Origin of the sequence: Pseudomonas sp. SG20056 (genome assembly GCF_031764535.1) — a bacterium.
In the GTDB taxonomy this organism is placed as follows: Bacteria; Pseudomonadota; Gammaproteobacteria; order Pseudomonadales; family Pseudomonadaceae; genus Aquipseudomonas.
In genome coordinates, this window is the sequence record NZ_CP134499.1 from 2,787,784 (window position 1) to 3,018,469 (window position 230,686).

Here is a 230,686-nt window from a genome sequence, read left to right on the forward strand (position 1 = left end):
GTGTGCTCATCGGCAAAGCTGCCGGTACCGAAGAACACATCAATACGGTTGCGCGCGTAGTAACCAGTGCGCGAACTCACCTGCTTGGCGATCACCCGCTCGGCGCTTTTCAGCACGTCAGGGAAGGAGAACCAGCGCGGCTCGCCGATCTGGCGGAACATCGGGTTGGTGTTGAACTGCATGATCTGCCGCACCGAATGGCGCAGTGCCTTGGACGGAATGGTGCCCAGGTGGGTACAGTTGCCGCCAACTTCACGACGACTGTCGACCACGGCGACCTTGCGCCCGGCCTTGGCCGCGTTCATTGCCGCGCCTTCACCCGCGGGGCCGGAACCCAGCACCACTACGTCGTAGTTGTAGACCGCCATGTTTACTCCTTCAGGACACACCGGAGCACTTGTACCGCGCTCTCGGCAGGGCCAGCACTGCGTACGCAGCCTGGCAATCAATTCGTAGCTGCAAGTCTAGCCTTTCAATCGACCGTAGGACGATTAGCGTTTGGTCGCGTCATAGGCCAGGGCTGTGGTTTTGCCTTGCGAGTCGCTGTTGACCTCTTCGCACTTCTCGCGGCTACCACCACAGATCGAGCATTCCTTCTCAATACCCAGATTGGCGATACCGCCACACGAGCCGGCGATGGGCTTGCGGCCCATGATCACACCCACGGCCATCATGCCGACTACCAGCACCATGACCAGAAACACCACTAAAAACGTCATTGCTCGTCTCCTGCAGCGAATAGCTGCTCGAAAGCCTGAGTTGTCTGTGTGACGAAAGCGTCACCTTCACGGGTCACGAAAAACGCCGCAATCCCCATGCGCTCAGCAAATGCCAAGCCACGCTCAGTGCCCATTACCATTAGCACTGTAGACAAGCCATCGGCGCGCAAGGTCGATTTGTCCACCACAGTTACCGCTGCCAGCTTGTGGGTGATCGGTGCACCGGTCAACGGATCGAGGGTATGCGAGTAGCGCTGCCCTTCTTCCTCGAAGTAATTACGGTAATCACCCGAGGTAGAAATGCCGTAGCCATCTACCGCCAGCACCTGCTGAGCGACACGCTGGCCGTCCTGCGGCGCCTCCAGACCGATGCGCCAGGGCTGACCATCAGGCTTCTTGCCTGCTGCCTTGAGCTCACCAGTGGCCTCAACCATATAGCTGGTCACACCCAGTTCGTTGAAGCGCTGCACGATCTTGTCCACCGCATAACCGGCGGCAATGCTGTTGAAATCAACCTGAACATCAACTTCTTTGCACAACTGCTGCCCGTCACGACGCAGATGCTGCATGCCCACCCGTGCACGCGCGGCAACCAATTGCTCAGAGGTCGGCACCTTTTCGGCGCGTGCTTGGGGGCCAAAGCCCCAGAGATTGAGCAGCGGCTCCAGGGTCAGGTCGAATGCACCCTGACTTTGCTCATGCAGCAGGCGCCCGGCTTCAACCAACTCCAGCACCCCGTCCGGCATGGTCTGACAAGTACCCGCAGGGGCCTGATTGAATTGCTCGATGGCGGAATCATCGCGATAGGTCGACATCTGTCGGTCAACCTCAGCCAGGATTGCATCGGTCTCGCGCTTGAGTAACTCAAGGCTCGGCGAATCCTTGCTGCGCACATATTTGACCGTGTAGGTGCTGCCCATTGTCGGGCCGCCAAACTCTTCTACACGCTCTGAAAACCAACAGCCCGTTAGGGCTGTCAGCAAGCTGACAGCGATAACGGGCCGCAGTAGCACATGGCTCATGCTTAACCGCCGAAGTCGTCGAGCAGGATGTTCTCCTCCTCCACACCCAGGTCGATCAGCATCTTGATCACGGCTGCGTTCATCATGGGCGGGCCGCACATGTAGAACTCGCACTCCTCCGGAGCCGGATGGTCCTTGAGGTAGTTCTCGTACAGCACGTTGTGGATAAAGCCCTTGAGACCGGTCCAATTGTCTTCCGGTAGCGGATCAGACAGCGCCAGATGCCACTTGAAGTTGGGATTCTCGGCCTGCAGCTGATCGTATTCTTCAACGTAGAAGGCTTCACGCATGGAGCGCGCGCCGTACCAGAAGCTGATCTTGCGGGTCGATTTCAAGCGCTTGAGCTGGTCGAAGATGTGCGAACGCATCGGCGCCATACCGGCACCACCACCGATGAAGACCATCTCGGCGTCGGTGTCTTTGGCGAAGAACTCACCAAACGGGCCGTACACATCGATCTTGTCGCCCGGCTTGAGGCTGAATACGTAGGAACTCATCTTGCCCGGTGGCAGATCGTCTTTACCCGGTGGCGGCGACGCAATACGGATATTGAACTTCACCAGCCCCACTTCTTCCGGGTAGTTGGCCATGGAGTAGGCACGGATCACGGTCTCTTCGACCTTGGACACGTACTTCCACTGGTTAAACTTGTCCCAGTCTCCGCGGTACTCTTCCTGAATGTCGAAGTCCTTGTAGTGCACTTCGTGCGGCGGACACTCCAGCTGCACATAGCCACCGGCGCGGAAGTCGACGCTCTCGCCTTCCGGCAGTTTCAGCGTCAGTTCCTTGATGAAGGTGGCCACGTTGGGGTTGGACTCAACGGTGCATTGCCACTTCTTCACGCCGAAGACTTCTTCCGGCACTTCGATCTTCATGTCCTGTTTGACTGGCGTCTGGCAGGACAGACGCCAGCCAGCCTTGGCTTCGCGACGAGTGAAGGCAGCCTCTTCGGTCGGCAGCATTTCGCCGCCGCCATGCTCGACCACACACTTGCACTGGGCGCAGGTACCGCCACCACCGCATGCCGAAGACAGGAAGATATTGTTGGCCGCCAGGGTCTGCAGCAACTTGCCGCCCGCTGGAACCACAATGGTTTTTTCGCCGTTGATCTCGATGCTCACGTCACCGCTGGAAACCAGCTTGGCGCGCGCCGCGAGAATAACCAGCACCAGCGCCAGCACGATGCCGGTGAACATGCCGATGGCGATAAAGATCTCTAAATTGATCATCTATGCATCCCTTCCTTACAACTGCACGCCGGAGAAGGACATAAAGCCCAGAGACATCAGACCGATGGTAATAAAGGTGATACCCAGGCCCTGCAGGCCGTCTGGTACATCGCTGTATTTGAGCTTTTCGCGAATACCTGCCAGTGCAGCAATCGCCAGCGCCCAGGACAGACCAGAGCCAAAGCCATACACGGTACTTTCCGCCAGGTTGTAGTCACGCTCAACCATGAACAGGGTGCCGCCCATGATGGCGCAGTTCACCGTGATCAGCGGCAGGAAAACCCCCAGGGCGTTGTAGAGGCTGGGTACATACTTATCCAGCAGCATCTCGAGGATCTGCACGATGGCCGCGATCACCCCGATATAGCTGAGCAGACCGAGGAAGCTCAGGTCCACTTCCGGCAAACCGGCCCAGGCCAGCGCGCCATCTTTCAGCAGGTAGGTGTAGATCAGGTTGTTCGCCGGCACGGTGATGACCTGCACCACGATAACCGCGATACCCAGACCAATCGCGGTCTCGACTTTCTTCGAGATGGCGATAAAGGTGCACATGCCGAGGAAGAAGGCCAATGCCATGTTCTCAACGAACACCGCCTTGGCCAGCAAGCTGAGGTAATGCTCCATTAGTAAGCCTCCTTATTCGAGACCTGCGGAGCCATCTTGAAGCTTGGCTTTTCCAGCTGATCTTTTTTCCAGCTACGCAATGCCCAGATAAACAAACCGATCAGGAAGAACGCCGAAGGCGGCAACAGCAGCATGCCGTTAGGCTGGTACCAACCACCGTCGTTGATCACCGGAATTATCTCGTAGCCCATCAGTTTGCCCGCGCCGAACAGCTCGCGAATGATGCCCAGCACGATCAGAAAGGCGCTGTAGCCCAGGCCGTTACCGATGCCGTCGAAGAACGACAGCATTGGCGGATTCTGCATGGCAAAGGCTTCAGCACGGCCCATCACGATGCAGTTGGTGATGATCAGACCGACGAATACCGACAGCTGCTTGGACAGACTAAAGGCAAAGGCCTTGAGCACCTGATCGACCACGATCACCAGGGACGCAATGATCACCATCTGCACGATCATGCGGATGGAGCTGGGGATCTGGCTGCGAATCATCGAGATAAACAGGTTGGAAAACCCGGTTACCAGGGTCAGAGCAATCGACATCACCAGTGCGGTTTTCAGGTTCGAGGTCACCGCCAGAGCGGAACAGATGCCCAGAATCTGCAAACCAATCGGGTTGTTGTTGAAAATCGGGTTGAGCAGAACTTCTTTAATAGTCGGCTGCGACATGATCAAGCCTCCCCTTTTTGCAGATTGGCGAGGAACTGGGCGAAGCCGTTCTCTCCCAGCCAGAAGTGCAGCAAGTTATTCACCCCATTGCTGGTCAGGGTTGCACCCGCCAGGCCATCGACCTGGTGAGTCGCCTGCGCGCTCTGCGCGTCGACGTTACCCTTGATGATCTGAATCGCCAGCTCGCCCTTGTCATCAAACAAGGTCTTGCCCAGCCACAGATTCTTCCACTTCGGGTTATCCACTTCGCCGCCCAGACCCGGGGTCTCGGCATGCTGGTAGAAGCCGAAACCGGCAACGGTATTGAGGTCACCCTGGAGCGCCATAAAGCCATGCAGGGTCGACCACAGACCATAACCACGTACAGGCAGAATCACGGTTTCCAGCTTGCCATCCTGCTCCACCAGGTAAACCGTGGTGAAACGCTCGCGACGTTTGATCGAAGCAATATCGTCCGAGCCAGATAGCGCGGCTGACAACTTCAGATCCTTGGCCGCTTTCAACGGATCGAACGTGGCCGGGTTCTGCGCATCGCTGAAAGTACCGGTATCGAGGTCGACAATCCGTGCACTGATGCGCTCAGCGAACAACGCCTTGACCTGCGCGCTGCTCATACTGGCATCGCCAAGCCCAGCAATCGCCAGAATGCTGCGCTGCTTGTCGAGCTGACGGTTTTCCACTTGCGTCGGTTTCAGCGCAATGGCGGCACCGGCAACAAACACCGAACACACCAGGCAGACCAACAGGGCCACCACCAACGTGCGGACGGTGGATTCTTTTTGACTAGACATTGCGTGCCAGCCTCCGCTTGATATTGGCTTGAACGACAAAGTGGTCGATCAGCGGTGCAAACAGGTTGGCGAACAGAATCGCCAGCATCATGCCTTCCGGGAAGGCTGGGTTGACCACACGGATCATCACCACCATCACGCCGATCAGGGCACCGAAAATCCACTTGCCGGTATTGGTCATGGACGCCGACACCGGGTCGGTGGCCATAAAGAACATACCGAACGCAAAACCACCCACCACCAGGTGCCAGTGCCAAGGCATGGCAAACATCGGGTTGGTGCTAGAGCCGAGCATATTGAGCAGCAGGCTGAAGCCGATCATGCCCAACATCACGCCGGTAACGATGCGCCAGGAGGCGATCTTGGTAATCAGCAGAATGCCGCCACCAATAAGGATCGCCAGAGTGCTGGTTTCGCCCATGGAACCGTGAATGGTGCCGACGAAAGCATCCATCCAGGTGATGCCATTACTCACCACGTTCTCAATGCCACCAGCAGCCGCAAGGCTCAGCGAGGTTGCGCCGGCGAAGCCGTCAACCGCAGTCCAGACTGCATCACCGGACATTTGCGCCGGGTAGGCGAAGAACAGGAAGGCACGACCAGTCAGCGCAGGGTTGAGGAAGTTCTTGCCAGTACCGCCAAACACTTCCTTGCCAATCACCACGCCGAAACTGATACCCAGCGCGACCTGCCAAAGAGGAATACTCGGCGGCAGAATCAGGGCGAACAGCACGGACGTAACGAAGAAGCCTTCGTTAACTTCATGCTTGCGAACCGAAGCGAACAGCACTTCCCAGAAACCGCCGACGATAAACGCCGTGGCATACACCGGCAGGAAGTAGGCCGCGCCCTGGATAAAGTTATCCCACAGGCTGTTGGGGTCGAACCCGGCCAGCGAACCAATCAACGCGAAGCGCCAGCCTTCCTGAGCAGCCAGCAGCTCAGGACTGTTAGCGAAGATCAGGTTGGCCTGATAACCGGTGTTCCACATCCCGAAAAACATCATCGGGAAGGTACACAGCCACACAGTGATCATCATGCGCTTGAGGTCGATACCGTCACGCACGTGAGCAGTGGTCTTGGTGACGCTGCCAGGGCGATAGAAGAAAGTATCGACAGCCTCATAGAGGGCGTACCAGTTCTCGAACTTGCCGCCTTTTTCGAAGTTGTGCTCGACTTTATCGAGGAATGCACGAATACCCATGACTTAACCCTCCTTCTCAATACGGGCGAGGTTATCGCGCAGGATAGGGCCGTACTCATACTTGCCGGCACAGACATAGGTGCACAGCGCCAGGTCTTCTTCATCGAGTTCCAGGCAGCCCAGTTTCTGAGCCATCTCGGTGTCACCGACGATCAGGTAGCGCAGCAGTTGTGTCGGCAGGATATCCAGCGGCATCACCGCTTCGTAGTTGCCCACCGGCACCATGGCGCGCGGGCTGCCATTGGTCGTTGTCGAGAAGGCGAACTTCTTTGCGGCGTTGAGCTTGGAAACAAAGATATTCATCACCGAGTGCTTGTTGACCCCAGCACGCAGGTAATGCATCAGCTCGCGCTCATGCCCTTCAACCAGGCAGGACACCTGCAGGTGATAACGCCCGAGGAAGGCGAAAGCGCCCTGCGCGGTACGGCCACCCAGCACCGAGCCGGAAATAACCCGGTTGAAACCAGGCTGCAGCTGGCCGGCAGTCAGTTCGCTGAGGCTCGCACCCAGACGGGTGCGCACCAAGCGCGGCTGCTCGACCACAGGGCCGGCCAGCGCGACAACGCGCTCGGTCCACAGCAGCCCAGTGGTGAACAGTTTGCCGACGGCAATCACGTCCTGATAATTGATCGACCAGACGCTCTTGCTGACGCTGACCGGATCGAGGAAATGAATGTGCGTACCCGGCAAGCCAGCAGGATGCGGACCGGCGAAGGACTCGGTGTGCACCTTGCTCAGCTGCTCGCCAGGTAAGCTGGCGCCCTCAGCCTTGCACAGAAACACCTTGGCCAGATTGCTCAGCACCTGCAGACCGTTAGCAAAGTCGGCGGCGTACTCGGCAATCACCACAGCCGGATCGGCTGCCAGCGGGTGAGTATCAATGGCCGTGACGAAAATCGAGCTAGGCTGTGCATCAGCAGCCGGCACTTTGCTGAACGGACGGACGCGAAATGCGGTCCACAGACCAGATTGCAACAGTACTTCACGCACTTTGGCGTCGCCAACAGTTGCCAGCTGCTCTACCGCTACCTGATCAAAGGTGATTTGCTCATCACCCTCGACATCGATAACCACGGATTGCAGCACACGTTTTTCGCCACGGTGGATGGCGCTGATCACGCCTGCGGCTGGAGCAGTGTATTGCACGCCTGGCGATTTCTTGTCCGAGAACAGCACCTGGCCAAGCTTGACCCGGTCACCGACCTGAACCTCCATCGAAGGCTTCATACCGTGATAATCGAAGCCTATGACGGCGACGCTACGCACCGGCCTTGCAGCCTCGATGCGCTGCGCCGGCACGCCTGTTATGGGCAAATCAAGCCCATGTTTTATTTTGATCATAGGTTTGCCTAACCACTGATTTATAAGCTTTTTTAGAATACGGACGACACCAACGCAGAAAAATGCGGCACAACGCCAAAAACAAGTCAGGCGCTGGGCAGAATGTCGGTCGCGGGAAAAAATCTGGCCGATTATAAGTCGCACCTTCGGCCACTGGCCACCCAAGCGCTTGCTTTTATCCGGTTTAACGTAACAGAAGGCAACAGATGCCGGCTTGACGGCAACGCCGCCGCGCGCGACATAAGACTAATAGACCAACTGGAGCCCTGCCATGCGCCTGCTACTCGCGCTTACCACCCTACTGCTGCTGAGCAGCGAGTCATTCGCCAACAACCGCGAACGCCTGCAAGAAGCCAACTTCGCCGCCACTCACCAGCTCGAACAGAGCAGCCTGGAACGCAAAAACCAGAGTGTGCTGACCTACCTGTGGGCCGATGTCTACGCCGCTGCCTTCTATGCACCAACCGAGGCAAGCGCTAGCCAGGCTGTCACCAAGCCGCTCACGCAGCGCCTGGAGCTCTACTACTTCCGTAACATCGACAGCCAAGACGTGATCAAGGCGGCCTGGGTCACGCTCGAACGCCAGCACGACGCCACCACACTGCAGCGCCTGCGGCCCGAGGTAGACGCCCTGCATGCCACGTTCAGGGATATTCGTCCAGGCGACCGTTACGCCCTGAACTTCAACGCAGGCAGCGGCCTGACCCTGGAAGTGAACGGTAAAGTTGCCTACACCAGCCAGGACCCGGCACTGGCCAAGGCTTACCTGGGCATCTGGCTGTCGCCCAACGGGTTGTCGGATGAGTTGCGTACCAGCCTGCTGGCCGACTAAAACAGGGTATTGAAAACCACCTGTTAATCCAGGCAATAAAAAACGGGAGCCGCAGCTCCCGTTTTTTTATTGCGTTACCTGCGCTTAGCGCGGGAAGGCTGGCGGGTTGACCCCGGCCATGTCTTCCATCACGCGAACCACCTGGCAGCTGTAACCGAATTCGTTGTCGTACCACACGTACAGCACAACACGGTTGTCATTGCAGATGGTGGCTTCAGCATCAACTACACCGGCGTGGCGCGAGCCAACGAAGTCAGTGGAGACCACTTCCTGCGACTGGACGAAGTCGATCTGCTTCTGCAGGTCCGAGTGCATGGCCATCTGGCGCAGGTACTCGTTGACTTCTTCGCGGGTGGTGGCTTTCTCAAGGTTGAGGTTGAGAATGGCCATCGATACGTTCGGCGTTGGCACGCGAATAGCGTTGCCGGTCAGCTTGCCCTTCAGCACAGGCAGCGCCTTGGCAGCAGCAGTGGCAGCACCGGTTTCGGTGATTACCATGTTCAGTGGCGCGCTGCGGCCACGGCGATCGCCCTTGTGGAAGTTATCGATCAGGTTCTGGTCGTTGGTGTACGAGTGAACGGTTTCGACGTGACCATTAACGATGCCGTACTGGTCATTGATCGCTTTGAGCACCGGCACGATGGCGTTGGTGGTGCAGGAAGCGGCCGAGATGATCTTATCTTCAGGGGTGATTTCACCGTGGTTGATGCCGTGCACGATGTTCTTCAACGCACCTTTACCCGGCGCGGTCAGCACGACACGGTCTACACCCGGGCAGGCCAGGTGCTGCCCCAGGCCGTCGGCATCACGCCACACACCGGTGTTGTCCACCAGCAGCGCGTTCTTGATGCCGTACTGGGTGTAATCCACTTCGGTTGGCGATTTGGCGTAAATCACCTGAATCAGGTTGCCGTTGGCCGTCAGGGTGCTGTTTTCTTCGTCGATGGTGATGGTGCCATCGAACTTGCCGTGTACCGAGTCGCGGCGCAGCAGGCTGGCGCGCTTGACCAGGTCATTGGTCGCACCTTTGCGCACAACAATGGCGCGCAGACGCAGGCCATCGCCACCACCGGTTTTCTCGATCAGGATGCGTGCCAGCAGGCGGCCGATACGACCGAAGCCATACAGCACAACGTCGGTGCCTTCGCGGGCTTCGCTGTTCTGCTTACCAACCACTTCAACCAGTTCATCCTTGACGAACTGCTCGATGCTGCGGCCCTGGCCTTCGGTCTTGAACTTGCTGACCATTTTGCCCAGGTCTATCGAGGCGGCGCCCAGCTTGAGCTCGCTCATGGCCTTGAGCACCAGGAAGGTATCGTGCACCGACAATTCGCTGTCGCCGGTCAGGCGGTGACGTGCGAAGCGGTGGGCCTTGAGAATGTCGATAACCGAGCGGTTGATCAAACCACGGCCGTAGATCGAGGTGACCACGTTGTTGTTACGGTAGAGTTGGCCAATCATCGGAATCATCGCTTCCGCAAGGGCTTCTCGATCGATCCACTCACCGAGACACTGGTCGGGCTTCTGAGTCACGGGCAGTACCTTCCACATGTAGGGGCTGAAAAAAGGGGCTACATTATGACGGCGCAAGCAAGCATGAGCAATGCACGACTGTCGTAACTGACACCGCATATAAACGCCCGCTACAATCGCCGACCTTGTGCCATGACCGTGAGCCGCCCGTGTCTGAACCGACCGCGTCCGTACTGCGTCTACCGTCCCTACCGGCCACTGCCGGCAAACAACACTGGGGCAACCTGCCCGGTGCCGCGCTGAGCCTGGCGATTGCCGAAGCCGCCAGCAATGCCAAACGTTTCACCCTGCTGCTGACTGCCGACAGCCAGAGCGCCGAACGCCTGCAAGAGGAGCTGAGCTTTTTCGCTCCGGATTTGCCAGTGCTGCATTTCCCCGACTGGGAAACCCTGCCCTACGACCTGTTTTCGCCGCACCAGGACATCATTTCCCAGCGCATCGCCGCGCTTTATCGCCTGCCCGAGCTGAAACACGGCGTATTGGTAGTCCCGATCACCACCGCCCTACACCGTCTGGCGCCCAAGCGCTTTCTGCTCGGCAGCAGCCTGGTCATGCAGGTCGGCCAGCAACTCGACGTCAACCAGATGCGCGGCAATCTGGAAGCCGCCGGCTATCGCTGTGTGGATACGGTATACGAGCATGGCGAATTCGCCGTACGCGGCGCGCTGATCGACCTATTCCCGATGGGCAGCAGCCAGCCATACCGCATCGACCTATTCGATGACGAAATCGAAACCCTGCGCACCTTCGATCCGGAAAACCAGCGGTCCATCGACAAGGTCGAGTCAATCAAGCTGTTGCCGGCGCGCGAATTTCCGCTGGAAAAGAAAGCCGTTACTGATTTCCGCGGGCGCTTTCGCGAGCGCTTCGATGTGGATTTCCGCCGCTGCCCGATCTATCAGGATCTCAGCACTGGCATCACCCCGGCCGGTATCGAGTACTACCTGCCGCTGTTCTTCGAAGAAACCGCCACTCTCTTCGACTACCTACCCGCCGACACCCAGGTGTTTTCCCTGCCGGGCATCGAAAAAGCCGCCGAGCAGTTCTGGGTGGATGCGCGCAGCCGCTATGAAGATCGCCGCGTTGACCCAGAACGCCCGCTGCTACCGCCAGCCGATATCTTCCTGCCGGTGGAAGACTGTTTCGCCAGGCTGAAAAACTGGCCGCGCGTAGTGGTCAGCCAGGACGATATAGAAGAAGGCGTCGGCCGCCTGCGCTTCAACGCCAAACCGTTGCCCGACCTGGCGATCCAGGCCAAGGCCGGCGAGCCGCTGGCCGCGCTACGGCGCTTTATCGAGGAATACCCTGGTCGCGTGCTGTTCTGCGCCGAGTCCGCCGGACGCCGCGAGGTGCTGCTGGAGCTTCTGGCACGCCTCAAACTCAAGCCTAATGAATTTGAAAGCTGGCCGAGCTTCACCGCCAGTAAAGAGCGTTTAGGCATCTGCATCGCGCCGCTGGATGACGGCCTGCTGCTTGAAGACCTGGCCTTGGTCGCGGAAAGCCCACTGTTTGGCCAGCGCGTTATGCAGCGCCGGCGCCGCGAGAAATCCCGCGATGGCGGCGACAACGTCATCAAGAACCTTACCGAACTGCGCGAAGGCGCGCCGGTGGTGCATATCGACCACGGCGTCGGCCGTTACCTGGGTCTGGTGACTATGGAGTTCGACGGCCAGGCCGCCGAATTCCTCGCCCTGATGTACGCCGAGGAAGCCAAGCTCTACGTACCAGTGGCCAGCCTGCACTTGATCGCCCGCTACACCGGCAGCGATGACGCCCTCGCCCCACTGCACCGCTTGGGCTCGGAAATCTGGCAAAAGGCCAAACGCAAAGCCGCCGAGCAGGTGCGCGATGTCGCCGCCGAGCTGCTCGACATCTATGCCCGCCGCGCCGCCCGCGAAGGCTACGCCTTTGCCGACCCCAAAGCCGATTACGCCACCTTCAGTGCTGGTTTCCCCTTCGAAGAAACCCCGGATCAGCAAGCCGCCATCGAGGCTGTGCATGACGACATGCTTGCGCCCAAACCAATGGACCGCCTGGTCTGCGGCGATGTCGGCTTCGGCAAGACCGAGGTGGCCATGCGCGCCGCATTTATTGCCGTGCATGGCGGCAAGCAAGTGGCGGTACTGGTACCGACCACCCTGCTCGCCCAGCAGCACTACAACAGCTTCCGCGACCGCTTCGCCGACTGGCCGGTAAAAGTCGAAGTTATGAGCCGCTTCAAAAGTGCCAAGGAAGTCAGCGAGGCCGTGCAGCAATTGGCCGAAGGCAAGGTGGATATCGTGATCGGTACCCACAAGCTGCTGCAGGAAGATGTCAAATTCAGCAACCTGGGCCTGGTGATCATCGACGAAGAGCACCGTTTCGGCGTGCGCCAGAAGGAGCAGCTCAAAGCCCTGCGCAGCGAAGTCGACATCCTCACGCTTACCGCCACACCAATTCCGCGCACCCTGAATATGGCCGTGGCTGGCATGCGTGATCTGTCGATCATCGCCACGCCGCCGGCACGCCGCCTGTCAGTGCGTACCTTCGTCATGGAGCAGAACAACCCGACTATCAAGGAAGCACTGCTGCGTGAGCTGCTGCGCGGCGGCCAGGTGTACTACCTGCACAACGACGTGAAAACTATCGAGAAATGCGCCGCCGACCTCGCCGAGCTGGTACCGGAAGCACGAATCGGCATCGGCCACGGACAGATGCGCGAGCGCGAGCTGGAACAGGTAATGGGCGATTTCTATCACAAGCGTTTCAACGTGCTGATCGCCTCGACCATCATCGAAACCGGTATCGACGTACCGAGCGCAAACACCATCATTATCGAGCGCGCCGATAAGTTCGGCCTGGCCCAGCTGCACCAGTTGCGCGGCCGCGTCGGCCGTAGTCACCACCAGGCCTACGCCTACCTGCTGACCCCGCCACGCAAGCAGATGACCGATGACGCGCAGAAACGTCTGGAAGCCATCTCCGGCGCACAAGATCTGGGAGCGGGCTTTCTGCTGGCCACCCATGACCTGGAAATCCGCGGTGCCGGCGAGCTGCTCGGCGACGGTCAGAGCGGGCAGATTCAGGCGGTGGGTTTCACCCTCTATATGGAAATGCTCGAACGCGCGGTGAAATCCATCCGCAAGGGCGAACAACCTAACCTCGACCAGCCACTTGGCGGCGGCCCGGAGATCAACCTGCGTGTGCCGGCGTTGATCCCCGAGGATTACCTGCCCGACGTGCATGCGCGGCTGATCCTCTACAAACGCATCGCCAACGCCGCCGATGAGGATGGCCTGAAAGAGCTGCAAGTGGAGATGATCGACCGCTTCGGCCTGCTACCGGATGCAAGCAAGAACCTGATACGCATCACCCTGCTGAAATTGCAGGCGGAAAAGCTCGGGATCAAGAAGGTCGATGCCGGCCCACAAGGCGGGCGCATCGAATTCGCCGCCGATACCTGCGTCGATCCGCTGACCCTGATCAAGCTGATCCAGAGCGCGCCGAATCGCTACAAGTTCGAAGGCGCGACAATGTTTAAGATCCAGGTGCCTATGGAGCGCCCGGAAGAACGATTCAACACCTTAGAGGCGCTGTTCGAGCGCCTGACTCCCTCTACCTAAAGGACTGACCCATGCGCGCACTCCGCACCCTGGCCCTGCTGCCGCTTATTCTGCTGGGCCTGCTCAGCAGCACTGCCGCTCTGGCTGAAAGCCTGTATCAGGTTGAAGTCATCGTATTCCGCCAGGCCGCCACACCGATTTCCGCCGGCCAGCTGCCGCCCGATAACTGGGCGCAGAACGCGCTGCCAGTGGATGGCAGCAACAGCCGCAGCACCGCACTGAATGCCGAAGCCGGCAAACTCAGCCCGTCCAGCGGCTATCAGGTTCTACTGCACAAAGCCTGGTCCCAGAGCCTGGGCGAGTCGATCAGCCGCGTCGCCATCAGCACCGGCGATGAGCAGTTCGGCCACTACCCCGTCGAAGGCACCATCAGCCTTAAAGCCGGCCGCGTGATCGAGCTGGACAGCGACATCTGGGTCAATCAGCTCGACGCCAGTGGCATCCTCAACGACAGCGAGCGCATCAAGCAGAGCAGCCGCCTGAAAAGCGGCGAGCTTACCTTTGTCGATAATGGCAGCCTGGGCATGCTGATTCGCGTCAGCCCGCTATAAGAACACCGCCACAAAAAAGGGCCGCATTACGCGGCCCTTTTTATTGCAGCACAGCCCAGTCAGCTGGTCAGTACCCGCGCCAATACGGCCTTGACCGCACCCATGCCCTCTTCCAGGGCGCGTTCGATTTCCGCCATGGTGATCAGCGCCCGCGACTTGCCCGCAGCCGGGTTCACCACCAGCGCCAGGCAGGCGTAGGGCAAAGCCAACTCACGGGCCAGCACGGCTTCTGGCATACCGGTCATACCGACGATGTCGCAGCCATCACGCTCCATCCGCGCGATCTCCGCGACGGTTTCCAACCGCGGCCCCTGGGTGCAGCCGTACAGCCCATGATTACTAAACGCACAGTGCTCGGCAGTGAGGGCATTGGCCAGTTTGGTGCGCAGGCCAGCGTCATAGGGATGGCTGAAATCGACATGGGTGACATGCTCCAACTCACCCTCGAAATAGGTATGCTCCCGCCCGTAGGTGTAATCGATGATCTGGTGCGGCAGGCAGAAGTGCCCGGTGCCCATGGCCGAGTGAATACCGCCCACAGCGTTCACGGCGATGACAGCCTTGGCCCCCGCCTCACGTAGCGCCCAGAGGTTGGCGCGGTAGTTGACCTGATGCGGCGGGATGCGATGCGGATGACCGTGACGGGCGAGGAACAGCACCTCACGACCGGCATAGTCGCCCTTGAGCACTGCCGCAGAGGGCGCGCCATAGGGCGTATCAATATGCAGCGCAGCTTTGATGGTCAGACCGTCCAGCTTGGTCAGCCCCGTACCGCCGATAATCGCGTAAACCGTCATCCCTTAGTCCTCAGTCGATTAATTGCGCATCGCGCAGGCTGCCAAGTGCTGCCTGCCAACGCGGGTTCTGCCGATACTCGATACCCGGGAAGGCCTGTCGGCGCATCCGTGCCAGACCTTGCGGCGGCTCCACCTTGAGTCGCTGCAAAGCGCTCAGGGCCAGCTCTGCTGCAGCCCGGTCATTACACACCAGTCCCATATCACAACCCGCTGCTAGCGCAGCCTCGATACGGCAGGCCGCATCACCAACTACATGAGCGCCAGCCATGGACAGATCGTCACTGAAAATCACCCCATCAAAGGCCAGCTCGCCGCGCAGAATGTCCTGCAACCAGCGCCGGGAAAAACCAGCAGGCTGACTGTCCACCTGAGGGTAGATCACATGAGCGGGCATCACTGCAGCCAACTGCCCACGCAGCTGAGCAAACGGCTGCAAATCGACTGCACGAATCTGTTCCAGACTGCGCTCATCTAACGGGATGGCTACATGGGAATCCGCCTCGGCCCAGCCGTGCCCGGGGAAATGCTTGCCAGTGGCGGCCATGCCCGCAGCGTTCATCCCACGGATAAACGCACCAGCCAGCAAGGTCGCACGCTGCGCATCACCTTCAAAAGAACGGCTGCCAACCACGGCGCTGCGCTGATGATCCAAGTCCAGTACTGGCGCAAAACTCAGATCTAGACCTGCAGCCAGCACTTCGGTGGCCATGATCCAGCCGCACTGCTCAGCCAACTGCTCGGCATTGGCGTTATCAGCCAGCGCACGCATCGCCGGCAAGCGCACAAAGCCCTGACGCAGACGCTGCACGCGCCCGCCTTCCTGATCCACCGCCAGCAGCAAATCAGGCCGCACCGCACGAATAGCCGCAGACAGCTCGCGCACCTGGCGCGGATCTTCAATATTGCGCGCGAACAGAATCAGCCCAGCCACCTGCGGCTGACGGAGAATCTGGCGATCCTCAGCGGTCAACCAGGTGCCGGCGATATCCAGCATCAATGAACCTTGCATCGGTGAACTCACAACTCGTCCTTAAATAAGAGGCGCAACTGCCCACTCAGGGCAAGCGGCTTCGTCAATCTGTACCGCACATTGAATCGGGACACGCGCAAAGAGTTCCAGCAGATCGCTGTTGCGCAGACGCACACAGCCATGCGACAGCGCCACGCCCATAGGCTCGCTGTCCGGCGTACCGTGTATGTAGATATAGCGGCGAAAGGTATCGACAGCGCCTAGACGATTGCGCCCGGGCTCACAACCACTCAACCAGAGAATGCGCGTAAGAATCCAGTCGCGGCCAGGGAACTGTGCATGCAACTCAGGCGACCAGATCTCACCGGTCCAGCGCCGCCCGCGCAGAACTGCAGCGCTCGGCAAGCCCTCACCAATCTTTGCCCGCACCTTGTGCAAGCCCCGCGGCGTACAGCCGGAACCATTGCGCTCCCCGGCGCCATTCAGTGCAGTGGAAACACGCAGGCGCAACTGCAGTTGCCCATTGGCAAAGCCATACAGACACTGATCAGCGAGAGAGATATGCAGATAATCGAGAGCGACCATGGGCGGCTAGCTTAGCGGATAGCATCCACCAAGCCCACCCGCCAAGGTCAAACTTTGCTGGGAGCAGCAGGCGTCTTGGTGCGCGGCTTGAGCTGCGCACTGGCCAGGGCTTCATCGGTGAGACCGGTTTCCGAACGCATGCCGGCCGCCAGGAATGGCACCATCAGGCGCATCACCTGCTCAATCGAGGTGTTAACCCCAAAATCGGTTTCCGACATCGCCCGCAGAGCCTTGATCCCGGACATGCTGAACGCCGCAGCGCCGAGCATAAAGTGCACGCGCCAGAACAGTTCCAGAGGAGGAATGCGCGGAGCAGCTTCATGCACCAGCTGCATGTAACGGCGAAACACCTTGCCGTACACCTCTTCGAGGTACTTACGCAGGTGACCCTGGCTCTGGCTGAAGGCCAGGCCCAGCAAACGCATAAAGATTGAAAGGTCGTTACCGCTGCGCGGCTTTACTGCCAGCGCCTGCTCCACCAGTAACTCAAGCAGCTCTTCGAGGCTGACCTTGGTTTCCGGCTTGGCCTGACGGCGATCCAGCTCACGCTCCAGGCTTACGCAGAAAGGCCCGAGAAAGCGTGAGAACACCGCCTGAATCAGGGCCTTCTTCGAGCCAAAGTGATAATTCACCGCAGCCAGGTTCACGCCAGCCTTGCTGGTGATCAAACGCAGAGAAGTTTCTGCGAAACCTTTCTCCGCAAAAAGCTGCTCTGCCGCATCGAGAATGCGTTCAACGGTTTCCGACTGGGCCATGACTCTTTTCATCTGAACAAACACTTGTTTGAAACATACGTTTCAGCCGCCCGCCTTGTCAAGCCGGGCAAACCATCTTGTGGCCAGGTGGTCACAGACATCCGCTAAAGACACGGGCTAACCCTAGCTAGACGCCCTCTGAGAGACCCGAGTAACAGCGCGCCGCAACAGATCAGATAAAGGTCAATTGAGTAGAGATCAGAACACAAGGATTGCCAATCGCAGATCACTGTATATAATCCCAGTCACTGTACAAAAAGACAGAGCCGACCATGCTAAAACTGACGCCGCGCCAAGCTGAAATTCTCGCTTTCATCAAGCAATGCCTTGAAGACAACGGCTACCCGCCTACCCGAGCGGAAATCGCCTTGAAACTGGGTTTCAAATCACCTAATGCAGCGGAAGAGCACCTCAAGGCCCTGGCTCGCAAGGGTGCCATCGAAATGACCCCTGGCGCTTCACGTGGCATCCGCATTCCTGGCTTCGAGCCCAATGCTGATGAAGAAGAAGGCCTACCAGTGATTGGCCGCGTCGCTGCCGGCGCACCAATCCTGGCGCAGCAACATGTAGAAGAGTCCTGCAAGATCAATCCGGACTTCTTCCACCCCAAGGCTGATTACTTGCTACGTGTACGCGGCATGAGCATGAAAGACATCGGCATCTTCGATGGTGACCTGCTGGCCGTACACACCACCCGTGAAGCCCGTAACGGCCAAGTGGTAGTGGCGCGCCTGGACGATGAAGTGACGGTCAAACGCTTCAAGCGCGAAGGCAGCAAGGTCTGGCTAATTGCAGAAAACCCAGAGTTCGCCCCGATTGAAGTAAACCTGGAAGAACAGGACCTGATTATTGAAGGTTTGAGCGTCGGCGTTATCCGCCGCTAGTGGAGGATTTATGCAGTTCCCGCAATCACTGAACCGTACACAACTGCCTTTGTTCGATGCGTTTCTGGCATCGACGGTGACACCATTACTGGCCGATAGCACTGAGCTGCCCTGGCAGGATGATGAGACAGAGGCTTTCAGTGAACTGTCGCTGCGTGGCGCAGCCGGGCACTGCCTGAATCTTCTCGCGCCGATTCTGCGTGAGCTTAGTGATAATCACGATGAGCGCTGGCTGACCCTGATTGCGCCGCCGTCGAGCCTGACCCAAACCTGGTTACGCGAAGCGGGCCTGAACCGCGAACGCATTCTGCTGCTCCACCCGCGCGGCGCACAAAGCGCGCTGGCATTGGCACAACAGGCCTTGACGCTGGGCCGCAGTCACACCGTTGTTAGCTGGCTGCACCCTCTAGAACACCAGGCACGGCAACAGCTTGAGCAAGCGGCCCGCCAGGGCAAGGCGCAAAGCCTGAATATCAGTCTGGGGTAATTGGCCGAAGGTCACGCACAAGGAATGTGCATGTTAGCCAGTAGAAACCTGATGCAAGAAACAGCCATCGCGAGCAGAACGCTCTAGCTCAGAGCCGGAAAGGATTCTGCAATCAATGCAGAACCCGTGGCCCTTCTTCCTGCTGGAAATTATTTTCGGCCAGCCGCCCCGCCATCTGCACACCCACATTGAGCATGGCCTTAGCAACTTCGACGTGCTGCCCCTGCAGGAAGGCTTTGGCATCGGCAGAAAAATCCAGCACCACCAGTGACTCTTCATCCTCTGCACGACGCAGGGCAATACGCCCGTCGGGCAACTCAACAATTTCCAGGAATGATGTAGGCATTGGCTTAGCTCTCCACGAAAGGCCGACAGTGTAACAGCCGACCCGGGCTCGCCCTAGTCCGCCGGTCCAATCAGCCTTCTACCATTCGCTTAGGGTTTGCCGAAAACGTTGTGCCAGAGCCTTCAACTGCTGACGCCAGGCCTCAAGCGCCTCCTGCGCCAAGGGCGCAGCTTCTTCATCCAGGCTGACCGCCGTGATCAATGGCGTAGCGGGATCAACCTTGCTTTTCTTGCCCCCTTGCGGCGGCAGAAACAGCTCGGCATAGGCCTTGAGCAGTTGAGCAACCCAGCTATCAGCGGACTGTGCCAGCTCGACCAGCTCACCCAATTCCTGACTTGGCGCTGCTTGCAACACCTCCTCAGTGAGGAAGCGTTCAGCCTGCGGCGCGGCGCTGTCCGGCAAGCGGTAGTAACCGGCAATCTCATGGCACAAGCCCAACAGAGCACCGTAGAGATGAAACAAAGCGGCTTCACGCTCGGCTTGGATCAAAGCTAGGGCATTCATGCTCTGACCCTGCTCAGCCTTGCGCCAGGACTCCAGCGCCAGGCCGGCGTAGAAGATTTTCTGATTGGTGCGGGTATAGAGTTCATTGGCCATTGCGGCACCCTCCACAGCGGATTGGATAAGCATACGCGTGCCGGCCAGTGGCCGACACGCGCTCCGCTAGATCAGCTCTTGTCTTCGACTTTCCACTTGCCGCCGTCATAGAACGCACGCCAGCCCGTCGGTTTGCCGTCGACTTCAGTCTGCACGTATTGCTCTTTGGTCTTGCGACTGAAGCGGATAACCGCCGCACGACCTTGCGGGTCTTTCTTCGGCGCATCGCAAAGGAAGTGGTACTTGGGATCGATCTCATCGCGGTGCGGGATCAACTCGAGCACCAAGGGCGCGCGGGTCTCACGATTTTTCGGGAACTGGCTGGCAGCCAGAAACAGACCCGAAGCACCATCACGCAGGATGTAGGTATCGTTGACCTTCTCGCACTTGAGCTCCGGCATCTTCACCGGGTCCATTTTAGGTGGCGCCGCTTCACCACTTTTCAGCAGTTTGCGGGTGTTCTTGCACTCACTATTGGTGCAGCCGAAGAACTTGCCGAAACGGCCAGTCTTGAGCTGCATCTGGCTGCCGCACTTGTCGCAGTCCAGGCTCGGGCCTTCATAGCCCTTGATGCGGTACTGGCCCTGCTCCACTTCATAACCGCTGCAATCCGGGTTATTGCCGCAGATATGCAACTTGCGGGTTTCATCGAGCAGGTAAGCGTCCATTGCGGTCGAGCAGATCGGGCAGCGATGTTTGCCGAGCAGCACGCGCGACTCCGACTCACCCTCGTCATCGGCGGCAATTTCGTCACCCGGCACCAGGTTGACGGTGGCCTTGCAGCGCTCTTTCGGCGGCAGTGCATAGCCTGAACAACCGAGGAATACCCCGGTTGATGCGGTACGAATGGTCATCGGTCGACCGCAATCGCGGCAGGCGATATCGGTCAGCGTCGGCTGGTTAGCGCGCATGCCGCCCTCGCCCGCCTCGGCCACTTCAAGCTTCTTCTTGAAGTCACCGTAGAACTCGTCGAGTACGTGCTTCCACTCGCGCTCGCCTTGGGCCACATCGTCCAGGTGCTCTTCCATGCCGGCGGTAAAGCCGTAGTCCATCAGGTTGGAGAAGCTTTCAGCCAGACGCTCGGTAACGATGTCGCCCATCTTTTCGGAGTAGAAACGGCGGTTGTGCAGCGCCACGTAACCGCGGTCCTGGATGGTGCCGATAATCGCCGCATAGGTCGAAGGACGACCGATACCGCGCTTCTCCATTTCCTTAACCAGGCTGGCTTCAGAGTAACGCGCTGGCGGCTTGGTGAAGTGTTGGCTAGGGTCGAGCTTGACCAGCTTGAGCACTTCGCCCTGAGTCATTTCCGGCAATACATCGTCATCGCCCGGCTTGCTCAGCTGCGGCAATACGCGGGTATAGCCGTCGAATTTGAGAATACGGCCCTTGGCACGCAGCTCGAACTGCGCTGCCGTCGCAGTAACTGTGGTCGACAGGTATTCAGCAGGCGGCATCTGGCAGGCTACGAACTGGCGCCAGATCAGCTCATACAGACGCTCGGCGTCGCGCTCCATGCCCGACAACTGAGTCGGCTTGAGGTTGACGTCGGAAGGTCGAATCGCTTCGTGCGCTTCCTGGGCGCCTTCCTTGCTGCTGTAGGCAATTGGGTTGGCCGGCAGGTACTTCTTGCCGAACTCGCCTTCGATAAAGCCGCGCACCATGCTCACGGCGTCAGCCGAGAGGTTGGTCGAGTCGGTACGCATATAAGTGATGTAACCGGCCTCATACAGACGCTGGGCCATCATCATGGTCTTCTTTACCCCAAAGCCCAGGCGGTTACTCGCGGCCTGCTGCAGGGTGGAGGTAATAAACGGCGCCGAAGGCTTGCTGCTGGTCGGTTTGTCTTCGCGCTTGCTGATGCTGTAGCTGGAGGCCTTCAGCGTAGCCAGAGCCGCCATGGCCTGGGCCTCGTTCAGCGGCTTGAACGCAGCGCCGTTCTCACGGGCCACCTCAAAGCGCACGTTAGCGCCTTTGGCGGTGCCCAGGTCGGCGTGCACTTCCCAGTATTCTTCCGGAACAAACGCGCGGATCTCTTTCTCACGCTCGACCACCAGCTTCACAGCTACCGACTGCACACGACCAGCAGACAGACCACGAGCGATCTTGGCCCACAGCAGCGGCGAAACCATGTAACCCACTACACGGTCGAGGAAGCGCCGCGCCTGCTGGGCGTTGACTCGATTGATATCCAGTTCGCCTGGCTTGGAGAACGCTTCCTGAATGGCCTTCTTGGTGATTTCGTTGAACACCACGCGCTTGTAGCGGCTGTCGTCACCACCAATGGATTCGCGCAGGTGCCAGGCAATAGCTTCCCCCTCGCGGTCCAAGTCGGTTGCGAGATAGATGGTGTCGGCATCCTTGGCCAAACGGCGCAACTCTTCGACAACCTTCTCCTTGCCAGGGAGGATCTCGTACTTGGCTTTCCAGCCGTGTTCGGGATCAACCCCCATGCGCGCAAACAGCTGACGCTTGGCTTTTTCCTTGGGCGACAGCGCCGGTACTTCACCTGCAGCGGCTTTACCACGCTTGACTGGCTCTTTGGCGGTGCTTGCCGAACCACTGGTGGGTAGGTCACGGATGTGGCCGATGCTCGACTTCACCACGTACTCGTTACCCAAGTACTTGTTGATGGTCTTGGCCTTGGCCGGGGATTCCACGATGACCAGCGATTTGCCCATGGATTGGAAAATTCCTGAAATTCGGTAAATAAATGCGGGAGGCGCTGTACTGCCTACTAGCGCGGCACCGCTATATATAGTGGTGGTCCGGCCGAGGTCAAGCGCAGCAATGGCCCGATGTCAGCTCAAGGCCGAGTAAACAGTGCGGTTTCAGCCTGAATCAAAGCAAAGCGTGGAACCGTCTCGCCGTCCACCTCAACGCTTTCACAGAACATCTCCAGCGGCCTCACCCACAAGCCAAACTCACCGTATAGCGCCTGATAGACCACCATTGCCTGCTCCGTTTCGGAATGTTGGGCTACGCCAAACACGCGGTACTCAGGGCCTTTGTAATGACGGTAGAGGCCGGGCTGTAGTTGCATCGATGAATTCCTTGAAGATTTTCTACTGATAAACAAAAACCGGGGCACTGGGCCCCGGTTTTTCCATCTCTTACGCCGGTGAAGCTTAGAGGCGCTCGAAGACGGTGGTGATGCCTTGGCCGAGACCTACGCACATGGTCGACACACCGAAGGTGCCGCCATTCTGCTTCATCACGTTCAGCAGGGTACCGGAGATACGCGCACCGGAACAACCGAACGGGTGACCCAGGGCGATCGCGCCGCCATGCAGGTTGACCTTCTCTTCCATCTTATCGAGCACTTTCAGATCTTTCAGCACAGGCAGGGCCTGGGCAGCGAAGGCCTCGTTGAGCTCGAAGAAATCGATGTCATTGATGGTCAGGCCAGCACGCTTGAGTGCTTTCTGAGTCGACGGTACTGGACCGTAACCCATGATCGCTGGATCAACACCGGCCACGGCCATGGCGCGAACCACTGCCATTGGCTGAATGCCGAGGTCTTGGGCGCGCTGGGCGCTCATGACGATCATGCAGGAAGCGCCGTCAGTGATCTGCGAGGACGTGCCTGCAGTCACGGTGCCGCCTTTCGGGTTGAACGCAGGCTTCAGTGCAGCCAGGCTTGCCAAGGTGGTTTCCGGACGAATGGTTTCGTCGTAGTCGAACACCTTCAGGAAGCCGTTCTCGTCGTAGCCTTGCATCGGGATGATTTCATCCTTGAACTTGCCTTCGACGGTAGCTTTGTGGGCCAGACGGTGCGAACGCTCACCGAAGGCGTCCTGCTGCTCACGGCTGATGCCATGCATCTTGCCGAGCATTTCAGCAGTCAGACCCATCATGCCCGAGGCCTTAGCCGCGTACAGCGACAGGTGCGGGTTTGGATCGACGCCGTGCATCATGCCAACGTGGCCCATGTGCTCCACACCGCCGATGACGAACACGTCACCGTTACCGGTCTGGATAGCCTGCACAGCAGTGTGCAGGGCGCTCATGGACGAACCGCACAGGCGGCTCACAGTCTGGCCAGCACTGGTGTGCGGGATCTGGGTCATCAGCGACGCCATTCGCGCGATGTTCCAGCCCTGCTCCAGGGTCTGGTTAACGCAGCCCCAGATCACGTCTTCCACTTCAGCTGGATCCAGCTTGGTGTTACGTGCCAGCACGCCACTGATCAGGTTGGCCGACATGGTCTCGGCACGGGTGTTGCGATGCATGCCGCCCTTGGAACGACCCATCGGGGTACGACCGAAGTCGACGATGACTGCATCTCTAGGATTCAGGCTCATAAATTCACTCTCGCTCTAGTCGTTGCGCGATTAACCGAAAAACTTCTGGCCCTTAGCGGCCATTTCGCGAAGCTTGGCAGTCGGGGTGTACAGCGCGCCCAGCTCGGCATATTTGTCGGCCAGGGCAACGAACTCGGCTACACCGATGGTATCGATGTAACGCAGTGCACCACCGCGGAACGGAGGGAAGCCGATGCCGTAGATCAGGCCCATATCGGCCTCAGCTGCGGTATCAACGATGCCGTCTTCCAGGCAACGCACGGTTTCCATGCACAGAGGAATCATCATGAAGTTGATGATGTCTTCATCAGTCACTTCACGCTGCTCGGTCACGATGGACTTCAGCAGGTCGTAGGCAACCGGATCGGAAACCTTCTTCGGCTTGCCGCGCTTGTCAGTCTCGTAGGCGTAGAAGCCCTTGCCGTTCTTCTGACCCAGACGATCCGCTTCGTACATCACGTCAACCGCAGTACGGCCTTCAACCGCCATGCGATCCGGGAAGCCTTCAGCCATTACGTCACGGCCGTGGTGACCGGTGTCGATACCGACCACATCTGACAGGTACGCCGGGCCCATCGGCCAGCCGAACTTCTCCATGACCTTGTCGATACGCACGAAGTCCACACCGAAACCGAGCAGCTTGGAGAAGCCGCCGAAGTACGGGAACAGCACGCGGTTAACCAGGAAGCCTGGGCAGTCGTTGACCACAACCGGGGTCTTGCCCATTTTCTTGGCGTAGGCAACGGTGGTCGCCACGGCTACGTCGCTGGACTTCTCGCCACGAATCACTTCAACCAGCGGCATCATGTGCACAGGGTTGAAGAAGTGCATACCGACGAAATTTTCCGGACGCTTGAGGGCCTTGGCCAGCAAGTTGATGGAAATGGTCGAGGTATTCGACGCGAGGATGGCGTCTTCTTTAACCACGCCTTCCACTTCAGCCAGCACGATCTGCTTGACCTTCGGGTTCTCGACCACGGCTTCGACAACGATGTCGACAGCGCCGAAGTCGCCGTAGGACATGGTCGGACGAATGGCAGTAAGGGCTTCAGCCATCTTCGCTGGGGTCATACGACCTTTGGCAACGCGACCGCCGAGCAGCTTGGACGCCTCGGCCAGACCCATCTGGATACCCTCTTCACGGATATCCTTCATCAGGATCGGGGTGCCCTTGGAAGCGGACTGGTAGGCGATACCGCCACCCATGATACCGGCACCGAGTACGGCAGCCAGTTTCACGTCCTTGGCGATTTCGTCGTGCTGCTTGGCTTTCTTCTTCAGATCCTGATCGTTGAGGAACAGGCCGATCAGGCTGGCAGCAACCGGGGTTTTAGCCAGCTTGACGAAGCCAGCAGCTTCCACTTCCAGCGCTTTATCGCGACCGAAGTTGGCGGCTTTCTGAATGGTTTTGATCGCTTCAACCGGCGCCGGATAGTTCGGGCCAGCCTGACCTGCAACGAAACCTTTGGCGGTTTCAAAGCACATCATCTGCTCGATTGCGTTGAGCTTGAGCTTTTCCAGCTTCGGCTGACGCTTGGCCTTGTAGTCCAGCTCGCCAGAGATGGCGCGCTTGATCAGGTCCAGGGCAGCGGCTTGCAGCTTGTCAGCGGCAACCACGGCATCCACTGCACCCATTTTCAGGGCGTCAGCCGCTTTGTTTTCTTTACCACCAGCAATCCACTCAACGGCGTTATCGGTACCGATAACCCGTGGCAGACGCACAGTACCGCCGAAGCCTGGGTAGATACCCAGCTTGACTTCTGGCAGGCCAACCTTGGCGCTTTCAGCCATGACGCGGTAATCCGCGGCCAGGCACATCTCAAAACCACCGCCCAGGGCGATGCCATTGATCGCGACAACAGTCGGAACATTGAGGTCTTCAAAATCACTGAAGATCTTGTTGGCTTCGAGGTTGCCAGCCACCAGTTCTTCGTCTGGCAACTTGAAGTTGTCGACGAACTCGGTGATGTCGGCGCCGACGATAAATACGTCTTTGCCACTGGTGACAATCACGCCCTTGATCGAACCATCGGCCTTGATCGCATCAACGGATTGACGCAGTTCATTGAGGGTAAGACGGTTGAATTTGTTGACGGATTCACCCTTGAGGTCGAATTTCAATTCGACGATGCCACTCTCAAGAGCCTTAACCGTGATGGCTTTACCTTCGTAAATCATCAACTGATCTCCACGGTATGGAAGCTGAACAGTACACATCGGAGCCAACCAGCAAGCTACTCCACGGCATAGCCGTCTCAGAGTAGCCCCAATCAGCCTGGCACACCCACCGACGCGATAATCGGGCTGTAAAGGCGGTGCCTTTGAAGGCAAACGCTCAATTCATACGCCCGTTTGATTTGGGTGTGCACACCTTCAAGGAAAAGCCCCTACTTGTCAATTAGCCTGTTGTGACTGCAAAGGCGTACAAAAAATTACGTTCAGGCTTACGCAGGCGTGCAGATCACTCTGCAGCGAACAGGCAGCCATCCGCAGCGATTTACGTTTACTTCGCCAACTCTGCAAACAGAAGTGTGATCCAGCGCATACCTAGCAAAATGATTTGGCTGCAGGTACAGTCGTCTCAATACGGCCGTTTTAGACCGCCCGTAGCCAAAACAAAAACAATTAGAGCCCAATCAAGGGCGCACGGAGTTTCCCCATGTCGAGCCGCATGCTTGCCATTGTTTTGAGCACCCTGCTCGCAATTACCCTCCCCCTATTCAGCGCCACAACCCAGGCCGCAGACGCCGCAACCAGCCTGCTGAAACTGCACCAGCTACGCCTGGCCGCACAAAAGTCTCTGGGCGACTTCTATATGTTCAACGGCATGGAAGGCGATCAACGCTATGCGCGGATGATCAACGACTCAGTAAGCGAGGTGAACAGTCATCTGACCGCGCTAACAGACATGCCCGGCGAAGGAGCGAAAGCCCTACGCTCGCAGCTTGATCAGCAATGGAAGGGTTACGAAATCGACCTCAACAACCTGATCAACGCTTTGAAGAGCCAGGGCTACACCGACCTGCAGCCGGTAGCCGACCTGGCAGCACGCAACCAGCAACTGATGACCCTGAGCCAGGAGCTGTATACCAAGATCCAGCAGGAAGGCAGCTACAGTGTGCCCGCTCTGACCCAACGCAGTCGCGAACAGAGCATGTTGATGCAAGGCATTGCCGTGGATTACGCCTCGCGCAGTGCCTCGGTAGGCGCCACCTTTATGGGCGGCGGCGATGCACGGCCAATCGAGGAGCTGGTCAGTGAGTTCGCCAGCAAGATGGCAACACTGGAGAAAGACCCTAAGAACAGCCCGCAGCTCAAGCAGTCCTGGGAAGGGGTCGCCACCAAATGGCGCTATATTGAAAAGTCGCTGATCAACTACAACGAGAACAGCGTGCCATTTCTGGTTAACAAGTACTCCAATACCATCATCCAGGGCATTGAACAGATTTCCAGTCAGTACGCGGCCGCCAACCTCTGATTGCGACCGCCGCCATCCGCATTCGTTTTACCGGCCTGCCTGGCCGTACTCCGGCCCAGTGTTCGCACTGGGCCTTCTTTTATTCAGGCTTTGGCCTGGAGAAACGCGACGATTGCCTCCAACGCTTCGCTAGCACCCCGCTCACCCCAGCACACCGAAAGCATCTGATCGGTCGCCTCGACCTTGAATGCATCCGCCGGCAAGGCTTGCAACTGCGCCAACAAGGCCTGATCGGCGCAAGGTTCACGCCATTTATTCACCCACTGCCCCGGCTCCATCTGCCAATAGCACCAGCTATCAATCTGGCCACGGCGGCGTGCACGGTGGTATTGCGGGCAGGAGTGCGGCGGCTGACGCTGCAGCCAATGCGGCCATTCCTGGCGCGACAACTGCATTGCCACGCCCATACGCCGCGCCTGCAGACGCACATCCATCTGCCCACGCTGATGGCGCGAGGGCACCAGCCAGGCCAGCGGGCTGAGCAAAAAAGCCAGGAGCAACAGCAGAAACCAGGGACTCATATCGTTATCTCACCGGCAAAAGCCTGTCATCAGCGCTCAGGACGGCCATACTTAAGCTATTGATCCACTTGCAAGGAGAGTTACCCCATGCCCTACCAGCACATTCTGGTCGCCGTCGACCTTACCGAGGAATGCGACCCGGTTATGCACCGCGCGCAGAAACTGGCCGCCAGCAGCGGGGCCAAATTGTCTGTGGTGCATATTGTCGAGCCTATGGCCATGGCCTTTGGCGGCGACGTACCGATGGACCTGTCGATGCTTCAACAGCAACAGTTCGACCAGGCCCGCGAGCGCCTGGACAAGTTTTCCGGCAAGTATCCCGACCTCAGCGCCGAGCATCGTCACTTGGCCTACGGCCAACCTCGCCAGGAAATCCACCGCCTGGCCGAAGAGCAGCAATGCGACCTGATCGTTGTCGGCAGCCACGGCCGTCATGGCCTGGCACTGCTGCTGGGCTCAACCGCCAACGACGTGCTACACGGCGCCCCCTGCGATGTGCTGGCCGTGCGCCTGAAAAAAGCCGAGTAACGCGAGCTGCGAGTGAATAACGCGACTGCGTTATTCACCGCTATCAGGTGAACTCATGACCAGTGGGCGAATCTTCTGCAGCTGGGTTTCCAGTGAATAGGTCATGCTCGAGGCCATGGAGAAGAAGGTCAGGAACGCCTTGAGGTTGGAATCCCCCTCGCAGGTTGCATGAATCCGCTGCCAGAACGCCTGATTGACCAGCTGCAACTGCTGAAACATGCGCACCAGGCCTTTCAGCTCCCAATCCGCAGCACGCCCTTCGCGCAGATTGAAGTACTGCTGGGTCAAGTACAGCGACACCGTGCGCAGAATGAATTCCTGGCTATTGGCAAACGGCAGATGATGTTGCGCCATGGGTTTGAGCTTACCCAGCACCGGACAGGCACTGGTGGCCATGATCACCCCGAGCAGCGCACGCAGGCCCTCTTCCAGGCCCACCTGCTTGTTGTACTCACGCTCAGGCGTACGCACCCATACAGCCACCTTTTTGAACGCCGGCAAACCCTGGAAATCCTCGATAACCCGGTGCAGATCGACAGCCGCCGGGCAATGACTGAAATTGTCCTTGCTCAGTGGGCAGTTGCTGCATTGCTGGTATTCAAGACGCGTCCAGGTCGGTGCGCTTTGCGCAGCCTCTGCCTCGTACACCCTGTCCAGCTCGATCCTGTAGCTGAACTGATGATTGTCGTCGAGAGTGATGCGGTACTCGATGGCCATGACTGTCTCCGCCAGAAGGCTCAAAATCCTGTTTGAGCGCGCTATTTTACGCCTTGGGTTTAGCCTTCCAGCTCAGCCCAACGCTCGACCAATTGCTCCAACTCATGCTGCACCGCCTGCAGTTTCGCCAGCACTTCGGCAGTCTTCTCCGCAGGCTGCTGATAGAAACTTGGCGAGCCGATCTGTTCCTGCAAACTGGCAACCTGCCCCTCCAGCACATCGATTTGCCCTGGAATGGCCTCCAGCTCGCGCTGTAGCTTGTAACTGAGTTTTTTCTTGCTCGCCGCCGCTGCCACGACCGCCACAGGCTCCGCCACCACTGGCGTCGGAACCACAGCTGAGGCTAGTTCAGGCTTGCCGGCTTTGCTTTCACCCACACCGAGCAGACGCGGCGAACCGCCCTGACGCAGCCAATCCTGATAACCACCGACGTATTCGCGCACACGACCTTCACCTTCGAATACCAGGGTGCTGGTCACCACGTTGTCGAGGAAAGCCCGGTCATGGCTGACCATCAGCACGGTACCCGGGAAAGTCAGCAGTACTTCTTCAAGCAACTCCAGGGTTTCCACGTCGAGGTCGTTGGTCGGTTCGTCCAGCACCAGCAGGTTGGCCGGCTTGCTGAACAGCTTGGCGAGCAAGAGACGTGCCCGCTCGCCCCCGGACAAAGCCTTGACCGGTGTACGTGCACGCTGTGGGCTGAACAGAAAATCGCCCAGGTAGCTCAGTACATGACGGTTCTGCCCATCGATCTCGATAAAGTCGCGGCCTTCGGCGACGTTGTCGATCACGGTCTTTTCCAGATCGAGCTGGTGACGCAATTGGTCAAAATAAGCCACATCAATGCGTGTGCCTTCGGTCACTTCACCGCTGGTTGGCTGCAAACCGCCGAGCATCAGCTTGAGCAAGGTGGTTTTTCCGGTGCCGTTGGCGCCAAGCAGACCAATGCGGTCGCCGCGCTGCAGCACCATGGAGAAGTCCTTGATCAGGAACGGCCCACCTGGATGCGCAAAACTGACGTTTTCCAGCACCATCACCTGCTTGCCGGATTTCTCGGCGGTTTCCAGCTGGATATTGGCCTTGCCGGTGCGCTCACGGCGCTCGCTGCGCTCTACGCGCAGTGCTTTGAGGGCGCGCACACGGCCTTCGTTACGGGTGCGGCGGGCCTTGATGCCTTGGCGAATCCACACTTCTTCCTGGGCCAGACGTTTGTCGAACAGCGCGTTGGCCGTTTCTTCGGCGGCCAAGGTGGCTTCCTTGTGCACCAGGAAGCTGGCGTAGTCGCCGTTCCAATCGATCAGGCCGCCACGGTCCAATTCAAGGATGCGCGTTGCCAGGTTCTGCAGGAAGGAACGGTCGTGGGTGATAAACAGCACCGCCCCCTGGAAATCGGCCAAGGCTTCTTCCAGCCAGGCAATTGCGCCGATATCCAAATGGTTGGTGGGCTCGTCGAGCAGCAGCAAATCCGGCTCGGAGACCAGCGCCTGGGCCAGCAGAACGCGACGACGCCAGCCACCGGACAGTTCAGCCAGGGTCTTGTCGGCCGGCAGTTGCAGGCGGCTCAGGGTGCTGTCGACCAGTTGCTGCAAGCGCCAGCCATCACGAGCCTCAAGGTCCTGCTGCACATGCATCAGCTTGTCCAGATCGGCTTCGGTGACACAGTTCTGCGCCAAGTGATGATACTGCGCAAGTAACTCACCCACGCCGTCCAGACCTTGGGCGACCACATCAAACACGGTGCGATCATCAGCCACCGGCAATTCTTGCGGTAGCTCACCAATTTTCAGCCCGGGTGCACGCCAGACAGCGCCGTCATCGGCCTTCTGATCACCCTTGACCAGCTTCATCATGCTCGACTTGCCGGTGCCGTTGCGGCCGATGATGCACACCCGCTCGCCACGGGCGATCTGCCAAGACACCTTGTCCAATAGCGGCATCGCGCCGTAGGCCAGGGAAATATCGGTGAACTTGAGCAGGGTCATGGCACGCCTCAACAAAAAACGACAGGTGAACGCTGGTAAACCGCGGCCGAGCAACGGGCTTCGTTGCATCCAGTGCACAGCGGCAACCTGAAACACCCAAAAAATCATCTGCAGCTGCCCACGGCACCCGCAAAACAGGGCGCGCATTCTAACCGAGAAGCGCATCGACCAAGCAGGCAATTTCAGCAGCAGGCGCGGTAAATTCTGCGCATGCCATCTGCTGCTCGGGCAACAAGCGCTCTAGCACGGATGCCAAGGCTCAAATGGCGATTAGTGCGGACAATTACCCGTTGAAACGCTTTGCGCCTTCACCGCCCTTAGGCAAACGACTAAGCTAGAGCCATACGCACTATTTGCCTGGAAGTGTCATGCGCGGTCCCCTGTTCAGCCTGCTGTCCTGCCTATTGGTTTCCTCCCTGAGCGTCGCTGCGGCGCAAGCGGCCACTCTGACGCAACAGCGTCAATACTACGATCAAGCCAAAGCCGCACTAGCCAAGGGCGACAAAGGCCCTTACCAGCGCTATGCCAGTGCGCTACGTGATTACCCGCTGGAGCCTTACCTGGCGTATGACGAGCTGACCGCCCGACTGAAGTGGGCCAGCAATGACGAAATCGAGAAATTCCTCGCTGAACACGGCGACCTGCCGCAAATCAGCTGGATGAAGCTGCGCTGGCTGCGCTGGCTGGCAGAACGCGGTGAATGGAAGACTTTTATCAACTACTACGACCCGGCCCTGAACTTCACTGAGCTCGACTGCCTGTATGGCCAATACCAGCTGAGCCACGGTATGCGCGCCGAAGGCAATGCCACAGCCGAGAAGCTCTGGCTGGTCGGCAAATCCCAGCCCAACGCCTGCGACCCGCTGTTCGCGCTGTGGGCCGCCGAAGGCCAGCTTACTGAACAGAAGCGCTGGCAGCGCGCCAAGCTGGCGGCCGAAGCGCGCAACTACGGCCTGGTCACTCACCTGATCAAGAGCATGCCGACCCTGGGCAACCACGGCAAAACCCTGCTGCAGGTTGCACAGAAACCTGAGCTGCTGAAACAGACCTCACGCTTTACCCAGACCGACCCGGCCATGGCCGATGTAGTTGGCCTGGGCCTACGCCGCCTGGCCCGCCAGGACCCGGAGAGCGCGTTGAAGCTGCTCGATGGCTACGCCCAACGGATGAAATTCTCCAGCGAGGAACAGGTCGCCATCGCCCGCGAAATCGGCCTGACCCTGGCCAAACGCTTCGATTCGCGCGCTCTACAGGTCATGGCCAAGTACGACCCCGAGCTGCGTGACAACACCGTCAGCGAATGGCGCGCCCGCCTGCTGCTGCGACTGGGCCGCTGGGATGAGGCCAACCAGCTGACGCGCCGGATGCCTGCTGAACTGGGCAACACCAACCGTTGGCGCTACTGGCAGGCGCGTAGCATGCAATTGGCACAGCCCAATAGTCAGGAACCCAAAGCGCTGTACCAGGCGCTGGCCAAGGAGCGTGACTTCTACGGCTTTATGGCCGCCGACCAGGTGCAGGCGCCCTATCAGCTGAACAACAAGCCGCTGGCTCTGAGTCCACAGACCATCCAGAAGGTGCGTAATTCGGCAGCGATTCGCCGTGCCCTGGAGTTCCATGCCCGTGGTCAGGTCGCCGATGGCCGGCGCGAGTGGTACAACGTCAGCCGCCTGTTCAGCCGTGACGAAATGGTCGCCCAGGCGCGCCTGGCCTATGAGATGGGCTGGTACTTCCCAGCCATCCGCACCATCAGTCAGGCGCAGTATTGGGACGATCTGGAGGTGCGCTTCCCCATGGCTCACCGCGAACACCTGGTGCGTGAAGCGAAGAACCGCGATATCCATTCCAGTTGGGTATTTGCCGTCACCCGCCAGGAAAGTGCCTTTATGGCCGATGCCAAATCCCACGTCGGCGCCATGGGTTTGATGCAGCTGATGCCAGCTACCGCCAAGGAAACCGCCAAACGCTTTGGCATTCCGCTGTCATCGCCGCAGCTGGCCTATCGCCCGGAAATCAATATCCAGCTGGGCGCGGCCTACCTGAGCCAGATCTACGGCCAGTTCAACGGCAACCGTGTGCTCGCCTCCGCCGCCTACAACGCTGGTCCAGGCCGTGTGCGGCAGTGGCTGCGCGGCGCGGATCACCTGTCGTATGACGTGTGGATCGAGAATATCCCGTTTGATGAAACCCGCCAGTACGTGCAGAACGTGCTGTCCTACTCAGTGATCTACGGTGAGAAGCTCAACGCACCGCAGCCACTGGTCGCCTGGCACGAGCGTTACTTCGACCAGTAACAGCCAAGACAGGCACGTTCAACAGCAATTGTTGAGCGTGCCCTACCCGCCTACTCCAGCACCTGCACCGGCATATCCAGACGCAATTGCCCTTCGCCACAAGCGATCAGGTTCTGTCCGAAATACACCTCGCCTTCACGCTCACGGTAGGTTTTCAGGGTGGTCAGCGGTTCGCGATCAGCACTGCGCTCGCCCGTCTCTGGGTCGAGGGTGGTCATGATGCAACGCGAGCAGCCCTTGACCACACGAAACTCCAGCTCACCAATACGGATACGCTTCCAGCTGTCTTCGGCATAAGGCTCGCTACCGCTGACCACCAGGTTCGGGCGAAAACGCAGCATCGGCAACGGCCGACCGACGCGCGCCGAGAGGTCATCCAACGACGCCTGACCGATCAGCAGTAAAGGAAAGCCATCGGCAAACGCCACCTTGTCGCCGACCTCGGCATACGCCGTATCGACCTGCCGCGCCCGCGGTTCTGAGACCTGAACCAGACGGCAGGCACGGCCAAGCAATTGGCTAAGCCAATGCGCCGCCTGATCACCGGCGTCCGGCACCTGCAAACTGTCGCGCCAGATGGTCACACCACGCAGCGGCGCCTGTTCATCCGGCACCGCCACTTGCAACTCAGGCATACCCGGTGCACTCAGTTGCAGGTGCGTGCTGCCCAGCCAGCGCGCTTGCAGCTGAGTCATGTGTGCAAGCAAGCGTTGCGTAAGGAAGCGCCCAGATTCAGCATCGACTACCATCCAGCGACGATCACCCTGCACGCCCAAAGCGTCCAGCATCGTTTCGCGCAGGGCTTCGCCCGCCGCCGACTTCAGTGGATAACGGTACAACCCGGAGAGATGCAACATGAGCCCAGCTTCCGTTTGGCAAAACGCACTTATACGAGCAACCCGACGTACCTACAAGCCCGCTTTGGCCCTGCCGCTACTGGTGTTGCTAAGCGCTTGCAGCGGTACTGCGCCGGATAACCTGGGCATCCATGATGGACAACTGAGCGCCTGCCCAGACTCACCGAACTGCGTAAACAGCCAGGCCAGCGATGCGCGACACGCCATTGAACCGCTGCCACTGCAAGGTACCACCGAAGAAACCCAGGCACGCCTCAAGGCGTTACTCAGTGCAGAGCCACGCGTGAGCGTGGTGGAGGAGGCTCCGGGGTATTTGCGCGCCGAATTCAGCAGCAAGCTGATGCGCTTTGTCGATGATGTGGAATTTATGATCGGCGCGGCCGGAGTAGATGTGCGCTCGGCATCGCGCCTGGGCTACGCGGATTTCGACGTCAACCGCGAGCGCATTGAACATCTGCGCCAGCGGCTAAGCGAATAAACAGCAGGTACATACCAGCCTGACGCCCGCGTCAGGCTTATTCCTCGGGGTGCAACAGGGCCAAACGCTGGTGCACCACATCCACCAGTTTGTCTGGCTGGAACTTGGAGAGGAAGTTGTCGCAGCCGACCTTCTTCACCATGGCCTCGTTGAAACTGCCGGACAGCGAGGTGTGTAGCACCACGTACAAGTCCTTGAGACGTGAGTCGTTGCGAATTTCGGTGGTCAGGCGATAGCCGTCCATCTCCGGCATTTCCGCATCGGTGATCACCATCAGCAGCTTCTCGTGCACATCGACCCCGGCGTCAGCCCAGCTTTTCAGCAGGTTCAACGCACGCAGGCCGTCGCTAGCAGCGTGGCAGCGGATATCCAGTTGCGCCATGGTGCCCTTGAGCTGACTCATGGCCACGTTGGAGTCGTCTACCAGCAGCACCTCACGACCCTTGGCGTATTCCAGCAGCGGGTCGGCGAGTTTTTCCGGAGAGACCTTGGTGCTCATCGGGCTGATTTCTGCCAACACCTTTTCCACGTCGATCACTTCGACGATCTGGTCTTCGACCTTGGTAATGGCCGTCAGGTAATGCTGACGCCCTGCTCCGCCTGGTGGCGGCAGGATGGATTCCCAATTGAGGTTGAGAATGCGCTCGACCCCACCGACCAGGAAGGCCTGCACCGAACGGTTGTATTCGGTGACGATGATGGTGCTGCGCTCATCCGGCACGATGGGCCGCATGCCGATAGCCTGGGACAGGTCAATCACCGGCAGCGTCTGCCCACGCAGATTGACCACTCCGCAAACAAACCGGTGACGCTGCGGCATCAGGGTCAGCTTGGGCATTTGCAGGACTTCCTGCACCTTGAATACGTTGATCGCAAACAACTGCCGCCCCGTGAGACGGAACATGAGAATTTCCAGGCGGTTCTCACCCACCAGCTGGGTACGTTGGTTCACTGAGTCGAGAATGCCGGCCATCATGCGCTCCTGTTCACTTATCGATCTAGCCTAGCTCAAATAGCCATGCCCTGGTGTATCGGCCATCTGCCGCGCATCTGAAGGCAGATGGCGCGACGCCATCATGCGATAAGCGCAGCGCCGAGGCCAGCCAGGCGACAGGAAGCTCCGCGTTTATTCCATCAACAGCGGCGAATTCTCCGGTAAATGCACGTGCAATGCTTGCGGCATTGACGCAAAGCGTAGCTTGCGACTTTCCATCGGCTCGCCATCCAGATTGAGGTCCAAACCTTCTGGTGCTTCGACCTCCAGCCAAGGCAGCCGGGCGCTCAGGGCCACGCTCTGCAAGCCATTGATCCCGCCAGACAGCAGCGTGCCCAAGGTGCCGACCACATCAGCCGCCGCCGGCACGATGCAGATATCCAGCAAACCATCGTTGACCCGTGCGTTGGGGCACAGCACGTGCCCACCGCCGGCCTGGCGGCCATTGCCGATGCCAAGGGCAAGAAACTCGCCTTCCCACTGAAAATCCGGTCCGGTAAAGCGGCCAAACGACGATTGCACTTCGGCAAAACGGCTCAAGCCCGTCAAAAAATAAGCCGCGCCGCCGAGCACGCGCTTGAGATCTTCTGACGTATTGGCGGTGACATTGCAGCCAAAGCCGCCAGTGGCCATATTGAGAAACACTTGGCCGTCAACTTCGCCCAGATCAATCGGCTGCGCAGGCGTATCCAGCAATCTCAGGGCAATTCGCGGATCAAGAACAATCCCCGCTGCGTGGGCAAAGTCGTTGGCCGTGCCCAACGGCAATAGCGCCAGACTGGCCTTGGTTCTTGCCAGCGCCATGGCTTCAGCCACTTCGCGCAGGGTGCCGTCACCTCCGCCGGCAATCAGAGTCGGGTAACCGGCCTGCAGCGCCTCATTGACCAGACGCTGTGCATCGCCACTCTCCCAGGTCACCCGCACATCCAGTTGCCAGCCCTCTTCACGACGCGCCTGCACCGCAGCGCGCACATCGGCATTGAGAGCTTGCTTGCCATGCAGAATCAGCAGCGCTTTACGTTCTTGCATTCAAGGCATCCTTTCACATTTCAATACAAAGACTCAGCTGCAGAGCTTGAGGTTGCACCAGCCTGTAAACCACGAGCTCAACATCAAACAATTAGATTATTAGGCTCAATATTTACGTATTTTTAATCGTATTGATTTATTGGATCATCCTTTCATCGCCAACGAACACCGCCGCTGAAAGCCGGTGTTCCTTAAATGAGGATATGCAGATGATCGAAGTACGCCCCTTCGCCGAGCTCGGCGGTGCCCATCATGGCTGGCTGAATGCCCGTCATCACTTTTCCTTTGCCGAATACTATGACCCGGCGCGTATGAGCTGGGGACCGCTGCGGGTCTGGAACGATGATGAAATCGCCCCGCACACGGGCTTTCCAACCCATCCGCATCGCGACATGGAAATCATCACCTATGTACGCCAAGGGGCCATCACCCACAAGGACAACCTGGGTAACCATGGCCGTACCGAAGCCGGTGATGTGCAGGTAATGAGCGCCGGCACCGGAATTGCCCACAGCGAATACAACCTGGAGGACACCACTACCAAGATTTTCCAGATCTGGATTCAGCCCAACCAGTCGGGCCTACCGCCGTCCTGGGGCGCCAAGCCGTTCCCCAAAGGTGAGCGCGCCGGCACCTTCGTCACCCTGGCCAGCGGCTTTGCCGAAGACCAGGACGCGCTGTCGATCCGCACCAATGCGCGGATGGCTGCGGCCACCCTGCAAGCCGGCCAGAGCACCGAGTATCCGATTGGTGCGTCGCGCCGCGCCTACCTGGTAGCAGCGAGCGGCAGTATCGAGGTCAACGGCGTCAGCGCCCAGGCTCGTGATGGTGTGGCTGTCAGCGATGTAGACGTGATCCGGGTGACGGCTATTGAAGACAGCGAAATCATCCTGGTGGATGTGGCCTAACCTCAGTGATGGCTTAGCGGCGCAGCAGAACCGGTGCGCCGCCAGGCCACATTACGCCGGGTAGCCGGTAATTTTGCGAATGGTCTGATACAGCGGCTTCAGCTGCTTATACATGCGCTGATAAACCTGGGTGTACAACTGCTGATAGGTGCGCTGCGCCTCAGGGTTGGGTGTGAACACGTCACCTACCCGGGTCATGGCTTTTATCGCAGTCGGATAATCAGGATGCAACCCCAAGCCCACCGCGCAATTGATCGCCGCGCCCAGCCCGCTGGTTTCATACAGATGCGGACGCTCGGCAGGCAGGCCGAAGATATCGGCCGTCAGCTGCATCGCCGCATCGCTCTGTGAACCACCACCGGAAACGCGCAGGCGGGTGATGCGTGTGCCCGAGCGTTTCTCGATCTTTTCCTTGCCCTGACGCAGGGCATAGGCCAGCCCTTCCAGAATCGCCCGGTAGATATGCGCGCGGGTGTGTACGTCGCCAAAGCCGATGATCGAGCCCTTGGCCTCCAACCCTGGCTCACGAATGCCCGGCGACCAGTACGGCTGCAGCATGAGGCCCATTGAGCCAGCCGGCACGCTGTTGACCAGTTCATCGAACAGCGCCTCAGGCTCCACACCCAGTTCCTTGGCCCGCTGCATTTCGCGCAGGCCAAATTCTTTTTTGAACCAACTGACCATCCAGAAACCGCGATAGATCATCACCTCGGTGTTGAAGTGATCGGGAATCGCCGAGGGGTATGGCGGTATAAGCGGAATGGTCTCCAGATACTTACTGCGAGTGGTGTTGATCGTCGCCGTGGTGCCATAGGACAGGCACGCCGTGCTCGGCTCCACGCCACCGGCGCCGAGCACCTCACAGGCCTTGTCGGCACCGGCAGCAATCAGCGGCAGGCCTTCAGGAATCCCGGTATGTAGGCTGGCAGCCGCCGTGATGTGGCCGAGCAATTCGCCAGGCTTGCACAGCTCCGGCAACTGCTCGCGACGCACCGGCATGGCCTGCCATTTCCAATCGCCGGGCTTGGCCCACTGCAGTCGTTTGTAGTCGAACGGCAGGTATGCCACACAGCTGGTCAGGGAATCGACAAACTTTCCGCACAGCCGATGGCTGAGAAATCCCGAAAGCAGCAGCACCTTGTGGGTATTGGCCCAAATGTCCGGCTGGTTCTGGGCGATCCAGTTAACCTCGGCCTGGGCGCGGAAGTAATCCACCGTGGCTTGCACCCCAACGATCTTGAACAGCCACCCCCAAGGCCCGGTGATCCGCCCTTCGACCTTGGCCTGACGCTGATCGAGCCATAGCATCGCGGGTCTCAGCGGTTGGCCTTGCGAGTCAACGTTGATCAGGGTGCCACGCTGGGTGGTGAGTGACACACCCTTGATCAGGCTACGGTCGATATCCACCTGCTGCCACAGCTGTGCGCAGGCTTCACCGAGGCTGGCCCAGTAGTATTCCGGATCCTGCTCGGCCCAGCCGGGTTGCTTAGAGTAATAAGCCTCAAGCTCCACCTTGCCCTTGGCGAGCAGATTGCCCTGAAGATCAAACAACAGCGCCCGAATGCTCTGGGTGCCATTGTCGATGGCCAGCAGATAACTTTTCTCGCTCAAGACGCCGTCCTTCCTCGTGATCCATCTTCCGCCGGCAGGCTGTAGCAACGCTGCCAGAGTTGCCGATACGCCTGTTCTTCCTCTTGCCAGCGCGCGTCGTCCCACCCCAGGCGGGCCTGACACAGCGCACGGATACGCGGCAGTTCGGCCGCCGCACCGCACGCCAGCAGCAGGCCCAAACGGGTGCGGCGCAGTAGCAGGTCATCCAGGTGCAGCACCAGCTCCTGCTCGGCCGCCCAGGCCAGTTCGGCCCACAGCGTGTCCGTGCCGGAAACCTGCTCGACACCCAGTTCATCGAGCAACGCCAACACCCGCGGCAGCGCCCGGCCATAACGGCCAATCAGGCGCTTCTGCTGAACCGGGCTTAACTGCGGCATCGGCTGCTGCGGTAAGGCGGCAAAGGTCGCCGCGCCCTGATCATCCAGCGTACGGCCAACCATCGGTGCGCAAGCCTGCAGCACTTCCAGCGCCAACAGGCGGAAAGTGGTCAGCTTGCCGCCGGCCAGGGTCACGCAACCGGGCTCAACCCACAGCGCATGTTCGCGTTTTTCATCCGAAGGTTTGCGCCCTTCACTGCCATCCGTGACCACCGGGCGCACCCCGGCCCAGGTCGACAGCACATCCGCCGCGTTGATAGCGGCAGCAGGAAACTGCTGGCCACAGGCGGCCAGCAGGTAGTCCACTTCATCCGGGCTGATTCGCGCTTCTTCAGCTAATGGCGCCGGGTGATCCAGATCGGTGGTGCCAATCACGGTCGCGCCCTCCCAGGGGAAGACAAATACCGGGCGCTTGTCCGCCGCATGCATAAAGCTAAACGCATGAGCCACGGGAAGGCGCCAGGCCGGCACCAGCAGGTGGCTGCCGCGCAGCGGACGGATATGCTCCAGCCCGGTTTTCTGCCGCAGCTGATCGGCCCATGCACCTGTGGCCTGCGCCACCGCACGGGTCTTGAAGCGATACTGCAGGCCGCTTTCACTGTCTTCGGCGAGCAGGCCAGTGACGCACCCATCTTCGCGCCGTAACTCGACCACGCGCATGCCATTGAGCGCTTCGCCGCCGTCGGCACGGGCCTCACCCAGCACGCGCTGTACCAGGCGCGCATCATCGGTGACCGCATCAAAGAAGCGCGTGCCGCCAAGCAGGCCGTCTTCCTTCAGACCTGGGGCCAGATAACGCAGCTGTTGCAACGGGTAGTACAGGTGATTGCGCTTGCCGGCCAGAGCGTCATACACCGTCAGTAGCCCGCCGAACACTCGCGGGCCGGGAAAGCCGCCCTGGTAGTGGGCCATGATAAAACTCAAGGGGTCGACCAACCCCGGCGCTTCCTGCAGCAAGCGCTCGCGCTCGCGCACCGAATCGCGGGTCAGGCCGAACTGGCCCTTGGCGATATAGCGCAGCCCGCCATGCACCATCTTCGAGGAGCGACTGGACGTGCCCCAGGCAAAGTCGCGCTGCTCCAGCAGCAGGCATTTCCAACCACGCCGCGCTGCTTCACGCAGAATCCCGGCACCGCTGATGCCGCCGCCGACGACGATCAGGTCCCAGTCGCGTGCAGCCAGCTCAGGCAGGGCCTGTTCACGCCAGGCGGCGTTCCACTGGCTCATCATCAATCCTGCAACAACACGCCGGGAGCCAGGCGCTGCTCAGGGTCGAAATGCCCAGCCAGCGCCTTGAGGGTCGCCATACCCAGCTCGCCCTTCTCCACCGGCAGGTAAGGCGCGTGATCGCGGCCGACGCCGTGCTGATGACTGATGGTGCCGCGGTTCTCGGCGATAGTCAGGCTGGCGGCATGCTTGAGCTTCTGCCAGCGCGCCATGGCCTCGGCGTAGTTCGCACCTGGGCGGAACACGTAAGTGGTGTAGATGCTCGAGCCTTCGTTGTAGACGTGGGACAGGTGGGTAAACACATGCACCTGCTCGCCCTCCTCACTCAGGCCTGAGCGCAGGCTCGTTTCGACTTTGTTCAGCAGGTTGTCGACATTGCTCCAGTCGGTGGCGGTTTCCAGCGTGTCCACCGCATAACCAGCGGCCCACAGGCCGTGGCGCAGGTAAGGGAAACGGAAGCGGTTTTCTGCCCACTTCTTGCCCAGCAGGGTGCCGGTAAATACGCCGTCAAAACTCTTCAGCAGCTTCTTCGCCTGTTTCAGCGAGGCGGCGTTCTGTGTGCGGCTGCCGGTGACACCAAAGGTCAGCATGCACTTGCCCTCGCGAGCGCCGCGCAGGGCCAGGTATTTCTCCAGCCAGGCGATCTGCTGGGGATGGCCGGCCAGGGCCAGCTGGGTTTTGGTCTCAATGGCGTTGGACAGGCGCAGCATCGACAGCGGCACGCGCGCCTGGGCCAGACTGCGAATGGCGTTCAGCGCCTGCTGCCAGTTGGGCAGGAACACTGCATAGAAGTTTTCCTGCTCGGCCAGGCGTGTGATGCGCACCTTGACCTCGGAAATGATGCCGAAGCGCCCTTCCGACCCCATGAGGATTTCGCGCAGATCAGGGCCCGCAGCGGATGCCGGGAAGGTCGGAATCTCCAGGGTGCCGGCGAAGGTCTCGACCTTGCCGCCGGCAAACAATTGCTCGATACGTCCGTAGCGCAGCGACTGCTGGCCACTGGAACGGCTAGCGACCCAACCACCAAGGGTCGACAGCTCCCAGGACTGCGGGAAATGGCCCAGGGTGTAGCCCTGCGCGCGCAGCTGGCTTTCCACTTGTGGGCCATTGGCACCCGGGCCGAAGGTGGCGATCAGGCTGTCGTGGTCGATCTCGATCAGCTTGCTCATGCGCGCCAGTGACAGGGTCAGCACCGGCTTGCTGCTGACCTGTGGATTGATATGGCCGGCCACTGAGGTGCCACCGCCGTAGGGAATCACGATCAGATCCTGCTGGCTGGCCCAGGCCAGTAGCTCGCGGACCTGCGCAGCGCTTTCCGGGTAGGCCACGCCATCGGGAAACACACCGAAATCACCCGAGCGCATCGCCAGCCAGTCCGGCAGACTCTGGCCACGGGCGTGACGTACGCGGTCCTCGGCATTCAGACAGATCAACGGATGGGCCTGCAGACGCGAGGCCGGCACCTGCGCCAGCACCTGCTCCAGGCTGGCATCGGCCAGCAACTGACCCGAGCCGACCAGTTCGGCAAGAAAAGCCTCGCCATGGGCCGGCAGCTCCACCACTGTTGCCTCATCACCCCAGCCGTTCCAACGTCGCATCTGTGTCTCCCGGATATTTCAGTCACCCTCGATGGCTGCCTATACTAGCTGGCCGCTTCAAGGCGTCACTGTCGTATCGAGCCAGGCGCTATCGCCAATCAAGACATTCAGAATAAGAACAGTTCATGGAAAACCTCGGTTATACCTCTGTCCCTTCCCTGCTCAAGTACCTGCGCCACGCCGAGCAATTGGGCCTGGATATCGACAAGGCCTTGGCGGCCGCCGGCATCAAGGCCGAGGACCTGGCCGACAACGGCAAGCGCATCCCCAGCGAAACCCACGAACGCCTACTCGCGCATTTGCTGCGCGTGTCCGGAGATCCACTGTTCGGCCTGCATTGCGCACGCTTTGTGCAGCCCGGCTCCTGGAGCGTGTTGGGCTATATCACCATGAACTGCGCCACCCTCGGTGAGGCCATGAGCCGCATCGTGCCTTACGAGAAACTGGTGGGGGATATGGGTGTCAGCCGGGTCGAGGCCGGCGCCGACCACGTCCGTTTGATCTGGACCTGTCGCCATCAGGCTGAGCCGATCCGCCGGCATATGGTGGAGAACGTACTGGCCTCCTGGCTGCTGTATGCGCGCTGGATCTCCGACTCCGACAGTTCGCCGCGGGAGGTGTGGTTCGAACACGCCCTGCCTGAGGGCGTCGATATTGCCGAATACCAGGCAATTTTCGGCTGCCCGATCCGCTTCGAACAAAGCTGCAATGCGCTGCTCGTGCCGCTGGAATACCTTGCTGTGCCGCTGCGCCAGGCCGACGCCAACTTGTTGCGCACCCTGGAAGAGCACGCCCTGACCCTGATGGCTGGACTGGACGACAACGAGCCACTGCCGCAACGGGTAAAGAACGCCCTGCGCCTGCTGCTCAAGGATGGGCTGCCACGCAAGGAACGCGTTGCGGAGAAGTTCAATATGACGGTGCGCACCCTGCAGCGACACCTGCAACTGGCTGACACCAGCTACCAGCAGATTCTCGATGAACTGCGCCAGGAACTGGCCGAGTATTACCTGCTGCGCAGCGACCTGGCGATTCAGGATATCGCTAGCTATCTGGGGTTTACCGAATCACGCTCGTTCCACCGCAGCTTCAAGACCTGGACGGGACAGACGCCGGGGGAATTTCGCGAGAGCCGGCGCAATAGCTGACAACCTTGGTGGATGGGTAAAGCGCCATCCACCACAAGGAGGCAGCAACTACGCTGACCTACCCGAGGATCTCGCTGAGCGGAATAAACCGCAGACTATTGCCCTCGGCCAGGGTGGTGCCTTCCAGCACTTCGGCAAATCCCTCGGCCCAAGCCGCGCTGCGCAGCACCCCGGAGCTCTGGTTCGGGTAAGGCACCACCCGGCCATTTTCGATACGCGCGCGCAGGTATTCGCGACGATTGCCCGGTTTGCTCCAGGCGAAGCCCGCCGGCATCGGAAAGCCCAATGGCTCGACCCGCTGCACGCCCAGACGGCGCAACAGATAAGGCCGCGCCAGCAGACCAAAGGTCACCAGAGTCGAAGCCGGATTGCCCGGCAGGCCGATCACCGGCACGCCGCGAAACTGTCCACAGGTCAGCGGTTTGCCCGGTTTGATCGCCAGTTTCCACAGCGCCAGTTCGCCCTCTTCTCGTAACGCCATGCCGAGGAAATCCGCCTCGCCCACCGACACGCCGCCGGTGGACAGAATCAGGTCAACATCACTCAGCGCAGCCAGCGCCGAACGCGTCTTTTCCAAGTCATCAACCAAGATACCGCCGTCCACCACCTCGCAGCCCAGCCGCTGCAGCCAAGCGATCAGCACGCGGCGATTGCTGTTGTAGATCTGCCCTGGCCCCAGCGGCTGACCCGGCTCTACCAGCTCATCGCCGGTGGATAACACGGCTACTCGCGGCCGGCGGCGCACAGTCAATTCAGCGCAACCGAGGGACGCTGCAAGTCCCAGCTCGATCGGCCCCAGACGCGTACCGGCGGGTAGAACGCCATCACCAACACGGGTTTCCTGACCCTGAGCGCGCACGTTCTGCCCGAGTTTCAACGGCTCGCTAAAGGCGACGCGGCCGTCTTCGCCGAGCACAGCGTTTTCCTGCATTTCCACGCTATCAGCACCGGCTGGTAGCGGGGCGCCGGTAAAGATCCGCGCGCAGGTGCCAGGTTGTAACGGCTGCGGCGCACTGCCGGCCTGGATGCGTTGGCTGACGACCAGCGGCTCGCCATTCCAGTCGGCCAGGCGCAGGGCGTAACCGTCCATGGCGCTGTTGTCCCAGGGCGGCAGATCCAGTTTGGCAATCAGCGGCTCAGCCAACACGCGGCCAGCGGCGTCATGCAGGCTGACCTGCTCGGTTTCAACAATTGCCGAAGCCTCGGCCTGCGCCAGCAAACGCGCCAGCGCCGCCTCAACAGGCATCAAGCCAGGTTTGTCACAGCAGCTCATCCACGGCTCTCGCAGGCAGCCACCGACTTGAGGTGCGGAACGAAATTGCACGGACGGTGGCGGTTATCCAACTGCTCACCGAGGATGCCATCCCAGGCGGTGCGGCAGGCGTTGGTCGAACCCGGCAGGCAGCACACCAGGGTGCCGTTAGCCAGACCGGCCAGGGCGCGGGACTGAATGGTCGAGGTGCCGATATCAGGCACGGAAATCTGCCGGAACAGCTCACCAAAACCATCGACCTGCTTGTCCAGCAAACAGCTCACCGCTTCCGGCGTACTATCGCGGCCGGTAAAGCCGGTGCCGCCGGTAATCAGCACCACCTGCACCTGATCTTCGGCAATCCAGGTGGCGACCTGGGCGCGAATCTTGTACAGATCGTCCTTCAGCAAAACCCGGGCGGCAAGCTGATGGCCGGCCGCCTGCAGGCGGTCAACAAACAGCTGGCCGGAGGTGTCGGTTTCCAGGCTGCGGGTATCACTGACGGTCAACACCGCGATATTCAAGGGCACGAAATGTGCCTCGGCCTTGTGGTTCATGGCAGGCTTCCAGTTATGGGCGATAATGCCCGCCGTTATATCACAGGCCCGCTTTCGGAGACTGCGCATGCCCGCTTCCGCAACCCTACCCCGCTGTTCTGTTCTGCTGCTTTCCGGCGGCCGTGGGCAGCGCATGGGCGGTGCCGACAAGGGCCTTCTCGACTGGCAAGGCCGTCCGCTGATTGCCTGGTTGCATGAGCTGGTGCGCCCCTTGACCGACGACCTGATCATCTCCTGCAACCGCAACGCCGAGCGCTATGCGCCCTTTGCTGATCGGTTGGTTACAGATGCCCCGTCTGACAATGGCAATGGCGATTTCCAAGGCCCGCTCGCAGGCATACGCGCCGGCCTGCGCATCGCGCACCAGGAAAATCTGTTGGTATTGCCGTGCGATGCGCCACAACTCGACAGGCCGCTGCTAGAAGCACTACTGCGCCTGGCCGGTAAACGCGCAGTCGTAGTACGCCAAGGCGAGTTTCTCGAACCGTTGTTCAGCGTCATTCCCCGTGCACTGCATGCAGACCTCGAGCAGGCCTGGCAAGCCGGTGAGCGCAGCCCGCAACGCTGGTTGCGCAGCCTCGATCCATTGACAGTCGAGTGTCCACTCGGTGACCCTCGCCTGGCCAACCTCAACACCCCGAATTTGCTGACGACACGCAGATGAACGCCAACAAGGGAACTTGATTGGCAAAATTTCGTCACAAGCAGGGTAAAAACCTCTATCAATCAAGGAGAAACCCATGTCTCAGCGGATTATTCCAGCATTGCTGCTTACCTTGGGCCTGGTCGCGCTGACTGGTTGCGCGTCCCCGACTGTAATCACCCTCAATGATGGCCGCGAAATTCAGACCATCGACGAGCCGAATTTTGACGAAGATTCGGGCTTCTACGAGTTCGAACAACTCGATGGCAAACGCGCCAAGGTCAACAAAGATCAAGTGCGTACCGTCAAAGAGCTGTAAGAAAATGACCCGGGCGCTATCAGGTACTTTTTGCCCGGCGCCTGGGCTCTGAGCGATACATTCAAAGCGTTTGGCCAATAGAAAAAATTAAAACCTAAGCCCTTGTGTCGTAAAACTTTCTCAGTAGAATCTTGACCCATTCGGAGTGTAGCGCAGCTTGGTAGCGCGTCTCGTTCGGGACGAGAAGGTCGCAGGTTCGAATCCTGTCTCTCCGACCAGAATCCATAAAAAAGCCCGCTTAATCGCGGGCTTTTTTATGCCTGCAGCAAAGCCTATTGCAGGCTTTCGAACGCATGCACCAGAGCCTTGCTCAGGTCTATGGTGGAGAACTTGGTCAGCACATCATTGGCGCCGACCGCCTTGGCTTTTTCGGTGTTCATGGTGCTGTCGAGCGAGGTGTGCAGCAGCACATAGATCTGGCCGATATCTGGCTTCTTACGCAGCGTGCGCACCAGGTCGTAGCCATCCATTTCCGGCATTTCGATATCCGAGACCAACACCTCGATGGGTTCCCCTGCATCGAATTGCCGCTGCAGCAACTCAAGTGCGTCAGCAGCGCTGCGCACCATCTGGCAATCCAGTTCCAGCTTGCGCAGGGTAATCATGGTCTGGTGCAGCGCGACGTGCGAGTCATCCACCACCAGCACGCGACGCCCCTTGAGCAGCGCGCGTTCGCGCTCTGATAACAGCTGTTCGTCCAGCTCCTCGACAATCATCGGCGCAAGCTCGTGCAGCACTTTTTCAATATCGAGAATCTGCACAATCTTGCCGTCGATCTGCGTCACCCCGGTGATAAAGGCTTTGCTGCCGGAACCTGCCGGCGGCGGACGGACATCGCGGGTATAGCACTGCACGATGCGCTCCACGCTTTGCACATGCAGGCCCTGACGCGAGCGACTTAGTTCGGTGACGATCAGGCAACCATCATTGTTGCCCGGCACACCCTGCTCGCCGATGGCCTTGGCCAGATCGATCACCGTCAGCGCCGAACCGCGCAGGGTAGCCACGCCACGCACATGGGGATGACGACTGGGCAGTTTGGTCAGCGTCGGGCAGGGAATGATTTCCTGAACCTTGAGCAGGTTGATCCCCAACAAACGGCCGCTGTGCAAACGGAACAGCAGCAGCGACAGGGCGTCTCCAAGCACCATGCTCATTGATCTTCTTCCTTCACTAAATCATTGATCGCCGCGCGCGCATCGAGCATCAGGCGCTACGCAGGAATTCGACAATCTGTTCGGCTTCGAATGGCCAGTTCAACTCGGCCCCGGTGTCGCTGCGACGCAGCACCGGAATGCGCAGACCATAGTCCTCAATCCAGTGCTCATGCTCAGCGATGTCGACCAGCTCGACCAGCAGGCCGTGCTCGACAAAAGGCATCAGCAGCGCTTCGGCCACCTCACACAGGTGGCAGCCGAGCGTACCGAATAATTGGCATTCCGGGAGCATCTGCGCACCTCCACTGACTACTGGAGGTGCAGTTTAGCACTGCCTCAGCCTCAGGCGTCCGTGGACTTGCTGCTGTCTAGGGCGGGATTGAGCAGGTTCTGCAGGCCATCGAGCAAGCGACTATTGAGCTGCTCGGCCTTGTCCAGGCGACCGCTGTCAAAACGCTCATCCAGCGAGAAGCCGCCTTTGAGCATATCCAGCAAGCTGGTTTTAGCGGTGCCTTCTTCAGCCACCTGATTGGCGCTGCGCAATGCGTCGAGCAGGCCTTGGGCGTAGTCGATCAGCGAGCTGTTGACCGCGCTGGCAGCCTGGCCGCCATCTTGCGCCACGGCGCTGTAGGCATCGGTTGCCTGACGCACAGTGGTTTGGGTCAGACGCAGAGACATGGACGCCAATTGCTCACCATCCATTTCCAGCGCCATAGCACGGTCGAAGGCGCCCGACAGATCGCCGGCATAGAACTTGTTGGAAAGGTCCTGCACCTGGCCGAAAAGTTTTTCCAGCGCAGCGCGTTCTTCGTCATCCAGCTCGCCTTCAACGCTGACTTGCCAAGCACCGATCTGCAGGCTGCCGGATTGGCTACTGGCAACCACCGAACTGCCGTTGCCATTGCTGCTGGCGACAACGCCGCTCTGCGACCAGTTGGCCGAAGCCTGGGCAATGGAAATACGCAGGCGGTCACCATCACGGGTGGTCACCTCCATATCGAAGGTTTCCGCTTGCGCGGCAAACCGCTCGCTGTAAGCGGCGATATTGGTTGAGCCCTCAACCAGCGCGGCATCCGGATTAAAGCGTTTATCCAGGTCGCTGAAACCGTCCTGGATTTTCTGGTAGGTGTCGTCGATATCGCTCGCCACCTTACCTTGCAGCACGCCCATGCCGTCGAGAATCTTGCGCGCTTCGGCAAAACCCTTTTCCACGCCGCTGCGCGCCTGCTCAAGCAAGCCCTTGAGTTTGCTTGGGTCGGCACCCGCAGCTTGCTCGCTTTGCAGGCGCTGCTCGATAAAACCAAGAATGCGCCCGGCGACTTTCTCCGGGGTGTAGTCATTGGCCTTGCCGGCCAGCGCACCTGGTTCCAGCCCGAGGCGTTCAGCCAGACGGTTGGCCAGTGTCGCCTGCGCATCGGCAGCATTACGCACAACCGGCTGCGCAGTAGCTGAAGCAGGACGTGAAGCGGAGGATAAATTTGCGGCCAGAGGGTTCATGGCAAAGTACCTGGGCGGTGTATCTGACTGGTTGGCGGCCGTGCAGGATGAAACTTTAGCCTGATTGCGGATAAACCGATCAACGGCGCGCCAGGCAGGCTAGAGCGATTGCAGCTGCACCCACTGCACGCCAAGCCAACACAGACCACACCCGAGCAGACCAAAGTCTAAAAGCCAAGCCTAAGCCCCCATGCTTTATTTCGCCTCGCTGTATCAGATCGGCCACAAGCCGACCCGCACACACGAGGAGCTAACAATAATGACTCAATCTCCCCTCGCTCGCGCTGTGGCATTCGCCACACTGGGCACCTGCCTCACCCTGCCATCGCTGGCCCAGGCAGAGTTTATCAAGGACAGCAAAGCCAGCCTTGAGCTGCGCAATTTCTACATGAATCGCGACCTGCGCGACCCGGGCGTCGCCCAGTCCAAGCGTGAAGAGTGGGCCCAGGGCTTTCTCTTCAAGGCCGAATCGGGCTTTACCGAAGGCACCGTGGGCTTCGGCCTGGACGCTTACGCCGGGCTGGGTCTGAAACTTGACTCATCCGATGAACGTGCCGGCACCAACCTGCTGCCGAACAGTTTTGGTGATGAGGGGCCGGGAGAGTATTCCGAAGCAACCGCAGCGGCCAAGGTGCGCTTGTCCAAGACGGTCGGCAAAATCGGCGGTCTGATGCCCAAGCTGCCGATCGTGGCTTCTGGCGATTCACGCTTGCTGCCACAAGTGTTTAACGGCGGAATGATCACCTCGCAGGAAATCGACGGCCTGACCCTCAATGGCGGCCAGTTGCGCGAGGTTAACTTCCGCAACTCCACCGACAGCCAGGACATCACCGCCACCAACGTTGGCGGGGAAAGCGATCGCTACAACTTCGCTGGCGGTGACTACAAGTTCAACGGCGGTAACACCACTGTCGGCCTGTGGTACGGCGAACTGGAAGATATCTACGACCAGAAGCTCTACAACCTGATCCACGTACAACCTATCGGTGACTGGAAACTGGGGGCCAACCTGGCCTATTTCGATTCACAGGACAACGGCAGCAAACTCGGCGGCAAGCTGGACAACGACCTGACGTCAGTCAATCTCTGGGCAGGCACTGGCGCACATACATTCCGCTTGGGTTACCAGAAGGTCGGCGGCGACAACGCCTTCCCATTCCTCGCCGAGACCGACCCCTACATCGTCAACTACCTGCAGATTCTCGATTTCACCCGCAAGGACGAGAAATCCTGGCAGGCACGCTATGACATCAACTTCGCCACCTACGGCGTGCCAGGCCTGAATGCTTTCGTTCGCTACGTAACAGGCGATGGCTTCGATGGCGTCGGCGGCCGCGATGGCAAGGAATGGGAACGCGACTTCGATGTCAGCTACACCATCCAGGAAGGCACCTTCAAGAACCTGGCAGTGCGCTGGCGTAACGCGATGGTGCGCTCCAATGCCAGCATCGGCGACCTCGATGAAAACCGTCTGATTGTCAGCTACACCCTGCCACTGCTGTAAACCATTTAAACGGCCGCAATAAAAAAGGCCCGGACACTGTCCGGGCCTTTTGCATTAACGCCTAGCTATCAATCTTGGCTGACGGCGCCAATCTTGTGCACCGAGAGGTCAGCACCGTAGTACTCCTCCTCCTGGCTCAGGCGAATACCCACGGTAGCCTTCAGCACACCATAAACCAGTACGCCACCAATCAAGGCCACCACCACGCCCAGCGCGGTGCCGACAAACTGGCTGGCCAGGCTTACACCGCCCAGGCCGCCCAGCATTTCTTGGCCGAAGATGCCGCAGGCAATACCGCCCCACACGCCGCACAGACCGTGTAGCGGCCAGACGCCGAGCACGTCATCGATCTTCCACTTCACCTGGGTCGCGGTAAACGCCCAGACGAACAAAGCACCGGCAATCGCGCCAGTAACCAGAGCGCCAACCGGGTGCATCAGGTCGGAACCGGCACATACAGCAACCAGGCCAGCGAGCGGACCGTTGTGCAGGAAGCCTGGGTCGTTACGGCCAACAAGCAAAGCCGCCACCGTACCGCCGACCATCGCCATCAAGGTATTGACCGCGACCAGGCCGCTGACGCTGCCCAGGGTCTGCGCGCTCATCACGTTGAAGCCAAACCAGCCGATGATCAGAATCCACGAGCCCAGGGCCAGGAACGGAATATTCGACGGGGCAAAGGCCACCAGACGACCATCGCGGTAACGCCCATCACGACGCCCCAGCAGAATCACCGCGCCAAAGGCCAGCCAGCCGCCCATCGCGTGTACCACCACCGAGCCGGCAAAGTCATGGAAGGTGGCGCCGAACTGCGCCTCCAGCCAGGCCTGGACGCCGTAGTTGCCGTTCCAGATCACCCCCTCGAAGAAGGGGTAGATAAAGGCCACGATCAGCACAGTGGCGCACAGCTGCGGGCCGAACCTAGCGCGCTCGGCGATGCCACCGGAAATAATCGCCGGGATGGCCGCCGCAAAAGTCAGCAGAAAGAAGAACTTCACCAGCGCATAGCCGTTGCCTTCCGTCAGCACGCTGGCAGGCTCTAGGAAGGTCACGCCGTAGGCAATCCAGTAGCCAACAAAGAAATAGGCCAGGGCCGACACGGCAAAGTCGGAGATGATCTTCGACAAGGCGTTGACCTGGTTCTTCTGCCTGACTGTACCCACTTCAAGAAAGGCAAAGCCGGCGTGCATCGCCAGCACCATCACGGCGCCGAGCAGAATAAACAGGGTATTGGAGCCGTGAATCAGGGTTTCCACAGCACTGTTGATGTTTTCCATCTGCGAAGAAAACTCCGTCGCGGGGAAAAAGCACCAAAGCGGATCACAAACCAATAAATACGCACCATATAGCGGCACTTATCATGATCCAGCTTGCCGAGATCCAGGCTGTACAGCACCAAGCCGGTGCCGACTGAACCTTGCCTCGAAGTACTTATTCCATAGTTATTAATAAGTTATTGATGCACCACGGCGTCCTGGCCAGAACCCTCGCAGCCCCATAAAGGAGCGCATCTGCAAGGGCGCGCACCAGCGCAATGCAAGCGCTGTACCAGCCGATCAGTCGGCAGCATCCGTCCTGCACCGAAGAAAAAAGGAACCACTGCCCCACAGAGGACTCGAACCCCCTACACTGCCCCGTCATAAGGAGAGACACCATGGCTCGTAAGACCCCCGTATCGTCCAGCTCGGATCAGTTACTCGACGAATTCCAGGCGCTGGTGCGCGACACCGAAAGCTTGCTGCAGCATTCCGCCAGCCTTGCCGGTGAGCAGGCCGAGGAACTGCGCGAGCAGATCCGCAGCAGCCTGGGCCGCGCACGCAGTACCCTGCACAACGCCGAAGACGCTCTGCATGCCCGCGGCAAAGCGGCTATTGAAGCCACCGAAGGCTATGTGCAGACTCACCCATGGCAGACCCTTGGTATTGCTGCCGCCATTGGCCTGCTGTTGGGCATGCTGATTACCCGGCGCTAAAGAGAAAGCTTAATGGATGCAACACCGTCCACCCCGCCAAGTCGCGGCAGTTCGCCACGGCGATTTGCCAGCGCCTTGCTGGGGTTATTGCAGGGCCATATCGCGCTGTTTGGCGAAGAGCTTAAAGAGCAGCAGAGCCACACCCTCAGCCTGCTGGTACTGACCAGCCTGAGTTTGCTGTTCGGTCTGCTGCTGATCATCGGCCTGTCCGCCGCGATGCTGATTGCCTTCTGGGAGACACACCGTCTGCTGGTTATCAGCGCCCTGTGTGGCTTCTATGCACTGGGCCTACTGGGCACCCTGTTCACGCTGTTGCAGCGTGTACGCAATGCTCCCGCCCCCTTCAGCTCCAGCCTTGAAGAACTGGCCCGTGACCGTGAGCAACTGCTGCCATGACTATGCCCGAGCTACCCGCCAAGGCCTCGCGCCGCGAACTGCGCAAAACCCTGCTACGCATGCGCCTGCAAATGCACCGTCAGGAACTGCGCCACGAAACCCTGGTGATGCTACAACCGCTGCGACAGGCGCAACACTGGCGCAACCACTGGCGTGAAGAACTGGGCAACAGCAACGCACCACTTTGGGTCGCTGGCGGCGCACTGCTGCTGGCCACTGTCGGCATCCGCCGAGGCCACTGGCGACGCTGGTTGCGTATCGCCCTGATCGCCTTCCCGCTGCTGCGGCGCAATCCGCCGCGACGCCCAGACACATCTGCCGACACGACTAAAGATACCCACACAGGGGATTAAGCTGGCCACGATCTTGCTTAGTCACCTGGCTACGCCGCCCACCGGGGCGTCTGCCTGGCTAAGGAACTGCGCAGTGTTCAACGGTCAACCGCTTGCTGTTTTTCAACCTTTTATCGATACCGCCACCGGACGTATTGCCGGTGTCGAAGCACTGGCGCGCCTGCGCAGCACTGATGGTCAGTTGCACTCGGCAGGCCCATTGTTCAGTGACCCGAAAACCCCGCCCACGGCCCTGCGCCGCCTCGACCGCGAAGTCCGCGAGCAAGCTCTGAAGCGCTTTCATGAAGCCCCGCAAGACTGGTTTCTCAGCCTGAATATCTCGCCACGCTGGATCAGCCGGCTGCGCCCCGAACAAGCCTTGCCCAGCCTCAAACAGCTGCAACGCAGTGGCATCGACCCAGCACGTATCGTCTTTGAAATCACCGAGCTGGGCGGCGCCAGCTCACGCCTGCCAGGCGTGGTGGAACGTTATCGAGAAGCCGGCGCACGCATCGCCATCGACGACTTCGGCGCCGGCTACTCGCAACTCGACCGCGTGCTGGCCTTGCAACCGGACATTCTCAAGCTGGACATGCGCCTGTTTCAGCAAGCCGCCCGTGGCGGGCCTAGCAGCGAGATCGTCAAGGCCCTGGCGCAGATGGCGGAAAAGACCGGCTGCTGGATCATTGCCGAAGGCGTAGAGACCGAGGCCGAGCTGGATTTCGCCCTGGAGTGCGGCGCGCGTTATGTGCAGGGTTATCTGTTTGCCAAACCCGAAGAGGCCTTTTTCAGCAGCAGCGCCTTCGTCAAGCGTTTTGCCCAGCTGCGCGACCACTATGTGCAGCAAAAACTCGCCGAACGCGCACGACTGATGACCCTGCGCCAGCAACTCGGTGAGCTGATGAACAGCTTCAAGACCTGGATCGAAAGCGGCTCACAGCCCGATCAGCTGCCGCAGCCGCACGCCTACCCCTGGCTGCTGCGCATCTACCAATGCGACCGCCACGGTACCCAGCTGACCGCTAACCTGGAATGGCGCGAGTATGCCTGGCACAGCGATGCGCGTTACGTCGGGCATAACTGGTCGTGGCGCCCCTACTTCTATCAATTGTTGGCGGAGGGCTGGGAGGAACGCCGGCTGATTCTCTCCAGCACCTACCGTGATGCCACCACTAATCAGTACTGCCTGACCGCCGGGCAATTCATCGACAACGGCAAACGGCTGCTGCTTATCGATATCGACGCTGCGGGGTTTTGACTGCATAGGGCCGCACGCCTTGCATCATCGGCTTAGAACCCCGAAGCTAGCTGCCACAGCCAGGTAACGGCGAGGACAACCCTTGGATTGGCAAACCCTGCTCAACCGTGAACGACTCGGCAAGCCGACGCACAGCGTCGCCGAACTGGGCCGCACCCCGTTTCACAAAGACCATGACCGCATCATCTTCTCCGGCGCCTTCCGCCGCCTGGGCCGCAAGACCCAGGTGCACCCGGTCTCCAGCAACGACCATATCCACACCCGCCTGACCCACTCGCTGGAGGTCAGCTGCGTGGGCCGCTCGCTGGGCATGCGCGTTGGCGAGATGATCCGCGATGCCCTGCCAGACTGGTGCGAGCCGAGCGACCTGGGCATGGTCGTGCAGTCCGCCTGCCTCGCTCACGACATTGGCAACCCGCCCTTTGGCCATTCCGGTGAAGACGCCATCCGCCACTGGTTCCAGCAGGCCGCCGGACGCGGCTGGCTGGACTCGATGAGTGCGGCCGAGCGCGGCGACTTTCTCAGCTTCGAGGGCAATGCCCAGGGCTTTCGCGTACTGACCCAACTGGAGTACCACCAGTTCGACGGCGGCACCCGGCTGACCTACGCAACCCTTGGCACCTACCTCAAGTACCCCTGGACCGCACGTCACGCCGAAGCCCTGGGCTACAAGAAACACAAGTTCGGCTGCTACCAGAGCGAGTTGCCGCTGCTTGAGCAGATCGCCAGTAAACTCGGCCTGCCGCAACTGGAAGAACAGCGCTGGGCGCGCCATCCACTGGTCTATCTGATGGAGGCGGCAGATGACATCTGCTACGGCCTGATTGACCTGGAAGACGGTCTGGAGATGGAGCTGCTCGATTACAGCGAGGTTGAAGCGCTGCTGCTCGACCTGGTCGGCGATGACCTGCCGGAAACCTACCGCCAGCTCGGCCCGGACGACTCCAAGCGGCGCAAGCTGGCGATCCTGCGCGGCAAAGCCATTGAGCACCTGACCAATGCCGCCGCCCATGCCTTCGTCGAGCAGCAGGACGCCCTGCTCGCCGGCACCTTGCAGGGCGATCTGGTCGAGCATATGCACGGCACCGCCAAGCGTTGCGTGCAGAGCGCCAAGGACATGGCTCGGCAGAAGATCTTTCAGGACAAGCGCAAGACCCTGCATGAAATAGGCGCCTATACCACCCTGGAAATCCTGCTCAACGCCTTCTGTGGTGCGGCGCTGGAGCAGCATGGCGGGCGCACACCGTCGTTCAAGAACCGCCGCATCCTCGATCTGCTCGGCAATAATGCACCTGACCCAAGCTGGCCGCTGTACCGCTCATTCCTGCGCATGATCGATTTTATCGCCGGCATGACTGACAGCTACGCTACTGAGATGGCCCGCGAGATGACGGGCCGTTCAAGCCCGGTATAAGCCATGAATAGCCTACTGCGACAAACCTTCAGCTGGCATGCCGGGCCCCCCGCCTGGGGCCCGGCCATGGTCGCCGGTTTCGGCTGTGCGCTGCCGCTGCTGCTCGGGCTGTTCAGCGCTCACCCGGGGTTTCTCTGGGCCTCGGCGGGCGCCTTCCAAGCCGCGCAAGCCAACCCACTGCACCGCCTGGGCATGCTGCGCATGTTGATGCTCTGCGGCCTGGGGGCCTGCAGCGCTGGACTGGGCTTCTGGTCGGCGAGCCATCCTTACGCCAGCTTGCTGGTTTTCGCCCTGTTTGGTTTTCTGCTCGCCTGGCTGCAGCGCTTTGGCAGCGAAGCCGGCAAGCTGGGTATCGGCCTGGCTATCTGCCTGTGCCTGGGCCAAGGCCAGCAAGGCCTGGGCTCACTGAACAACCCCTACGCCATCGCCATGCTGTTTATTCTCGGTGGGCTCTGGGTGATGCTGCTGGCCTTCGGTCTGCGCGGCATGCATGGCCTGCGCATGTGGCCGTACATGCCGCGTTTTATCAGCATCTTCAAGGTGCTCAAACGCCACGCCAAACGCCTGCCACAACAGAAGTGGCGGCTGCATGCACTGGGCTGCACCCTGGCATTCGCCCTCTCCGGACTGATCGTCAACCTGGCAGAGCTGCACCGTGGCTACTGGCTGACACTGACCGTGGTCACCACCTTACAGCTGGATTTCCAAGGCAGCCTGGTGCGCGCCGTGCAATCAATCCTCGCCAGCCTGGGCGCGGCTGCACTGCTGATTCTGCTCGGCCACAGCATGCAGAATCCGGCACTGATGGTCGCCACATTGCTACCGCTGATCGCCCTTAGCCGTGCCCTGCAGGCCAACCATTACGGCCTGTTTGTGCTGCAGACGACGGTATGCTTTGTGTTGCTGGCCGAAAGCCTGGCGCATGACTGGCAGCTGCCCCAGGTACGTCTGTTCAACAGCCTGATTGGCGTGGCCCTGGCCTTGCTGGTAGCGCTGCTGGTATACGGCCTGGAGCGCTGGCTGGATCATCGAAACAATCTGCAAAAAATCAAGCACAGCACAGGCCCAATCTAGAGCTGTTGCAGCGCAAGAAACCTGCATCCGTGCCACGGCAAAACGCACAACGCTCCACTATGCTTGGCGCTTAGCCAAGGCATACAAGGGCATGCGCGGATGCAGCAGACAGCAAGGTCCAAGGAACGACGTTTTCCGCTCCATATCCATATCAGCGTGCTGTTCACCCTGCTGCTGCTGGGCTCTGGAGTGGTGCTGGGGTACTTCAACTACCAGCAGACCAGCAACATCATCCTCAGTAGCAGCGACCAGCTGTTCAGCCAGATGCGCAAGGAAGTTCAAGCGGATCTGCGCAATACCTACCAACCCATTCGCTACATGATCAACCTGCTGGCGCGTAACGAGCAGATCAACGGCCGTGACCGCCATGAGCGCATGATCATGCTGCCGATTTTCAGCCAGGCCCTGCGCGACAACCCCAAGCTAGCGTCGATCTATGTCGGTTATGGCGATGGCAGTTTCTTTATGGTGCGGCCGCTGCGCAGCGAGAAACTGCGGCAGATTTTCTTTGCCCCCGAAAATGCCGAATACCAGGTGTGGAGCATCGATCGCATCAGCGAACAACGCCTGGATTCCGAATACCTGTTCTTCGACGCGCAGCTGCAGCCCATCAGTCGCCGGCAGAACCTCAAGGAAACCTACGACCCGCGTAGCCGTCCCTGGTACAACAGCGCGCTGCAGAGCCCGAAGCACTTCACCACCGCGCCCTATGCCTTCTTCTCCACTCAGGAAATCGGCACCACCATTGCCCGCAAAAGTAGCGAGACCACGGTGGTGGGCGCCGACCTGACCCTCGATGACCTCTCCGCCACCCTGGCCCAACATCGCCTGACGCCCTCCACCGAAGTGGTGCTGTACAGCCCCGATGGCAGCGCGGTCGCCTATCCGGATAGCACACGGCTGATTATCCCCGGGGAAACGCTACAACTGACGCAGGTCAAGGATCTCAGCCCGGTACTCGCCGACTTTCTCAGCCTCGGCCTCGATAAGGATCGTCAAGGCGCGGTGCGCCTTAACAAGCAGCGCTGGCAAATCTCCTACAGCCAGCTCAGCGAGGGCGGCCCGCAAGGGCTGCGCCTGGCTCTGCTGGCCCCGGAAAGTGAGCTGCTGGCCGATGCCTACCGCATCCGCTGGCAAGGTGCCGTACTGACTCTGGGCATTCTGCTGCTGTGCATCCCGATTGGCTGGCTGCTCTCCAACATCCTGGTCAAACCGCTGCGCCTGCTGGTGGGCGAAGCCGAAGCCATCCGCAGTTTCAATTTCGATTACCCGGCCAGCGGCCGCTCCTTCGTCAAGGAAGTCGACCAGCTGGCAGTGTCGATGGGACGGATGAAGGACACCATCTCCAGCTTTCTCGATATTGCCGCCACGCTCTCGGCGGAAACCCGCTTCGACGCCCTGCTACGCCGAGTGCTGCGCGAAACCGTCGACCTCAGCGAAGCCAGCGGCGGCCTGCTGTATTTGCGCGACAGCAGCACTGGGCGCCTCGAACCGCATGGCCTGTTTATCAACGAGCTGCAGCACAACCTGGAAGAGCATCGCATCCCCAGCTTCGACCCGAACGATACAGCCCTGCCCAGCTGGCTCGCGCAAACGGCAACCGGAGGCGCCAGCGTCACCGTGGCGCTGGGGTTCGAGCATGCGCAAGGCTTCCAGAGCCTGCTGCACACCCTCGACAGCCCGCGTGCGCACCTGGTCTGCACCGGCCTGCATAACCGCCAGGGCCAGACCCTCGGCGTACTACTGCTGTTGCACCGCGACACCGGTGATGAAGCCGACCTTGCCATGCTCCGCCCCGAGCGCATTGCCTATGTCGAGGCGGTCTCCGGCGTGGCGGCGCTGTGCATCGAGAGCCAGCGCCTGCTCGATCAACAGAAGAAACTGCTCGACGCCTTTATCCAGCTCATTGCTGGCGCCATCGACGCCAAAAGCCCCTACACGGGCGGCCACTGCCAACGCGTACCGGAAATCACCCTGATGCTCGCCCGCGCTGCTGCCGCCAGCGAGGATGCCGCGTTCAGCGACTACCAACCCACAGACGAAGAATGGGAAGCCCTGCATATCGCCGCCTGGCTGCATGACTGCGGCAAGGTCACCGTGCCCGAGTACGTGGTGGACAAGGCCACCAAGCTGGAAACCATCTGCGACCGCATCCATGAAGTGCGCATGCGCTTCGAAGTACTCAAACGCGACGCCTGGATCAGTTACTGGGAAAGCCTCAGCCAGGGCGGTGAAGCGGCCAGCCTGGCTCAGGTGCGCGATGAACAGCTCGCCACTCTGGATGATGAATTCGCCTTTATCGCCCGCTGCAACCTGGGCGGCGAAGCGATGGCCGAAGCTGATCTGGAGCGTCTGCGCAGCATCGCCGCGCGCACCTGGACGCGCACCCTGGATGATCGCCTGGGAGTTTCTTGGGAAGAGAACCTGCGCCAATCGCGCACCCCGGCACAGCCGTTACCGGTGCAAGAAACGCTGCTCAGCGACAAAGCCGAACACCTGATCGAGCGCCCCGAAAGCGAGCTGATCGCCGAAGACAACCCCTGGGGTTTCAAGCTGGAAGTGCCGCATTACAAACACAATCGCGGCGAGCTGTACAACCTGGGGATTACCCGCGGCACCCTGACCAACGAAGAGCGCTTTATCATCAACGGCCATATGGTGCAGACCATCCGCATGCTCAGCCACCTGCCCTTCCCCGCGCACCTGGCCAACGTCGCCGAGATTGCTGGCGGCCACCATGAAAAGATGGACGGCACCGGCTACCCGAAACGCCTGAAGCGCGAGGACATGAGCCTGCCGGCACGGATGATGGCGATTGCCGATATCTTCGAAGCGCTAACCGCCGTGGACCGCCCCTACAAAAAGGGCAAGCTGCTGTCCGAGTCACTCAACATCATGGCGGGTATGTGCAAGGGCGCGCACATCGACCCCGAGTTGTTCGGGCTGTTTGTGCGGGAAAAGATCTACCTCAGCTACGCCGAACGCTTTCTACGTCGTGAGCAGATTGATCAGGTCGATAACGCTGCGCTGCTGGCCAAGGCTGGCCTGAGCGACTGAGGAGAAATTACAGAAGGGAAAAGCAACAGGGCATGCGCGATGCATGCCCTGCTCACAGGTCTTAGGCCTGATTGATCGAGTTGTCTGGATACCAGACGTCGATCAGCGGGCTGGCAGTGAAATCCACCAGCTCGTCACGGCCTTTCAGCCAGGCTTCAACAGCAGCACGCTGCTCTTCATTGACCGAGCCACGCTTGGACAGGCATACCAGACCGAAGTCATCGCCGCCGACATAGCCCAGGCCGTTAGCGACCATCGCGTCACGCAGAAAATCTTCCAAGAAGCTGTCGATGGCTGCATCGCTCAGGTCTTGTTTGAAGTTCAGGTTCAGCTCAAAGCCCAGCTCCTGGAATTCATCCACGCAGAGTTTTTTGCGCAGACGGCGGGAACGGTTAGTAGCCATGGAACAATCCTCAAAAGTGATAACGCGCGGCACTCTAGCAGTTTCGCGGCCTACGCGCCCGCCTGGAAGACGACAGGTCAACCGATAGCCCGCAGAAAAGCCCGGCCAATCGCATTTACTGCCACTCAGCCGGAACTGTCTTGGGGCATAATTGCCAACATTATCCCAACCCGCGACGGAACCTCGTTAGATGCCTCGCGTCACCTTTGTCCCTCAGTTAGAGGGGAGTCGCCCATGATCAAAAGCCTACGTCACCTGGCCATCGCCGGCCTGCTATTCCCCGTTTGTCTGCCACTGGCAGCCGCCACGAGCGGTATTTCCAACAAGGTTCAGCAATCACTGAAAGCCAACAAGATCAGCAGCCAGTCACTGTCTGTGGTCACCGTGCCGCTCAACGGCCCGGGTAATAGCACTTATTTCAATGCCGACATCTCCGTTAACCCGGCATCGACCATGAAGCTGGTCACCACCTACGCGGCGCTTGAGCTGCTCGGCCCGACCCACCAGTGGAAAACCGAATTCTTCACCGACGGCCAACTGAAGAACGGCGTGCTCAACGGCAACCTGTACCTCAAGGGCGGCGGCGACCCCAAGCTGAACATGGAAAAGCTCTGGCTGATGATGCGCGACCTGCGTGCGAACGGCGTGCTGCAGGTGACGGGCGACCTGGTGCTCGACCGTAGCCACTTCGTTCAGCCACAGCTGCCCAGCTTCAATGACGACGGCGGCGACGCCAACAAGCCGTTCCTGGTGGCCCCTGACTCACTGCTGGTCAACCTCAAGGCGCTGCGTTTTATCGCCCGCACCGAGGGTGGCAAGGTGCATATCGCCGCCGAGCCGCCAATTGCGTCTATTCGCATCGACAACCGCGTCAAAGCCCTGCCGGCAGCCAAATGCCCGGGCTGGCCGGATGTGCGCTACAACCCGGTCACCGAATTTGACGGCACCACGGTCATCGTCACCGGCAAACTGGCCGAAGGCTGCAGCTCGCAGACCTACCTGTCGCTGCTGGATCACCCGGGCTACGCCGCCGGCGCCATCCGCGCCATTTGGCAGGAACTGGGCGGCAGCATCATGGGCAAGGACCGTCTCGCCCCGGTGCCGGAAAAAGCTCGCCTGCTGGCCCGCGCCTATTCGCCGGACCTGACCGAGATCATCCGCGACATCAACAAATACAGTAACAACACCATGGCCCGGCAGCTGTTCTTGAGCCTCGGCGCGCAGTTTCGCAACTCCGCCGACCAGGACGACAGCAAGGCAGCGCAACGAGTGATTCGCAGCTGGCTGGCGCGTAAAGGCATCACCGCGCCGCACCTGGTGATGGAAAACGGCTCCGGGTTGTCGCGTGCCGAGCGGGTCAGCGCGCGGGAAATGGCGACCTTGCTGCAGGCGGCCTGGAAGAGCCCTTACGCCGCCGAGTTCATGGCTTCGCTGCCGCTGGTGGCAATGGACGGCACCATGCGCAAACGCCTACACCGCACGCCGCTGGTGGGCGAGGCGCGGATCAAGACCGGTACGCTGAACAACGTGCGTGCCATTGCCGGCTTTAGCCGCGACAGCAACGGCAACAGCTGGGCCGTGGTCGCCATCCTCAACGACCCACGCCCGTGGGGCGCCTCGTCGATTCTCGATCAGGTGCTGCTGGATCTGTACAAGCAGCCCAAGCTTAGCGCCCAGCGCTGAACCGGCTGCTGCACAACGCCGGGCCGCGCCTACTCTCAAGGCGCGGCGGTTCTACTCCATCTCCCCACACAGCTGCGCCGCGCGTAACAACGCGGCGGTCAGGCTGTGGCGCTCCCACTCATCCAAACCGGCAAAGCGCGCGACAAACTCCGGCGGCAGCAGGCTCGGCGCCTGTTGCAGCAGCATGCGGCCCTGTTCGCTGAGCAGCAGCCACTGCCGGCGGCGATCCTGATCATCGCGCTGGCGTTGCAGCAGGCCCTTTTCCTCCAGCCTGTCGAGCATGCCGGACAGGGTCGCAGCCGTCAGGCTGACACGACCACTCAGGTCGCTGGCCGTCAGGCGCGTCTCTCCCGCCAACACCTGCAGAATCATCAATTGCATCGGCGTCAGCCCACCAAAGCGGCCGAGGCGTTTGGCATGCACTTCACCAGCCTGCTGCAAACGCCGCAGCGCCTGAAACAGCGGCAGCTCGAAGGCCGAAACAGATGACAAATCTATTTCAGTAGAAACCTTTTTATCAGCCATAAACGCCTTTTAATTCGATATAAAACTTTGACATGAAAGCATTATTTTGTTTTGGTGTAAAAGGTTCGGCAGCCCCGAACCACTCCCCAACGGCAATACCGGTAAGGAATTATGTGCGCAATCGCTGGAGAATTACGTTTTGATCAACGACCGGCCGACCTGGCTGCAGTCGAGCGAATCACCCACCACATGGCCGCCCGCGGCCCCGATGCCCACGGCTTTCACAGCCAGGGCCCACTTGCCCTCGGCCATCGCCGCCTGAAGATCATGGACCTGGCCGAAGCCTCCGGCCAGCCGATGATCGACAGCGAACTGGGCCTGACGATGGTGTTCAACGGTGCCATCTACAACTACCCAGAGCTGCGCGAAGAGCTGAAAGCCCTCGGCTATCGCTTCTTTTCCGGTGGCGACAGCGAAGTGCTGCTCAAGGGCTATCACGCCTGGGGCACCGACCTGCTGCCCAAGCTCAATGGTATGTTCGCTTTTGCCATCTGGGAACGTGACAGCCAGCAACTGTTCATCGCCCGCGACCGCCTCGGGGTCAAGCCGCTGTATTTTTCGCGCACGAGCGAGCGCCTGCGTTTTGCCTCCAGCCTGCCGGCGCTGCTGGCTGGCGGTGACATCGGCAAAACCCTCGACCCCGTCGCCCTCAACCACTACCTGAACTTCCACGCTGTGGTGCCGGCACCGCGCACCCTGCTAGCTGGGGTGGAGAAACTGGCACCGGCCAGCTGGATGCGTATCGACGCCCAAGGCAACTGTGAACAGCAGACCTGGTGGAACCTGACATTCGGCCCGCAGCGCGAGGAAATCGCCTTCGGCCTGGATGAATGGCGTGAGCGCGTATTGGATGGCATGCGCGAAGCCGTGTCGATCCGCCAACGCGCCGCCGTAGATGTCGGCGTGCTGCTCTCCGGCGGTGTGGACTCGAGCATGCTGGTCGGCTTGCTGCGTGAAGCCGGGGTGGAAAACCTGTCGACCTTCTCCATCGGCTTTCAGGATGCCGGCGGCGAACGCGGTGACGAGTTTCAGTATTCCGACCTGATCGCCGAGCACTTCGCCACCCGCCACCATCAGTTGCGTATCGGTGAGCACGAGATTCTCGAACAGCTGCCCGCCGCCTTCCGCGCCATGAGCGAGCCGATGGTCAGTCACGACTGCATCGCCTTCTACCTGCTGTCACGCGAGGTGGCCAAGCATTGCAAGGTGGTGCAAAGCGGCCAGGGCGCCGATGAGCTGTTCGCCGGCTACCACTGGTATCCGCAAGTGGACGCTGCCGAAGATGCCTTCGACGCTTACCGCGCGGCGTTCTTCGACCGTGATTACGACGAATACGCCGCCTGCGTGCAGCCCGCCTGGTTGACCGGCGACATGGCCGGCGACTTTGTTCGTGAGCATTTTGCCCAGCCTGGAGCAGTAGCAGCCGTGGACAAGGCGCTGCGCCTGGACAGCACGGTGATGCTGGTCGATGACCCGGTCAAACGGGTCGACAACATGACCATGGCCTGGGGTCTGGAGGCGCGCACACCGTTCCTCGACTATCGCCTGGCCGAGCTTTCGGCACGTATCCCTGGGCGTTTCAAGCTGCCCGATGGCGGCAAGTATGTTCTCAAGGAAGCGGCACGTAAGGTGATCCCCAGCGCCGTCATCGACCGACCCAAAGGGTATTTCCCGGTGCCTGGCCTCAAGCACCTGGAAGGCGCCACCCTCGGCTGGGTGCGTGACCTGCTGCTCGACCCCAGCCAGGATCGCGGCCTGTTCAACCCGGCCATGCTCGATCGTTTGCTGAGTGATCCGTACGGTCAGCTGACGCCTTTGCGCGGCTCCAAGCTGTGGCAGTTGGCCGCGCTGAATCTCTGGTTGAACGAACACGGCCTGTAGAGCGCTGCGGTGGCGGGGTACACACCCGCCACCGCAGCATCCGTCACCTGCTCACGGCAAAGGAACCCCTTCAATGCGTGCCACTGCCTTTAATCAACGCCTGCTGCGCGGTCAAGCTCCTTCCTACGAGCGCCTGCAGGCGCGCCTGGCCGAAGATCATGCGGCGCCGCCCAGTCAACCGCAGGCTGTACATTGCGGCTGGGGCCGTCTACTGATCGGCCACACCTACCCGGATGCTGCCGCACTGGCCAGTGATCTGCTGACCGAGCAACCCGGCGAGCGTGATATCGCCCTGTATGTCGCTGCACCACACCAGGTGCTGGCACAAGCGCCGCAGCAGCTGTTTCTCGACCCCTCCGATACGCTACGCCTGTGGTTTACCGACTACCGCCCTGCGCGCCGGGGTTTTCGCGGCTACCGCGTACGCCGCGCGCAAAATGCCGAAGACTGGCAGGCGATCAACGCCCTGTATCAGCTACGCGGCATGCTGCCGATCGAGCCCGACAAACTCACCCCGCGCCACCTAGGCGGGCCGGTGTACTGGCTGGCCGAGGATGAAGACAGTGGCACCATAATCGGCAGCGTGATGGGCCTTAACCACCACAAGGCCTATCAGGACCCAGACCACGGCAGCAGCCTGTGGTGCCTGGCAGTCGACCCGCGCTGCAGCCGACCTGGGGTCGGCGAGGTGCTGGTACGCCATCTGATCGAACACTTTATGAGCCGCGGCTTGAGCCACCTGGATCTGTCCGTGCTGCACGACAACGAACAGGCCAAGGGCCTGTACGCCAAGTTGGGCTTTCGCGAGCTGCAGACGTTCAGCATCAAGCGCAAGAACGGCATCAACGAAGCGCTGTTTATCGGCCCCGGCCCGCATACGCCGATGAATCCCTACGCGCGGATCATCGTTGATGAAGCGCTGCGCCGCGGTATTGAGGTGCAGGTCGACGACGCCGACGCCGGACTGTTCACCCTGAGCCATGGCGGCCGACGCATCCGCTGCCGGGAATCCCTGAGCGACCTGACCAGTGCTGTGAGCATGACCCTGTGTCAGGACAAACGCCTGACCCACCGCGCCCTGGCCCGCGCCGGCCTGCACCTACCCGCCCAGCGCCTGGCCGGCAGCGCAGAGGACAACGCGGCGTTTCTCGCCGAGCACGGCAGTCTGGTGGTCAAGCCAGTGGATGGCGAACAAGGCCAGGGCGTGGCGGTGGATTTGCGCACGCCGCTGGATGTGCAGGACGCCATCGAGCGCGCCAGCACCTTTGACAGCCGCGTGTTGCTGGAAAGCTTTCACCCAGGCTTTGATCTGCGCATTCTGGTGATCGGCTTTGCCGTGGTCGCCGCCGCCATTCGCCGCCCGGCGGAAGTGATCGGTGATGGCCAGCACAGCATCGGCGAGCTGATCGACGCGCAGAGCCGCCGCCGGCAAGCCGCCACCGAAGGTGAAAGCCGCATCCCCAAAGACGCTGAAACCTTGCGCACCCTGCATGCCGCCGGCGTCGACTACAGCAGCGTGCTACCCGCCGGCCAGCGCCTGGCCGTCCGCAAAACCGCCAACCTGCACACCGGCGGCAGCCTGGAGGACGTCACCGATATCCTCCACCCGGTGCTGGCCGATGCTGCAGTAAAAGCCGCCCGCGCCCTGGATATTCCGGTCGTCGGCCTCGACCTGTTGGTGCCTGCGGCCGATCAACCCGAGTACGTGTTTATCGAAGCCAACGAACGCGCTGGCCTGGCCAACCACCAGCCGCAACCCACGGCCGAGCGCTTTATCGACCTGCTGTTCCCCTTGAGCCAGACACCCAGCTAATCCCTTCCCAGCCCCTCCGGTTCCGGCCGAGGGGGCAATCGCCGTAGAGGAGACTCCATGCAGCAACTCCCCGAACCCGACCTCGTCTATCTGCAGAAAGTGCTGCTGGAAATGCTCGCCATTCCCAGCCCCACCGGTTTTACCGACACCATCGTGCGCTACGTCGCCGAGCGTCTGGAGGAGATCGGCATCCCCTTCGAGATGACCCGACGCGGCACCATACGCGGCACCCTCAAAGGCAAACAGAGCAGCCCGGACCGGGCGGTTTCGGCGCACCTGGACACCATTGGCGCGATCGTCCGCGAACTGCAGGACAACGGTCGCCTGGGCTTGGCCGCAGTCGGTTGCTGGTCGAGCCGTTTCGCCGAAGGCAGCCGTGTCAGCGTGTTTACCGACCAGGGCGTGATTCGTGGCAGCGTACTGCCGCTGATGGCCTCGGGGCACGCCTTCAATACCGCCGTGGACCAATTGCCGATCAGCTGGGACCACGTCGAACTTCGCCTGGATGCTTACTGCAGCACCCGCGCTGACTGCGAATCACTGGGCATCTCGGTGGGCGATTTTGTCGCCTTCGATCCGCTGCCGGAATTTACCGAGAGTGGGCATATCAGCGCGCGTCACCTGGATGACAAAGCCGGCGTCGCGGCGCTGCTTACCGCACTCAAAGCCATCAAAGAGAGCGGCCTGGAACCGGAGATCGACTGCCACCCGCTGTTTACCATCACCGAGGAAGTCGGTTCTGGTGCGGCAGCAGCCCTGCCCTGGGATGTCAGCGAATTTGTCGGCATCGACATCGCCCCGGTTGCGCCGGGCCAGCAGTCCAGCGAACACACCGTCAGCGTAGCCATGCAGGACTCAGGCGGGCCTTACGACTATCACCTGTCACGCCAGCTGCTGCGCCTGGCCAGCGAACATGAAATCCCGGTGCGCCGCGACCTGTTCCGCTATTACCACAGCGATGCGCAATCGGCAGTCACCGCCGGCCACGATATTCGCACGGCCCTGCTGGCGTTCGGCTGCGACGCCACTCATGGCTATGAACGCACGCACATCGACAGCCTCAAAGCCCTGAGTCGCCTGCTTGCCGCCTACGTGCTCAGCCCACCGGTATTCTCCAGCGACGCTCAGCCTGCACAGGGCTCGCTAGAGCGCTTCAGCCACCAACTGGAGCACGATGCACAGATGGAAAGTGACACCCGCGTCCCGACTGTCGATAGCCTGTTGCGCCCCCGCGATCAGGACGCTTGAAGGGCTGCGCGCATCCGGGCAAAGTGACGGCATGACGCGGGGCCGGATCAGGCCTCAAATAATAATATTGAGGTCGGTAAATGCCTCGGATATGGCTGGCTGTGGTGCTGTTCTGGCTGTGTGGATCGGCGTGGGCGCTGCAACCTGCAACGCTGAACAACGCCGATCTGCGCCTGCCACTCGGCCCGTCCATGGCCTACCTGGAAGACGCGCAAGGTGAGCTGAGCGTCGAACAGGTCGGCGCCCTGGCCGACGAGCGCTTTACCCCCGTTAAAGGCGAGCACGCCAACCTCGGCAAGAATGATTCGGTCTGGTGGTTCAAGGTACGCCTGAACAACAGCCTGGCGCAGAACCTGGCTGGCTACCTTGAGGTCAACTACCCACTGCTCGACCATCTGCAGGTCTACCTGCGCCACGCTGACGGTCAGTGGCAGATGCAGGAAAGCGGCGACCGGTTTGCCTTCTCCCAGCGCCCGGTGCAGGTGCGCAACTTCTGGTTTCCACTGGAGCTGACGCCCGGTGACAGCACCCTGCTGGTAAGGGTAGAGACCACCAGCACGATCTTTATGCCGCTGTTCTTCAGCACCTATCAGGCCAGTGCCGCCGCCCAGGAAAACCTCATGGGTTTCAATGGCGCGTTCTACGGCGTGCTGTTTGCGATGTTCTGCTACAACCTGTTCCTGTTTATTTCACTGCGTGAATCCGCCTACCTCTGGTACTTGGCCTACAACCTCAACGTCGGCCTGCTAGCCGCCTGTTTCGACGGCATGCTGTTCAAACTGCTGCCCGAGCATGTGGCGTTCCAGTCGGTGAGCATCTACATCCTGATGTACCTGCACTGCCTGACGGCCATTCAGTTCAGCCGCCACTTCCTCCATGCACCGCAGTACTTCCCACGCTTGGACACCGGCCTGCGTTTGCTGATGCTGGCCTGCGCCGGCTGCCTGCTGTCGGTGCCACTGATTGGCTTCAACGCCTGGAATATCCTCGCCAGCGTCACCGTTTCCCTGGTCTCGCTGACCCTACTGCTCACCGGCCTGTATATCTGGCGCCGCGGCGTACGTTACGGCTCCTACTACACCCTAGCCTGGGCCATCCTGCTGTTCGCCTTTATCCAGGCCACCACCGGTTCGCTGGGCGTGGAAGTCTTTGGGGTATTCGGCGCCACGGCCGTGAAGATCGGCGTAACCATCGAGCTGATTACCCTGTCCATCGGCCTGGCGGACCGCATCAACCTGCTCAAGGAAGAAGGCTTCCAGTCGCGCCGCGCCGCCGAGCAGGCGGAAATCGAAAACCTGGCCAAGAGCCGCTTTCTGGCCAAGATGAGCCACGAAATCCGTACTCCGCTCAATGGCGTGCTGGGCATGCTGCAGCTGCTCAAGGAAACGCCGCTGGATCGCAGCCAGCGCTTCTATGTCGACACCATTTCCAGCTCCGGCAGCTCGCTGATGGCGGTGATCAACGACATCCTCGATTACGCGCGCATCGAGTCCGGCAAGCTCAGCCTGGAACATATCGAATTCGATCTGGAAGAGCTGATTTCCGACACCCTCAGCCTGTTCACCGGGCAAGCCCTGGACAAGCGCCTGCGCCTCTACGTCAGCCTGGAAAGCGGCGTACCACGCCGCGCCCAGGGCGACCCGACGCGGCTCAAGCAGGTGCTGATGAACCTGCTCAGCAACGCCCTGAAATTCACCGCAGAAGGCCACGTGGCGCTGAATGTCTGCCGGCGCAATGACTCTCAGGGCAAACCGCACCTGGTGTTCGCCATCAGCGACAGCGGAATCGGCATCAGCGACCAGGCCCTGACCCAGCTATTCGAATCATTCGCCCAGGGCGACTCCAGCACCACGCGCCGTTACGGTGGCAGCGGCCTGGGCCTGGCGATCAGCAAGGAGCTGGTGGAAATGATGGGCGGCCGTATCGAAGTGCAAAGCACCCCGGGCCAGGGCACACGCTTTGCGTTCGATATACCGCAGGCTGACGAACCGCTACCCGTCGACCCGCTGCACGAATTGCTCAAGGGGCGCACCGCGCTGCTCACCTCCCTCGACGGCCTCGGCCTGGATGCCCTAAGCCGCCTGCTCGGGCGCTGGGGCATGCGCACCGAACGCTGCCAGAATCCGGAAACCCTGCTCAATTATCTGGAAGATTTTGCCGCCCCACCGCTGCTGGTACTGATGGCACCCTGGCCGGGCAGCATTCAGCACTGGCTGGATTCGCTGCGCCCGCTGCTGCAACCCGGGCAACGCGTGCTACTGCTCTGCGCACCGGAACAATGCCAACAACTGCCCAACTCCGCCGGCCTGCGCCTGCTCGGCCTACCCCAGCCGCTGGCGATCAACGCTTTGCGCAGCGCCCTACTCGAACTGTACGAAGAACCGCGTATCGTGGAAATCAAAGCACAACCCAAACCCCATACCGACACCGGCAGCACGCCCTGCATCCTGGTGGCTGAAGACAACCCGGTGAATCAGCTGGTCGTCCAGGGCTTTCTGAAAAAGCGTGGCTACAACGTGCGCCTGGTGACCAACGGCCTGGCCGCCCTCAACGAATACCAGCGCGCCCCGAACGCCACGCAACTGATCCTGATGGACTGCGAAATGCCGGAGATGGATGGCTTCGAAGCCACTCGGCAGATCCGCCGCCTGGAACGCCAGCACAATCTGCCGGCCGTACCGATCATCGCCCTGACCGCCCACATCCTCGACGAGCACCGCCAGCACGGGGTCGAGTCCGGCATGAATGACTTCCTCGGCAAACCCTTGGACAGCGCCAAGCTCTACAGCACCCTGGAAATCTATCTGCAACCAGCAGAACCATCGGCCCAGTAACTACACAGCAACCATGGCCAGACAAAGCCACGCACGTTAGCATCCGCGCTGCGCTCTGGAGGCCTTACCGTGCTGATCCCCTATCACCTGCTCGAAGCTGACACCCTGACCCGCCTGATCGAAGATTTCGTCACCCGAGACGGCACCGACAACGGCGACGAAACACCGCTGGATACGCGTATCGAACGGGTACGTCACGCGCTAAGCAAAGGGCAGGCAGTGATTGTGTTTGATGCGGAAAGCCAGCAATGTCAGCTGGCGCTGAAGCGCGATGTGCCGAAAGAATGGCTGGATGCGCTGGAAGAGCTGGACGATTAAAGGCGGTTAACCGCGTAACCCGCCCTCGCGCTCCCACGCGCAACGCACGCGCAACTCGCCTTCCTGCGGGCTGTGAAACCCGCTATCCGACTCCCAGCGAAAGGTATGGGTGCCGTTCAGTTCGGTTTCCAGGTGCACCACCGCACTGGCCCAGTACAGGCGTTTGAGCAACGCCTCGAACTGCTTGATCCACAGGCTCCACTCATACTCCACCGTGCGGTAGCTGGCGCCGAAGTGAATCACCTGCGTCTGGTACAAGCCATCGCCCGGTTGTTCACAGCAGGCGAACATCTCACGCCCGAGAAAGCTCCAGGCATCGCCGGCCGGTAGGTCATCGAGCACTTGCCGATTGATTTCACGACGCAGACGGCTTTCCGCCGGACTGTCCGATGGCCAGTCACGGATGCAACCATAAACGATGGATTCGGACTCCACGCAGGCACTCCAGCAAATCAAGGCTGCCTTCTATCACAGCCGTCCTGAGCAAGGAAGGAACTGCTGCCAAATAAGCGTCAGTGGATCGCCGCAGCGACACCTGAACGGCGTCATTTATGGGTGCGCTTCGGTCCACGGCGCATCATCCAGGCCAGCAGCGTCATCAGCGCCGCAAGTCCGGTGAGAACCATAAACGGCAACTGATAGTTGCCTGCCAGATCACGCGCCAACCCCGTCAGTACGGGCGTGAGGCAGCCGATGCTGTAGCCCATGCACAGCATCATCGCCGTCCACCGGCTGACCGCCAGCGGCGAGCCCGCTTCGTACAATGGCAGTACCAGCGACAAGGCAAAAGAGCCGCCCAGGCCAAAGCCAATGGTCACCGCCCACAACTCAGGCAGCACGGAAGGCTGGAAGGTGATCATCGCCAGGCTGATCGACGACAACAGCCCGCAACCCACCAACAACAGGTAGCGGTTCTTGAAACGTTGTGCCAACCAGGGCAGCAGAAATGAGCTGGGTAACCCCATCAGCATCGACACACTGAACAGGCTATTACTGTGCATCAGGCTCAAACCAGCTTCGTGGTAACGCGCCACAGCCCAGGTAGCGAGGGCATAGAACAAGCCGGCCTGAATGGCAAAGAACGCGCTGATCAACCAGGCACGCGGTTGCCGCCAGGGCAAGCCCATACCCCCCTCTTCACTCTCAGCTTCAGCACGATTGGGCAAGCACAGCCAGAGCACTAACCCGACTAACGCCGGTAATGCCCAGATGGCCAGACCGTGGGTCCAGTCATTGCCCAGCCACTGCGTGGCCGGCACGGTGAGTACCGCGCCACCGGCGCCACCAATCGCCATGCTCAGCGAGTACCAACCCACCACACTGCCCATGCGCCCGGCAAAGTGCCGCTTGATAAAGCCAGAAAGCAAAGGCCCAGCAACTGCGATGGCAGCGCCCAGCAGCACCGCACTGCCAATCAGAATCGCACTGGCATGCCCCACCGCGCGCAGCAACAGTGCCACCGCGATGACCGCCATGCACAAGGCGATCGTGCGCTCCAAGCCCAGACGCACGGCCAAACGCGGCGCAAAAGGCGCCAGCAAGCCCATGCACAACACGGGCAACGCAGTGGTAAGGCTGATCAGGCTACGGCTCAAGGCCAGTTCTTCGGCAATCCGCTCAATCAACGGCGCCAGGGACGTGATGCCCGGGCGCAAATTGATTGCAGCCAGGATCAGGGCCAGCAACAGCATGGCCCGAGGGAAAGGTTTCACAGTAAATCCATCAGTTTCGCGGCCATGCCGACATGACCGCAAACCTTAGAGCGCAAGCTCATCGCAGACAACCCCGAACGGCGATTAAGTTGACCTTTAAATCAACTAATCCACATCACCTACGCCCTGTCACTTGGCGCGTGGCGCACGCATCTTGTCGGCCATGCTGGTCATTTCGCTGTAAAGCAACTGCGGGTTCTTCTGCTTCAGCGCCCAGGCCATGCGGCCCTGCTCATGGGGCAGAATCATAAATTCGCCTTTGCCGATCTCTTGGTAAATGTAGTCGGCAATATCCGCCGCGCTGATCGGCGAGCTTTCCAGCAGCTTGCCGACCTGAGCCTTCATCGCCGGGGTCGGGCCGCGGAAGGAGTCCAGCAGGTTGGTCTGGAAGAACGATGGACACACCACATGCACGCTGACTTCATGCAGTTTCAATTCGATCAGCAGGCTTTCCGACAGCGCCACAACGCCGGCCTTGGCCACGTTGTAGTTACTCATCGCTGGGCCCTGCATCAAGGCCGCCATGGAGGCGATATTGACGATTTTGCCTTTGCTCTTTTCCAGCAACGGCAGGAAGGCCTTGCAACCCTTGACCACGCCCATCAGGTTGATCGCGATCTGCCAATCCCAATCCTCAAGCGACAACTCGCTGAAGAACCCGCCAGAGGCCACACCGGCGTTGTTAACGATCACATCGATGCCGCCGAGCTTCTCCTCGCAGGCCTGGGCAAACGCCGTCAGCTGGCTGTAATCACGCACATCGCAGCGCTGAGTGAAACCATCGCCACCCGCCTCGCGCACCATCTGCAGGGTTTCCACCAGGCCCGGCTCATTGACATCCGATAGAGCCAACTGCCAGCCCTCACGCGCCCAACGCAGGGCAATCTCACGCCCCAAACCCGACCCCGCGCCGGTGATCATCATGCGATTTTGCATAGGAAAGCTGCCTTGTGATGCTGTGATAGATGGAGCCAGTGTAGCCGGGGAAATTATCTTGCCCGCATACCATCATCCATCTGAATAAGGCGGCCTAAGCTCAACTCACGGCCGCCGCCAGCGCTGCCAAAACATCACGCCATAAATCAGCGCATTAAGCAGCAGAACAAACACCCCCAAGCCAATCTGAATCTGCGGCGTCAACCCACCTGGATAGATAATCGGCAGCATATAGTGCTCGACGAAACCACCTCTGTACCCCGCCTGCCCCGCAGCCAAACGCAAGCTGTGCTCCAGCGGCGTCAGGGGGCATGGCCAACGCATCAACTCCACCAACACACCCCACAAGGCCGCCGGCACATGCAACCAGACCAACCCGCGCCACCGCCACACCAGCAACCCGCCCAGCACCGCGAACAGAATAAACAGCAGATGCACGACCACTACTGTATCTGCCGCCATTGCCAACCAGAACATAAAACGCCTCGCTGTTAATCCTCAACCCTATTGCAGTCACTAACACGCAAAGCGTATTAAAAACATGATCACCAGAAAGCAAAAAGGCCGGTTAATAACCGGCCTTAATTAAAACAACGGAACGCGTTAGTTAATGCTCAACTTGTCGCGATTCTTCTCCAGCGTTGCTTCGCCAATACCCTTAACTTCCAACAACTCATCCACCGAAGCGAAATCGCCGTGCTCATCACGATAAGCCACAATTGCCTGCGCCTTGACTTCACCAATCCCCAACAACTCACGTTGCAGGGTGGCGGCATCAGCAGTATTGAGATTGATCTTACCGACCGGAGCCACTTCAGCTGACTCAACAACGGGCGCTGGCTGGGTGTGAGTTTCGGCGGCGGAAACCGCTAGGGACATTGAAGCAAGAACAGCGAACAGCAGAGACGACAGTTTGGCTTTTAGCATACAAGAATCCCTTCGTTAGTTTTCAGAGCGTGGGACTTCCTTCTCCACGCTCTGAAAACTAGCTGCTGTCATCCAGTTGTCAAATCACTTCCACTCTCACCACCGAACAAGTCGAACTAGGGTTCAAAACGACGCTTAACATGAATCCAGTCAACAATCTCACCCTCAGGCTTGTAGCCATTGACCGTTTCCCGCAGCAACTGCCGCACTCGTTCATAATCGTCGCACTCAACTGCGACCAGCAACTCGCTCAGACGCTCTTTGAATAACTCCCAGGGCAGGTGCTCCTCATTGGCGCGCATGATCATCGGGTGCTCAGTCGGACTGACGTTATCGCCAATCAGCAACTCTTCGTAGAGCTTCTCGCCTGGACGCAGGCCGGTGAACTCAATGGCGATATCGCCGTGTGGGGTTTTATCCGAGCGCACACTCAACCCACTAAGGTGAATCATCTTCTCGGCCAGTACAGCAATTTTCACCGGTTCGCCCATATCCAGAACGAACACATCACCGCCCTCGCCCATGGACCCCGCTTGAATTACCAACTGCGCGGCCTCAGGGATGGTCATAAAGTAACGCGTGATATTGGGATGGGTAACCGTGACCGGCCCACCCTTGCGGATCTGTTCATGAAATAGCGGGATAACCGAACCAGACGAGCCTAAAACATTACCGAAGCGCACCATGGTAAAGCGCGTTTTATTGAACTGATGCACGGCCTCATCATCAGCGAACAACACAGGCGCAGATTCGCGGCTGAGTGCCTGCAGCACCATCTCAGCCAACCGCTTGGTGCTGCCCATTACGTTAGTCGGCCGCACCGCCTTATCAGTGGAAATCAATACGAAGTTGGTTACACCGGCTTTGACCGCGGCTTGCGCAGTATTGAGCGTCCCCATCAGATTGTTCAACACACCCTCGGCAATATTGTGCTCCACCATCGGTACATGCTTGTAAGCCGCTGCGTGGTAAACCGTATTGACCTTCCAGGTGCACATCACATCAGCCAACCGCGGGGCGTTACGAATCGAGCCCAGAATCGGCACCAGACGAAGTGGCAAAGACTCACGCTTGACCCTCGCCTCCAGCTCACTGTGAATGCTGTACAGATTGAATTCGCTGTGTTCGAACAGCAGAAGGGTTGCAGGCCCATTCAGTAGAATCTGCCGACAAAGCTCAGAACCAATGGAGCCTCCTGCCCCGGTAACCATTACCACCTGATTACGGATACAGCGCTCGAACAACGCTTGCTGCGGCGGTACGGCATCACGACCAAGTAGATCGGCAATGTCGACTTCTTGAACATCCTCAACCTTGACCCTGCCACTGGCCAGATCCATAAAGCCAGGAATACTGCGTACATGAAGCGGAAATACTTCCAAACCCTCAAGGATCTGTCGGCGCCGTCCACGTGAGGCCGAAGGCATCGCAAGGAGGATTTCATCGGCACCGGTTTCATCAATCATTTGCTGAATATGTTTGGGGGTATAAACCCTTAAACCAGCGATATTACGGTTGGCTATGCTTGAATCATCATCGATAAAAGCGACAGGTCGCATGGCTCGCCCCATGCGCAAGGCAGTGACCAGTTGATTACCGGCCGCACCAGCTCCGTATATAGCAACCCGTGGCAAATTTTTGTCACGACCTATAAATGGCAGCTCAAGCCCGCCCATGTACCAATCGCCCATAAAATACTGACGCATCACAAGGCGCAAGCCGCCGATAAGTACGAGACTAAGCCACCAGTAGTTGAATACCAAAGAGCGCGGTACAAGAGCGGGCGCTTCGCGATACCAATAAACCGCAAGAGCAAGAATCAATGCAGATAAGGAAACGGCTTTAGCAATTGTCCAAAGCGCATCATTACCCAGATAGCGCATAACAGCACGATACATACCAAGGCGAATAAAAAGAGGAATAGCAAGTACAGGTGCTAAGGCAAACAACCAAAAGTGGCCACCTAAGGGATCAATTTGATCATACGTCCCCAAACGAACGACAAAAGCGAGCCACAGCGCCACCCAAACAAGCAGCACATCAACCATGACCTGCAGCAACCGCTTATAGCGGCGCCTCAAGCCCAAGAGTCTTTCGCGAAACATACTCACTCCATTAAGAAAAGCGAAATACCGGCCTTTCTCACACTGCAACTATCTTATCGCGCAGCAGCTTCCATAACCTCAGCCAATATAGAGCAGGTCTTGTCGATCTCTGCATCAGTTAAAGTTGGATGTACAAGGAACATCAAACTAGTCTCACCAAGTTCATGAGCTATAGACAAATGATTTTTTGGGCGCCAACCGGTACCGTCGAAGGCAGCTTCAAGATAAACCTCAGAGCAAGAACCAGAAAAGCAAGGAACGCCACGAGCCGAAATTTCATTAAGAATTCGATCACGATTCCAGCCTTCCAGCAGCTGGCCTGGATCGACAAACACATAACACTTGTAGGCAGCATGCTGGATAAAATCTGGCACCACAGGCACGCGCACCCCCTGCAACTTAGACGCACAGAACCATATGCGCTGAGCATTAGCCTTCCGAACAGCATGCCACTGAGGCATTTGCCGGAGTTGTATACGACCAATAGCAGCTTGAACCTCAAGCATCCGCCAGTTAGTACCAAAACTCTCATGCAGCCAGCGAAAACCAGGGGCGTGTGAACGCTCGTAAACAGCCTCCCAACTCTTGCCATGATCTTTGAATGACCACATTTTCGACCAAAGCACTCGATCATTTGTAGTCACCATGCCACCTTCGCCACCGGTGGTCATGATTTTGTCCTGGCAAAATGACCATGCACCGACATGCCCAATTGAGCCTACTGCGCGGTCTTTATAGCGAGCACCATGAGCCTGAGCACAATCCTCGATCACTTTAAGATCATGCTCAGCAGCCAGTGCCATGATTGGATCCATATCACAAGGCCAACCGGCTAGGTGTACACAAATAACCGCTTTGGTTCGATCGGTCAAAACAGCCGCAATAGATTGAGCAGTAATATTCTGCGAATCACGATCTACTTCAGCGAATACCGGTACAGCTCCTGCATTAACGATTGAGGATACTGATGCAAGAAAGGTACGCGGAGTGACTATGACTTCATCCCCGCGCCCTATATCCAACGCTTTGAGCGCCACATCGAGGGCAACGGTTCCATTTGCTAACGCCACAGCATGCTTGACCCCAACCCATGTAGCGAATTCCTTTTCAAATTCGCGACACTCTTGTCCGGTCCAATAGTTGACTTTATTTGAAAGAATAACTGCACGGACTGCGTCGGCCTCATGATCGCTAAAAGAAGGCCAAGGAGAAAATGGTGTATTCAGCACAATAAAAACTCTTCAAGATTTGGTCGGCATGGGAATAAAAATATGGCGATTAATTAATCTTATCGTCAGACGGCTCATAGCGGTCTGACGATAAGATAAAAGACTAAACGGTAGAAAGTATCCAAGCAAAAGTTACGACATGAAGCAGATGGCCCATTCCTCAGTCTTTCAGCGACCGAGAGGATAGTTTTTAGGGCACGTTCAGCTTAAACAAAGCTTTCGCAGGAACGCCGACTACGGTCAATAAATCTGCAATATCGGCAGTGACTACAGCGCCTGCGCCGACAGTCACTTGAGTACCAATCTGTACAAACTGCCGTACACTAGCACCGATACCTACCCAGCTCAAATCACCGACCTTGACGCCTCCGGCAAGGCGAGCACCTGGGCTGACATGCACACATTCTCCCAGCACGCAGTCATGATCAACACTGGAGCCGGTATTAATGATAGCGCCCCGACCAATCAGAGCCTCGGCGTTGACCACAGCCCCAGCGAACACCACCGATCCGCTCTTCAGTTCAGCATAGCGACTAACCGTCGCTGCAGGATGCACCAGACTGCAAAGACGTCCCCCCGCTTCTTCCAACTCCAGCAGCTTACGATACCGAATGCGATTATTGCCAATAGCGACTAATACACCGTCATATATCTGCATACGGCTTTTCAGCAAGGCCGTATCACCAACCACTTGCCATTCGCCAATACTGTTGAGCTGTGGCCATGCATCGTCAAAGAAGTCTATGACCTCCCAACCACAACACTCGGCAGTGTCGGCCACCACCTTGCCATGACCGCTGGCACCTAAGATCGCCAACCTGTTCATTGCCGGTTACCGGAGAACTTAGGCATGGTTACCTCACCATCCGCACTGATGCCGTCTCGTACCAGAACTTTCTTCACCGTGAGGAAAAGAATTTTGCAGTCCAGCCAGATAGATCTGTTATTCACGTACCAGACATCCAGCCTGAACTTGTCCTCCCAGCTCAGTGCATTACGGCCATTGATCTGCGCCCAGCCAGTAACGCCGGGGCGCACTTCATGACGGCGATACTGCTCTGCGCTGTATAGCGGCAGGTACTCCATCAATAGGGGGCGGGGCCCAACCAGACTCATGTCGCCCTTGAGCACGTTCCACAGCTCAGGCAACTCATCTAAGCTACTGGCGCGCAAAAAGCTTCCAAAGCTGGTCATGCGCTGAGAATCAGGCAGCGGATTGCCATCCACATCGAAAGCATCAAGCATGGTTCGAAATTTCACCATCTTGAACGGAACCCCGTGCAGTCCTGGCCGAACCTGCGAAAAAATTACCGGTGAACCCAGCTTGCGACGGATGCACACCGCTACGGTTGCAATGATCGGGACAAGGACGATCAGGCCGAACGAAGCAAGGACAATGTCCAGAAGCCGCTTCACTTGCCGTCCCCAGGGAAAAGAATCGTTAGATAGTCACTGGCCAGCTTCGAATAACTACGATTCTGCAGCAACCATTCACGCCCTCGCAGACCAATTTGCTCACGCACCGCTTGGTTACGGCGACTCATCTCGAGAATAGCGGCCACCAACGAGCTAACATCGTTAGCCGGGACGAATGTACCGCATCCCGCCTCGTTTATCATCGACGGATAACCATTGTAAGAGGCAACAACTGGCTTGGCCGCCAGCATGTAGTCAATGACCTTGTTCAAAGACTGACCGTAGTCCCAAACCTTGGAATCGTGCACCGAAAAATAGAGGAGATCGCCTTTTTCCAGGACTGCCTGAACCATGTTTCGCGGAACCTTCGGCGCGAACACTAGGTTGGGAAGATCACCATACTGAATCTGGTAGCTTTGCCTCAGGGCACCGTCGCCAACAATGATGAACTCAATACCGGCGTGCTCGCGCATGGCTTCTGCGGCGGCGAAAAACACATCCAGCGCGTTAGTTATACCGATAGTTCCCGCATGCACGACCTTGAACTTATTACTGGAAAGGTAGCGCTCAACATAATCAACGGGAAGATCGACAACGTCGCTAAAATGAGATTGACTTACGCCCATGGGCACACAAAAGACAGGCCGCTCACAGCCAATCTCGTTGTACACATGCTCAGCCAGATTGGGCATAGTTCCGACGATGGCATCAGACTTTCGGTAAGAGAGTCGCTCCAACCAAGCCAACCCTCTGACAAATAGGTTCCGGTTGCTGAAGCCACCTTCCTCCACAATGGTTAGTGGCCAAATGTCGCGCACCTCAAATACTAGCCGAGACTTGTATTTAAAGCGTATCAGCAGACCATTGATGATAGTCAGCAGCGACAGGCTGGAAATAATAACCACGTCAGGGCGCGGCAACTGACTCTTGTCTAACCAGAACAGATTCCACTCGAAATGGAACCAACTCAAAATCCTGCGCAACGACTTGGCGACCGAGTACTTCATCGTTTTCAGCCAAACGATCTTTACACCACCGGCCACCTGCTGCGTCACACGCGCCTGTAATACAGGTAGATCCACCAGATTGTTAGAGTCCGAGCTGATCACGAGCACCTGATAACCAGCACGCTGCATCTCATCTACCAGAAACCAACCCCGACCTCCGGGACTATTTGCAGTCTTGGGGGAAAAATACTTGGTGACGTACCAGATCGTTTTGTTCATCGCGTCAGCTGGTCCGTCAGTCTTTGTACAAACGTGGAATTGCATTGATGACTTTGATCACCTCAGTGAAATCCATCCCCAGAGCATCAAGATACCAGCGAATGTTTTGGTAGCGAGGGCGGTTCTCCTCTTGCACCAGTTCGAGTGCACGCTCGCGAGTAATCTCACCCTCACGCACCTGATTACTGCGAAAGGTGTCATGCTCAGAAAAACCAGCGACGAGGTAATAGATATAGTTATACAGCCCTGCTGTACCATCGCCGATACGCCAGGTAGTGCTGGTATCGACTGCAAGCTCCCAGCCATAGTCGTTGATTAGCGTGTCATCGATGACTTTCTCATCCCAACGCCAATAATCGAAGATGTGATAGTAATCCTTCTTTTCAGTGAAGCTGCGATAGTACTCGCCAGACAGAGTGTCCCAGAGCGAGCTATTGAAATAGCCCGGACTTTTGAGCATCGCTTTAAAACGCAAGCTCTGGTACTCCATCTGTTTTTGCCAGCCGTGCATATAGACGCGTTTTTCCTCGAAGTCAGGTGGCACGCCGAGGAAGCCAGCCTTAAAGTGAGTCACCTCAAGAGGGTTGACGCCCCAGAGGTTCAGACTCACACCAGTTTGCTTTTTCACCGTTTCAATATGACGGAAGAAATGTTTGTCACCCGCAGTCAGAATACTGATCATTCCTAGATGCGGAGCCTTCAACCAAGCTTTGAGGTTGACGGCAATATTCCTGCGCTTTTTGGCGATATCGTCGGCAACGATAATATTCTCTACACCAAGCTCGGCACTCATCCGGCTGATATTGCGCCGGCCAAGATCGGTCACCATCCCCCAGTCATAGGTGTAGGTGACGGCGTTCATCTTCAGCTCTTTAACAATCAGATGCAGCCCGTAACAGCTATCACGGCCGCCGGAGAATGGCACTATACAGTCGGTAGCACCGGCGCGGCGGTAACCCTCTACGAGATTGAAGAGCTCTTCCTTTGGTTTAGGTACATTGCGCGGAGTATAGGTGTGGCAGTAGTTGCACACACCGTCCGAATCAAAAGCGATGAACGGCATCGTCTCCGGAAGAATGCAGCGAGTGCAACGACGCAGGTTCGGCTGAGGGTAAAGCAGCTGCTTTTCTTCGGACGAAATGAATTGGAAAGGCGGAATCAGATTATTAACACGCTGATTGTTGTCGGAAACACTGATGTCCGTTGAAGCAGGTAAATCCAAGACAACGGCGTCTTGCTTGACCTGCTTGATATCTGAGCAGCCAATCTGGGTGAGCGGGAACATTTCCGAAGAAAAGCAGACCCCCTCCTGAGTGGTACCAACATAAAGACTGCCATTGTTTGAGAACAGCAAAGCCTTGCCCAGACGAGGAATAACTATGGCACAGGCAACAACACCGACACACAAAGTCAGCACCTTGTGCGCCAGCCCGTCGAGGTCGTCCCCCGACTCGTCCAGGTGATGCTCGGTAATGGCAGCAATCACCTCACTATCGATTTCGAGAGCACGGGTGGGCTTGATATGGTTCCACAGCTCAGCATCATTCACGATGATGCCGTTGTGGATAACGCAAATATCGCCACGAACAACCGGTTGGTTGTCGGAAAGACCGTTAGTGATCAAACGACTATGGCCAAAAACGAAAGCAGACTCGAAAGGTTTTACCTGAGAAATCAGTTTTTTGATGTCGTAATCGGCCCGCTTGACTTGATAGCCCGAAGGATCGCCGTAGATCAGACCACTGGAGTCACGTCCACGCTGCCTGGCATGCAAAGCTAGAACCATCAGGTTTTCTTGGTTAACTTTTTCCTTGGCGATAAAGCCAAAAATTCCGCACATAAAATGACTCTTTAAAGTGGCAGCCTCACCGTCTGGGCAGTGATAATTTGCGTAAGGTTGTGAAATAAGGCGTTACGAAGTTAAGAGAATTGAAGCTGCCACCCGTTGCGCCGCGTCACCCGCTCCATAAGGCTGAACATCTTGACCTAGAGTATCCAGCGCAGCATCAATAGCCGACTTTACCACTCCCACATCCTCCGGTGGCGCAAGCCGATTCCACCCAGCCTGTACAAGCTCCACCCATTCGGTTTCGTTACGCAGGGTGATACAGGGCACCCGATAGAAAAAGGCTTCTTTTTGTACTCCGCCGCTGTCAGTAGCAATCAACGCAGCAAATTTTTCCAATTGCACCATGTCCAGATAACCAAGCGGATCAATCAACGTAACTTGACTGGCCAACGCCTCCAGCAAACCGGCTTTTTGTAGCTTGGCACGTGTACGCGGGTGCAGCGGCCAAACTACAGGCAGAGTACGGGCGGTAACACGAAGGGCTTCTACAATGACGGCAAGACGCTGAGGGTGATCAGTGTTTTCCTGACGATGGATGGTCGCAAGCACATAACCCTTTTCTGTAAGACCTAGCGCGGCCATCAAGCCGGTATCCGCTCGTACACGACTGCCATGGTGTAAGGCAACGTCATACATCACATCGCCAACTTCGGTGATACTGCTCTGCGCATGACCTTCACGCAACAGATTAGCGCTAGCAGTATGAGTAGGGGTAAATAGCCAGCGGGAGATGCGATCGGTCAGGATACGATTTATCTCTTCGGGCATTTTCATATTGAAACTGCGAAGTCCAGCCTCGACATGCGCAACTGGTATATCCAGCTTAGCTGCGGCTAAGGCACCAGCCAAAGTGGAGTTGGTATCACCATAGACTAGAACAACATCAGGCTGCTCCTGCAGTAATACCTGCTCCACCGCTTCAAGCATGCGCCCGGTCATGGCGCCATGATTACCGCCATGGATATCCAGGAAATAGTCCGGCTTGCTCATACCTAACTCGTCGAAGAAAACTTCAGACATATTGGCATCATAGTGCTGACCTGTATGAAGCATCACTTCGGCCAGCCCAGAGGTGGAAGCGATGGCGTGACTGACTACGCTGGCCTTAATAAATTGAGGGCGCGCACCCAAGACGGTCAGGACTTTTTTCATGACTACTTACCCTCTGATGCTTCGCTGATCGGAACAACATTCGAGGCTAAAACCTCCTGATAAAGCTGAATCAGCTTCCTTTCTTCATTAAGCCAATTGTACTTTTCTAGAACTGCTCTACGACCATTTTCCCCCATCCGCTCACAGCCGGCGGGATCACTTATCATTTGCGCAATTGCTTGGCGAATATCATCAGGATTAGCGGGATTGACACAAATCCCACATTGAGCACCATCAACAATATCTCGCCAAAGAGGAAAGTCGGAAGCAATCACTGGTAATCCAGCCGCCATATACTCAAATAGCTTATTGGGAAAAGCATTAACATGGTTAGGCTCTGGCAAATAGCAGATCATGCCTACCATTGCCCCCCTCATAGCCTCAACAGCTGACTTACGGTCAATATTTCCCAAGTAATCAACATTGTGCCATCCCGGAAGTCGCTCTAGTTCCTTTCTTGTATCGTCGCTATCAAAAGGACCAGCCAAAACCATCCTTGTCTGTAGAGATGCTAAAGCAACAATAATCTCACGCACCCCACGGACAAGCGTGATCCCGCCTAAAAAGCAGACTACTGGGTTAGGATTTCTAGTAGCCGACACACTAATAATTTCAGATTGTAGGGGGAAATTATTAATAGCGATTGACCGACATCCTATACTCGAAAACCTCTCAGCTATAAATGGCGTTGCCCCAACCACGCAAGCCATTCGGCGCGCGACAAAATTCTCAAAAAACTCGAAGCACATAGAAACTATTCGACGTATCAAAAAAGGGATCCAATCGCGACTCATAATAGATCTAGGCACATCTTCATGACTATCATAGATGACCTTGGCGCCACGCCCCTTGAGCGCAATTGCTATCGTCAACAACTCTGGATCATGAAAGTGGTAGATGCTCGCATTTATCTGCCGCGCTCTACGCAGCAAAAGCTTTGGGAACACCAACATACGCTGAAAACGTCCATGGGGAATACCGACATCTAGAACCTCGACATTACCAATCTTGGCGTCACCCTCACCATCAGCCACTACAAAATAGACACGGTATCCGGCAGCTGCAAGACTATTGCATTGTTTCAAGTGCACGCGTAACTCGTTACGGTGGTGACCTGAACTAACATGAACAACCTTAATCAAAGCAACTCCTTAACTTCGAGCTTTTCCTGCAGCCCCATGTAATATAACGAGCCACAAACTTCGTATCCTGCTGCTTGATGCTGGGCCGGATGCGATAGATATCCGATCGTGTCATTGGCACATGACACAAGAAAATCAGAAGATTCAAAAGCAGTCATTTCAAGATGATAGAGATGTGAAATCTCGAACGGAAAAAAATGAAACTTCACCCCAGGGAAAAACTCGACAGAAAAAGCATCTACAGCCTCTCCACCGAGTAGAATTAGCTGCCGAGTCTGGACATTAAATTCATCGGCCACCAACGAGACTTCTCGATACTTAACTGCCGCCTTGACGGCTTCAATATATTTTCCATTTAAGCGAAAAATGTCCGCAGCATCCGGACGCCAATTGAATTTCCAATTGAGACGAAAACGCGGAAGCCATGAAACCCGCTTCTTTGCAAGATTCGGACGAATATCACCTGCACACCCCTGCAAAAAAACCACAACTTCAACATCAAAACGCTCTCTAACCGCCTGACGAACTGCGCCAATGTAGTCAGAAGACAACTCACAGTTAACACCGCGACTGGTTGGATGACAGGCATGATAAACCAAGACAAAATGGGCACATTTGTCATCACAAAATTCAAAAAAATAAATTGATTTATCGATGACTTTTGCATCATTCGGATAAAACCCGAAACGACTCGATAAAAACCGATTTAATAAATTATCTGGATAATCAAATCTACGATATACCGGAACGTCCAATTCGGACCGATAAAGACGACATACCGTTGAGTCGACTTCATCGAGTTGCATCTGTTCTAGAGCGTCAACATATGCATCAAAACCAACCTGACTAAATTCACCAATATGCGGCTTTCGATCATCAAGCATTGGGGCATAATGGGTATGCGTGGCCGCTAAAATATGATTTATATCACCCTTATTAAAGTAATCGACCAAACGTCCCGCATACAAAGCATCGACTGAAGAAATACGATAATTAAAACCGTCCGCAGTCCGAACCTCGAACCCATTGCATTCGAGCATTTCGCTTGAACTCAACGACATTCGGCTTGCATCCCCCCCCCCCAAAGGCTCACCTGGCTGCAGATTAACTTTAGATGAAAATAGTTTTACCCTCATCAATACAGCCTCAAGCTACAAGTTGGGCAGAAGCTCTTTTCACACTTAACGAATCGCGGCTTTTCACGAAGAACAGACAACTCCACCTGTAAAGCTCTTAACGCTGAAGGGACAAATATCCACGACACACCATTCCACTCACCCTTCACCAGATTATCATCTTGCTGATAAAGTTTATAAAATTTACCGAATGATTCGCTACACCCTGGCGCCTCCGGCGCTACTTTCGAATAAACTCGTTTATCATCTACTACATCCCACCGAAGAAGATAACGAATTAAGTGTCGTTGACTCAACCCCAATATGTTCTGTGCGACATGAATTGTTGAGAAACCCGGACTTTCATCAACACAGCCCAAAAGTAACATCGAAAAATCAAACTGCTCCGCCAACTCCTTAATCGGCAGAAAACAAGGCGACTCAGCAGTATGTCGCTTCAGCACCTGAGCAACACGCTCGCCATACCCTGCAAACGCATGAGTAGGATGTCGACTAGCAACCGCTTCAGGCATATCTGAAACAAGCCTACCTAATGATCCTGAATTGGTTTTGTATGGCTCGCCTACGCGCGCAGGAGTTCTCCAGAAAGGCCGTGCGCCATGAAAATATGGGACAATAAGCTCATCAAACTCCAATCTATTTCGTAAAAAATTAATTACGCCTTTATCTGCTCGAATCTGTTTCGCAAGTGGCGCTAAACCAGCACGCACATACAAAATCCCTGATTTACACGCGATCATTATAATAGCCCCCCGAAATGCTAGGAGTAGACATTCACTCGCCTTCCCAGCATACGCTCAACTAAAAACTGAGCCTTCTTGAGTAACTTATAACGACTATCCCAGTTTTCGAAATCAGTGTAATGCCTATTTGGCTCCTGCATTAATTCATCAAACTCAGCACGCGATATGCGCAATTTTTTGCATAAATAAGCGATATCAACCTCAAGCTCCTGAAAATCATAGAGAGGCTCAGCCAGTTTCACAATCGCTTCATCCCGCGCCATCTGACCAGACACAATCAAACTAGAAAGATGAGGACGGCGCTTATCCATACCAAATTTTTCCGGCAAATAGTAATTCTGGAAAAACTTTGTAAAAACAGACTCCCCATGTTTGCGAGGGTACGGTTTGTAGCCAACAGTCTGCTGCAATTCCTTCAAGGCTTCCGCCTTGTCGTAAACCATGTAATTCAAAGGGCGTACCGTACGCATTTTCTTTACAAACGGATACCAAATATAGTGCTCAGAAAAACTAATAGTTTTATAATTCTTAAGCTTAGATTTTCCATACTTATTATGTATAGCATTCAAATTTATGGCATCCATTGCACTACCATGCCAGGCAGAAGGCGAGACACCCTCTGTCGCCAAATTACCGCCCGACAGGATGTAACGAATGTTATTCTTTGTAGCAAAATGGTAAAGGCTAGAAAAAAACACATGATCTTGCGGCACATCTTGGTTGGCTATTGCGGCGCGTAAATAGGCTAGCTGCAGATCTCTCATCTCTTCCCAATCTACAACATGTGTATGAAGATCATAACCGCAATGTTTGACAATAGATTCAATATTGGCAACGGCTAATTCACTGTTCCAACCGGCATCGACATGCATAACCAGTGGACGTAATCCCCACTCCTGCATTTTGATTGCCAGATAGGAACTGTCCACACCACCGCTCAGCCCCAGAATACAGTCATATTCCTGACCCTTGCCGCTAGTCTTGATTTGCTCGACCAAAGCAGCCCAGCGATTGCGACCCTCAGCATTGGGGAACCACTCGCCACCCGCACGCTGATCAAACTGGTGGCAATGATTACAAATACCCTGCTCGTCAAAAGTAATTTCCGGGTCGGTCGTATCCATCACGCAACGGGTACAGCATTGATAATTCATCGTTCTATGCCTTTTTAAAAATCGCTTCCAGCTCAACTGCCTTGGGGTAGTTGATCAACACAGCACGGTGCTTACCATGGAACACAAACATACTACCTGCCGCTACGGCAGAAGCCCCCCCCTCGTGCACGGCCTGGCGCAGATGCTCTATCGAACCGGCCCCACCACAGACAACGACTGGAACAGGGGCTTGAGCTACGCTGCGCACCAACGCCAAGTCGTAACCCGTCATTGCACCATCTCGCTCCACGTCGTTGATGAGCAATTCGCCCACCCCGGCTTGCACGAGGCTCTGAATATGCTGCTGTAAATTCAGTTTTGTCTCTGCAGTGGCAGATTTCGCCATGACCGCATAACCACCGAAGAGTTTACGTCTTACATCCACAGCCCCCACGATGGCCTGACTCCCAAAAACATCCACGGCGGCACGAATGGTATCAGTGGACTCGGTGGCCAGCGTGTTGATGACCACCTTTTCAACCCCAGAGCGAATCAAACGGCGAATCTGCTCCAGACTGCGCACCCCTCCACCATACGCCACGGGCATGAACGCTTCTCCCGCCATCTCAGCAATCAGCTCATAGTTGGGCTCTCGCCCCTCGCGTGAAGCATCAATATCAAGAATAACAATTTCATCAGCTTCTTTATCGCTGAAAATACGTACGGCATTAACCGGATCACCTACATACACTGCATCTTTAAATTTTCTGGTTTTTACCAAACCATTGCCACGCAGTAGCAAGCAGGGAATTACCCTCGCTTGAATCATGGAGCCCACCTTGCAAAAGCATTCAATAACTGTTTACCAAAACGATGGCTCTTCTCTGGATGAAACTGCACGCCCGCAATATTCTCACGCACAACTCCCGCAGCGAAGTCGATACCGTAATGCGCACTCAACAATACTTCTTCTGAATTTCTGGGCTGCATGTAGTAACTGTGAACAAAATAAAAGCGTGTATCTGCTGCCATGTCATGCGTCAGTGGCTGATCGATTTGCGTTGCAGTTACTTGATTCCAGCCCATGTGGGGCACTCGCAAATTCGGCAGTTCCGGAAATCGCTTAACGGTCATATCCAACCAGCCCAGCCCAGGCTCAACGCCTTCAGCACTGCCAAGTCCCAACATTTGCGCCCCAACACAAATACCCAAAAGCGGCACACCGCGCTGTAAAACCTGCTGTTCCAGGACGGGAACCAAGCCAGTCGCGCGCAAGTTCCGCATACAAGCATCGAAAGAGCCGTTACCCGGAAGAATAATGCGCTCTGCTTGTAGCACTTCGTCCGCTTGTGCAACCACCTTAGAGGGTATGCCAAGGCGTTGCAGCATGTTGACGACTGCAAATACATTGCCGATATCGTAATCAATAATTGCAATCATTTTTAAAATAACCAACAGGAAAATTCAAACACGATTGTTTTCTAGCTTTCTAGAAAAATAAAAAAGCACTGACGCCATTCCAATACCTGAAGACAACAATGCAGTAGTCACTGACTGTTCAAGAATAAGAACACCAAACATCAAAGAAACAAATACAAAAACCTCACTCCTTAGACGCAAAGAATTCAGATAAACCAACACAATACCAACAAGAGTCATGGCACACAAATACCCCCCCAAACCATACTGAAGAAGCAAATATAAAAATGCATTTGTGTTGGCATTTAGCCCCGCAACTCCCAAAAAATCTTCCCCGACATACATGCTCGCCGACTTCGACACTAGAAGACCAGTCGCAAAAGAAAAATCCGCACCACCGATCACTTGAAGATAAGCACCAACCAGATAACTACCGACGTAAAAAACGCGCCTTATTAAATAATCTTCAACATAAGAATAGCCAAACAACAAAAACTCCACCCAAGCCAAAATAAATATCGACAAAAAAATGTAGTAAATGCCATTGAAAAACCTCACCTCGCCGCCACCTCTCCTTAAGAAATAAGCAAACCCTCCCGCAAAAAACATGTACATCAAAGGAGCCTTGACACCATATATATAATAAAACCCCACATATAAAAATATTGAAAAGACAACAAAAACAACCCGACTTCTCAACACCCCCCAGAAAAACATAAGGGGCAGCATGCAATTCATGACAATCGAAGACATATAGGCGACGAAAGTTCTAGTCCCATATAGCTCCCTACTCTCAAGCCTCCTAACATGACTATCCGCAAGAGAAAACGAAGAACTAACAGGAGAATTTATAAGCAAAGCAACAACAGAAAACGCAGATAATAACAAAATAAACTTCACCAACCCTTCTTCCGACACCACAGTTACCGGTAAAACTCTTAATCTCACCCTACAAAAAAACATCACACCAAAAAAAGGCACTAAAACTGCGATAAAATTTACCGCCGAAAAACCTCCCCAAACATCGTACAAAAGTGCATACGGCATTAAAACGATCATGCCATAAAGAAGCAAAAAGTAATCCGACGGCTTCTCATACTCCTTATGAAATAAATACACACCAAAAATAACAACCAGAGCACACATTAAAATATAGACTACATCTACATTGATCTGACCGTACCCGTAGCTCTCATTATTTGGATAACCAAAAAAATAGTACGTACTTGAAATCATTAACACATACATTAACGACTTAGCTAACGACAAGGCCCACATCAATTACCGCCCCCACTAAGTCGATAAGATATAAGTATATAAACCATGTACATCATGGCATAACCCACCCCATACCCAATCAAAGTGGATCGAGATGATGAAAATCCATAAAGAGCTGCCATCGCGACCACCATCAAGCCTACTTGCCATAACAAATCGACATACTGCTTTTCCACAAGGTAAACCATATAACTCAAGGGACTAGCAACCAAACCCAAGGCAAACATTGGCAGTAACCAAATAGCCATGCGGCCCGACTGTATCCATTCATCCCCAAAGGCAACGCGGAATATATCTTCGGCCAGTAAAACAGTGCAAATAACCATGATTATTGACGCCAGTGCAAGCGCCATAAAAGTCTTTATATATAAATTCCGGCAATTACCAGACTCTCTGATACCTAGCACGGCATAACGCTTGAAAACATCTAAAATTGCTTTCCCCACAAGTCCGACTGGAGCACCAAGAACCCGCATGGTCAGAGCCAAATACCCTGCTGTTTCACCGCCAAATCGGTGAAATACGACAAGCACCGGCAATTGAGCTACGGCGGTATTAATGGAGTCCGCCGGCAGTGCATAAAGAGGAAATTTCTTATATCTCAAAAAGAACTTCAAAAACATATCGTGATGGAAAAATGAACCATAGACAAACCGAGGCATTAGAATCACGGCTGTGACAAAGGAAATTCCGCTGGCTATTACAAACCCCAAAACCAGGCTAACAGCAGCTGGATATCTCAAACCGGCGCCAATTTGAATCAACACGATGGAAAATGCCTGAACAAGCCGCATGGTATTCAACTTTCTATAAGTTCCATCAACCGCTGCCCAAGTTTGCCAAATCTGATTCAACGCCACCAAAAACGCCGCAGGAACAATAAGCGACAACAGGACTGGCTGCTCCGGCAGATAGGCTCTGGCTATACTAAAAGAACTCAAAATATAGAGGGCGACAGAAAGAATGCACGTCATCGAAAGCGTTGTAGCAAGTGTAATAAAAACAGCTTTCGCTCTGTCCTCTCCATCTTCAACGATGGCCAGCACGGTCTCTAGCCTTAAGGTAACGACAACTGCAATAAACGACACTAGCGCAAGCCAAGTGGAAAATTCACCGAACTCACTTGGAGCAAAAATCCTCGCGATGGCCAACGAGCCAATGATTGGTATCGACTGTGCAAAAAGGCTACCGGTAAAAACCGTTGAGACATGTCTCCAGTACGCGCTCACTTACTAGTCTCAATTTTTACATTTTTAAAAAACAAGGGCTTTAATATCTCTTTTGCTTGACTTGCATATTCTAAAGCACCCTTTTCGTTAAAATGACTCTCATCATAATATATAAAAAAATCTTGATATACGGGGACAGCATCAAACAATTTAAGCTCATCGAGCTTGACGTAGGTAACATCACCATACTCCCCTGCGATTTTCTTCAAAATATAATTTGCCGCTTTATAGCTTTCATCACGCCGAACGAAATAATCCAACTCCATAGCATCGAAACGATTTGCTCGCATTGGATTATGTCTGAGCAAGGGTATCTGACTCAGGATATATTTATTCGCTTGCGGAGCACCGCTGCGTAAAAAATCCTCTATTGTGCTTTTAAAGTTTTCACCTTCAAACTGCCAACTCCACATACCAGCAATAAATATTACTTCTGCTTTACTAATATATTTTTGAGCTTCTTTAATTTGATCGCGGCAAGCTACTTGCGCCCATTCAGCAATGCGCTGGTAGTCGAAGCCCGGAATAGTAACGCAACTGCTGGCTGTGATGATGCGGGCTTTGAAGCTTAATTCCTTGCCCAGCTGATCGAAAAACAAGTTGAGCATGGCGGCATGGGAGTCACCCAGCACAAGTACTTCCTTGTCGCTGGCCAGGTCACCTTTAAGACAGCTACCCACCATTTGGCCGTGGCAGATGGTGGCGGAGTCAGCGTAACGCTGATATTCAATAGGCATGGGAACAGGCGTCAGCATTTGGTTGATCTTAGCCATACTGGGGCCAGTGACTAGGGCTGTACCTGCTAGCAAGCCATAACCAAGCATTTGCTTGATATGGGTGCGATGGGCACGCAGTGGGGTTTCCAGCGCGTAGTACGAAAGGATAGAAAGCGTCAGAGTGAGCGCGATGAACAGCAGACTAAACGACAAGTCGAGTACCTGTGAGCCGGTGTAGTAGCGTAGCAAAGCAAGCACTGGCCAGTGCCACAGGTATAGCGAGTATGACAACTCGCCCAGCCAAATCATGGGTTTGCTGTCCAGAAGCTGTCCTACAGGTCCTTGTGCTGGCTGTGACAAGATCAGCAACGCACCTGCGACCGGCAGTAGCGCCGGCAACCCGGGAAAGGGTCCTAATTGGGGTTGTAGAATGGCGGAGACCAGTATCAAGACCACCCCCAGACTACCGAACCAGGATGCCCCCCCCCCCGGCTTCTATGCAAATACATCGCCAGCAGCCCACCGGCAAGAAACTCCGGCAGCCGCGCGTAAAGGCTATAGTACGTGGCCTGTTCGATGCCCAGCACACGTAGGCGGTATTCAGCCACTGCAGTCAGACAGATCAGCAAGGAGGCAAACAGCCATTTAAGCAATTTTGATGGGAATAGTAATACGAGCAGTGGAGCCAGAAGATAGAACTGGATTTCCACTGCCAGCGACCAAGTGTGGAGCAGCGGCTGCTCATGGTTGGCCGGTGCAAAGTAGTCGCCGAAGTCAGCAAAGTAGTGATTACTATTGAACCAAACTGCCTGCTTTAAACCTTGTTTGTAGATGGCCAGGTCTGATGGTAGAAAAAGAACCGCTGCCAGCAGCGAGACTACGATCAGCATGGCAAAATATGCTGGGGCAATGCGCTTGAACCGACTCAAGTAAAAGTAACGTAACGTTTTGAAAAGGCGGTATCCAGGCTGGGACTTTTTGTCCAACAGGATACTGACAATGAGATAGCCCGATATAACTAGGAAAACATCTACCCCAACAAATCCACCCGGCAACCAAGCGGGGTTAAAGTGGAATAGCATGACCAGAAGAACAGCTATGGCACGCAGACTTTGAATATCGCGGCGAAATTGCATGATTGTTAAATATCTGCCATAGAAGAAAACAGGAAAATAGAAAAGCCGTATATCAAGGCAATGTTTTTAAAGTGCTTACTATTTTTTCTATATCTGCGCTGGCCAAATAAGGATGAAACGGTAAGCTCATTACTTTTCCCGCAACAGCATCACCTACAGGCAGGCTTACGCTATTGTCGGCAACAGCAGGTTGCTTATTGAGTGGGATGGGATAATGCACTGCGGTAGGCACTCCAGCAGCCTTGAGACGATCCTGCGCCTGATCGCGGCAAAGCACCTGCACCGTATATTGGGCCCAAGCGCTGCGGTTAAAAGACTCAACAAAGGGCGCAGCAATACCGGCATCAGCAAGCAGACAGTCATAGTCTTGGGCTGCGCGCTCCCGCTGCTGCAGCTCAAACGGAAATATATCCAGTTTTGGCAGTAAGATGGCAGCCTGCAAGGTGTCGAGCCGACTATTCACGCCCACACGGATATGATGGTAGCGGCGATCCTGACCATGACGGGCGATCTGGCGCATTACCTTGGCCAATTCGTCATCGTTGGTGAAGATTGCTCCACCGTCGCCATAGCAACCCAAGGGCTTACTTGGGAAGAAGCTGGTGCAGGCAATAGTAGCCAGGTTGCAGGAGCGCTTCCCCTTATACGTAGCGCCGAAACTTTGCGCAGCATCCTCGATCACGGGAATCCCATACCGGGCAGCAATGGCATTGATCGCATCGAAGTCAGCGCATTGGCCATAAAGCGAAACAGGGATGATTGCCTTGGTACGTGGAGTGATAGCGGCCTCGAGCAACTGCGGATCAAGGTTGTAGGTGCGTGGATCGACATCCACATACACCGGCTTGGCCCCTAACAGAGCGACAGTCTCGGCAGTGGCGATATAGGTAAATCCCGGCGTGATGACTTCATCACCCGGACCGACGCCTAGCGCCATCTGAGCAATCTGCAGCGCATCGGTGCCGTTGGCCACGCTGATGCAGTATTTCGCGCCGACGAATGCCGCTAGCTTCTCTTCCAACTCGGACACTTCCGGGCCAAGAATATACTGACCGTGGGCCAGTACCCGCTGGATATTAGCGTCGATTTTGTCTTTGATCAGCGCCTGTTGTGCCCTGAGATCGATGAATTCGATCACTGCGCTTGCTCCTTTCTCAAAATGCCACCACCGAGCACATAACGATCCCCGGAGTAAATGCATGGCGCACTCCCCTGCCCAGTGAGCGGCAGATCCAGCTGCTCGCCGTGCTCGCTCATCCAGCCTATATGTCGGGCAGGAACACCTACCATCAGTGCATAGGCTGGAACGTCCTTATTGACGACCGCACCGGCACCGATGAAGGCGAACTCTCCGATGGTGACACCGCAAACGATGGTGCAGTTGGCACCAAGCGTGGCACCCTTCTTCACCAGAGTGTCGCGGTATTCGCTTTTGCGTTCGATCAGCGACCGCGGGTTGTATACATTGGTGAACACCATGCTCGGCCCACAAAAAACGCCCCCCTCGAGCGTGACATTGTCATACACCGAGACGTTGTTCTGGATCTTGCAGTGGTCACCGATCAACACCTTATTGCCGACGAATACATTCTGACCAAGCGACACACTTTTACCGATACGGGCCCCTCGACATACATGGGCGAAGTGCCAGATACGAGAGCCTTCGCCGATCTGCGCGCCTTCATCAACGATGGCGCTTGGATGCTGATAATAACTCATGAATCAACCCAATAGACGCGCTAGGAACGGATGGTCTTCTCCATTTTGGGCGGGAGTGGAAGCCAGGGTACGGATGGTTTCCACAGTCTCGACGCAGTGCCGTGCATCTTCAACTCCATAGCCTTTGCCATCGAGAATCGCCTGGTAGCTGACGGTGTGCAGATCAGTGAATCCCTCGGAAAACTCGATCTCGGCTCCATCACAAGTGATAGAGCGATAGGTTGGTTTCTTACCCTTTACAGAATCGGGCAGATCATTGGCGTCGATGGAGAGGAACCAGCGAACCCGCGCGTGTTCGTACTCCAGATAACCAGTGGCCTTGTAGTCATCGACGTAATGCACCACATTGCGTTGCAGAGCACCGAAAATGAAATGCAGCATGTCGAAGAAGTGCACGCCGATGTTGGTGGACACGCCGAAGGATTTGCGCGGATCACCCTTCCAGCTTTCCATGTACCACTTGCCGCGGCTGGTAATGTAGGTCAGCTCGACTTCGTGCTTGTGACTCTGCTTGCCGGCACCTACTTGCTGCTTGAGATCAATGATCGCGTGGTGATGACGCAGCTGCAGGATGTTATACAACCGCTTACCCGTTTCACGCTCGACCAGAGCCAGCTCATCGAGAATAGTGGCACTAGGTACCAGCGGCTTCTCGCAAATCACGTCACAACCCAGACGCAGCCCGGCGGTGATGTGTGAATAATGCAAATAATTGGGCGAACAGACCGAGACAATGTCCAACGCGGTCGCAGGGTCGCGCTTGAGTCGCCATGCATGGTCATAGAAGCGCTCGAACTCGGTAAAGAACTCGCTATTCGGCGAGATGCTATCAATGATACCAACCGAGTCGTTGATGTCGTAAGCAGACACCAACACATTGCCGGTATCTTTGATCGCATGCATATGGCGGGGAGCGATGTAGCCCGCCGCGCCAATAAGGGCAAAACGTTTCATATGATTCTCACGGAATAGGTGAAAGCCTTAAGGCCACGGCCTCTGTTAATCAGGCTTTGATGACGTTGGCTGCCGGCGTACGGTACTTGCCGCGACTGTCGATAATCAGTTGCGCACTCGATTGGATTAGCTGGTAGTCAAAACGATCATGATCCGTCGCCAGCACGACAGCATCGAAGGACGTCAGATTCCCTGACGTCAAGGGCTCACTGGCGAGTTCGAAATGATGCTCGCGCATCTTAGGAAACACCGGCACATGCGGATCGCTATAGGCCACGATCCCACCCTTTGCTTCAATCAGCTCCATGATTTCCACCGATGGAGACTCACGCATATCATCGACATTTTTCTTGTAGGCAATACCGAGCACCAGCACTCGACTGCCTTTTAGCGCTTTACCTTTATCGTTCAGGCCATCCATCAGCTTGCCAAGGACATACTCCGGCATAGCTTGGTTAACCTCACCGGAGAGTTCAATAAAGCGGGTGTGCAGGCCGTACTCACGAGCCTTCCAAGTCAGATAAAACGGATCAATGGGAATACAATGCCCGCCCAAACCAGGACCGGGATAATAAGGGGTAAAGCCAAACGGTTTGGTCGCAGCGGCATCGACCACTTCAAAAATATCGATCCCCATGCGGTCAGCTACAATTTTCATCTCGTTGACCAACCCGATGTTAACGGCACGGTGGATGTTTTCCAGCAATTTGGTCATTTCCGCAGCTTTGGTTGAACTGACCGATACAACCTGATCGATTGCCTGCTCATACAGAGCAATACCTACGTCCAAGCAAGTCGAAGTGTGCCCACCGATGACTTTCGGAATCGTACGGGTTTCAAAGTTTGGATTACCCGGATCTTCACGCTCAGGCGAATAAACCAGGAAAATATTCTCGCCTACAACCAGCCCGCATTCCTGAACCCGCGGCAATAACTCTTCTTCTGTTGTGCCTGGATAGGTAGTGCTTTCCAGCGAAATGATTTGACCAGCACGCAAGTATGGTTTGAGCGCGTCGGTGGTATTGATCACGAAGCTCATGTCCGGTTCGCGATATTTGTTCAGCGGGGTCGGCACGCACAAAATCAGGGCATCACACTCGTTGACTCGCAAAAAATCGCTCGTTGCCTCAAAACCGCTAGCACGCGCAGCCGCGATTTTTTCAGCGGGAATATGCTCGATATAACTCTGACCAACATTCAACTTGGTCACTTTGCTTTCATCGATATCAATACCGAGCACCCGAAAACCAATCGAGTTGTAACGTAACATCAACGGCAGGCCGACATAGCCAAGACCGACGATACCAATAACAGCTTCCTTGGACTTAAAACGCTCTATCGCTACTTTATGCATAAACCAATCACACTCATCAAATACTAAAATAGCCACTCCCCCGTGAAGAGCAGTGGACGTAAATCAGAAAATCTCTCCACATCCGAGCAGGTGATAGCTTGCCCTTGCGGTAACTTACCCGCGCGTCCGCCCCAGCAACACCGAGCGCACCAGCGCGGCAAACACCCCAAGCATCCCGCCTAGCACAAGCCCCAAGGTCATAATCAACGATTTATTTGGTTTGATTGGGGTTTGCGGTACCTCAGCAGCGTGGTCCAAGGTATAGACAGCCACAGTACCCGACGCCACATCGAGGCTGCGGAGAAGCGTCAGCCGATCTTCCAACTCACGCAGCTCAGAGATAAAAGGATCATCGCTCTTGCGTTGCTCCAACGCGGCCAGCTCTGCGCGTATTGCTCTAAAACCGCGCATGTAGTCCAAATTACCGCTCACAAACTCAGAGAGTTCACCGCTGGATGCGGTTTCGCTTAGCCCCATCTTGGGACTATCAATGCCGGCAGCCTCTGCGACTAACTTAGCCTCCAGAAGGCGAACGATGCGGTCTTCACGACGCGTTTGCGCGCCACTGCGAAGTATTTCGATCTCTCGCTCAATCGACTGCACCCGGGAGTTGATCTCGGCCAGCAGATTGGCCTCTAGGTCGGCTTCACTCTTCTCTGCCACCTTGCTGAGATAACGGTTCACCCAATCGGCAGCGATTTGCGGGTCCGCATGTTTGAGCGTGATGATGAAGTACCCTGGGCTGCTCTTTGAATCCGGCGCACGCACTTTCAGCATCGAATTAAACTCGGCCCATAGCTGATCTTCGGCCGCGCCCGCCTGCGCATCGCTCAAACTGGGCAGGTAGGTATCCAGAAACAGCTCTCGCTTGAGCCTACCAGCAAGCAGATTGCGAGTAAAAACCCGATAAACGTCTGCGACCTTGAGCTCTGCGAGATTGATCTCACGCCGTATCTGGTTGTAATCAGCGATTTCACTTGGCCGTGGGGGTAAAACGCCAGAACTGGCCTCATAGACCGGCGCACTAAGGAAGGCAAAAGCCGCAGCAAAGGCTATTGCAACTACCATACAGGCGACGATCAGCCACTTTTGCGTCCAGAGATTTTGTATCACCTCGACCAGATCGATTTCATCGTCTCTGGCTTCATAGTGTGTGCCTGGAAATGTACTCACGCCTACTCCAATGTCAACTTCATGTAGCCTTCGACATACACCTGATCCAGCGGCGCACCACTCAAAGCTAAGGCAATCGATTTTTATCCGGATATCAACGCAGCCAGTTTACGCCAAGCCTAACTTAGCGATCATTCAGCCGCTGTTTGGCATCACTATCACCATGCACGACGCACACTTGCGGCAGCCAAGGGCACGCTCGCCTCACGAATCAGACCAAACCGAACCTGATCGGCATTGGCTGAACAGCCACCAATGTTATGGATTTTTGCCTGGACTGCATAGCATTGACAATCGATGACCATATAACCGCCGCACGAGCTAAAGAATTGGATTTCCGCCACCTCGTCTCCGACCTAATCGCTAACAAATAAAAAAGTCGCGGTCCTTATCACCTAGCATGGCTTTAAGTTAGCTGACGATGCGCCCGCCGCGAACTATGAAGGGGGATACTGTTGGTGCACGAGCCTGGCTTACGCAGCTTACCGGCGTCACTCCTCTTCATTCACCCGATCACGCAACTCCTTGCCCGGTTTGAAGTGCGGTACAAACTTGCCATCTAGCCGAACCGAGTCACCGGTCTTCGGGTTGCGCCCCACGCGCGGCGCACGATAGTGCAGTGAGAAGCTGCCGAAGCCGCGAATTTCGATCCGATCCCCAGTCGATAACGCCTGCGACATTTGCTCAAGCATGGTCTTGATCGCCAACTCGACATCCTTGGATGAGAGCTGCCCCTGATGGGTAACGATGCGCTCGATCAACTCCGACTTGGTCATGGTTTTCCCTTCTTTTTCAAGCGGCTAGATCACTAGATAAAAAGGTTTTAGCATGCCTTGCAGATTTTGAACAGCCTATAAAACAACACCTTAGCGCTTTTCAGGGTACAAGAAATTGCCTGGAGCAATTTATGACGTCGCGTAGCGACGACCCTGAAGGAAAAGCATGGATGGCAGACACAAAAAAGGGCGACCGAAGCCGCCCTTTTTCTTTGGATAAACCGAACTTAGTTCTGTTTTTCCATTTGCGCGCGGAGCAGATCACCCAGGGTGGTCGGACCAGCAGTTTCAACTTCCTGCTTGCGCATTTCTTTGATGGCTTCTTTTTCGTCTTCAACGTCTTTCGACTTGACCGACAAGCTGATTACACGGCTCTTACGGTCAACGCTGATGATCTTGGCTTCAACTTCTTCGCCTTCTTTCAGAACGTTGCGCGCGTCTTCAACGCGGTCACGGCTGATTTCGGAGGCTTTCAGAGTGGCTTCGATGCCGTCAGCCAGGGTGATGATGGCGCCCTTGGCGTCAACTTCTTTAACGATACCGCGCACGATGGTGCCTTTATCGTTAACAGCAACGTAGTCGGAGAACGGATCTTCTTCTAGTTGCTTGATGCCGAGGGAAATGCGCTCACGCTCCGGATCAACGGAAAGGATAACGGTTTCCAGCTCGTCGCCCTTCTTGAAGCGGCGTACAGCCTCTTCGCCTACTTCGTTCCAGGAGATGTCGGACAGGTGAACGAGGCCGTCGATGCCGCCATCCAGACCAATGAAGATACCGAAATCGGTGATCGACTTGATGGTGCCGGAGATTTTGTCGCCCTTGTTGAACTGACCGGAGAAATCTTCCCACGGGTTAGTTTTGCACTGCTTGATACCCAGGGAGATACGACGACGCTCTTCGTCGATATCCAGAACCATAACTTCCACTTCGTCACCGACGTTAACGACTTTCGAAGGATGGATGTTTTTGTTGGTCCAATCCATTTCGGATACGTGCACCAGGCCTTCCACGCCCTCTTCCAGCTCTGCGAAGCAGCCGTAGTCGGTCAGGTTGGTTACGCGCGCAGTAACACGGGTGTCCTGCGGGTAACGCGCCTTGATGGCAACCCATGGATCTTCGCCCAGCTGCTTGAGGCCGAGGGAAACACGGTTGCGCTCGCGATCGTACTTGAGGATTTTGACGTCGATTTCATCGCCAACGTTGACGATTTCCGACGGATGCTTGATACGCTTCCAAGCCATGTCGGTGATGTGCAGCAGGCCGTCGACGCCACCCAGATCCACGAACGCGCCGTAGTCGGTGAGGTTCTTGACGATACCTTTGACTTGCTGACCTTCCTGCAGGGATTCCAGCAGAGCTTCGCGCTCGGCGCTGTTCTCGGCTTCCAGAACGCTGCGGCGGGAAACGACAACGTTGTTGCGCTTCTGGTCCAGCTTGATGACTTTGAATTCGAGCTCTTTGCCTTCCAGGTGAGTGGTATCACGCACCGGACGGACATCGACCAAGGAACCTGGGAGGAACGCACGGATGCCGTTAACGTCGACAGTGAAGCCGCCCTTAACCTTACCGTTGATAACGCCCGTAACCACTTCCTCAGCGGCGAAAGCTGCTTCCAGAACGATCCAGCACTCAGCACGTTTGGCTTTTTCGCGGGACAGCTTGGTTTCACCAAAGCCATCTTCAACCGCGTCCAGGGCAACGTGAACTTCGTCACCGACCTTGATGGTCAGCTCGCCAGCGTCGTTGTGGAACTGTTCCAGCGGGATGAGGCCTTCAGACTTCAAACCAGCGTGAACGGTTACCCAACCAGCTTGGTAATCGATGTCGACGATGATAGCGGTGATGATCGAGCCAGCCTGAAGGTTCAGGGTTTTTAGGCTTTCTTCAAACAGTTCAGCAAAGCTTTCGCTCATTTTAATTCCTGTTGATTCAGGGCAGGGAATCCGCCCAAACCACACTCCAGACAATGTGGGTACGTTCATATAAAAAGAGGCAAACGGAACAAGGACTGGGTTCCCGTACGCCTCCTTGCGAGCCGGTCAGCTTAAGCAGCTGTGGCTCTTATCATCCGGCGAGATCGCGATTGGCGACTTCACTCAGAATTCGTTCAAGCACTTGTTCAATCGAGAGTTCAGTGGAATCCAGCTGGATCGCATCGGCTGCCGGCTTGAGCGGAGCCACTGCACGCTGGGTATCGCGCTCATCGCGCGCCTGAATCTCATCAAGAAGACTCGCGAGATTAACATCATCGCCCTTGGCCTTCAACTGCAAGTAGCGGCGGCGGGCGCGCTCCTCGGCGCTGGCGGTGAGGAAAATCTTCAGCGGCGCATCGGGAAATACCACAGTACCCATATCGCGACCATCGGCGACCAAGCCGGGCATCTCCTGAAACGCCTGCTGACGCTGCAGCAGGGCTTCGCGCACGGCAGACAGCGAGGCGACCTGCGAAGCACCAGCGCCAACCTGCTCGTTACGGATCAGGTCAGTGACCTCCTCCCCTTCAAGAATGATGCGCTGACCATGGCCGTCGCCCGCAGCAATGAACTGCACATCCAGATGGGCGGCGAGCAGTTTCATTGCCTCTTCATTGGTCAGGTCGACGCCGTGATTACCGGCGGCAAAGGCCAGCAGACGATATAGCGCTCCCGAATCCAACAAATTCCAGCCCAGTTGTTTGGCCAGCAGGCCAGCAATGGTGCCCTTGCCCGAGCCGCTCGGCCCGTCGATGGTGATAACCGGTGCGACGATCATGCCTTGCCCTCCTCGGCCACACGAATGCCAACCTGAGCCGACAGCGCAAGGAAGTTGGGGAACGAAGTGGCGACGTTGGCGCAATCATGGATGCGGATCGGCGCAGTGGCGCGCAGCGAGGCCACGCTGAACGACATGGCGATACGGTGATCGCCGTGCGCCCAGACCTCGCCACCGCCGATGCTGCCGCCTTCGATAATGATGCCATCCGGCGTTGGCTCGGCCTTGACGCCCAGCGCAATCAGGCCGTCAGCCATCACCTGAATCCGGTCGGACTCCTTGACCCGCAGCTCTTCGGCGCCGCGCAATACGGTGCGCCCTTCGGCCACAGAAGCGGCGACAAACAGCACTGGGAACTCGTCGATAGCCAGCGGCACCAGGTCTTCTGGGATATCGATACCCTTCAGCTTGGCGCTGCGCACGCGAATATCAGCCACGGTTTCACCGCCGACTTCACGCTGGTTTTCCAGGGTGATGTCGCCGCCCATTAGCTTGAGGATATCGATCACGCCAGTACGGGTCGGGTTGATGCCAACGTGCTCCAGCACTAGCTCCGAGTCTTCGGCAATGCTGCCGGCCACCAGAAAGAACGCTGCCGAGGAGATATCTGCCGGTACTTCGATATGGGTCGCAGTCAGCTTATGACCCGACTCGACGCTTGCCGTGCTGCCATCCACGGTTACCGGATAGCCGAAGCCGCGCAGCATGCGCTCCGTGTGGTCACGGGTTGGCGCCGGCTCGGTCACCGAGGTACGACCTGCAGCATAGAGACCGGCCAGCAATAGGCAGGACTTCACTTGAGCGCTGGCCATGGGCATTTCGTAATCCATACCGGTGAGGCGCTGACCACCCTTGATCATCAGCGGCGGACGGCCTTCAGGAGCGGTTTCGATCACTGCTCCCATTTCGCGCAGCGGCTTGGCTACACGGTTCATTGGCCGTTTGGACAGCGAAGCATCACCGGTCAGCGTGGTGTCGAACGGTTGCGCAGCCAACAAACCTGAGAGCAAGCGCATCGAGGTGCCAGAGTTACCCATGTAGAGAGGGCCGGCCGGCGCCTTCAGGCCATTCAGCCCCACTCCGTGAATGGTCACGCGACCATGATGCGGGCCTTCGATGACCACCCCCATATCGCGGAACGCCTGCAGCGTCGCCAGCGCGTCTTCACCTTCCAGAAAACCCTCGACATGCGTGGTGCCTTCAGCCAGCGAGCCGAGCATGATCGAGCGATGGGAGATGGACTTGTCGCCCGGAACGCGGATGCGTCCGGAGAGTTTGCCGCCAGGATTAGCCAGAAAAACCAGATCGTTCGAGTGCATAGCGTCCACATAGGCCCTGCGGGCCAAAATTTTGCCGAAATGCTCACGGGCCACGCGGGCGCGGGTGAATACGCCCAGCAACTGATGCCCATCCCCTGCGTCGACCGCGTCGCGCAAGGCGTCGAGGTCGTCGCGAAATACGTCCAGCGTGCGCAACACCGCCTCGCGATTGGCGAGAAAGATGTCGTGCCACATGACCGGATCACTGCCGGCGATCCGCGTGAAGTCGCGAAAACCACCAGCGGCGTAACGAAAGATCTCCAGGTTCTCGCTGCGTTTGGCCAGCGAGTCAACCAGAGTAAAGGCCAGCAAGTGCGGCAGATGGCTGGTCGCAGCCAGCACCTGATCGTGATGCTCGACCTCCATATGTTCGACATCCGCGCCCAACTCGCGCCACAGCGCATCGACCAGCTCCAGGGCCGACTCATCACTCTGCTCGCAAGGCGTGAGGATGACCTTATGCCGACGGAACAGCTGCGCGTTGGAGGCCTCCACCCCGCTTTGCTCGGAACCGGCAATTGGATGCCCAGGCACAAAGCGCACCGCTTTACCGGCAAAGGCCAGTCGCGCCGCACGCACTACATTGCCTTTGGCGCTGCCCACATCGGTGAGCACCGCCGCGCCCAGATCAAGCTTGGCCAGTTCGGCCAGCAGCTTCTCCATGGCCAGGATAGGCACCGCCAGCTGGATCACATCAGCCCCCTGACAGGCGGCAAGCAGATCAACTTCGCAGCGATCAACCACGCCCAACTCAACCGCCAACCGCCGCGACTCGGGATCGAGATCGACGCCTATCACTTCGCGAAACAGGGCCCGCTCACGTAAACCCTTGGCGAAGGAGCCGCCAATCAATCCCAGGCCAACAATCACTAGGCGGCCGAGCTTAGGGGCGACAGATGGCATCTGAGTGACAGCAGTATTGACCTCACTCACGCGCTCAGCACCTTGGCCAGAGCCTCAAGGAAGCGCGCATTTTCAGCAGGCAGACCAATCGACACGCGCAGGAAATTCGGCATACCGTAACCAGCCACTGGGCGCACGATAACGCCTGCGCGTAGCAATGTCTGGTTGATCGTTGCGGTGTCGCGGCCAAAGTCCACGGCAATAAAGTTGCCTTTCGACGGTATCCAGCTCAGGCCCAACTCGCGCAGACCAGTTTCCAGCTGCGCCATGCCGGCATCATTAAGCTGACGGCTTTGCGCCAGGTAATCGGCATCATCCAGCGCCGCACAGGCCGCGGCCAGGGCCAGGCTGTTGACGTTGAAGGGCTGGCGCACACGGTTGAGCACATCGGCGATCTGTGCCGAGCTCAGCGCATAACCGACGCGCAGCGCCGCCAGGCCATAGGCCTTGGAGAACGTGCGAGAGACCAGCAGGTTGTCATAGCGCGCCAGGTACTTGAGACCGTCCGGCAACTCATCACCTTCGGCGAACTCGATATAGGCCTCATCCAGCACCACCAGCACATTGCTTGGCACGCAAGCGAGAAAACGCTCAAGCGCGTCGGGGCCGAACCAGGTGCCGGTCGGATTGTTCGGGTTGGCGATAAACACCACGCGGGTGTTGGCGTCGATGGCAGCCAGCATGGCTTCCAGGTCGTGGCCGTAGTCCTTGGCCGGCACCACTTTGCCCTGGGCACCTACGGCCTGGGTCGAAATGGGGTAAACGGCAAAGGCGTACTGACTGAACACCGCATTAAGGCCGGGGGCCAGATAAGCGCGGGCGACCAGATCGAGAATGTCGTTGGAACCATTGCCCAGGGTGACCTGATTGATCTGCACGCCGCAACGCGCAGCCAGACGGCTTTTCAGCTCGAAACCATTGCCATCGGGGTAACGGGTCAGCTCGACCAACTCGCTGCGAATCGCTTCCAGCGCCTTGGGGCTTGGGCCTAGCGGATTCTCGTTGCTGGCCAGCTTGACGATGCTGGCAGGGTCCAGATCCAGCTCACGGGCCAGCTCATCCACCGGCTTGCCCGGCACATAGGGCGACAGCTGCTGTACGCCTGGCTGGGCCAGGGCGAGGAAATCGGTCATAGCAAAGCCTCACGCTTAAAGCCGCAAGCCCCAAGTACAGCCCGGCGTCGATGCGCGTATAGCTTGAGACCTGAGGCGTGCCGCAGCAGTTTTAAAGTACCGCTTTCGGGTAGGAGCCCAGCACCTTGAGCGCCACGGCTTCCTGATTGATCTTTTCCAGCACGTCCTTGATCAGCGGGTCGCGGTGGTGACCAACGAAGTCGATAAAGAACACGTAGGTCCACTTGCCGCTGCGCGACGGGCGGGTTTCGATGCGGGTCAGGTCGATGCCGTTGTTGTGGAACGGCACCAGCAGCTCATGCAGCGCACCCGGCTTGTTGCGCATGGAGACGATGACCGAAGTCTTGTCGTCGCCGGTCGGCGGTACTTCCTGGCTGCCGATGATCAAGAAGCGCGTGGAGTTGTCCGGACGGTCTTCGATCTTTTCCGCCAGCTTGGTCAGGCCATACAGACTGGCGGCCATATCGCCGGCAATCGCCGCGCTGTTCCACTCGCTTTTCACCCGTTTGGCCGCGTCGGCGTTGCTCGACACCGCCACGCGCTCGACGTTGGGGTAATGCGCGTCCAACCACTTGCGGCACTGTGCCAGTGACTGCGCATGGGAATAGATGCGGGTGATTTTGTCGGTCTTGGTGGTTTCGCCGACCAGCAGGTGGTGGTGAATGCGCAGCTCGACTTCACCACAGATAACCATGTCGTGCTCAAGGAAGCTGTCGAGGGTGTGGTTGATCGCGCCTTCGGTGGAGTTCTCCACCGGCACCACGCCGAAGTTCACGGCACCGGCCGCCACTTCACGGAACACTTCATCGATAGCCGCCATCGGCACGCTGATCACCGCGTGACCGAAATGCTTCATCGCTGCCGCTTGCGAGAAAGTACCCTCTGGGCCGAGGTAAGCCACCTTGAGCGGATTTTCCAGGGCCAGACAGGAGGACATGATTTCACGGAACAGCCGCGCCATTTCCTCGTTACCCAGCGGCCCCTGGTTGCGCTCCATGATGCGCTTGAGCACCTGGGCTTCGCGTTCAGGGCGGTAGAACACCGGGGATTCACCTTCCGGCAACGCTTTCATCTTCACCCGCGCGACTTCTTCGGCGCAGCGGGCACGGTCGCTGATCAGCTCAAGGATGCGCTCATCAAGATTGTCGATGCGCAGACGCAGGGCTTGCAGTTCCTGTTCGGACATATCAGCCATGCTCCTTCTCGAACTCGGCCATATAGGCCACAAGTGCCTCGACAGCATCCAGGCCCACGGCGTTATAGATGGAAGCACGCATACCGCCGACCGAACGGTGACCCTTGAGGTTGAGCAGGCCACGCGCATCGGCGCCGGCGAGGAACGGCTTATCCAGCTTCTCGTCGGCCAGGCGGAACGGCACGTTCATCCAGGAGCGGGCGTTATGGGCAATCGGGTTGCTGTAGAAATCGCTGGTATCGATGGCCTTGTACAGCAGGTCTTTCTTGGCGCGGTTGATCCGCTCCATGGCGGCCACCCCGCCCTGCTCTTTCAGCCACTCGAACACCAGGCCGGACAGGTACCAGGAGAAGGTCGCTGGGGTGTTATACATCGAGCCGTTATCGGCCGCGATCTTGTAGTTGAGCATGGTCGGGCAGACGCTGCGGGCACGGCCGAGCAGGTCTTCACGGACGATGGTCACCACCAGGCCGCTGGGGCCGATGTTCTTCTGCGCGCCGGCGTAGATCAGGCCGAACTTCGACACATCGATCGGCCGCGAAAGGATGTCGGAAGACATATCCGCCACCAGCGGCACATCACCGACTTCGGGAATCCAGTCGAACTGCAGGCCACCGATGGTTTCGTTGCTGGCGTAGTGCAGGTAGGCGGCATCTTTCGACAGCTGCCACTCGTTCTGCCCCGGGATGGCGAAGTAGTCATAGGCCTTGGCGCTGGCGGCGACATTGATGTTGCCGTAGCGGCTGGCTTCTTCGATGCTTTTCTTCGACCAGATACCGGTGTCGATATAGTCGGCGACGCCGTCTTCCGGCAGCAGGTTGAGCGGGATTTCAGCGAACTGCTGGCTGGCCCCGCCCTGCAGGAACAGCACCTTGTAGTCGGACGGAATCTCCATCAGGTCGCGCAAATCCTGCTCGGCCTTTTCCGCGATGGCGGTGTATTCGTCGCTGCGGTGACTCATCTCCATCACCGACAGGCCTTTACCCTGCCAATCGAGGAGCTCCGCCTGGGCGCGCTGCAGAACAGCATCAGGAAGCGCGGCCGGGCCGGCGCAGAAGTTAAAGGCTCGCTTGCTCACATCCACTCTCGCTCAAAATAGTGGGCGGGCTGGTGCGTGCCAGCAGCCGCCAAATCCTACGCCGTCAGGGGCGAGCGCACTCGCCTCGACAGATCACTCTTCGCTGATCGGGCTTTCGTCAGCTGCGGCTTCGGGTGCATCACCTGCATCCGCAACTGCGCCGTCAACACTTTCTTCGCCCTCCAGCAGCTCTTCGTCGTCTTCCGCCGAAGGCTCCTGCACACGCTCAAGACCCACCAGGGTTTCATCCTTGGCCAGCTTGATCAGTGTCACGCCTTGGGTGTTACGGCCCAGACTAGAGACTTCGCTGACGCGGGTACGTACCAGGGTGCCCTGGTCGGAAATCAGCATGATTTCCTCGCCTTCCAGCACCTGCACGGCGCCGACCAGCTTGCCGTTACGCTCGTTGCTGACCATGGCGATTACGCCCTGGCCGCCACGACCGCGACGCGGGAACTCAGCCATCGCCGTGCGCTTGCCGTAGCCACGCTCGGAAGCAGTGAGAATCTGCGCATCGGCTTCAGGAATCAGCATGGAGATGATTTCCTGGCCTTCCGGCAGACGCATGCCACGCACACCGCGAGCTGTACGGCCCATGGTGCGGACCTTGCTTTCCTTGAAGCGAATCACCTTGCCGCCGTCAGAGAACATCATCACTTCGCGGGCGCCGTCAGTCACGGCAGCGGAGATCAGGGTGTCATCTTCGTCCAGCTTGAGGGCGATCAGGCCCGAGCTGCGCGGACGGCTGAACTGCACCAGCGGGGTCTTCTTCACAGTGCCTTTGGCCGTGGCCATAAAGATGTAGGCACCGGTCGGTTCATCCGGGGTTTCGTCGTCGGCGTCATCGCCTTCGGCCAGGTCTTCGACTTCTTCAGCCTCGACCACTACGCCTTCGATATCGTCCGGCTCGTCGCCTTCCGGCGCTTGCTGACGCAGGGCTTCCAGATCGACCTGAAGCATGGCGGTAATGCGTTCGCCTTCGTCCAGCGGCAACAGATTGACCAGCGGACGACCACGGGCGGCGCGCGAGGCTTCCGGAATTTCGTAGGTCTTCAGCCAGTACACCTTGCCCTTGCTGGAGAACAGCAACAGCGTGGCGTGGCTGTTGGCGACCAACAGGTGCTCGATGTAGTCCTCATCCTTCACACCGGTGGCCGACTTGCCCTTACCACCGCGACGCTGCGCCTGGTAGGCATGCAGCGGCTGGCTCTTGGCATAACCACTGTGGGAGATGGTGACCACACGCTCTTCTTCGGTGATCAGGTCAGCCAGGCTCAGATCCAGACGGTTGTCGAGAATCTCGGTACGGCGCGCATCGCCAAACTCGGCCTTGACCGCTTCCAGCTCTTCGCGGATCACTTCCATCAGGCGCGTGGCGCTGGTGAGGATGCGGATCAGCTCGCCGATCTGGGTGAGAATTTCCTGGTATTCGGCCAGCAGTTTTTCATGCTCAAGACCGGTCAGGCGGTGCAGACGCAGCTCGAGAATGGCCTGGGCTTGTTCCGGCGAGAGGAAATACTTGCCGTCACGCAAGCCGTACTGCGGCTCCAGATCTTCCGGGCGGCAGGAGTCGGCACCGGCGCGCTCGACCATTGCCTCTACGGCCGTGGATTCCCAGGCAGTCGAAATCAGCGCCTGCTTGGCTTCGGCCGGGGTCGGCGAGGCTTTGATCAGAGCGATAACCGGGTCGATGTTGGACAGGGCAACCGCCTGACCTTCAAGGATATGGCCACGCTCACGGGCCTTGCGCAGTTCGAATACGGTACGCCGGGTAACCACTTCACGGCGGTGCAGAATAAAGGCTTCGAGCATGTCCTTGAGGTTAAGGACCTTCGGCTGACCGTCGATCAGCGCCACCACGTTGATGCCGAACACGCACTGCATCTGGGTCTGGGCGTAGAGGTTGTTGAGTACCACTTCCGGTACTTCACCACGGCGCAGCTCGATGACGATGCGCATGCCGTCCTTGTCGGACTCATCGCGCAGTTCGGTGATGCCTTCGAGCTTCTTCTCTTTAACCAGCTCGGCGATCTTCTCGATCAGGCGCGCCTTGTTCAGCTGATACGGCAGCTCGCTGACGATGATCTGCTGGCGGCCACCGACCTTGTCGATGTCTTCAATAATCGCCCGGGCACGCATATAGATGCGGCCACGGCCGGTGCGGTAGGCCTCGATGATGCCGGCGCGACCGTTGATGATCGCCGCAGTGGGGAAGTCCGGACCAGGGATGTATTGCATCAGCTCATCGACAGTCAGCTCGCCGTTGTCGATCAGCGCCAGACAACCATTGATCACTTCCGTGAGGTTGTGCGGCGGAATATTGGTGGCCATGCCCACGGCGATACCGCTGGAGCCGTTGACCAACAGGTTGGGGATCTTGGTCGGCATAACCGCCGGGATCATCTCGGTGCCGTCGTAGTTCGGCACCCAATCCACGGTTTCTTTATGCAGGTCAGCCAGCAGCTCATGGGCCAGCTTGGTCATGCGTACTTCGGTGTAGCGCATGGCGGCCGCGTTATCGCCGTCCACCGAACCGAAGTTGCCCTGGCCGTCGACCAGCAGGTAACGCAGCGAGAATGGCTGCGCCATGCGGACGATGGTGTCGTACACCGCGGTATCACCGTGTGGGTGGTACTTACCGATGACGTCACCGACCACACGGGCGGACTTCTTGTAAGCCTTGTTCCAGTCGTTGCCCAACTCACTCATGGCAAACAGCACACGGCGGTGCACGGGCTTCAAGCCATCGCGTGCATCCGGCAGCGCTCGCCCGACGATTACGCTCATCGCGTAATCGAGGTAGGACTGCTTGAGTTCGTCTTCAATATTGACCGGGAGGATTTCTTTGGCCAGTTCGCCCATGAGTAGCCTTGTTCCTTTTTCTGGTGAAACTCCGCGCCGCTCGTCCTGAGTGGTGTGGAGCCTGTCGCCGTGCCTTGAGGCTCATAGCGACTCACGACAAATCAATAAGTTATGCCATGTATCTGCGCAGGTAAGAGGCCCATAACGGGCCCCCCCGAAAACCGCCGGAGCTTACCACAATCACTGCGGCGCACCTATCCCCAGCGCCCGCCTGCCGACTAGCAGACCGTCGAAAACTACTGCGCTCGGCTATGCCGCGTTGAAAGCAGCCTCGGAATGCTCATGTACAACTCGTACACTGCGCTTCCTCGGCTGCTTTCGCCTTGCCTAGCCATCGCTCGTTACGTTTTCAACGGCCTGCTGTGCGCGGAATAAGCAAAACTCAGTGCAGACGCTTGCGACACATCAATTGCGCCATTTTTTCCGCATCCGGACGATCAACCACGCCCTTCTCGGTGACGATAAAGTCGATCAGGTCCGCCGGGGTCACATCGAATACCGGATTGAGCGCCTCTATCCCGCCGGCGATACGCTTGCCGCCCAGCTCCAGCAGCTCACTGGGGTCGCGCTCTTCCAGCACGATGTCGTCACCGTGCTCCATGGCCATATCAATGGTTGAACTGGGCGCCACCACCATAAAGCGCACGCCGTGGTGCATGGCGTTCACCGCCAACTGATAGGTGCCGACCTTGTTCGCCACATCGCCATTGGCGGCGATGCGGTCGGCGCCGACGATGACCCAGGAGATGCCACGGGTTTTCATCAAGTGCGCAGCAGCCGAGTCGACATTCACCGTCACCGGGATGCCGTCAGCGGCCAGCTCCCAGGCAGTCAGGCGCGAGCCCTGCAACCAGGGCCGGGTTTCGTCGGCATATACCCGCTCAAGCAAACCCTCATGAAAAGCCGCACGAATCACCCCCAGCGCGGTGCCAAAGCCACCCGTGGCTAGGGCGCCGGCATTGCAATGGGTCAGCAGGTTCTGCTGATTGCCTTGGTGCTTGCGAATCAGATCGACGCCCAGCTGGGCCATGGTCAGGTTGGCTTCACGGTCGCTCTGGTGAATACCAATGGCTTCGGCCTCCAGCAGCGCCAGCGGATCATCATGGCTTTTCAGCCGACCCAGTCGCTCACGCATACGCTCAAGCGCCCAGAACAGATTGACCGCCGTTGGCCGCGAGGCAGCCAGCAGGTCGAAATCCGCCTGCAATGCCGCTCGCCAGTCGCCGCCTTCCTGCAGACGAACCCTTACAGCCAGGACAATCGCATAGGCCGCGCTGATGCCGATGGCCGGCGCGCCGCGCACCACCATGCTACGGATCGCCTCGGCGACATCCGCAGCCGAGTGATAGCTCAGCCAGGTTTCCTCGAAAGGCAGCGCGCGCTGATCCAGCAAGTGCAGAGCGCCGTCACGCCACTCGATGGCCTTGACCTTCTCTGCCGCTAGCAGTTGCTCGCGCATGACACACCTCCGCCGGAAAAAGCCGACCATTATACGCACAGCACTGGGCACATCGCGCCAGATCAGCTGCATGCAGCTTCAAGCCTAGGGCGTTCCCCTATAAACTCGCCACTCTACTGACTGCCGGAAGCCTTCCCATGCCCCAAGCTCCGCTCGATTTACTGCTGCTGCCCACCTGGCTGGTCCCGGTCGAGCCAGCTGGCGTGGTGCTGCTGGAGCATGGCCTGGGCATCCGCGACGGGCGCATCGCACTGATCGCACCGCGCGCTGAAGCACTTAAGCACTCAGCCCTGCAGGTGCTTGAGCTGCCCGGACGACTGCTCACGCCAGGCCTGGTCAACGCCCACGGCCATGCGGCAATGACCCTGTTCCGCGGCCTGGCCGATGATCTGCCGCTGATGACCTGGCTGGAGAAGCACATCTGGCCGGCCGAGGCCAAATGGGTCAACGAGCAGTTTGTGCAGGATGGCACCGAGCTGGCCATCGCCGAACAGCTCAAGGGCGGCATTACCTGCTTCTCCGACATGTATTTCTTCCCAGAAACCGCCAGCCAGCTGGTGCACAACAGCGGCATCCGCGGGCAGATCACCATTCCGGTACTGGATTTTCCGATTCCCGGCGCCCGCGACGCTGATGAAGCACTGCGCAAAGGCCTGAATCTGTTCGACGACCTCAAGCACCACCCGCGCCTGAGCGTCGCCTTCGGCCCGCATGCGCCCTACACGGTGAGTGACGACAAGCTGGAAAATATCCGCGTGCTCGCCGAGGAGCTGGACGCCGGCATTCATATGCACGTGCACGAAACCGCCTTCGAAGTTCAGCAGAGCCTGGAGCAGCGTGGCGAGCGACCACTGGCCCGCCTGGCCCGCCTTGACCTGCTCGGCCCGCGCTTCCAGGCCGTGCACATGACCCAGATTAATGATGAAGACCTGGCCCTGCTGGTGGAAAGTAACAGCAGCGTGATCCATTGCCCGGAGTCCAACCTCAAGCTGGCCAGCGGATTCTGCCCGGTAGAAAAGCTCTGGCAGGCCGGGGTCAATGTGGCCATCGGCACCGATGGAGCAGCGAGCAACAATGATCTCGATCTGCTCGGCGAAACCCGCACCGCCGCTCTGCTGGCCAAGGCCGTCGCGGGCTCGGCCACCGCCCTGGATGCCCACCGCGCACTGCGCATGGCCACCCTCAACGGCGCTCGCGCCTTGGGCCTGGATGAGCAGATCGGCTCATTGGAACTGGGCAAGGCGGCCGATATCGTCGTATTCAACCTCTCCGGCCTGGCCCAGCAACCGGTTTATGACCCGGTTTCGCAGCTGATCTATGCCGGTGGCCGCGCCTGCGTCGAACACCTGTGGGTCGGCGGCAAACAATTGCTCGACAGCGGCCAACTGACGCGCCTGGACGAACAACGGATCATCGCCAATGCCCGCGCCTGGGGCGCGAAGATCGCCGGCAAGTGACAGCCAGCCCAGAGAATGCGGGCACTGCGACAAACTGACATACATTGGACGCATAACAGGCGTCCAATCCACACGGCGAAACTGGCAACATGAGCCTCTCGCCGCCGCCTGATTCAGGGATTTATATGAGCAACGTCGACCACGCCGAAATCGCCAAATTCGAAGCCCTCGCCCATCGCTGGTGGGACCGCGAAAGCGAATTCAAGCCGCTGCATGACATCAACCCGCTGCGGGTCAACTGGATCGACGAGCGCGTCGGCCTGGCCGGCAAGAAGGTGCTCGACGTTGGCTGCGGCGGCGGTATTCTCAGCGAATCCATGGCCCAGCGCGGTGCCAACGTCACCGGCATCGACATGGGCGAAGCGCCGCTGGCCGTGGCCCAGTTGCACCAGCTGGAGTCGGGCGTAAGCGTCGAATACCGGCAGATCACTGCCGAAGCCCTGGCTGAAGAAATGCCAGAACAGTTCGACGTGGTCACCTGCCTGGAAATGCTTGAGCACGTACCCGACCCAGCGTCGGTGATCCGCGCCTGCTACCGCATGGTCAAGCCTGGCGGTCAGGTGTTCTTCTCCACCATCAACCGCAACCCCAAGGCTTACCTGTTCGCCATCATCGGCGCCGAGTACCTGATGCGTCTGCTGCCGCGCGGCACTCATGATTTCAAGAAATTTATCCGTCCGTCCGAGCTGGGCGCCTGGAGCCGCGAAGCGGGTCTTGAGGTCAAGGACATCATCGGCCTGACCTACAACCCGCTGAGCAAACGCTACAAGCTGGAAGCCGATGTCGACGTCAATTACATGATCCAGACCCTCAAGGAGGCCTGATGCGCCTGCGCGCAGTTCTTTTCGATATGGACGGCACCCTGCTCGACAGCGCGCCGGACTTTATCGCCATCAGCCAGGCCATGCGCGCCGAACGCGGCTTGCCGCCAATTAGCGACAAACTGATCCGCGACCAGGTGTCCGGCGGCGCGCGTGCCATGGTCGCCGCCAACTTCGCCATGGACCCCGAGGCTGAAGGCTTCGAAGCCCTGCGCCTGGAATTTCTCGAGCGCTATCAAAGCCACTGCGCGGTGCTGACCCGGCCATTCGATGGCATGGATGAGCTGCTCAATGACATCGAACAGGCCAAGCTGATCTGGGGCGTAGCAACCAACAAGCCAGTACGTTATGCCGAGCCGATCATGCAGCAACTCGGCCTGGCGCAGCGCTCGGCGGTTTTGGTCTGCCCGGATCACGTCAGCCGCAGCAAGCCCGATCCGGAAATGATCCTGCTGGCCTGCGCGAAGATGGGCGTGGAGCCCGCCGCAACCCTGTTTATCGGCGATGACGAGCGCGATATCGAAGCCGGCCGCGCCGCCGGCTGCAAGACCGCCGCCGTCACCTACGGCTATATCCACCCACAGGACAATCCTCGCAACTGGGGCGCCGATGTGGTGGTGGACCATCCGCTGGAACTGCGCGCCGTGCTCGAACGAGCCCTGTGCAGCTGCTGAAAATCGCCTGCCGGGCGCGCGCCGACGCCACCCGTTTTTTGAATTAATGAGGCCTTACCCATGCATGACTATTCCGCCCGCCCCGACCTGCTCAAGGGCCGCGTGATTCTGGTGACCGGTGCCGGTCGTGGCATTGGCGCAACCGCAGCCAAGACCTTTGCCGCCCATGGCGCCACGGTATTGCTGCTGGGCAAGACCGAAGAGAACCTCAGCCGGGTGTACGACGCCATCGAAGCCGCCGGCCATCCACAGGCCGCGGTCATCCCGTTCAACCTGGAAACCGCCCTGCCGCATCAGTACGACGAACTGGCGGCAATGATCGAAGCCGAATTCGGCAAACTCGACGGCCTGCTGCACAACGCCTCGATCATTGGCCCGCGTACGCCGCTGGAACAGCTATCCGGCGACAACTTCATGCGCGTAATGCAGGTCAACGTCAACGCCATGTTTATGCTCACCAGCACCCTGCTGCCACTGCTCAAGTTGTCGGCAGACGCCTCGGTGGTGTTCACCTCCAGCAGCGTCGGGCGCAAAGGTCGCGCTTACTGGGGGGCCTACGCAGTATCCAAGTTCGCCACCGAAGGCCTAATGCAGGTGCTGGCCGATGAAGTCGACGGCATTGCCAACGTGCGCGCCAACAGCGTCAACCCAGGCGCCACCCGCACCGATATGCGCGCCCAGGCCTACCCTGGAGAGAACCCGCAGAACAACCCGCTACCCGAAGCGATCATGCCGGTCTACCTCTACCTGATGGGCCCGGACAGCACAGGCGTTAATGGCCAAGCATTTGACGCGCAATAAACCATGACGGCTACCGCCGGTTTTCCGGCGGCAGCCGAATCATCTGGCATCAAATTGCCAGCAACCCCGCCAGTTAACCGGCAAAACTTTGCCGCACGCCTCCCCGCACAAACACTAAACCAATGAATTAAAAGCACTTTTCTAGTGATTTTAAGATTGGCACGGAATTCGCTCTAGCCCTGTTATCGCCGCGTACTGCGCTAGAGGTAGAGCTTCATGGCCCCGCACAACCAGTCCAACACCATTGATTTCGACGCTGCCAAACTACAGCGCCTCGGCTATGCCGGCCGCCTGCAGAAAAGCCTGAAACCAGTCAGCCTGGCACAGTTGCGCCAACAGCTGAGCCTGCGCCTGCAGACCTCACTGGAAGCCGAACGCATTCTTGAGCTGTTCTACAGCGAAGTGCAGCGCCTGGTGCCGCTCAGCTCCCTGAGCTACCAGCTGGCCTCCTGCGACCTGCGCCTGGAACTGGGCGAGCGCGCCAACCATTCGGCTGGCTATCGTTTGAATCACGACGGCGAATTTCTCGGTGAACTGACCTTCCGCCGCAACGTGCGCTTCAGTGAAGATGAGTTGGGCCAACTCGAATCGCTGCTCGCCAGCCTGCTGTTCCCGCTGCGTAACGCCCTGCTCTACCGCGCAGCCGTGCAAAGCGCATTGCGTGATCCGTTGACCGAAACCGGCAACCGTATCGCCATGCAGCAAACACTCAAGCGCGAAGTGGACATCGCCCGACGCACCCTGCAGCCGCTATCCGTGCTGATGGTCGACATCGACCACTTCAAACGCATCAACGACACCCACGGTCACCTGATCGGCGACCAGGCGCTCAAAGCCGTCGCCAGCGCGCTGAAAGAAAGCCTGCGCAATGTCGACATGGTGTTCCGCTTCGGCGGTGAAGAATTTATGGTGCTGCTCTCCAACACCAGCCGCGAATCCGCCTCCATGGTTGGTGAGCGCCTGCGCATGGCCGTTCTCGGCATCCAGTACCTGGTGGAAAACCGTGCCATCGAACTGTCGGTCAGCCTCGGCTGCGCCACCCTACTGCCGGGCGAGTCGATGGAAAGCCTGCTGCGCCGTGCGGATAACGCGCTGTACGTGTCCAAGCGAGATGGCCGCAATCGCCTGTCGATGGCTGGCTAATGCCAACGCAGACAATAAAAAGGCGACCCTAGGGTCGCCTTTTTCATATCCAGCGCAATGGATTACTCCGACTTAGGACCGCGACCGAAGCCTGGACGCTGACCATCACGGGTCGGCTGGCTGCGGCGCTTGACTGGCGCACCGGCCGGCTTGCGCGACGGACGATCAGTCAGTTCAACGCTTGGACGCTGTGCACCCGGCTTGGCCGGACGCTTCTTGTTGACGTCACTCGGCCGCTCGGCGACCGGCGTGCCCTTGCTCTGATCGACACGTGGCGCACGTGGCGTGCGTACCGGGCGCTCGCCACGCTCAGCACCATCGCCACGAGCTGGACGCGAACGGCCCTGGTCACCCGCGCTTGCTGGCGCACCATGGGCCGGACGCAGAGTCCGCTCTGGACGTGCGGCACGCCCCACCGGCTTGGCCGACTTACGCTGCAGCCGATCGATCTTGTCGCGGGCTTTTTCCTTCATATCCGGCAAGGCGACCGGCTTGAGGCCGACTTCCTCGCTGAGGATATCCACTTCGCGCTGGCTCATTTCGCGCCAGCGACCCATGGTCAGGTCCGATGTGATGAACACCGGGCCGAAACGCACGCGTTTCAAACGACTGACCACCAGGCCCTGGGACTCCCACAGGCGACGCACTTCGCGGTTACGGCCTTCCATCACCACACAGTGATACCAGTGGTTGAAGCCTTCACCGCCAGGGGCTTCCTTGATGTCGGTGAACTTGGCCGGACCGTCTTCGAGCATCACACCGGCTTTCAGGCGCTCGATCATCTCTTCGTCGACTTCGCCGCGCACACGCACCGCGTACTCACGGTCCATCTGGTAGGACGGGTGCATCAGGCGGTTGGCCAGCTCACCGTCGGTGGTAAACATCAGCAAGCCGGTGGTATTGATGTCGAGGCGACCGATATTGATCCAGCGACCATCTTTCGGCCGTGGCAGGCGGTCAAACACCGTCGGACGGCCTTCTGGGTCGTCGCGGGTACAGATCTCGCCTTCAGGCTTGTTATAGATGATCACACGACGCACGTTTTCGGCCGCTTCTTCGCGACGGATCACCTTGCCATCGACAGCAATCGCATCGTGCAGGTCAACGCGTACGCCGAGGCTGGCGACTGCGCCGTTGACCTTGACGCGGCCAGCAGTAATCCAGGCTTCGATTTCACGGCGTGAAGCCAGGCCCATGCGCGCCATGACTTTCTGCAGTTTTTCGCCTGCGGGGCTGTATTCTTCGATTTCTTCACTCATCTGGGCACCTCCCGGTGTTTTCTTTAGTGATTGGACGACTCGAGTCGTCGAAGGGCCGCGGAGCATACGCGAAACGCGGCGCTTACGCACGGGTTGAGGCTAGCTGGCTGATCGGTGGCCGTCAGCCTTTGCGTCGACCGATGGTCGCCAAACCCAGCAAACGCATATCCGCTTCAGCCAGAACGGCACGTCGAGTAGGCTTGTCGAGCTTCTTCCAGCCTTTGATCTCAGCCTTACTGCGCCCGCAACCGAGACAGATATCGCGCTCGAACTTGCACAGCTTGATGCAGGGGTCTTTCACCACGCTAACGCCTTCACTGGTGCCACCAGCACTTCAGTCAGGCAGCTGCTCTTTATCCAGGGTTTCGTGCACCTCATCGGCATCGTCACGCTCATCATCCTGCTCGGGTAAGTCGTCGAAGTCAGTCTTCAGACCCTGCTCCATCGAGTCGAGTTCAGCCAGCAGGCTGCTGAAGCTGGTTTCTTCACTCGCTTCCACCGCAGCTTCATCGGCCAGAGCCAGGTCGGCACGCGCCTGCAGGCTTTGCGGTGCCTCCAGATCCTCTTCAAACGCCAAGGCCGGTTCAGGCTCCAGCTCGCGCAGGGCGGCCAAGGGCGGTAATTCGTCGAGGCTTTTCAGGTTGAAGTGATCGAGAAAAGCCTTGGTGGTGGCGAACATCGCCGGCTTGCCCGGCACATCGCGGTAACCGACCACACGAATCCACTCACGCTCCAGCAGCGTTTTGACGATATGGCTGTTAACCGCCACACCGCGCACATCTTCGATCTCGCCACGGGTAATCGGCTGGCGATAGGCAATCAGCGCCAAGGTTTCCAGCATGGCGCGCGAATAGCGCTGCGGGCGCTCTTCCCATAGGCGACCCACCCAAGGCGCAAATTTTTCGCGCACTTGCAGGCGGTAACCGGACGCCACCTCGATCAGCTCGAAGGCGCGCCCTTCGCAAGACTTGCCCAGATGCGCCAGCGCCTTTTTGAAAACCGCCGGCTCCGGCCGCTCGGCTTCTTCAAAAAGCTCGAACAGACGCTCCAGCGATTGCGGTTTGCCGGATGCCAGCAGAAAGGCTTCGAGCAGGCTGGCCAGCTCACGAGGTTCGTTAAGGTTCATGCTTATTCAGCTCGCGCACGCACATGGATTGGCCCGAAAGCCTCATTTTGCACCAGTTCAACCAGGGATTCCTTGATCAACTCGAGCACGGCCATAAAGGTCACCACCACCCCTAGCTTGCCCTCTTCAGCGCTAAACAGGCTGACAAACGGCACAAACGCGCCGCCTTTGAGACGCTCAAGCACTTCGCTCATGCGTTCGCGGGTCGACAGCGCCTCACGGGTGACTTGGTGACTTTCAAACATATCGGCGCGGCGCAGCACCTCAGCCATCGACAGCAGCACTTCTTCCAGGCTGACATCCGGCAGCAGCTTGCGCGCCCGCGCTTCGGGCGCGTCCAGACGCGGCACCGTGACGTCACGGCCAACCCGGCTAAGGCCGTCGATACCTTCCGCGGCGGCCTTGTAACGCTCGTATTCCTGCAGGCGGCGGATCAGCTCGGCGCGCGGGTCGTCTTCCTCGGCTTCCGCCTCACTGGAGCGCGGCAACAGCATGCGTGACTTGATCTCGGCGAGCATGGCCGCCATCACCAGGTACTCAGCAGCCAGCTCCAAGCGTACCGACTGCATCAGCTCGACATAGCCCATGTACTGGCGGGTGATTTCCGCCACAGGGATATCCAGCACATCAATGTTCTGCTTGCGGATCAGGTAAAGCAGCAGATCCAGCGGTCCTTCAAAAGCCTCGAGAAACACTTCCAGGGCATCCGGAGGGATGTACAAGTCCAGCGGCATTTCAGTGACCGCCTGGCCATACACCAGGGCAAATGGCAGCTCTTGCTGCGCATTGGCCTGATCCTGGGGATGGCTCTCGGGATGTTCCTGGGCTGGCACGCTGGACATGGTCACTCTCGAAATTAGATGCAGCGTTAGGTTCAGCGGTAATTCAGGCCAAGAGCCAGGCGCACTTCACTCAAGGTTTCCCGCGCTTCAGAGCGCGCGCGCTCGGCGCCATCGGCGAGAATCTGCCGGACCAGATCTGGGTTGTACTGATAATCCGCAGCACGCGCCTGCAACGGTTGCAGTTCCTGCTGCAGCGCCTCGACCAGCGGCGCCTTGCACTCCAGGCAGCCAATGCCAGCGCTGCGGCAGCCTTGCTGTACCCAGTCGCACGTTTCATTACTGGAATACAGCTGATGCAACGACCACACCGGGCAATTCGCCGGGCTGCCGGGATCATCACGATGCACCCGCGCCGGATCAGTCGGCATGCGGCGGATCTTCTCCTCGATCGCCAAACCGCTGTCACGCAGGAAAATCGCATTGTTATTGGATTTGGACATCTTGCCGCCGTCGAGCCCGAGCAGCTTGGGCGACTCGCCGAGCATGGCCTGCGGCTCGATCAGCAGAATCTTGCCGCCGCCTTCCAGGTAGCCATAGAGGCGCTCCTTGTCACCCAGGGTAATGCTCTGCTGATCCTTGAGCAGCGCCCGTGCGGTTTCCAGCGCTTCAGCGTCGCCTTGTTCCTGATAGGCCTTGCGCAGGTTGTTGTAGAGCGTCGCGGTTTTCTTGCCCAGTTTGATGATGGCCGCCTCGGCTTTTTCCTCAAAGCCTGGCTCACGGCCATACAGATGGTTGAAGCGCCGCGCCACATCCCGGGCAAACTCAATATGTGCCAACTGGTCGCTGCCCACCGGCACCACGCCGGCGCGGTACAGCAAAATGTCCGCCGCCTGCAGCAAGGGATAACCGAGAAAACCAAAGGTGCTCAGGTCCTTGCCGTGCAGCTGCTCCTGCTGCTCTTTATAGGACGGCACGCGTTCCAACCAACTGAGCGGGCAGATCATCGACAGCAGCAGGTGCAATTCGGCGTGCTCAGGGACTTGCGACTGGATAAACAGGGTCGCCGAGCTGGGGCTGACGCCGGCAGCCAGCCAGTCCACCGCCATGTCCATGACGCGCTGGGACAGCGGGCCGACATCGTCGTAATCAGTGGTCAGAGCGTGTAGATCAACGATGCAGAAGAAGCATTCATAGGTGTGTTGCAGCTTCACCCAGTTCTTCAGCACGCCCTGATAATGCCCCAGGTGCAGCAGACCACTTGGGCGCATGCCAGACAGCACGCGGCGTTCAGCGTCAACAAGACTCAAAACGGATTACCTGAATAATCGAAAGAGCTCGATTATATATAGCCAGGCTCAAAGGTCATCCGTAAAAGGCGACGGATCACCACACCCTACGCGAATCACCTCGGGCTCATCGTCGGTCAGGCTGACCACGGTGGAGGCCTCCAGACCGCCAAAGCCGCCGTCGATGATCAGGTCGACCTGATGTTCAAGCATCTGGCGCATTTCATAAGGGTCGCTCATCGGCAACGTTTCGCCCGGCAGAATCAGACTGACGCTCATCAGCGGCTCATCCAGCTCGGCCAGCAAGGCCATGGCAATCGGGTGGCTGGGCACGCGCAGACCAATGGTGCGGCGTTTGGCATGCAGCAGCATGCGCGGCACCTCACGGGTGGCATTAAGAATAAAAGTGTAAGGCCCCGGCGTGTGACTCTTGAGCAGGCGGAAGGCGGCGGTATCGACCTTGGCAAAGGTGCTGAGCTGCGACAGATCGCGGCATACCAGGGTGAAGTTGTGTTTGTCGTCCAGTTGGCGCAGGCGGCGAATACGCTCAACGGCGCTCTTGTCGCCAATATGGCAGCCCACGGCATAGGAGGAGTCGGTCGGATAGATCACCACCCCGCCGTTGCGGATGATCTCCACGGCCTGCTTGATCAGGCGCGCTTGCGGGTTTTCCGGATGAATCTGGAAGAATTGGCTCACGCTTAGTCCCTGGTCAAATTGCAGTAGGCTGCTGGACATGTTGAAACCGTGCCCACAGGGGCGGTAGATCCTCAGGCACCGGGCGATAGACGCCCAGCTCAGACCACTGGCCTGGCGCGTGGAAATCACTGCCTGCGGTGGCGAACATGCCGAACTCCCTCGCCAGAATCGCCAGACTGCCAACCTGTTCGGCCGGCTGCATACCGTTGACCACTTCCAGCGAATGCCCGCCGGCGCCGACAAAATCAGCGATCAACTTGCGTCGTTTACTCCGAGTAAAGTCGTACTGCCAGGGATGCGCCAGGCTCACCCAAGCGCCAGCGCGGCGCAGGGTATCCACGGCCTGGGCCAGCTCCGGCCAGTGCTGTTTGACATCACCCAGCTTGCCCGAGCCCAGCCACTTGCGAAACGCTTCGGCGCGATCCTTTACATATCCGCTGCGCACCAGAAAGTCAGCAAAGTGAGGGCGTGCCGGGGCATTGCCGCTATCACCCAGTTCCTGCTGCATGGCCCGCGCGCCTTCGAGCGCGCCCGGCATGCCTTTGGCCTCCAGACGCTTGGCGATTTCCGCAGCGCGCAACCAACGCCCCTCGTGCAGCTCGGCAATGGCTTGCTGCAACGCCGGCGCATCGCGGTTGAAGGCGTAGCCCAGCACATGAATGGTCGCACCGCCCCAGGTGCAGGACAGCTCGATGCCGTTGACCAACTGCATGCCCAGCGCCTGCGCTGCGGCGCCAGCTTCATCAAGGCCATCGAGGGTGTCGTGATCGGTCAACGCCAGCAAACGCACACCGCGCTCGAACGCCCGCGCCACCAAAACAGCCGGCGCAAGTGCGCCATCTGAAGCGGTGCTGTGGCAATGCAAATCAACATCCATAAGGGGCGCTTTCCGAGTCATTTATGTTTGTTATTATGCCGCCAGATGTGGATTCTTGCTGGCTTGCGCCAATATTTCCTCGACTTTGCCTGACCAGGCTGCTTTTCTCCCCTGGCGCTGATCCGCGCCAACCACCGTATTAAGGATTGAGATGCTCTACGCGATCATTGCCACCGATGTGCAGAACTCCCTGGAAAACCGCCTGAGTGCCCGCCCGGCCCACCTTGCGCGCCTGGAGCAGCTGAAAACCGAAGGTCGCCTGATCCTCGCCGGCCCACACCCAGCCGTCGACAGCAATGACCCAGGCCCCGCAGGCTTTTCCGGCAGCCTGATCGTCGCCGAGTTCGAATCGCTGCTGGTCGCGCAGCAATGGGCCGATGCCGACCCCTACCGCGCAGCCGGCGTGTATGCCTCGGTACTGGTAAAACCTTTCAAACTGGTCTTGCCTTGAGCCAATACCCTCGCTGAATAACCCATAACAACAATTACAAAGATAGGAGTTCCGATGCGTCCAGGCCCGCTGTTTCTGCTCTTGACCCTGTGCTTGCCAGCCGTCACCCAGGCCGAGGAAAGCCCGCCGCAACCCTTGGCAGAAGCCACTTCGGCGCAGACGCAGATCGATGAACTGGAGCAGCGACTGGCGCTCAGCGAAGAACAGCGTGCAGCCCTCAGCGCTGAGCTGCAGAACAGCAGCAATGAACGTGACACCTTACAGCTGCAGCGCCTGCGCCAGGAAAACCAGCGCCTTAAACTGCAGCTGAAAAAAGCCCAGGCCAGCGCCCCACAGCCACTGATCAGCGAACAGCAGATGTGGTTTGCCACGGGCGCCGGAGCCGGCCTGCTCGGGGTGATTATCGGCGCGTTCCTGCGCCGTGGCCGCCGTTCACGCAGCGAGTGGCTCAACTGACCCATGAGTGATCTGCTGTTAATCGACGACGACGTCGAACTCTGCGAACTGCTGACCAGTTGGCTAACCCAGGAAGGCTTTCAGGTCAGCGCCTGCCACGACGGCCACAGCGCCCGCAGCGCTCTCGCCAAGCACAGTCCGGATGCCGTGGTACTGGACGTGATGCTGCCCGATGGTAGCGGCCTGGAGCTGCTCAAGCAGTTGCGCAGCGACCACCCGGAACTTCCGGTGCTGATGCTTTCGGCCCGTGGCGAGCCGCTGGACCGGATTCTCGGCCTGGAGCTGGGCGCTGACGACTATCTGGCCAAACCTTGCGATCCCCGCGAACTGACTGCACGCTTGCGCGCCGTCTTGCGCCGCAGCCTGCCAGCTACGCCCAGCAGCCCGCTCGACCTCGGCGACCTGCATTACAGCCAGGCCCGCGGCACCGTGACCCTGGGCGAACAGGAAGTGCTGTTGACCCTCTCAGAAAGCCGCATCCTCGAAGCCTTGCTGCAACATCCGGGCGAACCGGTGGACAAACAGGAACTGGCGCAACTGGCCCTTGGCCGCAAACTGACCCTGTATGACCGCAGCCTGGATATGCACGTCAGTAACCTGCGCAAAAAACTCGGTCCGCACACCGATGGCCGCCAGCGTATTCTCGCGCTGCGTAGCCGCGGCTACTACTACAGCGTCTGAGCCGTGGTTGTGTATATCAGCCACATCGCGCTCTTTACCTAAGCTTTACCTTGCCCTGACGGCCCTTGACCTTGACCGCCCTAGACTGGGCTCATCCGGTGTTTACCGGTTTCAGACAAGGAGACACACCATGCGCAAGACCCTTACCGCAGTACTGCTCGCCCTGACCCTGCCGACTCTGGCCATGGCCATGCCTGAAGGCGGCCCGCGACACGGCGGCGAGCACGGCTCCCGCATGTTCAAAGAACTCGACCTGAGCAAAGAGCAGCACCGCGAAATCCGCAAGCTGATGGGCGAACAGATGAAAGGTCGCCATGAAATCACCAAACGCTACCTGGACAAGCTGCCGGCGGCAGAACAGAAAGCCATGCAGGACGAATTGCAGGCCGCCAAGGACAAACAGCACAGCGCCATCCGCGCTCTACTCAAGCCCGAGCAGCAGAAGGCCTTCGACGAGCACCAGAAGAAAATGGAAGAGCGCCGCGCCGAGTACCAGGCATTCAAAGCCTGGCAGGCCGAACAGGCGAAAAAGAACTAATCCAGGCACTGTTGCCTTTACGCCCATCAGGCTGCAAAGCCTGATGGGCGTTGCCATTACGACTAAGGAGCCACCGTGCGGTCACTGTTCTGGCGCATCTTTGCCAGCTTCTGGCTGGCTATTGCCCTGGTTGCAGGGTTGTCCATGCTGCTTGGACGCATGCTCAATCAGGACGCCTGGTTGCTCAGCCAACACCCCGGGATGGATGACCTCGCCGAGAAGTGGACGCAACGTTATGAGAAGAAAGGCCCACGCTCCGCCCAAGCGTTGCTTGAGCAACGTAAACGCAAGTTCCGCATTGATGTACAGGTGCTTGATGACAGCGGCCAGCCAGTGGTTCAAGGCACCTTCCCGCCTCGTGCAGCAGCCTTTGAAGCCCGCCATCGCAATGAGAAACGCCTGCCCTGGCGCCGCCTGAGTGTCGACTACACCAGCCCGCACAGCGGCGAAACCTACCTGTTTATCTACCGTATCCCGAACCCAGAAGTCGCCGCCTGGCAGCGCGAAAGCCGACTCTGGCCGCTGAGCGCACTGGCTATCGCCATGCTCGTGCTGACCCTGTTCAGCCTCTGGCTAACGCTTTCCATCACCCGCCCACTGAATCGCCTGCGCGGCGCTGTGCATGACCTGGGGCAAACCGCTTACCAGCAGAACAGCTTGGCCAAACTGGCCGAGCGGCGTGATGAGCTCGGCGTACTGGCGGCCGACTTCAACCGCATGGGCGAACGTGTACAGGGCTTGATCAGCAGTCAACGTCAGCTATTGCGCGACGTGTCCCATGAACTGCGTTCACCACTGGCGCGCCTGCGCATCGCTTTGGCGCTGACCGAGCGCGCGGATGCTGCCGAACGGGAAAAATACTGGCCGCGCCTGAGTCAGGAGTGCGACCGCCTGGAAGCGCTGATCAGTGAAATCCTCGCCCTCGCCCGCCTCGACGCCGAACCGGGCGCAGCGCAGCCGATCCACCTCGACGAACTGCTACACAAATTGCAGGACGACGCGCGCCTGGACGCGCCAGAGCAACAGATCAAGATTCAGCTGGACAACGGCCTACAGCTCAATGGCTGGCCAGACATGCTGCAACGCGCGATGGACAACCTGTTGCGCAATGCCCTGCGCTTCAACCCGGTTGATCAGCCCATCGAATTGACAGCCAGCAGAAGCGCCGAGCAACTATGCCTGAGCGTACGCGACCACGGGCCAGGGGTTGCGCCTGAGCTGCTGGCACGCCTTGGTGAGCCCTTCTTCCGCGCGCCTGGCCAGACCAGCAGTGGTCATGGCCTGGGCCTGGCCATTGCCCGCCGGGCGGCTGAGCGGCATGGCGGACAACTGGAACTGAGCAATCATGTGCAAGGTGGCTTTATCGCCACCCTGCACCTACCACTCACTCCACCGCAGGCCAGGCCCTGACAAAATCACTGACCTGCACCTGCGGCACCGCGCGCAACTCGCGCTCCGGCGTACCCAGGTAGAGGTAGGCAATTACCTGCTCATCGGCGTCCAATCCCAGGCCAGTGGCGACCTGCGGGTTGTAGGCCATATCACCGGTGCGCCAGACCGCACCAATACCTTGCGCATGGGCAGCCAGCAGAATCCCGTGGGCGGCACAGCCAGCGGCCAGCACTTGCTCCTGCGCTGGTACTTTCGGGCTGGCCTGCACACGAGCCACCACCACCACCAGCAACGGCGCACGCAGTGGCATGGCGCGCGCTTTGGTTACGGTTTCAGGGCTGGCATCGGCAGGTAATGCACTGGCAAACAGCTCACCCAGTTGCACCAGCGCTTCACCTTCCACGGTCAGGAAGCGCCAGGGTTTGAGCTGACCGTGATCGGGCGCGCGCAAAGCGGCACGAAACAACAGCTCGCGCTGAGCAGCATCGGGTGCCGGCGCAATCAGGCGCGGCGCGGAAACACGGTTTAGCAACGCATCAAGAGCGTCCATCGGCCACCTCGGCAATTAAAACAGGTGGCCATTCTAGTGCCTGCGCGCAGCTGAAGGGCAATGCGCGCAAATTCTCAGGCTACCCGCTCGGGAGAAACGCTCGGCAACACCGGCGGCATCAACGGCGGCAAGCCGTGTGCGCTGCGGGCTGCATCGCAATGCGGGTTGTGCTCGCCATTGGCCCACGAAGCCTCGAATTCGCGACAGGTGCTGGAGCGCTGTTCATACAGCGTACAGCGCACCCCTTGGCCAACTTCCCCCAGTAGGGCGTTACAACGCGTGGGTTTGCTTTCCGTGCCACGCATGGCAACACGGTGCGGGGTGATCAACACGACCTGATCGTCCGGCATCAAACCACCGGCAGACTGGCACTCACCCCAGAAGAAAGACACACGAAAATGCGCGCAGCAGGCGCCACAGCTAAGACAAGGATTGCTATCGGACATGATTTGGCGGGCTCAGAAACCGGCAAGGGCCGGCACCTGGCGGCTATTCTATGCAGCGCCAAGCGCTTGTAAAGCACGCATTACGACTGCTGTACAGCGGCTGCAGCGCGCGTAGAATAACGCCCCTTTGCCCTACAGAGCCCGAGCCGACTCCATGTCATTGCCGACACTGCGCATCATTGCTTTTATTCTCGGCATCTTCCTGATCACTCTGGCCGTCAGCATGCTGATCCCCATGCTGACGCTGCTGCTGTACTCACGCACCGACGACCTCAACGCCTTTCTCTGGTCCAGCCTGGTGACCGCCGCTGCAGGCATCGCCATGGTCATACCCGGGCGCCCCAAGGATGCACAACTGCGCCCGCGCGACATGTACCTGCTGACCACTGGCAGCTGGCTGGTGGTATGCATCTTCGCCGCTCTGCCGATGGTGCTGATTCACCACATCAGCTACACCGATGCCTTTTTCGAGACCATGTCCGGCGTTACTACCACAGGCTCAACCGTGCTGGCAGGCCTGGACCACGCCTCACCCGGCCTGCTGATCTGGCGCTCGATGCTGCAGTGGCTGGGTGGTATCGGCTTTATCGGCATGGCGGTGGCGATTCTGCCACTGCTGCGGGTCGGTGGCATGCGCCTGTTCCAGACCGAATCCTCCGACTGGGGCGAGAAGGTCATGCCGCGCTCGCACATGGCGGCCAAATACATCCTGTTTATCTACCTGAGCCTGACCCTGATCGGCTTTCTCGGCTTCTGGCTGGCCGGCATGACGCCCTTCGATGCGATCAATCATGCAATGACTTCGATCTCCACTGGCGGCTACTCGACCTCGGACTCATCGCTGGCCAACTGGAGCCAACCGGCTGTGCACTGGGTGGCGGTGGTGCTGATGATTTTCGGCGGTCTACCCTTCACCCTCTATGTCGCGACCCTGCGCGGCAACCGCAAAGCGCTGTTCAAGGACCATCAGGTACGCGGCTTTCTCGGCTTTCTGCTGGCCACCTGGCTGGTGTTCGGCACCTGGCTATGGCTGCACTCGGATAACAGCTGGCTGGATGCGTTTCGCATCGTCGCGGTGAATGTCACCTCGGTGGTCACCACCACCGGTTTCGCCCTCGGCGACTACACCACCTGGGGCAGTTTCGCCGTGCTGCTGTTCTTCTACCTGACGTTTGTCGGCGGCTGCTCGGGCTCAACCTCCGGCGGTCTGAAGATCTTTCGCTTCCAGGTGGCCTATGTGCTGCTGCGGGCCAACCTGCAACAACTGGTGCACCCGCGCGCGGTGATCAAGCAGCAGTACAACAATCACAACCTCGATGAAGAGATTGTCCGCTCGCTGATCACCTTTTCGTTTTTCTTCACCATCACCATCGGCGTGATCGCCCTCGGCTTGACCCTGCTTGGGCTGGACTGGGTAACTGCGCTGACCGGCGCAGCGACGGCGGTGTGTAACGTAGGCCCCGGTTTGGGCCCGATCATCGGCCCGGCGGGCAACTTCTCCAGCTTGCCAGATGCGGCCAAATGGCTGCTGACCATCGGTATGCTGCTCGGCCGCCTGGAAATTCTGACCGTATTGGTGCTGGTAACTCGGGCATTCTGGCGGCATTAAGGTTCTATTGGCCGAGTGATTGGCGCGCAAGACCGGCTACACACCCTAGACTCTTGCTATTACTGGAACGGAACCCGCTTAGATGGCTTGGCCGACCTTACGGATCATCGCGTTTATCAATGGCATTTTTCTTCTGACACTGGCGATCAGCATGGCCGTTCCCATGCTGACCCTGATGCTGTTTGCACGGCCTGACGAACTCAACGCCTTTCTCTGGTCCAGCCTGATCACCTTTATCGCGGGCATCGCGATGATTGCCCAAGGCCGGCCCAAGGATGTGCAGTTACGCCCACGCGACATGTACTTGCTGACGGTGTCCAGCTGGATACTGGTAGGGCTTTTCGCTGCCCTGCCCTTTATGTTTTCCCAGCATCTGGGCGTGACCGACGCAGTGTTCGAGAGCATGTCGGGTATCACCGCCACTGGCGCGACCGTCCTCACCGGGCTGGACAACATGTCGCCGGGCATTCTGATCTGGCGCTCGCTGCTGCACTGGCTCGGCGGCATTGGCTTTATCGCCATGGCCGTGGCGATTCTGCCCATGCTGCGGATCGGTGGTATGCGCCTGTTCCAGACCGAATCATCAGACCGCTCCGAAAAGATCATGCCGCGCTCGCATATGGTCGCCAAGTACATGATTGCCGCTTATCTGGGCATCAGCCTCATTGGCTGCCTGGCACTCTGGACCGCTGGTATGGGCGTATTCGATGCGATCAACCACACCATGTCAGCCATCGCGACCGGCGGGTTTTCCACCTCGGACCAATCGCTGGGCAAATGGACCGAGCCGGCGGTGCATTGGGTCACCATCGTGCTGATGATTCTCGGCAGCGTGCCGTTCGTGCTGTTTGCCTCAATGCTGCGCGGCAACTACAAGGCGCTGATCAGAGACCAGCAGGTACGCGGCTTTCTCGGCATTTTGCTGAGCACCTGGCTGCTGCTCGGCACCTGGTATTACCTGAGCACCGAACTGCATTGGCTCGAAGCTATTCGCCACGTGGCGTTTAATACCACCTCAATCATGACCACGACTGGCTTTGCCCTCGGCGATTACACGCTGTGGGGCGGCTTTGCCGGCATGCTGTTCTTCTACCTGGGCTTTATCGGCGGCTGCTCGGGCTCAACCGCAGGCGGGCTGAAGATTTTCCGTTTCCAAGTCGCCTACGTGCTGCTCAGGGCCAACCTGATGCAGCTGATCCACCCGCGCGCGGTGATCAAGCAGCAGTACAACCGCCATCACCTGGATGAAGACATCGTTCGTTCGATCCTCACCTTCTCGTTCTTCTTCACCATCACCATCGCCGTACTGGCCCTGGGCCTGACCCTATGCGGCCTGGACTGGATCACCGCACTCAGCGGCGCAGCCAGCACCGTCTCCGGCGTAGGCCCTGGCATGGGCCCGATCATCGGGCCGGCGGGCAACTTTTCCAGCCTGCCGGACACCGCAAAATGGCTGCTGACCTTCGGCATGCTGCTCGGCCGCCTGGAAATCCTCACCGTACTGGTGCTCATGCTGCCGGCCTTCTGGCGACACTAAGCGCGCCGTTACAGCCGTGCGCGGTACTCGCCCGGCGTGGTGTCAAACCAGCGACGAAAGGCGCGAAAGAAGTTGCTCGGGTCGGAGAACCCCAGCAGATAGGAAATTTCCAGCAAGGTCAGATTGGCCTGCCCCAGATACTGGCCAGCCAACTCGCGACGCGTGTCATCCAGCAGGTGCTGGTAGCTGGTGCCTTCATCCTGCAAACGCCGTTGCAAGGTGCGTTCGGACAGCAGCAGTGCCTGCGCCACGGTTTCACGCTTGGGCTCGCCTTGGGGCAGCAGACGGCATAACACCTGGCGCACCTGATGAGTTACCCGCGTACCGGAAAAGCGCGCCAGGTAATCGCCGGCAAAACGGTCATGCAGCTGCGCCAATGCCTCGTTGGCCGACGGCAATGGCGCATCCAGATCAGCCCGCTCGAACAGCAAGGCATAGTGCTCGGCGTTGAATTTCAGCGGGCACTGGAATACTTCGTCATAAGGCGCCAGGTCCTCCGGAGCCGGCCCCATCAGACTGACCAGCCGCGGGCGCAGCGGTTTGCCGGTCAGCCAGCGGCAGAAGGCCAGGGAGTGCGCCAGCGAGGCCTCAGCACTTTGCCGCGCCGAGGGCAGCCGATCACCATGGATCGCCAGAAGCATTTCATAGCCTTCCGGGGTGGGGTGAAAACTGAGATCGGCCCCCTCGCCGATGATCCGCTGATAACGCACCAGCCGGGCAAAACCTTCCTGCAGGTTGCGACTGCTCATCACTGCGTACCCAACCACGTTGAAGGACGCTGGCCGCAGGATCTTTGCCATGTTCAGGCCAATGGCCGGATTGCCCGAGGCCTCCACAGCCAGATGCCAGAGCCGGGTCATGGCGTCCTGAGCAAAGCGCGCATCGGAGTCGCTCAAGGCGGCATAGTCGAGCCCCAGCTGGGCAAACAGGCTGCGGCAATCAACACCGCCCAATTCCAGGGCCGCGACAATGCCCGAGGCCCAACTGGATGAAGTGGTACGTTCGCTCATGACGTGTTCTGTTCTTATTAGGGAGTCTGAAGGGCGACAGAAGGATACTAAACTGGCACCTAATGTCAGTGGCCCAGCGCGTCACTCGACCTAGACTGCAAGTAAGCCGCCATAGCCGCAAGCCTGGTGGTGGTCAAAAGAATAAGAGGAGGCCCCGATGAGCACTGAAACCCACGAACGCTACAGCAGCTTCGCCGAGTTCTACCCCTATTACCTGCAGGAGCACAGCAACGCCACCTGCCGCCGCCTGCACTATGTCGGCAGTTTGCTGGTGCTCTGTGTACTGGGCTATGCCCTGACCACTCAGCAGTGGCTGTGGTTACTGTCGATACCGCTGATCGGTTACGGCTTTGCCTGGGTTGGCCACTTTGTTTTCGAGAAAAACCGCCCCGCCACCTTTGACTACCCGCTTTATTCGTTGATGGGCGACTGGGTGATGCTCAAGGATGCCTTTACCGGACGCATCAAGTTTTAACAGCCCGCCTTGAGCGACCGCTGGCTCAGGTGGCGCTGCCGTTCGGCTGCCGCGCTTGGCGGTTGCGGTGGGCTTGGTTATGATCCCTCGCTTATTTTGGCAGCCGGTACGGTGTGCCACCCAGGCGCCCAGCAGAGGTGCCAGACGAGCAGCAGGGATAGTCCCATCGGATGAATGTCAAAAGCGCCCCCCGAATTTCCGCACTGCCGGCACCGCCGCTGCGTGAGTACTACTCCCGCGTCCTGGCCTATATCGCCATCGCTGCCAGTATTGCCGCAGGTACTTATACCCAACATTTCGGTTACGACATTCTCTGGATGGTGCCCTACGCACTGCTCTACCCGCACCTGGCACACCATCTGAGCCTGCGTTTCAAACGCGAGCATCCGCAACGCACCACCCTCAGCCTGCTGTTTATTGACGCGCTGCACTGTGGCGGCGCCGTCGCGCTACTGGGTTTATCCGTTGTGCCATCCCTGATGGCTCTGCTAACAATGGCCTTCAGCGCACTGGTAATAGGTGGCCTGCGCTACCTAGGGCTGGCATCCCTGATAGCCCTGAGCAGCGCAGTCTTTACTTTTGCCATCGCTGGCATCACGGTGAATATCAATACCCCCGCCTTGGTAGCACTGGTCAGCATCAGCTTCACCACCCTGTATATCTGTATCACGGCCTACTTTGTGCACCAGCAGGGCCTGCGCCTGAGTCAGGTGCGCAACGAGATCACCCGCGAGCAGGAAAAAGCCGCACGCCTGGCACGCAATCTGGCCAAGTACTTGTCACCACAGGTGTGGGAGTCGATCTTCACCGGCAAGAAAAGTGTGCGCCTGGAAACCCAGCGCAAGAAGCTCACGGTGTTTTTCTCAGACATCAAGGGCTTTACCGAGCTGGCCGAAGAGCTGGAAGCCGAAGCCCTGACCGACCTGCTCAACACCTACCTTAATGAAATGTCGAAGATCTGCCTGAAGTACGGCGGCACCATCGATAAGTTTGTCGGTGACTGCGTGATGGTGTTCTTTGGTGACCCAAGCAGCAAGGGCGCCAAGAAGGATGCGGTGAATGCAGTGTCCATGGCCATCGCCATGCGCAAGCATATGAAGGTACTGCGCCAGCAATGGCGTGCCCAGGGCATCACCAAGCCGCTGGAAATCCGCATGGGGCTGAACACCGGTTATTGCACCGTGGGCAACTTCGGCGCTGATACGCGCATGGACTACACCATCATCGGTCGCGATGTGAACCTCGCCAGCCGCCTGGAAAGTGCTGCTGAATCCGGTGAGATCCTGATCTCTCATGAGACCTATTCACTGATCAAGGACGTGATCATGTGCCGCGACAAGGGCCAGATCAACGTCAAGGGCTTTACCCGCCCCGTGCAGATCTACCAGGTGGTGGATTTCCGTCGCGACCTGGGCGCCACATCCAGTTATGTCGAACACGAACTACCCGGCTTCTCCATGTACCTGGATACCAACGGCATCCAGAATTTCGACAAGGAAAAGGTCATCCAGGCCCTCAGTCAGGCAGCCGACAAGCTGCGTGACAAGGTAATCATGTAAGCGCCTGCTTATGCCCCGCTGCGTGTGAGTCCTGCACAATCGGCATGCACAACTCACCATCGAGCAACGGCTGCTGCGCCAGAAACTCCAGCGCCGACGCTCGCCAGGATTGCCGCGCGGCCAACTCGGCGCAACGCCCACGATCCAGGCTCAAGGCCTCCAGGCAGGCCGCACGCAAGTCCTCATGCATGACCCCGCTGACGCCCGCCTGCAACACATCCAGCGGTCCGGCTACCGGAAACGCCGCCACTGGCGTACCACAGGCCAGGGCCTCAAGCATCACCAAGCCATAGGTATCGGTACGTGAAGGGAATACCAGCACGCTGGCATTCTGATACGCCTCGGCCAAGGCCTGGCCATGCTGATAGCCGAGAAAGCGCACGTGCGGATAAGCCGCCTGTAACGCCTCGCGCTGCGGGCCATCGCCGACCACCTGCTTCTGCCCCGGCAGATCGAGGGCCAGAAACGCCTCGATATTCTTCTCCGGGGCAATCCGCCCGACATACAGAAACACCGGTTCAGCCAGGCTTGTCGGCGCCACCGGCGGACAGAACAGCCGCGTATCAACGCCCTTGCGCCACAGCACCAGACGCTTGAAATCCCAACCGGAAAACTCCTCACGCATGCGCTCGGTGGTCACCAGCACCGCCTGGCTCGGCCGGTGAAAGGCGCGCAGAAAGGCATAACCCCAACGCAGTGGAATCCAGGGCCAGCGGGTGTGCACGTATTCGGGAAAACGCGTATGGATGGCGCTGGAGAACGCCAGGCCACGCTTGCTTAGCCAGCGCCGTGCGGCCCAACCCAGTGGGCCTTCGGTGGCCAGGTGTACGCAGTCCGGGCGAAACGCGCGAATCGCCGAGCCAACCCGCCAGAGGTTCCACACCAAGGGAATTTCCGGGTAGCTGGGGCATGGCAGCGCGCGAAAGTCCGCCGGTGACAGCAGCTTGACCTGATGACCGAGGCCGCGCAGCTCGCTGATCAGTGCCTGCAGGCTGGTGACCACGCCATTGACCTGGGGTGTCCAGGCGTCGGAGACGATCAGAATCCTCACAGGGCCGGCTCGGCAGCCGCAACTGGAGCGGCCTGCAACTGACGCGCCTGATCTTCAGCCAGACGATACAGTTCGATACTGCCATCCAGATGCTCGATCAGCGCCGTGCAGGACTCCACCCAGTCGCCGCAATTCATGTACTCGACCTCGCCCATCGGACGAATCTCGGCGTGGTGGATATGCCCGCAGACCACGCCATTGAAGCCGCGCTTGGCGCATTCGTGGACGATGGCTTCTTCAAAGTCGCTGATAAAGTTCACCGCCGTCTTGACCTTGTGCTTGAGGTAAGCCGACAGCGACCAATAGCCATAGCCATAGCGGCTACGCCAGTAATTAAGCCAACGATTGAGGGTCAGGGTGAATTCGTAGGCCGAATCGCCGAGAAAGGCCAGCCAGCGGTGATAGCGGGTGATCACATCGAACTGGTCACCGTGAATCACCAGCAGGCGGCGGCCATCGGCAGTGAAGTGCTCGGCCTCATCGACCAACTGGATATTGCCGAGCATCAGGCTGGAATAGCGGCGCAGAAACTCATCATGGTTGCCGGTGACGTAGATCACCTCGGTGCCGCGCTTGCTCATGGTCAGTAGACGGCGGATCACGTTGCTGTGCGACTGCGGCCAATACACCCCGCTACGCAGCTTCCAGCCGTCGATGATGTCACCGACCAGGTAAATCTTGTCGGTCTGGTAGCGCTTGAGAAACGCTGCCAGGTGTTCGGCCTGACAATCCCGGGTGCCCAGGTGCACATCGGAAATCCACAGGGTACGGACACGTTGCTTGCGGCTGGGCTTGGCGAGCTGAGCGCTGGTCATGGACGACCTCCGGCTGGGTTTGCTCGAGTCTGCGCAGTCGGGGTGAAAGGTGCATGACAGCGCCATGGCAATTCGGTGACAACCCCTAAAGGGTATAAACTGACTGGCCGAACAAGGAGCCCACCATGTCCTCGCTGCTCTCGCTGCGTCACTACAGCCATGATCTGCTCAGCCACAGCCATGAGCATGCGCAACTGGTCTTCGGCCTGAGCGGCTTGCTGGAGTTCGAAGTGGCCGGCCATGGCAGCCAGGTAAAGCGTCAGACACTGGCTGTGGTGCCCAGTGATGCGCAGCACGCCTGCGGCAGTAAGAACGGCAGCCACTGCCTGGTGCTCGACGTACCGTGTGAGGACTGGCTGCAACAACAGCTGGGCCGACACCTGGATGCCACCCGTCGCCTGCTGGACAAACCTGCCGCCGTCAGCCTCACCCCCGCACAAAGTCAGCTGGTCAGCTGGCTGGCCGCTAGCCCGATCAATGACCCGGTGATCGCCCAGCAAGGCGCTGCTTTACTTTTGGCCAGCCTGGCCAATGGCGAGATTACTGCCCACGCAGCCAGCCGCCTGCCGCTGGCGGCGCTGGATGCGCATATCGACCAGCATGCCGCGCACCCTTTGCAGGTAGCCGATCTGGCACGCCTGGCCGGCCTGTCGGTAGCACGTTTTCACGCGCGTTTTCTCGCCGAAACCGGGCAAACGCCAATGGATTATGTGCGCAGCCGTCGCCTGCAACTGGCACGTCAACTGCTTCAAGGCAGCAACCTGGCAATTGGCGAAATCGCTGCGCGGGTCGGCTACAGCTCGCAAAGTGCCTTTAGCGCTGCCCTATCGCGGCATCTTGGCGTTACACCTCGGCAACTGCGCCGCACTGACTAATTTGCCGACACTCTCTTGTGAGAGCCTGGCGACAAAACGCGCGATTCCCGAGACAGACAAGGGCGCAGATAGGCACCTAGACTGCCCGCCAGAATCAAGGAGTCGCCTATGCAAAACATCGAATGGCCGGATTTCGAAAAAGTGGAGCTGCGCGTCGGCACCATTCGCACCGCCCGGCCTAATGAAAAAGCCATCAAACCCGCCTACGTGCTGGAAGTGGACCTCGGCGAGCTGGGCATCAAGACCTCCAGCGCCCAGCTCACCGGCCACTACAGCTGCGAGCAGCTCGTCGGCCGCCAAGTGCTGTGCGTGTGCAATTTCGCCGCCAAGCGCATCGCCGGCGTGCGCTCCGAAGTGCTGGTGACCGGTGCATATGATGCCAATAACAACGTAGTGCTGGCCGGCTTCGACAAACCGCTCCCCAACGGCGCGCGCCTGGCATGAATCAACGTAATGCCCTCTGGGCAATTCACCTGGGCGCCCTGCTGTTCGGCTTGTCCGGCATATTCGGCAAGCTAGCGAATACCACCCCGCAGATGATCTCCGCTGGCCGCGCCATCTTCGCCGTGGCGGCCTTGTTGCTGTTCGCCAAGCTGATCAGCAACGCGCGCCTGGTCTGCCTTGGCTTGCGCCAGACCGGCCTGCTGGCCCTCGGTGGCTTGCTGCTGGGCGGCCACTGGTGGAGTTTTTTCGAGTCTGTGCATATATCTGGCGTAGCCATCGCCACCCTCGGCTTTGCCAGTTTTCCGGCCTTTACCGTGCTGCTCGAAGGTTTGCTGTTCCGTGAGCGCACCCGGCCTGTCGAATACGCCATGGTGGCGCTGGTGTGCCTGGGCCTGGTGCTGGTCACCCCGGATTTCGACCTGAGCAGCCAGGCCACCAGCGGCCTGCTCTGGGCAGTGCTGTCCGGCCTGCTGTTCGCCCTGCTGTCGCTGCTCAACCGCGCCAGTACCCGTGGCATCGAACCGGTCCAGGCGGCGCTGTACCAGAACCTCACCGTGCTGCTGGTATTCCTGCCGCTGGCCTGGCCGACGCTGCCCAACGTGCAGGCTCAGGACTGGTTGTGGATGGCCATGCTCGGGATCTTCTGCACGGGCCTGGCGCACAGCCTGTTCGTCGCTAGCCTGCGGGTGCTCAAGGCGCGTACCACCGCGGTGATTTTCGCCCTGGAGCCGATCTACGGCATTGCCTTCGCCTGGCTGCTGTTCAGCGAAGTGCCAACCCTGCGCATGCTGACTGGCGGGCTGCTGATTGTCAGCGCCATCTTTCTATCGGCGCGGATGGCCAGGTGATCAATGACTGCGGTCGTTGTGACCCAGATCCCGCGCCGGATCAATCTGATCGCGCAAGCGCTGCTTGAGCACCTTGGCCTCGGGAAAACCGCCATCGGCCTTGCGCTCCCAGATCTGCACACCATCACAGGTGATGCGAAACACCCCGCCTGTACCGGGCTCCAGGCAAACCCTGGACAAATCATCGGTAAACGTCGACAGCAGCTCTTGCGCTAGCCAGGCAGCACGCAGCAGCCACTGGCATTGCGTGCAATAGGTGATAACTACTTCGGCTTTGGGGCTGGACATTGGCAGGCTCGCGCAAATGAAAGGTCGATGATAACGCGCAGCAGCCTGGCCTCAGCACAAGAAAAACGCCCGCGAACCAAAGGCAGGCGGGCGTTGAACGGCAGCATCTTGCATCAGGCGATTTTTGCCAGCAGCTGACGCGCCTCCTGCTTCTGCTCTTCATCGCCTTCATTGATCACTTCATTGAGGATCTGGCAGGCGCTATCCAGACTGCCCTGTTCGATATAGGCCAGTGCCATATTCAGCTTGGAAAGGTTTTCGCGGTTGCTGGCCAGCTCATCAAAATCATCCAGCAGTTCCACATCGAGGACGTCACCGCCCCAACCATCGCTGGAGGTTTCTTCCACCAGCATCGACTCGGCAAACGGGCTGCGGGCATCACGGCTGCCGGACAGTTCGAAGATATCCGAGGTCTTGCGCTTGGCCGCAGTACTGCTCTCGGTCTTGTCCGCCACTTTTTTCGGCGCAGTTGGGGCAAAGGGGCTGACCAGATCCCAGTCGGCATCCAGCGACATATCGTCCAGATTAAGCTGACCATCATTGGCAGCATCCACCAACGGTTGCGACTCGACCTCATCCAGCTCCAGCACCACATCGTCCAGCAAACTGGCCGGCGGCGCGCTGAACAGCTCGGCATGCCGCGCTTTCAACTCGTCGATCCGTGCCGGAGTAAAGCCGGATGCCCGCACCAAGGCCTCGTGGGCAATAAAACCCTGGGTATCACCCAACAACGCCAGCACTTCCAGCAGACGGAAACCGATATCACTGCGCTGCGGCTGAGCCTCCCAGGCCTTACGCAACGTACTGGCGGCTTCATTCAAGCGGCCGTAGGCGATATACACGTTGGCACTTTGCAGCGCATCTTCACCCGCTGCCGGCCATACTGGCCCACCACGCGGCACCTCGCGCACATTGAGCGCCACTGCGGCTGCCGGTGCGGCCGCGATAGTCGGTGCAACACTTGGTGCCCTGGGCATGGCTGGCGTCAGTTCCGCTGCAACCGCAACAGGTGCTGGCTCAGCGGCTTTTCTGCTACGCCAGAACAGGCCAGCCACACCGGCCAGTAGCAGCGTCAGAAGAGCGGCAATAATCGCCAGCCAGTTGCTACCTGATTCAGCCGTAACCGGCGCGGTTACCGTGACCGGAGCAGGCACAGGCGCGGCACTTGCTTCGGCGCTCGCGCGACGCGCGGCCAACTCGGCCTGCAGGCCAGCAATCTGCTGATCCCGTGCCTCCATCTGCTCCTGCAACTGCTGCACCTGCAAGCCCAGCTGCGCCAGGCTCTGTTGCAATTGCAGAGTCTCACTGATCTGGCTGGCCAGCTCCTGCTCAACGCGGGTCTGCTCCCGGATCAGCTGTTCAGCCGGCGGATCAGTCGGCAGCTCAGCACTGACTATTGGCGCAATTTCTGGGGTCGTACCAGCTGGCGCCGCAGCTTCAGCGACTGGTGCATCGGCCACTGACGGCGAAGCGCTGACGACACTATCGGGCAAGAGCAATTGCGCACCAGCACGCAGGCGATTGATATCGCCATTGATAAAGGCCTGCGGATTAAGCGCATGGATATCATTCATCAGCGCCTGGGGCGCTACCTGTCCGGCATCGACGGCCAGACGCGTGGCTATCTTCCACAGGCTGTCACCGCTTACCACACTGTAGCGATTACCCTGCTGCGCAGCGGGCATTACTGCCGGACGCACAGGCGCGACAGTGGTTACGCGGGGCGCGGGCGTAACGACAGCAGGCGTGGTGGATGCAGCCAGACTGCGGTAGGCGGCAGAGCTGGGCGGGTCGAGCAGCACGGTGTACTCACGGTACAACTGACCATTGGGCCGTACCACTTCGACAATAAAGTTCAGATAGGGCTCACGCACCGGCTGCGTCGACACCACGCGAATCACACTCTTGCCGCCCCGCAGCAACGGGGTAAAACGCAGGTCATTGAAGAAATACAGACGGTCAACGCCGGAACGGCTGAACACTTCGGCGGGCGCCAGACGCACGCGCATGTCTTCAGCGGTCAGGTCGCCCACATCAAACAATTCGATTTCGGCATCCAGCGGCTGACTAAGTGCCGAATGCAAGGTGATTTCGCCCAGGCCAAGTGCTGGAACCAGCCCCGAATACAAGGCCGAACTGGATGCCAGGCCGATCAGTAATTGACGAACCTTTGCCATAAAAACGCTCCCGATGAATCCGCTCCTGCACCCTCGCCACTATACGTCCGAGACGTGCGCTTCCAGCGCTTGCGAAAGTATAGAAGACGGCAAATATGGCCTTGGGACTACGTTCCGTGTTTAACCCGGCTGGTGCATGGCAATGATTACGGCGTACTGAATACAGAAATACCAACCGCCGCTTGGCAAAAAGCCACCACAGGTGCAAGCATAGGCTCGCAGTCAAGAAAATGACAACTCCATCACACTACCGTTTAGCTGTCAGCGTCTTGTCGATTTGACGCCCCAGGCTGCCAGAACCGTGATTGCGAATACCCCGGCCACCAGCCAGAAACTCTGTTTGAAGGCGAGCATCTCCGCGAGGTGATCGCCACCTTCGGCGCTGTGCCGCCACTCCAGAAAGAAGGTCAGCAGGTTGACCCCGAATGCGCCGCCGAGCTGACGCACGAAGGTGATGGCGCCAGCGCCTTGAGCCAGTTCCTCAGGGCTGAGAATATCCAGCGAACCGGTGCTCAAGGCCGGCAGCAACACGCCCAGTCCCACGCGCCCGACGCAGGCCCAGAAACACAGTTGAATGAATGAGGCGCCCTGCTCGACCCAAGCCAATCCTGCAGCCGACAGCGCAAAGATCAGTAAACCGCCACTCAGCAACACGGCCGCAGACAGCCGATCACTGAGCCAGCCGCCGAGAAAAGAGGCCATACCCATCAAGATCCCGGCCGGTAACAGCAACAGCCCCGAACGTCCGGCGCTGAAGCCTTCAACGGTCTGCAGATACAGCGGAATCAGGTAGGTCGAACCATACAGGCCCAGGCCCAGCGTCAAGGCAACCCAGCTGGCGCTGCGAAATCCGGCATGTCGCCATAGCGCAAGGGGCAGCAGCGGCTGGGCGGCACTCCGGCTGCGCAGGATAAATGCCATGCCTGCCAGCAGCGCCAAACAGCCCGGTAACCAAACCCTCGGTGCCGTCCAGGCAAAGCGCTGCGCCTCGGCAAGAAACCCAAGCGCGGAAAATATCGCCACACACAACCAGGCAAAGGCCTGAATATCCAGACGCGGCGTGCTGCGCTCACGTTCACTGGGCAACAACCATTGCCCAGCCAGCATGGCCAGCAGACACATCGGCAGCGGCATCCAGAAGATCGACGGCCAGCCGAAATGATCGACCAGGTAACCGCCAATCCCCGGCCCCAACGACGGCGCCAGCATCACCCCCAGACCATATATGCCAAGCGCCATACCGCGCCCGCCATCGGCGAATACACGAAAGATCAGCACCATGGCCAACGGTTGCACGATTCCCGCGCACAGCCCCTGCACGATGCGCAGGGCGATCAGCTGCCAGGCGGAGTGAGCCACCAGCGCCAAGAGTGAACTGAGGATAAACAGCAGCAGGCCGAATTGCGCCGTACGCCGCGCGCCAAAACGTGCCTGGGCCCATGCGGCCAACAGCAGGCCGGCGGTCATGGCTGCGAGAAAACCGGTGGACAGCCACTGCGCCAGGGGCCGACCGATGGCGAAATCCGCCATGATCGCCGGCAAGGCAACATTGATACTGGTGGAGGCCAAGACCATGGCCATGCTGCCGACCATCAGCAGCGCCAGCAGCCACTGCGGGTAACACGGGCCGAAGCGTTGCTGCAGAGCCTGCAGATCGTCACGCATCAGCGTTTTTCCAGGTTACTCAGCACCTGGGCGTGGACCTTCTGGCAGCGGCGCAACTCGTCTTCATCGATGCCGGCAAAGACTTCCTGACGCAGTTGCGCGGAGATCGCTTCGATTTTTTCAATCAGCGGACGGGCTTGTGGGCTGAGGGCAATCTTCTTGGCGCGGCGGTCTTCCGGTACGGCCTGGCGGCTGACCAGCCCCTGAGCTTCCAGGCTGTCGAGCAGACGCGCCAGGGTCGGCCCTTCGACACCAACGCTCTGCGCCAACTCGCGTTGGGTCGGTAATTCGGCAAAACGCCCCAGGTGCAGCAGCACCAGCCAGCGGGCTTGCGACAACCCCAGACCGACCAGGCGGCGATCCAGTTCGGCGCGCCAGGCACGGGAAAGTTGGGCAACTTGCATGGCAAAGCGGTGTTGATCGGTATGCGACATGGACAACGGCTCTTAACTATAAAAAACTAATTATTAGCCAGCTAACCATAACCCTTTTAACGAGGCAAGCCTGTAAAAGGTTTCACCACTTTACATACTGGTCTTCGACAAAGCCCCAGAGGTTGTCGATGCGTACTTCGGGCCGGCCAATCGGCCGCAGCACACCGGTGAACTGGCCGAAGATCTGTTTGAAGTTGCTCGCCAACAGCCCCACGTTCAAGCGCTCCTTGTGTAGGCCACGCCCCTCGAAGCGCAGTGCCACCTGGCCGTCATAGGAGTTGATCAACCAGGGCTGCAGGGGCTGGTCGCGATCAAAAGTAAAACGCACCGTATCGACTTTGAGCAGCTCGCCATCCAGCCAGAAGCAGTTCTCGGTAAAGCTGCTTTCATTGACCCCGCAGGACAGGTTCAGCCCAACCCTCTGCTCGCCTGCCTGACCAGACAGGCAAGCCCAGTTCCAGTGAGTTTCCGGGCGCATATAACCGGCCGACCAGTCGTGGTGGGCAAATGCGCCGATCTGCGCCAGATCGAAATTCCCCAACACACTGCGCACCTGCCCCGTGCAGCGCACCCCTGCTACCTTTTGCGCATAGACCCAGCCATTGACCGCCGTTGGCGTGTTGATGCACATCGGCTGAAACGCCGGCAGTTCCTCCGAGAAGCAGGCGTCGATGCAAGTGCCGTCATCCAGTTCCACCAGCAGGCGTTTTTCTCTGGGCGAAGCGTTGTTTTCCAAACGCAGCAGATTGCCGCCGCTGCGCACCTCACATACACCCTGATCCGGGGTCTGCGAGAACTGACTGCCAAAGCCCAGCGGCAGCTTGAACTGGCGCTCAATCATCCGCCCACTGGCGGGATGAAACAGGTAGACAAAACCCACACCCAGCAGGCTGAGGTTGGCCAACGCGCAGCCGCCAATCAGCTCGTCACTGATCAGGCCGAAATACTGGAATTGGTGAAAGCGCCGCCACTTGGCCAGGGCGCCCAGCTTGCGCCCCATGGGCGAGCGGAAATCAAAATCGCGGTAGTTGATCAGCCCCGGCGCGGCGGGAAAGATGCCGTAATGCGGCTGACCGTTGGCCTGAATCAGTCGATCCATCGGAGCAATCACTCAAGGAAAAAACCTCAGCGATGCTAGCACCGCGACTTCGCTCCGAGCATTCACCACAGGCGCCAAGCGCAGCGGCAAAATCGGCCACCGCCCCCAAGAATCTTTTTAGGATCTTGCGAGCTAGAGTCCTGCAAGGCGCTACGTAGTTACAGCCTTCGGCTGGTCAAAGCAGGCGAGGAAGCGGACTGGGCTCGCAAACGAGTGTACTGTTGTACATGAGCATTACTCGTTTCACTCGCCCTTCGGGCCGCGCTAAAGCGCGTTAGCCACAAGTGGCTTTCCGAGCCTATTTTTAACGCAGCAGGGCCGACGCGCAGCTGATCGTAAATAGATTCTCAGGCCACGACCTGATTGCGGCCAAAAGCCTTGGCCTCGTAAAGCGCGCGATCCGCATGCTCGTAGAGCTGCGCCAACGCCCCTCCAGCGGCAGGATGGATGCAGGAAATACCAATCGACATGGTTAGCATGCTCGCCGTATCCGAGCCAGCATGTTCGATATTCAGGGTCTGCAGGGTCTGGCGCAGCGCTTCGCCGTGATGCCGTGCTTCGGCTTCGCCGATGTCATAAAGCAACACAGCAAACTCTTCACCGCCCAAGCGCACGGCCATATCCAGCGGGCGCCGGGCAGCGTCCTGCAGCAGGCTACCAATGCGCTGCAACACGTTATCGCCGGCCTGATGGCCGTAGTGGTCGTTATAGGCTTTGAAGTGATCAACATCACAGAGCAGCAGCGCCAGGCTGCGATGCTCACGCTGCGCCTGACGCCACAGGCGCTCGAATTGGCGATTGAAGCTGCGACGGTTGTGCAGACCGGTCAGGCTGTCGTGATCGGCCAATACACGCATCAGCCGGCTGATCAGAAAATGCTCGCGCGATTTGAACTCAAGCAGGTAACAACCCACCGCGCCCATCAGATTGCCGAACAGCAGAAACAGGGTGTTATTGATCAGCCGAGGCACCGGCAAGCCAGCCACCACCAGCTCGACGCAGACGTAAACCAGCAGCACCAGCAAGGAACAGCACAACGCTTCGATCAGCCGTAGCCCCGCCAGAAAATAAGCCGCCATACAGACCAGCAATAACCCCTCATAGGGGTAGCTGGGATCAACCCGATGGGCAATGCCGACTACAAAGGACGCCGACGCGCCGAGGGCCAACAGGCAGACCAGACTCAGCGGTTGTAATAGGTAGGTGTGTTTGCGCTGAATCAGCAGCACGCCGAATAGACACAGCAACAATAAAACAGCGAGACGGATGGCCAGCATCCACCACACCTCGGGCGCCTTGATCAGGACGAAATCGAACGCGGCAAAGGCCAGCCACACCAGAATGCCCACGACCAGAGCAATACGTTTGAGCTCGAAGGTGTCGTCACGTACATAGTTGCGGTACTCCTGCTCCAGCGGCCGAGAGAAGCGCAACAGACGAAAACCCAAGGCGAGCTGATCCGCGTAGGGGCTGGGGCGAACATCGTCTAGCCAGGCATGGGAAAGCGACACCGGAACCTCTGCAGCTGGATGGCTGAAAACACCTTAGTCGCTCGTATCCGGTGTCACAAGATGAACCGGCAGCCAGAGCGAATTCACTCAGGCCTCGAATTCCGCCTGCAAGGCCGCTCGCACGCAGTGCAGGATGCCCAGCTCAACACGCCCGGCAAACTGCTCGCTGATCGCCGCCACCGGCGGCAGCTCACCTTCGCCATCTAGGAAGGCATCCTGAATCTCACCCAGCAATGCATCGGGCACATCCAGCGCCTGCTCCAGGGACAACTGCTGACGACCAATGGCTTCGGCCAGCAGGCCGTAGACATTCTTTTCACTGCAACTGAGCTGGCTGGCGATCTGTGCGGGGGTCATACCGGCACGGGCCAGGCTGACCAGTTCATGGCGTAAATCGACCACTGCACGCGGCGCTTCATCATCCGCACCGAGCACGCCCAGGAAGGCCTCGCCATAACGCTCCAGCTTGCGCGCACCAACGCCACTGACCCGCGCCATCTCGGCCAGGGTGCTGGGCTTGCTGCGTAGCATTTCTAACAAGGTGGCATCCGGGAAGATCACATACGGCGGCACGCCATGTTCTTCTGCCAGCCTGCGGCGCAAGGCGCGCAGCGCTTCCCACTGGCCACGCTCTTCGCCACGCACCAGCTGGCTGGCGGCACTGCTGGAGGCCTTGGCGCTCTGTTGCGGTTTCAGATCGCGGCGAAGCTGCAGACTGACCTCGCCCTTGAGCAAAGGCCGGCAACTGTCAGAAAGGCGCAACCCACCAAAGCCTTCGAGATCGACATCAGCCAGCCCCCGCGCCACCAGTTGGCGGAACAGCGAACGCCATTCGCCCTCGGCCAGTGCCTTGCCGATACCGAACACCGCCAGATGCTGATGCCCTACACCGCGAATCTTCTCGTTGTCACGGCCGAGCAGCACGTCAACCAGATGGCCCACGCCATAACGCTGGCCAGTGCGGTAAATCGCCGACAGTGCCTGGCGCGCCGGCTCGGTGGCATCCCAGGTCTGCACACCATCTGTGCAGTTGTCGCAATGGCCGCAGGGCTGCGGCATGTCTTCGTCGAAGTAGGCCAGCAACGCCTGGCGTCGGCAGCGGGTTTCCTCGCACAGGGCGAGCATGGCATCGAGCTTGTGCTGCTCGACGCGCTTGTGCCGCTCATCACCCTCGGAGTTGTTAAGCATCTGCTTGAGGAAAATCACGTCCTGCAGGCCGTAAGCCATCCAGGCATCTGCGGGCAGGCCATCACGGCCAGCGCGACCGGTTTCCTGATAATAGGCTTCTAGGGATTTCGGCAGATCGAGGTGAGCAACAAAGCGCACGTTGGGTTTGTCGATACCCATACCGAAGGCGATGGTCGCCACCATGATCAGCCCTTCCTCGTTGAGAAAGCGCTTCTGGTGATAAGCACGCAGCTCGTTGGCCAAACCAGCGTGATACGGCAAGGCGGGAAAGCCTTGCTCGGACAGGAAAGCCGCCACCTCCTCGACCTTTTTGCGCGACAGACAGTAGACGATGCCGGCATCGCCCTTGCGCGCCGCAAGGAAATTCAGCAACTGCTTGCGCGGCTGCTCCTTGGGCACGATGCGGTAGAAGATGTTCGGCCGATCAAAGCTCGACAGGAAACGTTCGGCATTCTGCAGATGCAGGCGCTGGACGATTTCCTCACGGGTGCGCATGTCTGCCGTGGCAGTCAGGGCGATGCGCGGCACATTGGGGAACAACTCGGCCAACTGCCCCAGCTGCAGATACTCAGGGCGGAAATCATGCCCCCACTGCGACACGCAATGCGCCTCGTCGATGGCGAACAGGGCAATTTCTAAGTTTTGCAGAAAGCTCAGCATGCGCGGCTGCACCAGCCGCTCGGGGGCCAGGTAGAGCATCTTGATTTCGCCACGCCTGATTCGCTCGGCGATCTCGCGTTGCTCATCGGCGCTCAAGGTGGAGTTCAGCGCCACCGCCGCCACACCCAGCTCATCGAGGGTGGCGACCTGATCGTCCATCAGCGCGATCAGCGGCGACACCACCACGGCCAAGCCATCACGCAGCAGGGCCGGCACCTGGAAGCACAGCGACTTGCCACCACCCGTAGGCATCAATACCAGGGCATCACCGCCACTGGCCACGCGCTCGATAATTGCACCCTGACGACCACGAAAGCTGTCGTAGCCGAATACGTCTTTGAGGATGCGCTGCGCGTGCTCGAGCATGAAAGGTCTCCGAAACAAGCCGCGTATTATACGCAAGTGCCGCTTGGGCACGCGTAGGCATGCTGGAGTTTGATCCGAATTTCACCCGCCATGGCCTGCGGCTATGGCCGCTGTGGCTGCGGTCGACTAGAATCGACCCTCGTTTACTCCTTCAAGGTAGCCCCCCGATGTCCTTCGCCGAGCAACTCTCCCGCCTGCAAGCCTTCCTCGATGCCGATGAGCTGCATGAAGAGGCACTGGACTACATCGCCGCCCACGGCTACCTGACCGCTCTATCAATCTGCCCGCAGCCGGTTCCGGAGCGTGAGTGGATTGACGCGCTGTTCTCCGAGCCGCCGCACTATCGCAGTGATGCCGAGCGTGAAGAGATCGAAGCGACCCTGATCCAGCTGCAAAGTCATATCGCCCGCCAATTGGCCAGCGATGATGATCCGGAAGTGCCGTGCGAGCTCGACCTGGGCGAAGAACCAGACGATTCTGACCTGCGCGGCTGGTGCATCGGCTTTATGGAAGGGGTGTTCCTGCGTGAAGCCGTGTGGTTCGACGATGCTGAAGATGAAGTCAGCGAACTGCTGCTGCCGATCATGGTCGGTTCCGGCCTGTTCGATGAACAGCCTGAGTTTGCTGAAATCGCCCGTGACCGCGACCTGGTTGACAGCATGGTCGAGCAGATCCCTGAGCTGCTGACCGCACTGTTCCTGCTGTGCAATGCGCCGGAAGAAAAGCCGGCCCTTCTGAAGCCTCGCCACCACTAAGCACGCGCCATGGCGCGTGAGATTCAGGAGCAGCGCAACCCTGCCCTGCGCTATGTTCTGCTGGCCATCGGCTGGCTGAGCGTGGCGCTGGGAGTGGTTGGTATTTTCCTCCCAGTCCTGCCTACCACGCCTTTTCTGCTGCTGGCGGCCGCCTGCTTCATGCGCAGCTCGAAGCGCTTCTACCTGTGGCTGGTCAATCACCGCCAGCTTGGCCCGTGGATCGTCGATTACCTCGAAGGCCAGGGCATTCCGCTCAAGGGCAAGGTCTACGCCATCAGCCTGATGTGGCTGAGCATCGGCCTGTCGTGCTACCTGGTGCCACTGTTCTGGGCCAGGGCTTTTATGCTGACCAGCGCGGTACTGGTCAGCCTGTATATCCTCAGCCAGAAAACTCGACATAAAGCCTAAGCACCGCGCCAGCCGACATTCGGTATATTCAGCGCGGCAAAAATCAGCAGCAACACCTAGACTTTCCCAATCTTCGGTCGAGGCGCGGTACATGCCACCCCGTCAGCTCACTCATGGATGGTTCAAGCGCCTCAACCGAGCGTTGCTGGGCGGCTGCATCCTGCTGATCGGTCTGGCCAGCGCCCTGGCCAACTGGGACTTCGGCGTGATCCTGAAAAATGCCGAAAGCCGCTACGGCAACCTTGGCGCCGCCAAGCAGCGCATCCAGGCCTGGGAAGCACAAATCAAGGCCAGTGGCAGCAGTAGCGAAAGAGACAAACTCACCGAGGTTAATCGCTTCTTCAACCGGCAGATCCGCTTCACCGATGATATCCGCCTGTGGAAACAGAACGATTACTGGGCCACGCCCATCGAGATGCTGGTCAAGGGCTCAGGCGACTGTGAAGACTATTCCATCGCCAAATACTTCACCCTGCGCCGCCTCGGCATTCCCAGCGACAAGCTGCGCATCACTTACGTCAAGGCGCTCAATTACAACCAGGCGCACATGGTGCTGACCTATTACGCCAGCCCCGGTGCCGAGCCATTGGTGCTGGACAACCTGATCAATGAAATCAAACCCGCCTCGCAGCGCAAAGACCTGCTGCCGGTCTATGCATTCAACGCCGAAGGGCTCTATCTCGCAGGCTCCAATAGCAAAAAGAGCGACTCCAAGAAGCTCTCGCGCTGGCAGGACATCTTGAAAAAAATGCGCACGGAGGGCTTCGCCATCGGCGAAGGCTAGGAGGAACCTATGTCTCTACTCAAGCAGCTATTTCTCGCCATCTGCCTGTTCCTGGTCGTGGCCTTTACTGGGAGTTTTATCGCCGGAGTGGAAAGCTCCCGCGAGCAACTGCTCAGCCAGCTGCGCTCCCACGCTCAGGACGCCGCAACCGCATTGGGCCTGTCGATGACGCCACACGTGGATGACCCGGCAATGATCGAACTAATGGTCAGCTCGATCTTCGACAGCGGTTATTTCACCAGCATCCGTGTGGTACGCATCCCCAATAACGAAGTGATAGTCGAACGACGCAGCGACGATGCCAGTGCCGAAACCGTCCCGGTCTGGTTCAGCGATCTGGTCGACCTGCAGCCCCAGGGCGGCGATGCGCTGATCATGCGCGGCTGGGAACAGGCCGCGCGCGTGGAGGTACTCAGCCACCCGCAATTTGCCCTGGCCAAACTCTGGGACAGCGCCATTGGCAGCCTGATCTGGCTACTGCTCTGCGGCCTGGTCAGCGCCATACTCGGCGGCTGGCTGCTGCGTACCCAACTGCGCCCGCTGGATAACATGGTGCAACAGGCCCAGGCCATCACTCGCCGCGAATTCCTCACTCTGCCCAAGGTGCCGCGTACCCCGGAACTTAAACGCGTCGTCACCGCCATGAACCAGATGGTGGAAAAGCTGAAAACCCTGTTCGCCGAAGAAGCCGCGCGCAGCGAGAAACTGCGTGAAGAGGCCTATCAGGACAGCATCACCGGCCTGGCCAACCGTCGTTTGTTCGATATCCGCCTGGCCCATCAACTGGTGGTCAGTGAACAGAATGCCGAAGGCTATCTGTTGCTGCTGCGGGTCAACGACCTCGGCGGGCTTAACCAGCGCCTCGGCGGCCAGCAGACCGACGCCCTGATTGCCGCCATTGGCGAGCTGCTCAAACGCCTGCTCAACCAGACCAACCGCTCGGACTGGCTGGCCTCACGCAGCCGCGGCGGCGAATTCAGCCTGCTGGCCCCCGGAATCGGCAGTGAGGAAGCCGATTTGCTCGCCGGCGAGCTGCACACTGGCCTGGAAAGCCTCCGCCAGACAGGCGCCAGCGACTGCACACCGGTGGCCCATATGGGCATTGCCGCCTTCCGGCCAGGCGAGGAACCCGGCCAGGTCATCGGCCGCGCCGATCAGGCCCTGGCGCAAGCGCAGAACGATCCGAGTCGCGACTGGGTACGTCTGGATGATTACAACGCACAAGCGACTCAGGGCTTGCATGAATGGCGCACCTGGATCGATGACGCGCTGAACAAGCGCAAGCTGCAGTTGTATTTCCAACCCGTCACGCAGTGTGCTGACCGCAACCGGCTGCTGCACCACAAGGTGCTGGCCCGCCTGCTTGACCCGCAAGGTGAAGCGATTGCCGCCGGACGCTTCCTACCCTGGATTGAGCGCCTGGGCTGGACCGCACGCTTTGACCTGGCCATGCTCGAGCACAGCCTGGCGCACCTCAGTCAGCATGCGGCACCACTGGCCCTCAGCCTGTCGGCCGCGACTCTGCGCGATAGCGAAACCCTGAAACGCATGTTCGACATCCTCCGCCAGCACCCACAACAGGCCAGTCTGCTGACTCTGGAGGTGGACGAACGCCATCTGCCGCCGGCCGCTGAGCTGGAAGCGCTTAGTCAGGGCGTCCGTGACACCGGCTTCAGTCTGGGTCTGCAGCACTTCGGCGGGCGGTTCAGCCTGATCGGCAACCTGACCCACCTGGGTCTCGCCTACCTGAAACTCGACGGCACCTATATCCGCGCCATCGACCAGGAAAGCGACAAGCGCATGTTTATCGAGGCGGTATTCCGCGCCACCAACAGCATCGACCTGCCATTGATTGCCGAGATGGTAGAGACCGAGGGCGAGCTGGCAGTGCTCAAGGAGCTGGGGTTGTACGGCGCCATGGGCCGCCTACTGGGCGCGCCGGAACCGTGGAAAGACTGATTAGATAACGCAAACGGGGTAGTCCGATTACGGCCTACCCCCGATCAAGTACAACGCTTAGAGCCCGGCAAACAACGGCTCAACTGGCAAACAGATAACCTTCCACATCCATGCCTGCATCACGCATCTGTGCCAGTTTGTAGCGCAAGGTTCGTGGACTGATGCCCAGGCGCTCGGCGGCTTCCTTGCGCCGGCCACGCTCGGCACGCAGGGTATCGATGATCATCTGAAACTCATGCCGACGCAGATCATCGCCCAAGGCGCCAGCTTCAGCCGGCGAGGCGTCCTGCTGCGCAGGTGCGCTATTGACCACCACCGACAACTGCGGTTGCGCGGACGGCGTAACGGCCGAACCAATAGGTGCCAGCAGGCAAAGATCCTGCGGCTGAATCAGACCACCCTGCTGCAAAATCAGCGCACGTTGAATCGCGTTATCCAGCTCACGCACATTACCCGGCCAGCTATGACTCATCAGGCTCATCTGCGCCTGCGGGGAAAGCCGAATCGGCGCGTGGTTCATTTTCTTCACGTACTTAGCCAGTAAGCGCTCGGCCAGCGGCACAATGTCCGCCGGGCGCTCACGCAATGGCTGCCAGGCCAGCGGAAATACCGACAAGCGATAGTAGAGATCTTCACGGAAACGCCCCGCCGCCACTTCTGCGGCCAGATCGCGGTTACTGGTGGCCAGCACGCGGATATCCAAGGTAATCGGCTTACGCGCACCCACCCGCTCTACCTCGCGCTCTTGCAGCACGCGCAGCAGCTTGGCCTGCAGACCCAGTGGCATCTCGGAAATTTCGTCGAGCAGAATGGTGCCGCCCTCGGCCAGTTCGAACTTGCCCGGAGCACTGGCAATGGCCCCGGTAAATGCGCCCTTCTCATGGCCGAACAGCGTGGCTTCGAGCATGTTGTCCGGAATCGCCGCGCAGTTGATCGCAATGAAGGGTTTGCTGCCACGTGGCGACTGCTGATGGATAAAGCGCGCCAGCACCTCTTTACCGGTACCGGACTCTCCGGTGATCAATACCGTTGAATCGCTCTGCGCCACCCGCGTGGCCAGAGCCAGCAGTTGCACGCTGGCCGGTTCTTCGGCAACGGGACCATCCTGCTCGCTGACAGAAACCCGGCCCAGCGCATGCCGATCAACCAGTGTCAGCAAAGCTTTCGGCTCGAATGGTTTGACCAGGTAATCTGCCGCGCCTTGGCGCATGGCATCCACTGCCCGCTCCACCGCGCCGAAAGCCGTCATCAGCAGCACCGGCAGTTGGGGCTGACGCTGACGAATCTGCTCGAGCAACTGGTGACCATCCATGCCGGGCATATTAACGTCACTGACCACCAGGCCAAACGGCTCTTCGGCAATCGCCAGCAGCGCCGCTTCGGCGCAATCCACTGCTCGGTAATCATGCCCACCCAACGCCAGGGTATCGGCCAGTGCCTCGCGCAATGCACGGTCATCTTCGACCAATAGAATTTTGCTCGCCATGGATGGTTACTCCTGAATCAAGGGGTGCGTAGCACCAAGCAGCGGCAAGGTGAGAATGGCGCAGGTGCCACGTCCCAGCCGCGAACGCAGCTGCACATCGCCCTGATGGGCGCGCGCCACTGCCTTGACCACCGCCAGGCCAAGCCCGGTGCCAGTGGTTTTGGTGGTAAAGAAGGGTTCGCCAAGCCGCGCCAGCGTCGCGCTGTCGATGCCTGGACCGTTATCGCTGATGCACAGGCGCAGCGTTTCGCCGCGCTGATAGAGATGAATCTTCAACCGCGCTTCACGGCCGCCGGCCTGAATCGCGTTCTCGATAAGATTGAGCACCGTGCCAACCAGAGTGTCGCGGTTGCACAGCAACTCGCCTGCGCGGCTGTCGCACTGCCAGCGCACCTGCATATCCAGCACATGGGGTTCGGCGGCACTGCGCAGCGCCGCGAACAGCGCCTTGGGCGCCAGGCGATCCGGCAGCGGCAGCTCACCCCGGGCGAAGATCAGCATGTCGCGCACCTGATGCTCCAGCTCATGCAGGCGCTCTTTCAGGCGACCGGCAAAGCGCTGCTGCTGCTCAACCGGCAGCACCTGTTCAGTCAGATGACTGGCGTAGAGCAATGCAGCCGAGAGCGGCGTACGAATCTGGTGGGCCAGAGAAGCGACCATACGACCGAGGGCAGACAAACGCTCGTGGCGAGACAGTTGATCCTGCAAGCGTCGGGTTTCTGTCAGATCAGTCAGCAGCACCAGCTGGCCAGGTTCGGCGTGCAGTGAACGGGTGGCAATCGACAAGCGCCGGCCATCCTTCAGGGATATTTCGTGACCATCATCCTCGCGCGGGGCGAAGTTGCGCGCGATGACCTGGCGCCAAAGCATGCCCACCAACGGCTGGCCCAGCAGGTTACGCGCCACGGGATTGGCCTCGCGCACCACGCCCTGACCATCGATCACGATCACCCCACCGGGCAGCAGATCCAGCAAACTCTGCAGGCGATGAGCCAGGCGCTCTTTCTCGGCCAGCTCCTGCATCCGCTGGGCACTGACCAGCGCCAATTGGCCCTTGAGCTCAGTTACCCGTGCCTCCAGCATGCTGTAGCTGGTACTGAGCTGGGTCGACATCTGGTTGAACAAGGCAAAAGCCTGTTCGAGCCCGGCACGGCTGGCCTGCTCCACGGGAGCGGGCACTTCGGATTCTTCAGGGCGTTGGGCGTTAGCGTTCATGGTTCTCTCTCGCGCAGCGAGCCGTCATAAGACAGTCAGTTGCAAGAGAGATAGCAATACCCGTGCCTGAAAAAATATCCTTTTAAATCAAAGCTATAAAAAACAAAGCCGAAGGTTACGTCAAACCTTCGGCTTTATTGGAGGGGCAAGCGCCAAGTCACTGACGATTGCCCGACACAGAAAGATCAGTCGTCCAACCCCTCATCATCACGCCGGCTCATGCCGTACTTGCGCATTTTCTCAACCAGGGTGGTGCGCCGAATACGTAAACGCTCGGCAGCACGCGCCACCACACCACTGGCATCGTCAAGCGCCTGTTGAATCAAGCCCTGCTCAAGGTTGCCCAGGTAATCCTTCAGATCCAGGCCTTCCGGCGGCAGCATGGCCATCGAATCTACACCTGGCAGGCCGGCCAGGATGGTGGCGCGCTCATCCAGCTCATCGCGCAGGCTAGCCACCATGTTCTCGTCCTCATCGTCGACATGGCGGAATTTCTTCGGCAGCTCGCCCACGCCAATAACGCCATAGGGATGCATGATCGCCATGCGTTCGACCAGGTTGGCCAGCTCGCGCACGTTACCCGCCCAATCGTGCCGACATAGCGACATGATCGCCGCCGAGTTGAAGCGGATGGAACCGCGCTTCTCGAACTCCATGCGCGAGATCAGCTCGTTCATCAACAGCGGGATGTCCTCGATGCGCTCACGCAACGGTGCCATCTCGATCGGGAAAACGTTGAGGCGGTAATACAGATCCTCACGGAAGCTGCCGTCCTCGATCATTTTCTCGAGGTTCTTGTGGGTAGCTGCAATGATCCGCACATCGGCGCTCTGGGTCTTGTTGCTGCCCACCCGCTCAAACGTGCGCTCCTGCAGTACGCGCAGCAGCTTCACCTGCATTGGCAGCGGCATGTCGCCGATCTCATCAAGGAACAGAGTGCCGCCATTGGCCAGTTCAAAACGTCCAGCCCGGCTAGTAATCGCACCGGTAAATGCACCCTTCTCGTGGCCGAACAGTTCGCTCTCAAGTAACTCGGCAGGAATCGCACCGCAGTTGACCGGTACAAAAGGCGCCTCACGGCGTTTGGAGTGGTAATGCAGATTACGCGCGACCACTTCTTTGCCAGTGCCCGACTCGCCAAGGATCAGCACGCTGGCTTCGGTATCAGCCACCTGCTGCATCATCTGCCGCACCTGCTGAATAGCCCGACTGGTGCCCACCAGGCTGCGGAACAGATTGGTTTCACGCTGCCGGCCACGCTCACGAGCCTGGTCGTACATCTCGCGGTAAACCTGCGCACGGTGCAGCGAGTCGAGCAACTTGTTGTAGCTCATCGGCATTTCCAGCGTCGCCAGCACACAGCGGCGCTGTTCTTCCGGCCACTCGGCCGCGACCTGATCATTGATCAACAGCGTCGGCAGAAACTCATCCCAGGCAGCCAGCTGTTTAAGCATTTCCAGCACGCCACCTTTGGCTTTCACCTCACCAAGCAAGACGCTGAGCACTTCACGGCTGGACGCCAACTCTGCGACGCATTGACGCCAATTCTGGCTATCGCAGGCCAGATGATCTTCACCGAGAAAATTCAAGATTACCGTCAGGTCACGACGGCGCTCGCTGTTATCGTCAATCAGGAGGATTTTGGTTTCACGCCACATAATTTATTTACTGATCCTGGAGTGAAAAACGCGCCCGCCGCCCAAACACTACTCGATCCAGCGCCGGCAATTGGCCACTAGTTAAGTCAATTTTTTGTTAATAGTCAATTTTATGGCGTGCTTTTTATTATGCCTGCCAAGCAGACTAAGCAGCTGTTTCACATAGAAGGGAAAAGATCGTGGCAGAGCACAGGCAAATACTAGAAGGTCGACACTGGATAGCATCGACCGAAAACAGCTAATCAACCGAACAGCTGATAAACCTTGGCGCCTTGTTGTGACTGATTGAGCTGAACGAGCTCATGAGCCAAACGCTGCTGTTCGGCTTGGCAAACGTTAACCAGCTCGCGATAAAGATCCAGCAACTCCTGCATACGCGCACGCAGGGTTTCTTCATCACTGGCAGACTCGACCATGGCCTCGTCAACAGCCTGGCGGCACTGCAGATCCAGCTCGCCAATCGCAGCCCAATCTTGACTGGCCAAGGCAGTGCGCAACGCGCTGCCAGTTTCTTCTAGACGCTGCACGGATGAACTCATAAACAATTCCTCAGGCGGGAAACAGCATCACTTAGCGATGGCATCCCAGCCAGCTTTTACATTACGCAGCAGGCCTGCAACTTCATCCAACGGTGCTATTTCATTCTGCACATTGGCATCAACCAAGCGTGTTGCCATGTATTCGTAGAGGCTATCCAGATTCGCTGCGACCTCACCACCTTGTTCCAGGTTGAGGCCTTCGCGCAAACCACCAATAATCCCGATAGCTTTACTGATAAACTCGCCCTTGAGGGCAACTTGATTACGCTCCATGGCGCCACGAGCTTGAGCCAATCGAGTGAGCCCACCCTCCATCAGCATCTGGATCAATCGATGCGGGCTGGCTTCAATAGCCTGAGCCTGGGTGTTGACGGTTTGATACTGCTTGAGGGCCGCCATCGCGTTCATCGTTGTTCTCGCTGTTCTGTTTGCTGGATACCTTGGGTATCGGCGCTACAGAGCAAAGCTTTAGCAACGAAATCAGTTTCCTACGGCCGGCTCAACTTCTGGACCGATGGCATCCCAGGCACTTTTTATCTGCTCGAGCAGCGCCTGAATTTCTTCCAGAGTACGTGGTGTACTGTCGAGCGCGACACCGGCCAAACGACGCGTCATATAGTCGTAAAGCGAATCCAGATTCTCGGCAATTTCACCGCCCAACTTCTTATCCAGGCTGGCCTGCAATACGCCGAGAATGGTGATGGTACTGCCAACAGCCATGCCTCGAATCTCGGCATCCCCCTCAACCTGGGCATGTTTGGCCAGCATCACCCGTTGCAACGCACCTTCAAGCAACAGCTGCACTGTGCGATAAGGTGAAACATCGTGACTGGTATTAACCTGCTTGTAGGTGTCGATCGGCTTCTTGCTCATTACGAATCCTTTTTCACAAAGCCTGGCAAGCTGGCAAGCTGGTTAGCAAGACTTTCACTGGTTTGTTTCAAGCGACCGACCAAGGAGTCCATAGCGTTGTACTGGGCGTAAAGACGTGTCTGCAGACTCTCGACTCGAACAGCCAATGCTTTGCGCTGCTCATCAACGCCGACCTTAGTGGCCTGCAACGCATCAGTACGCTGCTTAAGCACACCAGTGTCTCCTACATATGCGCCAACTGATTTGGAAAGACGCCCCATCAGGCCATTGTCACCTGCAAGATAACCGGCCACTTGATCGAAATTGCTATCCAGCTGCTTGGTTAACGTCGTGTCATCAATCTTGAGCTGTCCGGTTTTCCAATCGGAGGTAATGCCCAAACCTGCAAGCGCTTTAACACCGCCTTCGCCGGTGATATTGACCATTTCATTACGCAAACTGGACAGCACGTTGCGTATCGAGGAGTCACCGAGCAAAGGGCCTGTTACCGGCTTGCCCCCGTCGACAGGAACAACAGCAGTCAGTTGAGAGGTCGTGCTGATCAACGCGTTGTATGCATCAACAAATTTCTGCAGGTTGCTCTTCACACTGCCCTTGTCGACCCCCACAGTGACACTGATGGTTTTACCGTCAGCCAAATCGGTAGAGCTCTGCGCCGCGACGAGATCAAGTGTTACGCCCTCAAGAGCGTCCTCAATACGGTTGGTGTCGCGGACCAACTCCAGACCATCAATTGAAATCTTGGCCGACTGGGCCTTGGTGATCACACCACCAGCACCCGTAGTGGAATCAGGCTTAACGAAGGCATCGGCATTGCCGGGGTCGACCGTTGGAGCAAACTCCTGAGAGGTCAACGCGTTGGCTCCAGTAGTGACATTGTCTTCGCTGGCTACGACCTGAATATCATTGCCCGCACCGCTCTTGGTGGAGCTCAACACCAATCGCGAACCTGAATCATCCGTGATGATAGTGGCACTCACACCACTACTTTTACCCGTTTCATTGATAGCATCACGCATACCGGCCAGGGTGTTATTGCCTGAGGTAATGTTGACAGCGAAGCTCGAGCTACCCGCAGAAATAGTCAGTGAACCGCTGTTGAATGTAGCGGTATTACCGCCCGTGACCGACTGCAACGCCACCTTGCTGCTGGTCGCCAACTGTTTGACCTGAACGTTGTAACTGCCTGCTGGGGCTGTGGTTGCGGCAGTAACCTTGAGAGCGCTGGTGTTGGAAGAGCTCGCCGTTCGCGACTCGAACAAGGAGGTTTTATTCAACGAGTCGACGGCGGTTTTAAAGGTATTCAGCGCGCTGGTCAGCGAGCCCATGGCCGAGATGCGCGCAACAGTGGTCTTCTCGAGATTGTCCAGCTGATTGGTCTTGGGCGCCCTTTCGGCATTGACCAACGCTGTGACGATTTCGTCGATTTTGATTCCTGAGCCAATGCCCGTAATCCCGACCATGCTTCACCTCGCCAAAATAATGACTGCAATACGCTAGATAAGCGTTAACAGTCAAAAGCTGTGCCAACCCTGTAGGCTAGGCTTCAGCTTTGAATAACAAACTACGAACCTCCGAAAGATTCTCTGCTAGTTGCAGTGCCTCTTCAGAAGGGATCTGTCGGATCACATCACCCGACCCTGCATCGGTCACCTTGACCACTACACGTCCACTGCCCTCTTCGAGGGAAAAATTCAGGCTACGGCGAACCGATTGGACAAAGTCCTGAATCGTCGCAACTGCCGCTTCGACCTCTTCTCGAGAGGCCGCGGAGCCATTTTCAACTTCTGCGACCCTACCGGTTGCAGCGTCTTCAGAAGGCTTACGTTCAACAACATCGGCCACAACTTTGGCAGATGCATTTGGCGCACGCTCTGTTTTAGAAGCAACAGCGATGGATGCAGGCGAACCTTGAATAGAACCAATGTCCATAACTTTCTCCTCAGAATGAGGGAACGGGGAGAAGAGCTAAGCCCTTCTCCCCGCAGTCTAGCGCTTTTACCCTTAGCCGAGCAGGCTGAGTACAGCCTGCGGCAACTGGTTAGCCTGGGCCAAGATCGCAGTACCGGCCTGCTGCAGGATCTGATTTTTGGTCAGTTCCGAAGTTTCAGCAGCGAAGTCAGTGTCACGAATCCGGCTGCGAGCTGCAGAGGAGTTCTCAGAAATGTTCTGCAGGTTCGAGATGGTGTTCTCGAAACGGTTCTGAACAGCACCAAGCTGGGCACGCTGGCTATCGATGTTAGAGATCGCACCGTTGATGATACCCAGAGCGTCCTGCGCACCTGTGGCCGTACCGATGTCAATGGTATTGACCGCATCCAGCTCACTGAAGCCATCAGTACCCAGAGCACCACTCATCCCATTCACACTGAAGGCATCAGCTGCTTCAAGCTGAACTTGACCGTCAGCACGCGCACCTCCGCCAGTCACGATGGTAGCTGCAGTACCCACGTCATCTTCACCGTCGAAGCTATTAGCCTGCAGGGTTGCACCACCGGAGCCTGCGTAGTTGCTAATGCTGATCGCATCGCCACGGGAGCTGGTCAGCTCAATGGTGCTGCCTTTGGAAACAGCCGAAATACCCGTTTTACCGGTTTCACGGTTGATCGCATCAGCCAGGGAAGACAGGTTGCTCAGGTCGTTCACTACGGCAGAAACAGTGGCAGAGTCAGTATCAAGCGATTTGCTGGTCAGGCCAGACAGATCGAAAGAAACAGTACCCGAGACAGTGATACCACCCAATGTGGCAACGGTACGAGCGTTGGCAGTTACGCCGGTTTCGTCGCTCTTAGCGTTGATGGCACGAGCCACTTCACTCGCCGAACCGCTGGCTGTACCGGCAATGGCTACATCACCGTCGGACAGTTTGGAGTTGATATTGAAGGACGCATCACCGTAAGCACTACCCGAGGTAGCACTGAACGCAGCACCCGAAGCAGTAGCAGCAGCGGCCGCACCATCAGTGGTAAAGCGGTTGATACCGATACGATCAGTGGCTGCAGAACCGATCGAAACGCTGATGGTTTCGTAGGCGTTTGCACCCACCTGGAAGCTTTGCGAACCAAAAGAACCATCAAGAATCTTACGACCACCGAAGCTGGTGGTTTCAGAAATACGGTTCAGTTCTTGTTGCAACTGCGACACTTCGCCTTGCAGAGCTGCACGCTCAGTCGCACCGTTGGAACCGTTAGCCGACTGCAGAGCCAAGTCACGGATACGTTGCAGAATGCCAGTCGACTGCTGCAGTGCACCTTCAGCGGTTTGTGCCAGGGAAATGCCATCGTTGGAGTTACGGGTCGCAACGTTTAGACCGTTGATCTGACTGGTCAGGCGGTTGGAAATTTGCAGACCGGCGGCGTCATCCTTGGCGCTGTTGATGCGGAAGCCGGTGGACAGGCGCTGCAGCGAAGTGTCCAGGCCTTTGGATGAGCTGTTGAGGTTACGCTGAGTGTTGAGTGACGCTACGTTTGTGTTGACTGTAAGGGCCATGGTGTTTGCCTCCAAAGGACCGTGCTACTGAGTTTGTCTGAGCCTGCGAGCTTCGGGCCTGCTTTGCTCAGACGCCCCATAAAGTTCGCATTCGATCTTTATATCGGCGGCCTTAGGAACAGCTTTAGCAACTCGTTCTATTTTTTTTTCCGCAGATAGAACAATTACTTAAGCGGCAACACCGAGAAAAATCTGGTATCTGCCGACATCCCGACGGCAAATACCGATTTTTTCACGTACCAAAACAGCTTTATTAATGCACCACACAAACCGGCAGCATGCTGTCGGCATCAATCGGGCAACCATGAGGCTCTCCAAGCCTCAATATTTGCCCCATCCAGCATCCAGCCACCCTGCACCTGACGGCGCAGCTCATCGCCCATCCTGGCACTCGCCTCCAGATCACTGATGTGCATACGAATGGCGTCGACCCAATCCTTGAAACGGTTTTTCACCCGAGTTACCGGCAGTGCGCCCTGGTAGCACACCAGGTCACTGCAAACCACCGGGAAACCACACGCGCCGTACTCAAGAAGACGCAGGTTGCTTTTACATTCATTGAACAGGTTCTGCTCGACTGGCGCCAAAGCCAGATCCAGATCCAGCCGGGCCAATGCGGCTGGGTACAGATCAATTGCAACGCCGGCATGCAACTCATGTACATAAGGGCGAATTCGGTCCGGGCACATCCCCATAAACACCCACTCGACCTCACCTGCCAGCTCTTTGACCACGTCAGTGATCAGCTCAAGATCACCGGTATGACTGATACCACCCGCCCAACCAACGCGCGGTTTCCTGCCGCGTTGTCGCTTGGATGAAAGGCCGCTCCACCAATCCACCGGCAAGCGGTTCTCAATCACCCGAATGTCCCCATGCAAGCCGGCAAAGGCCTCAGCCAACGGCGCAGTGGATACCGTGAAGCGATCGACAAAGCTCAGCCCCTTGCGCAGCGACTTAAGTATGTCTTTTGGCATCTGCGGACGATGCACGCTTTTGAGTGGCAGGTTGGGCAGGTAATCGTCCAACTCATAAATGGTGAAAGCGCGCGAGAACTTCTTGATCCGCCGCATCGCATCCAGCCGCTCATCACCTATTTGTCGTTGCAGCACAATCACGTCAGGATCAAGACGCTCCAGATCCGGCACCTGCAACAACCCAATAGACATCATGCCATCGACCATTCCGTGCTCTTTAAGCGCCGAGAACGGTTTGATCACACGGTAGTTACCGCAGCCAAAGGGATCCGCCGGATGCGCCAGTACCACTGGCAGCGGGCGCCAGCTCAGTGGACGCCAGGTCAAACCGGCGTCAGCTTCTAAATCAAAACCGCGCCCGCTGAGCGCCAGATTACGGTTGTAAGCAGGATCACGTGCAATATCGGGCAGGTGACGTTCGTAGAGAGCATCCTGCCCAGCCACGTCAGGCTCTCGGTATACATGGTCATGCATTAACACCGCATGAGCAGCCCATACGGTCAGGTAACCCGCTGAACGCACCCGAAGGCAGAAATCGACATCACGGTAGGCACTCAGCGTTGTATCCAACCCGCCCACTTGATGATAGATGTCAGCGCGGACCATCAGGCAGGCATCGCTGACGGCGCTGTAGTTCTGATCGACCTGCAGACGCTGCAGGTAACCCGCGCTGTCCATTGCCTCACCGGCAAAAATACGGCCTGCAGGACCGCGCAGCCCGAGCAGCAAGCCAGCTTGATCAATACGCCCATCACCGCTCAGCAGTTTGCCGCCGACGACACCAACTTCAGGACGCTGCGCATGATTGAGCAACTCGCCCAGCCAGCCGTCGCTCACCACAACCGCCTCACCAGACAACAACAGCAAGTACTCTCCTTGAGCTGCCAGGGCTGCCTGATGCTGGGCCTGGGCAATATCCGCAGCTGCAACAACCCGTAGCCGGGCGTCTGCCAGATCAGCAATACCCTGCAGCCACACCTGAGTATCCGCATCCATCGCTTGATGGGCGCCGAACAGTATCTCGTAATGCCCGTAGCGGGTTTTCTCGAGCACACTGTCCAGGCAACGCTGTAGACAGACAAGGGACGTGTCGACCGCAATAATGATCGACACCAGCGGTGTATTCGAATGGCCGTAATCAATGCGATAACGCGCAGGCAACCCCGGAACAACCCGAGCCTGATAGCCACGCTGAGCCAGATGACGCTCAATAACGCGCCGCTCATCCGGGTTGTCCTGCAGCGCAGGTGCATCCGTGATCAGCAGTGGTTCATCGACATGCCCGAGACCAACCAACCCTTCCTGCTCGATGAGCCGGGTCAACAGCTCGAACTCAAATGCCTCAGGGAACTCGGCGTCGAAGCCACCGGCAGCGAGGAACATATCTCGGCGATACAGCCAATGACGCGCCATGACCAGCGGGAAGCTGAGCAGCAGATCGAGGTTGAACCCTGGCAGAAAGGCGCCACCCAGGCTGCCATCAGGCAAGCGCTGCAATTGGTCACCATAAATCGCACGGCACTCCGGGTTTGCCGCCAGCTCGAGCCCGGCGACCATCAGGCCACTGGGAGTGAACTCATCGCCGGCGTGGGCCAACATGAACCAGGCAAAATCACTCTCATTCACTACGCGGTTAATCTGGGATGCCTGGGTTTCATCGCTCAGTCGAACGAAATGCAACTTATCCGCCGCAGAAGTCACCGGCGCCTCAAGGCTGCTGGTGAGCACCACAATTTTCAGGGTGGCATACAGGCAGCGCTCGCCGATCAGGCTCTTTAGGGTTTGCATCAAGGGCGGCGATTGCCCTTCCAGATCAAGCACGATGATGCCGATTAACGGGCCGCCATTTTTATCCTGAAGGTATTCATTAATCAGGCGATTTTCCGTCTCGGTCGGAATACGCTCCGCCAGCCAACGCTGCAGAGTAGGTATTTTGGGGCGTACTTCCACCGATACACCCAGACGCTGCAGCATATCCCCACGTTCATGCGTCAATACCTCACTGCCAGAACCGGGATAACGCTGATATAGCAGTTGATAAAGCGCCGGGAAGTTCTTCCGCTCCCGGCCCAGCATGTGATCGTCACTAGTACTCTGCTCACGCGTATGTACTTCACTGGTCACAACCGGCACATGAACAAAGGGGTAACGCGTGGCCAGACGCAGGAGCATGTCCCAGTCCTCGAACGCGGCGAGGCTGGTGTCGAACTCGCCTACGGTCGCCAGCATCTGCCGTGGGTGCGCCCAGGTATTGACCGGAATGTAGTTCTGCACGAACAAGCGGTCGCGATCGAATACCTCATGCTTGAACGGCTGGCCACGAGCCAATTCGAGGCGCTGCCCGTCTTCCAGCTTTTCGTTGACGTACTCAACGCCGGTATAAATGACACTGCCCGGATGCTGCTCGAAGGCCTCGGCCAGCACCGCGAGGTGATTGGGCAAGTAGATGTCGTCGTCGTCGAGGTAGACGATGTAGCGCCCACGCGCCAGCGCCAGCCCCGCGTTGCGCGCCGCTGAGAGGCCCTGGTTGCGCCCCTGGCGGATGTAGGTGATGGGGAAGTCATAAGCGGCAAGCAGGTGCTCGACCGGCTCGCCGTTGTCATTGATCAGGATGACTTCAAAATCGCGCAGGGTCTGACAGCCCACACTGTCCAGGGCGTCCTTGAGCAGATCCGGGCGGTTGTAGGTGGTGAGGATGATCGAGAACAGAGAACTCTCGCCCAAGGCCGCGAGCGCCTCAAGTCGCTCACAGAGATTGCGTACGCGCATCCCCAAAGGTGAGTCCACTTCGCTCGGATACAGGGCGAGCCGGCGGCGAAGGTGTGCAGCGACATCGAGCTCTCGGCCGCGTAACTTGCCCTCGGCGTTGCGCTCGAACAGCCCCTCAACCAGGCGAATATGATCGGCCAGCGGCGCACTCGACGCGTAGAACTCGGTAGAGAGTTGCGCAGCGTGTGCCCTGTAGGTGACGCCGGGCTCACTCAGGAAAACGAAGTATGGGTGTTTCTCCGCCACCTGCAGCATGGAAAGCCAGTCGCCGGCCCCATTGAGCTGGGGATCTCGACGCCAGACTTGTAGCAATGGCTCGCGCTGGATCAGCGTTGCAGAGGGCGGAATATAGTTGTCATGGATCAACAGCTCAGCGACTTCGTTGCGACCACCATCGTAGTCTTCGCAATGGTAACCGGGGTGTCTTGGCGCAGCGAGAGTCTGCCCCTGCTCATTTACCCAACGGATTGAGGTATATCCCACGACCGCTTCGGGCTTGCGCAACAGACGAGGCAACAGACGAGATAAGTAACCTGGGTTGTAATAGTCATCGGCCATTAGAAGCGACAGATAACGCCCCTGAGCGATTTGAATGCCGTTGAGTACATTGTAGCTGGGCCCCACATTGCGCGAGTTGCGCAGATAGCGCACACAAGACTCTTTGGCGAACGAAGCGACGACTTCGGGTGTGCCGTCCGTTGAAGCGTTATCGAGAACCAGAATCTCGATATCGTCATAGCCCTGATCCAGTACGGACGAGATGGTCTGTTTCAAGAAACGTCCGTAGTTGTAAGCCGGGATTATGACGCTAAGTAACGGTCCACTCCCACGAACTGCAGCCGCATCTCCCGCAATTGCAGCAGTAAGCGCCGCAATCCAGCATTCCGTGGAATAGGGGTAACTGCTCTTGTCGGTACAGAAAGCCGCTATGACCGTAGCGGCAGACGTGACACGCTCATTGCAGCGCGCGGTTAGGTCAGCTTCACCAACGCAGTCGCGAGCGTCGATGTAGCTACCAGGCGGCAACCATGCGGGAACGCTCCACTCCCCCACATGGACAGGCACATCACCGCTTTCCAGACACTCACGCCATTGTGGCGAAAGCAGGCCCGGCAACTCAGGGGTGTCAGCGCAAATTTTCCACTGCGGAGCGCTCGCTGGCGTCGCAGGCAGATTCAGTGGTGGGTTGAGGCATACGAGTCGACCGTCAGTGAAGGGTTCACCAAGCGGTAGGAAGATGCGGGCGAACGACGCTTCCTGTTCAGCGGAGAAGCGTGACTGTTGGCCACGCAGCAAGAGGTAGCGACGCACCTGCACGTACGAGGTGGCCAGTGATGCACCGTCACGGGAATCTGACACCAGCAGGAGGGCGTCATAGATAACCTCTTGCCCGGTCACCACCCGCTCGAAGATCAGGCCGTGGGCATCACCATAGACTTTGAGCTGCTGCAACGGCAGCTCACGTAGCAGAGCCTCCCAAGATGCGTCGCCGACGACGAACAAGTGCTCGGGATTATCACAGGCAACACCTGCGATACCCACTCGCCATGGCTTACCGAGGCAACGCCCGCCGACCATCACATCACTCTGCATCATGTCCCCTGTCATTATGTTGCGCCCTGGCAAGGTACAGACATCGGCAGCTTTGCCGAGAGGTTGAATCCTTGTCCGAAGCGTTCCCGGGCTTGCCGGGTAGATTATTCCTACTGGCCTTGAAGCTTACGAAAGTGCATGGAAAGTGAGCTGATCATGGAACAGGCAGCCATGCGCGACACCTGCCCTTTGCAGATGCTGCTCGGCATAATCACGCCCCGCAAACGTGGCAATGAACACATAGACGCCATCACGCTGCAAAGCCTCCAGATGATCCGAACGCACCACCGGCACGCCACAGAAACGCTCTGCCTGCAGGTACTCGTCCACCACCACAATCAGCTCACTACCGGGGCGTAACTCCCGCAAGGCTCGACTCAAACGGACACCGTGCGTATTGGCCCCCCAGAAAGCAAAACGCAAGGGAGCTGAGTCATCGGGCAGCAACCGGCGTAACGCCTGCTCCATCAGATGGTTGTAGTGGCTACGCTCACGCGACTCGTAGAACGCACTGATTTCGGCCCAAGGCGCCCAGCGCTCGCGTGCGAGTTCTATTTGCCTGGCAGCTGCACTGCGAATTGTCTGTTTGACCTCTTCGATTTCCGGCACCTCGGGGTTCCAATCGATCTCGGCAAAGGTGTCCCGAGTATGGATCTTCACGAAACGATCCAGCCAGGCGAAGCGGTCACTGATGTTGTGTGCCACGACGATGGTCGGTACCCCCATGGCGATACAAGGCGCTGCGCAATGCAGGCGGCTGGTCACCACCAGCACTCCTTCGTCGGCATAGCGACGACACAAGCTGCGGGCCAGAGCATCGAGGCGGTCAGCCTCCTCCTGATCTGAGGGAATACGTTCGTAGGGAAGGATATGGGTGACCCGCTCCACCTTGTCCGCCAGTTCCGCAGGCAGGTATTCCAGCAACTCATCGGGCACGTCAACGAGGAACACCTTGCCATCCACCGGTGCGCGTTCACGGCGGGGGAAGGTAATGGTCAGACAGCCCGAGGTGAAAGCGGCAATGCCGCGCTCGCGGAACATCTGCATAACCCGCTCGTCGCGCGTACCGATCGGCTCGTGGCGGCGAAAATGCTCAAGGTCAGCGGGGTCGTCCACGTCGCTGGACAGGCCAAAGCTGAAATAGACGGGAATGATGTAGGGCGAAAGCGGCAACGGGCTCTGCGCGTTACCGAGTGTGAAGTAGCCGCACATCGGCATCAGGATATAACCATGGCGACCATCGTATCGGTGGAAGTCATAGCGATTCAGACGCACGATCTGCTCGGACGGGATGCCCATGGTCGCATACAGATGCTCGACAGCATGGGTCTGGATGTCGTCTCCCAGGTTGCTCCGACTACCACTGGTCAGATGGCCGAAAGTCATGACATTGGTAATCAGGCCGTACTTCATGGCCGTAGGCGTGAACATGGATCGAACCTCTATCGGACAGGGCGCTGCCATTGGGCAATCGTCTCCGCGTGCTTTTGCGGATGCATGAAGATGTAGTTGGTCTGAACGGTTTCCTCGGTGACCTGAGTGCAGACCTCGAGCCCGCCTCCCTCGACGAAGACCCACGCGCGGTAACCATAGCGCTCCAGCAGGGCAAACACGTCATTGGGATGGTAGCCGAACGCCCGTGACCACTTACGCAATAACTCCATCAGGATGATCGGCGTAGCCTCCAGGATCCTCTCACCGCCCTGCACCACCATCAGCTCAGCCCCCTCCACATCGATCTTCAACAGCGCGGGAACGATGTTGCGGCTGACACAGAACGCATCAAGGGTCGTGGTTCGACAGACGACGTTCTGTATCGAAGCATGTCCCCGGGTTTGTCCGGCCAACTTCAGTGAAGTAGCACCGGATACATCAGGGGCAAAAAGGAAGTTCAGCTCGTCCTCCTGATTGAACAGCCCCATGCGAAGAATCTCGATATTCTCCAAGCGGTTGAGACGGATATTTCTCTCGAACATTTCAACGGTAGACGGGATCGGCTCGAAAGCGTAAATGCGCGAGTTAGGGCAGTGCCGGCCCAGCACCAGAGAGTACCAGCCCAGATTGGCGCCGATGTCGAGGAAGACCTCACCGTCACGCAGTACCGACTTGAGAAAAGCGGTTTCATCGCGTTCGTACTGTCCAAAATCCAGCAGCGTGTAGGGTGTGGCATGCAGATCCACGGCATCCACCAGCATGGCGATGCCATGGGCGGCTGAGCTGACCGAGACCCCATCAGCGGTGATGCGGATTTCCGCCACATCGGTGCCAGTGAGGAACTCGGGATAATCGAAAAGCCCTGCGTGCTCTTGGTTGATCCGCTCGCCGTATTGAAATTTGTCGATCTCACCTGCCTTAAAAGCTTCCCGGGCCCGGACAAGGCGGTTGTGTTGAGTCTTTTCCATATCGGGGTTCCCATTCAGGACTGAAGGAAGTAACGCAGGGTTCGGGCAAACCCCACTTCGGGCAAGATGCTTGGCCGCCAGCCCAAGCGCTCCATCTTGGCGAGGTTGAAATGGCCGCCAACTCGAAACAGTGCCTGCCGCTCCAAGCTCGCCGGCGGGTGTTTCACCTGCAGGCCGGGGGTCGGCGAAAGCCCTGCGATCAACCTGGCCAGTTCGAGGATGGTGGTTTCCTGATCCAGCCCGACGTTGTAGGCGTTGCCGCCCTCGCCGCGCAGCAACAGGATCAGGAAAGCGGCGGTGGCATCGGCAACATAGCAGAACGGACGACTACCGGAACCGTCGCTATTAAGCACGATGTCACGCCCTGCCAATGCATCGGCAACGAAATCGGCGAAGGATCGCCCATCATCAAGGGCAATACCCGGACCATAGGTGTGAGAGATACGCGCCATGACGGCGGCCACACCATGCTGGCGGTGATAATCGGCACACAAGGTTTCTGCCACCCGCTTCCCTTCACCGTAGCAGGCGGAAATATCCAGCGGATCCAGCGCACCGAAATCGGTCTCGCTGATAGGCCTGTCGCTCTCACCATGGCCGTAGACCGCACCACTGCTCATCAACAACAAACGCGCCGAATGCTGCCTGGCCAGTTCCAGCAGGTTGAGCGCACCCAGCACGTTAGAGCGAGTGGTGCCGATGGGGTCGCTCAGATACTGCTTGGGGCTGCCGGCACCTGCCGCGTGGACGATGAAATCCACCCGTTCCAGGACAGGAAGAGGATCACAGACATCCTGAATGATTGGGCGGAACCAGCTCTGAGCGATCAGATGGGGGAAACGCTTGCGCAGTTTCTCCGGGTGCCGCGCCAAGGCATGGATGACGACGGGCTGCTCCGGCCAACGCTCACTAAGAGATGCGAAGAACTCCACAAGGTAGGCGGCCAAGAAACTGGTGGCTCCGGCGATCAGCACATGACAACCGGCAAAACGCCGCCAATCCTCGTCACGGGAAAAAATCACTGCCAAGTCTTCGGCGATCACCGGATGACGGCGCGGGATATCCACTGGCTCCATATCAGGCCCGCCTCGCCAGCACGCCCATCACCTCACCTCGGCTCCAGCCCACATCCACGGGCAGACGCAGGACATCGACCAGCACTAGCCCCTGGCGCTCCAGCAGACGATGCAGGGCCACCTCGCTGAAGAAGTTGACGTGTTCGTGCCAATGGCGCTTGAGCGGCGCCAGCTCCAGGCTCCCTGGATGCTCACGTACCAGAGCCTCATGAGGCACTTCCAAGTACAGCAGCGTCTCAGAGCCCAGGGCCGGCAGCATGCTCCGAACCACTTCCAGGGGGTAGGACACGTGCTCCAATACCTGACTACAGGTCACGAGGTCGTATTGCTGCTGGCCAATCTGCTCAAGATCGATGCGTTCGGCGCCAGGCACCAGCTCAACGCCGGAAATATCGTGAATGTGCAGCAAGCGATTACGCTTGCGAAACAGACTGTTGATACCACTGTCGCCGCCCCAGTCCAACACCATAGGCGACTCGGGCAGATGTGGTGCCAGCCAGGCCTCCACGTCATCCAGATAGGCGGCGCGCTGGTGGTAGTGAGGTATCACGTTGACGTAACCCGGCTCGAAACGCATACGCTGGGCGTTATATTGCTCGTCGCGGTAATTGTGGTAGAGCGCCGCCATCTGCTCATCGGTAAAACGGAAGTCGAGGAACAGTGCCCCGCACTCCTGGCACTGCAACGAGTTGCACAGGGTATAGGCCATGCCCTGGCGCAAATCGCGCAATCCCCAGTCTGCGGTGATTTCCACCGGCTCATGGCCAAATACTCGCAGGGCGACGAAAGGCATCAACACTGCGGGAGAGCGTTGTAACCGCCCGCTACCACAGCAGATGCAATGCCGAGCGATAAGGTCGCGATTCACCATGCGCTACGGCCTCCATCCACCACCAGATTGGCGCCATTCATATAAGAGGAGGCATCCGAACAAAGAAAGGCGATCGCCCCCCGGTACTCGTCGGCATCAGCCATGCGCCCGAGGGGAATCAGTTGGCTCAGTTTGCTGACGAACACATCGTTCTGCCCGGCATAGACGCCACCAGGCGACAGTGCATTACAACGCACGCCCTGTTCGCACCAGTAGGTGGCCAGGTACTTGGTCAGACCGATCAGGCCATGTTTGACCACCGAATAGGTAACCGGCTTGACCGGCTGCTGCTCGGCCTCACGCCCCGGCACGCGGTACAGACGCTGATCCGGCGCGATGACACCCAGGTCGGAAGCAATGTTGATAATCACCCCACGCCCCTGCCGTGCCATCCGCGCACCGAACACTTTGGCGCAGTTGAAGGCACCGCCCAAACCTACATTCAGGTCGAGCTGCCATTGCTCCCAGGGGAAGTGCTCCAAACGGGAAAAATCCTTGTCGCCGGCGCTCTCCACCTTGGGGTTACGCGCGGCATTGTTGATCAGAATGTCCACTCGACCGTATTGGGCCTGCAAGCGTTCGCCCGCCGCGATCACGGCATCCAGCTCAGTGATGTCGGCCTCAAGCGTCAGGATTTGCTGGCCGGTCTCCTCAGCGAGGCGAGCGGCGTTTGCCGCGAGCGCTTGGGCATCGATATCCAGCAGGATCGGCAAGCCTCCGAGGCCTGCGATGGTTGCGGCATGCTGATAACCAAGCAGCCCGCCACCGCCAGTAATGACCGCCACCCGGCCATCCAGGCGAAACAGCGCTTCCACACTAACCATGGATATCGACCTCGCTCAATGACACTTCGCACTGCCGCTCCAGCGAACGCAGCGCCGCCAAAGCCAGCCGCAGACTCTGCAAGCCGTCGCGGAGCCCGATAGGTGAAGGCTCACCGTGGCGCAGACAATGCAGAAATTGCCGGGTCTGGGCCAGGAACATGTCGTTGCGACTAAAACCGGGGAAATCATCCTGCTCGCACAGCACGCCATGGGCATCATGCACGCGCAGTTGGTTGGCAAGCAGATCGATTTCGGCAACACCAGCATCGCCGATTACCTTGAAGGTACGCACGGGGGGGCGCTGCAAAAAGTCCTGATGAAGCAAAATGGGAAAACGGCCCAGCTCACCCTCATAACGCATCAACGACGAAGCGGTATCCTCAACATCGATCTCCAAACCACTCAGCTTGCCACCATGACAGACGATGCTGCGCGGCAAGCCGAAAAACCAGCAGATCAGATCCATTTCATGAATCTGTGAGCGGATCACACCGCCACCCTGGTCGGCCCGCGAAGCATACATCTCACGGTAGTCCTCGTAGCGGTGCCAATCTGGCAGGTGCTCGCCGATCTCGGCCCGAGCAGACAGCACACGGCCGAAAAAACCGGCTTCGAGCAGCGTCTTGATGCGTTGCAAGCCGGGGTGGTAGCGATAGTTGTAGCCCACGTGAAACAACAGTCCTTGCGCCCGTACCAGGCTATCCAGTTCGGCAACGCCCGACAGGTCACTTGCCAGTGGTTTCTCCATGAAGATGGCAACACCGGCGCGAGCGCAGGCCAAGGCGACTGGCACATGCAAAGCGTTTGGGTTGCAGATGAACGCTGCATCCGGTTTACAGGCAAGAGCCTGCTCCAGACTGGAGTGGACGGTAATGGCGTAATCACACTCCAGATCAGCGCCCTCTTCAACACCTCCTTCGCGTAACTTGATGCGCTGTCCACGCACTCGATAGGCATGTACCTGAAGCTCATCACCCAGCAGTTGCTTCAGGTTGCGCAAATGGCGTTGGCCAATGCTGCCAAGACCGCAAAATAGAACCTTCACGAAAGCCTCTCATTGATTAACGCGCCACCGCGCAGCCAGTTGGCGGTACGCGCTGCCATGCACGTCTGCCAGGCCGGCTCCTGCCCCGGCTCACCTCTGGCCGCTTCCATAACGAAATCGCCGTGATAGTCGATCTGCAGCAATAGTTCACGTAATAGCGGGAAGTCTGCGTCGCCCTCACCCAAGGGGACGGTAGCTGCGCCGCGTCGACGGTCCTTGACATGCACACTGACAATCCAGGCGCCATAGGTCGCGAACTCCTCGCGTGGGTCGAAGCCGGCCGCCGCACTGTTACCTGTGTCGTAATTGACGCCGACCATGGGATGGTCAAGCGCCAGAAGCAGCTCACGGAAAGGCTGTGGCGCCAGATCACTCTCCAGGCTCAAATGCACTCCCCGTTTTTGCGCCAGAGGAAGTATCTGACGCAAACAGTCGACGACCGTGGCCCGCTCTTGCTGTGTGCGGATGCTGGCCGCATCCAGCAGCGGCAGCACGATGCGCCGAATGCCCACTTGCGGACACACGTCGATCAGCCAGGCCAGACGTTCGCAGCGCTGTTTGCGCTGCGCTGACGTGCAGCGCACTAACGGACAATCCATGAAATAGTCCGCACACACGGAATGAAGCTTGAGGCCAGCCTGGGCCAGGCAAATGTTCAGCTGCTGCCGGCCAGACTCGCTTTCCAGCGGATTCGCGCCTTCGCCATACAGGTCGTACATCCACTCGATGCCGCGTATCCCAGGTAGCGTCCCGAGCATCGCCAGCTCCTGTTCCCAGGTCGCTCGAGGAAAGGCCTGATAGTGTCCATCGAGAGGGGGCCCCAGTCGGCCCTGCTTGGTGAAGACACCTGCAGCGGCATAAGCGGTGAGATGGTCGATATCCATCTTCACTCCTGAATCAGCGGTACAAGCATGTTCGCTCGTAGTTCTTCACGGTCGAGGAACGGATACAGGTCTTCCAGCGGGCTGGACACCATCTTGCCATTGACACCGATACGCGAAGTCACACGCGGGCCAATGGGCTGATCAGGCTCTACCAACACCTCACAAACCACCGGCCCGGGACTGTCGAGTACATCGCGGATAGTCTCCGCAAGGGCCGCCTGGTCACTGACTCGCAAACTGCGAATCCCCATGGCACCAGCCAACGCCACGATATCCGGCAGACTCATGCCCGAGGCTGGATCGCAGCCGATGGTTTCCTTGAAGTAGCCGCTCTGCGATGCACGAATAGAGGCATATCCGTTGTTGTTCAGCACGAAGTACTTGATCGGCAGTTGTAGGCGGCGAACCACCTCCAGCTCCTGGATGTTCATTACGAAGCCACCATCCCCGTCGACCGAAACTGTGCGTTTACCGCCAGCTCCCAGGCAACCGCCCAACGCCGCCGGCAGGCCATAGCCCATCGAGCCAAGCCCACCCGTTGCCACCGAACGCTGCCCACGTTTGAGCCGGGCCGCTAGCCAGAAAGTATCAATGGCCGCGCCGGAACTACCGGGAATGAGCAGCTCTCCCTCATCCATGGCTTCGCACAGGGTTTCAGTGAACACGTAGGTGTTGACGAAGCCACGTGGCTCGCGATATCCCGGCAAGACCACCGGATAGCGAGTTTTCCATTGTGTGCAGCGCGCAAGCCAATCATCGAGAACTAGCGGCTCAGCAGGCATCTGCTCGAGCAAGCTTTCAATGAAAGCACCGGCGTCGCATACGAAACGCTCATCGGGCAGTTCGCCCAGCTTGGCGATTTCCGCTGGGTCGATGTCCACGACCACGATTTCAGCTTCACGGGCGAACTGGCTGCGATCGAAACCTGTGATGGAAAAGTCCATGCGACAGCCGATAGCCAGCACTAAATCGGCATTTTGCACCGTGAAATTGGCGCCGCGTGGGGCCACCGTACCACAGCGACCAAAATAGTATGGATGGTCATACTCAAGTAGGTCGGCGCCGATCCAGGTCGTCAGGGTGGGTATACCCAGTTGTTCGATCAACTGGCGTAGGCTGGCTTCGGCACCTGCGCCATGTACACCATTACCGACCAGCAGCACTGGACGCTGCGCCTGCTGCAGTCGCTGCGCCAATCGCACCAACGCCGGGGCATCGGGAGCAGTCGGTTCAACGTGGTGCGGCGCCTCGTACCTTTGCAATTGTTCGGGGTCAACCTCGGTGGCTTGAACATCCAGCGGCACATCGAACCACACCGGCCCTTTGCGTCCGCTGAGCATCAGATACAACGCCTTCTCCAACTCGTAGCGCACTCGCAGAGGATCAAGCAGACACACCGCGTACTTGGTCAGGGGCGTGACCACACTGACGATATCCAGCTCCTGAGTACCGAGCTGACGCAGACCACTGTCGCCTTTGAGATCGGCACGCTTGACCTGGCCGGAAACGAACAGCACCGGGGTCGACTCGAACCAGGCACCGGCCAGGCCAGTGATGGCGTTGGTTGCACCGGGGCCAGAAGTAACCAGGCAAGCGCCGAACTTGCCGGAAGTGCGCGCATAGCCCTCCGAGGCGATGGACGCACCCTGCTCGTGCAGCATGCTCACCGCACTCAGTCGTGGTTGGCGCAGCAAGGCATTGTTCAGGTGCATCGCCCCGCCACCCGGCAGGAAGAACACATGGCCGATACCTTGATTGGCGATGAACTCGAAGATGTAATCGGCGACACGCATGAATCATTGCTCTCTATGGGAGAAAGAGGGAACGCGATCGGCAGGTGCGGCGTAGAGCACCAGATCCCAGCCGTCACTGACATGGGGGCACAGGCTGAAGCGATAGCCATCGTAGTAGCTGTGCAGTTGCAGGAGGATTTGCCATAGGTGGTTCTGCTCGTGGTAAACGCTGACCGCGATCACCGGATGGCGCTCGGTGATCAAGCGGCGACCACCTGCCAGGCACTGTGGCTCGAAACCCTCTATGTCGATCTTGATAAAGGTCGGCGGTAGCCCTTGGCTGGTTAGGTCGTCCAGAGTGGTCATTGGCACGCGCTCATCGCCCAGACCAACCCGTGACGAAGGGCCGTTGGCAGCCTCTATCAGCACCTCGCCGTTGCTGTCGCCCACAGCCAGGCGATGGGCGTAGAGCCCGGGGCGGGCCTGACGCTCCAGGCTGTCGCGCAGCGCCGCGAAGTTCCTCGCCACGGGCTCGAAACAGTGATATTCGCGATAACCGCGCCCCGTGGCTAGGTAGCCTTCCAGCGTGTCGCCGTTGAAGGCTCCCAGGTCAAATACCACTTCGTCAGCGCAGTCGGTACTGAAATGGGGGGCAAAGTAAATCTGTAAGGGTGAGGAAACCGGTAACAGGTTGTGATCCAGGTGCAGACGCCAGGCGACATGATTGACGAACAACCGGCGCGATGCCTCATCGCCCAGCAGGGCGAATGCCTGCCGTATGGCATCGGCTGCGGGCAGCACCTTCTCCGGCAGATCCATGCAGTAATGCGGCAGTAAATGCTGCGGATAGCGCCAGGCCAGGTGACCAAACAGAGCAATGTGCTCGAACCCCAACGCGCGCAGAGGCGCCAGGCGATCCGTCATGCAATCGTGGATATGCCCGCTCCAGATCGTGCAGATAACCGACGGCAACGCCCCTTGCCATTGCTCGGCCAACTGGGCGGGACTGTATACCGGCACCGAGTCGATGGTGGTTCCCCACAGCGCCGGATTGTTGTCCATGAAGGCACAGGGCACCAGGCCCATGTCCCTTAGCACGGCTTGAGCCTTGCGCCCCAGGTGGCTCGCACCGAACAGCGCAAAGGGCCGATCGAGGTCGCCAATCAGGCGCTCCAGCGTGTGGGTTTGACGTTCACGTACGGACTTCAGGGGCTCAGCAAGCAACCTCTCCAGCTCGCTCTCAAGAGTTTCAGCACTCATCGTTTGGCTCCCTTGGCAGGCGGTTTTCCGGTAAGGCGTACAGCACAATGTCCCAGGCTCGGTCATAAAGATGCTGACCCAGCATGAAACGATAGTCGGCCCGATACGCGTGGATCTGCAGCAAGAGACGCCAGAGATGATCCTGCTCGTGGTAAGCACACACGGCCAGCATCGGCTGCTTTTGCGCGATCAATCGGCTGCCGCCAGCCAGGCACTGTGGCTCGAAACCCTCGATGTCCATCTTGATCAGGCTCGGAGGGGGCAGGCTCTCGGCAAGTGCGTCGAGCGTGGTCATCGGCACCATCTCATCGCCCTCGCCGACCTGCAACGTATGCCCGCCGCCCGAGTCGATGGCAATCGAGCCTTCATGATCCCCAACCGCCAGCAGATGGGCATGCAAGTCGCCATAGCCTGTTTCGGCAAGCCTGGCGATAGTGTTTTGCAACTGGCTGAAGTTACCTGTCGAAGGCTCGAAGGAGTGGATCTCTCGATAGCGCCGACCACTTTCTAGGTACCCCAGGATAGAGTCGCCATTGAAGGCTCCGACGTCGTAGAGCACTTCAGCGTCGTCGCGCCGGCTGAAACGATCACTGAAGTAGATTGCCTCTCCGTCCTCACTCGGCAAGACCTCGGAATCGAGGGTCAGGCGCCAGGCAACATGCGCCACATACAGACGTCGTGACGCCTCATCGGCAAGTAAGTGAAATGCTGCACGTACACGATCCGCCTCTGCGAGCACGCGCTCAGGCAAGTCCAGGCACTGGTAGGGCAGCAACTGCGGAAAACGCCAGGCCAGGTGGCCAAAAAGAGCAATGCGCTGGAAGCCTAGCGCGCGCAACGGAGCCCGCCATTGATCCAAGTGGCAGGTGCCAACCCGCACGGCGCCGATACTGGCGACAACGGCAGGTAAACGCCCCGCCATACGCTCGGCCAATTGCGCCGGCCCCAGCACCTCGACGCCGTCGATATAGCTGCCCCAGAGTGCAGGGTTGTTATCAAGAAAGGCCAGCGGCGACAGACCTGCCGCCTGCAGCACGGGCAATACTTGCCGACCAAGGCCACCGGCGCCGAACAGCACGAAGGGCGTCTGCTCCCCCCCGATGATCTGCCCAAGGGTTTCGCGCTGACGCTCACGAACGGACTCCAGCGATTCGCTCAGCAGGCGTTCGAGCTGGGACTCGGTATCGTCTTTATCGATTGTGTTCACCGTACCTCCAATGCGCTCAAATAACGCAAAGCCGACCAGAATCCTGCGCCATGATCCTTGTGCCCCTGCCAAACCTCGGGAATGAAGCTGACCTGCGGGTGCTGGCGAATCTGCGCCCAAGTGGCCGGCCAATCGATGTCGCCGGTGCCCATCAGCACGCCCTCACCGTTGGTGCCTTTGGCATCGGCCACGTGCAGGTGCGCGGAATGCGGCAGCAACAGGGCCAGCGCTTGCTGGAAGTCGAGGCCGAAGTGGAAACAGGTCATCTGCAGGTGCGACAGATCCAGGCACAGGCGCAGACCATGGTCACGCGCCTGAGCGGCCAGTTCCTCGGGCATCATGAAGATGTTCTGATGACGCTGGCCGCCGAAGTGCCAGGGGAACGGCGCCATGTTCTGCGGAATCAGCTCGGTGCCGGCGAAATCCACCTGGCGGCAGGCCTCGTGGAAGCGCTCGTAGAGTTCCGGGCGCATGGCCAGCGGGCGCGGCTCGTCAGCGGAAAAACCACCGATGTTGGCGACGATCAGCCGCGCATCGGCATTGGGGAAAAATTCGCCGATTTCCAGCGTGGCGTCCACCACCCGCTGCAGATTGTCGATCGAACGCTGGCGATACGCCGGATCATCCGACGCCAGATCCAGCAGCTCGCTGTTCTCGAACAACTCCGGCGCATGCACCACCAGGCGCGAACAGTCGACCTCGGCGAGAAACGGCTGCGGCTTGAGGCTGAGGTCGCGGTAGGACAGGTGAAACTCGAACAGATCTGGGCTAATCCGCCGACGGTAATCTCGGAAGTCGTGATAGCGCACCGGCACGCCCCAGCGAATCGGCAGGTCGAACACCAACCGCTGCTCCTGAGCCTGCTCGCTCAGGTCGCTATCGAAGAGAAAATCCCCCAGGGCGATATCGCGCCCGGCCGCTTTGCCCAGTAATTCCGGCAAACGATACGGTGGCAGGCCCTGGCCAGGGCTGGCGATACGCAGCATCGACGCGTCCATGACCGTGCCATGGGCGATGTCGCATGCAGCGATCACGCTCTTGCCGAGATTCTCGCGGTTGAGCAGCTCGCCCTGGCTGGCATGGCGACCAGGGCCTTGCCAGGGCAATGCCAGTTCCAGCTGACGGATGCCGTCGACCAGTTGGCAAAACTCGCTCGGCTCAAGGCTGGCCAGGTGATCCGGTCCTTCCATCCCCCTATTCAGGGTGATGTGCCGTTCCACCAGCTTGGCGCCCAGTGCGACTGCGCCGAGGGTAATGGCGATGCCACGCTCATGGCCGGAGTAGCCGACCAGATCATGCAGCTCCTGCAACCGGCGTAAGTAACCAAGCTGGATATCGGACTCGGGGGCCGGATAGGCGCTGTTGCAATGCAGCAGCGCGAATGGCGTACCAAGCGCATTCAACTGTTCAATGGCCCGAACGATTTCGTGCTCAAAGGACATGCCGGTAGACAGAATCAGGGGCTTGCCCAGGCTTGCAGCCTTGGCAATCAGGTAGGGATTGCACAGATCAGCCGAGGCGATCTTCAGGGCGGCGACATCAAAATCCGCCAACACATCGACACTGGGCTCATCCCAAGGTGTGCACAGGTAAATAATGCCCTTCTGTTTACAGTACTCACGTACCTCACGATGCTCTTCGACGCTCAGCTCAACCTTGTCCAGCAGGTCCTGGATGTACTCCACGCCGAGGTCTTCGGCCCGCGAGCCATCAGCCTTACGACGGTACAGCGCCTCACGGTTGCGCAGCTGGAACTTGACGCAGTCGGCCCCTGCATCGAACGCAGCATCCACCAAGCGTTTGGCCAGCGCCAGGGAACCGTTGTGATTGTTTCCGGCCTCAGCAATCACAAAGACACGCTCGCCGCCCAGCGCAATACCGTCAAGAAAAATAGGAGTCATTGGATTTTTGTTCGCCATGAGGTTACGCCGCTGGATTCAAAGCGGAAGTTCTGGGTCTGACAGCCCAGTGCACGCACTGCATGCACAACCCGCTGCCGATACTGTGGCTGTACGTAGAACAGAAAGAAGCCTCCCCCACCCGCGCCAAGCAACTTGCCGCCCAATGCGCCGGCCGCTAGCGCCGCAGCATAGATCGCATCCAGACGACCATGGCTGATCGCTGAAGAGAAACGCTTCTTCAACTGCCAGGCTTCATCGAGGCACAGGCCGAAATCACGCAGCTCGCCACGCATCAGGTAACGGTGCATACGTCGACATAGCGCCACACTGGCGCTGAGCAGCTCAGTTTGTGACGACTCGGCCTCTATCTCTTCACGTTGCAGCTCATGCAAACGCCCCGAGTCATGGGAAATACCGGTGTCACACAGCACCAGGCATGACTCCAGTTCATTGCGGATAGCTTCTTCCAAGCGAATCGGGTGAACCAGGTTGCGCTGGTTCTCGAACTCAATCAGGTTGAAGCCACCAAAGGCTGAGGCGTACTGATCCTGCCAACCACCGGCAATGCCGAAGCACAGGCGCTCGGCCTGGAAAGCGAGTTCGGCAATCTCATAAGTGTTCCAACGATCCTGGCGCAACTCATTGAACGCCGCGATGCTAGCGATGGTGGCCGCAGAAGACCCTCCCAATCCAGACCCCACTGGAAAGTCTGAGCGCAGATACAGATCAAAACCGTACTTGGGCTTGATCACCGAAACGATGGTTGCCAGCAAGCTCTTCTCTGCAGTCGACAGCAGTGCTGGCAACGAATTGAAGTGTTCTTCACGCCCCAGATCTTCGGAAAAAATATGGATCTGTCTATCGTCACGGGGGACCAGGGTTGCGTGAGCGTAGAGCCCCACGGTGCAGCTGAGCACAGCAGCTGGGTGATCGATAAAAAAGTAGGTCAGATCAGCACCGCCGCCACAAAAACTCATCCGCACCGGGGCACGCGCACGTGCCAGTACAGGCACCTCTGCGCTGGCCGCCATCTGGCGGGTGTAGACCTCAACAAGGCGCCCTTCGGCATCTAGACCCGGCAAAGCGTTATGCCCTAGATCGAATGCTTTCAACAAGTCTTCACGTGGGGTGGTAATCGATACGCTGCGAAACTCGCGGTTCATACAGGCTGTGACCGGCTGATCGGTCAAGCCACCCTGCAACAGGTAACGGCGTATATCGCCATTGGTCACAACACCGAGCAGACGCATATCCGCGGCGACTACGAAGGCGATCTGCAGATTCCCGGACTCGATGCATTTAATGGCATCAAGAATCGTCTGCTGCATGTCGATCGTGAGTTCCTTGACCAGCACGCTCATCAGACGGCACTCCCGCGCAAATTAGACTTGAACGCATCCAGAGAATCAGGGGTTCCTATGTCCACGAATGCTCCGCTGTACTCACATACATACAGCCTGTGCTGACGCATAAGTGACGGCAGTAGGTCATGCTCCATAGAACAACTTGTGACAGGCATATTCTCTAGCGCGCCAGCCGTAAACCCATAGACGCCAGCATTGATCAAACCAGGTCCCGCCTGACCTTTTTCCTCGAAACCAAGTACTTCGCCCAGCGCAGAGCAATCCAAACTGCCATAGCGCGAGCGATCCTCGACCTGCACGCCGACCAGAACGTCTCGCTCGCTGTCCAGTGCAAGGCGATACGCGCAGGGATCAAGGAAAGTGTCCGCGTTAAGCACCAGATAACGCCCCTCAGGCGGCACTTGAAGTAAGGCGTTCAGCACAGCACCACCGGTGCCCAGCGGGGTTTCCTCTATCACCAACTGCAACGGCAAACCAGACTCTGCCTCTAACGAGGGCAACAATACGGCCAGTTGATCAGCACGATAATGCGCGCAGAGCACACCGCGACTGACACCGGCCTCACGCAATTGCGCCAGCACCAGAGCCAGGAATGGACGACCGTGAATATCCACCACGGCCTTCTGCGTGTCGTTAATCACACTGCGCAGGCGGGTGCCAAAGCCACCGCAGAGGATATAGGCATTCATCAGCCCGCCCTCAAACCGAAGAAAGTCTCTAGACAACGCGCAGCGTGCTCCAAATGTTCCTCGCCAAGCCCAGGCCACACACCGACCCAGAAGGTGTCGTGCATCACTTTATCGGTCACCGACAACTCACCTGAGACCCTGAAATTGCGGCCTTGCATATAGGGCTGACGCACCAGGTTACCGGCAAACAGCAGCCGTGTACCGACACCTTGCGCATCCAGATATCGCAGCAGCTCAACCCGACGAATACCGCAACCATCACGCAAGGTCATGGGGTAGCCAAACCAGGAAGGGTCACTTCCTGGCGTGGCCTGCGGCAGTATTAGAAAATCCTGACAGCCGGCCAGGCGCTCACTGAGCCAGATGAAATTGCGCTTGCGGGCAACGATGAAGTCATCAACGCGGTCCATCTGCGCCAACGCACAGGCAGCCTGCATATCGGTGATCTTCAGGTTGTAGCCCAAGTGTGAGTAGGTGTACTTGTGGTCATAACCCTCTGGTAGATCGCCCAACTGCCAGCAAAAGCGCTTGCCACAGGTGTTGTCCTCACCTGGCGCGCAGTAGCAGTCACGCCCCCAGTCACGAAAAGATTCGATAATGCGTTTGAGCGCCGGGTTATTGGTAAATACAGCACCGCCCTCACCCATGGTGATGTGGTGAGCCGGATAAAAACTGAGGGTACCGATATCGCCGAACGTACCGACCATATGCCCTTTATAGGTCGACCCCAAAGCATCGCAGCAGTCCTCGATCAACCACAGGCCGTACTTATCGCACAGAGCGCGAACCATACTCAGATCGAAGGGATTGCCCAGCGTGTGGGCCAACATGATGGCCTTGGTTTTCGGGCTGATTGCCGCCTCAATCTTCGCTGGATCAATGTTGTAGGTCGGCAGCTCGACATCCACAAAAACCGGCACCGCACCGAATTGCAGGATGGGATTGACGGTAGTCGGAAAGCCCGCCGCGACGCCGATTACTTCGTCGCCCGGCTTGATCGCACGGTCACCCAAGCGCGGGGAGGTCAATGCGGAGAATGCCAACAGGTTGGCTGATGAACCTGAGTTGGTGGTGAGGACGCAACGGCGTCCAAGGTACTTGGCCAGACGCTTCTCGAACGCTTCATTGAAGCGCCCGGTGGTCAGCCACCCATCGAGCACAGCCTCGGTCATCGACTGCAACTCACCCGCACCAATTACTTTTCCCGATGGCGGCACTGAGCTCTGCCCCACCACAAACGGCTTAGGCGCCATCTGCAGCTCAGCATAGCGTCCGACCAACTCGGCAATTTGTTGGCGCAGCTGTTGCGCGGTGCTGTCAGTCATTGAATTTCGCCTTGGTGAAGCGCGATCTGTTCGCGGGTAACGCTTGCCATGTCACGTCCGTTTTGCCAGGCCAACTGCCAGTCCAGTGTGTGCTGTAGAGTCGCATCCAATGACCAGCGTGGCGCCCATCCCAGCGATTGTCTGGCCTTGCTGGAGTCCAGCGCCAGTAACCCCGCCTCATGCGGCTGGGCATCGGCAGAGGCAGACCAGCGGGCCTCACCCGGCCAGAGCTCCGCAAGACGCGCCACGACCGCCTCCACTGTCGCGAGCCCGGCACTGTCTGGTCCAAAATTCCAAGCAGCAGCATGACGTTCAGGATCAGTCAGCAGTCCTTGCGCCAGTTGTAAATACCCCATTAATGGATCAAGCACGTGCTGCCAGGGACGAGTCGCATGGGGGTAGCGCAAAATCACGTCTCGACCTTGCTGCCAAGCGCTGAAGATATCGGGGATCAAGCGCTCCGCAGACCAGTCACCACCACCCAGTACATTGCCCGCACGAGCAGTTGCCAAGGCAACACCTGAGGCCCTGAGAAATGAGTCGCGGTAACTGGCGCACAGCACTTCAACACATGCCTTACTGCTGCTATACGGATCAAAACCTCCGAGAGCATCTTGCTCCCGATAAGGCCATGGCCACTCGCGATTCTCGTAGCATTTGTCAGTGGTCACCACCACAACAGCGCGTACAGAATCAGTAGAGCGAATGGCCTCCAGCAGGTTGAGCGTACCCATGACATTGGTGGCATAAGTCTCTGCTGGCGCTCGGTAGGATTCACGTACCAAGGGTTGCGCAGCCAAGTGCAGAACCAGTTCAGGCTGAAACTCCAGCAACGCATCACTCAACCTGGCGGCATCACGAATATCCGCAAACTCACCCGTGATCTGCTGATCCAGTTGCGCCACCTGCCACAGCGACGGTGTGGTAGTCGCGGGCAAGGCAAAACCACGCAGATCAGCCCCGAGCTGACGCAACCACAGCGCCAGCCAGCCACCCTTGAAGCCGGTATGCCCAGTCAGCAGGACTTTTCGCCCTCTCCAGAAGTCCGGGCTCACCGCCATAGCTGCCACTCCGCTTCACCGCTTTTCCAGCGATCTTCCAATAGCACCCGGTCACGCAGAGTGTCCATCGGCTGCCAGAAACCGCGATGCAGGTGACTCATCAACTGCCCTTCGCTTGCCAGCGCACGCATGGGCTCAAACTCCCAGGTCGTGGCGTCATCCTCGATATAGTTGATGACCGCCGGTTCCAGTACAAAAAAACCGCCGTTGATCCAACCACCATCACCCAGTGGCTTCTCCTGAAACCCGCTGACCACCTGCCCTTGGACATCAAGTGCACCGTAGCGACCTGGTGGTTGTACTGCGGTAACAGTGGCCAATCTGCCATGCTGCTTGTGGAAAGCGATCAATGCAGGGATGTCGATATCGGACACCCCATCACCGTAGGTAAAGCAGAAGGTCTCATCACCCAGGTAGTCGCGTACACGCTTAAGACGACCGCCTGTACCCGTTGACTCACCCGTATCAACCAGCGTTACGCGCCACGGTTCAGCGTGACGCTGATGTATGTGCATACGGTTTTCGGCCATGTCAAAGGTGACATCCGACATGTGCAGGAAGTAGTTGGCAAAATATTCCTTGATTACATAGCCCTTGTAGCCCAGGCAAATAACGAAATCATTGATGCCATAGTGAGAGTAGATTTTCATGATGTGCCAAATGATCGGTTTGCCGCCGATCTCGATCATGGGCTTTGGCTTGAGGTGGGACTCCTCGCTGATACGAGTGCCCAAACCACCGGCCAAAATCACTGCCTTCATATGTCAAACCTCATAGCGGGCATCAATCAATAACTCCTGTAGGCCTACATGTGAGCCGTATTGGAAAATGCCAATAAAACAGCACATTACCCACTCTACTACCGATTAAGCAAAACCTTGGCCAACTATGTTTGTTTAAACAGCGGTAAAGGTCCGGACAGGTGAAAATGCCCGATCAGCATCTTTCAGTTCAACGTGCCGGTACAGCTTAAATAGACGTTTTCTTCGTTCGCCAGAAAAACGAAACCCCAGCAAGCTGGGGTTTCACGTCAGACAACTAATACAGTACAAACTCACCACTCCAGCCCTGCTGGCCGATAACAGAGAGCACTCAGAGAAAATCAGCGCAACTGATTAAACAGATTCAGCCCGGCAATCTTCACGTAGCTCTGCTGCGCGGCTTCGAGAATGATGGTCTGGAATGACAAACGCGACAGTGCCTCGGCGTAATCCAACTCACGTAGATCAGCTTGCACGGCCTTGTTGACTAGGGTGACGTCTTCGTTATCAATTTCGGTAGTGTCAATCAAGTTCAACCGCGCACCGATCTCGGTCTGCACTTCCAACACCTTGCCCATCCCGCTATCCAGATTGGTCAAGGCAATTGCCACTTCGTTACGGACACCAAGGTTACCGGCAGGGGATGTCGGTGATGATTCCAGCGCCTGACGCAGGCGGCTGATGGTGTTGAGAATACTGCGCTGCTCCTGAAACTGCGGTTGTACGCCGAACTCGTCGCCGCCAGCAACCGCTGCCGGGGCTGACAGGGTGAAATCAGCACCGAACACGCTGAAGGTGGCCGGATAAGGCCCGACCACTGTGCCGGTGGCGAGTATCGGGCTACCCGGCCCAACGGGCTGGGAGTAGACCTCATAGTTGGTATCGTCGGTAAAGCGCAGAACAACCCCGGAAGTCGGAAACTGGCTGTCAAAGGTTGCCTGGTTGCTAATACCCGCCGGAGCAACAATCGCGGCCGAATTGTTGGTTGATGAGCGGTTGACGGCAAAGTCCGTGGGCGCCGACTGCAGGGTGAAACTATGGGTATTAATGCCCGGCGTTCCCGGCGTGGCGGTATCGGCCAGCAGGTTATCCAGATCCAACTCGTTATCACCAGGCTGCAACACCACATCCAACTGAAAACGCATGCCGCGAAAATTGATGGTATTGCCGCCGCTGACGAGGGGGTCAATCAAGCCACCACCTGGCACTTCGGATGTCACGTCTGCACCGGCGCTGTCATAGATGCGAAATTCGGTGCCACTGACAAACGCCAGCGAGTACGGCTCGCCTGCGCGAAAATTGCTGTTGAAGGTCTGATTGTCCTGTACCAGACCAGGCGACATAAAGACCCGCTGATCTGCCGCCGGCAGCGCCGGAATGTTTGTAGCTGGCAATGGCGGCGTTGGTAACGCGGCGTTATTGACGCCAAGCGCATTAATAATCCGATTGGCATTGCTTACGTCTTCAAACAGCCGTTTGCCGTTGTCGTTGATCGCCACACTGCTTGAGCCGGCTACCTGCAGGCTGCGCTGCCCCTCATCACCCTGATAGGAATAGGTGCCGTCGGGGTTACGCAGAAAGGGTTCGGTTTTACCGAGAAAGCCACTGAAGAGATACTCGCCGCGAGCGTTACGACTGTTCATCAGGTTAAGCAGCTCACCCTCACGCTCACTCAACTCCTTGGCAATCGATCTGCGGTCATCGCCTGACAATGCACCACCACCGGCTTGCACTGCCAATTCGCGAATGCGCTGCAATACATTGACCACCGAGGTGATGGTGGTTTCTTCCTGAGTCAGGCTGTTCTTCGCAGCGGTGAGGTTTTCCTTGTACTGGCCCAATACCGCCTGCTGCTGTTCGAGCTGTAGCAAACGCACCGACGCTACCGGATCATCGGCCGGGGTAAGAATACGGTTACCACTGCTGATCTGCTCCTGAGTGCGGATCAGGTTGGAATAGTTGCGCCCAAGGCCGCTGACACCGTTATTGAAGGCCTGGATCGAAGAGATGCGCATCACCATAAAACTAACCTCGAAGTTCTAGACGGCGCGTCAGAACGTGTTAATCAGTGTATCGAACAGGCTACGGGCAACTTGAATGATCTGCGCCGAGGCCTGGTAGTACTGCTCGAACTGAATCAATTTGGCCGCTTCTTCATCCAGATTGACCGCTGAAATCGAATCTCGGTTGTCAGTGGCCTGCTTGAGAATGGCACCAGTAGCCTCGCCATCGACCCGCGCCTGACTGGTCAGGGTGCCCACCCGCTCCACCAGATCGCCATAGGCATCGGTAAAGCTTGAACCGGTGGTATCCGGCGCCAAGGGGTTGATACCGATCGTCGTGCGGTTTTGCAGATCAATCAGCTTCAAGGCGTTACGGTTATCAGACACCCCATTGGTGTTGAAGGAAACCGAAAAGTTATCGCCTGCTTGTGGCCGACCGCTGATGGTCACTTCGTAATCGAAGGGCACTGGCACCGCAGGTGGGCCGGCTGTCGCCGGCACAGTGATGGTCAGGGTGTTGTTCTGACCCGGCACGATTACCCCGGTATCAATGACGTTGCCATTGATATCCACCACATCATAACCCTGAGTTGCCCCACCACCGGCACCCATGACAATGCGCAGCGGCGGCGCATTGCGCAGACTGGTTTCCAGATCGGTTTGTGCGACCGGGTCATAGATGTCGATCTCAGTCAGCAGGGTTGGCTGGCTGATCACCCCGGTACCGATATTCGCCGGACTGGTCTGTGATTTCAGTGGCGCGGCAAAAGCCAGCTCTTCCGGCCGTTTCATATCCGCACGGATGGACTCGCCCGCATTGCGCGTCGGCATCACCCGAAAGCGGTCCCCGGCGGCAAAGGTGCCGCTGGCGACGTTCAGCGAGATGCCGTCGAACTCCGCCGCTGGCACCACGGTGATATCGAAGGGGCCAAAGTTGGTGCCATCACTGACCCGCCGTACGGTGTAGTCCGTGGCGTTGGTGAATTCCACTTCGTAATCGCTGGTGGCCAGCTGCGTGGTGTCCTCGATCAGCACATTCAGGTTGGCCAAGGGGTCGCTGTTGCCAACCCGCGCCAGGCTGCGCTGCCCAATCAGGATGGGGTCATTGAGCTCACGAAACAGACCATTGCCGAACTGGCCATTGAGATCCAGGCCCTGCCCCAGCTGACGGTTGACTTGATCGGTTACGGACAACGCCAGACGCCCGACCGCGTTCAGCGTGGTGTCCAGCACATCTTCACGGTAGCGGATCAACCCACCCATCTCGCCGCCAGTAATCAGCGAAGTAATGCCCTGACGTGAGCTGCCGCTGACAAACTGCACTTCACTGCGCAGTGGGTCAGACAGCCCAGGACTCACCTCCAGACGCGCAGCCGTACTGCCCACCACCAACGGCTGACCGGAGCCGACAAACAGGTTGTAGCTGCTGTCATCCTGGGCCACCACAGTCACCCCAATAAAGGTCGACAGCTTACGCACTGCCTCCTCGCGAGCATCGAGCAAATCGTTGGGCTGCTGTCCATTGGATGCGGCAATGGCAATGGCATCGTTATAACCGGCAATCGAGGTGGCCAACTGATTGACCTGATCAGTCACTGCCGAGAGCTGCTTGTTGATAAAGGCGTTCTGCTCGTACAAGCGGTCATACACGGTATTGAAGCGCTTGGCCAAGCCCTCGGCTTCGGACAGCGCCAACTGCCGCGCGGGAATGTTGGCCGGGTCCTCGGCCGCAGTTTGCAGTGCGGCAAACACCTTCTGCAGCCCAGGGTTGACGCCGGTGGTACTGCCGGCCAGCAATGAATCGAGCTGATTGATCTGCCCCAGATAGCTCTGGGTATCGCTGTTAAGCGCGGTGCTGCTGCGTACCTGGGTATTGAGGAAGTCGTTATAGATGCGTCGCACATCAACCAGCGTGGTGCCCGAGCCGATATAACCGGCACCGCTGAACTGCGGAATACGCGTGGCCTGGACAGTCTCCTGGCGCGAGAAGCCCGGCGTATTGACGTTGGTGATGTTGTGACCGGTGACTGCCAGCGAAGTCTTGTTCGCGGCAAGACCGGACAGGCCAATATTGAGTAAGTCAGCCATCTTTCATCATCCGTTGGTGGACGGCGTACCGACTGCCGCGACTGTTTGATAGGTCTGCATCTGCCGTGCTATCTGAGCAATCTTGCGGGCGTATTGCGGGTCCGTGGCGTAGCCGGCTTTCTGCAGCTCTCGGGCGAACTGTTCAGGCTTGTCAGTGCTGGCCAGGGCTTTCTCGTAGCGGCCATTGCCCTGCAGGAAGCTCACAAAATCGTTAAAGCTGTGCTCGAAGGAGTCATAGGCACGAAACGAAGCGGCCTCCTTGACCGCTTTACCACCCTTGAATTCAGTGGTCAGCACTCGCGCCGAGTCGCCTTCCCAGGTGTTGTGGGTCTTGATGCCAAACAGGTTGTGGCTGCTGGTGCCGTCCTGCTGACGAATGATCGATTTGCCCCAACCGGTTTCCAATGCGGCCTGAGCCACCAGGTAACGCGGATCGACGCCAATCTTCTCGGCGGCCTTCTCGGCCATCGGCAACATGGCAGCAATAAACTCATCTTTAGAGCCGAACGCGGCTTTGCCCGGTGCCAGCGGTGGTTGGGCAATTCGCCGGCCGGTGATCGCATCCGTGCCGTTGAGCCCCAGCGCGGTATCGGCGGGGGCGGCAAAAGCCTTGGCCGGAATCCAGTCATTCTGTGCCAACGGCTGCCCCTCGGCGGCCGTGGCCGAAGGCACGATGCCCGCCAGCAGACGGTCCGTCAGCTTGCCCGGCAGAGACAGGCGCCGCTGGTTGATCAATGAGGTGTCGTCACGTGCACCGTCGACCCTGGCCAAGGGTTTGCTCGGCGCGCTCGGCACCGGCTCATCGACCTGGGCAAACGGATTAGGGCGGCTGCTCGCATCCTTGATCTTCGACATTTGCCGCACCAGCACGTCGGCCAGGCCGATACCGTTCTGGTGATTGGACATGGTCACCGACAGCTGCTGGTCATGCATGTCTTGGTAGGTTTTGCTCTCGTTGCTGTTCATGAAGTTGCCTTCACCGAACACTTCGTTGGCCGAGCGCATGGCCTTGAGCATTTCATTGAGAAACAGCGACTCGAACTCCTGAGCCACCTTCTTGATGTTCTTTTCGCTGTCACCGCCAACCTTGAATTGGTTGAGGCGATTGAGATCGTTATAGGCACCACTGTCGACAGTGCTGGTGCCGCCGAGCAAACCGGCTGAAAGGCGAGAGTCCATGGCGTGCGCTCCCTTAAATCACGATCAGATCAGCCTGCAGAGCGCCGGCTTGTTTCAGCGCCTCCAGGATGGCCATAAGGTCGGAAGGCGAAGCGCCCACCTGATTCACCGCGCGGACGATTTCATCCAACGTGGTCCCCGGGCCGAACTTGAACATCGGCTTGGCTTCTTCTTCGGCATTCACCTTCGAGCGCGGCACTACGGCCGTTTGGCCACCGGACAGTGCTTCCGGCTGACTGACGATCGGGTCTTCGGTGATGGTCACGGTCAGGCTGCCGTGGGTCACAGCGGCAGGCTGTACGCGCACGTTCTGGCCAATCACGATGGTGCCAGTGCGCGAGTTGATGATGACCTTGGCTACTGCCTGACCGATCTCGACTTCGAGATTTTCCAGAATCGACAGGTAATCCACCCGCTGACCCGGATCCAGTGGTGCACTGACGCGAATCGAACCACCGTCGACTGCCTGCGCCACACCCGGACCAAGCAGTTCGTTGATATGGTCGACGATGTTCTTGGCGGTGGTGAAATCCGGACGATTGAGGTTGAGGGTCAGGGTGTTGCCCTGATCGAAACCGCTTGGCACCGGTCGTTCAACCGTCGCCCCACCGGGAATGCGCCCAGCCGACGGTACGTTGACGGTAATCCGTGAACCATCACCGCCTTCGGCATCAAAACCGCCGACCACCAAGTTGCCCTGAGCAATGGCGTAAACGTTGCCGTCGATGCCCTTGAGCGGGGTCATCAACAGGCTGCCGCCGCGCAGGCTTTTGGCGTTACCGATGGAGGACACGGTGATGTCGATGGTCTGCCCGGGCTTGGCGAATGCCGGCAGATCCGCATGGATCGAAACCGCTGCAACGTTCTTAAGCTGCACGTTGCCACCCTGCGGCACCTTGATACCGAACTGCGCCATCATGTTGTTGAAGGTCTGCACGGTGAACGGCGTTTGCGTGGTCTGGTCGCCACTGCCATTAAGGCCGACCACCAGGCCGTAACCGATCAACTGGTTGGTGCGCACGCCCTGAATGCTGGCCAGGTCCTTGAGCCGCTCGGCCTGAGCCAGCGAAGCCATCAGCAAGGCGGCTACAACCACTAGGTATTTGGGAAGCGTCATGGTGGCCATCCTCAGAACGGCCACATTGGGCTAATAAAGAAACGGCTCATCCAGCCTGGCTGGCTGGCATCGGCGAAGGCGCCAGTACCCGAGTAGGTGATGCGCGCATCGGCAATTCGGGTCGAGGACACGGTGTTGTCGGTGGCGATGTCATCCGCGCGCACCAGACCAGCAATCCGTACCAGCTCATCGCCGGTATTAAGGGTCATCCACTTTTCACCACGCACCAGCAGTACACCGTTGGGCATCACTTCGGCTACCGATACGGTGATCGAACCGGTCAGGCTATTACTCTGCCCGGCAGCACCAGAACCATCAGCTGAACGGGTGGCATCAAAGCTGGCATCCAGCCCCAGAGTGTCATTGGTCAGGCCCAAGGCACTGAGGCCTGCCAGTGGATTTTTTGGTGCCACCGTCATACCGAACAGGTTAGGCACGCCGAGATTGGCCGAGCTGTCTTTACTGATCTGGCTGTTGCTGTTCTTGCTGGCCTGAGTGCGCTCATTCAGGGTGATGGTGATGATGTCACCCACGCGGTAAGCCTTGCGATCACCGAACAGACCATTCTCGAAACCGGCCTGATAGATCGAACCGTTGTTCTGCGCTGCGGGCAGCGGAGTCCGCGGCATCACCGGCGCGTAATAGGGATCATCCGGCTTAGGCGCGGGAGCCATGCAGCCACTCAAAGCCAGGGGGCCAAGCAGTGCACTTATGATTATCAGCCGGTTCATATCTACTACCTCATGCGTTGCCTGGGGTGACGTGTAACCTGAGCCACCAGTGCCAGTTCAAGCGATTCCTTGCTGTATCCAAAGCCAGGCCAGACGCTGCGCGACTAACCCACCCTACCTATCAAAGATTCTGCGAAATAAAGCCGAGCATCTGGTCAGCAGTGGAAATGACCTTGGAGTTCATTTCATAGGCGCGCTGAGTGGTGATCATGTTCACCAGTTCCTCGACCACGCTGACGTTGGAGTTTTCCAGGGTATTTTGCAGCGTGGTGCCCAGACCGTTCAGGCCAGGCGTACCGACCTGCGGAGCGCCACTGGAAGCGGTTTCCAGAAACAGGTTGTTGCCGATCGCTTCCAGACCTGCCGGGTTGATAAAGTCGGCGGTTTGCAGGTTGCCAACGATCTGCGGCTGCGGGTTGCCGGATGTAGTCACCGACACGGTGCCGTCTTCACCCACAGTAAAGGTGCGCACCTCGTTGGGCAGTACGATGGCGGGCTCCAGGGCATAACCGTTGGAGGTCACCACCTGACCATCGGAGTTCAGGTGAAAGCTGCCATCACGGGTGTAGGACACGGTGCCATCAGGCAGCAGCACCTGAAAAAAACCCCGGCCGTTGATCGCCATATCCAGCGGCTGCTCGGTGGTTTGCAGGCTACCGGCAGTGAAGATCTTCTGCGTGCCGACGACCCGCACACCGGTACCCAGCTGTAAGCCGGACGGCAGTTGGCTGTCCTGACTGGACTGGCCGCCTGGCTGACGACGGATCTGGTACAGGAGATCCTCGAACTCGGCGCGATCACGCTTGAAGCCAGTGGTCGAAACGTTGGCCAGGTTGTTGGAAATGGTGGTCAGGTTCATGTCCTGAGCGGACAGACCGGTCTTGCTGACCCACAGTGCCGGAAGCATATCGATTCTCCTCGGGCGCCGTTTTAACGACGCCACGTGCTGATAATTAGGTCATCTGCAAGACGCGCGCCATGGCCGACGAATTGTCTTCGGCGGTGCGCATCATCTTCACTTGCAATTCGAATTGGCGGGACAGCGAGAGGATCGCAGTCATCTCTTCCACGGCGTTGACGTTGCTCGATTCGAGAAAGCCCGAGGTAATCTCCATATTGGCGTCCGCCTGTACCGGGCCTTGGCCCTTGAAGCGGATCAGGCCGTCGGTGCCCTTTTCCATCTGCTTGAGGTCCGGGTTGACCAGTTTCAGACGGTCCACTTCGGCCAACACATTGGGCGCCTCACCCAAGGCACGAATACTGATGGTGCCGTCCTTGCCGATTTCGATTTTCTGCTCCGGCGGCACCGCAATCGGCCCGGCGTTGCCCATCACCGGCAAGCCATTGCCGGTGCGCAGTACACCCAGCGCATCAACGTTCAGGCTGGCGGTACGCACATAGGCTTCGCTGCCATCGGGGGCCTGCACAGCCAGCCAACCCTTGCCGCCAACAGCCACATCCAGATCGCGACCGGTTTCCTGCAAAGAGCCTGGAGTGAAGTCAGTACCTGGACGCTCGCTCATGGCGTAGACCCGCGACGGATAACTGTCACCAAAGATCGGCATGGAACGCGCCTGCTCGAAATCCCGGCGGAAACCATTGGTGGTGATGTTTGCCAGGTTGTTGGCATGGGCACGCTGGGCCAGGGTGTTGTTGTGGGCGCCAGTCATGGAAACGTACAGCATCTTGTCCATGGTTATTCTCCGAGTGGGCTTGCCGCCCCGCTGCTCTATACAAGCTATAAAGCAATGGCTGTGCCAGCACTCGAAAAACAAGCGTAAGCATTTGATAAATATGAAATTAAAAAATAAAAAAGGCTCCAAGCGGAGCCTTTCAAATGCCAGTGCGGCGTACTTTTGCCGCCTGCAACAGGCACGTGCCTGCCGCAGGCAACACTTATCAACGCAGGTTGATAATGGTCTGGGTTACCGCACTTTCGGTTTCAATGGTCTTGGCGTTGGCCTGGTAGTTGCGCTGCGCCACGATCAGATTGACCAGCTGATCCGACAGCTCAACGTTGGAGTCCTCCAGCGCACCCGACTGCAAAGCACCCAGGGTGCCACTGCGCGGCGTACCAACCACGGGCTCACCCGACTGGAACGACTGCACCCAGGCAGTCTTGCCCACTGGAGTCAGGCCTTGCACGTTGGCGAAATTGGCCAGAATCACCTGCCCCTGCACCCGCGATTGGCCATTGGTGTAGCGCGCGAATATCACCCCGGTATCGTCAATCTCAAGCCCTGAGAGCTGGCCGGTGGTGTAACCATCCTGACTGACACTGCTGACGGCAAAGGCACTGGCGAATTGCGTAGAACCGCGCATATCGAAGGTAAAGCCCGCTGTAGCGCTGTCTGCCCCATTGGGCACCAAGTTACCGCTCACCGGGTCACGCTCAGCGGGAATCCAGTCTGCCTGAGCAAATGGAATCACACCGTTGACGGCTGTCCCTGGAATGTTCGGGGCCTCCAGCGGCCCGGGAGTACCAGGCACAGCCTGAATCGGAGTGAACGCTGGCGTAGCTAACTGACCAGCAGCGTCGTAGTTGAGGTCGTAACTGAACGGCTGAGTACTCGACGGATCGCGTGGGTTAACTCCGTCAATCAGCACATGCATGGTCCAGCTGTTGTTAGCCGGTGCTGCATCCTTGACGAAGTACTGCGTCATGACATGGGAGTTACCCTGACTGTCATAGATATTCAGAGAGGTCGAGGAGTTATAAGAAAGCGGATCCGTGGGGTCGAAGGTCGGAGCCGCCATGGTGCCCGCATTGGTTGGCCGCACATTGGTCGAGTTGACGTTGAACGTCTGCAGAATGCTCTCGGTCGCACGCGGCTCCTGACTGGCGGTCTGGATTTGCAGGTCATCGACCACGCCATTCTGCAGATTGCCGTTGGCGTCAACCGCATAACCCTGCAGCCTGTAGCCAAAGTTGTTGACCATAAAACCTTCACGGTCGGTACCAAAATAGCCGGCACGGGTATAACTGACCTCGCCATTGTTGCTGGTGACGAAAAAGCCGTTACCGTTAATAGCCAGATCCAGAGCGTTCTGCGTGTAATTGATGTTGCCCTGATTGAACAGCTGCGACACATCCGCCAACAACACGCCACTGCCCTGCGGGTTCGAGCCGGAACCGAGCACGGAAGCGGCATAGACATCGGCAAACTCGGCACGCGACTGTTTGAAACCGGCAGTCCCGGCGTTGGCGATATTGTTACCGGTCACGTTAAGGTCACTGGTCGCCGCACGTAGACCGCTAAGACCGATATTGAAACCCATGGAAGACTCCTTTGCCGGAAAGCCGGCGGCTAAAACCTGTTAGTTACTGACCGATCACCTGGACTTGCGACATTGGCACGCTGCCGAGCCCCGCCAGGTTCAACATCAACTCTTTGCCGCCCAGGGTCACACTGTCGACGTTGGCCGGTAGCATGGTGTAAAGCCCCTTGGTGCCATCGGCGTAGGTGGCCTGCGCCTCGAACTTGTAAGTGCCAGGCGGCAACAGATTGCCGCTGGCATCCTTGCCGTCCCAGATAAAGCTGACATTGCCGGCCGCCTGCTCACCCAGATTGACGCGCCCTACCGCAGCACCAGCCTTGTCATAAATATTGACGTAGACGTTGCTGCTACTGACCGGCAGCACTAGGCTGGCCTTGAAGCTCTCGCTGGTGTCGACCACGGCCTTGTCACTCGGAATGATCACCTTGCGCCCGACCAGCGAGGACGCCTGCAGCGCCTGGGACGACTGATAACCGGTGAGCAGCGAGCCCATGCTGGTATTCAATTTCTCGATTCCCTCAACCTGACTGAACTGCGCCAGCTGGGCGATAAACTCGCCGTTACCTTGAGGCTCGAGCGGGTTCTGGTTATTCAACTGGGCCACCAGCAAGTTGAGGAACTCATTCTTGCCCAGGTCCTTGTTTGTCTTGGTCTCGTTCTTGATCTGGTATTGATCCAGTGCCGAACCACTGACATCGCCAACAGTACTCATGGGATTACACTCCTTTTCCGTTGGCTTACTGACCCAGGGTCAATACGCGCTGCATCATCTGCTTGGCTGTGTTCATCATTTCAGTGTTGGTCTGAAAAGCCCGACTGGCAGAAATCATGTCGGCCATTTCTTCCACCACATTGACATTGGGGTAATACACGTAGCCGCCCGCATCAGCTGCCGGATGGTTCGGCTCATAACGCGGCATCAGGCTGCTCTGATCCTCGACCACGCCCAGCACCTGCACGCCTACACCGGCCTCATCCTGCTCAGCAAACAGCGACCCACGATCACCGTTCTGCGCTGACTGGAACATGGTGGCGAACACCGGATGACGCGCGCGGTAGGTCTGATCGATGCTCGAAGAAACTGTCTCGGCGTTGGCTATGTTGCTGGCGATGGTATTCAGACGAGTGCTCTGAGCGCTCATACCGGTTCCGGCAATGTTGAACACACTGGCTAGTGACATGGCATCAGGCTCCTGTTATTCGCCGCGCAGGGCGTTGACCAGCCCTTTGAACTTACTATTGAGGAAAGTGAAGCTGGCCTGGAACTGCACCGAGTTCTCGGCGTAGTTGGATTGCTCGATCTGCAGGTCGACAGTGTTCTGATCAATCGACGGGCTGAAAGGAATGCGGTACTCCAGGCTGGCATCCCCGACAATCACACCATCCGCAGGAATATGCTGGCTGTCAGTCCGATTTAGGCTCACCTGGCCGCGCTGGCTCTTCGCGCTTTGCTCAGCCAGCACAGTGGCGAACTGCAGATCACGCGCCTTGTAGTGCGGCGTGTCGGCGTTGGCGATGTTGTTGGCCAACACCTCGGCACGCTGAGCGCGAAAGCCCAGTGCTTGTTCATGAATGCCGAGTGCCCGATCGAAACTGATGCTCATGGTCAGAAACCTTTGCCGGTTGGTGTTGCTACTTTCCGTGCAAGACCATAAGCAATGGCTGTGCCAAATTATTTTTTGCTTATTTATCAATTGCTTGAGTTAAATATTCCACGATAGAAGCGGCAAAGCGGCAAGCGCTTTCCGCCTTTGGGCAAGCAAGCGGCAAGCGGGTTTGGCCTAATTGCCGCTCACGCGTAAACCATCAAGGAAAGCTACGTAGCTATCACGGCGCCACCTCCCCCGCCGCCAGCTCCCTATATCCGCAACCGCCCGTCAGGTAATCCGCAATCATCCACACACAGTTTTGACAAGCATTCTCATTAACATTAGTATCCTTCGCACAAACTACTGCCCTGCCACGAGCCTTAATATGTACGTGTGTCTCTGCGAAGGTGTTACTGACGGTCAGATCCGCGAAGCCATCTACGAAGGCTGCTGCAGCTATCGTGACGTGCGCGCCACCCTCGGCGTTGCCAGCCAATGTGGCAAATGCGCTTGCCTGGCCAAACAAGTGGTACGTGACACCCTGAGCGAAGTTCAGAGCAGCCAAGCGGCCATGGCCTACCGAGCAAATTTTGTTGCCGCCTAAATTTAGCGATATAAAAAAACCGGACCTAGCGTCCGGTTTTTTATGTCTGAAATTCAACACCTTAGCGCCCAAGCGCAGAACTTAAGCATTCGTATTCATATTAATTTTAACTTTAAATTCAAATACTTAGGTTTGACAGTCGAAAACCATCGGCCCAGAATTTAACGCTAACTCCCCTGCAAGGCAGACGCAGACATGAAAGGTGACAAGAAGGTCATCCAGCATCTGAACAAGATCCTCGGTAACGAGCTGGTAGCGATCAACCAGTACTTCCTGCACGCACGCATGTATGAAGACTGGGGCCTGAAGAAACTCGGTGAGCACGAGTACCACGAGTCCATCGACGAGATGAAGCATGCGGACAAGCTGATCAAGCGTATCCTCTTCCTCGAAGGCCTGCCAAACCTGCAAGACCTCGGCAAGATCCTGATCGGTGAGAACACCAAGGAAATGCTTGAATGCGACCTGAAGATCGAACACAAGGCGCACATTGATCTGAAAGCGGCGATTGCCTACTGCGAAAGCATCGGCGACTACGCCAGCCGCGAACTGCTTGAAGAAATCCTCTGCTCCGAGGAAGACCACATCGACTGGCTGGAAACCCAGCTCAGCCTGATCGAGGCCGTAGGCCTGCAGAACTACCTGCAGTCGCAGATGGACGAATAAGCGCAAACCACCGCGCTATAAACAACAAACACCGCACTTGGCGGGGTTTGTTGTTTATGCAGTCGGCTTAACTTAGGCGTCGGCTTTCTGCACAGCGTCCTTGATCAGGGTCTGCAGCTCACCCTTTTCAAACATTTCCACCAGGATGTCGCTGCCGCCGACCAGCTCACCACCGACCCACAGCTGCGGGAAGGTTGGCCAGTTGGCGTATTTGGGCAGGTTGGCACGGATTTCCGGGTTTTGCAGGATGTCGACGTAGGCGAATTTCTCGCCACAGGCCATCACAACCTGCGCAGCTTTGGAGGAAAAGCCGCACTGCGGAGCGTTCGGCGAGCCTTTCATGTACAGCAGAACGGTATTTTTAGCGATCTGCTCTTTGATGGTTTCGATGATATCCATTGGGCACCTCAGGACTTAACTTCCCGACTCACGGGTCGGCACGGTGGCGGCATTGTAGCGAAAAGCCGAGCGCAATGCTCGGCCTTCCCTGCCACATTCCTTGCGCCGAATGTCAGCCGCTCAAGCAGCCTCAACCTGTACCGGAACGCCGTTCAACGCCGCATTACCGGACAGGGTATCGAGCTGCCGCTCATCAGTCAGGTCATTGGCGCTGGCGCCTGGCTGTTCGCTGGCGATGCTCATCTGCACACCGGGACGCGCATGCCCCCAGCCATGCGGCAGGCTGACCACACCGCACATCATTTCATCGCTGCCGACCACTTCCACCTCGATCACCCCCACCCGCGAACGCACGCGCACCCGCTGACCATCGGTCAGCCCACGCTGGCTCAGATCCGCCGGATGCATCAGCAGCTGATGGCGCGGCTTGCCTTTAACCAGGCGATGGTAGTTGTGCATCCAGGAGTTATTGCTGCGCACATGGCGACGACCAATCAGCAGCAGCTCGTCCGACTTGGCCGTTGGCTGCTCAGCAAAGCGCTGCAAGTCGGCCATGATCACCGCTGGCGCCGCCTGAATCCGCTTGTTGGCGGTTTTCAGGCGATTGGCCAGATTGGGCTTGAGTGCGCCCAGATCGAGGCCATGCGGGTGCTCGCGTAGCGCCGCCAACGACAGCTTATGTTCCGACTTGTCGCCGTAAGCGCCAAAGCGCAGGCCCATGTCGATCATCTGCTCGGGAGCCATGGTCGGCTTGAGCTCCACGCCAGTCTTGGCGGCAAAGGCCTTGGCCAGGCTGACGAAAATTTCCCAGTCATGCAGCGCGCCGGCAGGTTTGGCCAGCACCGCTTCGTTGAAGCGGGTGACATTACGCACCGCGAACATATTAAAGGTGGTGTCGTAGTGATCGTGTTCCAGCGGCCCGGTCGGCGGCAGGATCAGGTCGGCATAACGGGTGGTTTCGTTGATGTAGAAGTCGATGCTGAGCATAAACTCCAGACCATCCAGCGCCTGCTCCAACTGCCGGCCGTTGGGTGTGGACAGCACCGGGTTACCCGCCACAGTGATCAGGGCGCGCACCTGCCCTTCACCCTCGCTGAGCATTTCCTCGGCCAGAGCCGACACCGGTAATTCGCCGCCGTACTCCGGCAAACCGGACACGCGGCTCTGCCAGCGATTGAAGTGCCCGCCTGAAGTCGAGGCAACCAGATCCACGGCTGGCTCGGTGCACAACACACCGCCAACGCGGTCGAGGTTGCCGGTGACCAGGTTGATCAGCTGCACCAACCACTGACACAACGTGCCGAAGGCCTGGGTAGAAACGCCCATGCGCCCGTAGCAGACCGCAGACTCGGCAGCAGCAAAATCCCGCGCTAACTGGCGAATCGTCTGCGCTGGCACGCCACAGCGCACGCTCATGGCTTCGGCGGTAAAGCCGGCAATCGCCTGACGCACGTCATCCAACCCATCGACGGTCAGGTGGCTGGCGCGGCCAAGGTTTTCCTCAAACAGGGTATTGAGCAAACCGAACAGCAGCGCAGCATCCTGGCCGGGACGGACAAATACATGCTGGTCGGCAATCGCGGCGGTTTCGCTGCGCCGCGGGTCGACCACCGCCAGTTTTCCACCACGTTTCTGGATGGCCTTCAGGCGCTTTTCCACATCCGGTACGGTCATGATGCTGCCGTTGGACGCCAGCGGGTTGCCGCCGAGAATCAACATAAAGTCGGTGTGGTCGATGTCCGGAATCGGAATCAGCAGGCCATGGCCATACATCAGGTGGCTGGTCAGGTGATGCGGCAGCTGATCGACCGAGGTAGCGGAATAACGGTTACGGGTTTTCAGCTGGCCGAGAAAGTAGTTGCTGTGGGTCATCAGACCGTAGTTGTGCACACTCGGGTTGCCCTGATAGACCGCCACGGTGTTCTGCCCGTGCCGCGCCTGCAGCTCACTCAGGCGCGTGGCCACCAACTCAAAGGCGTCATCCCATTCGATGGCTTGCCACTCATTGCCCACCCTGCGCATGGGCTGACGCAGGCGGTCGGGATCGCTCTGGATATCCTGCAGCGCTACGGCTTTGGGGCAGATATGGCCACGGCTGAAGCTGTCCTGGGCATCGCCCTTGATCGAGCGGATCTGCGTGGAGCCGTCATCCTGTACTTCGGTTTCAATGGTCAGGCCACAGATGGCTTCGCAGAGATGGCATGCACGGTGGTGGAGGGTCTTGGTCATGGCCGGGCCTCTTGTTTTAACGCGATGCACTGAGCACCGTAAAAACATGACTATGGCGGCTGGTGCAGACCTGCGCCAGCAGGGTTCGCTACGTGAATTGCGCGGCATCAGGTCAGCAGATAAATGGTCCCCGCGCCAACACCACGCGCCTGAAAACAGCAGGCAATTTGCGCCTGATCGGCGTTTGCTTATAAGATCGCGACTTCCCCGTTTCGTCGCATAGTGCGGCCCCCCAGCCGCAGGTTCTGCCGTTTCTTCTATTTAATTAGGCCATTGAACCTGCGCCCAGCTGTCAAAAGGTAGTTAACGATGAGCGCAAGACACTTTCTCTCGCTGATGGATTGCACACCGGACGAACTGGTGAGCCTGATCCGCCGCGGCATGGAGCTGAAGGACTTGCGTAACCGCGGCGTACTCTTCGAGCCGCTGAAGAATCGCGTGCTGGGCATGATCTTCGAGAAGGCCTCGACCCGCACCCGCCTGTCGTTCGAAGCCGGCATGATCCAGCTCGGCGGTCAGGCCATCTTCCTTTCGCCGCGCGACACTCAACTGGGCCGTGGCGAGCCGATCGGCGATGCAGCCATCGTTATGTCGCGCATGCTCGATGCAGTGATGATCCGCACCTTCGCCCACAGCACCCTCACCGAATTCGCCGCCAATTCGCGCGTGGCCGTGATCAACGGCCTGTCCGACGACCTGCACCCCTGCCAGCTGCTGGCCGACATGCAGACCTATCAGGAGCATCGCGGCAGCATCAAGGGCAAGACCGTGGCCTGGATCGGCGACGGCAACAACATGTGTAACTCCTATATAGAAGCGGCCATGCAGTTCGACTTCCAGCTGCGCGTCGCCTGCCCCGAGGGCTATGAGCCGAACGCCACGTTCCTCGCCGCCGCCGGCGACCGTGTGCAGATTTTGCGTGACCCACGCGCCGCCGTTGCTGGCGCGCACCTGGTCAGCACCGATGTGTGGGCCTCGATGGGCCAGGAAGACGAAGCCGCCGAACGCCTCAAACTGTTCCAGCCCTACCAGGTCAACCGCGCCCTGCTGGATGCCGCTGCAGAAGACGTGCTGTTCTTGCATTGCCTTCCGGCTCACCGCGGCGAGGAAATCAGCGAAGACCTGCTCGACGACCCGCGCTCGGCCGCCTGGGATCAAGCGGAAAACCGTCTGCATGTACAGAAGGCGCTGCTCGAGTTTCTGGTTGAACCGGCGTATCACCACGCATGAGCCAGCCTCTGCTGAACCTGCGCGAGCTGAGCTGCGGCTACCCCGGTCACAAGGTGGTGCAGAATCTTAATCTGCATCTGAATGCCGGCGATATCGGCTGCCTGCTCGGCCCTTCGGGTTGCGGCAAGACCACCACATTGCGCGCCATCGCCGGTTTTGAGCCGGTGCTGGAAGGCGAGATCCAGCTGGCCGATCAGGTCATCTCCAAGGCAGGCTTTACCCTGGCTCCGGAAAAACGCCGGATCGGCATGGTGTTCCAGGATTACGCGCTGTTCCCGCACCTGAGCGTGGCAGAGAACATCGGCTTCGGCATCCGCAAACAAACCAATTGCGAGCGGGTTACCCAGGAGCTGATGGAGCTGGTCAAGCTTGGCCACCTCGGCAAGCGCTACCCACACGAGCTGTCCGGTGGCCAACAGCAGCGCGTGGCCCTGGCCCGTGCGCTGGCGCCGGAACCACAGCTGCTGCTGCTTGATGAGCCGTTTTCCAACCTGGATGGCGAGCTGCGCCGGCGCTTGAGCCATGAGGTGCGCGACATTCTCAAAGCCCGTGGCACCAGCGCGATTCTGGTCACCCATGATCAGGAAGAAGCCTTCGCCGTCAGCGACCACGTCGGCGTATTCAAGGAAGGCAAACTGGAGCAGTGGGACACCCCGTTCAACCTCTACCACGAACCACTGACGCCGTTTGTCGCAAGCTTTATCGGCCAGGGCTATTTCATTCGCGGCCAGCTGCTTAGCCCGGACTCGGTACAGACCGAACTGGGCCTGATTCGCGGCAACCGCGCCTACACCTGGCCAACCGGCAGCGCGGTCGACGTGCTGCTGCGTCCAGACGATATCGTCTATGACCCAGACAGTACGCAAAAGGCGCTGATCGTCGGTAAGACCTTCCTCGGCGCCGCCACCCTGTATCGCCTGCAACTGCCCACAGGCAGCCAGCTGGAATCGATCTTCCCCAGCCATGCCGATCACCTCCCCGGCCAGCAGGTCGGCATTCGCGTCGCCGCCGACCATCTGGTGGTGTTTGCCGCACCCGGCAGCATCGCCGCCCAGGTCAACCTGGGTGAGTCGGGCGTGCGTCGCTACAGCAGCGACAGCTGACCTACCGCAACAGTAACCGGCCACTGGCAATCAACAGCGCCTGGCCGGCAATCTTTACCCGTTCACCAACCAGTTCACAGTGCAACTCGCCGCCGCGTGCCGAACACTGGAAAGCAGTCAGCTGGGTCTTGTCCAAGCGCTGCGCCCAGTAGGGGGTAAGGATGCAGTGAGTCGAACCGGTTACCGGGTCTTCATTGATCCCGATAGACGGCGCAAAGTAACGCGAGACGAAGTCATGCTGCTCACCGGGGGCGCTGATCAGCAAGCCCAACCCCGGCAACGTGGCCACAGCGGCCAGATCCGGCTTATACGCTCGCACCGCCGCTTCGTTAGGCAGAACCGCCAGCAATTCCTGAATCCCCTGCCCTTCATGCAGCGCCAACACACTGTCCACCGGCAAACCCAGCACCCGCTCAACGTCTGCGTGTAAGTCGCACGACTGCGCGCGGCGCACAGGGAAATCCAGCACCAGCATGCTGCCTGCGCGACTGACCCGCAGCGCACCCGACAAACAGGTGAAATCAAGCACATCACCCGGCTCACCGTAGACCTCGAACAGCACATGGGCACTGGCCAGGGTGGCGTGGCCGCACAGCGGCACTTCCGCCGTTGGGGTAAACCAGCGGATATGCCAGGCCGCGCCTTCCTTCACTACAAAGGCGGTTTCCGCCAGGTTGTGCTCGGCGGCAATCTGCTGCATCAGGGCATCGTCCAGCCAACGATCCAAGCGATAGACCATCGCTGGGTTACCGGTAAACGGTTGCGAGGCAAAGGCGTCGACCTGGTGAAATTCAAGCTGCATGGGGCGCACTCCGGGTTCTTCGTGCGTTTAAGCATGCCGAAAACAGACTCGACATGCCCACTACAGCGGCGGCCAATTACAGCCATACAGCAAGCCCACAAACACCAATCGATGAACATACACCCTACCAACTGTCAGGGTCCCTGTACCCCATAAGCGTCCAGTAAAGCCTGCAGACGGCCGTTGGCCCGATAGCGCTGCACACCCTGTTCAAACAATGCGACATAGCGCGGACTGGATTCCAAGGCAGGCGAAAACGCCAGGTAGATCGGCACATCCGGGCTGCGGCAGCCGGCCTCACGCAGCGCACCAACCCGCCCCTGGCTGGCCAGCATGGCTTGCATCACCCAGGCGTTTTCCAACACCACATCCACACGATCATGCGTCAGTTTGCCGATATTCAAGACCAGCGCCGTATCACCGGCGGCAATCTGAATGCGCTCGCTGTCGCTGTGATGCAGGGCGATATAGGCGTTCAGTTCATCGCCGTAGCTGTAGTCATTGATCACCCCAAGGCGCTGTCCGGCGAGCGAGGCGGTACCAGTAAAGCGCCAGGTCGAATCCGGCAAGGTGAAAAAGCAGTTACGTGACGACGCCACGGGCGTGGTGCCAAAGAGAAAGTCCGGCGCATCCTCGACGCCCGCGCCGATCGCCGCATTCAAGTGCCCACGACGCACCTGTTGCAGGGTGCGTGCCCAGTTCAGCGCCTGGTACTGCACCTCGATACCGGATTCGGCAAAGATCTCCCGCGCCAGCTCAACAAAGATGCCTGGCCGCTCTGAGCCTGGCTGACAATTAACCGGGCACCAGATATCCCCGGCGATCACCAGCGTCTCTGCCCGCGCCCAGCCGGCAAAACCAAGCAGCGTCAGCAACACTCCACGAGCAACCAGCTGACGGCATATCGACATGCAGGGCTCCAAAGATCAATAAGCTTGCAGCGAGTTTTACCATCCTCAGCCTTCGCTGCGCACCCTTTTCACCGCATCCAGCCACCCGTCATAGAGTTTGCTGCGATGACTGTCCGCCATGCGCGGATCGAACCGCTGCTGACGGTGCCAATGCCGGGCAATGCTCGCCAGGTCCTGATACAGCCCGGCCTGCAGACCGGCCAGGTAAGCCACGCCCAGCGCGGTGGTTTCGGTCACTTCCGGGCGTTCCACCGGTACACCAAGAATGTCCGCAAGAAACTGCATGACCCAGTTGTTCTCCACCATGCCGCCATCAACCCGCAGCGCACTCGGTTCGGCTGCGCCGTCCTGGCGCATGGCTTCGAGCAGATCACGGGTCTGGTAGCACACCGACTGCAGGCCGGCGGTGACGATTTCCTTGATCCCGGTATCGCGGGTCAGGCCGAAAATTGCGCCACGGGCTTTCGGGTCCCAGTACGGCGCGCCCAGGCCGGTGAAGGCTGGCACCAGGTACACACCGCAAGCATCGCCGGTCTGCTCGGCCATGGCTTCGGTATCGCGGGCATGGCTGATCAGCTTGATGCCATCGCGCAACCACTGCACAGCAGCGCCAGCGACAAAGATGCTGCCTTCCACTGCATAGGTGACCTGACCATTCAGGCGATAACCAACCGTGGTGAGTAGGCGGTTTTTCGAGATCACCGGCGTGCTACCGGTGTTCTGGATCATGAAGCAGCCGGTGCCATAAGTGCTTTTGACCATACCTGGCTCGAAGCACGCTTGACCGATCAGGGCCGCCTGCTGATCTCCGGCCATGCCCAGCACCGGAATCGCCGCGCCGAGCAGATTGGCATCGGTAATGCCGAAATCAGCGGCGCAATCGAGCACCTCTGGCAGCAGGCTGGCGGGAATCTCGAACAGCTTGAGCAGCTCTTCATCCCACTGCTGGGTGTGAATATTGAACAGCAGGGTGCGCGAGGCGTTGCTGGCATCTGTCTTGTGCGACTTGCCACCGGTCAGGCGCCACAGCAAAAAGGAATCCACGGTGCCAAAGCGCAGCTCGCCACGTTCGGCGCGCTCAAGGGCGCCGGGCACTTTATGCAGAATCCAGCGCAGCTTGGTGGCCGAGAAATACGGATCAATCAGCAGCCCGGTCTTGGCCGCTACCGCGGCCTCATGCCCGGCGTCTTTCAGCTCAGCGCAGTAGTCAGCGGTACGGCGGTCTTGCCAGACAATCGCCGGATGGATCGGTGTGCCAGTCTGCGCATCCCACACCAAGGTGGTTTCACGCTGATTGGTGATGCCGATAGCCGCCACATCACTGGCACTCAAACCGCTCTGCTTGAGCGCCTCACGGCAGACCTTGAGGGTGCTCAGCCACAGCTCTTCGCCGTCATGTTCAACCCAGCCATCCTGCGGGAAATACTGTTTGAACTCCTGCTGTGCACGCGCCACGGGCAGCCCTTGGGCGCTGAAGACAATGGCCCGGCTGCTGGTGGTGCCCTGGTCGATGGCAAGCAGATAATGAGACATGCAGATTTCCTTATTTTTATAGGCTGTAGAGCGGCTGCTAGCCGCGACCAATTGGTGCAAAGATTGCCTGCGTCAGCTGGGCCAGCACGGTAGCCTCCAGCTGCATCTCCAGGCCGCGCCGCCCGGCGCTGACGTAGATATTCGGAAAGTGTTGCGCCGATTCGTCAATAAAGGTACGCAGGCGCTTCTTCTGCCCCAGCGGGCTGATGCCGCCGAGCAGATAACCGGTGGCCCTTTGCGCCGCATTGGGGTCGGCCATATCGGCTTTCTTTACGCCGGCGGCCTGCGCCAGGGCTTTCAGATCAAGCGTACCGGCTACTGGCACCACCGCCACCAGCAGCTCGCCTTTCTCACTGGCGGCCAGCAGCGTCTTGAATACCTGAGCGGGCTCAAGGTTGAGCTTTTCCGCCGCTTCCAGGCCATAGGAAGCGGCTTTGGGGTCATGGTGATAACTGTACACCTGGTGCGCAGCTTTAGCCTTTTTCAGCAGATCGATAGCAGGCGTCATGTTCGAATGTGAAAACAATCTGACAAAGTTGGCGTACCTTAGCCGCAAATTGGCTGCGGTGACAGCCTATAATGGCGCGCACTTCTGAGGAGTTTTCATGACCCTGCCGCCCCGCCAGCACGACATTCTCGAACTCGCCCGCGAACGCGGCTATGTCAGCATCGACGAGTTGGCCCAGGCGTTTGCCGTGACCCCGCAAACCATTCGCCGCGACATCAATCAACTCGCCGAGCAAGGCCTGCTGCGCCGCACCCACGGCGGCGCAGCCAGTGAAAGCTCCAGTACGCAGAACACCGCCTACAGCATGCGCGCCGGGCAGATGCGTGATGAAAAGCAACGCATCGCTGCCGCGATTGCCGCGCAAATCCCCAACCACGCCTCGCTCTTCATCAACATTGGTACCACCACCGAAGCCATTGCCCGTGAGCTGCTCGGCCACAAGGGCCTGAAGATCATCACCAACAACCTGCATGTGGCGGCCCAGCTCAGCGCCAAGGCCGACTTCGAAGTGCTGCTGGCCGGCGGCACGGTGCGCAGCGACGGCGGCATCGTCGGCCAGGCGGCGGTGGATTTTATCCAGCAGTTCAAGGTCGATTTCGCCCTAGTCGGCATCAGTGGCATCGATGAAGACGGCAGCCTGCTCGACTTCGACTACCAGGAAGTGCGGGTCTCCCAGGCGATTATCAGCAATGCGCGCCAGGTATTTCTGGCCGTCGACTCCAGCAAGTTCGGCCGCAACGCTGTGGTGCGTCTGGGCTCGGTCGCCCTGGTCGATAGGGTGTTCACCGATGCCGCGCCGTCCGCGGCCATAAACCGCCTGCTCACCGAGCACAAAGTTCACCTCGACCTGGTGTAAACCCATCCGCCCAGGCCTGACACCGGCTTAACCGATATCCCGTTACTAATTCCTCATAACCGTCGGGCGCGAAAGCGCACTTCGGGGTGGCGAAGCCGTGCATATTCGACTAGCATATTTTCGAAAGTGAACATTTAAAGTTCAATACTGACTTTCGGTGCCGCCATGCCTACTCGTCCCGCCAGCAACACTCCACTCGCTGAAGTCTATGACCTTGCCGTGATCGGCGGCGGTATCAATGGTGTCGGGATTGCCGCCGACGCTGCTGGGCGCGGTTTGTCCGTGTTCCTTTGCGAAAAAGACGACCTGGCGCAACACACCTCGTCGGCCAGCAGCAAACTGATCCATGGCGGCCTGCGCTACCTGGAGCACTACGAATTCCGCCTTGTGCGCGAAGCACTGGCCGAGCGCGAGGTGTTGCTGAGCAAAGCCCCGCATATCGTCAAACCCATGCGCTTTATCCTGCCGCACCGCCCGCACTTGCGGCCGGCCTGGATGATCCGTGCCGGGCTGTTTCTCTACGATCACCTGGGCAAGCGCGAGAAGCTGGCCGGCTCACGCGGTCTGCGTTTCGGCGCCGGTAGCCCATTACAAGCCGAGATCACCCGCGGTTTCGAATACTCCGATTGCTGGGTCGATGACGCCCGCCTAGTGGTACTTAATGCCATGGCCGCCCGCGAAAAAGGCGCACACGTGCACAGCCGCACCCGCTGCGTCAGCGCACGGCGCAGCAAGGGCCTGTGGCATATCCATCTGGAGCGCAGCGACGGTAGCCTGTTCTCGATTCGCTCTCGCGCTCTGGTCAATGCTGCCGGCCCTTGGGTCGCGCGGTTTATCCGCGAGGATCTGAAACAGGAATCGCCTTACGGTATCCGCCTGATTCAAGGCAGCCATATCGTGGTGCCGCAGTTGTTCGAAGGCGAACAGGCCTACATCCTGCAAAACGAGGACCGCCGCATCGTCTTTGCCATCCCCTATCAGGAACGCTTCACCCTGATCGGCACCACAGACCGTGAATACCAGGGCGATCCAGCCAAGGTGGCGATCAGCGAGGAAGAAACCGACTACCTGCTGAATGTGGTAAACGCCCACTTCAAAAAGCAGCTGCAGCGCAGCGACATCCTGCACACCTATGCCGGCGTGCGGCCGCTGTGTGATGACGAATCGGACGACCCATCGGCAGTCACCCGCGACTACACCCTGTCGCTTTCCGCTCATCCCGGCGAAGCGCCATTGCTATCGGTGTTTGGCGGCAAGCTCACCACCTACCGCAAGCTCGCCGAATCGGCGCTGGCGCAAATGGCACCGTTCTTCCCCAAGATGGGCCCAAGTTGGACCGCCAGCAGCCTGCTGCCCGGCGCCGAACAACTGGACAGTCAGAGCGCGCTGGTGGAAGCCCTGTGCGCGCGCTTCGGCTGGCTGCCCACCTCACTGGCGCGGCGCTGGGCCAGCAGCTACGGCAGCCGTAGCTGGGTGATGCTCAAAAGCGTGAGCAACCTCAGCGACCTGGGCGAACACCTGGGCGGTGGCCTGTACACCCGTGAAGTCGACTACCTGTGCCAGGAAGAGTGGGCCATGCAAGCGGATGACATTCTCTGGCGCCGCAGCAAGCTCGGCCTGTTCACCACTCCGGCGCAGCAAGCCAAACTCGATAGCTACCTGCGCATCGAATCACCGCGCAGCCCGGAAGATGCGCACGCCGCCTGAGCACATGCGCCGATAGATCTGAGGCCATAAAAAAGGGCGACCGAAGTCGCCCAAATTGCCTTGCGTGCCCCTTACAGCAGAATCAGCCCTGCTTGCGCTTGTGCGAATCCTGCCAGATGAAATAACCGACACCGGCGAAGAAGGCGACCATCAGACCGACGGTGCCGATACCGGCGAGAACTACGACATCGATAAACATGGTTGCCTCCTGCTGTGAAGCCTGTGTGGGTATGGCTTCAAATTAACAGGGGCTGCAGGGGCGCTATTGATCCAGATCAACAAGCGGCGGGCGCTGGCAGGATGAGGCTTTGATTAGCTGATCCAGATCAATAAATCAGCCTGTGAAGGAGCCGCCTCAAGACTTTTTCGGTTTGCCCTTGGGCTTTTTCTTGCCCTTGGGCAACGGCAGGGCCTGCTCAAACGCATCGCGCATTTCATTGAGTTTCTTGTCGCGCAGGTCATGGATGCGCTTGTCGCGCTCGGCGGCGAAATCAATCAGCTTGTCGTCTTTGCTCATGGTCTCGACTTGATCAAACGAAAGGTCAGGTTCAGGCGTGGCGCGCAGGCGCTGCGCGTCTTCGCCACTTGATGCTGCCAATAATGCTGGGTTGGCCCGCGCATGACCAGCAGCGAACCATGCTGCAGCGGCAATGAGTGCTCGATGCGATTCTGCCCTTTTCGGCGCAGATCGAAGCGCCGCGTGCCGCCCAGGTTTAGCGAGGCGATCAGCGGATTAGTGCCCAGCTCGACCTCATCATCGCTGTGCCAGCCCATGGAGTCCTGACCATCGCGGTAATAGTTGAGCAACACGCCATTGAGTGACTGCCCCACCGCCTGCTCAACCTGCGCACGAATCTGCGCCAGCAGCGGCGTCCAGGGCAACGGCTGATGGGTCAACCCGGAATAGCGATAACTGGCCTCGTCATCACCGTACCAGGCCACCAATCGCGGCACCGGCAGTTGCCGCCCGTATATCTGCACCTGCGGCTGCAGCCAGGGCGTCTGCACACTCAACTCGGCCAGCCAATGATCGGCGGTGGCTGCATCAAGCCAGCTCGCGTGCAACTGCAAGTCAGCATCAGGCAACTGCAACGGGCTGTCGGCAAATAGATCCACGGAACAAAACTCGAACAGGCGGAGCGCCAAGTGTGCCCCGCTCAGACTTCTACATCCACCCACAAGCCCTGGCGTGGCAGCTCACTGACCACCGCCTCATCGGCCTCGGCCACTTCGCCCTCGGCCAGTTCTTCCGGGGTGTAGCCATGGCGGCGCTGGCGACGGCGCTGCTCTTCACGCAAAAGCATTTCGGCTTCCTGCGGATGGCGTTTATCCAGGCTCACGCCACTTTCCTTGGCGCTTTCCGCAGAGGCTGTAACCGGCGGGATTTCCGGGCGCGGCTTGACCACGTCCTGCTGGACGGTAACCGGAACCAGACTGTGGGGGATCGGCGGCAGCATCTATTAGCCCTCCTTTGGTCAGACTGTCGGCCAGCCAAGCCGCGACTTGAGCCTTGCCTCGCTACACTTTTGATCAACCTAATCACACAAAGTGCCCGATGTGCAGCAATGCGCCTTTGGCCACGGCCCGACGCTGCGTTAACATAGTCGGCTTTTTCACGCGGGAGACAAGCATGGCGCAGTATGAACCGGGGCAACGCTGGATCAGTGACAGCGAAGCGGAGCTGGGGCTGGGAACCGTTCTGATGCAGGACGGCCGCATGCTTACCGTGCTCTACCCGGCCACTGGCGAAACCCGCCAGTACGCCCTGCGCAATGCGCCGTTGACCCGCGTACGCTTCTCGCCGGGCGATGAGATCACCCACTTCGAAGGCTGGAAACTGACCGTACAGGAAGTCGACGACATCGACGGCCTACTGGTCTATCACGGCCTCAATGCCCAGCATGAAAGCGTTACCCTGCCGGAAACCCAGCTGTCGAACTTTATCCAGTTCCGCCTGGCCAGTGATCGCCTGTTCGCCGGGCAGATCGACCCGCTGCCCTGGTTCGCCCTGCGCTACCACACCCTGGATTACACCAGCCGTCAGTTGCAATCCAGCCTCTGGGGCCTGGGCGGCGTGCGTGCGCAACCGATTGCGCACCAGCTGCACATCGCGCGCGAAGTCGCCGACCGTATCGCCCCGCGCGTATTGCTGGCCGACGAAGTGGGCCTGGGCAAAACCATCGAAGCTGGCCTGGTGATCCACCGTCAACTGCTCTCAGGGCGCGCGAGCCGGGTGCTGATCCTCGTACCGGAAAACCTCCAGCACCAGTGGCTGGTGGAAATGCGCCGGCGCTTCAACCTGGATGTTGCCCTGTTCGATGAAGAGCGCTTTATCGAAAGCGATGCCCGCAACCCGTTTGAAGACTGTCAGCTGGCCTTGGTTGCGCTGGAATGGCTGTGCGAGGACGAAAAGGCCCAGGACGCGCTGTTTGCCGCCGGCTGGGACCTGATGGTGGTCGACGAAGCGCACCACCTGGTTTGGCATCCGGAACACGCTAGCCCCGAGTACGCCCTGGTCGAACAGCTGGCTCAGGTCATCCCGGGCGTGCTGCTGCTCACCGCGACCCCGGAACAGCTCGGCCAGGACAGCCACTTCGCCCGCCTGCGCCTGCTCGACCCGAACCGCTTCCATGATCTGGCCGCCTTCCGCGCCGAAAGTGAGCACTACAAGCCGATTGCCGAAGCCGTACAGGAACTGCTCGACCAGGGGCGCCTGTCGGATGCCGCGCACAAGACCATTCACGACTTCCTCGGCGCCGGCGGCGAAGAGCTGCTGGCCGCCGTCAATGCCGGTGACAGCGAAGCCTCGGCGCGCCTGGTGCGCGAGTTGCTGGATCGCCATGGCACCGGTCGCCTGTTGTTCCGTAACACCCGCGCCGCCGTGCAGGGTTTTCCGGACCGTGAAGTGCACCCCTACCCGCTGGCCAGCCCCGATGAATACATGGAGCTGCCGATTGGCGAACACGCTGACCTGTACCCAGAAGTCAGCTACCAGGCGCAGCCGGATGTCGATGAAGAGCAGCGCTGGTGGAAATTCGACCCGCGCGTCGAGTGGCTGATCGACACCCTGAAGATGCTCAAGAAATTCAAGGTGCTGGTGATCTGTGCCCATGCCGAGACCGCCATGGACCTGGAAGACGCCCTGCGCGTGCGCAAAGGCATCCCGGCTACGGTGTTCCATGAAGGCATGAGCATCCTGGAACGCGACCGCGCAGCGGCCTATTTTGCCGACGAAGAGTTCGGTGCCCAGGTGCTGATCTGCTCGGAAATCGGCTCGGAAGGTCGCAACTTCCAGTTTGCCCACCACCTGGTGCTGTTCGACCTGCCAGCCCACCCCGACCTGCTTGAGCAGCGCATCGGCCGTCTCGACCGTATCGGTCAGAAGCACCGTATCCAGCTGCACGTGCCGTACCTGGAAAACAGCCCGCAAGAACGCCTGTTCCAGTGGTATCACCAGGCACTGAACGCCTTCCTTGCCACCTGCCCAACCGGCAACGCACTGCAACACCAGTTCGGCAGCCGTTTGCTGCCGTTGCTGGAAAGCGGCGATGACGGTGAATGGCTGGCCCTGGTCGATGAAGCCAAAGCTGAGCGTATTCGCCTGGAAGGTGAGCTTCACGCCGGTCGCGACCGCCTGCTGGAGCTCAACTCTGGCGGTGCTGGCGAAGGCGAGGCATTGGTTGAAGCGATTCTCGAGCAGGACGACCAGTTCGCCCTGCCGATCTATATGGAACAACTGTTCGACGCCTTCGGCATCGACAGCGAAGACCATTCCGACAACGCCCTGATCCTGCGCCCCAGCGAGAAAATGCTGGATGCCAGCTTCCCCCTCGGCGACGACGAAGGCGTGACCATCACCTACGACCGCGACCTGGCCCTGGCCCGTGAGGACATGCAGTTCCTCACCTGGGAACACCCCATGGTGCAAGGCGGCATGGACCTGGTGCGCTCCGGCTCGATGGGCAACACCGGTGTGGCGCTGATCAAGAACAAGGCACTGAAACCCGGCACCGTGCTGCTGGAACTGCTGTATGTCAGCGAAGTGGTGGCGCCTCGCACCCTGCAACTGGGCCGTTACCTGCCGCCGATCGCCCTGCGCTGCCTGCTCGATGCCAACGGCAATGACCTGGCCAGCAAGGTGTCCTTCGAGAAGCTCAATGAGCAGCTGGAGCCTGTGCCACGCGCCAGCGCCAACAAGTTTGTTCAGGCCCAGCGCGACAGCCTCAACCCGCTGATCAACGCCGGCGAAAGCAAGGTGGCGCCACGCCATAGCGAGCGCGTCGACGAAGCCAAGCGCCGCCTGGCCGCCGAAACCGATGAAGAACTGGCCCGTCTGATCGCCCTGCAAGCGGTCAACCCGAGCGTGCGCGACAGCGAACTCAACGCCCTGCGCCAACTGCGCGAGCAAGGCCTGGCCATGCTCGACAAGGCGGCGTTGCGACTTGAGGCTATTCGCGTACTGGTCGCGGGTTAAGCAGCATTGGCTACTGACCGTTGAAACGTAGGCGAGGCCGCCGAAACAAGGCGAAAACAGGCGAGGAAGCGGAGTTTACTGCTGTAAATGAGCATTCCGAGCCTGTTTTCAACGCAGTATCGGCAACGCAGGTAGTTTCAACGGGCTGCTAGAGTCAGAAGCATTACTTCTGTCATCACAGCCCACAGGAGCTTTCCGTGCCTGCACGCGCCGCCTCGCGCCGGTTTCGCCACAGCCTCGGCGGGCTCTGCCTGCTGGCGCTGCTTCTACTTCCCCTGCTGCATCTGTGGCCCGCGCTCAGCGGGTTGAACAACGCCCACCTCGACTGGTTGATCCGCAAGCGCGCCGCCGAACAGACGCCTGACCCACGGCTGCTGCTGATTGATATAGATGATCTGAGCCTGCAAGTGCTGGCCGGTGAAGCCGGTAAATGGCCGTGGCCGCGCTCGCTGCATGGCGAACTGCTGGAATACCTGCTCAGCCAACAGCCCAAGGCCGTGGCCTTCGACATCCTGTTCAGCGAGCCCGACCAGTTCAACCCGGACGCCGACAGCTACTTTGCCGAGGTGCTGCAACGCAGTTCCAACACCTACCTCGCCGCCCTGGTGCAGCAAGCCGACGAAGGCAGCCAGCCACCACTGCTGCGCGACTATCCTGCAGCAACCTGGCAAGCGCCAGGGCAACGCGGCGCGGACGATCAACGCGGGCTCCTTCTGCTGCCCAACGCCTTCCCCAGCGAGCTGTGGCGCCTGGGCAGCATCAACTTTCGCCCGGATGCCGACGGCATCGGTCGGCGCTATGAACTGTACCGCAGCTTTGCCGACTGGCGCCTGCCCAGCATGCCTGCGCGTATCGTGCATGACCTGACTGGCAACTTGCCGCAGCAGCAGAATCTGCTGCTGGACTGGCCCGGCACCAGCCGCTTGCCCTATCCACGCCTACCCTACGCGGCGGTACTGGCGGCGGCGCGCAATCAGGGCGAGCCGCTGGCAGCCGAGCTGTTCAAGGATCGCATCATCGTGATCGGCACCACCGCCGCCGGCCTGCACGACCTGCGCCCCACCCCGCTGGATACCCTCTATCCGGCGCCCTTTATCCTGATGACAGCCATCGACAACCTGCTCAACAACAGCCAACTGCATGAGGCTGATAAATGGTTTGAGCTGCTCGGCCCGCTGCTGCTGTTACTTGGCCTGAGCCTTCTGCTGCTGCGCGAACAGCTGCCGGCGGCTTTTGCCCTGTGCCTAGGCGGCAGCCTGGCGCTGCTTGTCGGCAGTTACTGGCTGGCCTTGCAGGGCACGCTGCTTGGCGTGCTGCCGGGGCTGATCTGCCTGTGGCTGCTGCTGGCGGCGGCACTGGCACTGTTCTATCTACGCCGGCGCCAGCAATTGCAGGACACCATTCGCCTGTTCAGCCGTTTTATGGACCCGGTGGTGGTCAATCAACTGGTATCGCGCGACGACCCGGAAGCCCTGCTGGCAAGCAAGGAATGCCAGCTCACCGTGCTGTTTTCCGATATCCGCAGCTTTACTACCCTCTCTGAGCAACACACGCCAAGCGAAATCGTGCACCTGCTCGAAGGTTATTTCAGCAGCCAGGTGGAGGTGCTGTTCAAACACCAGGCGACCCTCGACAAGTTTATCGGCGACGCCATCATGGCCTTCTGGGGCGCGCCACTGGATAACCCACAACAGGCCGACCAAGCGATTCTGGCGGCCATGGAAATGCTCGATAACCTCGACGCCTTTCGCCGCGATTACAACTGCCCGGATTTCGACATCGGCATCGGCCTGCACACGGGACCAGCGGTCGTCGGCCTGGTCGGCGCAAAGCAGCGCTATGACTACACTGCAATAGGCGACACGGTGAACCTTGCCAGCCGCATCGAAGGGCTGACCAAGGGCCGCGCCCATCTGCTGATTTCTGCCGCCACCCGTGAGGCCTGCACGCTCGATCTGGACTTCGTGCCCCAGGGCGAACACCAGGTAAAAGGTCGCGCCGAAGCCGTAATGCTCTACGAACCGCGAAGGAGACATGATGAATAAAGGCCTCTGCAGTGCCCTTGCGGCGCTGATATTCAGCTTCTACTGCTTCTCGGCGCTGGCCGAAGTGCGCCAAGCCCATACCCTGCAAGACAGCGCCCTGCGCGCTGAGCCCAGTGCCTCGGCCGCCAGCGTCGGCCAGGTCGGCAAACAGGCGCAGGTGCTGGTACTGGAACGCCAGGGCGGCTGGTATCAGGTGGAAACCTCCGGCGGCCAGCGCGGCTGGCTGCCTCTGCTCAGCCTGCGCTTTGCCAAGGATGCCCAAGCCAGCCGCAGCAATGATCTGGGTAGCCTGCTCAAGCTCGGCAACCAGTCCTCTCCCGCCAGCGGCGTAGCCACCGGGATTCGCGGCATCAGCGATGAAGAACTGCGCAGCGGCAGTGCCAACACCTCGGCCAGCGTGCAGAGCCTGGATGCCTTCGCCGCCAGCCCGAGCGAGGCGCGCAGTTTCGCCCAGCAAGGCGGCCTGCGCAGCCAGAATCTGCCCTACGCCCGCTAATACGCTGCGAGGAGAGCGACATGCAAACAACCACATTACTCAAGTGCGCCAGCCTGCTCGGCCTGGTTATCAGCCTCAGCGCCTGCCAGGGTTTGGAGGGCGTGCAGATTCAGGGCGTCGATCTGGGCAAATTGGCCAGCGCCGGTCAGCACCTGACCAACATGGGCCAGAAAAGCGTCGACGAGGAGCGGGTGATTGGGCAGAACACCGCTTCTATCCTGCTGAGCAAAGCGGCGGTACTCAACAACCCGCCGCTGCAGGCCTACGTCAACCGCGTCGGCCTGTGGGTCGCCCAACACAGCGAGCGCCCCGACCTGCCCTGGCGTTTCGTCGTGCTCGATAGCCCGCAAGTGGCCGCCTATGCAGCCCCCGGCGGTTACGTGTTTATCACCAGCGGCATGCTGACGCGGATGAACAGCGAGGCCGAACTGGCGGGCGTATTAGCCCATGAAGTGGCCCATGTGGTGCAGCAACATCACCTCAAGGCCATTCAGCAACAGGCGCAAACCGGCCTGCTCACTGACCTCGCCACCCTCGCCGTGCAAGCCGGCGCTGCCGACAAGGGCGGCAGCCAGGCCGGTGAGCTGACCGACCGGTTTACCCGCAGTGTCAGCGACCTCTACAGCCGCGGCCTTGACCGTGGTGATGAATACGAAGCCGATGCCATGGGCGCGGTAATCGCCACACGCGCCGGATATGACGCCTACGGCCTGGCCGGCGTGCTACAGACCCTGGGTACCACCCGGCAGAACGACGCAGCACTCACCAGCTTCCTCAAGGTGCACCCGGGTATCGACGACCGCCTGCAGCGCCTGCAGCCGGTCTATTTGTATATCGATAAGAACGCCAGCGGCCCAAGCCAAAGCCTGGATACCCGCTATCAGCAGGCGCTTAGAAGCAAACGTTAGATACGGGCAGCCCTACTTCAATGGGTGTGGGGATGCTCAAGGGTGCAGGATGGCTCGTAATCGCACACATGGTGGCTAAACGGTGAGGTGGTGTGCGAGCCAGGCGCACCCGTCACCTGGAAGCAGCGGCTGGCGATAAACAGCTGCACCAACTCGGCATCGAGCAAACCGCTCTGCGCCTCACTCTTGAGAATATCCAGCGCCCGCTCCAGGGGCATTGCAGGTTTGTAGGGGCGATCCGCCGCGGTCAACGCATCGTAGATATCGCAAATGGTCATGATCCGCGAAGCGCAGGGAATCGCATCGCCAATCAAGCCTTTGGGGTAACCGCTCCCATCGAGTTTTTCGTGGTGCGCCCCGGCAATATGCGGCACGCCCTGCAGATCCGGAGTCCAGGGAATCAGGCTGAGAAACTGCTGGGTGTGCACCACATGGCGCTCGATTTCTTCGCGCTCAGCCGTGGTCAGGCTGCCCTTGCGTACGGCCAGAGCACTGAACTCGCCCTCACTAAGCAGGCTGACCAGGCAATTGCCGGGTGCCTTGACCAGCTCGCCTTGCACTTCCTGCAGATGCTGGAAATCCCCCTCACTGAGCATGCTTGGCTCGTTGGCCTGAATAATGTTGTTCAGGTAACGCTCCAGGCGCTCGCATTCATAGGCCAACTCGGCTTCCAGTTGCAGGCGCCGCTCATCACTCAGGCCGCCCTGATGTCGGTAGGCATGCAGCATCTTGCGCAGGGTCTGGTTACGCAGGTTTTCCTGGGCCAGGGCAACGCGATAGCGCAGGTTTTCCAGCACCTGCTCAGGAAGCTTCTTGGCCTTGACCAGCACATGTTCGCGCACCCCGACCTTGCCGAAATCATGCAGCAAAGCGGCGTAGCGCAGCTCGCGCAAACCATCGACGCTCAGCGCCTGTTCGCGCAAGCGGGCTTCTGGGGCGTGGGGCAACTGGTTGGCCAGGGTCAGGCACAGCTCGGCAACCCGAAATGAATGGCCACTGGTGGTCGGATCACGCTGCTCGATGGCAAACACCGAGGCCTGCACGAAGCCGTCGAACAACCGGCTGATGTCATCCAGCAGCTGACGATTCTCGATCGCCACCGCCGCCTGGCTGGCCAGCGCGCGCAGCGACACGGCGGTTTCCTCATCAAAGGCAATCAGTTCAGGCTCAAGCTGCTCGCTGCCTTTACGCTGGCAGTTGATAAATTCCAGCACGCCGACCACTTCATGGCGATGGTTGCGCATGGGGATCGCCAGGATCGACATGGTGCGGTAGCCCATCTGCAGGTCGAAGGAACGGTTGAAGCGATACGGCGCATCGGCAGCAATCGCATACACGTCCTCGATATTCAGCTCGGTGCTGGTCAGCGCGACGTAACCGGCAATAGACGCCTTGCTCAGCGGCATGCGCTGGTCCTGAAAGCTGTTCTGGCTGAGCGTGCCGTTCTGCGTCAGTTTGAAGATCAACTGTGCCGGCGCATCCGGCCGGCGGCTGACCAGAAACAGCGAGGCGGCGTCGCTGTTGGACAAGCGCCGCCCTTCGATCAGGATCTTTTCCAGCAAACGGTCAAGGTCACGCTCGGCCGATAGCGCCAGGCCCACGTCTACCAGCTTGCTCAGGTCATCATGCTTGCCCGCCAGGGCGGCGGCCAGTTGCTCGGTCTGATGGCGCAGGCTGTACTGCTCACCGGCAAAGCGCAGCAACGCCGATAGCTCCTCGGCACTGGCATGCGGCGGCAACGGCAGCACACCGGGCTGATCCATACAGCCCACCAGAATAGCGCCGCAATCCAGCCAGTCGGTCAACGACTGCAGCGCCAGCAACCTTTCGTCAAGCAGCACCAGCGCCAGGTCATCCGGCAACTCGTCAGGCGCGTCAATCGCCTGCAAAGTCAGCGAACACTGAGCCAATACGTTGCACAGGGGATGCGCGTCAAGCGCATTACTGTGGCCCAGCACAAGGCGGGAAGTGCCCATGGTGGTTGTCCTCAGTCGCAGTTGCGTGACAGCAGTGCGACTGAGTATTGCACAGGATTTTGCCGCTGCCCGGCCGTCCGGCGCATGCCGGATAACCTGACAAAATGGCTTAGCTAGCGGGCTGCAGCTGCATGCCTTGCTGCATTTTCGCGGCATCGGCGACGAAGCAGCGCGAGGCCTGCAGCAGCGCCAACATGGTCAGCATCAAGGCCACCGGAATCAGATACATGGCGTTATGCAGGCCCACGGCCTTGAAGGTTTCGTTCATTTCACTGGCCCCGGCAGCGAGCATTGCCGCGTGGGAATAGTGATCCGACAGCATGCCCACCGCCAATGGGCCAAGGCCGCCACCGAGCAGGTACAGACCGGCGAAGAACAGCGCCATGGCGGTAGCACGCAGACGCGGTTCGATCACATCCTGAATCGCGGTATAAACGCAGGTATAGAAGTTGTAGGCAAACAGCCAGCCGATGCTGAACAGCGCCACGAACACGGCGATCTCAATTCGCCCGGCCAACAGGGCGTAGCCCGTGGCGACAGAGGCTATCAACATGCTCAGTGCGGCAAACAGCAGGCGGCCGGTCTGCCAGCGTTGATGGATCTTGTCCGCCAGCCAACCACCCAGGGTCAGGCCAATCAGGCCGGTCAAACCAACGATCACCCCGGTGGCCATCGCCGCCTGTTCCAGCGGCATCAGGAAGTAGCGCTGCAGCATCGGCACCATGAACGAGTTGCAGGCATAGGTGGCGAAGTTGAAGGCCAGGCCGGCCATTACCAACCACCAGAAGGTACGGATCGCCAACACCTTACGCAGCGGTTTATCCACTGCTGTGGTGCGCGATTGCACCAGCTCGGCCGCACCGCGCTTGGGCTCTTTGATAAAGAACATAAACAGCGCCAGGATCAGCCCCGGCACTGCTGCAATAAAGAACGGTGCACGCCAGCTGTCGAACGCCTTGACCATCGCACCGATGGTAAAGAACGCCAGCAGCAGGCCGATCGGCAGGCCAAGCATAAAGATACCCATGGCCCGCGCACGCTTGTGCGCCGGGAACAGATCACCGATCAGCGAGTTGGCCGCCGGCGCATAGCTGGCCTCACCAATGCCGACGCCCATGCGAATCAGCAGGAAGCTCCAGAAGTTCCAGGCCAGGCCGTTGACCGCCGTCAGCCCGCTCCAGACGGCCAAACCCCAGCCCATGATCTTGCGCCGCGCGCCGGTATCAGCCATGCGCCCCAATGGAATACCGGCAATCGCATAGACAATGGTAAAAGCGGTGCCGATCAAGCCCAGCTGCAAGTCGCTGAGATCCCACTCCATGCGGATCGGCTCGATGATGATCGCTGGAATGGTGCGGTCGAAGAAATTGAACAGGTTGGCGAGAAAAAGCAGGAACAGAATGCGCCAGGCATTCGCCGCTTGTAGGGACTGCTGCATGGAATCCATCTCTATTTGTTGTTATCGAAGCAGGTCGGAGGCGCATGGCCAACCGCCGTATCCAGCATGTGCAGGCGCAATCTAGAGCCTTGCGTCTATGCTGTCTGTGACTATTTGTTGCGTGTATGCCGGGTAATGGGCGTCCGAGCAAGCACCCAAGTCACAAAGCGCATCAGAAAAACTCCGGATATGCCTCAGTAAAACCATGTGAAACAGCGAGATTTTCCATTTTTCATGCTACAAACAAGCCTGTTGAGCGAAATGTGGCCATTTGCCGCTCTACCCTCGTTAGCCGCCGGACTGTCTCTAAATGAAAACAAAAAAAGACGCTGTGACCACCCCCGCGACCGAAGCCACACTGGCTGACCTGGCTGATACCCTGCTCGCCCCACTCGAACGTCCCTCCCCACTACAGCCCCCCATGCGGCTGGATAGCAGTGGCGAGCAGTACATGTATTTCACCGAGCGCGACATTGATCGCATCCTCGATAACCTCGACGGCCTGCGCAGCCTGGTATTTCCCCCAGCCCCGCAGGATGACGACAACGAACGGCGGGTGCAGCACTTCCCCTCCGTTTGCCTGATAGGCCTGGGCCGCTGCGGCTCGAACATCGCACTGGATGTTGCATCGCTGGTCTACAACGCCCGGCAGTTCTACCTGAGCGAATTCAACAACGAAGAAAAAACCGTTGCCGAACAGGATTTCCGCCCCACCCGCTGGATTCGCAGCAACCTGCTGCGCGCACCGAGCAAGGACAGCAAGCCGGTCTTTCTGATCGAACCACTGGTCATGCTCGGCGACCTGGACAAGGACATCGAGGGGCGCATCCGCTTCTCACGCAAAGGCGAAACCAGCGGTTTTCTCAGCGACTACAGCAAGATGAAGATCATGGACCTCTCCGAGGTGCATGCGGGCGGTGCCGGTAACGCGCCGATCCTCGGTCAATACCTGGCCAAGATCATCCTTAACAAGGACACCCAGCGTTTTACCAACGAAGACTGGAAATTCATTCACAGTTACCTGATCGATTCGTGCGGCATCAAGGCCAACCAGTCGCGCCTGTACTTCTATATTTTCAGCGCCGGCGGCGGCACCGGCTCGGGCATGGCGTCGGAGTTTGGCCTGGCCCAGCAGTTCGCCTACATGAGCAAGACCTTCGATACCAAGAACTTCGACGAAAGCCCGGAGAACCGCGACCACAGCTTCGTCTTCGAGCCGATTTTCACCAGCGGCATCTGCATCCTGCCGAACATCTCCGACCAGCGCAGCGAGATGTCTGAAGCCCTGCATATCAACGCCGGCCGCCTGCTGTGCAAGTACCTCGCAGAAGAATGGGACTTCTCCTACAACTTCGACAATGAAGAAAACAGCGAAGAAAGCGTGATGCGGCGCATCCGCCCATGGAACGCCATGATGCTGATCTCCAACGACATCATGCGTTATGCCGAAGAAAGCGATGACGGCAATATCCAGAACATCGACGTCAACGCCATGGAGCGTCACGCCAACCAGTACATCTCGCAGCAGATCTTCAACATCCTCACCGCCCAGGCGGTGACCACCGACTACGACCAGAACTATTTCCGCCGCGCGGGCATCGACATCGGCGAAACCATTCGCCTGGACGCCAACGACCTGTTTATGAGCCTGGCCGGCCCGGTGGCCGTGGCCTACGCCGAATCGGTGGTGCCTGAGCAAAGCGCTGCGACGCTGGAGAAGTTCCGCGTGCTGGACAAGGAGCCGTCGCGGCTGAACATTGACGACCTGTTCTTCCGCTCCATCGACCTGCCGCACTTCAACAAGGTGACCCAGGCCATCGAAGGCATCAGCCTGCTGCCGATCGAGTCCAAGCGTTACCGCGAAGCGCTGGATGAGTACAAGAAGTCCGATTACAACGCTGCCAAACTCAGCGACCTGCACTTCTTCAAGAACTGCTCCTCGGTGGTCTCGATTGTCTCGCTGCCGAAAGACTACAAACTGTCCTATATGGACCTGAACCGGCTCAAGACCCACCTCAACAGCCTGTTTCCCAACACCACGCTGAAGCGCTATGCGCTGGTGATCGGCGCCTCGGCCAACCTCTCGCTGACCACTTTGATTGCCAAGAGCCCGTGCCTGTCGGATGACTTCCTGACGCTGATCGTGGCCTTTATCAAGCGCTGCTTCGCCCGCGACCCGCACCGCTTCGACGAAAGCCTGGACAACGCCATTCTCGACTTCATCATGAGTGATGAGTTCGATGAAGTGCGGGTCGACGCCATGCTCAACGAATACGAAAACCCAGCGAAGATCCTCGACACCAACTGGTACGCGATCAAGCCGATGTATGAGAAGAAGTACCGCGAGCTGATCCACGATCAGGACAAATTCGTCTCGATCAACGATATCCGTCTATCCCGTGAAAGCGTGAAAAAGGCGATCAAGTACCTGCGCGAGATCTACCGTCACCGCATCGGCAAGACTCGGGTTATCTCGCTCAACAAGTACGCTGAAGACAAGCCCGAGTAAGCCACTACCACCTGCAACCCGAGGTCAATCGGGTTGCAGATGGTGCCTCAGGCCTCTTGCCATTCACTCAGCCAGCCCAGGCTGGCCTGGGTGCCCGCCTCTCCCGGCCGATACTCGGCCGCCAGCCACCCCTGATAACCACTGTCACGCAGCGCCTTGAGCAGCGGCGCAAAGTGCAACTCGCCTGTTCCCGGCGCACCACGCCCTGGGTAATCGGCAAACTGCACATGGCCGATACGCCCGGCCAACAACGCCATACCCGCCGGCACATCCAGGCCCTGCCGCGCCATATGGTAAAGGTCGTACTGCGCTGCCAGGTTGGGGTGGGCCACCGCCTTGAGCAACGCATCCAGCTGCGCTGGGGTGTTGATCAGAAAGCCTGGCATATCCAGCGGGTTGATTGCTTCCACCACCACGCCAATGCCCAATCGCTGAAAGGCCTCGGCGGTCTTGCGTAGGTTGTCGATCAAACAGGCCATTGCTTGTTCAGGCTCTACGCCCTCGGCCAAACGCCCCGGCAGCACATTGACCAGCGCTGGCCGCACCATAGCGGCATAACTCAGCGCATCCTGCAACGCAGCCTCAAACTCGGTCTGATGTACAGGTACGGCCGCCAGGCCGGCACCGCCACTCATCAAATCACCAGCCGGCAGGTTGATCAGGCGCAGCGGCATGCCCGCTGCCTCCAGCGCCTCTTTCAAGAGAAGCGCCGGCAACTCGTAGGGAAACTGGATTTCCACGCCATCAAAGCCCGCAGCAGCGGCAGCCACCACACGGTCGATCAGCGGCAACTCGGTAAACAGCAGCGACAGGTTGGCCGCAATCTTCATGATTTTGGCCCTTGAGACTCTGGCGCGCGGTACAGCTGCACCAGGGTAGCCGGATCACACTCCAGATTGCCCTGACTGCCGTGCTGACGCATCAGCTGTGCAGCCAGGCCACTGAGCGGCGTAGCCGAGCCGATCTGCTGCGACAGCTTCACCGCCGTATCAAGGTCCTTGAGCAAGGTGCGCACGTGCCAATTGACCGGCTCAAACTGACTCTCGGCCATCTGCGGCGCGAGAATTTGCAGTGGCTTGGAATCGGCAAAGCCACCGGCCAGCGCGGGGGCAATCAGGCTGGCATCGACCCCAGCCTGCTCGGCCAACGCCACCACCTCAGCAATTACCAAGGCGTTACAGGCGACGATCATCTGGTTGCACACCTTGGTCACCTGGCCTGCGCCAACGTCGCCCATACGCGTCAGGCGTTGCCCCAGATGGGCAAGCACCGGCCGCACCCGCTCGATATCCTCAACCCGGCCACCGGCCATGATCGCCAGCGTACCGTTGGCTGCGCCGGGCGTGCCGCCGGACACCGGGGCATCGACCCAGTGCATACCACAGCGGGCGTGCAGCTCTGCAGCCATCTCGCGGGTGGCGGCCGGTTCCAGGCTGGAGAAATCCACCAGTACCTGCCCAGGCTTGGCCATTTCCACAATGCCGCCTGGACCAAACACCACTTCGCGCACCACCTCGGTATTGGCCAGGCAAAGCATGACGATATCGGCCCGAGCACAGAGCTGTGCCGGGCTGGCTATCACCTGCGCACCCAACGCTTGCAGTGGCGCACATTTATCAGGGGAACGATTCCACACACTCAGCGGATAACCAGCGGCCAGCAGCCGCTGGGTCATGGGCAGGCCCATCAGGCCAATACCAGCAAATGCCAAAGCAGGAAGGGAGGTGGACATAGGCAGACTCCGACTCATTGATGGTCGCCATCTTAACCCAGCGGTAACGAAACCTGTCCCGTCAGTCAACGCCCGAGCAACGACCTACAGGCCGTCTTTTTCCAGATGATCGAGATTGACCGGCTCGCCACTGTGCGCACCGAGCTTGGCGCGAATGTCTTCGAACATCAGGTCGTACTCGGCGTGGCTACGCATGATCAGGCTGCTGTTGGTCGGCAAGCCATGTTTGTGCGCCAGGCGCGTGGCCACGCTGGCGAAGTTGAACGCGGTATCGCGGTGCAGTTCGAAGATTTCCTCAAACGCTTTACCCTCCACCTGACCGTGCATGCGCATATGCAACATCGGCCCTTCGGTCGGGTCCTGGCGTACTTCGTAATGCAAGTCGACACTAAACAGCGGCGCCTCGGCCGTAGCCAAGGTATTGGCGCGATGCAGATGTCCGGGTTCAAACATGCTGGCAGCTCCTGCAATCAGTCCATGGTGCTGCCAGCATAGTTGCTCTGGATAAAGCGTGATACGCGCGCCAGATCAGTGCAGCGGCGCGCGCGGAGTGCGTTCCTGCGCCAGCACCCAGGGCGCCACTACCACCGCCCACAGCTCTGGATCGCGGGTTAGCAGGTCTTCGGCACGGCTGTCGTCAGCCTTACTCAAGATCCCGGCAGCCAGCCAGGCGGCGACTTTTTCCTGATCGTTCTGCGCCACAGCCTGCGCCACTTCGATCAGATCCTGAGTGCCGTCGACCAGCAGCAAGGCGCCACGGGCGAAGAAAGGTTGCAGCTCCTGCCAGGTAATAGCTGCAGTTTCACCAAGCAGCTTGGCATAGAGGGTGCTAGGTTGTTCTGTCATGGATTGCCCTGTCATTGGTGACCGCTTTTTTAATCGGCCGCCATGATAGCGTCGACCAGCCCGCTGGCAAATTCGCAACGCTGTTCGCGACGTTGCCAGCGGCGATCAAGACACGCCGTTTTTCTATACGTTTATTGCGTTAAAGCGACACCCCAGGGTTTTGCCCCCAGCAAGCCGCTTTTCAAGCCGCAAAGCCGCGCTCTACACTGCACCGGTACAGTTGCCGGGGGGATGACCGGGGGAACAACCCGGTTCTGCAGCTTTGGCCGCCAGAACTACAACAATCAAAACCAATAAGAGTGGAGCACTATGAACAAGGCTACTAAGCAGATTTCCAAACTGTTTGCCGCCATGGCCATGGCTGGCGTTGCCAGCTACTCGGTAGCGGCTGACACCATCAAGATTGGCCTGGCAGGCCCAGTCACCGGCGCCGTCGCGCAATACGGTGAAATGCAGTTCATCGGTGCCAAAATGGCCATCGAGCAGATCAACAAGGCCGGCGGGGTGAACGGCGCAATGCTCGAAGGCGTGGTGTATGACGATGCTTGCGATCCGAAGCAAGCCGTTGCCGTTGCTAACAAAATCGTCAACGACGAAGTTAAATTCGTCGTTGGCCACCTGTGCTCCAGCTCCACTCAGCCAGCGTCTGACATCTACGAAGACGAAGGCATCCTGATGGTCACCGCGGCTTCCACCAGCCCGGATATCACCGCTCGCGGTTACGAGCTGGTGTTCCGCACCATCGGTCTGGACAGCCTGCAAGGCCCAACCGCTGGCAACTTCATCGCTGACCACGTCAAGCCGAAAGCCGTTGCCGTGATCCACGACAAGCAGCAGTACGGTGAAGGCATTGCTACCGCGGTCAAGCAGACCCTGGAAAGCAAAGGCACCAAAGTCGTTATGTTCGAAGGCATCAACGCCGGCGACAAAGACTTCTCCGCAATGATCGCCAAGCTCAAGCAAGCCGGTGTGGACTTCATCTACTACGGTGGCTACCACCCAGAGCTGGGCCTGCTGCTGCGTCAGTCGGCTGAGAAAGGTCTGAGCGCCAAGTTCATGGGCCCAGAAGGCGTTGGCAACAAGGAAATCTCGGCCATCGCTGGCCCAGCTTCCGAAGGCCTGCTGGTTACCCTGCCGAAGTCGTTCGACCAGGACCCACGCAACAAGGCGCTGGTTGATGCGTTCAAAGCTAAAAACGAAGACTCCAGCGGTCCGTTCGTGTTCCCGGCTTACGCTGCGGTACAAGTGATCGCCGAAGGCATCACCAAGGCTGGCGACACCGACACCGCTAAAGTGGCCGCAGCCCTGCGCGCCAACAGCTTCGACACCCCAACTGGTACCCTGGCCTTCGACGAGAAGGGCGACCTGAAAGACTTCAGCTTCGTCGTCTACGAATGGCACCAGGACGGCACCAAGTCCGAAGCCAAGTAAGCTCTTAGCCTGAACCCAAAACCCACTGCTTCGGCAGTGGGTTTTGTTTATTAGAAGAATTCCGGTTGCATGCTGCGCCAAAAGCGCTGCCTTGCGTGACAACCCAGGAGTTAGGCAATGCCTGATCTTTATCACTACCTGCAACAGCTGGTTAACGGTCTGACCGTTGGCAGCACCTATGCCTTGATCGCCATCGGCTACACCATGGTTTACGGCATTATCGGCATGATCAACTTCGCCCATGGCGAGGTTTACATGATTGGCTCGTACGTAGCCTTCATTGTGGTCGCCGGCCTGGCCATGTATGGCCTGGACAGTTTACCCATCGTGATGATTGCGGCCTTTGCCGCCAGCATCATTGTCGCCAGCGCCTATGGCTACAGCATCGAACGGGTCGCCTACCGCCCTCTGCGCGGCGGTAACCGTCTGATCCCGCTGATTTCCGCTATCGGTATGTCGATCTTCCTGCAGAACCAGGTGCTCCTGGCGCAGGACTCCAAGGACAAATCGATCCCCAACCTGCTACCAGGCAACTTCGTGTTCGGCGAAAGCGCCATGAATGGCGTGGTGATTTCCTATATGCAGGTGCTGATTTTCGTCGTCACCTTCTTTGTCATGGTCGGCCTGACGCTGTTTATCTCTCGTTCACGCCTGGGACGCGCCTGCCGCGCCTGCGCTGAAGACCTGAAGATGGCCAACCTGCTGGGCATCAACACCAACAACATCATCGCCCTGACCTTCGTCATCGGTGCTGCGCTGGCTGCCGTCGCCGCCGTGCTGCTGGGCATGCAATACGGCGTGATCAACCCGCACCTGGGCTTCCTCGCCGGGATCAAGGCCTTCACCGCAGCAGTACTCGGCGGTATCGGCAGTATTCCTGGCGCGGTACTCGGTGGCCTGCTGCTGGGCGTAGCCGAAGCCTTTGGCGCCGATATCTTCGGTGACCAGTACAAAGACGTGGTGGCGTTCAGCCTGCTGGTACTGGTGTTGCTGTTCCGCCCAACCGGTATTCTCGGCCGTCCGGAGGTTGAAAAAGTATGAAGACCTCCATTACCCAAAACCTCAGAACCGCGATCTTCAGCGCCCTGCTGGTGCTGGCCGTGGCCTATCCGGTTATCGGTCTGAAGCTCTCCACAGTCGGCATCAAGCTCGAAGTGCAAGGTGCCAGCCCAGCCGTGCTGTGGACCATCTTCGGCTGCTCGATTGCCATGTTCTTCTGGCAACTGTTCCGCAACCACCTGAGCGCCGCCTGGAGCCACGCGCCCAAGCTGCCAAGCATGCCGGGCAAAGCCAGTGAGTTTCTCACCCTGCCCTCGACCCAGCGCTGGATTGTACTTGGCCTGATCGTCGTCGCCCTGGCCTGGCCGTTCTTCGGCTCGCGCGGGGCGGTGGATATCGCCACGCTGATCCTGATATACGTGATGCTCGGCCTTGGCCTGAACATCGTGGTCGGTCTGGCCGGCCTGCTCGACCTCGGCTACGTGGCTTTCTACGCCGTAGGTGCCTACAGCTATGCGCTGCTGTCGTTCTACTTCGGCCTGAGCTTCTGGATCTGCCTGCCGATTGCCGGCCTGATGGCGGCGTTCTTCGGCTTTATCCTGGGCTTCCCGGTGCTGCGTTTGCGCGGCGACTACCTGGCTATCGTCACCCTGGGTTTTGGCGAGATCATCCGCATCCTGCTGAACAACATGACCTGGCTGACCGGTGGCCCCAACGGCATCGGCTCGATCCCCAAGCCAACGCTGTTTGGCCTGTCGTTCGACCGTAAGGCCGCCGAAGGCATGCAGACCTTCCACGAGTACTTCGGGGTAGCTTACAACTCGATCAACAAGGTGATCTTCCTCTACCTGATCGCCCTGCTGCTGGTGTTGTTGACCCTGTTCGTGATCAACCGCTTGCTGCGCATGCCAATCGGCCGCGCGTGGGAAGCCCTGCGCGAAGACGAAATTGCCTGCCGCGCCCTGGGCATGAACCCCACCGCGATCAAGCTCTCGGCCTTCACCATTGGTGCGTGCTTCGCAGGTTTCGCCGGTAGCTTCTTCGCCGCGCGTCAGGGCTTGGTTAGCCCACAGTCGTTCACCTTTATCGAATCGGCGATCATTCTCGCTATCGTCGTACTGGGCGGTATGGGCTCGCAGCTGGGCATCATTCTGGCGGCCATCGTGATGATCCTGCTGCCGGAGCTGGCACGTGAATTCAACGAATACCGCATGCTGATGTTCGGCGCGCTGATGGTATTGATGATGATCTGGCGTCCGCAGGGCCTGCTGCCCATGCAACGTCCGCACCTGGAGCTGAAGCAATGAGCCGCCCGATCCTGGAAGTAAGCGGCCTGTCCATGCGCTTCGGCGGCCTGCTGGCCGTCAACGGGGTGAACCTGCAGGTCAAGGAAAAACAGGTTGTGTCGATGATCGGCCCGAACGGCGCCGGCAAGACCACCGTATTCAACTGCCTGACCGGCTTCTATCAGCCTACCAGCGGCAGCATCCGCCTCAATGGCGAGCAGATCGAAGGCCTGTCTGGCCACAAGATTGCGCGCAAAGGCGTGGTGCGCACGTTCCAGAACGTGCGTCTGTTCAAGGACATGACGGCGGTGGAAAACCTGCTGGTCGCTCAGCACCGCCACCTCAACACCAACTACCTGGCGGGCCTGCTGAAGACCCCGGCGTTTCGCAAGAGCGAACGCGAAGCCATGGAGTTCGCCGCGCACTGGCTGGAGCAGGTCAACCTGACTGAGTTTGCCAACCGCACGGCCGGCACCCTGGCCTACGGTCAGCAACGTCGCCTGGAAATCGCCCGCTGCATGATGACCCGCCCGAGCATCCTGATGCTCGACGAGCCAGCCGCAGGCCTCAACCCGCGCGAGACCGACGACCTCAAGGCGTTGATCCGCGTACTCAGCGACCAGCACAACGTCACCGTGCTGCTGATCGAGCACGACATGAAGCTGGTCATGAGCATTTCCGACCACATCTACGTGATCAACCAGGGCACGCCCCTGGCGGACGGTACGCCGGAACAGATCCGCGCCAACCCGGACGTGATCAAAGCCTACCTGGGGGAAGCGTGATGCTGTATTTCGAGAACGTTTCCACCTTCTACGGCAAGATCCAGGCGCTGCATGACGTCAACGTCGAAGTCCGTCAGGGTGAGATCGTCACCCTGATCGGCGCCAACGGTGCCGGCAAGTCGACCCTGCTGATGACCCTCTGCGGCTCGCCCCAGGCGAGCAGCGGCAGCATCCGCTACCAGGGTGAAGAGCTGATCGGCCAGGACACCCCGAGCATCATGCGCAAGAGCATTGCCGTGGTGCCGGAAGGTCGTCGGGTGTTCTCCCGCCTGACCGTGGAAGAAAACCTGGTGATGGGCGGCTTCTTCGGCAGCAAGGCCGACAATCAGGAGCAACTGGACAAGGTCCTGCACCTGTTCCCGCGCCTGAAGGAACGCTTTGCCCAGCGCGCCGGCACCATGTCCGGCGGTGAGCAGCAGATGCTCGCCATCGGCCGCGCACTGATGAGCAAGCCCAAGCTGCTGCTGCTCGATGAGCCGTCGCTGGGCCTGGCGCCGATCATCATCCAGCAGATCTTCGACATCATCGAACAGCTGCGCAAGGACGGTGTGACGGTGTTCCTGGTCGAGCAGAACGCCAACCAGGCGCTCAAGCTGGCCGACCGCGGCTATGTACTGGAGAACGGCCGGATCGTTATGCAAGGCAGCGGACATGACCTGCTGAACGATCCGAAGGTGCGCGACGCCTACCTGGGCGGGTAAGCATCCAAGGAAAGAAAACCGCTCTTCGGAGCGGTTTTTTATTGCCGAAGACAAAGCCCACCCTGCCCGCCTGTCTCTGCCTCAATGCTGACAACCGCTTTTATCGCCGCCGTTCGCCCGATGTTCCGTGCACCGGGGGCCTGTCCGGTTACAATGGCGGCCCTTTTTTTGCCGATGACCGCTTTTATGACCGACCCCATTCGCCTGTCCAAACGCCTGATCGAAGTGATTGGCTGTTCGCGCCGCGAGGCCGAACTGTATATCGAAGGCGGCTGGGTCACGGTGGATGGTGTGGTCATAGAAGAGCCCCAGTTCAAAGTCGCCGAACAGCGCGTGGAACTGCTGCCCAATGCCGTCCTGGCGCCGATCGAGCCGGTCACTTTGCTCCTGAATGTACCCAATGGGCATAACCCGGAACGCGCAGTGGAAGGCATCAGCTCAGCCAGCCACTGGCCGGAAGACAGTTCGGGGATACGTCCGCTAAAAGGCCATTTCGCCCGCCTAGTCAGCTGTGCACCGCTGCAAGCCGGCGCCGACGGCCTGCATGTACTGACCCAGGACTGGCGCATCGAGCGCAAGCTCAAGGAAGACCTGAGCAAACTGGAACAGGAGTATGTGGTCGAAGTCGTCGGCACCTTGAGCGCCAGCCAACTCAAGCGCCTGGCTCACGGCCTGACCTTCAACGGCGTGGCATTGCCGCCCTGCAAGGTCAGCTGGCAGAA

General features: G+C 58.7%; 210 protein-coding genes and 1 tRNA gene (2 of these 211 running past the window's edge). 66 read left to right on the forward strand and 145 right to left on the reverse strand.

All coding sequences use genetic code 11. The features are described 5' to 3' along the window. The 9 genes from sthA to RHP75_RS13370 form a co-directional block, all read right to left on the reverse strand. Positions 1-368, reverse strand: partial view of a Si-specific NAD(P)(+) transhydrogenase gene (sthA, locus tag RHP75_RS13330; RefSeq protein ID WP_311088597.1) — the 5' end (the start) only. 1,027 nt of this gene lie to the left of the window's left edge; the window shows 368 of its 1,395 coding nt (coding positions 1-368); it begins with the start codon at positions 366-368; the stop codon falls past the left edge of the window. 123 nt (positions 369-491) lie between these two features. Beyond that, entirely contained in the window at positions 492-719 is a 228-nt protein-coding gene (gene nqrM / locus RHP75_RS13335) for a (Na+)-NQR maturation NqrM (protein ID WP_311088598.1), read from the reverse strand. Next, entirely contained in the window at positions 716-1,639 is a 924-nt protein-coding gene (locus RHP75_RS13340) for an FAD:protein FMN transferase (RefSeq protein WP_311088599.1), read from the reverse strand. Before RHP75_RS13340 ends, nqrM begins: the two co-directional genes overlap by 4 nt. 104 nt (positions 1,640-1,743) lie before the next feature. Next, positions 1,744-2,970: an NADH:ubiquinone reductase (Na(+)-transporting) subunit F gene (gene nqrF, locus RHP75_RS13345; RefSeq protein WP_311088600.1), complete on the reverse strand. Its 1,227-nt coding sequence runs from the start codon at positions 2,968-2,970 to the stop codon at positions 1,744-1,746. Positions 2,971-2,985: 15 nt separating this feature from the next. Beyond that, positions 2,986-3,594 (reverse strand): NADH:ubiquinone reductase (Na(+)-transporting) subunit E, encoded by a 609-nt coding sequence (gene nqrE / locus RHP75_RS13350; RefSeq protein WP_090248035.1) that lies wholly within the window; start codon positions 3,592-3,594, stop codon positions 2,986-2,988. Continuing rightward, positions 3,594-4,268, reverse strand: a complete 675-nt coding sequence (locus tag RHP75_RS13355) for an NADH:ubiquinone reductase (Na(+)-transporting) subunit D (RefSeq protein ID WP_311088601.1) — start codon at positions 4,266-4,268, stop codon at positions 3,594-3,596. The genes nqrE and RHP75_RS13355 overlap by 1 nt, the downstream gene beginning before the upstream one ends. Next, positions 4,265-5,053 (reverse strand): Na(+)-translocating NADH-quinone reductase subunit C, encoded by a 789-nt coding sequence (locus tag RHP75_RS13360; RefSeq protein ID WP_311088602.1) that lies wholly within the window; start codon positions 5,051-5,053, stop codon positions 4,265-4,267. Before RHP75_RS13360 ends, RHP75_RS13355 begins: the two co-directional genes overlap by 4 nt. Continuing rightward, positions 5,046-6,257, reverse strand: a complete 1,212-nt coding sequence (locus tag RHP75_RS13365; protein WP_311088603.1) for an NADH:ubiquinone reductase (Na(+)-transporting) subunit B — start codon at positions 6,255-6,257, stop codon at positions 5,046-5,048. The genes RHP75_RS13360 and RHP75_RS13365 overlap by 8 nt, the downstream gene beginning before the upstream one ends. Positions 6,258-6,260: 3 nt before the next feature. Beyond that, complete coding sequence (locus RHP75_RS13370; RefSeq protein ID WP_311088604.1) at positions 6,261-7,598, reverse strand: Na(+)-translocating NADH-quinone reductase subunit A; 1,338 nt, start codon at positions 7,596-7,598, stop codon at positions 6,261-6,263. A 271-nt stretch (positions 7,599-7,869) separates the two neighbouring features. Here RHP75_RS13370 and RHP75_RS13375 point away from each other — a divergent pair, with 271 nt between their 5' ends. Then, on the forward strand, positions 7,870-8,430 hold the full coding sequence (locus RHP75_RS13375) for a chalcone isomerase family protein (protein WP_311088605.1): 561 nt from the start codon (positions 7,870-7,872) through the stop codon (positions 8,428-8,430). Between the two features lie 84 nt (positions 8,431-8,514). Here the strand turns inward: RHP75_RS13375 and RHP75_RS13380 are convergent, their stop codons facing one another. Beyond that, a complete protein-coding gene (locus tag RHP75_RS13380; RefSeq protein WP_311088606.1) occupies positions 8,515-9,981 on the reverse strand; it encodes a glyceraldehyde-3-phosphate dehydrogenase in 1,467 nt (488 codons plus the stop codon). A 131-nt stretch (positions 9,982-10,112) separates the two neighbouring features. Between RHP75_RS13380 and mfd the strand changes: the two genes are divergently transcribed. After that, complete coding sequence (gene mfd, locus RHP75_RS13385; protein WP_311088607.1) at positions 10,113-13,565, forward strand: transcription-repair coupling factor; 3,453 nt, start codon at positions 10,113-10,115, stop codon at positions 13,563-13,565. Between the two features lie 11 nt (positions 13,566-13,576). After that, entirely contained in the window at positions 13,577-14,116 is a 540-nt protein-coding gene (locus tag RHP75_RS13390; RefSeq protein WP_311088608.1) for a CsiV family protein, read from the forward strand. 59 nt (positions 14,117-14,175) lie between these two features. Here the strand turns inward: RHP75_RS13390 and RHP75_RS13395 are convergent, their stop codons facing one another. The 4 genes from RHP75_RS13395 to RHP75_RS13410 are packed head-to-tail and all read right to left on the reverse strand — an operon-like array spanning position 14,176 to position 17,223. Beyond that, the gene (locus RHP75_RS13395) at positions 14,176-14,913 is read right to left on the reverse strand and encodes an S-methyl-5'-thioinosine phosphorylase (RefSeq protein WP_311088609.1); all 738 of its coding nucleotides are present in this window, start codon (positions 14,911-14,913) and stop codon (positions 14,176-14,178) included. 10 nt (positions 14,914-14,923) lie between these two features. Further along, positions 14,924-15,922, reverse strand: a complete 999-nt coding sequence (gene nagZ / locus RHP75_RS13400; protein WP_311088610.1) for a beta-N-acetylhexosaminidase — start codon at positions 15,920-15,922, stop codon at positions 14,924-14,926. 21 nt (positions 15,923-15,943) lie between these two features. Continuing rightward, positions 15,944-16,468 carry a L,D-transpeptidase gene (locus RHP75_RS13405; RefSeq protein WP_311088611.1) on the reverse strand — a complete coding sequence of 175 codons (525 nt, stop codon included), beginning with the start codon at positions 16,466-16,468 and terminating at the stop codon, positions 15,944-15,946. A gap of 47 nt (positions 16,469-16,515) precedes the next feature. Then, complete coding sequence (locus RHP75_RS13410; protein WP_311088612.1) at positions 16,516-17,223, reverse strand: TetR family transcriptional regulator; 708 nt, start codon at positions 17,221-17,223, stop codon at positions 16,516-16,518. Between the two features lie 272 nt (positions 17,224-17,495). On the opposite strand from RHP75_RS13410, the gene lexA reads away from it, so the two are divergent. Then, positions 17,496-18,107, forward strand: a complete 612-nt coding sequence (gene lexA / locus RHP75_RS13415; protein WP_311088613.1) for a transcriptional repressor LexA — start codon at positions 17,496-17,498, stop codon at positions 18,105-18,107. A 10-nt stretch (positions 18,108-18,117) separates the two neighbouring features. Then, positions 18,118-18,594, forward strand: coding sequence for an SOS-induced cell division inhibitor SulA (gene sulA / locus RHP75_RS13420; RefSeq protein WP_311088614.1), 477 nt, complete (start codon positions 18,118-18,120; stop codon positions 18,592-18,594). Positions 18,595-18,706: 112 nt separating this feature from the next. Here sulA and RHP75_RS13425 read toward each other — a convergent pair whose 3' ends face one another. The 6 genes from RHP75_RS13425 to fadB form a co-directional block, all read right to left on the reverse strand. Next, positions 18,707-18,940, reverse strand: a complete 234-nt coding sequence (locus tag RHP75_RS13425; RefSeq protein WP_090248059.1) for a hypothetical protein — start codon at positions 18,938-18,940, stop codon at positions 18,707-18,709. Between the two features lie 78 nt (positions 18,941-19,018). Further along, complete coding sequence (locus tag RHP75_RS13430; RefSeq protein ID WP_311088615.1) at positions 19,019-19,537, reverse strand: DUF6586 family protein; 519 nt, start codon at positions 19,535-19,537, stop codon at positions 19,019-19,021. Positions 19,538-19,608: 71 nt separating this feature from the next. Then, positions 19,609-22,218, reverse strand: a complete 2,610-nt coding sequence (gene topA, locus RHP75_RS13435) for a type I DNA topoisomerase (protein ID WP_311088616.1) — start codon at positions 22,216-22,218, stop codon at positions 19,609-19,611. Positions 22,219-22,343: 125 nt separating this feature from the next. Next, a complete protein-coding gene (locus RHP75_RS13440; protein WP_090387350.1) occupies positions 22,344-22,580 on the reverse strand; it encodes a DUF1653 domain-containing protein in 237 nt (78 codons plus the stop codon). A gap of 85 nt (positions 22,581-22,665) precedes the next feature. Beyond that, entirely contained in the window at positions 22,666-23,841 is a 1,176-nt protein-coding gene (gene fadA, locus RHP75_RS13445; RefSeq protein WP_311088617.1) for an acetyl-CoA C-acyltransferase FadA, read from the reverse strand. Positions 23,842-23,871: 30 nt separating this feature from the next. Next, positions 23,872-26,019, reverse strand: coding sequence for a fatty acid oxidation complex subunit alpha FadB (gene fadB, locus RHP75_RS13450; protein WP_311088618.1), 2,148 nt, complete (start codon positions 26,017-26,019; stop codon positions 23,872-23,874). 481 nt (positions 26,020-26,500) lie between these two features. On the opposite strand from fadB, the gene RHP75_RS13455 reads away from it, so the two are divergent. Next, positions 26,501-27,319: a hypothetical protein gene (locus RHP75_RS13455; protein ID WP_311088619.1), complete on the forward strand. Its 819-nt coding sequence runs from the start codon at positions 26,501-26,503 to the stop codon at positions 27,317-27,319. Between the two features lie 83 nt (positions 27,320-27,402). Here RHP75_RS13455 and RHP75_RS13460 read toward each other — a convergent pair whose 3' ends face one another. Further along, positions 27,403-27,840 (reverse strand): hypothetical protein, encoded by a 438-nt coding sequence (locus RHP75_RS13460; protein WP_311088620.1) that lies wholly within the window; start codon positions 27,838-27,840, stop codon positions 27,403-27,405. 87 nt (positions 27,841-27,927) lie between these two features. Between RHP75_RS13460 and RHP75_RS13465 the strand changes: the two genes are divergently transcribed. After that, a complete protein-coding gene (locus tag RHP75_RS13465) occupies positions 27,928-28,368 on the forward strand; it encodes a universal stress protein (protein WP_167141227.1) in 441 nt (146 codons plus the stop codon). A gap of 30 nt (positions 28,369-28,398) precedes the next feature. On the opposite strand, the gene RHP75_RS13470 is transcribed toward RHP75_RS13465, so the two are convergent. Together RHP75_RS13470 and RHP75_RS13475 are read right to left on the reverse strand one after the other, a co-directional pair. After that, positions 28,399-29,085 (reverse strand): DUF6901 family protein, encoded by a 687-nt coding sequence (locus RHP75_RS13470; protein ID WP_311088621.1) that lies wholly within the window; start codon positions 29,083-29,085, stop codon positions 28,399-28,401. Between the two features lie 59 nt (positions 29,086-29,144). After that, positions 29,145-31,067, reverse strand: a complete 1,923-nt coding sequence (locus tag RHP75_RS13475; RefSeq protein ID WP_311088622.1) for an ATP-binding cassette domain-containing protein — start codon at positions 31,065-31,067, stop codon at positions 29,145-29,147. Positions 31,068-31,435: 368 nt separating this feature from the next. Between RHP75_RS13475 and RHP75_RS13480 the strand changes: the two genes are divergently transcribed. Next, positions 31,436-33,361 (forward strand): transglycosylase SLT domain-containing protein, encoded by a 1,926-nt coding sequence (locus RHP75_RS13480; RefSeq protein WP_311088623.1) that lies wholly within the window; start codon positions 31,436-31,438, stop codon positions 33,359-33,361. Positions 33,362-33,411: 50 nt separating this feature from the next. On the opposite strand, the gene RHP75_RS13485 is transcribed toward RHP75_RS13480, so the two are convergent. Further along, positions 33,412-34,218: an MOSC domain-containing protein gene (locus RHP75_RS13485; RefSeq protein WP_311088624.1), complete on the reverse strand. Its 807-nt coding sequence runs from the start codon at positions 34,216-34,218 to the stop codon at positions 33,412-33,414. Between RHP75_RS13485 and RHP75_RS13490 the strand changes: the two genes are divergently transcribed. Then, positions 34,217-34,696 (forward strand): DUF1499 domain-containing protein, encoded by a 480-nt coding sequence (locus RHP75_RS13490; protein ID WP_311088625.1) that lies wholly within the window; start codon positions 34,217-34,219, stop codon positions 34,694-34,696. The two genes, RHP75_RS13485 and RHP75_RS13490, sit on opposite strands and share 2 nt — an antisense overlap. 37 nt (positions 34,697-34,733) lie before the next feature. Here RHP75_RS13490 and RHP75_RS13495 read toward each other — a convergent pair whose 3' ends face one another. Next, on the reverse strand, positions 34,734-35,669 hold the full coding sequence (locus RHP75_RS13495; RefSeq protein ID WP_160015507.1) for a chemotaxis protein CheV: 936 nt from the start codon (positions 35,667-35,669) through the stop codon (positions 34,734-34,736). 153 nt (positions 35,670-35,822) lie between these two features. Continuing rightward, positions 35,823-36,719, reverse strand: coding sequence for a lipid kinase YegS (gene yegS, locus RHP75_RS13500; RefSeq protein ID WP_311088626.1), 897 nt, complete (start codon positions 36,717-36,719; stop codon positions 35,823-35,825). A gap of 209 nt (positions 36,720-36,928) precedes the next feature. On the opposite strand from yegS, the gene RHP75_RS13505 reads away from it, so the two are divergent. Continuing rightward, a complete protein-coding gene (locus RHP75_RS13505; RefSeq protein ID WP_311088627.1) occupies positions 36,929-37,627 on the forward strand; it encodes a pirin family protein in 699 nt (232 codons plus the stop codon). 51 nt (positions 37,628-37,678) lie between these two features. Here the strand turns inward: RHP75_RS13505 and RHP75_RS13510 are convergent, their stop codons facing one another. From RHP75_RS13510 to RHP75_RS13520, 3 genes are read right to left on the reverse strand one after another with little or no spacing between them, the layout of a single operon-like run. Further along, positions 37,679-39,238 carry an FGGY-family carbohydrate kinase gene (locus RHP75_RS13510; RefSeq protein WP_311088628.1) on the reverse strand — a complete coding sequence of 520 codons (1,560 nt, stop codon included), beginning with the start codon at positions 39,236-39,238 and terminating at the stop codon, positions 37,679-37,681. Continuing rightward, the gene (locus tag RHP75_RS13515; RefSeq protein WP_409079652.1) at positions 39,235-40,845 is read right to left on the reverse strand and encodes an FAD-dependent oxidoreductase; all 1,611 of its coding nucleotides are present in this window, start codon (positions 40,843-40,845) and stop codon (positions 39,235-39,237) included. Before RHP75_RS13515 ends, RHP75_RS13510 begins: the two co-directional genes overlap by 4 nt. Then, on the reverse strand, positions 40,845-42,440 hold the full coding sequence (locus RHP75_RS13520; RefSeq protein ID WP_311088631.1) for an FAD-binding oxidoreductase: 1,596 nt from the start codon (positions 42,438-42,440) through the stop codon (positions 40,845-40,847). Before RHP75_RS13520 ends, RHP75_RS13515 begins: the two co-directional genes overlap by 1 nt. 125 nt (positions 42,441-42,565) lie before the next feature. On the opposite strand from RHP75_RS13520, the gene RHP75_RS13525 reads away from it, so the two are divergent. Beyond that, on the forward strand, positions 42,566-43,588 hold the full coding sequence (locus RHP75_RS13525) for an AraC family transcriptional regulator (protein ID WP_311088632.1): 1,023 nt from the start codon (positions 42,566-42,568) through the stop codon (positions 43,586-43,588). Between the two features lie 58 nt (positions 43,589-43,646). Here the strand turns inward: RHP75_RS13525 and glp are convergent, their stop codons facing one another. Both glp and moaB read right to left on the reverse strand, forming a co-directional pair. Then, positions 43,647-44,861, reverse strand: a complete 1,215-nt coding sequence (glp, locus tag RHP75_RS13530; RefSeq protein WP_311088633.1) for a gephyrin-like molybdotransferase Glp — start codon at positions 44,859-44,861, stop codon at positions 43,647-43,649. Then, positions 44,858-45,397, reverse strand: coding sequence for a molybdenum cofactor biosynthesis protein B (moaB, locus tag RHP75_RS13535; RefSeq protein WP_090248092.1), 540 nt, complete (start codon positions 45,395-45,397; stop codon positions 44,858-44,860). The genes glp and moaB overlap by 4 nt, the downstream gene beginning before the upstream one ends. Before the next feature lie 67 nt (positions 45,398-45,464). Here moaB and mobA point away from each other — a divergent pair, with 67 nt between their 5' ends. The 3 genes from mobA (at position 45,465) to RHP75_RS13550 (ending at position 46,577) form a co-directional block, all read left to right on the forward strand. Next, positions 45,465-46,061 carry a molybdenum cofactor guanylyltransferase MobA gene (mobA, locus tag RHP75_RS13540; protein WP_311088634.1) on the forward strand — a complete coding sequence of 199 codons (597 nt, stop codon included), beginning with the start codon at positions 45,465-45,467 and terminating at the stop codon, positions 46,059-46,061. Between the two features lie 76 nt (positions 46,062-46,137). Next, a complete protein-coding gene (locus RHP75_RS13545; protein ID WP_160015517.1) occupies positions 46,138-46,359 on the forward strand; it encodes a YgdI/YgdR family lipoprotein in 222 nt (73 codons plus the stop codon). A 141-nt stretch (positions 46,360-46,500) separates the two neighbouring features. Beyond that, positions 46,501-46,577, forward strand: a tRNA-Pro gene (locus RHP75_RS13550). 54 nt (positions 46,578-46,631) lie between these two features. Here RHP75_RS13550 and RHP75_RS13555 read toward each other — a convergent pair. The 3 genes from RHP75_RS13555 to RHP75_RS13565 are packed head-to-tail and all read right to left on the reverse strand — an operon-like array spanning position 46,632 to position 49,013. Then, positions 46,632-47,516 (reverse strand): chemotaxis protein, encoded by an 885-nt coding sequence (locus RHP75_RS13555; RefSeq protein ID WP_311088635.1) that lies wholly within the window; start codon positions 47,514-47,516, stop codon positions 46,632-46,634. Between the two features lie 49 nt (positions 47,517-47,565). Then, entirely contained in the window at positions 47,566-47,808 is a 243-nt protein-coding gene (locus RHP75_RS13560; protein ID WP_311088636.1) for a glutaredoxin family protein, read from the reverse strand. A gap of 50 nt (positions 47,809-47,858) precedes the next feature. After that, a complete protein-coding gene (locus RHP75_RS13565; RefSeq protein WP_311088637.1) occupies positions 47,859-49,013 on the reverse strand; it encodes a DUF5610 domain-containing protein in 1,155 nt (384 codons plus the stop codon). A gap of 259 nt (positions 49,014-49,272) precedes the next feature. Between RHP75_RS13565 and RHP75_RS13570 the strand changes: the two genes are divergently transcribed. After that, on the forward strand, positions 49,273-50,517 hold the full coding sequence (locus tag RHP75_RS13570) for an OprD family porin (protein WP_311088638.1): 1,245 nt from the start codon (positions 49,273-49,275) through the stop codon (positions 50,515-50,517). A gap of 68 nt (positions 50,518-50,585) precedes the next feature. Here the strand turns inward: RHP75_RS13570 and RHP75_RS13575 are convergent, their stop codons facing one another. Next, positions 50,586-51,794: an ammonium transporter gene (locus RHP75_RS13575; protein WP_311088639.1), complete on the reverse strand. Its 1,209-nt coding sequence runs from the start codon at positions 51,792-51,794 to the stop codon at positions 50,586-50,588. Between the two features lie 377 nt (positions 51,795-52,171). Here RHP75_RS13575 and RHP75_RS13580 point away from each other — a divergent pair, with 377 nt between their 5' ends. The 7 genes from RHP75_RS13580 to RHP75_RS13610 all read left to right on the forward strand — a co-directional run bounded on the left by RHP75_RS13580 (position 52,172) and on the right by RHP75_RS13610 (position 60,020). After that, entirely contained in the window at positions 52,172-52,489 is a 318-nt protein-coding gene (locus tag RHP75_RS13580; RefSeq protein ID WP_090248105.1) for a YqjD family protein, read from the forward strand. Between the two features lie 12 nt (positions 52,490-52,501). After that, complete coding sequence (locus RHP75_RS13585) at positions 52,502-52,885, forward strand: phage holin family protein (protein WP_311088640.1); 384 nt, start codon at positions 52,502-52,504, stop codon at positions 52,883-52,885. Then, positions 52,882-53,238: a hypothetical protein gene (locus tag RHP75_RS13590; protein WP_311088641.1), complete on the forward strand. Its 357-nt coding sequence runs from the start codon at positions 52,882-52,884 to the stop codon at positions 53,236-53,238. The genes RHP75_RS13585 and RHP75_RS13590 overlap by 4 nt, the downstream gene beginning before the upstream one ends. Before the next feature lie 73 nt (positions 53,239-53,311). Next, positions 53,312-54,475 (forward strand): EAL domain-containing protein, encoded by a 1,164-nt coding sequence (locus tag RHP75_RS13595; protein WP_311088642.1) that lies wholly within the window; start codon positions 53,312-53,314, stop codon positions 54,473-54,475. Positions 54,476-54,557: 82 nt separating this feature from the next. Beyond that, positions 54,558-55,889 carry a deoxyguanosinetriphosphate triphosphohydrolase gene (locus RHP75_RS13600; RefSeq protein WP_311088643.1) on the forward strand — a complete coding sequence of 444 codons (1,332 nt, stop codon included), beginning with the start codon at positions 54,558-54,560 and terminating at the stop codon, positions 55,887-55,889. Positions 55,890-55,892: 3 nt separating this feature from the next. Then, a complete protein-coding gene (locus RHP75_RS13605) occupies positions 55,893-56,963 on the forward strand; it encodes an FUSC family protein (RefSeq protein WP_311088644.1) in 1,071 nt (356 codons plus the stop codon). A 99-nt stretch (positions 56,964-57,062) separates the two neighbouring features. After that, positions 57,063-60,020, forward strand: a complete 2,958-nt coding sequence (locus RHP75_RS13610) for an HD domain-containing phosphohydrolase (protein ID WP_311088645.1) — start codon at positions 57,063-57,065, stop codon at positions 60,018-60,020. 61 nt (positions 60,021-60,081) lie between these two features. On the opposite strand, the gene RHP75_RS13615 is transcribed toward RHP75_RS13610, so the two are convergent. Next, positions 60,082-60,423: a YggL family protein gene (locus RHP75_RS13615; protein WP_090248116.1), complete on the reverse strand. Its 342-nt coding sequence runs from the start codon at positions 60,421-60,423 to the stop codon at positions 60,082-60,084. A gap of 234 nt (positions 60,424-60,657) precedes the next feature. Between RHP75_RS13615 and dacB the strand changes: the two genes are divergently transcribed. Then, positions 60,658-62,106 (forward strand): D-alanyl-D-alanine carboxypeptidase/D-alanyl-D-alanine-endopeptidase, encoded by a 1,449-nt coding sequence (gene dacB, locus RHP75_RS13620; protein WP_311088646.1) that lies wholly within the window; start codon positions 60,658-60,660, stop codon positions 62,104-62,106. A gap of 51 nt (positions 62,107-62,157) precedes the next feature. Here the strand turns inward: dacB and RHP75_RS13625 are convergent, their stop codons facing one another. Further along, on the reverse strand, positions 62,158-62,631 hold the full coding sequence (locus tag RHP75_RS13625) for a MarR family transcriptional regulator (RefSeq protein WP_311088647.1): 474 nt from the start codon (positions 62,629-62,631) through the stop codon (positions 62,158-62,160). A 111-nt stretch (positions 62,632-62,742) separates the two neighbouring features. Between RHP75_RS13625 and RHP75_RS13630 the strand changes: the two genes are divergently transcribed. The 5 genes from RHP75_RS13630 (at position 62,743) to RHP75_RS13650 (ending at position 70,725) form a co-directional block, all read left to right on the forward strand. Then, positions 62,743-64,512: an N-acetylglutaminylglutamine amidotransferase gene (locus tag RHP75_RS13630; RefSeq protein WP_311088648.1), complete on the forward strand. Its 1,770-nt coding sequence runs from the start codon at positions 62,743-62,745 to the stop codon at positions 64,510-64,512. A 73-nt stretch (positions 64,513-64,585) separates the two neighbouring features. Next, positions 64,586-66,325, forward strand: a complete 1,740-nt coding sequence (ngg, locus tag RHP75_RS13635) for an N-acetylglutaminylglutamine synthetase (protein WP_311088649.1) — start codon at positions 64,586-64,588, stop codon at positions 66,323-66,325. Positions 66,326-66,382: 57 nt separating this feature from the next. Continuing rightward, entirely contained in the window at positions 66,383-67,573 is a 1,191-nt protein-coding gene (locus RHP75_RS13640) for an osmoprotectant NAGGN system M42 family peptidase (RefSeq protein WP_311088650.1), read from the forward strand. An 80-nt stretch (positions 67,574-67,653) separates the two neighbouring features. After that, a complete protein-coding gene (locus tag RHP75_RS13645; RefSeq protein ID WP_311088651.1) occupies positions 67,654-70,407 on the forward strand; it encodes a 7TM diverse intracellular signaling domain-containing protein in 2,754 nt (917 codons plus the stop codon). A gap of 69 nt (positions 70,408-70,476) precedes the next feature. Then, positions 70,477-70,725, forward strand: coding sequence for a YheU family protein (locus RHP75_RS13650; protein WP_311088652.1), 249 nt, complete (start codon positions 70,477-70,479; stop codon positions 70,723-70,725). Between the two features lie 6 nt (positions 70,726-70,731). Here RHP75_RS13650 and RHP75_RS13655 read toward each other — a convergent pair whose 3' ends face one another. The 36 genes from RHP75_RS13655 to mtnA form a co-directional block, all read right to left on the reverse strand. Beyond that, complete coding sequence (locus RHP75_RS13655) at positions 70,732-71,160, reverse strand: hypothetical protein (protein ID WP_311088653.1); 429 nt, start codon at positions 71,158-71,160, stop codon at positions 70,732-70,734. Positions 71,161-71,270: 110 nt separating this feature from the next. Continuing rightward, complete coding sequence (locus RHP75_RS13660) at positions 71,271-72,437, reverse strand: MFS transporter (RefSeq protein WP_311088654.1); 1,167 nt, start codon at positions 72,435-72,437, stop codon at positions 71,271-71,273. A gap of 129 nt (positions 72,438-72,566) precedes the next feature. Continuing rightward, positions 72,567-73,373, reverse strand: a complete 807-nt coding sequence (locus RHP75_RS13665; protein WP_311088655.1) for an SDR family oxidoreductase — start codon at positions 73,371-73,373, stop codon at positions 72,567-72,569. 105 nt (positions 73,374-73,478) lie between these two features. Then, positions 73,479-73,850, reverse strand: coding sequence for a DUF2784 domain-containing protein (locus RHP75_RS13670; RefSeq protein WP_311088656.1), 372 nt, complete (start codon positions 73,848-73,850; stop codon positions 73,479-73,481). Positions 73,851-73,976: 126 nt separating this feature from the next. Then, a complete protein-coding gene (locus tag RHP75_RS13675) occupies positions 73,977-74,300 on the reverse strand; it encodes a ComEA family DNA-binding protein (RefSeq protein ID WP_311088657.1) in 324 nt (107 codons plus the stop codon). 116 nt (positions 74,301-74,416) lie between these two features. Next, the gene (locus tag RHP75_RS13680) at positions 74,417-76,405 is read right to left on the reverse strand and encodes a nucleoside-diphosphate sugar epimerase/dehydratase (RefSeq protein WP_311088658.1); all 1,989 of its coding nucleotides are present in this window, start codon (positions 76,403-76,405) and stop codon (positions 74,417-74,419) included. 53 nt (positions 76,406-76,458) lie between these two features. Continuing rightward, positions 76,459-77,634 carry a DegT/DnrJ/EryC1/StrS aminotransferase family protein gene (locus RHP75_RS13685; protein WP_311088659.1) on the reverse strand — a complete coding sequence of 392 codons (1,176 nt, stop codon included), beginning with the start codon at positions 77,632-77,634 and terminating at the stop codon, positions 76,459-76,461. A gap of 190 nt (positions 77,635-77,824) precedes the next feature. Beyond that, entirely contained in the window at positions 77,825-78,460 is a 636-nt protein-coding gene (locus tag RHP75_RS13690) for an acetyltransferase (protein ID WP_311088660.1), read from the reverse strand. Continuing rightward, on the reverse strand, positions 78,457-79,050 hold the full coding sequence (locus tag RHP75_RS13695; RefSeq protein WP_311088661.1) for a sugar transferase: 594 nt from the start codon (positions 79,048-79,050) through the stop codon (positions 78,457-78,459). Before RHP75_RS13695 ends, RHP75_RS13690 begins: the two co-directional genes overlap by 4 nt. Beyond that, positions 79,047-80,276, reverse strand: a complete 1,230-nt coding sequence (locus RHP75_RS13700; protein ID WP_311088662.1) for a glycosyltransferase family 4 protein — start codon at positions 80,274-80,276, stop codon at positions 79,047-79,049. The genes RHP75_RS13695 and RHP75_RS13700 overlap by 4 nt, the downstream gene beginning before the upstream one ends. 16 nt (positions 80,277-80,292) lie before the next feature. Beyond that, positions 80,293-82,116, reverse strand: a complete 1,824-nt coding sequence (locus RHP75_RS13705; RefSeq protein WP_311088663.1) for a hypothetical protein — start codon at positions 82,114-82,116, stop codon at positions 80,293-80,295. Positions 82,117-82,188: 72 nt separating this feature from the next. Further along, a complete protein-coding gene (gene wecB / locus RHP75_RS13710; RefSeq protein ID WP_311088664.1) occupies positions 82,189-83,277 on the reverse strand; it encodes a non-hydrolyzing UDP-N-acetylglucosamine 2-epimerase in 1,089 nt (362 codons plus the stop codon). A 2-nt stretch (positions 83,278-83,279) separates the two neighbouring features. Further along, complete coding sequence (locus RHP75_RS13715; RefSeq protein WP_311088665.1) at positions 83,280-84,368, reverse strand: glycosyltransferase family 4 protein; 1,089 nt, start codon at positions 84,366-84,368, stop codon at positions 83,280-83,282. A 47-nt stretch (positions 84,369-84,415) separates the two neighbouring features. Next, positions 84,416-85,555 carry a hypothetical protein gene (locus tag RHP75_RS13720; RefSeq protein WP_311088666.1) on the reverse strand — a complete coding sequence of 380 codons (1,140 nt, stop codon included), beginning with the start codon at positions 85,553-85,555 and terminating at the stop codon, positions 84,416-84,418. Next, on the reverse strand, positions 85,555-86,265 hold the full coding sequence (locus RHP75_RS13725) for an AAC(3) family N-acetyltransferase (RefSeq protein WP_311088667.1): 711 nt from the start codon (positions 86,263-86,265) through the stop codon (positions 85,555-85,557). The genes RHP75_RS13720 and RHP75_RS13725 overlap by 1 nt, the downstream gene beginning before the upstream one ends. Before the next feature lie 50 nt (positions 86,266-86,315). Then, positions 86,316-87,422: an N-acetyl sugar amidotransferase gene (locus RHP75_RS13730; RefSeq protein WP_311088668.1), complete on the reverse strand. Its 1,107-nt coding sequence runs from the start codon at positions 87,420-87,422 to the stop codon at positions 86,316-86,318. 34 nt (positions 87,423-87,456) lie between these two features. Then, entirely contained in the window at positions 87,457-88,221 is a 765-nt protein-coding gene (locus RHP75_RS13735; RefSeq protein ID WP_311088669.1) for an AglZ/HisF2 family acetamidino modification protein, read from the reverse strand. Beyond that, complete coding sequence (hisH, locus tag RHP75_RS13740; protein ID WP_311088670.1) at positions 88,218-88,832, reverse strand: imidazole glycerol phosphate synthase subunit HisH; 615 nt, start codon at positions 88,830-88,832, stop codon at positions 88,218-88,220. Before hisH ends, RHP75_RS13735 begins: the two co-directional genes overlap by 4 nt. A gap of 24 nt (positions 88,833-88,856) precedes the next feature. Further along, positions 88,857-90,089, reverse strand: coding sequence for a hypothetical protein (locus tag RHP75_RS13745; RefSeq protein ID WP_311088671.1), 1,233 nt, complete (start codon positions 90,087-90,089; stop codon positions 88,857-88,859). Beyond that, positions 90,089-91,318: an oligosaccharide flippase family protein gene (locus tag RHP75_RS13750; protein WP_311088672.1), complete on the reverse strand. Its 1,230-nt coding sequence runs from the start codon at positions 91,316-91,318 to the stop codon at positions 90,089-90,091. Before RHP75_RS13750 ends, RHP75_RS13745 begins: the two co-directional genes overlap by 1 nt. Continuing rightward, positions 91,315-92,433 carry an acyltransferase family protein gene (locus RHP75_RS13755; RefSeq protein WP_311088673.1) on the reverse strand — a complete coding sequence of 373 codons (1,119 nt, stop codon included), beginning with the start codon at positions 92,431-92,433 and terminating at the stop codon, positions 91,315-91,317. Before RHP75_RS13755 ends, RHP75_RS13750 begins: the two co-directional genes overlap by 4 nt. Before the next feature lie 47 nt (positions 92,434-92,480). Continuing rightward, positions 92,481-93,170 carry an acyltransferase gene (locus RHP75_RS13760; RefSeq protein ID WP_311088674.1) on the reverse strand — a complete coding sequence of 230 codons (690 nt, stop codon included), beginning with the start codon at positions 93,168-93,170 and terminating at the stop codon, positions 92,481-92,483. A 52-nt stretch (positions 93,171-93,222) separates the two neighbouring features. Beyond that, positions 93,223-94,308 carry a DegT/DnrJ/EryC1/StrS family aminotransferase gene (locus RHP75_RS13765; protein ID WP_311088675.1) on the reverse strand — a complete coding sequence of 362 codons (1,086 nt, stop codon included), beginning with the start codon at positions 94,306-94,308 and terminating at the stop codon, positions 93,223-93,225. Further along, positions 94,305-94,889: a UDP-2-acetamido-3-amino-2,3-dideoxy-D-glucuronate N-acetyltransferase gene (wbpD, locus tag RHP75_RS13770; protein ID WP_311088676.1), complete on the reverse strand. Its 585-nt coding sequence runs from the start codon at positions 94,887-94,889 to the stop codon at positions 94,305-94,307. Before wbpD ends, RHP75_RS13765 begins: the two co-directional genes overlap by 4 nt. Before the next feature lie 3 nt (positions 94,890-94,892). Beyond that, positions 94,893-95,843 (reverse strand): Gfo/Idh/MocA family oxidoreductase, encoded by a 951-nt coding sequence (locus RHP75_RS13775; protein WP_311088677.1) that lies wholly within the window; start codon positions 95,841-95,843, stop codon positions 94,893-94,895. A 49-nt stretch (positions 95,844-95,892) separates the two neighbouring features. Further along, on the reverse strand, positions 95,893-97,197 hold the full coding sequence (gene wbpA, locus RHP75_RS13780) for a UDP-N-acetyl-D-glucosamine 6-dehydrogenase (RefSeq protein ID WP_311088678.1): 1,305 nt from the start codon (positions 97,195-97,197) through the stop codon (positions 95,893-95,895). 114 nt (positions 97,198-97,311) lie between these two features. Then, positions 97,312-98,370 carry a Wzz/FepE/Etk N-terminal domain-containing protein gene (locus RHP75_RS13785; protein WP_311088680.1) on the reverse strand — a complete coding sequence of 353 codons (1,059 nt, stop codon included), beginning with the start codon at positions 98,368-98,370 and terminating at the stop codon, positions 97,312-97,314. 491 nt (positions 98,371-98,861) lie between these two features. After that, the gene (gene ihfB, locus RHP75_RS13790; protein ID WP_298113559.1) at positions 98,862-99,146 is read right to left on the reverse strand and encodes an integration host factor subunit beta; all 285 of its coding nucleotides are present in this window, start codon (positions 99,144-99,146) and stop codon (positions 98,862-98,864) included. 227 nt (positions 99,147-99,373) lie between these two features. Next, positions 99,374-101,059: a 30S ribosomal protein S1 gene (rpsA, locus tag RHP75_RS13795; RefSeq protein ID WP_160015557.1), complete on the reverse strand. Its 1,686-nt coding sequence runs from the start codon at positions 101,057-101,059 to the stop codon at positions 99,374-99,376. Positions 101,060-101,210: 151 nt separating this feature from the next. Beyond that, complete coding sequence (gene cmk / locus RHP75_RS13800; RefSeq protein WP_090248169.1) at positions 101,211-101,897, reverse strand: (d)CMP kinase; 687 nt, start codon at positions 101,895-101,897, stop codon at positions 101,211-101,213. Further along, entirely contained in the window at positions 101,894-104,119 is a 2,226-nt protein-coding gene (locus tag RHP75_RS13805) for a bifunctional prephenate dehydrogenase/3-phosphoshikimate 1-carboxyvinyltransferase (RefSeq protein ID WP_311091940.1), read from the reverse strand. Before RHP75_RS13805 ends, cmk begins: the two co-directional genes overlap by 4 nt. A gap of 26 nt (positions 104,120-104,145) precedes the next feature. Further along, complete coding sequence (gene hisC, locus RHP75_RS13810; protein ID WP_311088681.1) at positions 104,146-105,252, reverse strand: histidinol-phosphate transaminase; 1,107 nt, start codon at positions 105,250-105,252, stop codon at positions 104,146-104,148. A gap of 91 nt (positions 105,253-105,343) precedes the next feature. Further along, on the reverse strand, positions 105,344-106,438 hold the full coding sequence (gene pheA, locus RHP75_RS13815; protein ID WP_409079654.1) for a prephenate dehydratase: 1,095 nt from the start codon (positions 106,436-106,438) through the stop codon (positions 105,344-105,346). 1 nt (position 106,439) lies between these two features. Continuing rightward, on the reverse strand, positions 106,440-107,525 hold the full coding sequence (gene serC / locus RHP75_RS13820) for a 3-phosphoserine/phosphohydroxythreonine transaminase (RefSeq protein ID WP_311088683.1): 1,086 nt from the start codon (positions 107,523-107,525) through the stop codon (positions 106,440-106,442). A gap of 93 nt (positions 107,526-107,618) precedes the next feature. Next, a complete protein-coding gene (gyrA, locus tag RHP75_RS13825) occupies positions 107,619-110,387 on the reverse strand; it encodes a DNA gyrase subunit A (RefSeq protein WP_311088684.1) in 2,769 nt (922 codons plus the stop codon). Between the two features lie 382 nt (positions 110,388-110,769). Further along, on the reverse strand, positions 110,770-111,846 hold the full coding sequence (mtnA, locus tag RHP75_RS13830) for an S-methyl-5-thioribose-1-phosphate isomerase (RefSeq protein ID WP_311088685.1): 1,077 nt from the start codon (positions 111,844-111,846) through the stop codon (positions 110,770-110,772). Between the two features lie 137 nt (positions 111,847-111,983). Here mtnA and RHP75_RS13835 point away from each other — a divergent pair, with 137 nt between their 5' ends. The 5 genes from RHP75_RS13835 (at position 111,984) to RHP75_RS13855 (ending at position 116,742) form a co-directional block, all read left to right on the forward strand. Next, positions 111,984-113,303 carry a TRZ/ATZ family hydrolase gene (locus RHP75_RS13835; RefSeq protein ID WP_311088686.1) on the forward strand — a complete coding sequence of 440 codons (1,320 nt, stop codon included), beginning with the start codon at positions 111,984-111,986 and terminating at the stop codon, positions 113,301-113,303. 125 nt (positions 113,304-113,428) lie between these two features. After that, positions 113,429-114,127, forward strand: a complete 699-nt coding sequence (gene ubiG, locus RHP75_RS13840; RefSeq protein WP_311088687.1) for a bifunctional 2-polyprenyl-6-hydroxyphenol methylase/3-demethylubiquinol 3-O-methyltransferase UbiG — start codon at positions 113,429-113,431, stop codon at positions 114,125-114,127. Then, positions 114,127-114,798 carry an N-acetylmuramic acid 6-phosphate phosphatase MupP gene (gene mupP / locus RHP75_RS13845; protein WP_311088688.1) on the forward strand — a complete coding sequence of 224 codons (672 nt, stop codon included), beginning with the start codon at positions 114,127-114,129 and terminating at the stop codon, positions 114,796-114,798. The genes ubiG and mupP overlap by 1 nt, the downstream gene beginning before the upstream one ends. 60 nt (positions 114,799-114,858) lie before the next feature. Beyond that, complete coding sequence (locus RHP75_RS13850) at positions 114,859-115,599, forward strand: YciK family oxidoreductase (RefSeq protein ID WP_311088689.1); 741 nt, start codon at positions 114,859-114,861, stop codon at positions 115,597-115,599. Positions 115,600-115,815: 216 nt separating this feature from the next. Further along, positions 115,816-116,742, forward strand: coding sequence for a GGDEF domain-containing protein (locus tag RHP75_RS13855; RefSeq protein WP_311088690.1), 927 nt, complete (start codon positions 115,816-115,818; stop codon positions 116,740-116,742). A gap of 62 nt (positions 116,743-116,804) precedes the next feature. Here RHP75_RS13855 and rluB read toward each other — a convergent pair whose 3' ends face one another. The 7 genes from rluB to RHP75_RS13890 form a co-directional block, all read right to left on the reverse strand. After that, on the reverse strand, positions 116,805-118,001 hold the full coding sequence (gene rluB, locus RHP75_RS13860; protein WP_311088691.1) for a 23S rRNA pseudouridine(2605) synthase RluB: 1,197 nt from the start codon (positions 117,999-118,001) through the stop codon (positions 116,805-116,807). A 121-nt stretch (positions 118,002-118,122) separates the two neighbouring features. Beyond that, positions 118,123-118,305, reverse strand: a complete 183-nt coding sequence (locus RHP75_RS13865) for a DUF1289 domain-containing protein (RefSeq protein WP_311088692.1) — start codon at positions 118,303-118,305, stop codon at positions 118,123-118,125. A gap of 30 nt (positions 118,306-118,335) precedes the next feature. Further along, complete coding sequence (scpB, locus tag RHP75_RS13870; RefSeq protein ID WP_311088693.1) at positions 118,336-119,127, reverse strand: SMC-Scp complex subunit ScpB; 792 nt, start codon at positions 119,125-119,127, stop codon at positions 118,336-118,338. A 2-nt stretch (positions 119,128-119,129) separates the two neighbouring features. Further along, positions 119,130-119,828 carry a ScpA family protein gene (locus RHP75_RS13875; RefSeq protein ID WP_167144217.1) on the reverse strand — a complete coding sequence of 233 codons (699 nt, stop codon included), beginning with the start codon at positions 119,826-119,828 and terminating at the stop codon, positions 119,130-119,132. Positions 119,829-120,001: 173 nt separating this feature from the next. After that, positions 120,002-121,177, reverse strand: a complete 1,176-nt coding sequence (locus RHP75_RS13880) for a tryptophan--tRNA ligase (protein WP_311091942.1) — start codon at positions 121,175-121,177, stop codon at positions 120,002-120,004. Between the two features lie 87 nt (positions 121,178-121,264). Continuing rightward, positions 121,265-121,894 carry an L-threonylcarbamoyladenylate synthase gene (locus RHP75_RS13885; protein ID WP_311088694.1) on the reverse strand — a complete coding sequence of 210 codons (630 nt, stop codon included), beginning with the start codon at positions 121,892-121,894 and terminating at the stop codon, positions 121,265-121,267. A gap of 13 nt (positions 121,895-121,907) precedes the next feature. Continuing rightward, positions 121,908-122,771 carry a PHP domain-containing protein gene (locus RHP75_RS13890; RefSeq protein WP_311088695.1) on the reverse strand — a complete coding sequence of 288 codons (864 nt, stop codon included), beginning with the start codon at positions 122,769-122,771 and terminating at the stop codon, positions 121,908-121,910. Between the two features lie 151 nt (positions 122,772-122,922). On the opposite strand from RHP75_RS13890, the gene RHP75_RS13895 reads away from it, so the two are divergent. From RHP75_RS13895 to RHP75_RS13915, 5 genes are all read left to right on the forward strand, one after another. Continuing rightward, positions 122,923-123,222 carry a YciI family protein gene (locus RHP75_RS13895; protein ID WP_311088696.1) on the forward strand — a complete coding sequence of 100 codons (300 nt, stop codon included), beginning with the start codon at positions 122,923-122,925 and terminating at the stop codon, positions 123,220-123,222. 54 nt (positions 123,223-123,276) lie between these two features. Continuing rightward, on the forward strand, positions 123,277-123,678 hold the full coding sequence (locus RHP75_RS13900; protein WP_311088697.1) for a translation initiation factor 2: 402 nt from the start codon (positions 123,277-123,279) through the stop codon (positions 123,676-123,678). Between the two features lie 3 nt (positions 123,679-123,681). Next, positions 123,682-124,359 carry a response regulator transcription factor gene (locus RHP75_RS13905; RefSeq protein WP_311088698.1) on the forward strand — a complete coding sequence of 226 codons (678 nt, stop codon included), beginning with the start codon at positions 123,682-123,684 and terminating at the stop codon, positions 124,357-124,359. Between the two features lie 130 nt (positions 124,360-124,489). Then, positions 124,490-124,897 (forward strand): Spy/CpxP family protein refolding chaperone, encoded by a 408-nt coding sequence (locus RHP75_RS13910; protein WP_311088699.1) that lies wholly within the window; start codon positions 124,490-124,492, stop codon positions 124,895-124,897. Between the two features lie 75 nt (positions 124,898-124,972). Next, positions 124,973-126,307 (forward strand): HAMP domain-containing sensor histidine kinase, encoded by a 1,335-nt coding sequence (locus RHP75_RS13915; protein ID WP_311088700.1) that lies wholly within the window; start codon positions 124,973-124,975, stop codon positions 126,305-126,307. On the opposite strand, the gene RHP75_RS13920 is transcribed toward RHP75_RS13915, so the two are convergent. Both RHP75_RS13920 and RHP75_RS13925 read right to left on the reverse strand, forming a co-directional pair. After that, positions 126,282-126,839: a nitroreductase family protein gene (locus RHP75_RS13920; RefSeq protein ID WP_311088701.1), complete on the reverse strand. Its 558-nt coding sequence runs from the start codon at positions 126,837-126,839 to the stop codon at positions 126,282-126,284. The two genes, RHP75_RS13915 and RHP75_RS13920, sit on opposite strands and share 26 nt — an antisense overlap. Before the next feature lie 74 nt (positions 126,840-126,913). After that, positions 126,914-127,285: a YkgJ family cysteine cluster protein gene (locus RHP75_RS13925; protein WP_167141497.1), complete on the reverse strand. Its 372-nt coding sequence runs from the start codon at positions 127,283-127,285 to the stop codon at positions 126,914-126,916. A 154-nt stretch (positions 127,286-127,439) separates the two neighbouring features. Here RHP75_RS13925 and RHP75_RS13930 point away from each other — a divergent pair, with 154 nt between their 5' ends. Next, on the forward strand, positions 127,440-128,894 hold the full coding sequence (locus RHP75_RS13930; RefSeq protein WP_311088702.1) for a TrkH family potassium uptake protein: 1,455 nt from the start codon (positions 127,440-127,442) through the stop codon (positions 128,892-128,894). 82 nt (positions 128,895-128,976) lie between these two features. Next, positions 128,977-130,431, forward strand: a complete 1,455-nt coding sequence (locus RHP75_RS13935) for a TrkH family potassium uptake protein (protein WP_311088703.1) — start codon at positions 128,977-128,979, stop codon at positions 130,429-130,431. An 8-nt stretch (positions 130,432-130,439) separates the two neighbouring features. On the opposite strand, the gene RHP75_RS13940 is transcribed toward RHP75_RS13935, so the two are convergent. Beyond that, positions 130,440-131,441: an AraC family transcriptional regulator gene (locus tag RHP75_RS13940; protein WP_311088704.1), complete on the reverse strand. Its 1,002-nt coding sequence runs from the start codon at positions 131,439-131,441 to the stop codon at positions 130,440-130,442. Positions 131,442-131,598: 157 nt separating this feature from the next. On the opposite strand from RHP75_RS13940, the gene RHP75_RS13945 reads away from it, so the two are divergent. Both RHP75_RS13945 and RHP75_RS13950 read left to right on the forward strand, forming a co-directional pair. Next, positions 131,599-131,916, forward strand: a complete 318-nt coding sequence (locus RHP75_RS13945; protein WP_311088705.1) for an Mpo1-like protein — start codon at positions 131,599-131,601, stop codon at positions 131,914-131,916. Between the two features lie 170 nt (positions 131,917-132,086). Then, positions 132,087-133,475, forward strand: a complete 1,389-nt coding sequence (locus tag RHP75_RS13950; protein WP_311088706.1) for an adenylate/guanylate cyclase domain-containing protein — start codon at positions 132,087-132,089, stop codon at positions 133,473-133,475. Here the strand turns inward: RHP75_RS13950 and RHP75_RS13955 are convergent. Both RHP75_RS13955 and RHP75_RS13960 read right to left on the reverse strand, forming a co-directional pair. Next, positions 133,468-134,526, reverse strand: a complete 1,059-nt coding sequence (locus tag RHP75_RS13955) for a glycosyltransferase family 1 protein (RefSeq protein ID WP_311088707.1) — start codon at positions 134,524-134,526, stop codon at positions 133,468-133,470. The two genes, RHP75_RS13950 and RHP75_RS13955, sit on opposite strands and share 8 nt — an antisense overlap. Further along, positions 134,523-135,341 (reverse strand): UDP-2,3-diacylglucosamine diphosphatase, encoded by an 819-nt coding sequence (locus tag RHP75_RS13960; protein WP_311088708.1) that lies wholly within the window; start codon positions 135,339-135,341, stop codon positions 134,523-134,525. The genes RHP75_RS13955 and RHP75_RS13960 overlap by 4 nt, the downstream gene beginning before the upstream one ends. Positions 135,342-135,466: 125 nt before the next feature. Between RHP75_RS13960 and RHP75_RS13965 the strand changes: the two genes are divergently transcribed. The 3 genes from RHP75_RS13965 (at position 135,467) to RHP75_RS13975 (ending at position 137,508) form a co-directional block, all read left to right on the forward strand. Then, positions 135,467-136,216 (forward strand): AraC family transcriptional regulator, encoded by a 750-nt coding sequence (locus tag RHP75_RS13965; protein WP_311088709.1) that lies wholly within the window; start codon positions 135,467-135,469, stop codon positions 136,214-136,216. Positions 136,217-136,324: 108 nt separating this feature from the next. Beyond that, positions 136,325-136,660: a tRNA-binding protein gene (locus RHP75_RS13970; protein ID WP_311088710.1), complete on the forward strand. Its 336-nt coding sequence runs from the start codon at positions 136,325-136,327 to the stop codon at positions 136,658-136,660. Next, the gene (locus RHP75_RS13975; RefSeq protein ID WP_311088711.1) at positions 136,657-137,508 is read left to right on the forward strand and encodes a DMT family transporter; all 852 of its coding nucleotides are present in this window, start codon (positions 136,657-136,659) and stop codon (positions 137,506-137,508) included. Before RHP75_RS13970 ends, RHP75_RS13975 begins: the two co-directional genes overlap by 4 nt. Here RHP75_RS13975 and RHP75_RS13980 read toward each other — a convergent pair whose 3' ends face one another. The 7 genes from RHP75_RS13980 to recQ all read right to left on the reverse strand — a co-directional run bounded on the left by RHP75_RS13980 (position 137,509) and on the right by recQ (position 146,896). Continuing rightward, complete coding sequence (locus RHP75_RS13980) at positions 137,509-137,796, reverse strand: SelT/SelW/SelH family protein (RefSeq protein WP_311088713.1); 288 nt, start codon at positions 137,794-137,796, stop codon at positions 137,509-137,511. It lies immediately after the preceding gene. 113 nt (positions 137,797-137,909) lie between these two features. Further along, positions 137,910-139,973 (reverse strand): FimV/HubP family polar landmark protein, encoded by a 2,064-nt coding sequence (locus RHP75_RS13985; protein WP_311088714.1) that lies wholly within the window; start codon positions 139,971-139,973, stop codon positions 137,910-137,912. A gap of 261 nt (positions 139,974-140,234) precedes the next feature. Beyond that, positions 140,235-141,638: a DHA2 family efflux MFS transporter permease subunit gene (locus tag RHP75_RS13990; RefSeq protein WP_311088715.1), complete on the reverse strand. Its 1,404-nt coding sequence runs from the start codon at positions 141,636-141,638 to the stop codon at positions 140,235-140,237. After that, positions 141,638-142,072: a MarR family transcriptional regulator gene (locus tag RHP75_RS13995; RefSeq protein WP_090248226.1), complete on the reverse strand. Its 435-nt coding sequence runs from the start codon at positions 142,070-142,072 to the stop codon at positions 141,638-141,640. Before RHP75_RS13995 ends, RHP75_RS13990 begins: the two co-directional genes overlap by 1 nt. An 82-nt stretch (positions 142,073-142,154) precedes the next feature. Continuing rightward, positions 142,155-143,171 (reverse strand): DUF2804 domain-containing protein, encoded by a 1,017-nt coding sequence (locus RHP75_RS14000; protein WP_311088717.1) that lies wholly within the window; start codon positions 143,169-143,171, stop codon positions 142,155-142,157. A gap of 347 nt (positions 143,172-143,518) precedes the next feature. Beyond that, the gene (locus RHP75_RS14005; protein ID WP_311088718.1) at positions 143,519-144,682 is read right to left on the reverse strand and encodes a diguanylate cyclase; all 1,164 of its coding nucleotides are present in this window, start codon (positions 144,680-144,682) and stop codon (positions 143,519-143,521) included. Positions 144,683-144,769: 87 nt separating this feature from the next. Beyond that, positions 144,770-146,896 carry a DNA helicase RecQ gene (gene recQ, locus RHP75_RS14010; protein WP_311088719.1) on the reverse strand — a complete coding sequence of 709 codons (2,127 nt, stop codon included), beginning with the start codon at positions 146,894-146,896 and terminating at the stop codon, positions 144,770-144,772. Positions 146,897-147,063: 167 nt separating this feature from the next. On the opposite strand from recQ, the gene RHP75_RS14015 reads away from it, so the two are divergent. The 4 genes from RHP75_RS14015 to lapD all read left to right on the forward strand — a co-directional run bounded on the left by RHP75_RS14015 (position 147,064) and on the right by lapD (position 150,802). Further along, on the forward strand, positions 147,064-147,651 hold the full coding sequence (locus RHP75_RS14015; protein WP_311088720.1) for a YecA family protein: 588 nt from the start codon (positions 147,064-147,066) through the stop codon (positions 147,649-147,651). 9 nt (positions 147,652-147,660) lie between these two features. Continuing rightward, positions 147,661-148,059, forward strand: a complete 399-nt coding sequence (locus RHP75_RS14020; RefSeq protein ID WP_311088722.1) for a YbaN family protein — start codon at positions 147,661-147,663, stop codon at positions 148,057-148,059. A 91-nt stretch (positions 148,060-148,150) separates the two neighbouring features. Then, positions 148,151-148,843, forward strand: a complete 693-nt coding sequence (lapG, locus tag RHP75_RS14025) for a cysteine protease LapG (protein ID WP_311088723.1) — start codon at positions 148,151-148,153, stop codon at positions 148,841-148,843. 9 nt (positions 148,844-148,852) lie between these two features. Further along, positions 148,853-150,802 carry a cyclic di-GMP receptor LapD gene (lapD, locus tag RHP75_RS14030; RefSeq protein WP_311088724.1) on the forward strand — a complete coding sequence of 650 codons (1,950 nt, stop codon included), beginning with the start codon at positions 148,853-148,855 and terminating at the stop codon, positions 150,800-150,802. A gap of 79 nt (positions 150,803-150,881) precedes the next feature. Here lapD and RHP75_RS14035 read toward each other — a convergent pair whose 3' ends face one another. The 37 genes from RHP75_RS14035 to flgB form a co-directional block, all read right to left on the reverse strand. Then, positions 150,882-152,288: a sigma-54 dependent transcriptional regulator gene (locus tag RHP75_RS14035; protein WP_311088725.1), complete on the reverse strand. Its 1,407-nt coding sequence runs from the start codon at positions 152,286-152,288 to the stop codon at positions 150,882-150,884. Positions 152,289-152,294: 6 nt separating this feature from the next. After that, complete coding sequence (locus RHP75_RS14040; protein WP_311088727.1) at positions 152,295-153,503, reverse strand: ATP-binding protein; 1,209 nt, start codon at positions 153,501-153,503, stop codon at positions 152,295-152,297. 185 nt (positions 153,504-153,688) lie between these two features. Continuing rightward, positions 153,689-155,161: a sigma-54 dependent transcriptional regulator gene (locus tag RHP75_RS14045; protein WP_311088728.1), complete on the reverse strand. Its 1,473-nt coding sequence runs from the start codon at positions 155,159-155,161 to the stop codon at positions 153,689-153,691. A gap of 242 nt (positions 155,162-155,403) precedes the next feature. After that, entirely contained in the window at positions 155,404-155,700 is a 297-nt protein-coding gene (locus RHP75_RS14050; protein ID WP_090387538.1) for a flagellar protein FliT, read from the reverse strand. A gap of 27 nt (positions 155,701-155,727) precedes the next feature. Continuing rightward, the gene (fliS, locus tag RHP75_RS14055) at positions 155,728-156,108 is read right to left on the reverse strand and encodes a flagellar export chaperone FliS (protein WP_311088730.1); all 381 of its coding nucleotides are present in this window, start codon (positions 156,106-156,108) and stop codon (positions 155,728-155,730) included. 72 nt (positions 156,109-156,180) lie between these two features. Continuing rightward, positions 156,181-156,573: a flagellar export chaperone FliS gene (gene fliS, locus RHP75_RS14060; RefSeq protein WP_311088731.1), complete on the reverse strand. Its 393-nt coding sequence runs from the start codon at positions 156,571-156,573 to the stop codon at positions 156,181-156,183. After that, positions 156,573-158,036, reverse strand: a complete 1,464-nt coding sequence (gene fliD / locus RHP75_RS14065; RefSeq protein ID WP_311088732.1) for a flagellar filament capping protein FliD — start codon at positions 158,034-158,036, stop codon at positions 156,573-156,575. Before fliD ends, fliS (RHP75_RS14060) begins: the two co-directional genes overlap by 1 nt. A 76-nt stretch (positions 158,037-158,112) precedes the next feature. Beyond that, positions 158,113-158,505, reverse strand: a complete 393-nt coding sequence (locus tag RHP75_RS14070; protein WP_311088733.1) for a flagellar protein FlaG — start codon at positions 158,503-158,505, stop codon at positions 158,113-158,115. Positions 158,506-158,577: 72 nt separating this feature from the next. Next, entirely contained in the window at positions 158,578-160,062 is a 1,485-nt protein-coding gene (locus RHP75_RS14075) for a flagellin (protein WP_311088734.1), read from the reverse strand. Positions 160,063-160,352: 290 nt separating this feature from the next. After that, positions 160,353-165,386, reverse strand: a complete 5,034-nt coding sequence (locus RHP75_RS14080) for a glycosyltransferase (RefSeq protein ID WP_311091944.1) — start codon at positions 165,384-165,386, stop codon at positions 160,353-160,355. 141 nt (positions 165,387-165,527) lie between these two features. Then, positions 165,528-166,832 carry a polysaccharide pyruvyl transferase family protein gene (locus RHP75_RS14085; RefSeq protein WP_311088735.1) on the reverse strand — a complete coding sequence of 435 codons (1,305 nt, stop codon included), beginning with the start codon at positions 166,830-166,832 and terminating at the stop codon, positions 165,528-165,530. A gap of 11 nt (positions 166,833-166,843) precedes the next feature. Next, positions 166,844-167,803 (reverse strand): FkbM family methyltransferase, encoded by a 960-nt coding sequence (locus RHP75_RS14090; RefSeq protein WP_311088736.1) that lies wholly within the window; start codon positions 167,801-167,803, stop codon positions 166,844-166,846. Between the two features lie 14 nt (positions 167,804-167,817). After that, positions 167,818-168,879: an NAD-dependent epimerase/dehydratase family protein gene (locus RHP75_RS14095; RefSeq protein ID WP_311088737.1), complete on the reverse strand. Its 1,062-nt coding sequence runs from the start codon at positions 168,877-168,879 to the stop codon at positions 167,818-167,820. 1 nt (position 168,880) lies between these two features. After that, positions 168,881-169,672, reverse strand: coding sequence for a class I SAM-dependent methyltransferase (locus RHP75_RS14100; RefSeq protein WP_311088738.1), 792 nt, complete (start codon positions 169,670-169,672; stop codon positions 168,881-168,883). A 71-nt stretch (positions 169,673-169,743) separates the two neighbouring features. Next, entirely contained in the window at positions 169,744-170,574 is an 831-nt protein-coding gene (locus RHP75_RS14105; RefSeq protein ID WP_311088739.1) for an SDR family oxidoreductase, read from the reverse strand. Beyond that, positions 170,567-171,619, reverse strand: coding sequence for a Gfo/Idh/MocA family oxidoreductase (locus RHP75_RS14110; protein ID WP_311088740.1), 1,053 nt, complete (start codon positions 171,617-171,619; stop codon positions 170,567-170,569). Before RHP75_RS14110 ends, RHP75_RS14105 begins: the two co-directional genes overlap by 8 nt. Beyond that, the gene (locus tag RHP75_RS14115; RefSeq protein WP_311088741.1) at positions 171,616-172,503 is read right to left on the reverse strand and encodes a sugar phosphate isomerase/epimerase; all 888 of its coding nucleotides are present in this window, start codon (positions 172,501-172,503) and stop codon (positions 171,616-171,618) included. The genes RHP75_RS14110 and RHP75_RS14115 overlap by 4 nt, the downstream gene beginning before the upstream one ends. Before the next feature lie 2 nt (positions 172,504-172,505). Beyond that, positions 172,506-174,296 (reverse strand): thiamine pyrophosphate-binding protein, encoded by a 1,791-nt coding sequence (locus tag RHP75_RS14120; RefSeq protein WP_311088742.1) that lies wholly within the window; start codon positions 174,294-174,296, stop codon positions 172,506-172,508. 3 nt (positions 174,297-174,299) lie between these two features. Then, positions 174,300-175,496, reverse strand: a complete 1,197-nt coding sequence (locus tag RHP75_RS14125) for an FkbM family methyltransferase (protein ID WP_311088743.1) — start codon at positions 175,494-175,496, stop codon at positions 174,300-174,302. After that, positions 175,486-176,703: an FkbM family methyltransferase gene (locus RHP75_RS14130; protein WP_311088744.1), complete on the reverse strand. Its 1,218-nt coding sequence runs from the start codon at positions 176,701-176,703 to the stop codon at positions 175,486-175,488. The genes RHP75_RS14125 and RHP75_RS14130 overlap by 11 nt, the downstream gene beginning before the upstream one ends. Continuing rightward, positions 176,700-178,604: an N-acetylneuraminate synthase family protein gene (locus RHP75_RS14135; RefSeq protein WP_311088745.1), complete on the reverse strand. Its 1,905-nt coding sequence runs from the start codon at positions 178,602-178,604 to the stop codon at positions 176,700-176,702. The genes RHP75_RS14130 and RHP75_RS14135 overlap by 4 nt, the downstream gene beginning before the upstream one ends. Beyond that, positions 178,601-179,965 (reverse strand): CBS domain-containing protein, encoded by a 1,365-nt coding sequence (locus RHP75_RS14140; protein ID WP_311088746.1) that lies wholly within the window; start codon positions 179,963-179,965, stop codon positions 178,601-178,603. The genes RHP75_RS14135 and RHP75_RS14140 overlap by 4 nt, the downstream gene beginning before the upstream one ends. Further along, positions 179,965-180,657, reverse strand: coding sequence for a sugar phosphate nucleotidyltransferase (locus RHP75_RS14145; protein ID WP_311088747.1), 693 nt, complete (start codon positions 180,655-180,657; stop codon positions 179,965-179,967). Before RHP75_RS14145 ends, RHP75_RS14140 begins: the two co-directional genes overlap by 1 nt. Beyond that, positions 180,657-181,982: a lipopolysaccharide biosynthesis protein RfbH gene (rfbH, locus tag RHP75_RS14150; RefSeq protein WP_311088748.1), complete on the reverse strand. Its 1,326-nt coding sequence runs from the start codon at positions 181,980-181,982 to the stop codon at positions 180,657-180,659. The genes RHP75_RS14145 and rfbH overlap by 1 nt, the downstream gene beginning before the upstream one ends. After that, positions 181,979-183,043 (reverse strand): CDP-glucose 4,6-dehydratase, encoded by a 1,065-nt coding sequence (gene rfbG / locus RHP75_RS14155; protein WP_311088749.1) that lies wholly within the window; start codon positions 183,041-183,043, stop codon positions 181,979-181,981. The genes rfbH and rfbG overlap by 4 nt, the downstream gene beginning before the upstream one ends. Beyond that, on the reverse strand, positions 183,034-183,804 hold the full coding sequence (rfbF, locus tag RHP75_RS14160) for a glucose-1-phosphate cytidylyltransferase (protein ID WP_311088750.1): 771 nt from the start codon (positions 183,802-183,804) through the stop codon (positions 183,034-183,036). Before rfbF ends, rfbG begins: the two co-directional genes overlap by 10 nt. Positions 183,805-184,145: 341 nt before the next feature. Further along, on the reverse strand, positions 184,146-185,825 hold the full coding sequence (locus RHP75_RS14165; RefSeq protein WP_311088751.1) for a flagellar hook-associated protein 3: 1,680 nt from the start codon (positions 185,823-185,825) through the stop codon (positions 184,146-184,148). 30 nt (positions 185,826-185,855) lie between these two features. Beyond that, complete coding sequence (gene flgK / locus RHP75_RS14170; RefSeq protein WP_311088752.1) at positions 185,856-187,895, reverse strand: flagellar hook-associated protein FlgK; 2,040 nt, start codon at positions 187,893-187,895, stop codon at positions 185,856-185,858. 6 nt (positions 187,896-187,901) lie between these two features. Next, positions 187,902-189,074 carry a flagellar assembly peptidoglycan hydrolase FlgJ gene (flgJ, locus tag RHP75_RS14175; RefSeq protein ID WP_311088753.1) on the reverse strand — a complete coding sequence of 391 codons (1,173 nt, stop codon included), beginning with the start codon at positions 189,072-189,074 and terminating at the stop codon, positions 187,902-187,904. Positions 189,075-189,087: 13 nt separating this feature from the next. Next, positions 189,088-190,191: a flagellar basal body P-ring protein FlgI gene (locus RHP75_RS14180; RefSeq protein ID WP_311088754.1), complete on the reverse strand. Its 1,104-nt coding sequence runs from the start codon at positions 190,189-190,191 to the stop codon at positions 189,088-189,090. Positions 190,192-190,202: 11 nt separating this feature from the next. Then, a complete protein-coding gene (gene flgH / locus RHP75_RS14185; protein ID WP_311088755.1) occupies positions 190,203-190,922 on the reverse strand; it encodes a flagellar basal body L-ring protein FlgH in 720 nt (239 codons plus the stop codon). Positions 190,923-191,043: 121 nt separating this feature from the next. Continuing rightward, positions 191,044-191,829, reverse strand: a complete 786-nt coding sequence (gene flgG / locus RHP75_RS14190; RefSeq protein ID WP_311088757.1) for a flagellar basal-body rod protein FlgG — start codon at positions 191,827-191,829, stop codon at positions 191,044-191,046. A 46-nt stretch (positions 191,830-191,875) separates the two neighbouring features. Further along, entirely contained in the window at positions 191,876-192,616 is a 741-nt protein-coding gene (locus RHP75_RS14195; protein ID WP_311088758.1) for a flagellar basal body rod protein FlgF, read from the reverse strand. A gap of 205 nt (positions 192,617-192,821) precedes the next feature. Continuing rightward, positions 192,822-194,201, reverse strand: a complete 1,380-nt coding sequence (gene flgE / locus RHP75_RS14200) for a flagellar hook protein FlgE (RefSeq protein ID WP_311088759.1) — start codon at positions 194,199-194,201, stop codon at positions 192,822-192,824. 43 nt (positions 194,202-194,244) lie between these two features. Next, positions 194,245-194,913, reverse strand: a complete 669-nt coding sequence (gene flgD, locus RHP75_RS14205) for a flagellar hook assembly protein FlgD (RefSeq protein WP_311088760.1) — start codon at positions 194,911-194,913, stop codon at positions 194,245-194,247. A 25-nt stretch (positions 194,914-194,938) separates the two neighbouring features. Beyond that, entirely contained in the window at positions 194,939-195,382 is a 444-nt protein-coding gene (gene flgC, locus RHP75_RS14210; RefSeq protein WP_311088761.1) for a flagellar basal body rod protein FlgC, read from the reverse strand. A 15-nt stretch (positions 195,383-195,397) separates the two neighbouring features. Then, positions 195,398-195,805 carry a flagellar basal body rod protein FlgB gene (gene flgB / locus RHP75_RS14215; RefSeq protein ID WP_311088762.1) on the reverse strand — a complete coding sequence of 136 codons (408 nt, stop codon included), beginning with the start codon at positions 195,803-195,805 and terminating at the stop codon, positions 195,398-195,400. Between the two features lie 370 nt (positions 195,806-196,175). On the opposite strand from flgB, the gene RHP75_RS14220 reads away from it, so the two are divergent. Together RHP75_RS14220 and bfr are read left to right on the forward strand one after the other, a co-directional pair. Continuing rightward, positions 196,176-196,394 carry a bacterioferritin-associated ferredoxin gene (locus RHP75_RS14220; RefSeq protein WP_311088763.1) on the forward strand — a complete coding sequence of 73 codons (219 nt, stop codon included), beginning with the start codon at positions 196,176-196,178 and terminating at the stop codon, positions 196,392-196,394. Between the two features lie 195 nt (positions 196,395-196,589). Next, positions 196,590-197,060 carry a bacterioferritin gene (gene bfr / locus RHP75_RS14225; protein WP_090248283.1) on the forward strand — a complete coding sequence of 157 codons (471 nt, stop codon included), beginning with the start codon at positions 196,590-196,592 and terminating at the stop codon, positions 197,058-197,060. 72 nt (positions 197,061-197,132) lie between these two features. On the opposite strand, the gene grxD is transcribed toward bfr, so the two are convergent. Continuing rightward, positions 197,133-197,459: a Grx4 family monothiol glutaredoxin gene (gene grxD, locus RHP75_RS14230; RefSeq protein WP_311088764.1), complete on the reverse strand. Its 327-nt coding sequence runs from the start codon at positions 197,457-197,459 to the stop codon at positions 197,133-197,135. Between the two features lie 120 nt (positions 197,460-197,579). Next, positions 197,580-199,688, reverse strand: a complete 2,109-nt coding sequence (locus tag RHP75_RS14235; RefSeq protein ID WP_311088765.1) for a molybdopterin-dependent oxidoreductase — start codon at positions 199,686-199,688, stop codon at positions 197,580-197,582. A 309-nt stretch (positions 199,689-199,997) separates the two neighbouring features. Between RHP75_RS14235 and argF the strand changes: the two genes are divergently transcribed. Together argF and RHP75_RS14245 are read left to right on the forward strand one after the other, a co-directional pair. Next, positions 199,998-200,918, forward strand: coding sequence for an ornithine carbamoyltransferase (argF, locus tag RHP75_RS14240; RefSeq protein WP_311088766.1), 921 nt, complete (start codon positions 199,998-200,000; stop codon positions 200,916-200,918). Next, positions 200,915-202,021, forward strand: coding sequence for an ABC transporter ATP-binding protein (locus tag RHP75_RS14245; RefSeq protein ID WP_311088767.1), 1,107 nt, complete (start codon positions 200,915-200,917; stop codon positions 202,019-202,021). Before argF ends, RHP75_RS14245 begins: the two co-directional genes overlap by 4 nt. Position 202,022: 1 nt before the next feature. Here RHP75_RS14245 and RHP75_RS14250 read toward each other — a convergent pair whose 3' ends face one another. The 4 genes from RHP75_RS14250 to ybaK all read right to left on the reverse strand — a co-directional run bounded on the left by RHP75_RS14250 (position 202,023) and on the right by ybaK (position 205,775). Next, the gene (locus tag RHP75_RS14250; protein ID WP_311088768.1) at positions 202,023-202,823 is read right to left on the reverse strand and encodes a PhzF family phenazine biosynthesis protein; all 801 of its coding nucleotides are present in this window, start codon (positions 202,821-202,823) and stop codon (positions 202,023-202,025) included. A gap of 134 nt (positions 202,824-202,957) precedes the next feature. Continuing rightward, a complete protein-coding gene (locus RHP75_RS14255; RefSeq protein WP_311088769.1) occupies positions 202,958-203,734 on the reverse strand; it encodes a transporter substrate-binding domain-containing protein in 777 nt (258 codons plus the stop codon). A gap of 45 nt (positions 203,735-203,779) precedes the next feature. Beyond that, positions 203,780-205,267, reverse strand: a complete 1,488-nt coding sequence (gene glpK / locus RHP75_RS14260) for a glycerol kinase GlpK (protein WP_311088770.1) — start codon at positions 205,265-205,267, stop codon at positions 203,780-203,782. A 37-nt stretch (positions 205,268-205,304) separates the two neighbouring features. Next, entirely contained in the window at positions 205,305-205,775 is a 471-nt protein-coding gene (gene ybaK, locus RHP75_RS14265) for a Cys-tRNA(Pro) deacylase (protein ID WP_311088771.1), read from the reverse strand. A gap of 97 nt (positions 205,776-205,872) precedes the next feature. On the opposite strand from ybaK, the gene RHP75_RS14270 reads away from it, so the two are divergent. After that, on the forward strand, positions 205,873-206,631 hold the full coding sequence (locus RHP75_RS14270) for a DeoR family transcriptional regulator (RefSeq protein WP_090248296.1): 759 nt from the start codon (positions 205,873-205,875) through the stop codon (positions 206,629-206,631). A gap of 165 nt (positions 206,632-206,796) precedes the next feature. Further along, entirely contained in the window at positions 206,797-208,338 is a 1,542-nt protein-coding gene (gene glpD, locus RHP75_RS14275; RefSeq protein WP_311088772.1) for a glycerol-3-phosphate dehydrogenase, read from the forward strand. Positions 208,339-208,420: 82 nt separating this feature from the next. Here glpD and ccoM read toward each other — a convergent pair whose 3' ends face one another. The 4 genes from ccoM to RHP75_RS14295 all read right to left on the reverse strand — a co-directional run bounded on the left by ccoM (position 208,421) and on the right by RHP75_RS14295 (position 209,795). After that, positions 208,421-208,537, reverse strand: a complete 117-nt coding sequence (gene ccoM, locus RHP75_RS14280) for a cytochrome c oxidase subunit CcoM (protein WP_275941110.1) — start codon at positions 208,535-208,537, stop codon at positions 208,421-208,423. A gap of 156 nt (positions 208,538-208,693) precedes the next feature. After that, on the reverse strand, positions 208,694-208,855 hold the full coding sequence (locus RHP75_RS14285; protein ID WP_176414062.1) for a hypothetical protein: 162 nt from the start codon (positions 208,853-208,855) through the stop codon (positions 208,694-208,696). Then, a complete protein-coding gene (locus RHP75_RS14290; RefSeq protein WP_311088773.1) occupies positions 208,852-209,454 on the reverse strand; it encodes an alpha-ketoglutarate-dependent dioxygenase AlkB in 603 nt (200 codons plus the stop codon). Before RHP75_RS14290 ends, RHP75_RS14285 begins: the two co-directional genes overlap by 4 nt. A gap of 41 nt (positions 209,455-209,495) precedes the next feature. Then, positions 209,496-209,795, reverse strand: a complete 300-nt coding sequence (locus RHP75_RS14295; protein ID WP_090387573.1) for an aspartate-semialdehyde dehydrogenase — start codon at positions 209,793-209,795, stop codon at positions 209,496-209,498. 173 nt (positions 209,796-209,968) lie between these two features. Between RHP75_RS14295 and rapA the strand changes: the two genes are divergently transcribed. From rapA to RHP75_RS14315, 4 genes are all read left to right on the forward strand, one after another. Beyond that, entirely contained in the window at positions 209,969-212,812 is a 2,844-nt protein-coding gene (gene rapA / locus RHP75_RS14300; RefSeq protein WP_311088774.1) for an RNA polymerase-associated protein RapA, read from the forward strand. Between the two features lie 197 nt (positions 212,813-213,009). Then, a complete protein-coding gene (locus RHP75_RS14305) occupies positions 213,010-214,857 on the forward strand; it encodes an adenylate/guanylate cyclase domain-containing protein (RefSeq protein WP_311088775.1) in 1,848 nt (615 codons plus the stop codon). Beyond that, entirely contained in the window at positions 214,850-215,353 is a 504-nt protein-coding gene (locus RHP75_RS14310) for an SH3 domain-containing protein (protein ID WP_311088776.1), read from the forward strand. The genes RHP75_RS14305 and RHP75_RS14310 overlap by 8 nt, the downstream gene beginning before the upstream one ends. 20 nt (positions 215,354-215,373) lie before the next feature. Next, the gene (locus RHP75_RS14315) at positions 215,374-216,261 is read left to right on the forward strand and encodes a M48 family metalloprotease (RefSeq protein ID WP_311088777.1); all 888 of its coding nucleotides are present in this window, start codon (positions 215,374-215,376) and stop codon (positions 216,259-216,261) included. 17 nt (positions 216,262-216,278) lie between these two features. Here RHP75_RS14315 and RHP75_RS14320 read toward each other — a convergent pair whose 3' ends face one another. Further along, positions 216,279-218,237, reverse strand: a complete 1,959-nt coding sequence (locus tag RHP75_RS14320; protein ID WP_311088779.1) for an HD domain-containing phosphohydrolase — start codon at positions 218,235-218,237, stop codon at positions 216,279-216,281. 109 nt (positions 218,238-218,346) lie between these two features. Then, positions 218,347-219,675: an MFS transporter gene (locus tag RHP75_RS14325; RefSeq protein ID WP_311088780.1), complete on the reverse strand. Its 1,329-nt coding sequence runs from the start codon at positions 219,673-219,675 to the stop codon at positions 218,347-218,349. Positions 219,676-220,096: 421 nt separating this feature from the next. Here RHP75_RS14325 and RHP75_RS14330 point away from each other — a divergent pair, with 421 nt between their 5' ends. Next, entirely contained in the window at positions 220,097-222,184 is a 2,088-nt protein-coding gene (locus tag RHP75_RS14330) for a hypothetical protein (protein ID WP_311091946.1), read from the forward strand. A gap of 47 nt (positions 222,185-222,231) precedes the next feature. Here the strand turns inward: RHP75_RS14330 and RHP75_RS14335 are convergent, their stop codons facing one another. The 4 genes from RHP75_RS14335 to RHP75_RS14350 all read right to left on the reverse strand — a co-directional run bounded on the left by RHP75_RS14335 (position 222,232) and on the right by RHP75_RS14350 (position 224,762). Continuing rightward, on the reverse strand, positions 222,232-223,014 hold the full coding sequence (locus tag RHP75_RS14335) for a TIM barrel protein (RefSeq protein WP_311088781.1): 783 nt from the start codon (positions 223,012-223,014) through the stop codon (positions 222,232-222,234). Then, positions 223,011-223,916 carry an NAD(P)-dependent oxidoreductase gene (locus RHP75_RS14340; RefSeq protein ID WP_311088782.1) on the reverse strand — a complete coding sequence of 302 codons (906 nt, stop codon included), beginning with the start codon at positions 223,914-223,916 and terminating at the stop codon, positions 223,011-223,013. The genes RHP75_RS14335 and RHP75_RS14340 overlap by 4 nt, the downstream gene beginning before the upstream one ends. An 84-nt stretch (positions 223,917-224,000) precedes the next feature. Then, positions 224,001-224,369 (reverse strand): DUF5064 family protein, encoded by a 369-nt coding sequence (locus RHP75_RS14345; RefSeq protein WP_311088784.1) that lies wholly within the window; start codon positions 224,367-224,369, stop codon positions 224,001-224,003. A gap of 75 nt (positions 224,370-224,444) precedes the next feature. Next, positions 224,445-224,762, reverse strand: coding sequence for a DUF2288 domain-containing protein (locus RHP75_RS14350; RefSeq protein ID WP_311088785.1), 318 nt, complete (start codon positions 224,760-224,762; stop codon positions 224,445-224,447). Between the two features lie 309 nt (positions 224,763-225,071). Between RHP75_RS14350 and RHP75_RS14355 the strand changes: the two genes are divergently transcribed. The 6 genes from RHP75_RS14355 to RHP75_RS14380 all read left to right on the forward strand — a co-directional run. Continuing rightward, positions 225,072-226,193 carry a branched-chain amino acid ABC transporter substrate-binding protein gene (locus tag RHP75_RS14355; RefSeq protein WP_090248313.1) on the forward strand — a complete coding sequence of 374 codons (1,122 nt, stop codon included), beginning with the start codon at positions 225,072-225,074 and terminating at the stop codon, positions 226,191-226,193. A gap of 117 nt (positions 226,194-226,310) precedes the next feature. Continuing rightward, entirely contained in the window at positions 226,311-227,234 is a 924-nt protein-coding gene (livH, locus tag RHP75_RS14360; RefSeq protein ID WP_090375233.1) for a high-affinity branched-chain amino acid ABC transporter permease LivH, read from the forward strand. Further along, the gene (locus RHP75_RS14365) at positions 227,231-228,499 is read left to right on the forward strand and encodes a high-affinity branched-chain amino acid ABC transporter permease LivM (protein WP_409079656.1); all 1,269 of its coding nucleotides are present in this window, start codon (positions 227,231-227,233) and stop codon (positions 228,497-228,499) included. The genes livH and RHP75_RS14365 overlap by 4 nt, the downstream gene beginning before the upstream one ends. After that, entirely contained in the window at positions 228,496-229,263 is a 768-nt protein-coding gene (gene livG / locus RHP75_RS14370; protein ID WP_311088786.1) for a high-affinity branched-chain amino acid ABC transporter ATP-binding protein LivG, read from the forward strand. The genes RHP75_RS14365 and livG overlap by 4 nt, the downstream gene beginning before the upstream one ends. Next, complete coding sequence (locus RHP75_RS14375; protein ID WP_090375237.1) at positions 229,263-229,964, forward strand: ABC transporter ATP-binding protein; 702 nt, start codon at positions 229,263-229,265, stop codon at positions 229,962-229,964. The genes livG and RHP75_RS14375 overlap by 1 nt, the downstream gene beginning before the upstream one ends. Before the next feature lie 186 nt (positions 229,965-230,150). Beyond that, positions 230,151-230,686 carry the 5' portion of an rRNA pseudouridine synthase gene (locus RHP75_RS14380; RefSeq protein WP_311088787.1) on the forward strand. The gene runs 175 nt beyond the window's last position, so 536 of the gene's 711 nt are visible here — the first part of the coding sequence; the start codon lies at positions 230,151-230,153; its stop codon lies off the right edge, out of view.

What these genes read in the sequence shown, in the direction of transcription:
- RHP75_RS14165 (WP_311088751.1), bottom strand. Translation starts at nt 185,825, where the DNA reads ATGGTGATGCGCATCTCTTCGATCCAGGCCTTCAATAACGGTGTCAGC.
- RHP75_RS13760 (WP_311088674.1), bottom strand. Translation starts at nt 93,170, where the DNA reads ATGCAATTTCGCCGCGATATTCAAAGTCTGCGTGCCATAGCTGTTCTT.
- RHP75_RS13735 (WP_311088669.1), bottom strand. Translation starts at nt 88,221, where the DNA reads ATGATTCAAGCGAGGGTAATTCCCTGCTTGCTACTGCGTGGCAATGGT.
- RHP75_RS13615 (WP_090248116.1), bottom strand. Translation starts at nt 60,423, where the DNA reads ATGGCTACTAACCGTTCCCGCCGTCTGCGCAAAAAACTCTGCGTGGAT.
- RHP75_RS13410 (WP_311088612.1), bottom strand. Translation starts at nt 17,223, where the DNA reads ATGGCCCAGTCGGAAACCGTTGAACGCATTCTCGATGCGGCAGAGCAG.
- RHP75_RS14330 (WP_311091946.1), top strand. Translation starts at nt 220,097, where the DNA reads ATGCGGCTGGATAGCAGTGGCGAGCAGTACATGTATTTCACCGAGCGC.
- RHP75_RS13475 (WP_311088622.1), bottom strand. Translation starts at nt 31,067, where the DNA reads ATGACCCTGCTCAAGTTCACCGATATTTCCCTGGCCTACGGCGCGATG.
- RHP75_RS14070 (WP_311088733.1), bottom strand. Translation starts at nt 158,505, where the DNA reads ATGGACATTGGTTCTATTCAAGGTTCGCCTGCATCCATCGCTGTTGCT.
- bfr (WP_090248283.1), top strand. Translation starts at nt 196,590, where the DNA reads ATGAAAGGTGACAAGAAGGTCATCCAGCATCTGAACAAGATCCTCGGT.
- topA (WP_311088616.1), bottom strand. Translation starts at nt 22,218, where the DNA reads ATGGGCAAATCGCTGGTCATCGTGGAATCCCCGGCCAAGGCCAAGACC.
- flgK (WP_311088752.1), bottom strand. Translation starts at nt 187,895, where the DNA reads ATGGCTGACTTACTCAATATTGGCCTGTCCGGTCTTGCCGCGAACAAG.
- RHP75_RS13950 (WP_311088706.1), top strand. Translation starts at nt 132,087, where the DNA reads ATGAATGTCAAAAGCGCCCCCCGAATTTCCGCACTGCCGGCACCGCCG.
- rfbH (WP_311088748.1), bottom strand. Translation starts at nt 181,982, where the DNA reads ATGACTGACAGCACCGCGCAACAGCTGCGCCAACAAATTGCCGAGTTG.
- ihfB (WP_298113559.1), bottom strand. Translation starts at nt 99,146, where the DNA reads ATGACCAAGTCGGAGTTGATCGAGCGCATCGTTACCCATCAGGGGCAG.
- RHP75_RS13425 (WP_090248059.1), bottom strand. Translation starts at nt 18,940, where the DNA reads ATGCCTACATCATTCCTGGAAATTGTTGAGTTGCCCGACGGGCGTATT.
- RHP75_RS13605 (WP_311088644.1), top strand. Translation starts at nt 55,893, where the DNA reads ATGAATAGCCTACTGCGACAAACCTTCAGCTGGCATGCCGGGCCCCCC.
- RHP75_RS14270 (WP_090248296.1), top strand. Translation starts at nt 205,873, where the DNA reads ATGACCCTGCCGCCCCGCCAGCACGACATTCTCGAACTCGCCCGCGAA.
- rpsA (WP_160015557.1), bottom strand. Translation starts at nt 101,059, where the DNA reads ATGAGCGAAAGCTTTGCTGAACTGTTTGAAGAAAGCCTAAAAACCCTG.
- RHP75_RS13390 (WP_311088608.1), top strand. Translation starts at nt 13,577, where the DNA reads ATGCGCGCACTCCGCACCCTGGCCCTGCTGCCGCTTATTCTGCTGGGC.
- dacB (WP_311088646.1), top strand. Translation starts at nt 60,658, where the DNA reads ATGATCAAAAGCCTACGTCACCTGGCCATCGCCGGCCTGCTATTCCCC.
- RHP75_RS13855 (WP_311088690.1), top strand. Translation starts at nt 115,816, where the DNA reads ATGGCCCCGCACAACCAGTCCAACACCATTGATTTCGACGCTGCCAAA.
- RHP75_RS13625 (WP_311088647.1), bottom strand. Translation starts at nt 62,631, where the DNA reads ATGGCTGATAAAAAGGTTTCTACTGAAATAGATTTGTCATCTGTTTCG.
- gyrA (WP_311088684.1), bottom strand. Translation starts at nt 110,387, where the DNA reads ATGGGCGAACTGGCCAAAGAAATCCTCCCGGTCAATATTGAAGACGAA.
- RHP75_RS14295 (WP_090387573.1), bottom strand. Translation starts at nt 209,795, where the DNA reads ATGCTGCCGCCGATCCCCCACAGTCTGGTTCCGGTTACCGTCCAGCAG.
- fliS (WP_311088731.1), bottom strand. Translation starts at nt 156,573, where the DNA reads ATGAGCAAGAAGCCGATCGACACCTACAAGCAGGTTAATACCAGTCAC.
- RHP75_RS13905 (WP_311088698.1), top strand. Translation starts at nt 123,682, where the DNA reads ATGAGTGATCTGCTGTTAATCGACGACGACGTCGAACTCTGCGAACTG.
- RHP75_RS13380 (WP_311088606.1), bottom strand. Translation starts at nt 9,981, where the DNA reads ATGTGGAAGGTACTGCCCGTGACTCAGAAGCCCGACCAGTGTCTCGGT.
- RHP75_RS13430 (WP_311088615.1), bottom strand. Translation starts at nt 19,537, where the DNA reads ATGGCCAATGAACTCTATACCCGCACCAATCAGAAAATCTTCTACGCC.
- RHP75_RS14320 (WP_311088779.1), bottom strand. Translation starts at nt 218,237, where the DNA reads ATGGGCACTTCCCGCCTTGTGCTGGGCCACAGTAATGCGCTTGACGCG.
- grxD (WP_311088764.1), bottom strand. Translation starts at nt 197,459, where the DNA reads ATGGATATCATCGAAACCATCAAAGAGCAGATCGCTAAAAATACCGTT.
- RHP75_RS13485 (WP_311088624.1), bottom strand. Translation starts at nt 34,218, where the DNA reads ATGTTGCATCTCTCCGGGTTGTACCGTTATCCACTGAAGTCGGCGGCG.
- livG (WP_311088786.1), top strand. Translation starts at nt 228,496, where the DNA reads ATGAGCCGCCCGATCCTGGAAGTAAGCGGCCTGTCCATGCGCTTCGGC.
- lapG (WP_311088723.1), top strand. Translation starts at nt 148,151, where the DNA reads ATGCCACCCCGTCAGCTCACTCATGGATGGTTCAAGCGCCTCAACCGA.
- rluB (WP_311088691.1), bottom strand. Translation starts at nt 118,001, where the DNA reads ATGAGTGAAGAAATCGAAGAATACAGCCCCGCAGGCGAAAAACTGCAG.
- RHP75_RS14090 (WP_311088736.1), bottom strand. Translation starts at nt 167,803, where the DNA reads ATGGAAAAGACTCAACACAACCGCCTTGTCCGGGCCCGGGAAGCTTTT.
- RHP75_RS14235 (WP_311088765.1), bottom strand. Translation starts at nt 199,688, where the DNA reads ATGACCAAGACCCTCCACCACCGTGCATGCCATCTCTGCGAAGCCATC.
- RHP75_RS14245 (WP_311088767.1), top strand. Translation starts at nt 200,915, where the DNA reads ATGAGCCAGCCTCTGCTGAACCTGCGCGAGCTGAGCTGCGGCTACCCC.
- RHP75_RS13985 (WP_311088714.1), bottom strand. Translation starts at nt 139,973, where the DNA reads ATGGCAAAGGTTCGTCAATTACTGATCGGCCTGGCATCCAGTTCGGCC.
- RHP75_RS13675 (WP_311088657.1), bottom strand. Translation starts at nt 74,300, where the DNA reads ATGCTAAAAGCCAAACTGTCGTCTCTGCTGTTCGCTGTTCTTGCTTCA.
- RHP75_RS13525 (WP_311088632.1), top strand. Translation starts at nt 42,566, where the DNA reads ATGGAAAACCTCGGTTATACCTCTGTCCCTTCCCTGCTCAAGTACCTG.
- fadB (WP_311088618.1), bottom strand. Translation starts at nt 26,019, where the DNA reads ATGATTTACGAAGGTAAAGCCATCACGGTTAAGGCTCTTGAGAGTGGC.
- RHP75_RS13375 (WP_311088605.1), top strand. Translation starts at nt 7,870, where the DNA reads ATGCGCCTGCTACTCGCGCTTACCACCCTACTGCTGCTGAGCAGCGAG.
- RHP75_RS13405 (WP_311088611.1), bottom strand. Translation starts at nt 16,468, where the DNA reads ATGGTCGCTCTCGATTATCTGCATATCTCTCTCGCTGATCAGTGTCTG.
- RHP75_RS13640 (WP_311088650.1), top strand. Translation starts at nt 66,383, where the DNA reads ATGCAGCAACTCCCCGAACCCGACCTCGTCTATCTGCAGAAAGTGCTG.
- yegS (WP_311088626.1), bottom strand. Translation starts at nt 36,719, where the DNA reads ATGCAAGAACGTAAAGCGCTGCTGATTCTGCATGGCAAGCAAGCTCTC.
- RHP75_RS14315 (WP_311088777.1), top strand. Translation starts at nt 215,374, where the DNA reads ATGCAAACAACCACATTACTCAAGTGCGCCAGCCTGCTCGGCCTGGTT.
- RHP75_RS13805 (WP_311091940.1), bottom strand. Translation starts at nt 104,119, where the DNA reads ATGCCATCTGTCGCCCCTAAGCTCGGCCGCCTAGTGATTGTTGGCCTG.
- RHP75_RS13480 (WP_311088623.1), top strand. Translation starts at nt 31,436, where the DNA reads ATGCGCGGTCCCCTGTTCAGCCTGCTGTCCTGCCTATTGGTTTCCTCC.
- RHP75_RS13495 (WP_160015507.1), bottom strand. Translation starts at nt 35,669, where the DNA reads ATGGCCGGCATTCTCGACTCAGTGAACCAACGTACCCAGCTGGTGGGT.
- RHP75_RS13965 (WP_311088709.1), top strand. Translation starts at nt 135,467, where the DNA reads ATGTCCTCGCTGCTCTCGCTGCGTCACTACAGCCATGATCTGCTCAGC.
- RHP75_RS14115 (WP_311088741.1), bottom strand. Translation starts at nt 172,503, where the DNA reads ATGGATATCGACCATCTCACCGCTTATGCCGCTGCAGGTGTCTTCACC.
- RHP75_RS14195 (WP_311088758.1), bottom strand. Translation starts at nt 192,616, where the DNA reads ATGGACAAGATGCTGTACGTTTCCATGACTGGCGCCCACAACAACACC.
- RHP75_RS13910 (WP_311088699.1), top strand. Translation starts at nt 124,490, where the DNA reads ATGCGCAAGACCCTTACCGCAGTACTGCTCGCCCTGACCCTGCCGACT.
- RHP75_RS14145 (WP_311088747.1), bottom strand. Translation starts at nt 180,657, where the DNA reads ATGAATGCCTATATCCTCTGCGGTGGCTTTGGCACCCGCCTGCGCAGT.
- RHP75_RS14310 (WP_311088776.1), top strand. Translation starts at nt 214,850, where the DNA reads ATGAATAAAGGCCTCTGCAGTGCCCTTGCGGCGCTGATATTCAGCTTC.
- RHP75_RS14080 (WP_311091944.1), bottom strand. Translation starts at nt 165,386, where the DNA reads ATGGTCGGCGGGCGTTGCCTCGGTAAGCCATGGCGAGTGGGTATCGCA.
- RHP75_RS13560 (WP_311088636.1), bottom strand. Translation starts at nt 47,808, where the DNA reads ATGCTCCCGGAATGCCAATTATTCGGTACGCTCGGCTGCCACCTGTGT.
- RHP75_RS13370 (WP_311088604.1), bottom strand. Translation starts at nt 7,598, where the DNA reads ATGATCAAAATAAAACATGGGCTTGATTTGCCCATAACAGGCGTGCCG.
- RHP75_RS14125 (WP_311088743.1), bottom strand. Translation starts at nt 175,496, where the DNA reads ATGAGTGCTGAAACTCTTGAGAGCGAGCTGGAGAGGTTGCTTGCTGAG.
- RHP75_RS13570 (WP_311088638.1), top strand. Translation starts at nt 49,273, where the DNA reads ATGACTCAATCTCCCCTCGCTCGCGCTGTGGCATTCGCCACACTGGGC.
- RHP75_RS14105 (WP_311088739.1), bottom strand. Translation starts at nt 170,574, where the DNA reads ATGGTTAGTGTGGAAGCGCTGTTTCGCCTGGATGGCCGGGTGGCGGTC.
- ubiG (WP_311088687.1), top strand. Translation starts at nt 113,429, where the DNA reads ATGAGCAACGTCGACCACGCCGAAATCGCCAAATTCGAAGCCCTCGCC.
- nqrF (WP_311088600.1), bottom strand. Translation starts at nt 2,970, where the DNA reads ATGATCAATTTAGAGATCTTTATCGCCATCGGCATGTTCACCGGCATC.
- RHP75_RS14075 (WP_311088734.1), bottom strand. Translation starts at nt 160,062, where the DNA reads ATGGCCCTTACAGTCAACACAAACGTAGCGTCACTCAACACTCAGCGT.
- RHP75_RS13975 (WP_311088711.1), top strand. Translation starts at nt 136,657, where the DNA reads ATGAATCAACGTAATGCCCTCTGGGCAATTCACCTGGGCGCCCTGCTG.
- RHP75_RS14100 (WP_311088738.1), bottom strand. Translation starts at nt 169,672, where the DNA reads ATGCCTTTCGTCGCCCTGCGAGTATTTGGCCATGAGCCGGTGGAAATC.
- flgC (WP_311088761.1), bottom strand. Translation starts at nt 195,382, where the DNA reads ATGTCACTAGCCAGTGTGTTCAACATTGCCGGAACCGGTATGAGCGCT.
- RHP75_RS13575 (WP_311088639.1), bottom strand. Translation starts at nt 51,794, where the DNA reads ATGGAAAACATCAACAGTGCTGTGGAAACCCTGATTCACGGCTCCAAT.
- RHP75_RS13455 (WP_311088619.1), top strand. Translation starts at nt 26,501, where the DNA reads ATGTCGAGCCGCATGCTTGCCATTGTTTTGAGCACCCTGCTCGCAATT.
- moaB (WP_090248092.1), bottom strand. Translation starts at nt 45,397, where the DNA reads ATGAACCACAAGGCCGAGGCACATTTCGTGCCCTTGAATATCGCGGTG.
- RHP75_RS13545 (WP_160015517.1), top strand. Translation starts at nt 46,138, where the DNA reads ATGTCTCAGCGGATTATTCCAGCATTGCTGCTTACCTTGGGCCTGGTC.
- RHP75_RS14340 (WP_311088782.1), bottom strand. Translation starts at nt 223,916, where the DNA reads ATGTCCACCTCCCTTCCTGCTTTGGCATTTGCTGGTATTGGCCTGATG.
- RHP75_RS14015 (WP_311088720.1), top strand. Translation starts at nt 147,064, where the DNA reads ATGTCCTTCGCCGAGCAACTCTCCCGCCTGCAAGCCTTCCTCGATGCC.
- RHP75_RS13720 (WP_311088666.1), bottom strand. Translation starts at nt 85,555, where the DNA reads ATGAGGGTAAAACTATTTTCATCTAAAGTTAATCTGCAGCCAGGTGAG.
- RHP75_RS13850 (WP_311088689.1), top strand. Translation starts at nt 114,859, where the DNA reads ATGCATGACTATTCCGCCCGCCCCGACCTGCTCAAGGGCCGCGTGATT.
- argF (WP_311088766.1), top strand. Translation starts at nt 199,998, where the DNA reads ATGAGCGCAAGACACTTTCTCTCGCTGATGGATTGCACACCGGACGAA.
- rapA (WP_311088774.1), top strand. Translation starts at nt 209,969, where the DNA reads ATGGCGCAGTATGAACCGGGGCAACGCTGGATCAGTGACAGCGAAGCG.
- lexA (WP_311088613.1), top strand. Translation starts at nt 17,496, where the DNA reads ATGCTAAAACTGACGCCGCGCCAAGCTGAAATTCTCGCTTTCATCAAG.
- RHP75_RS13590 (WP_311088641.1), top strand. Translation starts at nt 52,882, where the DNA reads ATGACTATGCCCGAGCTACCCGCCAAGGCCTCGCGCCGCGAACTGCGC.
- livH (WP_090375233.1), top strand. Translation starts at nt 226,311, where the DNA reads ATGCCTGATCTTTATCACTACCTGCAACAGCTGGTTAACGGTCTGACC.
- RHP75_RS13670 (WP_311088656.1), bottom strand. Translation starts at nt 73,850, where the DNA reads ATGTTCTGGTTGGCAATGGCGGCAGATACAGTAGTGGTCGTGCATCTG.
- flgE (WP_311088759.1), bottom strand. Translation starts at nt 194,201, where the DNA reads ATGGGTTTCAATATCGGTCTTAGCGGTCTACGTGCGGCGACCAGTGAC.
- RHP75_RS13365 (WP_311088603.1), bottom strand. Translation starts at nt 6,257, where the DNA reads ATGGGTATTCGTGCATTCCTCGATAAAGTCGAGCACAACTTCGAAAAA.
- RHP75_RS13730 (WP_311088668.1), bottom strand. Translation starts at nt 87,422, where the DNA reads ATGGATACGACCGACCCGGAAATTACTTTTGACGAGCAGGGTATTTGT.
- RHP75_RS14285 (WP_176414062.1), bottom strand. Translation starts at nt 208,855, where the DNA reads ATGAGCAAAGACGACAAGCTGATTGATTTCGCCGCCGAGCGCGACAAG.
- RHP75_RS14020 (WP_311088722.1), top strand. Translation starts at nt 147,661, where the DNA reads ATGGCGCGTGAGATTCAGGAGCAGCGCAACCCTGCCCTGCGCTATGTT.
- RHP75_RS13940 (WP_311088704.1), bottom strand. Translation starts at nt 131,441, where the DNA reads ATGAGCGAACGTACCACTTCATCCAGTTGGGCCTCGGGCATTGTCGCG.
- nqrE (WP_090248035.1), bottom strand. Translation starts at nt 3,594, where the DNA reads ATGGAGCATTACCTCAGCTTGCTGGCCAAGGCGGTGTTCGTTGAGAAC.
- RHP75_RS14095 (WP_311088737.1), bottom strand. Translation starts at nt 168,879, where the DNA reads ATGGAGCCAGTGGATATCCCGCGCCGTCATCCGGTGATCGCCGAAGAC.
- RHP75_RS14180 (WP_311088754.1), bottom strand. Translation starts at nt 190,191, where the DNA reads ATGACGCTTCCCAAATACCTAGTGGTTGTAGCCGCCTTGCTGATGGCT.
- mupP (WP_311088688.1), top strand. Translation starts at nt 114,127, where the DNA reads ATGCGCCTGCGCGCAGTTCTTTTCGATATGGACGGCACCCTGCTCGAC.
- hisH (WP_311088670.1), bottom strand. Translation starts at nt 88,832, where the DNA reads ATGATTGCAATTATTGATTACGATATCGGCAATGTATTTGCAGTCGTC.
- RHP75_RS13925 (WP_167141497.1), bottom strand. Translation starts at nt 127,285, where the DNA reads ATGTCCGATAGCAATCCTTGTCTTAGCTGTGGCGCCTGCTGCGCGCAT.
- flgH (WP_311088755.1), bottom strand. Translation starts at nt 190,922, where the DNA reads ATGAACCGGCTGATAATCATAAGTGCACTGCTTGGCCCCCTGGCTTTG.
- wecB (WP_311088664.1), bottom strand. Translation starts at nt 83,277, where the DNA reads ATGAAAAAAGTCCTGACCGTCTTGGGTGCGCGCCCTCAATTTATTAAG.
- RHP75_RS13515 (WP_409079652.1), bottom strand. Translation starts at nt 40,845, where the DNA reads ATGATGAGCCAGTGGAACGCCGCCTGGCGTGAACAGGCCCTGCCTGAG.
- RHP75_RS13690 (WP_311088660.1), bottom strand. Translation starts at nt 78,460, where the DNA reads ATGAACAGGTTGGCGATCTTAGGTGCCAGCGGTCATGGCAAGGTGGTG.
- RHP75_RS14255 (WP_311088769.1), bottom strand. Translation starts at nt 203,734, where the DNA reads ATGTCGATATGCCGTCAGCTGGTTGCTCGTGGAGTGTTGCTGACGCTG.
- flgD (WP_311088760.1), bottom strand. Translation starts at nt 194,913, where the DNA reads ATGAGTACTGTTGGCGATGTCAGTGGTTCGGCACTGGATCAATACCAG.
- ybaK (WP_311088771.1), bottom strand. Translation starts at nt 205,775, where the DNA reads ATGACGCCTGCTATCGATCTGCTGAAAAAGGCTAAAGCTGCGCACCAG.
- RHP75_RS14335 (WP_311088781.1), bottom strand. Translation starts at nt 223,014, where the DNA reads ATGAAGATTGCGGCCAACCTGTCGCTGCTGTTTACCGAGTTGCCGCTG.
- RHP75_RS14135 (WP_311088745.1), bottom strand. Translation starts at nt 178,604, where the DNA reads ATGACTCCTATTTTTCTTGACGGTATTGCGCTGGGCGGCGAGCGTGTC.
- RHP75_RS14035 (WP_311088725.1), bottom strand. Translation starts at nt 152,288, where the DNA reads ATGGCGAGCAAAATTCTATTGGTCGAAGATGACCGTGCATTGCGCGAG.
- RHP75_RS13930 (WP_311088702.1), top strand. Translation starts at nt 127,440, where the DNA reads ATGTCATTGCCGACACTGCGCATCATTGCTTTTATTCTCGGCATCTTC.
- ccoM (WP_275941110.1), bottom strand. Translation starts at nt 208,537, where the DNA reads ATGTTTATCGATGTCGTAGTTCTCGCCGGTATCGGCACCGTCGGTCTG.
- RHP75_RS14220 (WP_311088763.1), top strand. Translation starts at nt 196,176, where the DNA reads ATGTACGTGTGTCTCTGCGAAGGTGTTACTGACGGTCAGATCCGCGAA.
- RHP75_RS13665 (WP_311088655.1), bottom strand. Translation starts at nt 73,373, where the DNA reads ATGCAAAATCGCATGATGATCACCGGCGCGGGGTCGGGTTTGGGGCGT.
- ngg (WP_311088649.1), top strand. Translation starts at nt 64,586, where the DNA reads ATGCGTGCCACTGCCTTTAATCAACGCCTGCTGCGCGGTCAAGCTCCT.
- RHP75_RS13680 (WP_311088658.1), bottom strand. Translation starts at nt 76,405, where the DNA reads ATGTTTCGCGAAAGACTCTTGGGCTTGAGGCGCCGCTATAAGCGGTTG.
- RHP75_RS13945 (WP_311088705.1), top strand. Translation starts at nt 131,599, where the DNA reads ATGAGCACTGAAACCCACGAACGCTACAGCAGCTTCGCCGAGTTCTAC.
- RHP75_RS13585 (WP_311088640.1), top strand. Translation starts at nt 52,502, where the DNA reads ATGGATGCAACACCGTCCACCCCGCCAAGTCGCGGCAGTTCGCCACGG.
- RHP75_RS13835 (WP_311088686.1), top strand. Translation starts at nt 111,984, where the DNA reads ATGCCCCAAGCTCCGCTCGATTTACTGCTGCTGCCCACCTGGCTGGTC.
- RHP75_RS14365 (WP_409079656.1), top strand. Translation starts at nt 227,231, where the DNA reads ATGAAGACCTCCATTACCCAAAACCTCAGAACCGCGATCTTCAGCGCC.
- RHP75_RS13990 (WP_311088715.1), bottom strand. Translation starts at nt 141,638, where the DNA reads ATGCGTGACGATCTGCAGGCTCTGCAGCAACGCTTCGGCCCGTGTTAC.
- flgG (WP_311088757.1), bottom strand. Translation starts at nt 191,829, where the DNA reads ATGCTTCCGGCACTGTGGGTCAGCAAGACCGGTCTGTCCGCTCAGGAC.
- RHP75_RS14350 (WP_311088785.1), bottom strand. Translation starts at nt 224,762, where the DNA reads ATGACAGAACAACCTAGCACCCTCTATGCCAAGCTGCTTGGTGAAACT.
- scpB (WP_311088693.1), bottom strand. Translation starts at nt 119,127, where the DNA reads ATGAACCTTAACGAACCTCGTGAGCTGGCCAGCCTGCTCGAAGCCTTT.
- RHP75_RS13580 (WP_090248105.1), top strand. Translation starts at nt 52,172, where the DNA reads ATGGCTCGTAAGACCCCCGTATCGTCCAGCTCGGATCAGTTACTCGAC.
- RHP75_RS14325 (WP_311088780.1), bottom strand. Translation starts at nt 219,675, where the DNA reads ATGCAGCAGTCCCTACAAGCGGCGAATGCCTGGCGCATTCTGTTCCTG.
- RHP75_RS13645 (WP_311088651.1), top strand. Translation starts at nt 67,654, where the DNA reads ATGCCTCGGATATGGCTGGCTGTGGTGCTGTTCTGGCTGTGTGGATCG.
- glp (WP_311088633.1), bottom strand. Translation starts at nt 44,861, where the DNA reads ATGAGCTGCTGTGACAAACCTGGCTTGATGCCTGTTGAGGCGGCGCTG.
- fliD (WP_311088732.1), bottom strand. Translation starts at nt 158,036, where the DNA reads ATGGTCGGGATTACGGGCATTGGCTCAGGAATCAAAATCGACGAAATC.
- RHP75_RS13555 (WP_311088635.1), bottom strand. Translation starts at nt 47,516, where the DNA reads ATGAGCATGGTGCTTGGAGACGCCCTGTCGCTGCTGCTGTTCCGTTTG.
- RHP75_RS13610 (WP_311088645.1), top strand. Translation starts at nt 57,063, where the DNA reads ATGCAGCAGACAGCAAGGTCCAAGGAACGACGTTTTCCGCTCCATATC.
- RHP75_RS13960 (WP_311088708.1), bottom strand. Translation starts at nt 135,341, where the DNA reads ATGACCAGCGCTCAGCTCGCCAAGCCCAGCCGCAAGCAACGTGTCCGT.
- fadA (WP_311088617.1), bottom strand. Translation starts at nt 23,841, where the DNA reads ATGAGCCTGAATCCTAGAGATGCAGTCATCGTCGACTTCGGTCGTACC.
- RHP75_RS13395 (WP_311088609.1), bottom strand. Translation starts at nt 14,913, where the DNA reads ATGACGGTTTACGCGATTATCGGCGGTACGGGGCTGACCAAGCTGGAC.
- fliS (WP_311088730.1), bottom strand. Translation starts at nt 156,108, where the DNA reads ATGAACGCGATGGCGGCCCTCAAGCAGTATCAAACCGTCAACACCCAG.
- RHP75_RS13440 (WP_090387350.1), bottom strand. Translation starts at nt 22,580, where the DNA reads ATGCAACTACAGCCCGGCCTCTACCGTCATTACAAAGGCCCTGAGTAC.
- lapD (WP_311088724.1), top strand. Translation starts at nt 148,853, where the DNA reads ATGTCTCTACTCAAGCAGCTATTTCTCGCCATCTGCCTGTTCCTGGTC.
- RHP75_RS13465 (WP_167141227.1), top strand. Translation starts at nt 27,928, where the DNA reads ATGCCCTACCAGCACATTCTGGTCGCCGTCGACCTTACCGAGGAATGC.
- RHP75_RS14000 (WP_311088717.1), bottom strand. Translation starts at nt 143,171, where the DNA reads ATGGATCGACTGATTCAGGCCAACGGTCAGCCGCATTACGGCATCTTT.
- RHP75_RS13565 (WP_311088637.1), bottom strand. Translation starts at nt 49,013, where the DNA reads ATGAACCCTCTGGCCGCAAATTTATCCTCCGCTTCACGTCCTGCTTCA.
- RHP75_RS14040 (WP_311088727.1), bottom strand. Translation starts at nt 153,503, where the DNA reads ATGAACGCTAACGCCCAACGCCCTGAAGAATCCGAAGTGCCCGCTCCC.
- RHP75_RS14045 (WP_311088728.1), bottom strand. Translation starts at nt 155,161, where the DNA reads ATGTGGCGTGAAACCAAAATCCTCCTGATTGACGATAACAGCGAGCGC.
- glpK (WP_311088770.1), bottom strand. Translation starts at nt 205,267, where the DNA reads ATGTCTCATTATCTGCTTGCCATCGACCAGGGCACCACCAGCAGCCGG.
- RHP75_RS13890 (WP_311088695.1), bottom strand. Translation starts at nt 122,771, where the DNA reads ATGGATGTTGATTTGCATTGCCACAGCACCGCTTCAGATGGCGCACTT.
- RHP75_RS13970 (WP_311088710.1), top strand. Translation starts at nt 136,325, where the DNA reads ATGCAAAACATCGAATGGCCGGATTTCGAAAAAGTGGAGCTGCGCGTC.
- RHP75_RS14085 (WP_311088735.1), bottom strand. Translation starts at nt 166,832, where the DNA reads ATGTTCACGCCTACGGCCATGAAGTACGGCCTGATTACCAATGTCATG.
- RHP75_RS13700 (WP_311088662.1), bottom strand. Translation starts at nt 80,276, where the DNA reads ATGAACAAAACGATCTGGTACGTCACCAAGTATTTTTCCCCCAAGACT.
- RHP75_RS13900 (WP_311088697.1), top strand. Translation starts at nt 123,277, where the DNA reads ATGCGTCCAGGCCCGCTGTTTCTGCTCTTGACCCTGTGCTTGCCAGCC.
- nagZ (WP_311088610.1), bottom strand. Translation starts at nt 15,922, where the DNA reads ATGCAAGGTTCATTGATGCTGGATATCGCCGGCACCTGGTTGACCGCT.
- RHP75_RS13920 (WP_311088701.1), bottom strand. Translation starts at nt 126,839, where the DNA reads ATGGACGCTCTTGATGCGTTGCTAAACCGTGTTTCCGCGCCGCGCCTG.
- flgJ (WP_311088753.1), bottom strand. Translation starts at nt 189,074, where the DNA reads ATGGACTCTCGCCTTTCAGCCGGTTTGCTCGGCGGCACCAGCACTGTC.
- glpD (WP_311088772.1), top strand. Translation starts at nt 206,797, where the DNA reads ATGCCTACTCGTCCCGCCAGCAACACTCCACTCGCTGAAGTCTATGAC.
- RHP75_RS13935 (WP_311088703.1), top strand. Translation starts at nt 128,977, where the DNA reads ATGGCTTGGCCGACCTTACGGATCATCGCGTTTATCAATGGCATTTTT.
- RHP75_RS13745 (WP_311088671.1), bottom strand. Translation starts at nt 90,089, where the DNA reads ATGTGGGCCTTGTCGTTAGCTAAGTCGTTAATGTATGTGTTAATGATT.
- rfbG (WP_311088749.1), bottom strand. Translation starts at nt 183,043, where the DNA reads ATGGCGGTGAGCCCGGACTTCTGGAGAGGGCGAAAAGTCCTGCTGACT.
- RHP75_RS13705 (WP_311088663.1), bottom strand. Translation starts at nt 82,116, where the DNA reads ATGTGCGGAATTTTTGGCTTTATCGCCAAGGAAAAAGTTAACCAAGAA.
- rfbF (WP_311088750.1), bottom strand. Translation starts at nt 183,804, where the DNA reads ATGAAGGCAGTGATTTTGGCCGGTGGTTTGGGCACTCGTATCAGCGAG.
- nqrM (WP_311088598.1), bottom strand. Translation starts at nt 719, where the DNA reads ATGACGTTTTTAGTGGTGTTTCTGGTCATGGTGCTGGTAGTCGGCATG.
- RHP75_RS14120 (WP_311088742.1), bottom strand. Translation starts at nt 174,296, where the DNA reads ATGCGTGTCGCCGATTACATCTTCGAGTTCATCGCCAATCAAGGTATC.
- wbpD (WP_311088676.1), bottom strand. Translation starts at nt 94,889, where the DNA reads ATGAGTTATTATCAGCATCCAAGCGCCATCGTTGATGAAGGCGCGCAG.
- RHP75_RS13520 (WP_311088631.1), bottom strand. Translation starts at nt 42,440, where the DNA reads ATGCGACGTTGGAACGGCTGGGGTGATGAGGCAACAGTGGTGGAGCTG.
- RHP75_RS14355 (WP_090248313.1), top strand. Translation starts at nt 225,072, where the DNA reads ATGAACAAGGCTACTAAGCAGATTTCCAAACTGTTTGCCGCCATGGCC.
- RHP75_RS13340 (WP_311088599.1), bottom strand. Translation starts at nt 1,639, where the DNA reads ATGGGCAGCACCTACACGGTCAAATATGTGCGCAGCAAGGATTCGCCG.
- sulA (WP_311088614.1), top strand. Translation starts at nt 18,118, where the DNA reads ATGCAGTTCCCGCAATCACTGAACCGTACACAACTGCCTTTGTTCGAT.
- RHP75_RS14050 (WP_090387538.1), bottom strand. Translation starts at nt 155,700, where the DNA reads ATGAGTTCATCCGTGCAGCGTCTAGAAGAAACTGGCAGCGCGTTGCGC.
- hisC (WP_311088681.1), bottom strand. Translation starts at nt 105,252, where the DNA reads ATGACCGATTTCCTCGCCCTGGCCCAGCCAGGCGTACAGCAGCTGTCG.
- RHP75_RS13470 (WP_311088621.1), bottom strand. Translation starts at nt 29,085, where the DNA reads ATGGCCATCGAGTACCGCATCACTCTCGACGACAATCATCAGTTCAGC.
- RHP75_RS13895 (WP_311088696.1), top strand. Translation starts at nt 122,923, where the DNA reads ATGCTCTACGCGATCATTGCCACCGATGTGCAGAACTCCCTGGAAAAC.
- cmk (WP_090248169.1), bottom strand. Translation starts at nt 101,897, where the DNA reads ATGATCGTCGCACCGGTTATCACCATCGACGGGCCGAGCGGCTCGGGC.
- RHP75_RS13995 (WP_090248226.1), bottom strand. Translation starts at nt 142,072, where the DNA reads ATGTCGCATACCGATCAACACCGCTTTGCCATGCAAGTTGCCCAACTT.
- RHP75_RS13360 (WP_311088602.1), bottom strand. Translation starts at nt 5,053, where the DNA reads ATGTCTAGTCAAAAAGAATCCACCGTCCGCACGTTGGTGGTGGCCCTG.
- RHP75_RS13490 (WP_311088625.1), top strand. Translation starts at nt 34,217, where the DNA reads ATGAGCCCAGCTTCCGTTTGGCAAAACGCACTTATACGAGCAACCCGA.
- RHP75_RS14140 (WP_311088746.1), bottom strand. Translation starts at nt 179,965, where the DNA reads ATGAGCGTGCTGGTCAAGGAACTCACGATCGACATGCAGCAGACGATT.
- mtnA (WP_311088685.1), bottom strand. Translation starts at nt 111,846, where the DNA reads ATGCGCGAGCAACTGCTAGCGGCAGAGAAGGTCAAGGCCATCGAGTGG.
- mobA (WP_311088634.1), top strand. Translation starts at nt 45,465, where the DNA reads ATGCCCGCTTCCGCAACCCTACCCCGCTGTTCTGTTCTGCTGCTTTCC.
- flgB (WP_311088762.1), bottom strand. Translation starts at nt 195,805, where the DNA reads ATGAGCATCAGTTTCGATCGGGCACTCGGCATTCATGAACAAGCACTG.
- RHP75_RS14250 (WP_311088768.1), bottom strand. Translation starts at nt 202,823, where the DNA reads ATGCAGCTTGAATTTCACCAGGTCGACGCCTTTGCCTCGCAACCGTTT.
- pheA (WP_409079654.1), bottom strand. Translation starts at nt 106,438, where the DNA reads ATGTCCGAACAGGAACTGCAAGCCCTGCGTCTGCGCATCGACAATCTT.
- RHP75_RS13505 (WP_311088627.1), top strand. Translation starts at nt 36,929, where the DNA reads ATGATCGAAGTACGCCCCTTCGCCGAGCTCGGCGGTGCCCATCATGGC.
- wbpA (WP_311088678.1), bottom strand. Translation starts at nt 97,197, where the DNA reads ATGCATAAAGTAGCGATAGAGCGTTTTAAGTCCAAGGAAGCTGTTATT.
- recQ (WP_311088719.1), bottom strand. Translation starts at nt 146,896, where the DNA reads ATGCTCGAGCACGCGCAGCGCATCCTCAAAGACGTATTCGGCTACGAC.
- RHP75_RS13630 (WP_311088648.1), top strand. Translation starts at nt 62,743, where the DNA reads ATGTGCGCAATCGCTGGAGAATTACGTTTTGATCAACGACCGGCCGAC.
- RHP75_RS14345 (WP_311088784.1), bottom strand. Translation starts at nt 224,369, where the DNA reads ATGTTTGAACCCGGACATCTGCATCGCGCCAATACCTTGGCTACGGCC.
- RHP75_RS13460 (WP_311088620.1), bottom strand. Translation starts at nt 27,840, where the DNA reads ATGAGTCCCTGGTTTCTGCTGTTGCTCCTGGCTTTTTTGCTCAGCCCG.
- RHP75_RS14375 (WP_090375237.1), top strand. Translation starts at nt 229,263, where the DNA reads ATGCTGTATTTCGAGAACGTTTCCACCTTCTACGGCAAGATCCAGGCG.
- RHP75_RS13980 (WP_311088713.1), bottom strand. Translation starts at nt 137,796, where the DNA reads ATGTCCAGCCCCAAAGCCGAAGTAGTTATCACCTATTGCACGCAATGC.
- RHP75_RS13880 (WP_311091942.1), bottom strand. Translation starts at nt 121,177, where the DNA reads ATGCGCCCAAGTGGTCTGCTGCACCTGGGGCATTATCAGGGCGTGCTG.
- RHP75_RS13775 (WP_311088677.1), bottom strand. Translation starts at nt 95,843, where the DNA reads ATGAAACGTTTTGCCCTTATTGGCGCGGCGGGCTACATCGCTCCCCGC.